Annotated in this window: 212 protein-coding genes, 6 tRNA genes, 1 pseudogene and 2 riboswitches (2 of these 221 only partly in view); of the genes and pseudogenes, 67 read left to right on the forward strand and 152 right to left on the reverse strand. The window is 65.5% G+C overall.

The window, feature by feature from the left end:
• The 4 genes from B5520_RS06180 to leuS all read right to left on the reverse strand — a co-directional run.
• A protein-coding gene (locus tag B5520_RS06180; RefSeq protein ID WP_254865484.1) for a ComEC/Rec2 family competence protein crosses the window boundary here: on the reverse strand, positions 1-1618 show its 5' portion. It extends 425 nt beyond the left edge of the window; only the first 1618 of its 2043 coding nucleotides appear in the window; the start codon lies at positions 1616-1618; its stop codon lies beyond the left edge, outside the window.
• 13 nt (positions 1619-1631) lie between these two features.
• Positions 1632-2570 carry a helix-hairpin-helix domain-containing protein gene (locus B5520_RS06185; protein ID WP_079596186.1) on the reverse strand — a complete coding sequence of 313 codons (939 nt, stop codon included), beginning with the start codon at positions 2568-2570 and terminating at the stop codon, positions 1632-1634.
• A gap of 49 nt (positions 2571-2619) precedes the next feature.
• A complete protein-coding gene (locus B5520_RS06190) occupies positions 2620-3597 on the reverse strand; it encodes a DegV family protein (protein WP_079596187.1) in 978 nt (325 codons plus the stop codon).
• Between the two features lie 67 nt (positions 3598-3664).
• Positions 3665-6193: a leucine--tRNA ligase gene (gene leuS / locus B5520_RS06195; RefSeq protein WP_079596188.1), complete on the reverse strand. Its 2529-nt coding sequence runs from the start codon at positions 6191-6193 to the stop codon at positions 3665-3667.
• Between the two features lie 297 nt (positions 6194-6490).
• Here leuS and B5520_RS06200 point away from each other — a divergent pair, with 297 nt between their 5' ends.
• Positions 6491-8773, forward strand: coding sequence for a PEP/pyruvate-binding domain-containing protein (locus B5520_RS06200; protein WP_176156797.1), 2283 nt, complete (start codon positions 6491-6493; stop codon positions 8771-8773).
• Positions 8774-8790: 17 nt separating this feature from the next.
• On the opposite strand, the gene glpK is transcribed toward B5520_RS06200, so the two are convergent.
• Positions 8791-10305 (reverse strand): glycerol kinase GlpK, encoded by a 1515-nt coding sequence (gene glpK / locus B5520_RS06205; RefSeq protein WP_079596190.1) that lies wholly within the window; start codon positions 10303-10305, stop codon positions 8791-8793.
• A 146-nt stretch (positions 10306-10451) separates the two neighbouring features.
• Between glpK and B5520_RS06210 the strand changes: the two genes are divergently transcribed.
• The 3 genes from B5520_RS06210 to B5520_RS06220 are packed head-to-tail and all read left to right on the forward strand — an operon-like array spanning position 10452 to position 13332.
• Positions 10452-11321: an aldo/keto reductase gene (locus B5520_RS06210; protein WP_079596191.1), complete on the forward strand. Its 870-nt coding sequence runs from the start codon at positions 10452-10454 to the stop codon at positions 11319-11321.
• An 11-nt stretch (positions 11322-11332) separates the two neighbouring features.
• Positions 11333-12262 (forward strand): alpha/beta fold hydrolase, encoded by a 930-nt coding sequence (locus B5520_RS06215; protein ID WP_079596192.1) that lies wholly within the window; start codon positions 11333-11335, stop codon positions 12260-12262.
• Positions 12259-13332, forward strand: coding sequence for a glycosyltransferase family 4 protein (locus B5520_RS06220; RefSeq protein ID WP_079596193.1), 1074 nt, complete (start codon positions 12259-12261; stop codon positions 13330-13332). The genes B5520_RS06215 and B5520_RS06220 overlap by 4 nt, the downstream gene beginning before the upstream one ends.
• Here the strand turns inward: B5520_RS06220 and B5520_RS06225 are convergent.
• From B5520_RS06225 to pyrR, 13 genes are all read right to left on the reverse strand, one after another.
• Positions 13329-15476 (reverse strand): primosomal protein N', encoded by a 2148-nt coding sequence (locus B5520_RS06225; RefSeq protein ID WP_079596194.1) that lies wholly within the window; start codon positions 15474-15476, stop codon positions 13329-13331. The genes B5520_RS06220 and B5520_RS06225 overlap by 4 nt on opposite strands.
• Positions 15477-15565: 89 nt before the next feature.
• Positions 15566-16801 carry a methionine adenosyltransferase gene (metK, locus tag B5520_RS06230; RefSeq protein ID WP_079596195.1) on the reverse strand — a complete coding sequence of 412 codons (1236 nt, stop codon included), beginning with the start codon at positions 16799-16801 and terminating at the stop codon, positions 15566-15568.
• 76 nt (positions 16802-16877) lie between these two features.
• On the reverse strand, positions 16878-18134 hold the full coding sequence (gene coaBC / locus B5520_RS06235; RefSeq protein ID WP_079596196.1) for a bifunctional phosphopantothenoylcysteine decarboxylase/phosphopantothenate--cysteine ligase CoaBC: 1257 nt from the start codon (positions 18132-18134) through the stop codon (positions 16878-16880).
• Between the two features lie 38 nt (positions 18135-18172).
• Entirely contained in the window at positions 18173-18433 is a 261-nt protein-coding gene (rpoZ, locus tag B5520_RS06240; RefSeq protein WP_003800778.1) for a DNA-directed RNA polymerase subunit omega, read from the reverse strand.
• A gap of 15 nt (positions 18434-18448) precedes the next feature.
• Complete coding sequence (gmk, locus tag B5520_RS06245) at positions 18449-19042, reverse strand: guanylate kinase (protein ID WP_079596197.1); 594 nt, start codon at positions 19040-19042, stop codon at positions 18449-18451.
• 44 nt (positions 19043-19086) lie between these two features.
• Positions 19087-19404 (reverse strand): integration host factor, actinobacterial type, encoded by a 318-nt coding sequence (gene mihF / locus B5520_RS06250; protein WP_176156798.1) that lies wholly within the window; start codon positions 19402-19404, stop codon positions 19087-19089.
• Positions 19405-19515: 111 nt separating this feature from the next.
• The gene (pyrF, locus tag B5520_RS06255) at positions 19516-20376 is read right to left on the reverse strand and encodes an orotidine-5'-phosphate decarboxylase (protein ID WP_079596199.1); all 861 of its coding nucleotides are present in this window, start codon (positions 20374-20376) and stop codon (positions 19516-19518) included.
• A complete protein-coding gene (gene carB, locus B5520_RS06260) occupies positions 20369-23683 on the reverse strand; it encodes a carbamoyl-phosphate synthase large subunit (protein WP_079596200.1) in 3315 nt (1104 codons plus the stop codon). The genes pyrF and carB overlap by 8 nt, the downstream gene beginning before the upstream one ends.
• Positions 23683-24933 carry a glutamine-hydrolyzing carbamoyl-phosphate synthase small subunit gene (carA, locus tag B5520_RS06265; RefSeq protein ID WP_254865485.1) on the reverse strand — a complete coding sequence of 417 codons (1251 nt, stop codon included), beginning with the start codon at positions 24931-24933 and terminating at the stop codon, positions 23683-23685. Before carA ends, carB begins: the two co-directional genes overlap by 1 nt.
• Before the next feature lie 79 nt (positions 24934-25012).
• Positions 25013-25534, reverse strand: a complete 522-nt coding sequence (locus tag B5520_RS06270) for a PH-like domain-containing protein (RefSeq protein WP_079596201.1) — start codon at positions 25532-25534, stop codon at positions 25013-25015.
• Positions 25534-26868 (reverse strand): dihydroorotase, encoded by a 1335-nt coding sequence (locus B5520_RS06275; RefSeq protein ID WP_079596202.1) that lies wholly within the window; start codon positions 26866-26868, stop codon positions 25534-25536. The genes B5520_RS06270 and B5520_RS06275 overlap by 1 nt, the downstream gene beginning before the upstream one ends.
• Entirely contained in the window at positions 26868-27893 is a 1026-nt protein-coding gene (locus B5520_RS06280) for an aspartate carbamoyltransferase catalytic subunit (protein WP_079596203.1), read from the reverse strand. Before B5520_RS06280 ends, B5520_RS06275 begins: the two co-directional genes overlap by 1 nt.
• Positions 27890-28477 (reverse strand): bifunctional pyr operon transcriptional regulator/uracil phosphoribosyltransferase PyrR, encoded by a 588-nt coding sequence (pyrR, locus tag B5520_RS06285; RefSeq protein ID WP_079596204.1) that lies wholly within the window; start codon positions 28475-28477, stop codon positions 27890-27892. The genes B5520_RS06280 and pyrR overlap by 4 nt, the downstream gene beginning before the upstream one ends.
• Positions 28478-28656: 179 nt before the next feature.
• On the opposite strand from pyrR, the gene B5520_RS06290 reads away from it, so the two are divergent.
• Complete coding sequence (locus B5520_RS06290; protein ID WP_079596205.1) at positions 28657-29934, forward strand: PrsW family intramembrane metalloprotease; 1278 nt, start codon at positions 28657-28659, stop codon at positions 29932-29934.
• 98 nt (positions 29935-30032) lie between these two features.
• On the opposite strand, the gene nusB is transcribed toward B5520_RS06290, so the two are convergent.
• The 14 genes from nusB to B5520_RS06360 all read right to left on the reverse strand — a co-directional run bounded on the left by nusB (position 30033) and on the right by B5520_RS06360 (position 43439).
• A complete protein-coding gene (nusB, locus tag B5520_RS06295; protein ID WP_079596206.1) occupies positions 30033-30443 on the reverse strand; it encodes a transcription antitermination factor NusB in 411 nt (136 codons plus the stop codon).
• Positions 30443-31006, reverse strand: a complete 564-nt coding sequence (efp, locus tag B5520_RS06300) for an elongation factor P (RefSeq protein WP_050054941.1) — start codon at positions 31004-31006, stop codon at positions 30443-30445. The genes nusB and efp overlap by 1 nt, the downstream gene beginning before the upstream one ends.
• A gap of 172 nt (positions 31007-31178) precedes the next feature.
• Positions 31179-31697: a hypothetical protein gene (locus B5520_RS06305; protein WP_079596207.1), complete on the reverse strand. Its 519-nt coding sequence runs from the start codon at positions 31695-31697 to the stop codon at positions 31179-31181.
• Complete coding sequence (aroB, locus tag B5520_RS06310) at positions 31697-32788, reverse strand: 3-dehydroquinate synthase (RefSeq protein WP_079596208.1); 1092 nt, start codon at positions 32786-32788, stop codon at positions 31697-31699. Before aroB ends, B5520_RS06305 begins: the two co-directional genes overlap by 1 nt.
• Positions 32785-33354, reverse strand: coding sequence for a shikimate kinase (locus B5520_RS06315; protein WP_079596209.1), 570 nt, complete (start codon positions 33352-33354; stop codon positions 32785-32787). Before B5520_RS06315 ends, aroB begins: the two co-directional genes overlap by 4 nt.
• Complete coding sequence (gene aroC, locus B5520_RS06320) at positions 33354-34553, reverse strand: chorismate synthase (RefSeq protein ID WP_079596210.1); 1200 nt, start codon at positions 34551-34553, stop codon at positions 33354-33356. The genes B5520_RS06315 and aroC overlap by 1 nt, the downstream gene beginning before the upstream one ends.
• Positions 34554-34578: 25 nt before the next feature.
• Positions 34579-35439 carry a shikimate dehydrogenase gene (locus tag B5520_RS06325; RefSeq protein ID WP_079596211.1) on the reverse strand — a complete coding sequence of 287 codons (861 nt, stop codon included), beginning with the start codon at positions 35437-35439 and terminating at the stop codon, positions 34579-34581.
• Complete coding sequence (mltG, locus tag B5520_RS06330; protein WP_079596212.1) at positions 35436-37046, reverse strand: endolytic transglycosylase MltG; 1611 nt, start codon at positions 37044-37046, stop codon at positions 35436-35438. Before mltG ends, B5520_RS06325 begins: the two co-directional genes overlap by 4 nt.
• Positions 37043-37642: a Holliday junction resolvase RuvX gene (gene ruvX, locus B5520_RS06335; protein ID WP_079596213.1), complete on the reverse strand. Its 600-nt coding sequence runs from the start codon at positions 37640-37642 to the stop codon at positions 37043-37045. Before ruvX ends, mltG begins: the two co-directional genes overlap by 4 nt.
• Positions 37643-37649: 7 nt before the next feature.
• Positions 37650-40328 (reverse strand): alanine--tRNA ligase, encoded by a 2679-nt coding sequence (alaS, locus tag B5520_RS06340; RefSeq protein ID WP_079596412.1) that lies wholly within the window; start codon positions 40326-40328, stop codon positions 37650-37652.
• A gap of 125 nt (positions 40329-40453) precedes the next feature.
• Positions 40454-40684, reverse strand: coding sequence for a DUF6167 family protein (locus B5520_RS06345; protein ID WP_254865486.1), 231 nt, complete (start codon positions 40682-40684; stop codon positions 40454-40456).
• Between the two features lie 17 nt (positions 40685-40701).
• Positions 40702-41076 (reverse strand): DUF948 domain-containing protein, encoded by a 375-nt coding sequence (locus B5520_RS06350; protein ID WP_079596215.1) that lies wholly within the window; start codon positions 41074-41076, stop codon positions 40702-40704.
• Between the two features lie 145 nt (positions 41077-41221).
• Positions 41222-41848, reverse strand: coding sequence for a 30S ribosomal protein S4 (gene rpsD, locus B5520_RS06355; RefSeq protein WP_043454433.1), 627 nt, complete (start codon positions 41846-41848; stop codon positions 41222-41224).
• A gap of 169 nt (positions 41849-42017) precedes the next feature.
• Positions 42018-43439, reverse strand: coding sequence for a replication-associated recombination protein A (locus B5520_RS06360; protein WP_079596216.1), 1422 nt, complete (start codon positions 43437-43439; stop codon positions 42018-42020).
• A 68-nt stretch (positions 43440-43507) separates the two neighbouring features.
• On the opposite strand from B5520_RS06360, the gene B5520_RS06365 reads away from it, so the two are divergent.
• Complete coding sequence (locus B5520_RS06365) at positions 43508-44182, forward strand: acVLRF1 family peptidyl-tRNA hydrolase (protein WP_079596217.1); 675 nt, start codon at positions 43508-43510, stop codon at positions 44180-44182.
• Here B5520_RS06365 and B5520_RS06370 read toward each other — a convergent pair whose 3' ends face one another.
• The 3 genes from B5520_RS06370 to hisS form a co-directional block, all read right to left on the reverse strand.
• The gene (locus B5520_RS06370) at positions 44183-44935 is read right to left on the reverse strand and encodes a GNAT family N-acetyltransferase (protein ID WP_254865503.1); all 753 of its coding nucleotides are present in this window, start codon (positions 44933-44935) and stop codon (positions 44183-44185) included.
• A 116-nt stretch (positions 44936-45051) separates the two neighbouring features.
• Positions 45052-46854 (reverse strand): aspartate--tRNA ligase, encoded by a 1803-nt coding sequence (gene aspS, locus B5520_RS06375; RefSeq protein ID WP_079596219.1) that lies wholly within the window; start codon positions 46852-46854, stop codon positions 45052-45054.
• Between the two features lie 135 nt (positions 46855-46989).
• A complete protein-coding gene (hisS, locus tag B5520_RS06380) occupies positions 46990-48360 on the reverse strand; it encodes a histidine--tRNA ligase (RefSeq protein WP_079596220.1) in 1371 nt (456 codons plus the stop codon).
• 245 nt (positions 48361-48605) lie between these two features.
• Between hisS and B5520_RS06385 the strand changes: the two genes are divergently transcribed.
• The 3 genes from B5520_RS06385 to B5520_RS06395 all read left to right on the forward strand — a co-directional run bounded on the left by B5520_RS06385 (position 48606) and on the right by B5520_RS06395 (position 51982).
• Entirely contained in the window at positions 48606-49424 is an 819-nt protein-coding gene (locus B5520_RS06385; RefSeq protein ID WP_079596221.1) for a peptidylprolyl isomerase, read from the forward strand.
• A gap of 67 nt (positions 49425-49491) precedes the next feature.
• A complete protein-coding gene (locus tag B5520_RS06390; protein WP_079596222.1) occupies positions 49492-51141 on the forward strand; it encodes a DUF349 domain-containing protein in 1650 nt (549 codons plus the stop codon).
• A gap of 100 nt (positions 51142-51241) precedes the next feature.
• Positions 51242-51982 carry a type IV toxin-antitoxin system AbiEi family antitoxin gene (locus tag B5520_RS06395; protein WP_139386212.1) on the forward strand — a complete coding sequence of 247 codons (741 nt, stop codon included), beginning with the start codon at positions 51242-51244 and terminating at the stop codon, positions 51980-51982.
• Here B5520_RS06395 and B5520_RS06400 read toward each other — a convergent pair.
• The 9 genes from B5520_RS06400 to pdxT form a co-directional block, all read right to left on the reverse strand.
• Positions 51863-54253: a RelA/SpoT family protein gene (locus B5520_RS06400; protein WP_079596223.1), complete on the reverse strand. Its 2391-nt coding sequence runs from the start codon at positions 54251-54253 to the stop codon at positions 51863-51865. The genes B5520_RS06395 and B5520_RS06400 overlap by 120 nt on opposite strands.
• Before the next feature lie 184 nt (positions 54254-54437).
• Positions 54438-55454 (reverse strand): protein translocase subunit SecF, encoded by a 1017-nt coding sequence (gene secF, locus B5520_RS06405; protein WP_079596224.1) that lies wholly within the window; start codon positions 55452-55454, stop codon positions 54438-54440.
• Entirely contained in the window at positions 55454-57211 is a 1758-nt protein-coding gene (gene secD, locus B5520_RS06410; protein WP_079596225.1) for a protein translocase subunit SecD, read from the reverse strand. Before secD ends, secF begins: the two co-directional genes overlap by 1 nt.
• A 97-nt stretch (positions 57212-57308) precedes the next feature.
• Positions 57309-57710: a preprotein translocase subunit YajC gene (gene yajC, locus B5520_RS06415; RefSeq protein WP_079596226.1), complete on the reverse strand. Its 402-nt coding sequence runs from the start codon at positions 57708-57710 to the stop codon at positions 57309-57311.
• 211 nt (positions 57711-57921) lie between these two features.
• On the reverse strand, positions 57922-59010 hold the full coding sequence (gene ruvB, locus B5520_RS06420) for a Holliday junction branch migration DNA helicase RuvB (protein WP_079596227.1): 1089 nt from the start codon (positions 59008-59010) through the stop codon (positions 57922-57924).
• Positions 59003-59647: a Holliday junction branch migration protein RuvA gene (gene ruvA / locus B5520_RS06425; protein ID WP_079596228.1), complete on the reverse strand. Its 645-nt coding sequence runs from the start codon at positions 59645-59647 to the stop codon at positions 59003-59005. Before ruvA ends, ruvB begins: the two co-directional genes overlap by 8 nt.
• An 88-nt stretch (positions 59648-59735) precedes the next feature.
• On the reverse strand, positions 59736-60314 hold the full coding sequence (ruvC, locus tag B5520_RS06430; protein WP_079596229.1) for a crossover junction endodeoxyribonuclease RuvC: 579 nt from the start codon (positions 60312-60314) through the stop codon (positions 59736-59738).
• Between the two features lie 32 nt (positions 60315-60346).
• Positions 60347-61102, reverse strand: coding sequence for a YebC/PmpR family DNA-binding transcriptional regulator (locus B5520_RS06435; RefSeq protein ID WP_079596230.1), 756 nt, complete (start codon positions 61100-61102; stop codon positions 60347-60349).
• A gap of 3 nt (positions 61103-61105) precedes the next feature.
• Positions 61106-61816 carry a pyridoxal 5'-phosphate synthase glutaminase subunit PdxT gene (gene pdxT / locus B5520_RS06440; RefSeq protein WP_079596231.1) on the reverse strand — a complete coding sequence of 237 codons (711 nt, stop codon included), beginning with the start codon at positions 61814-61816 and terminating at the stop codon, positions 61106-61108.
• 88 nt (positions 61817-61904) lie between these two features.
• On the opposite strand from pdxT, the gene B5520_RS06445 reads away from it, so the two are divergent.
• Together B5520_RS06445 and B5520_RS06450 are read left to right on the forward strand one after the other, a co-directional pair.
• Complete coding sequence (locus B5520_RS06445) at positions 61905-63197, forward strand: Mur ligase family protein (RefSeq protein WP_176156799.1); 1293 nt, start codon at positions 61905-61907, stop codon at positions 63195-63197.
• Entirely contained in the window at positions 63194-63943 is a 750-nt protein-coding gene (locus B5520_RS06450; RefSeq protein ID WP_079596233.1) for a type 1 glutamine amidotransferase, read from the forward strand. The genes B5520_RS06445 and B5520_RS06450 overlap by 4 nt, the downstream gene beginning before the upstream one ends.
• Positions 63944-63947: 4 nt before the next feature.
• On the opposite strand, the gene B5520_RS06455 is transcribed toward B5520_RS06450, so the two are convergent.
• Positions 63948-65240, reverse strand: coding sequence for a CapA family protein (locus B5520_RS06455; RefSeq protein WP_104443441.1), 1293 nt, complete (start codon positions 65238-65240; stop codon positions 63948-63950).
• 86 nt (positions 65241-65326) lie between these two features.
• On the opposite strand from B5520_RS06455, the gene B5520_RS06460 reads away from it, so the two are divergent.
• On the forward strand, positions 65327-67342 hold the full coding sequence (locus tag B5520_RS06460) for a M3 family metallopeptidase (RefSeq protein WP_079596235.1): 2016 nt from the start codon (positions 65327-65329) through the stop codon (positions 67340-67342).
• A 270-nt stretch (positions 67343-67612) separates the two neighbouring features.
• On the opposite strand, the gene pdxS is transcribed toward B5520_RS06460, so the two are convergent.
• The 6 genes from pdxS to B5520_RS06490 form a co-directional block, all read right to left on the reverse strand.
• Positions 67613-68539 (reverse strand): pyridoxal 5'-phosphate synthase lyase subunit PdxS, encoded by a 927-nt coding sequence (pdxS, locus tag B5520_RS06465; RefSeq protein WP_079596236.1) that lies wholly within the window; start codon positions 68537-68539, stop codon positions 67613-67615.
• Positions 68540-68680: 141 nt separating this feature from the next.
• Entirely contained in the window at positions 68681-69304 is a 624-nt protein-coding gene (gene pgsA / locus B5520_RS06470; RefSeq protein WP_079596237.1) for a phosphatidylinositol phosphate synthase, read from the reverse strand.
• Positions 69294-69881 carry an HIT family protein gene (locus B5520_RS06475; protein WP_079596238.1) on the reverse strand — a complete coding sequence of 196 codons (588 nt, stop codon included), beginning with the start codon at positions 69879-69881 and terminating at the stop codon, positions 69294-69296. The genes pgsA and B5520_RS06475 overlap by 11 nt, the downstream gene beginning before the upstream one ends.
• A 16-nt stretch (positions 69882-69897) precedes the next feature.
• The gene (gene thrS / locus B5520_RS06480) at positions 69898-71907 is read right to left on the reverse strand and encodes a threonine--tRNA ligase (RefSeq protein ID WP_079596239.1); all 2010 of its coding nucleotides are present in this window, start codon (positions 71905-71907) and stop codon (positions 69898-69900) included.
• Between the two features lie 116 nt (positions 71908-72023).
• Positions 72024-75512, reverse strand: coding sequence for a DNA polymerase III subunit alpha (locus B5520_RS06485; protein WP_079596240.1), 3489 nt, complete (start codon positions 75510-75512; stop codon positions 72024-72026).
• On the reverse strand, positions 75509-75847 hold the full coding sequence (locus B5520_RS06490) for a DUF6504 family protein (RefSeq protein WP_079596241.1): 339 nt from the start codon (positions 75845-75847) through the stop codon (positions 75509-75511). Before B5520_RS06490 ends, B5520_RS06485 begins: the two co-directional genes overlap by 4 nt.
• Before the next feature lie 170 nt (positions 75848-76017).
• Between B5520_RS06490 and B5520_RS06495 the strand changes: the two genes are divergently transcribed.
• On the forward strand, positions 76018-76407 hold the full coding sequence (locus tag B5520_RS06495) for a hypothetical protein (protein WP_079596242.1): 390 nt from the start codon (positions 76018-76020) through the stop codon (positions 76405-76407).
• 26 nt (positions 76408-76433) lie between these two features.
• Here B5520_RS06495 and B5520_RS06500 read toward each other — a convergent pair whose 3' ends face one another.
• On the reverse strand, positions 76434-76754 hold the full coding sequence (locus B5520_RS06500; protein WP_079596243.1) for a chorismate mutase: 321 nt from the start codon (positions 76752-76754) through the stop codon (positions 76434-76436).
• Between the two features lie 19 nt (positions 76755-76773).
• Here B5520_RS06500 and B5520_RS06505 point away from each other — a divergent pair, with 19 nt between their 5' ends.
• On the forward strand, positions 76774-77196 hold the full coding sequence (locus B5520_RS06505; protein WP_079596244.1) for a VOC family protein: 423 nt from the start codon (positions 76774-76776) through the stop codon (positions 77194-77196).
• A 25-nt stretch (positions 77197-77221) separates the two neighbouring features.
• Here the strand turns inward: B5520_RS06505 and B5520_RS06510 are convergent, their stop codons facing one another.
• Positions 77222-77983: an SOS response-associated peptidase gene (locus B5520_RS06510; RefSeq protein WP_079596245.1), complete on the reverse strand. Its 762-nt coding sequence runs from the start codon at positions 77981-77983 to the stop codon at positions 77222-77224.
• A 129-nt stretch (positions 77984-78112) separates the two neighbouring features.
• On the opposite strand from B5520_RS06510, the gene B5520_RS06515 reads away from it, so the two are divergent.
• Positions 78113-78370 (forward strand): mycoredoxin, encoded by a 258-nt coding sequence (locus B5520_RS06515; protein WP_079596246.1) that lies wholly within the window; start codon positions 78113-78115, stop codon positions 78368-78370.
• Between the two features lie 36 nt (positions 78371-78406).
• Here the strand turns inward: B5520_RS06515 and B5520_RS06520 are convergent, their stop codons facing one another.
• The 4 genes from B5520_RS06520 to B5520_RS06535 form a co-directional block, all read right to left on the reverse strand.
• Positions 78407-79156, reverse strand: coding sequence for a lipoate--protein ligase family protein (locus B5520_RS06520; RefSeq protein ID WP_079596247.1), 750 nt, complete (start codon positions 79154-79156; stop codon positions 78407-78409).
• Positions 79157-79362: 206 nt separating this feature from the next.
• Positions 79363-81075, reverse strand: coding sequence for an ABC1 kinase family protein (locus B5520_RS06525; RefSeq protein WP_079596248.1), 1713 nt, complete (start codon positions 81073-81075; stop codon positions 79363-79365).
• A gap of 5 nt (positions 81076-81080) precedes the next feature.
• Positions 81081-81623 (reverse strand): PadR family transcriptional regulator, encoded by a 543-nt coding sequence (locus tag B5520_RS06530; protein WP_079596249.1) that lies wholly within the window; start codon positions 81621-81623, stop codon positions 81081-81083.
• Between the two features lie 87 nt (positions 81624-81710).
• Entirely contained in the window at positions 81711-82514 is an 804-nt protein-coding gene (locus B5520_RS06535; RefSeq protein WP_079596250.1) for a thioesterase family protein, read from the reverse strand.
• A gap of 159 nt (positions 82515-82673) precedes the next feature.
• Between B5520_RS06535 and B5520_RS06540 the strand changes: the two genes are divergently transcribed.
• On the forward strand, positions 82674-83351 hold the full coding sequence (locus tag B5520_RS06540) for an endonuclease/exonuclease/phosphatase family protein (RefSeq protein WP_079596251.1): 678 nt from the start codon (positions 82674-82676) through the stop codon (positions 83349-83351).
• A 10-nt stretch (positions 83352-83361) separates the two neighbouring features.
• On the opposite strand, the gene B5520_RS06545 is transcribed toward B5520_RS06540, so the two are convergent.
• Together B5520_RS06545 and B5520_RS06550 are read right to left on the reverse strand one after the other, a co-directional pair.
• Positions 83362-83868 (reverse strand): NUDIX domain-containing protein, encoded by a 507-nt coding sequence (locus B5520_RS06545; RefSeq protein ID WP_079596413.1) that lies wholly within the window; start codon positions 83866-83868, stop codon positions 83362-83364.
• A 50-nt stretch (positions 83869-83918) separates the two neighbouring features.
• Entirely contained in the window at positions 83919-84110 is a 192-nt protein-coding gene (locus tag B5520_RS06550; protein WP_079596414.1) for a DUF1918 domain-containing protein, read from the reverse strand.
• 73 nt (positions 84111-84183) lie between these two features.
• Between B5520_RS06550 and B5520_RS06555 the strand changes: the two genes are divergently transcribed.
• Positions 84184-84690, forward strand: a complete 507-nt coding sequence (locus tag B5520_RS06555; protein ID WP_079596252.1) for a metallophosphoesterase family protein — start codon at positions 84184-84186, stop codon at positions 84688-84690.
• Positions 84691-84779: 89 nt separating this feature from the next.
• A complete protein-coding gene (locus B5520_RS06560) occupies positions 84780-85673 on the forward strand; it encodes a glucose 1-dehydrogenase (protein WP_079596253.1) in 894 nt (297 codons plus the stop codon).
• A gap of 3 nt (positions 85674-85676) precedes the next feature.
• Here the strand turns inward: B5520_RS06560 and B5520_RS06565 are convergent, their stop codons facing one another.
• From B5520_RS06565 to B5520_RS06580, 4 genes are read right to left on the reverse strand one after another with little or no spacing between them, the layout of a single operon-like run.
• Positions 85677-86120 carry a DUF1810 domain-containing protein gene (locus B5520_RS06565; RefSeq protein WP_079596254.1) on the reverse strand — a complete coding sequence of 148 codons (444 nt, stop codon included), beginning with the start codon at positions 86118-86120 and terminating at the stop codon, positions 85677-85679.
• Complete coding sequence (locus B5520_RS06570; protein ID WP_079596255.1) at positions 86104-86673, reverse strand: DNA alkylation repair protein; 570 nt, start codon at positions 86671-86673, stop codon at positions 86104-86106. The genes B5520_RS06565 and B5520_RS06570 overlap by 17 nt, the downstream gene beginning before the upstream one ends.
• Positions 86670-87026, reverse strand: a complete 357-nt coding sequence (locus tag B5520_RS06575; RefSeq protein ID WP_079596256.1) for a TraR/DksA family transcriptional regulator — start codon at positions 87024-87026, stop codon at positions 86670-86672. Before B5520_RS06575 ends, B5520_RS06570 begins: the two co-directional genes overlap by 4 nt.
• 35 nt (positions 87027-87061) lie before the next feature.
• Positions 87062-88426, reverse strand: a complete 1365-nt coding sequence (locus B5520_RS06580) for an aggregation-promoting factor C-terminal-like domain-containing protein (RefSeq protein WP_079596257.1) — start codon at positions 88424-88426, stop codon at positions 87062-87064.
• A 147-nt stretch (positions 88427-88573) separates the two neighbouring features.
• Here B5520_RS06580 and B5520_RS06585 point away from each other — a divergent pair, with 147 nt between their 5' ends.
• Complete coding sequence (locus tag B5520_RS06585; RefSeq protein ID WP_254865488.1) at positions 88574-89542, forward strand: hypothetical protein; 969 nt, start codon at positions 88574-88576, stop codon at positions 89540-89542.
• A gap of 185 nt (positions 89543-89727) precedes the next feature.
• Positions 89728-89897: riboswitch (cyclic di-AMP (ydaO/yuaA leader) on the forward strand.
• Positions 89898-89900: 3 nt separating this feature from the next.
• Positions 89901-90758 (forward strand): C40 family peptidase, encoded by an 858-nt coding sequence (locus tag B5520_RS06590; protein ID WP_079596258.1) that lies wholly within the window; start codon positions 89901-89903, stop codon positions 90756-90758.
• 88 nt (positions 90759-90846) lie between these two features.
• On the opposite strand, the gene B5520_RS06595 is transcribed toward B5520_RS06590, so the two are convergent.
• The 6 genes from B5520_RS06595 to B5520_RS06620 form a co-directional block, all read right to left on the reverse strand.
• Positions 90847-92322 carry a protein adenylyltransferase SelO gene (locus tag B5520_RS06595; protein ID WP_079596259.1) on the reverse strand — a complete coding sequence of 492 codons (1476 nt, stop codon included), beginning with the start codon at positions 92320-92322 and terminating at the stop codon, positions 90847-90849.
• Positions 92319-93776, reverse strand: a complete 1458-nt coding sequence (locus B5520_RS06600) for an APC family permease (protein WP_079596260.1) — start codon at positions 93774-93776, stop codon at positions 92319-92321. The genes B5520_RS06595 and B5520_RS06600 overlap by 4 nt, the downstream gene beginning before the upstream one ends.
• Positions 93773-94795, reverse strand: coding sequence for a ribonuclease Z (locus B5520_RS06605; RefSeq protein WP_079596261.1), 1023 nt, complete (start codon positions 94793-94795; stop codon positions 93773-93775). Before B5520_RS06605 ends, B5520_RS06600 begins: the two co-directional genes overlap by 4 nt.
• A gap of 65 nt (positions 94796-94860) precedes the next feature.
• On the reverse strand, positions 94861-95043 hold the full coding sequence (locus B5520_RS06610) for a hypothetical protein (RefSeq protein ID WP_079596262.1): 183 nt from the start codon (positions 95041-95043) through the stop codon (positions 94861-94863).
• A gap of 95 nt (positions 95044-95138) precedes the next feature.
• Positions 95139-95570, reverse strand: coding sequence for a hypothetical protein (locus B5520_RS06615; RefSeq protein WP_079596263.1), 432 nt, complete (start codon positions 95568-95570; stop codon positions 95139-95141).
• 85 nt (positions 95571-95655) lie between these two features.
• Complete coding sequence (locus tag B5520_RS06620; protein WP_079596264.1) at positions 95656-96633, reverse strand: dienelactone hydrolase family protein; 978 nt, start codon at positions 96631-96633, stop codon at positions 95656-95658.
• Between the two features lie 166 nt (positions 96634-96799).
• On the opposite strand from B5520_RS06620, the gene B5520_RS06625 reads away from it, so the two are divergent.
• From B5520_RS06625 to B5520_RS06650, 6 genes are all read left to right on the forward strand, one after another.
• Complete coding sequence (locus B5520_RS06625; protein ID WP_079596416.1) at positions 96800-98002, forward strand: globin domain-containing protein; 1203 nt, start codon at positions 96800-96802, stop codon at positions 98000-98002.
• Between the two features lie 20 nt (positions 98003-98022).
• Positions 98023-98781 carry an SDR family NAD(P)-dependent oxidoreductase gene (locus B5520_RS06630; protein ID WP_079596265.1) on the forward strand — a complete coding sequence of 253 codons (759 nt, stop codon included), beginning with the start codon at positions 98023-98025 and terminating at the stop codon, positions 98779-98781.
• A gap of 83 nt (positions 98782-98864) precedes the next feature.
• Positions 98865-99386 carry a DUF2087 domain-containing protein gene (locus tag B5520_RS06635; RefSeq protein ID WP_254865489.1) on the forward strand — a complete coding sequence of 174 codons (522 nt, stop codon included), beginning with the start codon at positions 98865-98867 and terminating at the stop codon, positions 99384-99386.
• 32 nt (positions 99387-99418) lie between these two features.
• Positions 99419-99937, forward strand: a complete 519-nt coding sequence (locus B5520_RS06640) for a hypothetical protein (protein ID WP_079596266.1) — start codon at positions 99419-99421, stop codon at positions 99935-99937.
• Positions 99934-100128: a hypothetical protein gene (locus tag B5520_RS06645; protein ID WP_079596267.1), complete on the forward strand. Its 195-nt coding sequence runs from the start codon at positions 99934-99936 to the stop codon at positions 100126-100128. Before B5520_RS06640 ends, B5520_RS06645 begins: the two co-directional genes overlap by 4 nt.
• Before the next feature lie 21 nt (positions 100129-100149).
• Positions 100150-101019: an HNH endonuclease gene (locus B5520_RS06650; protein WP_079596268.1), complete on the forward strand. Its 870-nt coding sequence runs from the start codon at positions 100150-100152 to the stop codon at positions 101017-101019.
• 20 nt (positions 101020-101039) lie between these two features.
• Here the strand turns inward: B5520_RS06650 and B5520_RS06655 are convergent, their stop codons facing one another.
• Positions 101040-101312, reverse strand: a complete 273-nt coding sequence (locus B5520_RS06655; RefSeq protein WP_079596269.1) for a hypothetical protein — start codon at positions 101310-101312, stop codon at positions 101040-101042.
• A gap of 285 nt (positions 101313-101597) precedes the next feature.
• Here B5520_RS06655 and B5520_RS06660 point away from each other — a divergent pair, with 285 nt between their 5' ends.
• The 6 genes from B5520_RS06660 to B5520_RS06685 all read left to right on the forward strand — a co-directional run bounded on the left by B5520_RS06660 (position 101598) and on the right by B5520_RS06685 (position 109427).
• Positions 101598-103463 (forward strand): vWA domain-containing protein, encoded by a 1866-nt coding sequence (locus tag B5520_RS06660; RefSeq protein ID WP_079596270.1) that lies wholly within the window; start codon positions 101598-101600, stop codon positions 103461-103463.
• Between the two features lie 76 nt (positions 103464-103539).
• Positions 103540-104562 (forward strand): LacI family DNA-binding transcriptional regulator, encoded by a 1023-nt coding sequence (locus B5520_RS06665; protein WP_079596271.1) that lies wholly within the window; start codon positions 103540-103542, stop codon positions 104560-104562.
• 112 nt (positions 104563-104674) lie between these two features.
• Positions 104675-105967 (forward strand): ABC transporter substrate-binding protein, encoded by a 1293-nt coding sequence (locus B5520_RS06670; protein ID WP_079596272.1) that lies wholly within the window; start codon positions 104675-104677, stop codon positions 105965-105967.
• Positions 105968-106027: 60 nt separating this feature from the next.
• Complete coding sequence (locus B5520_RS06675) at positions 106028-107005, forward strand: carbohydrate ABC transporter permease (protein WP_176156800.1); 978 nt, start codon at positions 106028-106030, stop codon at positions 107003-107005.
• A 1-nt stretch (position 107006) separates the two neighbouring features.
• The gene (locus B5520_RS06680; protein ID WP_079596273.1) at positions 107007-107885 is read left to right on the forward strand and encodes a carbohydrate ABC transporter permease; all 879 of its coding nucleotides are present in this window, start codon (positions 107007-107009) and stop codon (positions 107883-107885) included.
• Between the two features lie 6 nt (positions 107886-107891).
• Positions 107892-109427, forward strand: a complete 1536-nt coding sequence (locus B5520_RS06685; RefSeq protein ID WP_079596274.1) for a glycoside hydrolase family 32 protein — start codon at positions 107892-107894, stop codon at positions 109425-109427.
• Positions 109428-109436: 9 nt separating this feature from the next.
• Here B5520_RS06685 and B5520_RS06690 read toward each other — a convergent pair whose 3' ends face one another.
• Entirely contained in the window at positions 109437-110660 is a 1224-nt protein-coding gene (locus B5520_RS06690; RefSeq protein WP_079596275.1) for a hypothetical protein, read from the reverse strand.
• A 99-nt stretch (positions 110661-110759) separates the two neighbouring features.
• On the opposite strand from B5520_RS06690, the gene B5520_RS06695 reads away from it, so the two are divergent.
• Genes B5520_RS06695 through B5520_RS06705 form a run of 3 tightly spaced genes read left to right on the forward strand, consistent with a single transcriptional unit; the run spans position 110760 to position 112782 of the window.
• Entirely contained in the window at positions 110760-111452 is a 693-nt protein-coding gene (locus tag B5520_RS06695; RefSeq protein WP_079596276.1) for an MSMEG_4193 family putative phosphomutase, read from the forward strand.
• Between the two features lie 23 nt (positions 111453-111475).
• The gene (locus tag B5520_RS06700; RefSeq protein ID WP_079596277.1) at positions 111476-112015 is read left to right on the forward strand and encodes a DUF3090 domain-containing protein; all 540 of its coding nucleotides are present in this window, start codon (positions 111476-111478) and stop codon (positions 112013-112015) included.
• Entirely contained in the window at positions 112015-112782 is a 768-nt protein-coding gene (locus tag B5520_RS06705) for an SCO1664 family protein (RefSeq protein WP_079596278.1), read from the forward strand. The genes B5520_RS06700 and B5520_RS06705 overlap by 1 nt, the downstream gene beginning before the upstream one ends.
• A gap of 684 nt (positions 112783-113466) precedes the next feature.
• Here the strand turns inward: B5520_RS06705 and B5520_RS06715 are convergent.
• The 10 genes from B5520_RS06715 to B5520_RS06760 all read right to left on the reverse strand — a co-directional run bounded on the left by B5520_RS06715 (position 113467) and on the right by B5520_RS06760 (position 123502).
• Positions 113467-114342, reverse strand: coding sequence for an ABC transporter permease (locus B5520_RS06715; RefSeq protein ID WP_217700312.1), 876 nt, complete (start codon positions 114340-114342; stop codon positions 113467-113469).
• On the reverse strand, positions 114342-115295 hold the full coding sequence (locus tag B5520_RS06720; protein ID WP_079596420.1) for an ABC transporter ATP-binding protein: 954 nt from the start codon (positions 115293-115295) through the stop codon (positions 114342-114344). The genes B5520_RS06715 and B5520_RS06720 overlap by 1 nt, the downstream gene beginning before the upstream one ends.
• Positions 115296-115449: 154 nt before the next feature.
• A complete protein-coding gene (locus tag B5520_RS06725) occupies positions 115450-116895 on the reverse strand; it encodes an MFS transporter (RefSeq protein WP_079596280.1) in 1446 nt (481 codons plus the stop codon).
• A gap of 435 nt (positions 116896-117330) precedes the next feature.
• The gene (locus B5520_RS06730) at positions 117331-117972 is read right to left on the reverse strand and encodes a hypothetical protein (protein WP_079596281.1); all 642 of its coding nucleotides are present in this window, start codon (positions 117970-117972) and stop codon (positions 117331-117333) included.
• A gap of 279 nt (positions 117973-118251) precedes the next feature.
• Entirely contained in the window at positions 118252-118698 is a 447-nt protein-coding gene (locus B5520_RS06735) for an SRPBCC domain-containing protein (RefSeq protein ID WP_254865506.1), read from the reverse strand.
• A gap of 145 nt (positions 118699-118843) precedes the next feature.
• Positions 118844-119089: a hypothetical protein gene (locus tag B5520_RS06740; protein ID WP_079596283.1), complete on the reverse strand. Its 246-nt coding sequence runs from the start codon at positions 119087-119089 to the stop codon at positions 118844-118846.
• Between the two features lie 164 nt (positions 119090-119253).
• Positions 119254-119673 carry a hypothetical protein gene (locus B5520_RS06745; protein ID WP_139386213.1) on the reverse strand — a complete coding sequence of 140 codons (420 nt, stop codon included), beginning with the start codon at positions 119671-119673 and terminating at the stop codon, positions 119254-119256.
• Positions 119674-119682: 9 nt separating this feature from the next.
• Positions 119683-119940 (reverse strand): hypothetical protein, encoded by a 258-nt coding sequence (locus B5520_RS06750; protein WP_079596285.1) that lies wholly within the window; start codon positions 119938-119940, stop codon positions 119683-119685.
• 128 nt (positions 119941-120068) lie between these two features.
• Positions 120069-122810 carry a LuxR C-terminal-related transcriptional regulator gene (locus B5520_RS06755; protein WP_079596286.1) on the reverse strand — a complete coding sequence of 914 codons (2742 nt, stop codon included), beginning with the start codon at positions 122808-122810 and terminating at the stop codon, positions 120069-120071.
• Positions 122811-122926: 116 nt separating this feature from the next.
• On the reverse strand, positions 122927-123502 hold the full coding sequence (locus B5520_RS06760; protein ID WP_079596287.1) for a TetR/AcrR family transcriptional regulator: 576 nt from the start codon (positions 123500-123502) through the stop codon (positions 122927-122929).
• A 94-nt stretch (positions 123503-123596) separates the two neighbouring features.
• On the opposite strand from B5520_RS06760, the gene B5520_RS06765 reads away from it, so the two are divergent.
• Positions 123597-124118 (forward strand): DoxX family protein, encoded by a 522-nt coding sequence (locus tag B5520_RS06765; RefSeq protein ID WP_079596288.1) that lies wholly within the window; start codon positions 123597-123599, stop codon positions 124116-124118.
• A gap of 421 nt (positions 124119-124539) precedes the next feature.
• On the opposite strand, the gene B5520_RS06770 is transcribed toward B5520_RS06765, so the two are convergent.
• The 3 genes from B5520_RS06770 to B5520_RS06780 form a co-directional block, all read right to left on the reverse strand.
• Entirely contained in the window at positions 124540-125238 is a 699-nt protein-coding gene (locus tag B5520_RS06770; protein WP_079596289.1) for a DUF2306 domain-containing protein, read from the reverse strand.
• A 118-nt stretch (positions 125239-125356) separates the two neighbouring features.
• Positions 125357-126229: a DUF4389 domain-containing protein gene (locus tag B5520_RS06775; RefSeq protein WP_368483718.1), complete on the reverse strand. Its 873-nt coding sequence runs from the start codon at positions 126227-126229 to the stop codon at positions 125357-125359.
• A 278-nt stretch (positions 126230-126507) separates the two neighbouring features.
• Positions 126508-127194 carry a TetR/AcrR family transcriptional regulator gene (locus B5520_RS06780; RefSeq protein WP_079596291.1) on the reverse strand — a complete coding sequence of 229 codons (687 nt, stop codon included), beginning with the start codon at positions 127192-127194 and terminating at the stop codon, positions 126508-126510.
• Positions 127195-127503: 309 nt separating this feature from the next.
• Here B5520_RS06780 and B5520_RS22990 point away from each other — a divergent pair, with 309 nt between their 5' ends.
• The 6 genes from B5520_RS22990 to B5520_RS06795 are packed head-to-tail and all read left to right on the forward strand — an operon-like array spanning position 127504 to position 129571.
• Positions 127504-127701: an alcohol dehydrogenase catalytic domain-containing protein gene (locus B5520_RS22990; RefSeq protein ID WP_254865507.1), complete on the forward strand. Its 198-nt coding sequence runs from the start codon at positions 127504-127506 to the stop codon at positions 127699-127701.
• The gene (locus B5520_RS22995) at positions 127631-128125 is read left to right on the forward strand and encodes an NAD(P)-dependent alcohol dehydrogenase (protein WP_254865491.1); all 495 of its coding nucleotides are present in this window, start codon (positions 127631-127633) and stop codon (positions 128123-128125) included. Before B5520_RS22990 ends, B5520_RS22995 begins: the two co-directional genes overlap by 71 nt.
• Positions 128101-128343 (forward strand): zinc-binding dehydrogenase, encoded by a 243-nt coding sequence (locus tag B5520_RS23000; RefSeq protein ID WP_254865492.1) that lies wholly within the window; start codon positions 128101-128103, stop codon positions 128341-128343. The genes B5520_RS22995 and B5520_RS23000 overlap by 25 nt, the downstream gene beginning before the upstream one ends.
• A 14-nt stretch (positions 128344-128357) precedes the next feature.
• Positions 128358-128771 (forward strand): DUF4386 domain-containing protein, encoded by a 414-nt coding sequence (locus B5520_RS22900; RefSeq protein WP_217700313.1) that lies wholly within the window; start codon positions 128358-128360, stop codon positions 128769-128771.
• On the forward strand, positions 128768-129010 hold the full coding sequence (locus B5520_RS22905) for a DUF4386 family protein (protein WP_217700314.1): 243 nt from the start codon (positions 128768-128770) through the stop codon (positions 129008-129010). Before B5520_RS22900 ends, B5520_RS22905 begins: the two co-directional genes overlap by 4 nt.
• 60 nt (positions 129011-129070) lie before the next feature.
• Positions 129071-129571, forward strand: coding sequence for a hypothetical protein (locus B5520_RS06795; protein ID WP_079596292.1), 501 nt, complete (start codon positions 129071-129073; stop codon positions 129569-129571).
• Between the two features lie 82 nt (positions 129572-129653).
• Here B5520_RS06795 and B5520_RS06800 read toward each other — a convergent pair whose 3' ends face one another.
• Positions 129654-130334, reverse strand: a complete 681-nt coding sequence (locus B5520_RS06800) for a TetR/AcrR family transcriptional regulator (protein ID WP_079596293.1) — start codon at positions 130332-130334, stop codon at positions 129654-129656.
• 88 nt (positions 130335-130422) lie between these two features.
• Here B5520_RS06800 and B5520_RS06805 point away from each other — a divergent pair, with 88 nt between their 5' ends.
• From B5520_RS06805 to B5520_RS23225, 3 genes and pseudogenes are all read left to right on the forward strand, one after another.
• A complete protein-coding gene (locus tag B5520_RS06805; RefSeq protein ID WP_079596294.1) occupies positions 130423-131205 on the forward strand; it encodes a DUF4386 domain-containing protein in 783 nt (260 codons plus the stop codon).
• Positions 131202-131801: a hypothetical protein gene (locus B5520_RS06810; RefSeq protein ID WP_079596295.1), complete on the forward strand. Its 600-nt coding sequence runs from the start codon at positions 131202-131204 to the stop codon at positions 131799-131801. Before B5520_RS06805 ends, B5520_RS06810 begins: the two co-directional genes overlap by 4 nt.
• Positions 131798-132241 (forward strand): annotated as a pseudogene (locus B5520_RS23225) (hypothetical protein); the annotation flags it as partial. The gene B5520_RS06810 and the pseudogene B5520_RS23225, both read left to right, overlap by 4 nt.
• Before the next feature lie 29 nt (positions 132242-132270).
• On the opposite strand, the gene B5520_RS06820 reads toward B5520_RS23225, so the two are convergent.
• Entirely contained in the window at positions 132271-132747 is a 477-nt protein-coding gene (locus B5520_RS06820) for a hypothetical protein (protein WP_079596297.1), read from the reverse strand.
• 17 nt (positions 132748-132764) lie between these two features.
• Here B5520_RS06820 and B5520_RS06825 point away from each other — a divergent pair, with 17 nt between their 5' ends.
• Entirely contained in the window at positions 132765-133745 is a 981-nt protein-coding gene (locus B5520_RS06825) for an SDR family oxidoreductase (protein ID WP_254865493.1), read from the forward strand.
• A 5-nt stretch (positions 133746-133750) separates the two neighbouring features.
• On the opposite strand, the gene B5520_RS23005 is transcribed toward B5520_RS06825, so the two are convergent.
• The 10 genes from B5520_RS23005 to B5520_RS06875 form a co-directional block, all read right to left on the reverse strand.
• Positions 133751-134104, reverse strand: coding sequence for a hypothetical protein (locus B5520_RS23005; protein WP_254865494.1), 354 nt, complete (start codon positions 134102-134104; stop codon positions 133751-133753).
• Between the two features lie 329 nt (positions 134105-134433).
• Complete coding sequence (locus tag B5520_RS06835) at positions 134434-135444, reverse strand: alpha/beta fold hydrolase (RefSeq protein ID WP_079596298.1); 1011 nt, start codon at positions 135442-135444, stop codon at positions 134434-134436.
• Between the two features lie 1450 nt (positions 135445-136894).
• Positions 136895-137125: a DUF2188 domain-containing protein gene (locus B5520_RS23230; protein WP_079596299.1), complete on the reverse strand. Its 231-nt coding sequence runs from the start codon at positions 137123-137125 to the stop codon at positions 136895-136897.
• A 363-nt stretch (positions 137126-137488) separates the two neighbouring features.
• Positions 137489-138463, reverse strand: coding sequence for a class 1b ribonucleoside-diphosphate reductase subunit beta (gene nrdF, locus B5520_RS06845; RefSeq protein ID WP_050054849.1), 975 nt, complete (start codon positions 138461-138463; stop codon positions 137489-137491).
• Between the two features lie 96 nt (positions 138464-138559).
• Complete coding sequence (gene nrdE / locus B5520_RS06850) at positions 138560-140680, reverse strand: class 1b ribonucleoside-diphosphate reductase subunit alpha (RefSeq protein ID WP_079596300.1); 2121 nt, start codon at positions 140678-140680, stop codon at positions 138560-138562.
• A gap of 20 nt (positions 140681-140700) precedes the next feature.
• Entirely contained in the window at positions 140701-141171 is a 471-nt protein-coding gene (gene nrdI / locus B5520_RS06855; protein WP_079596301.1) for a class Ib ribonucleoside-diphosphate reductase assembly flavoprotein NrdI, read from the reverse strand.
• Between the two features lie 116 nt (positions 141172-141287).
• Positions 141288-141533 (reverse strand): glutaredoxin-like protein NrdH, encoded by a 246-nt coding sequence (gene nrdH / locus B5520_RS06860; protein ID WP_066276552.1) that lies wholly within the window; start codon positions 141531-141533, stop codon positions 141288-141290.
• 346 nt (positions 141534-141879) lie between these two features.
• Positions 141880-143241 (reverse strand): class I SAM-dependent methyltransferase, encoded by a 1362-nt coding sequence (locus B5520_RS06865; RefSeq protein ID WP_079596302.1) that lies wholly within the window; start codon positions 143239-143241, stop codon positions 141880-141882.
• Positions 143238-143969, reverse strand: a complete 732-nt coding sequence (locus tag B5520_RS06870; RefSeq protein ID WP_079596303.1) for a DUF1365 domain-containing protein — start codon at positions 143967-143969, stop codon at positions 143238-143240. The genes B5520_RS06865 and B5520_RS06870 overlap by 4 nt, the downstream gene beginning before the upstream one ends.
• Complete coding sequence (locus B5520_RS06875) at positions 143966-145378, reverse strand: NAD(P)/FAD-dependent oxidoreductase (protein ID WP_079596304.1); 1413 nt, start codon at positions 145376-145378, stop codon at positions 143966-143968. The genes B5520_RS06870 and B5520_RS06875 overlap by 4 nt, the downstream gene beginning before the upstream one ends.
• Before the next feature lie 95 nt (positions 145379-145473).
• On the opposite strand from B5520_RS06875, the gene B5520_RS06880 reads away from it, so the two are divergent.
• Both B5520_RS06880 and B5520_RS06885 read left to right on the forward strand, forming a co-directional pair.
• A complete protein-coding gene (locus B5520_RS06880) occupies positions 145474-146391 on the forward strand; it encodes a LysR family transcriptional regulator (protein WP_079596422.1) in 918 nt (305 codons plus the stop codon).
• A gap of 45 nt (positions 146392-146436) precedes the next feature.
• The gene (locus B5520_RS06885; RefSeq protein ID WP_079596305.1) at positions 146437-146943 is read left to right on the forward strand and encodes a DUF2004 domain-containing protein; all 507 of its coding nucleotides are present in this window, start codon (positions 146437-146439) and stop codon (positions 146941-146943) included.
• A 146-nt stretch (positions 146944-147089) separates the two neighbouring features.
• Here the strand turns inward: B5520_RS06885 and metE are convergent, their stop codons facing one another.
• From metE to B5520_RS06925, 9 genes are all read right to left on the reverse strand, one after another.
• Entirely contained in the window at positions 147090-149423 is a 2334-nt protein-coding gene (gene metE, locus B5520_RS06890; protein WP_079596306.1) for a 5-methyltetrahydropteroyltriglutamate--homocysteine S-methyltransferase, read from the reverse strand.
• Between the two features lie 64 nt (positions 149424-149487).
• Positions 149488-150453: a methylenetetrahydrofolate reductase gene (locus B5520_RS06895; RefSeq protein WP_079596307.1), complete on the reverse strand. Its 966-nt coding sequence runs from the start codon at positions 150451-150453 to the stop codon at positions 149488-149490.
• 386 nt (positions 150454-150839) lie between these two features.
• Positions 150840-152369 (reverse strand): HNH endonuclease, encoded by a 1530-nt coding sequence (locus B5520_RS06900; protein WP_079596423.1) that lies wholly within the window; start codon positions 152367-152369, stop codon positions 150840-150842.
• A 376-nt stretch (positions 152370-152745) separates the two neighbouring features.
• Positions 152746-153501 carry a hypothetical protein gene (locus B5520_RS06905; protein WP_079596308.1) on the reverse strand — a complete coding sequence of 252 codons (756 nt, stop codon included), beginning with the start codon at positions 153499-153501 and terminating at the stop codon, positions 152746-152748.
• A complete protein-coding gene (locus B5520_RS22345) occupies positions 153498-154508 on the reverse strand; it encodes a vWA domain-containing protein (protein WP_104443442.1) in 1011 nt (336 codons plus the stop codon). Before B5520_RS22345 ends, B5520_RS06905 begins: the two co-directional genes overlap by 4 nt.
• The gene (locus B5520_RS22350) at positions 154505-155521 is read right to left on the reverse strand and encodes a vWA domain-containing protein (RefSeq protein WP_104443443.1); all 1017 of its coding nucleotides are present in this window, start codon (positions 155519-155521) and stop codon (positions 154505-154507) included. Before B5520_RS22350 ends, B5520_RS22345 begins: the two co-directional genes overlap by 4 nt.
• Positions 155512-155982 carry a hypothetical protein gene (locus B5520_RS06915; RefSeq protein WP_079596309.1) on the reverse strand — a complete coding sequence of 157 codons (471 nt, stop codon included), beginning with the start codon at positions 155980-155982 and terminating at the stop codon, positions 155512-155514. Before B5520_RS06915 ends, B5520_RS22350 begins: the two co-directional genes overlap by 10 nt.
• Positions 155972-156868: a DUF58 domain-containing protein gene (locus tag B5520_RS06920; protein ID WP_079596310.1), complete on the reverse strand. Its 897-nt coding sequence runs from the start codon at positions 156866-156868 to the stop codon at positions 155972-155974. The genes B5520_RS06915 and B5520_RS06920 overlap by 11 nt, the downstream gene beginning before the upstream one ends.
• Before the next feature lie 7 nt (positions 156869-156875).
• Positions 156876-157883 (reverse strand): AAA family ATPase, encoded by a 1008-nt coding sequence (locus B5520_RS06925; RefSeq protein ID WP_079596424.1) that lies wholly within the window; start codon positions 157881-157883, stop codon positions 156876-156878.
• A 141-nt stretch (positions 157884-158024) separates the two neighbouring features.
• On the opposite strand from B5520_RS06925, the gene B5520_RS06930 reads away from it, so the two are divergent.
• A complete protein-coding gene (locus B5520_RS06930; RefSeq protein WP_079596425.1) occupies positions 158025-158228 on the forward strand; it encodes a hypothetical protein in 204 nt (67 codons plus the stop codon).
• Here the strand turns inward: B5520_RS06930 and B5520_RS06935 are convergent.
• The 6 genes from B5520_RS06935 to B5520_RS06960 all read right to left on the reverse strand — a co-directional run bounded on the left by B5520_RS06935 (position 158225) and on the right by B5520_RS06960 (position 165151).
• Positions 158225-159097, reverse strand: coding sequence for a carbohydrate ABC transporter permease (locus tag B5520_RS06935; RefSeq protein ID WP_079596311.1), 873 nt, complete (start codon positions 159095-159097; stop codon positions 158225-158227). The genes B5520_RS06930 and B5520_RS06935 overlap by 4 nt on opposite strands.
• Entirely contained in the window at positions 159094-159975 is an 882-nt protein-coding gene (locus B5520_RS06940; RefSeq protein WP_079596312.1) for a carbohydrate ABC transporter permease, read from the reverse strand. The genes B5520_RS06935 and B5520_RS06940 overlap by 4 nt, the downstream gene beginning before the upstream one ends.
• A 3-nt stretch (positions 159976-159978) precedes the next feature.
• Positions 159979-161334: an extracellular solute-binding protein gene (locus B5520_RS06945; protein ID WP_079596313.1), complete on the reverse strand. Its 1356-nt coding sequence runs from the start codon at positions 161332-161334 to the stop codon at positions 159979-159981.
• A 117-nt stretch (positions 161335-161451) separates the two neighbouring features.
• The gene (locus B5520_RS06950) at positions 161452-162654 is read right to left on the reverse strand and encodes an ROK family transcriptional regulator (RefSeq protein WP_079596314.1); all 1203 of its coding nucleotides are present in this window, start codon (positions 162652-162654) and stop codon (positions 161452-161454) included.
• Between the two features lie 164 nt (positions 162655-162818).
• On the reverse strand, positions 162819-164003 hold the full coding sequence (locus B5520_RS06955) for a class I SAM-dependent methyltransferase (RefSeq protein ID WP_079596315.1): 1185 nt from the start codon (positions 164001-164003) through the stop codon (positions 162819-162821).
• 65 nt (positions 164004-164068) lie between these two features.
• Positions 164069-165151 carry an FAD-dependent oxidoreductase gene (locus B5520_RS06960; RefSeq protein WP_254865495.1) on the reverse strand — a complete coding sequence of 361 codons (1083 nt, stop codon included), beginning with the start codon at positions 165149-165151 and terminating at the stop codon, positions 164069-164071.
• Between the two features lie 202 nt (positions 165152-165353).
• Between B5520_RS06960 and B5520_RS06965 the strand changes: the two genes are divergently transcribed.
• A complete protein-coding gene (locus tag B5520_RS06965) occupies positions 165354-166676 on the forward strand; it encodes a class I SAM-dependent methyltransferase (RefSeq protein ID WP_079596317.1) in 1323 nt (440 codons plus the stop codon).
• An 83-nt stretch (positions 166677-166759) separates the two neighbouring features.
• On the opposite strand, the gene B5520_RS06970 is transcribed toward B5520_RS06965, so the two are convergent.
• From B5520_RS06970 to B5520_RS07030, 13 genes are all read right to left on the reverse strand, one after another.
• Positions 166760-166832, reverse strand: a tRNA-Ala gene (locus B5520_RS06970).
• 219 nt (positions 166833-167051) lie between these two features.
• Positions 167052-167124, reverse strand: a tRNA-Ala gene (locus B5520_RS06975).
• Between the two features lie 115 nt (positions 167125-167239).
• Positions 167240-167641, reverse strand: coding sequence for a ribosome silencing factor (gene rsfS / locus B5520_RS06980; RefSeq protein ID WP_079596318.1), 402 nt, complete (start codon positions 167639-167641; stop codon positions 167240-167242).
• A gap of 40 nt (positions 167642-167681) precedes the next feature.
• Entirely contained in the window at positions 167682-169139 is a 1458-nt protein-coding gene (locus B5520_RS06985; protein ID WP_079596319.1) for a hypothetical protein, read from the reverse strand.
• A 7-nt stretch (positions 169140-169146) separates the two neighbouring features.
• Complete coding sequence (gene nadD / locus B5520_RS06990) at positions 169147-169770, reverse strand: nicotinate-nucleotide adenylyltransferase (RefSeq protein ID WP_303048423.1); 624 nt, start codon at positions 169768-169770, stop codon at positions 169147-169149.
• Positions 169771-169816: 46 nt separating this feature from the next.
• Entirely contained in the window at positions 169817-170047 is a 231-nt protein-coding gene (locus B5520_RS06995; protein WP_079596321.1) for a hypothetical protein, read from the reverse strand.
• A 79-nt stretch (positions 170048-170126) separates the two neighbouring features.
• Positions 170127-171506 carry a glutamate-5-semialdehyde dehydrogenase gene (locus B5520_RS07000; protein ID WP_079596322.1) on the reverse strand — a complete coding sequence of 460 codons (1380 nt, stop codon included), beginning with the start codon at positions 171504-171506 and terminating at the stop codon, positions 170127-170129.
• Between the two features lie 26 nt (positions 171507-171532).
• A complete protein-coding gene (gene proB / locus B5520_RS07005; RefSeq protein WP_079596323.1) occupies positions 171533-172684 on the reverse strand; it encodes a glutamate 5-kinase in 1152 nt (383 codons plus the stop codon).
• Positions 172674-174263, reverse strand: a complete 1590-nt coding sequence (gene obgE, locus B5520_RS07010) for a GTPase ObgE (protein WP_079596324.1) — start codon at positions 174261-174263, stop codon at positions 172674-172676. Before obgE ends, proB begins: the two co-directional genes overlap by 11 nt.
• A gap of 117 nt (positions 174264-174380) precedes the next feature.
• A complete protein-coding gene (rpmA, locus tag B5520_RS07015; RefSeq protein WP_009372867.1) occupies positions 174381-174644 on the reverse strand; it encodes a 50S ribosomal protein L27 in 264 nt (87 codons plus the stop codon).
• A gap of 61 nt (positions 174645-174705) precedes the next feature.
• Complete coding sequence (rplU, locus tag B5520_RS07020; protein WP_079596325.1) at positions 174706-175014, reverse strand: 50S ribosomal protein L21; 309 nt, start codon at positions 175012-175014, stop codon at positions 174706-174708.
• 298 nt (positions 175015-175312) lie between these two features.
• Positions 175313-176833, reverse strand: a complete 1521-nt coding sequence (gene thiD / locus B5520_RS07025) for a bifunctional hydroxymethylpyrimidine kinase/phosphomethylpyrimidine kinase (RefSeq protein ID WP_079596326.1) — start codon at positions 176831-176833, stop codon at positions 175313-175315.
• 7 nt (positions 176834-176840) lie between these two features.
• A riboswitch (TPP riboswitch) is annotated at positions 176841-176938 on the reverse strand.
• A gap of 152 nt (positions 176939-177090) precedes the next feature.
• Complete coding sequence (locus B5520_RS07030; RefSeq protein ID WP_079596327.1) at positions 177091-180555, reverse strand: Rne/Rng family ribonuclease; 3465 nt, start codon at positions 180553-180555, stop codon at positions 177091-177093.
• A 444-nt stretch (positions 180556-180999) separates the two neighbouring features.
• On the opposite strand from B5520_RS07030, the gene B5520_RS07035 reads away from it, so the two are divergent.
• Positions 181000-181668 carry a vitamin K epoxide reductase family protein gene (locus B5520_RS07035; protein ID WP_079596328.1) on the forward strand — a complete coding sequence of 223 codons (669 nt, stop codon included), beginning with the start codon at positions 181000-181002 and terminating at the stop codon, positions 181666-181668.
• Positions 181669-181746: 78 nt separating this feature from the next.
• Here the strand turns inward: B5520_RS07035 and ndk are convergent, their stop codons facing one another.
• From ndk to B5520_RS07060, 5 genes are all read right to left on the reverse strand, one after another.
• Positions 181747-182166 (reverse strand): nucleoside-diphosphate kinase, encoded by a 420-nt coding sequence (gene ndk, locus B5520_RS07040; RefSeq protein ID WP_079596329.1) that lies wholly within the window; start codon positions 182164-182166, stop codon positions 181747-181749.
• 69 nt (positions 182167-182235) lie between these two features.
• Positions 182236-182700, reverse strand: coding sequence for a DUF4233 domain-containing protein (locus B5520_RS07045; protein WP_079596330.1), 465 nt, complete (start codon positions 182698-182700; stop codon positions 182236-182238).
• Between the two features lie 3 nt (positions 182701-182703).
• Entirely contained in the window at positions 182704-184062 is a 1359-nt protein-coding gene (locus B5520_RS07050) for a bifunctional folylpolyglutamate synthase/dihydrofolate synthase (RefSeq protein WP_079596331.1), read from the reverse strand.
• Positions 184063-184065: 3 nt separating this feature from the next.
• On the reverse strand, positions 184066-187374 hold the full coding sequence (gene ileS, locus B5520_RS07055; protein WP_079596332.1) for an isoleucine--tRNA ligase: 3309 nt from the start codon (positions 187372-187374) through the stop codon (positions 184066-184068).
• A gap of 336 nt (positions 187375-187710) precedes the next feature.
• The gene (locus B5520_RS07060; RefSeq protein WP_079596333.1) at positions 187711-188469 is read right to left on the reverse strand and encodes an SDR family oxidoreductase; all 759 of its coding nucleotides are present in this window, start codon (positions 188467-188469) and stop codon (positions 187711-187713) included.
• A gap of 173 nt (positions 188470-188642) precedes the next feature.
• On the opposite strand from B5520_RS07060, the gene valS reads away from it, so the two are divergent.
• A complete protein-coding gene (gene valS, locus B5520_RS07065) occupies positions 188643-191264 on the forward strand; it encodes a valine--tRNA ligase (protein ID WP_079596334.1) in 2622 nt (873 codons plus the stop codon).
• Between the two features lie 339 nt (positions 191265-191603).
• On the opposite strand, the gene B5520_RS07070 is transcribed toward valS, so the two are convergent.
• From B5520_RS07070 to B5520_RS07095, 6 genes are all read right to left on the reverse strand, one after another.
• The gene (locus B5520_RS07070) at positions 191604-192218 is read right to left on the reverse strand and encodes a mycothiol-dependent nitroreductase Rv2466c family protein (protein ID WP_079596335.1); all 615 of its coding nucleotides are present in this window, start codon (positions 192216-192218) and stop codon (positions 191604-191606) included.
• A 71-nt stretch (positions 192219-192289) separates the two neighbouring features.
• Positions 192290-193570 carry an ATP-dependent Clp protease ATP-binding subunit ClpX gene (clpX, locus tag B5520_RS07075; RefSeq protein WP_079596336.1) on the reverse strand — a complete coding sequence of 427 codons (1281 nt, stop codon included), beginning with the start codon at positions 193568-193570 and terminating at the stop codon, positions 192290-192292.
• Positions 193571-193746: 176 nt separating this feature from the next.
• The gene (locus B5520_RS07080; RefSeq protein ID WP_079596337.1) at positions 193747-194406 is read right to left on the reverse strand and encodes an ATP-dependent Clp protease proteolytic subunit; all 660 of its coding nucleotides are present in this window, start codon (positions 194404-194406) and stop codon (positions 193747-193749) included.
• Between the two features lie 36 nt (positions 194407-194442).
• Entirely contained in the window at positions 194443-195066 is a 624-nt protein-coding gene (locus tag B5520_RS07085; protein WP_079596338.1) for an ATP-dependent Clp protease proteolytic subunit, read from the reverse strand.
• 229 nt (positions 195067-195295) lie between these two features.
• Positions 195296-196696 carry a trigger factor gene (gene tig, locus B5520_RS07090; protein ID WP_079596339.1) on the reverse strand — a complete coding sequence of 467 codons (1401 nt, stop codon included), beginning with the start codon at positions 196694-196696 and terminating at the stop codon, positions 195296-195298.
• Between the two features lie 81 nt (positions 196697-196777).
• Positions 196778-196852: transfer RNA gene (locus B5520_RS07095), tRNA-Pro, on the reverse strand.
• Positions 196853-196993: 141 nt separating this feature from the next.
• On the opposite strand from B5520_RS07095, the gene B5520_RS07100 reads away from it, so the two are divergent.
• Positions 196994-197064: transfer RNA gene (locus B5520_RS07100), tRNA-Gly, on the forward strand.
• Positions 197065-197162: 98 nt separating this feature from the next.
• Here B5520_RS07100 and B5520_RS07105 read toward each other — a convergent pair.
• The 3 genes from B5520_RS07105 to B5520_RS07115 all read right to left on the reverse strand — a co-directional run bounded on the left by B5520_RS07105 (position 197163) and on the right by B5520_RS07115 (position 199714).
• Positions 197163-198122, reverse strand: a complete 960-nt coding sequence (locus tag B5520_RS07105) for an Fpg/Nei family DNA glycosylase (protein ID WP_079596340.1) — start codon at positions 198120-198122, stop codon at positions 197163-197165.
• Entirely contained in the window at positions 198122-198616 is a 495-nt protein-coding gene (locus tag B5520_RS07110; RefSeq protein WP_079596341.1) for a ribose-5-phosphate isomerase, read from the reverse strand. The genes B5520_RS07105 and B5520_RS07110 overlap by 1 nt, the downstream gene beginning before the upstream one ends.
• Before the next feature lie 78 nt (positions 198617-198694).
• Positions 198695-199714 (reverse strand): hypothetical protein, encoded by a 1020-nt coding sequence (locus B5520_RS07115; protein ID WP_079596342.1) that lies wholly within the window; start codon positions 199712-199714, stop codon positions 198695-198697.
• Positions 199715-199880: 166 nt separating this feature from the next.
• On the opposite strand from B5520_RS07115, the gene pepN reads away from it, so the two are divergent.
• Positions 199881-202433 (forward strand): aminopeptidase N, encoded by a 2553-nt coding sequence (pepN, locus tag B5520_RS07120; RefSeq protein ID WP_079596343.1) that lies wholly within the window; start codon positions 199881-199883, stop codon positions 202431-202433.
• A 24-nt stretch (positions 202434-202457) separates the two neighbouring features.
• Positions 202458-202931, forward strand: a complete 474-nt coding sequence (locus tag B5520_RS07125) for an OsmC family protein (RefSeq protein ID WP_079596344.1) — start codon at positions 202458-202460, stop codon at positions 202929-202931.
• On the opposite strand, the gene B5520_RS07130 is transcribed toward B5520_RS07125, so the two are convergent.
• Positions 202928-203914: an epimerase gene (locus B5520_RS07130; protein WP_079596345.1), complete on the reverse strand. Its 987-nt coding sequence runs from the start codon at positions 203912-203914 to the stop codon at positions 202928-202930. The two genes, B5520_RS07125 and B5520_RS07130, sit on opposite strands and share 4 nt — an antisense overlap.
• A 120-nt stretch (positions 203915-204034) precedes the next feature.
• On the opposite strand from B5520_RS07130, the gene B5520_RS07135 reads away from it, so the two are divergent.
• Positions 204035-204721, forward strand: a complete 687-nt coding sequence (locus B5520_RS07135) for a mechanosensitive ion channel family protein (protein WP_079596346.1) — start codon at positions 204035-204037, stop codon at positions 204719-204721.
• A 2-nt stretch (positions 204722-204723) separates the two neighbouring features.
• The gene (locus B5520_RS07140) at positions 204724-205176 is read left to right on the forward strand and encodes a globin (RefSeq protein WP_079596347.1); all 453 of its coding nucleotides are present in this window, start codon (positions 204724-204726) and stop codon (positions 205174-205176) included.
• A gap of 16 nt (positions 205177-205192) precedes the next feature.
• Here B5520_RS07140 and B5520_RS07145 read toward each other — a convergent pair whose 3' ends face one another.
• Entirely contained in the window at positions 205193-205852 is a 660-nt protein-coding gene (locus tag B5520_RS07145) for a hypothetical protein (RefSeq protein WP_079596348.1), read from the reverse strand.
• Positions 205853-205935: 83 nt separating this feature from the next.
• Here B5520_RS07145 and B5520_RS07150 point away from each other — a divergent pair, with 83 nt between their 5' ends.
• On the forward strand, positions 205936-206916 hold the full coding sequence (locus B5520_RS07150) for an acyl-CoA thioesterase (RefSeq protein WP_079596349.1): 981 nt from the start codon (positions 205936-205938) through the stop codon (positions 206914-206916).
• A gap of 98 nt (positions 206917-207014) precedes the next feature.
• On the opposite strand, the gene ettA is transcribed toward B5520_RS07150, so the two are convergent.
• The 3 genes from ettA to B5520_RS07165 all read right to left on the reverse strand — a co-directional run bounded on the left by ettA (position 207015) and on the right by B5520_RS07165 (position 210030).
• Positions 207015-208697, reverse strand: coding sequence for an energy-dependent translational throttle protein EttA (gene ettA / locus B5520_RS07155; protein ID WP_079596350.1), 1683 nt, complete (start codon positions 208695-208697; stop codon positions 207015-207017).
• Between the two features lie 49 nt (positions 208698-208746).
• Complete coding sequence (locus B5520_RS07160; RefSeq protein WP_079596351.1) at positions 208747-209352, reverse strand: DUF6993 domain-containing protein; 606 nt, start codon at positions 209350-209352, stop codon at positions 208747-208749.
• A gap of 117 nt (positions 209353-209469) precedes the next feature.
• The gene (locus B5520_RS07165; RefSeq protein WP_079596352.1) at positions 209470-210030 is read right to left on the reverse strand and encodes a single-stranded DNA-binding protein; all 561 of its coding nucleotides are present in this window, start codon (positions 210028-210030) and stop codon (positions 209470-209472) included.
• Positions 210031-210244: 214 nt separating this feature from the next.
• On the opposite strand from B5520_RS07165, the gene B5520_RS07170 reads away from it, so the two are divergent.
• A tRNA-Arg gene (locus tag B5520_RS07170) sits at positions 210245-210317 on the forward strand.
• Between the two features lie 100 nt (positions 210318-210417).
• Here the strand turns inward: B5520_RS07170 and B5520_RS07175 are convergent.
• Complete coding sequence (locus B5520_RS07175; RefSeq protein ID WP_254865497.1) at positions 210418-211647, reverse strand: ROK family protein; 1230 nt, start codon at positions 211645-211647, stop codon at positions 210418-210420.
• A 130-nt stretch (positions 211648-211777) separates the two neighbouring features.
• On the opposite strand from B5520_RS07175, the gene xylA reads away from it, so the two are divergent.
• Together xylA and xylB are read left to right on the forward strand one after the other, a co-directional pair.
• Complete coding sequence (xylA, locus tag B5520_RS07180; protein ID WP_079596353.1) at positions 211778-212965, forward strand: xylose isomerase; 1188 nt, start codon at positions 211778-211780, stop codon at positions 212963-212965.
• Positions 212966-212968: 3 nt separating this feature from the next.
• Entirely contained in the window at positions 212969-214390 is a 1422-nt protein-coding gene (gene xylB, locus B5520_RS07185; RefSeq protein WP_079596354.1) for a xylulokinase, read from the forward strand.
• A gap of 119 nt (positions 214391-214509) precedes the next feature.
• Here the strand turns inward: xylB and B5520_RS07190 are convergent, their stop codons facing one another.
• The 3 genes from B5520_RS07190 to B5520_RS07200 are packed head-to-tail and all read right to left on the reverse strand — an operon-like array spanning position 214510 to position 217729.
• A complete protein-coding gene (locus tag B5520_RS07190; RefSeq protein WP_079596355.1) occupies positions 214510-215349 on the reverse strand; it encodes a sugar phosphate isomerase/epimerase family protein in 840 nt (279 codons plus the stop codon).
• The gene (locus B5520_RS07195; RefSeq protein WP_079596356.1) at positions 215346-216560 is read right to left on the reverse strand and encodes a dihydrodipicolinate synthase family protein; all 1215 of its coding nucleotides are present in this window, start codon (positions 216558-216560) and stop codon (positions 215346-215348) included. Before B5520_RS07195 ends, B5520_RS07190 begins: the two co-directional genes overlap by 4 nt.
• Positions 216560-217729, reverse strand: a complete 1170-nt coding sequence (locus B5520_RS07200) for a Gfo/Idh/MocA family protein (protein WP_079596357.1) — start codon at positions 217727-217729, stop codon at positions 216560-216562. The genes B5520_RS07195 and B5520_RS07200 overlap by 1 nt, the downstream gene beginning before the upstream one ends.
• A 172-nt stretch (positions 217730-217901) precedes the next feature.
• Between B5520_RS07200 and B5520_RS07205 the strand changes: the two genes are divergently transcribed.
• From B5520_RS07205 to B5520_RS07215, 3 genes are read left to right on the forward strand one after another with little or no spacing between them, the layout of a single operon-like run.
• A complete protein-coding gene (locus B5520_RS07205; protein ID WP_079596358.1) occupies positions 217902-218990 on the forward strand; it encodes a LacI family DNA-binding transcriptional regulator in 1089 nt (362 codons plus the stop codon).
• A 2-nt stretch (positions 218991-218992) separates the two neighbouring features.
• Complete coding sequence (locus B5520_RS07210) at positions 218993-219769, forward strand: alpha/beta hydrolase (protein ID WP_254865498.1); 777 nt, start codon at positions 218993-218995, stop codon at positions 219767-219769.
• 38 nt (positions 219770-219807) lie between these two features.
• Entirely contained in the window at positions 219808-220515 is a 708-nt protein-coding gene (locus B5520_RS07215) for a DNA alkylation repair protein (protein WP_079596360.1), read from the forward strand.
• Here B5520_RS07215 and mptB read toward each other — a convergent pair.
• Positions 220512-222068: a polyprenol phosphomannose-dependent alpha 1,6 mannosyltransferase MptB gene (gene mptB, locus B5520_RS07220; RefSeq protein WP_176156803.1), complete on the reverse strand. Its 1557-nt coding sequence runs from the start codon at positions 222066-222068 to the stop codon at positions 220512-220514. The genes B5520_RS07215 and mptB overlap by 4 nt on opposite strands.
• Before the next feature lie 156 nt (positions 222069-222224).
• Here mptB and orn point away from each other — a divergent pair, with 156 nt between their 5' ends.
• From orn to def, 3 genes are all read left to right on the forward strand, one after another.
• Positions 222225-222854 (forward strand): oligoribonuclease, encoded by a 630-nt coding sequence (gene orn / locus B5520_RS07225; protein ID WP_079596361.1) that lies wholly within the window; start codon positions 222225-222227, stop codon positions 222852-222854.
• Between the two features lie 128 nt (positions 222855-222982).
• Positions 222983-223055: transfer RNA gene (locus B5520_RS07230), tRNA-His, on the forward strand.
• A 114-nt stretch (positions 223056-223169) separates the two neighbouring features.
• The gene (gene def / locus B5520_RS07235) at positions 223170-223742 is read left to right on the forward strand and encodes a peptide deformylase (protein WP_079596362.1); all 573 of its coding nucleotides are present in this window, start codon (positions 223170-223172) and stop codon (positions 223740-223742) included.
• Between the two features lie 19 nt (positions 223743-223761).
• Here the strand turns inward: def and B5520_RS07240 are convergent, their stop codons facing one another.
• The 4 genes from B5520_RS07240 to B5520_RS07255 all read right to left on the reverse strand — a co-directional run.
• Positions 223762-224559, reverse strand: coding sequence for an HNH endonuclease family protein (locus tag B5520_RS07240; RefSeq protein ID WP_079596363.1), 798 nt, complete (start codon positions 224557-224559; stop codon positions 223762-223764).
• Between the two features lie 113 nt (positions 224560-224672).
• On the reverse strand, positions 224673-224882 hold the full coding sequence (locus tag B5520_RS07245; protein WP_079596364.1) for a hypothetical protein: 210 nt from the start codon (positions 224880-224882) through the stop codon (positions 224673-224675).
• A 70-nt stretch (positions 224883-224952) separates the two neighbouring features.
• Positions 224953-226431 carry a glyceraldehyde-3-phosphate dehydrogenase gene (locus tag B5520_RS07250; RefSeq protein ID WP_079596365.1) on the reverse strand — a complete coding sequence of 493 codons (1479 nt, stop codon included), beginning with the start codon at positions 226429-226431 and terminating at the stop codon, positions 224953-224955.
• A 241-nt stretch (positions 226432-226672) separates the two neighbouring features.
• Positions 226673-226702: the 3' end of a TspO/MBR family protein gene (locus B5520_RS07255; RefSeq protein ID WP_079596367.1), read on the reverse strand. It continues 513 nt past the right edge of the window; 30 of the gene's 543 nt are visible here — the last part of the coding sequence; its start codon lies beyond the right edge, outside the window; its stop codon occupies positions 226673-226675.

Raw genomic sequence — 226702 nt, forward strand, 5'->3', positions numbered from 1 at the left:
CAACGAGGGGAACGGCCGCTGTCCCCAGCAGCGTCACGGGCGCCACCAGCGGCGAAGCGACCACGTTGGCCAGGAGCGAATACGTGGAGAACTGGGGCTGCAGCAGCACAATCACCGGCCCGCACAGCAGCTGGGCCGACAACGGGACCGCCACGGCTGCAGCTGCCCAGCGGGGAACTGCAGCAGGCGTCCATTCGATGATGCGCCGGCCCAGGACAATAATCCCGAGTGTCGCGAGAACCGACAGCAGGAAGCCGAAACTGCCGCCAAGCCCCGGGTCCAGGAGGAGTAATCCCATAACGGCCAGGCAGAGGAAGCTCAGTCCCCGGCCGGAGCGGCCTCCCGCCAACGCGGCCACCCCCACAGCCCCCATCAAGGCTGCCCGCAGGACACTCGCATCCGGGCCCACCAGCACCACGAACAGCCCCAATACCGTGAGGGCAACCGCCGCCGCAGGAATGCGCGGCAGGCGGAACCGCCGGCAGGCGAGCAGGACGGCACCGAGAACCAGGCTGCAGTTGGCCCCGCTGACCGCTGTCAGGTGCGTCATGCCCACCGCTTTCATGGAGTTCTCCAGCCCCTCATCCAGGGCGCTGGTATCCCCTGTGACCATTCCCGGGAGCAGGCCTGCGGCATCAGGCGACAGGAAGGCCGAGGCCGCAACAAAACGCGTCCGCAAATCCTTGGCCGCGCCCTCCAGCCCCTCCCCGCCGGTGGGCATGCCCGGCGCGGATGACGCGGTAAGGGTGCCTGCCTCCTGCCGCCCGGGGTCTGCGGGCCGGAGCTTTCCGGTGGCGCGCACGGATTGCCCGGGGACCAGCGTTGCCCAAGTGTCGCCGCCCATCACCACCAACTGCGCGCGGGTCCGGAGCAACATTCCGCCCGTGGTCACCTCCCGGGTCCAGACCGGAACCGACCAGCGCGCCGGCGGCCCTGCCTGCCCGGGCGCGTCCAAGGCACGCGGCGCCCCGGCCACCTCGACGACGGCCACAACGGACTTGCCCGAGGCTATGGCCGCGGCCAAGGGACCCTCGAACCGCTGGCTTGATGCTGTGGACGAGTGTGCTGCGGCGGCAGCGGCCAGCACGCAGGCCACAGCAGTGGTGGCGAGGAAGCTTCGCCTGGCAGGTGTGCGGCCGGCGAGCCGTGAAAGCCGAACCAGCAGAAGTGCCGCCAGGGCAAGCAACCCGATACACAGCACAGCCAGGACAGACGGCGTCAGCCACAGCCCCGCGATGGATGCACCCCAGACCATGGCAGTCGGCAACGCAAGGCGCACGTCGGTGCGGCGCCGCGGGGCCTCACTGCCGGCGTCGTTCCCCTGTCCCGCCCCCTTGGCGCCGGCCCGCTCCCGGGCGAATTCAGAAAGCCTTCCGCCGTATTCACGGAAATCCCCGCGATGTGGCCCTGCGGGGCGGGCCGCCCACCGTCCCGAAGGGCGCTGCCCCGAATGGCCGGCCGGGGCATCCCGGGCAGGCAAAGGGGCCCGGTCCCCTCCCGCGCCCACTTCGACGGAGGGAGCATCAGCCGCCCCGCCCCGGACGGCTGACTCCACGTAGCGGCTCCAGGGGCTGGGCCTCCGCTGCCCTCCGCCGCTGCGCATCCGGCTGCCGTTCATGGCCTGTCCCGCTTCATACGGTCACCAGGGGCAGCAACGCCTCAAGCATCTTGGGCCCCACGCCGTCAACGGCATCCAGTTCCTCGATGTTCTTGAACGCTCCGTGTTCCTTGCGCCAGTCAACGATCCGCTGGGCCAGCACCGGACCCACCTTGGGCAGGGCATCTAATTCGGCGGCCTCCGCCGTGTTGATATTGATCTTCGCTCCTGCCGGTGCGCCCGCAGCCCCACCGGTGCCGGCACCGGGATCAGGGGTCCCTGCACTCTCCGGTCCCGCCGGAGCTGCTTCCCCGTGCCGCGGGACGTGGATCTTCTGGGCGTCCTCGACAACAAGGGCAAGGTTGAGGCGGTTCAGGTCGGCATCCGGGGTTCCGCCCCCGGCGGCCGCGATGGCCTCGTGGACACGGCTTCCGGCGGGCAGGTGGACCACGCCCGGGCTGGCCACGGCACCGGCGACATGGACCACCACCGTGCCGGAGACCGGAGCACGGGCCGAGGGATCCCCTCCCCCAGGCTCCACGCCACCGCCAGGCTGCGCGTCGGCCTCCGGCTCCCCGGCACCTTCTTCCGCTGCGTCCCCGCCTGTCGCTTCGGTTCCGCCCGGACTGATTCCGCTCAGGGGCAGGATTTCCGGCCGCCCGGATGCGGTCTGCCACCAGAACAGCGCCCCCGCAGCTACGGCAAGGATTCCCAGGAGGATGGCGACGCGCATGCCCACCCGCCACCGCAGCGCGGGCCCCACCTTCGAGGAGCCAAGAGATTCGGGGCCTTCACCGTTCCCGTGCCCCTCGTGGCCGTCCGAGTCCCCCTGCTCCGGGCCCAGGTATTCAAACGCCTGCTCCCCGCGCCCTTCCAGCAGGAGGCCCCCGGGGCCGGGCCCAAGGGTGGCCTGCAGCCTGTCCCTGGCATGGCGCGCCTGATGACCTGCTGCTCCAGCATCCCGGCGTGACATGCCTTCACGCTAGGTACACCCGGCCACGCGGCAACAGGACCGGCGGCGGCTATGTGGACAGTTGCGCCGCATCAGCCCCGGCAGGTTCCTGGCCCACGATGACGGCCAGGACCCCCAGCCCCGCATGCGCGGCCAGCACGGCCGGCAGGGAACTGATCTGGGCTGGCGGGCAGTGGGGCAGCGCCGCTGACAGCCGGACGGCCAGGCTTTCGGCTTCCTCAGGGTTTCCGAAGTGGTGGACGGCCAGCCGCACGGCCCCAATCCGTGCTTCCGCCTCGGCAGCAACGATTTCCTCCAGGCGCGCCACTGCCTTGGCCGCTGAACGCACTTTTTCCAGCGGAACGATCTTGCCGTCATCGACCGCGAGAATCGGCTTGATGGCGAGCATGGTTCCCACCAGGGAGGCCGCGGCGCCGATCCGTCCGCCGCGGCGGAGCTGCTCAAGGCTGGGCACGTAAAAATACACTTTGGTGCGGGCAGCCTGGCTTGCTGCGGCAGCAGCGGTCCCGGCTGCGTCCGCACCTGTTGCCGCGGCGGCCACTCCGGCCTGTACCGCCATACCCAGGGCCATGCCGACGGTGCGTGAGTCAACCACTTCCACGGGAATGTCCACCCGCGCAGCAGCGAGCCGCGCGGCGTCAGCCGTGCCGGAAAGTTCCCCGGAGATGTGGATGGACACGACGGCCTCGTATCCCAACCGCCGGGCGGCACGGTAGGCATTTTCGAACTGGCCCGGGGAAGGCCTCGACGTCTTCACCGCCTTTCCTGCGGCCAGGGCCAGCGCGATGGTCTCGAGGATGTCGTCTTCGCCCTCGCCGTAAATTTCCGCGCCCACCATCACGGGCATCGGAATGACCGTCAGCAGTCCCTCTGCTCCGAGCCCGTTCACCCACTCCGCCGGCAGTGCAGCAGCGGAGTCGGTCACCACCGCGGTGCGTACGACGGCGGCTCCCGGCCTGGGTGGGGGGCGGAGGCCCGCCAGGCGCGCACGGAACCAGGTCCAGGCGGCGGTGTTTCTCTCGGGCAAGTGGCCTCCTGGTGTCGGTGACCGGCCACCGGAATTGTTCCGGTGGCCGGAGCCGGCTTGCTGGATGCTAGGCCGGGACGATGTTCACCAGTTTAGGTGCGCGGACAATAACGGTGCGGATGCCGCGGCCGTCGAGGGCGCGCTGGACGTTTTCACTGGCCAGGGCCTGTTCACGCAGTGCGTCCTCGCTGATGTCCGGGGAGACTTCGAGCCTGTCGCGGACCTTGCCCTGAACCTGGACGACGGCGGTGACGGTCGCCTGGACCAGCAGCGCCTCATCGTGGGCAGGCCAGCCGGCGTTCGCGACGGAAGCCGGGTGGCCCAGGACGTTCCACATGTCCTCGGCCGTGTACGGCGCGAAGAGGCTGAGGATGACGGCAACGGCCTCGGCAGCCTCGCGGACAGCAGGATCGGCCCCGCCTGCGCCGGCGTCGATGGTCTTGCGGGTCGCGTTGACCAGCTCCATCAGCTTGGCCACCACCACGTTGAACTTGTTGTTGTCCAGCAGCGCCGCGGCATCGGCAATGGTGCGGTGCGTGACGGAGCGCAGCGCCCGGTCACCGGCCGCGGGGTCAACACCGGGCTGGCTGGTGACGTCCTGCGCAAGCCGCCAGGCCCGGGCCAGGAACTTCGCGGAGCCCGACGGCGACACGTCCGCCCAGTCGACGTCGTCCTCCGGCGGGGAGGCGAAGATCATGGTCAGGCGGACGGCGTCCACGCCGTACTTGTCCAGCTGCTCGCCGAGGTCAACACCGTTGCCCAGTGACTTGCTCATGGCCTTGCCGCCGTTGAGCACCTGGCCCTGGTTCAGCAGGGCGCTGAACGGCTCGTCGGCGTCGATCATGCCGAGGTCGTGGATGACCTTGGTGAAGAACCGCGCGTACAGCAGGTGCAGGATGGCGTGCTCCACGCCGCCCACGTACTGTCCCACCGGCATCCAGTCGTTGATCTTCTCCGGATCGAAGGGACCCTCCGTGTACTGCGGCGACACAAAACGCAGGAAGTACCAGGACGAGTCCACGAACGTGTCCATGGTGTCGGTGTCCCGCTTGGCAGGTCCGTGGCAGTTGGGGCATTCAACGTTGACCCAGGCCTCGGCGGCAGCCAGCGGGGATGTCCCCTTCGGCGACAGGTCCTCGCCGCGGAGGTCAGCCGGGAGCGTGACGGGCAGCTGCTCGTCCGGAACTGCTACCTCGCCGCAGGCGGGGCAGTGGATGATCGGGATGGGGGTGCCCCAGAAGCGCTGGCGGCTCAGCAGCCAGTCGCGCAGGCGGAAGTTGACGAACTTCTCGCCCGTGCCCTGCTTTTCCAGGATGGCGATGGCGGCGGGGATGGCTTCGGACTTGGGCAGGCCGTCCAGATCGCCGGAGTTGATCAGTGTCCCCTCCCCTGTAGTGGCGGTGCCGGATACTGCAGGGTCCTCCTCGCCGGTGTCCAGGACGGCGCGCACGGGAAGGTCGAACTTGCGGGCGAAGTCGAGGTCGCGCTGGTCATGGGCGGGGACGGCCATGATGGCGCCCGTGCCGTAGTCAGCCAGGACGTAATCGGCGGCCCAGACGGGAAGCTTCTCCCCGTTCAGCGGGTTCACGGCATACCGGCCGGTGAAGACGCCGGTCTTTTCCCGTTCTGTGGACTGGCGCTCGATTTCGGTGAGGGCCTTGACCTTCTCGCGGTATTCGTCCAGGGCAGCGGCGTGCTCCTCCGTAACGAGCTCGACGGCGAGTGGCGCGTCGGCCGCCACCACGAAGAACGTGGCGCCGTACAGCGTGTCCGGGCGGGTGGTGAAGACCGTGACGTCCTTGGCGGGCTTGCCGCCGTCGGCCTCGATCACAAAGTTGACGTGGGCACCTTCGGAGCGGCCGATCCAGTTCTTCTGCATGGCCAGGACCCGCTCGGGCCAGTGACCCCGCAGCTCTTCCATGTCATCCAGCAGCCGGTCGGCGTAATCGGTGATCTTGAAGTACCACTGGTTCAGCGACTTCTTGGTGACCGTGGTGCCGCAGCGCTCGCAGGCTCCGTTGACAACCTGCTCGTTCGCAAGGACAGTCTGGTCCTTCGGGCACCAGTTGACTGGCGAGTCCTTCCGGTACGCCAAACCGCGCTCGTAGAACCGTTTGAAGAGCCACTGCGTCCAGCGGTAGTACTCGGGGTCCGAGGTGTGCAGCCGGCGCGACCAGTCAGCCGAGATGGCGTAGCGCTTGAAGGACGCCGCCTGGGTGTCGATGTTCGCGTAGGTCCACTCGCTCGGGTGGGCGTTGCGCTTGATGGCGGCGTTCTCAGCAGGCAGCCCGAAGGAGTCCCAGCCGATCGGGTGGAGCACGTCGTAGCCCTGCTGGCGCAGGTAGCGTGCCACCACGTCCCCCATGGCGAACGCTTCGGCGTGGCCCATGTGCAGGTCACCCGACGGGTAGGGGAACATGTCCAGTACGTACCGGCGTTCCCGTGATCCGTCGTCGACAGGGGTAAAGACCTTCAGGTCTTCCCACACCTGGGGCCATTTGGCCTCCATGGCCGTGAAGCTGTAGGTGCCCTCCTCGGGCCCATCCGCCGCCACTGTTGCTGCTGTTCCGGTCTCTGTCTCCGGCTGAACGCCCACTGCTGCCCTCTTCTGTTCTGTTACGGCATCTGTGCTGCCATAACGGCCTGATCCTCCTGCTGCCGGACCGGAAAAACTCCCGGACACACAAAAGCCCCTCACCATGGAGGGGCTGCCGCTCAGCTGTCCGTGTCCCGGACACCTGGCGGCTAACTAAGCAGAAGGATCGCACGCATGGAACTACTTTAGCGCACCGAAGCATCGCGGTGCCGCCGCATGCGCGGCCCTGTCCGGCGCGGCAGCGCAGGAATACACTGGGGTCCGCGAGGCAACAACTGATCCGGACCGGTGACTCCCGTGAGCGAAGACATCCTGTTTCCCCCTCTGGGCCATCCCGCGGCGCTGGCAAGGGAAACCGTAGGCAGCAAGGCCGCGGCGCTGTCAGGGCTGACCGCAGCCGGGTTCCCGGTCCCGGCCGGTTTCGTTGTAACCGGCACTGCCCTCGCAGCAGCCAGGGCGCAGGACGCCGGCGCCGGGCTGGATGGCGCACTCCAGGCCGCCGCCCGCAGGGCCGGGTCCGGCCCCTATGCAGTCAGGTCCTCTGCCGCCGCCGAGGACCTGCCCGGGGCGTCGTTCGCGGGCATGTATGAGAGCTACCTCAACGTGTCCGCCGCTGGCCTGGCCGCCGCCGTCGAACGCTGTTGTGACGCTGCCACGGCGGACCGCATCCGCGCCTACGAGTCCAGCCTCCAGCAGCATCGCGATGACCTTGGTCCGGCTCAGGCAGGCGGGGGCATGGCCGTCCTGGTGCAGCAGATGGTGGATGCCGCGGCCGCAGGCGTCGCCTTCACCGCCAACCCCCTGACCGGGGACCGCAGCGAAACTGTCATCTCCGCTGTCCCGGGGCTGGGTGAAAGCCTCGTCTCGGGCCTGCAGGCAGGAGAGGAATGGATCGTCCGGGCGGGACTGCCTGTGCCGGAGCGCGGTGGGGGCGCAGTCATCTCGGGTGAAGCCGCGACGGCGGTGGCCGCCATCGCGGGCAGGATCGCCCGGCATTTCGGCTGCCCGCAGGACATTGAATGGGCGGTGGACCGCGCCGGCCACGTCCAGATCCTCCAGGCCCGCCCCATGACCGCACTGCCTGATCCCGTGGTGTGGGAACCGCCAGGCACAGGCTTCTGGGTGAGGAATTTCCGGCTGGGCGAGTGGCTGCCCGAACCTGTGACGCCCTTATTCATGGACTGGCTGGTCCCGCGGATTGATGATGCCTTCAACGGGACGTTGGGAGAGACCCTGGGAGTCGCCGCGCCCGTGCGCAGCGGGGTGGTCAACGGCTGGTATTACCTTTCCCCGCCCAGTCCCACGTCCATCCCCCGGATGCTCTTTGGTGGGGCGGCCAGACAGTCCTTGTCGTTCTTCATCAACGCGGTCCTGCGGCCCACGTTCGACCCGGCAGGCGCGGACAGGAAGGTCCTTCGCGGCCTTGAGGAAACATGGCGCCAAGACTGCCTGCCTGCTTACAAGGCCCTTATCGACTCATCGCGGCCGGCAGTGCCTGCTGCAACAATGCCGGAACTGATTGCCGTTGTGGATGCGGTGGCCCGGCAGGCTGGGGAATACCTCTGGTTTATTTCGGCCACAGGCGGCGCCGCATGGAAAATGGAAGTTGCTTTGGGCAGGTACTGGCGCCGGCACCTCGCCGGCGCGCTCGCAGCAGCAGCACCGGGTTCGGAGAACGCCATGGGGTACCAGGTCCTTCTGGGCGGCCTGTCGCCCCTGCCTGCCGTTGTTCCCCATGCCGTATACAGCATCGACTGGTACCACCCGACGGCGGGTGAACGCTTCCCCTCCCACGCGGAGTCGGGTGGCACATCAGGGACGCTTCCCGCCACGGTGGCAGCTGAGCGGCGAACAATAACTGAGGCGGCGTGCCGCGCGGTACTCAGGGGAACCCCTCGGCTGGAAAAGTTCGAAGTCCTCCTGAGCGTGGCACAGCACTACGCAATCCTCCGCGAAGAGCAGGTCCGGGACTTCACCATGGGCTGGCCACTGCTTCGCCGCTGTGCCGCGGAGCTGGGCGCCCGTCTCCATGACCGCGGAATCATCGCGGCCCCTGACGACGTCTACTTCGTGACGCTGGATGCCCTGCGTACGGACGCGCCGCCCCAGCAGGACGCCGTGTCCCGGCGCCGGGCTGGCTGGCTCCGGCAGCGGAAGCTGGCAGCCCCGCTGACCCTGGGTAAGATGCCGCCGCTGCTGGGCAACGCCTTTGACCGCATCGCCAATTCGGCCCGGAGCACCAGGAACCTGCCGGGCGGTGCCATTGTGGGGCATCCGGCCAGTCCCGGCCGGGCCATGGGCCGGGTGCGCGTGGTTGACGGCCCCGGAGACTTCGCCCAATTCATGCCGGGCGAAGTCCTGGTAGCGAGGGTCACGACGCCGGCCTGGACCCCGCTTTTCACCGGTTCCGCGGCAGTAGTCACCGACGGCGGCAATCTGGCAGCGCACGCCTCCCTGATTGCACGCGAATACGGCATCCCCGCAGTTGTGGGCACCGGCAACGCCACCCACGTCCTGAGAACGGGACAGTTAGTAACAGTCGACGGCAACGCCGGCACCATCGAAACCCACGAGGGCTGAAAGAAGCCAGGATTGGGTTACTTCACGTCCTCGTCCACCCAATCCATGGACTTGGTGACGGCCTTCCTCCACAGCCGCAGCTGCCTGTCCTGTTCGGCCTGGTCCAGTTGGGGTTCCCAGCGCTTGTCCTCGGACCAGTTGGCCGAGAGTTCGCCGAGGTCCTTCCAGAAGCCGACGGCGAGGCCGGCGGCGTAGGCTGCGCCGAGGGCAGTGGTTTCCACCACCATGGGACGGATGACCGGTACGCCCAGGATGTCCGCCTGGAACTGCATCAGCGCGTCGTTGGCGACCATACCGCCGTCAACCTTCAGTTCGGTGAGCGGCACGCCGGAGTCCGCGTTGACCGCGTCCAGCACCTCGCGGGTCTGGAATGCGGTGGCTTCCAGTGCGGCACGGGCGATGTGGTTCTTGTTGACGAAGCGGGTAAGGCCCACGATGGCGCCGCGCGCGTCGGACCGCCAATAGGGGGCGAACAGGCCGGAGAACGCCGGGACGATGTACACACCGCCGTTGTCCTTGACCGATGCGGCCAGGGTTTCCACCTCGGGGGCGCTGCTGATCATTCCCAGGTTGTCCCGCAGCCACTGGATGAGGGAGCCGGTGACGGCGATCGAACCTTCCAGGGCGTAGTGGGGTGCGGCGTCGCCCAGTTTGTAGCCCACCGTGGTGAGGAGGCCGTTCCTGGAATGGACGATCTCTTCGCCCGTGTTGAAGATCAGGAAGCAGCCGGTGCCATAGGTGTTCTTGGCCTCGCCGGTCCGGAAGGCTGCCTGGCCGAAGGTCGCCGCCTGCTGGTCGCCCAGGATACCGGCCACCGGAGTTTCCCTGAGCAACTGGGACGTATGCACGCGGCCGTACACCTCCGAGGAGGATTTGATGTCCGGCATCATGCTCCGCGGGACCCCGAAGATGCCGAGGATTTCGTCGTCCCACTGCAGGGTCTCCAGGTCCATGAACAGCGTGCGGGAGGCGTTGGTGACGTCCGTGACGTGGACTCCGCCGTCCACGCCGCCGGTCAGGTTCCAGAGGACCCAGGCGTCGGTGTTGCCGAACACCAGGTCACCGGCCTCGGCTTTTTCCCGGGCCCCTTCCACGTTGTTCAGGATCCACATGATCTTGGTGCCGGAGAAGTAGGTTGCCAGCGGCAGGCCCACCTTCTGTTTGAAGCGGTCTGCTCCCCCGTCCCTGGCCAGCTCATCCACGATGCCCTGGGTGCGCGTGTCCTGCCACACGATGGCGTTGTACACGGCCTCACCGGTGGTTTTGTCCCACACCACAGCTGTTTCGCGCTGGTTGGTGATTCCGACGGCGGCAATATCGTGCCGTGTCAGGTTTGCCTTAGCCAGGGCGGAGGCGATGACCTCCCGGGTGTTGTTCCAGATCTCGGCCGGGCTGTGCTCAACCCACCCCGCCTGGGGGAAGATCTGTTCGTGTTCCATCTGGCCCGATGAGACGATCGCCCCGCCGTGGTCAAAGATGATCGCGCGGGTGCTGGTGGTGCCCTGGTCGAGGGCGAGTATGTACTGGTTCATGTGACGTCCTTGTCTTGGTGGCGGCTGTTGGCAAGCGCCCGTCCCTGCAATGATCGCACCGGACTCGAGACAAGCCCTGGAAGCCACCGCGCGGAGGCTGGCGCATTTCGAAGGCCAGGCCACACTGACTGGGTAGAGTCGATGGTATGAGAACCTCACCCAAGCTCAGCCTGAACAACGGCGTGCTGATCGACCAGCTCGGTTTCGGGCTGTACAAGGTGCCTGCCCGGGACGCGGAAGGGCTGGTCGCCGTCGCACTAGGTGCCGGCTACCGGCGTTTCGACACCGCGGCGATGTACGGCAATGAACTTGGCGTGGCCCGCGGCGTCGGCCCGCAGCTCAGCACGCAACCGGGCAGCGGCGGGTCGGGCGAGTCTTTTCCGGCATTGTCCAGGGAGGACGTGTTCATCACTACCAAGGTGTGGAACGACCACCACGGCTATGACGCCACGCTGCGGGCCTTCGATACGTCCATGGTGAACCTGGGGCTGGACTACGTGGACATGTACCTCATCCATTGGCCCTGCCCGCGGAAGGGGCTCTTTCCGGAGACCTACCGGGCGCTCGAGACGCTCTACCGGGAAGGCAGGGTGCGTGCCATCGGCGTCAGCAATTTCCAGCCTGCCCACCTGGACCGCCTGCTGCAGACGGCCGAAGTGGTTCCGGCCGTCAACCAGGTGGAACTGCACCCGTGGCTGCAGCAGGAGGAACTGCGTGGCAAGCACCGCGAGCTGGGCATCATGACCGAAGCGTGGAGCCCGCTGGGCCGCGGCCAGGTCCTGGCTGACCCTGTTGTCCAGGCGTGCGCGGCGGAACACCGCAGGACCCCCGCCCAGATCATCCTCCGCTGGCATGTGCAGCTGGGGCACGCCGCCGTGCCCAAAGCCAGCTCCGAGGCGCGCATCCGGGAGAACCTGGACGTGTTCCGCTTCGAACTTTCCGAGAGGGACATGGCTGCACTCGCAGGACTTGAGCGGGGACAGCGCACCGGCTCCCATCCGGACAACGTCAACTAAGGCCACGATCCATGAAAACAACAAACCCGGGGCCATCAGCCGCGCCTGCCTACATCAGCCCGGACCTGGCGGCACGCACCACCGCCTCCACCGTGGAGCTTGACGGAACCAAAGTCGCCTTCTGGACTTATGACCCCGTGGAAACCGGCCCGGACACCCGGACCATCCTGGTGATCCACGGGTTCCGCGGCGACCATCATGGCCTCCTGCGCGTTGCGGACCAGCTTCCGGACATGCGCATCATCATGCCCGACCTTCCCGGGTTCGGCAGTTCCGGGCCTTTCGACTCCGGCCCCCACTCCGTGCAGCGCTACGGCCAATTCATCACAGACTTCATGGCGGCCCTGGATCTGGGACCGGACACGGTCCTGCTGGGGCACTCCTTCGGGTCCATCATCGCGGCACACTTTGTGGCAGAGCATCCAACGGCCGTAACCCCGCTGATCCTCATCAATCCCATTGCCGCTCCGGCCCTCGAGGGGCCCAAGGGAATCATGACCCGGCTGGCCGTGCTGTACTACCGGCTGGCCGCGCGGCTCCCCCGTTCCCTGGGACTGGCGCTGCTCCGCAGCCCGCTCATCGTCCGGGTGATGAGCGAAGCGATGGCGAAAACCGGCGACCGCAACCTCCGCCGTTTCATCCACGGCCAGCACCATGCCTACTTCAGCGCCTTCGCCAACCGGGACAGCCTGCTCGAGTCCTTCACCGCATCGGTCAGCAGCCATGTTGCGGAGGTGGCCGCACGCCTGGCCCTTCCCGTCCTGCTGATCGCCGGCGAGAAGGACGAGATCGCCACCCTCCCCGACCAGCACCGGCTGCTGGCCCTGCTCCCGGACGCGGAACTCCGGGTGATTCCCGGGGTGGGACATCTGATCCATTACGAGACTCCCGGGCCGGCCGCCACCTACATCCGCAGCTTCCTGAAGGACCATCCCGCATGAAGATCGTCATCGATGCCCGCTTTACCAGGACGGACCACCATGACGGCATCAGCCGCTACGGGGCAAGCCTGATCGCCGCGACCGCAAAAATCGCTGACGTGTCCATGCTCATCTCCGACGTCCGGCAGCTGGCACTGCTCCCGGACGTTCCCTACACCCTGATCAGCAGCCCGCTCTCACCGCTGGAACTGTTCGTGGCTAGGAAGGTCAACGCCCTGGGGGCCGATGTTGTGGTGTGTCCCATGCAGACAATGGGCACTTGGGGGCGCAGGTACGGGCTCGTCCTGACCCTGCACGACCTGATCTACTACGAGCACCCGGAACCGCCCGGGTTCCTGCCCGCCCCGGTCCGGCTGCTGTGGCGGCTCTACCACAAGGCGTTCTGGCCGCAACGGCTGCTCCTTGACCGGGCCGACACGGTGGCCACCATCAGCCGTACCACTGAGGCACTGATTGCCAAGTACCGCCTCACCCGCCGCCCGGTGCGGATCATCAGCAACGCCCCGCAGCCGGAGCAGGACCCGCGCCCGGCGGAAGCAGGTGCCGGGCAGTCCATTGTCTACATGGGGTCTTTCATGCCCTACAAGAACGTGGAAACCATGGTGGCCGGCATGGCAGAGCTTCCCGGCTACACCCTCCACCTGCTCAGCAGGATCACGCCGCAGCGGCGGGCAGAGCTGGAGGCCCTGGTTCCACCGGGCGCCTCGGTGGTCTTCCACAACGGCGTGACGGACGAGGAGTATGCCGCATTGCTGAGGACTGCAACCGCGCTGGTGAGCCTTTCGCGGGCCGAAGGGTACGGCCTTCCGCTGGTGGAGGCCATGGCGATCGGCACGCCCGTCATCGCCAGTGACATTCCCATCTTCCGTGAAGTGGGCGGTGACGCGGCAACATACGTGGATCCGGCATCCCCGCAGCAGTTCGCCGAAGCGGTGGCAAAGCTTCAGGACGGCGAACGGTGGCAGGAGGCGTCCCGCCGGGCCGTAAGCCGCGCACGTGAGTTCAGCTGGGAGGAGTCCGCCCGCCAACTGGTGGACGTCGCGGCAGAAATTGTGAAGCGGCGCCGCTAAAGGACATCGACCCCGTCCAGCCGGACCTGGACGGGTTCCATGGTGCGCTTGGCCGCCGCCGCTGCCCGTGTCACCCGCAGCACGCGGACGACGGCGGCCGCCTGGCTGTACGGGAAGAACAGCAGGGTGCGGACGTCCTCGGCCGGGCGCCGGGGTGGGGGCTGGCTGTTGAGCAGCACGGGTGCCGGGCCTGCGGTCCGCAGGGTGATGCCCGCCGTCCCGAGTTCTGCTTCCACGGCTCCGGTGTAGTGTTCGACGGCGGAGCGGGGCCCGGTGACGGACGCAATGCGCACCGCCGGCGGAAGCTGCAGTTCGGTCCGCAGGGACAGTTCCCGCTGTGCATAGCCGGCCGGGTCCCAACGCAGCAGGGCTCCCACAGCGGCGGTCTCTGTGGCGGTCACCACCACCAGGCCGCCCTCGGGTGCCGGGCGGACCAGGGCTGCGGCGTTGAACCAGCGGCGGACGGTGTCTTCGCCGGCACGGAGCGTTTCGCGGCGCAGCAGCGAATCACCGTCCAGCAGCAGGGCGGCCGCGTAACCGCCGTCGGCCACCGGTTCGGCGCCCACCGTGGCCACCACCAGGGCCTTGCCCCCGCCCACCGAGGCCTTCACCTGGTCGCCGGAGGAGGTGATGACGGTTTTTCCGGGGAACGCACGGCCGAGTTCTTCTGCCGTTCGCAGGACCCCGGTGGCACCCTTGCGGAGCCGGCGGCCACCGCAATGCGGGCACTGCCAGTCCGGGGCCGGCGTGGAACACCAACGGCACTGGGGCATGGCGGACGTACCGGCAAGCGCGAGCGGCCCCTGGCAGGCTCCGCACCGGGCGGGCTCGCGGCAGGTCTCGCAGGCGAGGGACGGCGCGTAGCCGGCGCGGGCCACCTGGACCAGGACCGGGCCGCGTTCGAGGCCCTCCTTGGCAGCACGCCAGGCGGCACCGGGAAGGCGGGCAATGGTGGCCAGCGGATCCCGTTCCTGCTCGAAGCTGTCCGCCGTGTTGACGACCCGCGGCACAGTCCGGCGGGTGGCTGCACGCTCCGACTCAACGGGCAGTGCCCAGCCTGCATCCACAAGCCGCTGGACCTCGGTGCTCCGGGCATGCCCTGCCAGCAGGCACGCGGCGCCTTCCTGCCCGGCGCGCAGGAGCAGGACCTCCCGGGCATGGGCATAAGGTGCGCGCTGCTCGATATGGAGGTCGTCGCCGTCGTCCCAGCACGCCACCAGGCCAAGCTCTTTGACGGGGGCGAAAGCGGCGGACCTGGTGCCGATGGCCACCCGGGCGGTCCCTGCCAGCAGGCGCAGGAAGTTCCGGTACCGGGGGGTGGGGCCATCATCTGCGGCGAGCCTGGCCACGGCTTCCTCCGGCAGCACTTCCTTGAGCGCGCCTTCGAGCCGGTCCAGGTCGCGGTAGTCCGGCACCACAAGCACGGCACCGCGTCCTGCAGCGTACGCAGCGGCGGCCGCCTCGGCCAACAGGCGGGGCCAGCCGGCCGGGCCGTATCCCTGCAGCGGGTTGAGAACGGCACGGGGGGCACCGCCGTCGGCAAGATGCCTGAGGAAAGCGGGGCCGTTCCGGTAAGCGGCCCAGGCGGAGGCAGGGGCAGGCGGCAGGCCGTCGTCGTCCTGGCCTGTGCCCTCCGGCTGCGCAACCGTTCCGGCCTCCGCGCCTGCGCCGGGAAACTCCTTTTCCAGCCGGGCCACCCTGGGCGGTACGGCAACGCGAAGGACATCACTCACGGTCCCCGCATAACGGGCGGCAACGGCGGTGGCCAGGTCACGTACGGCCGGCGTCAGGACCGGGACCGGGGACACCACCTTCGACAACGGCACCAGGGTGTGCCCGGCATCCGATTCGGCAACCCGCTCCAGGACAAAACCGCTGAGGTCCTGGCCGTTGAAGCTGACCTTGACCCGGACGCCCGGCTGGGCGGCATGATCGAGGGCGGCAGGAACTGCATAGTCGAAGGGGCGGTCCAGGTGCGGCAGGGACGACTCAACCAGTACCCGGGCCACGGGGAGATGGCTGGCCAGGGCGATACCCGCAGGCAGCTTCCGCGACGGAAAGCCCTGCAGCAGGGAGGGCTGAACAGCATGCCCGGACCCGGCGGGAAAGTCCAGCCCGGGCTGGACTGGGTTGTCAGCAACCATTGCGGCTACCTCCATTCAGCTCCCGGGTGGACATGCCAAGCCAAGCACCGGGCACTGACATTTACGCCAGGGGCCCGGATGCAATGTTCCTAGGCGTTGAAGAAAGCCTTCAGCTCGTCTACGCGGTCCAGGCGCTCCCAGGTGAAGTCGGGTTCGTCGCGGCCGAAGTGGCCATGCGCTGCGGTCTTGGCGTAGATGGGGCGCTTCAGGTCCAGTGCATCGATGATGGCACGGGGGCGAAGGTCGAAGATTTCGGCGATGGCAGCGCTGATCCGGGCAGGATCGACGGTTTCGGTGCCGAAGGTTTCCACGTAGGTGCCCACCGGACGGGCCTGGCCGATGGCGTAGGCAATCTGGATTTCCGCCCGCTTGGCCAGCCCGGCCGCCACCACGTTCTTGGCAACCCAGCGCATGGCATAGGCCGCGGACCGGTCCACCTTGGACGGGTCCTTGCCGGAGAAGGCTCCGCCGCCGTGGCGGGCCATGCCGCCGTAGGTGTCAACGATGATCTTGCGGCCGGTCAGGCCGGCATCGCCAACGGGGCCGCCAATGACGAATTCGCCGGCAGGGTTGAGGATGTTCTTGGTCCGCGAAATGTCCAGGTTGGCGCCTGCCAGGACCGGGTCGATCACGATGGCGGCCAGGTCTGCCCGGAGCTGCTCCAGGCTTGCGCCTTCCGCGTGCTGGCTGGAGATGACCACGGTTTCCACGGAGACGGGGACGTCCCGGTCGTAGCCCACGGTCACCTGGGTCTTGCCGTCCGGGCGGAGGTAGGCCAGTTCACCGGATTTCCGGACCTCGGTGAGCCGTTCCGACAAGCGGTGAGCCAGCCAGATGGGCGTGGGCATGTAGGAGGGTGTTTCGTCGCTGGCGTAGCCGAACATCAGGCCCTGGTCGCCGGCGCCCTGCAGGTCGTAGTCGTCCTCCTGGCGTCCCTCGCGGGCTTCCAGCGAATTGAAGACGCCGCCGGCGATGTCGTTGGACTGCTGGCCGATGGAAACCGAGACGCCGCACCGGGCGCCGTCGAACCCGTTGGCCGAGGAGTCGTAGCCGATCCCCAGGATGGTCTCGCGGACGATCTGCGGGATTTCAACGTAGGCGTCGGTGGTGACCTCACCTGCCACGTGCACCAGCCCGGTGGTGGCCATGGTTTCCACGGCTACCCTGGATTCCGGATCTGCCGCCAGCAGGGCGTCCAGGATAGCGTCACTGATCTGGTCGCAGATCTTGTCCGGGTGGCCTTCGGTGACCGACTCGGAGGTGAACAGCCGGAGCGCGGTGGGCGCGGCGCCGGAGGTCTGGGGAAGGTGCAGGGGTAAAGTCACTCAACTACCTTACTGGTTGGAGTCCGTACGCCCCGCTGGAGATGTCCCCGTGCTAAGCGAACGTGGCGGGGAACACTCAGGCCCGGGGTGAAACGTGGTTCAGTTCAAAGCCGATCCGGCTGATGATGGCAGCGGCAACCTCTGTCTTGGTTCCGGCCGCCTCCTGTGGTTCGGAGCCTGACCGCGCCAGGATGACCACGGAATTGGTGTCCTGGCCAAACACTTTGTCGGAGCCGACGTGGTTGACCACCAGCAGGTCGCATCCCTTGCGCTGGAGCTTCGCCTGCGCGTAGGCCAGGACATCGCCGTGGCTGTCTCCGGTTTCGGCGGCGAATCCGACGATCAGCTGGTGATCGCCTGCCGGGCCGGCAGCGTTTGGAAGTGCACTGTTACGCAGTTCCACCAGTTCATGGAGGATGTCCGGGTTGCGGACCAGGGTGATGACGGGGTCGGCGCTGTCATCGCGTTTCTTGATTTTGGTGTCCGACACCTCAGCGGGACGGAAATCTGCCACGGCAGCGGACATGATGATGACGTCGGAGTCAGCGGCGGCTGCCAGTGCCGCCTCGCGAAGCTGCAGGGCTGTTTCCACGGGCACCACGTCCACGCCGGCGGGCACAGGAACTTCCATGTGGGCGGCGAGCAGCCGGACCGTGGCCCCGGCGTTGCGCGCGGCGACGGCCAGCGCTACCCCCTGTTTCCCGGAGGAACGGTTGCCGAGGAACCGCACGGGGTCGAGGGGTTCGCGGGTTCCGCCGGCGCTGATGGTGACGGTGCGGCCGGCCAGCGGCAGCTGGTAGTCGGTCTGTCCCTGCACCAGGGCCATGGCGGCGTCAAAAATGACCTGCGGCTCGGGCAGCCGCCCGGGACCGGAGTCGGCGCCGGTGAGCCTGCCGGTGGCGGGCTCGAGGACTGCGGCACCGCGGGTACGCAGCATCTCCACGTTGGCGCGGGTGGCGGCGTGCTGCCACATCTCCGTATGCATGGCGGGCGCGAACAGCACCGGCCCGCGGGCCATGAGGAGGGTATTGGTGAGGAGGTCTCCGGCTTGTCCGGTGGCAGCCTTGGCGAGCAGGTCCGCCGTGGCCGGTGCGATGACCACGAGGTCGGCCTCGTGGCCGAGCCTGACGTGGTTGACCTGGTGGACGTCGTCGAAAACGCTGTTGCTGACCGGGTTCCCGGACAGCGCCTCCCAGGTGGCGGTGCCGACAAAGCGCGTGGACACCTCCGTGGGAATCACCGTGACGTTATGGCCGGCTTCAGTAAAAAGCCGGAGGAGCGATGCCACCTTGTAGGCGGCAATCCCTCCCCCGACTCCGAGGACTATGCGCACGTGACCTCCGTCAACAGCAAGTCAGATAAGCGGCAGGATTACTCTGCGGCTTCGATCGGCGTGGAAACCAGCTTGCCTTCGTTGATCTCGCGCAGTGCGATCGAGAGCGACTTTTCGTTCAGCTTGGTGTCTACCAGCGGGCCGACGTACTCGAAGAGGCCCTCGTGCAGCTGCGCGTAGTAGGCGTTGATCTGACGAGCACGCTTGGCACCGAAGATCACCAGACCGTACTTGGAGTCGGCTGCTTCAAGCAGCGAGTCGATCGGCGGGTTGATGATGCCTTCAAGGTTCGTGGACACGAATTCTCCAAATTTCTAGCGGGCTGACGGTTCCGGCAGGTGTGGGTGCGGCGTCAGCCCCATGAGTGAAACAAGCTCGTCCGCTGCCCGGCGGACGTCGTCATTGATGACGGTGTGGTCGAACTCCGGTTCAGCAGCAAGTTCCAGTTTAGCGGTTTCCAGCCGCCGCTGCTGTTCCTCGGGTGTTTCGGTGCCGCGGCCCACCAGGCGGCGCACCATTTCGTCCCAGGTGGGCGGGGCCAGGAACACGAACTGTGCGTCAGGGACGGCCGCCTTGACCTGCCGGGCGCCCTGCAGGTCGATCTCCAGGAGCACCGACCGGCCCTCGGAGATGGCCTGGTTCACCGTGCTCTTCAGGGTGCCGTAGGTGTTCTGGCCATGCACCACGGCCCATTCCAGGAGTTCCCCGGCAACAATGAGCTGCTCGAACTCCTCCTTGGTTTTGAAGAAGTAGTGGACGCCGTCCACTTCGCCGGGCCGGGGAGCCCTGGTGGTGGCCGAGACGGACAGCCAGACCTCGGGGTAGTTGTCGCGGATGTAGGTGGACACGGTGCCTTTGCCAACAGCCGTCGGACCTGCGAGGACTGTCAGTCCAGGATTCTTGCTCACGTATTCCTTTGCCGGAGTTCGGGGATGGCCGGCCGCAGGCCGCCCTAATGCTCGTCTATAAAATCTACCAGCGCCCGGCGCTGGTGCACGCCCAGGCCGCGGACCCTGCGGGACGTCGCAATGCCCAACTGGTCCATAATTGCCGCAGCCCGGACCTTGCCGATCCCCGGCAGTGCCTCAAGGAGCTCTGAAACCCGCATCCGCGCCAGGGCGTCATCCTCCATGGCGGAGTTGATGATGTCCGCCGCGGACCTCTCGCCGTTTTTGAGGCTTTCCTTGGCAGCGGCCCGGGTAGCCCTGGCCGCGGCTGCCTTGTTCAGGGCGTCAGCCCGTTCCGTCGCGGATAGCGGTCTCAGCACCATGAAGGACACCCCCGGATTCGGCGGATTATGTCCAAGGGCGGCCGCCCTTGGACCTGTCCTGAAACTACCCTTTGGTGCTGCCTGAATCAATGCAAAACGCGAAACGGAGCGCTATTCGGCGCGCAGCCCGTCCAGCGTCCGCAGGGCAGCTTCACGAAGTCCGTGCAGGTCAGGCCCGGCCGAGAGGATGTCCCGGCTGGAGGTGCCCAGAACGTACCGGTAAGCAGCCCCGAATGTGGCCCGAAGGTCCGCCGGCGTTGCCCCTTGGGCTCCCAGTCCCGGGGCCAGGATGGGGCCGCGCACGGCCGCCAGGTCCAGGTCCAGTTCGGTCAGGGCGGACCCGACGGTTGCGCCGACCACCAGCCCGACGGAGCCGAGGCTCCCCTGATAGCGGGCGTTTTCCGCGGCTGCTGCCTCCGTGATCCGGCGCGCCACGGAGTCAGCTCCCCCAACGTGCTGGACCGAGGCACCCTCGGGGTTGGAGGTCAGGGCGAGGACGAACACTCCCCGTCCGGTCTCCGCTGCCAGGTCCAGGGCGGGACGCAACGACTCGAACCCCAGGTAGGGGCTGAGGGTGACAGAATCCGCGGCCAGCGGGGATCCGTCGCGGAGCCAGGCGTCGGCGTAGGCGGCCATGGTGGACCCGATGTCGCCGCGCTTGGCATCGGCGATGGTGAGCACCGCTTCATCCCTGGCGGCAGCAAGAAGCTCTTCCAGCACAGCCATCCCGGCCGAGCCGTGGCGTTCGTACAGGGCCACCTGCGGCTTGACCGCGGCAGCGAGCGAAGCCACCGCCTCCAGGACTGTCAGCGAAAAGCGCCGCAGCCCGGCGGCGTCGTCGTCCAGCCCCCAGCTCTTCAACAGCGCAGGGTGCGGATCGATGCCCACGCACAGCGGGCCGCGGGCGGCCATGGCCGCGCCCAGCCGGGAGCCGAAAGACTCCCGGCCGGCTGCGGATACCTGCTCAGGCATGCTGGAGGGCCGCCTTCTGCGAGGCCGCCAACGCCGCGGCGTGCTCCTGCAGGCTGGTGACGGACCACTCGTAGGTACGCATGGCTTCAATGGCCTGGACCGCGGCGTTGAACTCGGCCACCGTGGTGATGCAGGGGATGCCGATGGACGTTGCGGCGGCACGGAGCTCATAGCCGTCGCTGCGGGCTTCGCCGCCGGACGGGGTGTTGAAGACCATGTCGATCTCGCCGGCGATGACGAGATCGGCAATGGTGCCTTCGCCTTCGGCGCTGCTGCCCTCTGCCACCTTGCGGACGGGTGTCGCCTGGATGCCGTTGCGGCGCAGGACGTCCGCCGTGCCCCCGGTGGAGACGATCTCGAAGCCGAGGTCCGAGAGGCGCTTGACGCCCATGATCACCGAGCGCTTGTCCCGGTTGGCCACGGAGACAAAGATCTTGCCTTCGGTGGGGAGGGCGTTGTTGGCGCCGGCCTGGCTCTTGGCGAAGGCGGTGTCGAAGTGCTTGTCGATGCCCATGACCTCGCCGGTGGAGCGCATTTCCGGGCCGAGCAGGGAGTCGACGACCTTGCCTTCCAGGGTACGGAAGCGGCTGAACGGCAGGACTGCTTCCTTGACCGAGACGGGGGCGTCCAGGGGCAGGGTGGAGCCGTCGCCGGTTTCCGGCAGCATCTTGTAGGCAGTGCGCAGCTGGTTGATGGTCACGCCGGTGCCGATCAGGGCTGCGGCCTTGGCCATCTGGACGCCGGTGGCCTTGGACACGAAGGGCACGGTGCGGGACGCGCGCGGGTTGGCTTCCAGGACGTACAGGACGTCGGATGCCAGCGCGAACTGGATGTTGATCAGGCCGCGCACGCCCACGCCTTCGGCGATGGCGCGGGTTGCGGTGCGGACCCGCTCCAGGACGTTGCTGCCAAGGGTGATGGGCGGCAGGACGCAGGCGGAGTCGCCGGAGTGGATGCCGGCTTCCTCGATGTGCTCCATGATGCCGCCCAGGTACATGTCCGTGCCGTCAAAGAGCGCGTCGACGTCGATTTCGACGGCGTCCTCAAGGAACCGGTCGATCAGCACCGGGTGGTCCGGGGTGATTTCCGTGGCGTTGGCGATGTAGCGGGAGAGGTTGGGCTCGTCGTAGACGATTTCCATGCCGCGGCCGCCCAGGACGTAGGACGGGCGCACCAGCACGGGATAGCCGATCTCATCCGCGATCTTCTTGGCGTCCTCGAAGGAAACGGCGGTGCCGTTCTTCGGAGAGATGAGTCCGGCCTTGTCCAGCACGCGGGAGAACATTCCGCGGTGCTCGGCGAGGTCGATGGCCTCCGGTGACGTGCCAAGGATGGGAACACCGGCGTCAGCCAGCTGCTGCGCGAGCTTCAGGGGTGTCTGGCCGCCGAGCTGCACGAACACGCCCATGACGCCGCCGGTGCGTTCCTCCGCAGCGATGACCTCCAGCACGTCCTCGAGCGTGAGCGGCTCGAAGTACAGGCGGGTGGAGATGTCGTAGTCGGTGGAGACGGTTTCCGGGTTGCAGTTGACCATCACGGTCTCGTAGCCGGCCTTGCGCAGTGCCATGGAGGCATGGACGCAGGAGTAGTCGAACTCAATACCCTGGCCGATGCGGTTGGGGCCGGAACCCAGGATGAGGATGGACGGCTTGGAGTGCAGCGCCACCTCGTCCTCCTCGTCATAGGCCGAGTAGTGGTACGGGGTGTACGCGGCGAACTCGGCGGCGCAGGTGTCCACGGTCTTGTAGACGGGACGGATGCCCAGTGCCTGGCGGACGCCGCGGACCACGGCCTCCGGGTTGTGGGTGAGCGCACCGATCTGCTCGTCGGAGAAGCCGTGGCGCTTGGCGCGCTGGAGCATCTCCTTGGTGAGGGCGCCGGCCTGGCGGATCTCGTGGGAGATCTCGTTCAGCAGCTGGAGCTGGTCGAGGAACCAGGGGTCGATCTTGGTCGCCTCGAAGAGCTGCTCTACGGTGGCGCCGCCCAGGAGGGCGCGCTGGACCTGGTGCAGGCGCTCGGTGGTGGGGCGCTTGGCCTTTTCGATCAGCTCTGCCACTTCCCATTCCGGGACGCTGCTGAAGTTCAGCTGAGAGCCCTTCTGCTCGAGTGAGCGCAGGGCCTTCTGCAGGGCTTCGGTGAAGTTGCGGCCCATGGCCATGGCTTCGCCCACCGACTTCATGGTGGTGGTGAGGGTGTTGTCCGCGGCCGGGAACTTCTCGAACGCGAAGCGCGGAACCTTGACGACGACGTAGTCGAGGGTGGGTTCGAAGGATGCCGGCGTTTTCTGGGTGATGTCGTTGGGGATTTCATCCAGCGTGTAACCCAGCGACAGCTTGGTGGCGATCTTGGCGATGGCGAAGCCGGTGGCCTTGGACGCCAGTGCCGAGGAGCGGGAAACGCGGGGGTTCATCTCGATGACCACCACGCGGCCGGTGGCGGGGTCGATGGCGAACTGGATGTTGCAGCCGCCGGTGTCCACGCCCACTTCCCGGATCACGGCGATGGAGATGTCGCGCAGCCGCTGGTATTCACGGTCGGTGAGGGTCAGCGCGGGGGCGACGGTGATGGAGTCGCCGGTGTGGACGCCCACGGGGTCGAAGTTCTCGATGGAGCAGACAACAACGACGTTGTCGTTCTTGTCGCGCATCATTTCGAGCTCGTATTCCTTCCAGCCGAGGATGCTCTCTTCGAGCAGCACCTCGCTGGTGGGGCTGTACTGCAGGCCCTGGCCCACGATGCGGCGGAGGTCATCCTCGTTGTAGGCCAGGCCGGAGCCCAGGCCGCCCATGGTGAAGGAGGGGCGGACCACCATGGGGTAGCCCAGGTCCTCGGCGGCTTTGAGGGCCTCGTCCATGGTGTGGATGATGTGGCTGCGGGCCGATTCTGCGCCGCAGCGCTCCACCACGCCCTTGAACTTCTCGCGGTCCTCGCCCAGTTCGATGGCGGCGATGTTGGCGCCGATGAGCTCCACGTTGTACTTCTCGAGGACGCCGTTCTTGTCCAGCGCAATGGCGGTGTTCAACGCGGTCTGTCCGCCCAGGGTGGGCAGCACGGCGTCCGGGCGTTCCTTGGCGATGATCTTCTCCACCACCTCGGGGGTGATGGGCTCGACGTAGGTGGCATCGGCGAACTCGGGGTCGGTCATGATGGTGGCCGGGTTGGAGTTCACCAGGATGACCCGGAGGCCCTCCTCTTTGAGGACGCGCAGCGCCTGGGTGCCGGAGTAGTCGAATTCGGCCGCCTGGCCGATCACGATGGGTCCGGATCCGATGACCAGAACGCTTTTAAGGTCAGTTCTCTTGGGCATTACTTCTTGTCCTCAGTCTTGTTGTCAGCGGCGTTGCGTTCGATCGGATTATGCACGGAGTCCACAGGCTCCTTGGACAGGTTGGCGGTCCTGCCGTCCCGGGTTCCCTCCATCAGCTCGATGAAGCGGTCGAAGAGGTAGGCGGCGTCGTGCGGGCCGGCGGCTGCCTCCGGGTGGTACTGCACGGAGAAGGCCGGGATGTCCAGGCAGGCGAGGCCTTCAACGACGTCGTCGTTCAAGCTGACGTGGCTGACCTCGACGCGCCCGTAACGTTCCTCCGGAGCCTGCGTGGCGCCGTCGAGCGGTGCGTCCACGGCGAAGCCGTGGTTCTGCGAGGTGATCTCCACCTTGCCCGTGCGGCGGTCCATCACGGGCTGGTTGATGCCGCGGTGGCCGTAGCGGAGCTTGTAGGTGCCGAACCCCAGGGCGCGGCCCAGGATCTGGTTTCCGAAGCAGATGCCGAAGTACGGCAGCTTCTCGTCCAGGACGGAGCGGAGCAGCTTCACCTGGACGTCGGCGGTGGCGGGGTCGCCGGGGCCGTTGGACATAAAGACACCGTCCGGGTTGACGGCCTTGACGTCTTCCAGGGTGGCGGTGGCCGGGAGGACGTGGACGCGCACGCCGCGCTCGGCAAACCGGATGGGCGTCATGGCCTTGATGCCGAGGTCGATCGCGGCGATGCTGAACCGCGCGTCGCCGTCCCAGCCGTGGTCCTTGGGATCAACGACGTAGGCCTCGTCCACGCTGACTTCCTCCGCCAGGCGGGCGCCCTCCATGGGGGCGCTGGCCAGGACGGCGTCGAGGAGTTCCTTGTCCGTTGCCTGCGCGGCGTCGCCCGAGAAGATGCCGGCGCGCATGGTCTTGTGCTCGCGCAGGTGGCGGGTGATGGCGCGGGTGTCAACGCCCTGGATGCCCACGATCCCCTGCTCGGTCAGTTCCTCATCGAGGGAACGCTCGGAGCGCCAGTTGGAGGGCCGGCGGGCGGCGTCGCGGACGATGTAGCCGGCAACCCAGATGCGGCGGGATTCGGCGTCCTCGCTGTTGACGCCGGTGTTGCCGATGTGAGGGGCGGTCTGGACCACCAGCTGGCGGGCGTAGGAGGGGTCCGTGATCGTTTCCTGGTACCCGGTCATGCCGGTGGCGAAGACGGCTTCGCCCAACGCGGTTCCGGTGGCTCCGTAGCTGGTCCCGCGGAAGATGCGGCCGTCCTCGAGGACGAGGACTGCCGGAGCGGAGGTGGTTGCTGTCACTGTATTCGCTTTCACTGCTGGGTCTGTGGCTGCTGTCTGGTTCGCTGCTGGTGTGGTCGCTGCGTGGTCCGTCACTGTCTTACTTTCCACTGTTGGCGTCGGCCGCCGGGGCTGAGGAGATCAATTGCTGGAGTGCCGTGAACAGCACGTCCTTGTCCGCGGCACGGCGGGTGCGGAACCCGGTGTCCAGCTCATGGGGGCCGAGCACCCATGTCACCACCAGGAGGCCGTCCTTCTCGACGAACTTGCCGGCCATGCCGCTGTCCTGCCGTACGCCGTGCAGGGAGGTGGCCGGGATGTAGAGCGCCGGGGCCCCGGAGCGGTCGAAGAGGACTCCGTGCGGGTACACCGCGAGGGTGGACGTGGTGCGGATGCCGAGGCCGTGCACGGCGATCCGGTCCAGCCAGTCGCCGCCGGTGGTGGTCGCAATATACTGGCCCTCCGCGACGGCGAGGGGCTCGCCGGGTTCCGTGAGCACGGGGGGCAGCTGTTCGACGTCGGACTGGCGCTTCAGGCGGTTCCGCCACCCCATCCAAATGAGGCCGAACGCGACGGCGATGAGTGCCAGCGTGATGGCCAGCGAGAGCAGCTGGGTATCCATCAGGCGGCGCCTGCGGACGCCGCATGCGGGAACGGGGTGTTGAGTTCGCCGTCCAGGACGGTGGGGTGTCCCTTGAAGAAGGTGGCCACCACCTTGCCCGGCAGCTCCCGGCCCTTGAAGGGCGAGTTGCGGCCCATGGTGGCCATGCGGAACGGGTCCACGGTCCAGCGCGCCGCGGGATCCACCAGGATGACGTTGGCGGGTTCCCCTGCTTCCAGGGGACGGCCCTGGTCCTCGAGCCGGCCGATGCGTGCCGCCGCGGTGGAGGTGACGCGCGCGAAGTCCGCCCAGCCCATCAGGCCGGTTTCAATCATGGTGTGCTGCACCACGGACAGGGCGGTTTCCAGGCCGGTCATGCCCATGGCGGCCTGCGCCCACTCGCACTCCTTGTGCTCGCTGGGGTGCGGCGCATGGTCGGTACCCACAACGTCGATGGTGCCGTCTGCCAGCCCTGCGCGCAATGCCTGGACGTCCGCGTCCGTGCGCAGCGGGGGGTTGACCTTGTAGACGGGATCGTAGCTGCGGACCAGGTCATCGGTCAGCAGCAGGTGGTGCGGCGTCACCTCGGCGGTGACGTTGATGCCGCGTTCCTTGGCCCAGCGGATGATTTCCACCGAGCCGGCTGTGGAGACGTGGCACACGTGCAGGCGGGAGCCCACGTGCTGGGCCAGCAGGACATCGCGGGCGATGATGCTTTCCTCTGCCACCGCGGGCCATCCGGTGAGGCCCAGTACGGCGGACACCTCGCCTTCGTTCATCTGGGCACCGGCCGTCAGCCGCGGCTCCTGCGCGTGCTGGGCCACCACGCCGTCGAACGCTTTGACGTACTCCAGGGCGCGGCGCATGAGGACGGGATCGTGGACGCAGATGCCGTCGTCGGAGAACATGCGGACCCGGGCGCGGGAATCGGCCATGGCGCCAAGTTCGGCCAGCTGCTCCCCCGCGAGGCCCACGGTGACTGCGCCGACAGGCCGCACATCCACCCAGCCGGCCGTCCGGCCCAGCGAGTAGACCTGCTCCACCACGCCTGCGGTGTCCGCCACGGGGGTGCTGTTGGCCATGGCGTGGACGGCCGTGTAGCCGCCCAGCGCTGCTGCGCGGGTTCCTGTTTCCACCGTCTCGGCGTCCTCGCGGCCAGGCTCGCGGAGGTGCGTGTGCACGTCCACCATGCCGGGGAGTGCCACCAGGCCGGCGGCGTCGATCACCGTGGCCCCGTCGGCTGAAAGGCCGTTGCCGGTTTCGGCGATGATGCCGTCACGGATCAGCAGGTCCGCCGGTTCACCGCCCAGGATGGAGGCGCCTTGGATCAGATAGGTTCCGGTGTTGCCTGCCATCAGTTGGTCTCCTTGGTGGAATGGGTGCCGGCGTAGGCCAGGGCGGGAGTGGCGGCTGGTTCGCGGGTGTCCCCGGAGAGCAGCAGGTAGAGGGCGGCCATCCGCACCGACACTCCGTTGCGGACCTGGTCCAGCACGGTGGAGCGGGGTGAGTCAGCGGCGGCTGCCGAGATTTCCAGGCCGCGGTTCATGGGGCCGGGGTGCATGATGATGGTGTCCTTCATGCCGAGCTTGTCGAGGGACCGGAGGCGGGTGTCGTCGAAGCCCCAGCGGCGGGAGTATTCGCGGGTGGTGGGGAAGAATGACGCGTTCATCCGTTCGCCCTGGACGCGGAGCATCATGACGGCGTCGACTCCGCCTTCGAGGGTTTCGTCCAGGTTGTAGCTGACCTTGCAGGGCCATTTTTCGACGCCGATGGGCAGCAGCGTGGGCGGCGCCACCAGGGTGACATCCGCGCCGAGGGTGCGCAGGAGCCAGACGTTGGAGCGGGCAACCCGGGAGTGCAGGACGTCGCCGGCGATAGCGACGCGCATTCCTGAGAGATCGGCGCCTTCGGACCCGGTGCCGGCCAGGCGCGACCAGTGCCGGCGCATGGTGAAGGCGTCCAGCAGTGCCTGGGTGGGGTGTTCATGGGTGCCGTCGCCGGCGTTGATGACGCCGGCGTCGATCCAGTCCGTCGCGGCCAGCCGGTGCGGTGCTCCGGAGGCCCAGTGGCGGATGACGACGGCGTCCGCACCCATCGCGGAGAGCGTCTGGGCCGTGTCCTTGAGGGACTCGCCCTTGGACACCGAGGATCCCTTCGCGGCGAAGTTGATGACGTCCGCGGAGAGGCGCTTGGCGGCCGCTTCGAAGGAGATGCGGGTGCGGGTGGAGTCCTCGAAGAAGAGGTTCACCACCGTGCGGCCGCGCAGGGCGGGGAGCTTTTTGACTTCACGGTCGCCGACGGCCGCCATTTCCTCGGCGGTGTCCAGGATCCGGATGGCGTTCGACCGGCTGAGGTCCTGGGTGGAGAGCAGGTGCTTCACGAGCCGCCTTCGATCACTACTTCGTTGACAGGGGTGCCGCCGGCGGGCGTGTCCGTTTCTTCCAGCCGGACCCGGACTTTTTCGGCGGAGGAGGTGGGGAGGTTCTTGCCCACGTGGTCTGCGCGGATGGGGAGTTCGCGGTGGCCCCGGTCGATCAGCACGGCGAGCCGGACGATGCGGGGGCGTCCGAGGTCGATGAGGGCGTCCAGGGCTGCGCGGATGGTGCGGCCGGAGTAGAGGACGTCATCGATCAGGACCACCACCTTGTTGTCGATGCCCGTACGCGGCAGCTTGGTGGGGTAGGGCGGGCGTGTCCCCTGGTGCGAGAGGTCGTCCCGGAACATGGTGACGTCGAGCTGGCCCACGATGGCCGCGGCGTCAACAGTGTTGTCCGCGGCGGCGATTTTTTCGGCGAGCCGGACTGCCAGCGGATAGCCGCGGCGTGGAATGCCCAGCAGGACGAGGTCCTGGGAACCCTTGTTGGCCTCGAGGATCTCATGGGCGATACGAGTGAGGGCCCGGTCAATGTCCGCCTGGCTAAGGACTACCCTGGCTGGAACCGGTGCGCTGGTGACAGAAGTCAACGCTCGTCTCCCCTTTCCCCGCCTCACAGGACGGAATTAAAAAAGGATCATGTGCGTACCAAAATTACCACATGGGCTCCGGCCGGCCGGTGCCGGCGGGACGCGGTGCTGGTCACATCCGCGGCGCCACCGCAGCCGGGTCCTTGGTGCGGCGACGCCTCCCCCCTAGGCTTTCGGATATGTCGATGTATCCACGCCAGCCATACCAGGGCCCGCCGGAAGATCCACACTTCGGAAGGTCCGGGCCGCTCCCCCGCGAGGCGAATCCCAGCTGGATGGGGCACGTTGAGCCGGAAAACTACCGCCCTGCGCCGGGCCATCAGGGCAGGCCCGTGAATGCGGTGGTTCCGCCGGAGTTCCAGGGCGCGGCAGTACGTGCGGCCCGGACCCGCGGCGGCTTGCTGGGCCTCACCGTGGCCGGCAGCGCGCTGGCGTTCCTCAGCCTGTTCCTGGTGATGCCGTTCCTGCTGTCCAACACCGGCACGGCGGGTTTCCTGATTGGATTCCTGGCCTCGCTGCTCCCGCTGTCGGCGGTGCTCCTTGCGGTCTACGTCATCGACAAGTGGGAACCCGAGCCGAAGCGCCTGCTGTTCTTTGCCTTTACCTGGGGCGCCGCTGTGTCCATCGCCGTCACGCTCCTCATTCAGCCGTTTTTTGTGCTCACCTTCCAGTTTTCGGACGTCCCTGACCTGCAGACGTACATGGCGACCGTGCAGGCGCCCATCGTCGAGGAGTTTGCCAAGTCCCTCGGCCTGCTCCTGCTTCTCCTTTTCGCGAGGAGGCATTTTGACGGGCCCGTGGACGGTGTGGTGTTCGCGTTCACCATCGCGGGCGGCTTTGCCTTCACCGAAAACATCCTGTACTTCGGGCGGGCGATTGCGGAATCGGCGAGCCCGGCAAGCGACTTTGCCCAGGTCTTTTTCCTCCGCGGCGTGATGTCCCCGTTCGCCCATGCGATCTTCACGGGCAGCACGGGGCTCATCATGGGTTTCGCCGCCAGGCGCTGGCATACGGGCGCCTCGGTGGCCGCCTTCGTTGTGGGGCTGCTGCCGGCCATGTTCCTGCACAACCGCTGGAACAGCATGGGCCAGGGCTTCCTGGTGGACTACATCCTGGTCCAGGTGCCAATCCTTTTCCTCGCGGTGGGTAGCATCGTCCTGCTGCGGGTGGCCGAGAAGCGCCTGACGCGCCAGCGGCTGCTGGAATACTCCGCCGCCGGCTGGTTCACCCCGGCCGAGGTGGAGCTCCTCGCTACGCTGGGCGGCCGGCGCTCGGCCCTGAGCTGGGCGGGCGGTTATGGCAGGAAGCGGCAGATGAAGGAATTCCTGAAGGCCGCGACGCACCTGGCGAACACCAGGCAGCGCATCCTGAGCGGACGCGACGTCCAGCTGCACCAGGCTGAGGAACGGCAGCAGCTGCAGCGTATCGTTGCCCTGCGGGCGGCAGTCGCCGCCTGAGGCCCCGACGGCGGAATCCTTAGTTAATAGCGAAAGGGCCGGCCTCCACGGTGGTGGAAGCCGGCCCTTGTGCCGGTGTGCCGGGTGGCCGCGCCTGGCTAGGCGAGCAGCGAAGGCTTCAGCTGCTGCAGCCGGCCCAGGAGTCCGTTGATGAACTGGGGCGACTCGTCGGTGGAAAGCGTCTTGGCGAGTGCCACGGCTTCGCTGACCGCCACGCCGTCCGGGACGTCGTCGTTGTAGAGCAGTTCCCAGGTGCCGATCCGCAAAATGATGCGGTCCACGGACGGCATCCGTTCCAGGCTCCAGCCCTGCGAGTAGGTTTCCAGGAACTCATCGATGGCGGCCTGCTGGGACAGCACGCCCTCGACGATTTCCAGTGTGTAGGGATTGATGATTTGGTCGGTCTTTTCCCTGCGCGCCCGGAGGACGTCGAAAGCTGACACCGAGCGCTGCTCGGCCTCGAAAAGAACGTCCAGCGCCCTGTTGCGGGCTTTACCGCGTGCGCTCACTACTCGGTGACCCGGCCGAGGTAGCTGCCGTCGCGGGTGTCCACCTTGACCTTGGTGTTGTTCTCGATGAACAGCGGGACCTGGATCTCGTAGCCCGTTTCGAGCGTGGCCGGCTTGGTGCCTGCGGAGGAGCGGTCGCCCTGCAGGCCCGGCTCGGTGTAGGTGATCTCCAGCACAACGCTGGGCGGCAGTTCGATGTAGAGCGGGGTGCCCTCGTGGATGGCGATGTTGACCATCTGGTTTTCGAGCATGAAATTGGTGGCGTCGCCAACCGTGGCGCCCGAGACCGTGATCTGGTCGTAGTCGGAGGTGTCCATGAAGACGAAGTCTGCGCCGTCCTGGTACAGGTACTGGTAGTCGCGGCGGTCCACCGTGGCGGTCTCGATCTTGAGGCCGGCGTTGAACGTCTTGTCCACAACCTTCCCGGACATCACGTTGCGCATCTTGGTCCGCACAAAGGCTCCGCCCTTGCCCGGCTTGACGTGCTGGAATTCAATGATGTTCCAGAGCTGGCCCTCAAGCTTCAGGACCGTTCCGTTCTTGATGTCGTTAGTGGTTGCCACTGGTTTCCTCTGGTTTCTGTGTCTGGTTACGTGGTCAGACGTTCTATGCCGGCCAGGCAGGCCATACGGCTTGCCGGCGCGTGTTTGTCAAAAATCGCGTGGTTCGAAAAAATCCAAAAACTATTCTACCGGTAAATACGCGGCAGCTTGCCGGCGGCCCGGGAAACCGGATTCAGCAGGCCAGGTCCAAAGCGTCCCGCGCCCGCTGCAGGGCCACCGTTGACGAGTAAATCAGGGCTGCGTCGGCCGACTGGGCAACCCGGAGGTCCAGTGCGCGGGTGAATGCCTCAACGGCCGCGGACATGTGGCCGGCCGTGTACTGCGTCTTGCCCAGGTAATGCAGGACCAGGGCTTCACGGTCGGTCCCCTGGAACTCACCGAGCAACTGGCGGAAGAGCTCCAGGGCGCGGTCCGTCCGGTGGGTAACCCGCAGCACCTCGGCCTCGAAAGTCCGCAGGCGGAATGACTCGGGATCGTTGAAGCGGGCCTCTGCCAGGAGTTCCGCCGCTTCCGAAGCATGTCCCTCGACGATCAGGACAAAGATCCGGTCGGCCGGATCGGTGGAGTCCGCCAAAGCGGCACGGCATGCGTCCTCGTTGACGATTTCCGGCAGCAGGGTCTCCGGGTTGATCCGGATCCCGGGGAAGCCGGCTTCCGGCCAGTCAGCCGTTCCTGTTATGTCGCCCTGCATCAGGAAGCAATCTCCTGGTAGGCGGCGAAAAGGAGGGACGTGTCCGGGACGTCAAGTATCCCCGGTTTGGCCACGCCGTCCAGCACAACGAAGCGCAGCAGGTCGCCGCGGGATTTCTTGTCGCGGCGCATGCCGTCCAGGAGGCCCTGCCAACGGTCCCGGCGGTAGGTGACGGGAAGCCCCATGCCGTCCAGGATGCTGCGGTGCCGGTCGGCATCCGCGTCACTGAGGCGCCCCACGCTGCGCGCCAGTTCGGCAGCGAACATCATGCCCACGGATACCGCGGCCCCGTGCCGCCAGGAATAGCGTTCCACGAGTTCGATGGCGTGGCCGAGGGTGTGGCCATAGTTGAGGATCTCACGCAGTCCCGACTCTTTCAGGTCCTGGGAGACCACATTCGCCTTAACGGCAATGGCCCGCTCGATGAGTTCCCGGAGCGTGTCCGATTGCGGGTCCACGACGGCGGCGGTGTCTTTTTCCACCAGGTCCAGGATGGCCGGGTCGGCGATGAAACCGCATTTGATGACCTCGGCCATGCCGGAAATCAGCTCATTTTTGGGCAGCGTGTTCAGTGTGTCCAAGTCGGCGAGGACCGCCGCGGGCGGGTGGAAGGCGCCCACAAGGTTCTTGCCCTCGGCGGTGTTGATGCCGGTCTTTCCGCCAACGGAGGCGTCCACCATGCCGAGCAGGCTGGTGGGCATGTGGATGACCTTGACGCCGCGCAGCCACGTGGCGGCCACGAAACCGGCAAGGTCCGTGACCGCGCCGCCGCCGACGGCAACGATGGCGTCGGAGCGGGTGAAATCGTTCTGCCCCAGCACCTGCCAGCAAAAAGCGGCGACCTGGATGTGCTTGCCTTCCTCGGCGTCCGGTATTTCGGCCGTCAGTGAGGTGAAGCCGGCTTCCGCCAGTTCGTCGCGGACGGTGTCGCCGGTAAGCCGCAGCGCCCGGGGGTGGATCACCAGGACCCGCCGGACGCGCTCACCCAGCAGCCCGGGAAGTTCACCCAGCAGCCCGCGTCCAACGACGACGTCGTAGTTATTGGCGGCGGATTCGCCGGTGACCTTGATCACTGTTGATTCGGTGCTCACTTTTCAACTTCCTGTTGGGCAGCTGCGTAGGTCCGCAGTGCTGCTTCGAGCCGGGCGCCAAGCTCGGTAACCGAGCCCTGGCGCACGTCCAGGGTGATGTCTGCCAGCCGTTCATAGACCGGCTTGCGGGTGGCGAACATTGCTGTCCAGCGGCCCATGGCGTCACCGGCCAGCAGCGGCCGCCCGGAATTGCGGGCGATGCGGCTGGCCACCGTGGAGGCGTCGCATTCGAGGTAGACCACCGTACAGCGGCCAATCAGCTGCTGGGTCCCGGAGTCGAGGACGGCGCCGCCCCCGAGCGAGATCACGCTGGTGGTCCCTTCGGCAGCTTCGACGGCGTTGGCCACGGTTCGGGCCTCAATCTCGCGGAAAGCATGTTCCCCCCGCCCGGCAAAGATATCGGCAATGGACCCGTGCCCCGCCACGATGACGGCGTCGGTATCCACGAACGGGGCACCCAACTGCTGGGCCAGCTGCTGCCCGATGGCGGATTTGCCGACTGCCATGGGACCGATCAGGACAATCGGCCGGTCGCCGACAGGACCGGTATTGCTGCGGTGCGGCACTACTGTCCGATCGAGTCCAGGGAGGCCGGAATCCCGTCCAGGTAACCCTTGATGTTCCGGGCGGTTTCCGCCACGGAGTCTCCGCCGAACTTCTCGGTCACGGCCTCGGCCAGGACCAGCGCCACCATGGCTTCGGCCACCACGCCGGCGGCCGGGACGGCACAGACGTCGGAACGCTGGTGGTGGGCCTTGGCGGGCTCGCCGGTGCTGATGTCAATGGTCTTCAGTGCCCGGGGCACGGTGGCGATGGGCTTCATGGCGGCCCGGACGCGGAGGACGTCACCAATGCTCATGCCGCCTTCAATGCCGCCTGCGCGGTTGGTGGTGCGGACGATCCTGCCGTCGGCGTCCCGGACGATTTCGTCGTGCGCGGCGGAACCGCGGCGTGCTGCGGTGCGGAAACCGTCGCCTACTTCCACTCCCTTGATGGCCTGGATGCCCATCAGGGCGGCGGCGAGCCTGGAGTCAAGCCGGCGGTCCCAGTGCACGTAGCTGCCCAGTCCCGGGGGAAGGCCGTAGGCGAGGACCTCCACGACGCCGCCAAGGGTTTCGCCTTCCTTGTGCGCGGCGTCCACCTCAGCCACCATGGCGTCCGAGGTTTCCCGGTCGAAGCAGCGCAGCGGATCGGCGTCAAGCGCGATGACGTTGGCGGGAACGGGCAGCGGACGGCCCTCGGGGACCGTCACGCTGGCGATGGAGACGGTGTGGCTGACCAGCTCGATTCCGAGGTGCTTGAGGAACTGCGCAGCCACCGTGCCCATGGCAACCCTGGTTGCGGTTTCCCGGGCGCTGGCCCGTTCCAGGACGGGGCGGGCTTCGTCGAACCCGTACTTCTGCATGCCGGTGAAGTCGGCGTGGCCCGGCCGGGGCCGGGTCAGGGGCGCGTTACGGGCCTGGTCGGCCAACAGTTCGGGATCCACCGGATCCGCGGACATGATCTGCTCCCACTTGGGCCACTCGGTGTTGCCCACCTGGATCGCGACGGGACCGCCCTGGGTCAGTCCGTGGCGGACACCGCCCAGGATGGTCACAACGTCCTGTTCGAACTTCATGCGTGCGCCGCGGCCGTAGCCCAGGCGGCGGCGTGCCAAGGAGTCGGCGATGTGCCCGCTGGTGATTTCCACACCGGCGGGGACGCCTTCAATAATTCCCATCAGAGCCGGACCATGGGATTCCCCGGCAGTCAACCAACGCAACATAATTTCCATCCTGCCACTAGGGCGGTCACAACGCCCGTCGGGGAAGGCCGACTGCGTCACACATCACATCTATGACAGCTGCATTAACGTCATCTCCACGGCGCGTGAAAAGGCGCACCTGTTCCACGGCCTGGTACAGCAGCATTTCCAGGCCGGGCACCACGGCGCCGCCGCCTGACTGCCACACCGTGGCTATCAGGCTGGGCCAGGGATCATACGCCACGTCCAGCAGCACGCCAGGGGTAGGAGTCTTCAGCGCCGCCACTTCAGCCGCAAGTCCGTCCGCCGCACGCGGCGGCAGGGTGGAGATGACGACGTCGGCACTTGCCGTGGGGCGGGCAGCGTCAGTGAGGCTGCGGATCTCCAGGTCCACGCCGAGGGATTCCGCTGCCGCGCGTACGTCTGCGGTGCGGGACGTGTCCCGGACAAAGACCTGGGCGTGGGCCGTCCCGAGTTCCTTGAGGGCAGCGACGGCTGATGCAGCAGTCCCCCCGCCCCCGAGGACGACGGCTGAAGGTGCTGCTGCGCTGCCGGCGTGGCGGACCGCGTTGACGATGCCGGCCACATCGGTGTTGGAGCCGATGGATTTCCGCGTCCCATTATGGTCTTCGAAGGAAACCGTGTTCACCACGCCCAGCGTCCTGGCGACGCCCCGTACCTCATCCACCTGGCTGAGCATGGCGGTCTTCAACGGCATGGTCACCGAGAGCCCGCGCCAGCCCTGCTGGTCACGGATCTGTCCCATCAGCGAAGGCAGCAGGCCTTCGGTGACGTCGATGGCCGTGTAGCTGATCCCGATCCCCAGCTGCGCGTACGCGGCAAGATGCAGTGCCGGTGATTTCGAGTGGCTGATCGGGTGGCCCAGGACGGCAGCCCGCAGGCTCATGCGCAGCGGCCCACGTTTGCCATGCACCAGGCGTTGTACTGCTCCACGTAGGTGTTGTGTTCCGCCAGCGTGCGGGAGAACTTGGTCTCCTTGGTATCCAGGTTGATGGTCACCCAGTACAGGTAATCATTGGTTTTGGGCCTGGCGGCCGCATCGATGGCGGTCTTGCCCGGCGAACCGATGGGGCCCGGCGGAAGGCCGGGGTTTGCGTACGTGTTGTAGGGGTTGGAGCTGTCCTGGCGCTGCTCGTCCGTGAAGTTGTAGCTCTTGGTTCCCAGGCCGTAGGTGACGGCCGAGTCCACCTGCAGGAAGCCGTTGGTCTGGTCGTTGGGCTTGAGCCTGTTGTAGATGGCCCCTGCCACGTCACCGTATTCGGCCTGGCCACCCTCTGCCTGCACAATGCTGGCGACGATGACGGCCTCGTACTGCTTGGCAGGATCCGAGATCCCCTGCGATACGAGTTCGTCGACGGTTATTTTGACCAGTGCCTGCAGGATGTCCTTCGCCGGTGTGCCAAGCGGGAACCGGTGCTCACCCGGGGCCAGGTACCCTTCGAGGTTCTTCGCGTTCGCGGGCAGGCCGAACTGCTGCGGCTGGTCACTCAATGCCTGCAGGTCCTGCACGGAAACGCCGGATCCCTCGGAGATGGCCTGCAGTGATTCGCCAACACGCAGTCCTGCACTCAGGGCAAAGTAGATGACCTTTGTCTTGTCCTTGCCAAGCAGGACGTTGACGGCGTCCGAATTCTTCATCTCGGCCTTGAAGGTGTAGTCGCCCGGCGACAATATTCCCCCGGAAGCGGCGAACGCCTGCAGGAACGTGTCGGCGTTGGCCACCACTCCCTTGCTTTCGAGGTCGGCGGCAACCGACCGGGTGCCCTCGCCATTGTCGACGGTCACCTGCACTTCGCCTGAACCCGGGCCCGGGAAGTCGCTGGGCTTGTCGGTGCCAAGGAGGGGCTTCAGGAACTGCGCTCCCACCGCTACAGCGGTAACGAAGACGGCGAGCGTCAGGAACAGCGCCAGCAGCCTGCGGCGGCGCCGCACCTTCTTTGACGGCTTGGCCGCTACCTGCGCCGCCGACGACCCGGGAAGGAACTCATGGTGCGTACCGCCGTCGTGATGCGCCTCGTAGTGGGTCGGGTGGTGGACGTCATGATGGGCGGCCTCACCATATTCCTGGCCATGGTCCGGGTAGTCGTACCCGCCCGTGTGGTGGGCATGGTCGGCATACTGCGTGTCTGCGGCATACTGGTGGCCCACCAGGGCAGGTTCGGCGTAGGCGTCATGCGCATCATCCTGGTGGTCCGCCTCGTCCGGAAGCGCCTCCTGGATGGACGGGGGTGCCTGGGGAGCGGCCGGTACCGGCTGGGCCGCTGTCACAGGCTCAGCAACGGGAGCCTCGGGAACAGTCGGTGCGGGCACGGCCGGCGGTTCATCGGGCAGTGGCGGAACATCGTGTCCGGTCTCGTACGCCTGCTCGGGAACAGTTCCCTGGCCGCCGGTGTTGAGGCTCTTTTCGCGTGCCCGTATTTCCTTGCGGGTCAGCGGCCTCGCTGCCCCGGCGTCCAAGGGGCCGGAAGCGTCGTCAATGTTGGCAGGGCTCACTGTTGCCTTCCATTATCTGAAGATGGGGCCGTGTCCCCCGGGGTAGCGCGGACGGACTCGTCCATCTCGCCGACCCCCAGGCCCACGGACGGGGAAGGCGGTGTCACGCGTGAGCCGACATCCGCTCCCCTGGCTTTCTGCATGTCGATGGCGTGCTGAAGGATACCTGCCGCCGCGACCTGATCAACTACTTTACGGTGATTCCTGCTGCTCATGCCAGCTTCGTGCAGGCTGCGGTGGGCGGTGACGCTGCTCAGGCGTTCATCCACGAGGTTCACGGGCACCGTCAGACCGCGGGCCGCCAGTTCGGTGGCCACCAGCAGGGCGTACTCCGTGGCCATCCGTGCGGACGAGTGCTCTTCGCCCTTCATGGTGCGGGGCAAACCGACGATGACCTGCACGGCTTCCAGTTCCTCGGCAAGCTTGGCGATGACGCGGACGTCCGAGTTCTTTTTGGCGTTGCGGTCCAGCGTTTTGTAGGGCGTTGCCAGGATGGAGTCGCGGTCACAGATGGCCACGCCCACCCGGACGGTGCCCACGTCCACCCCCAGTTTCACGCCCTGGGGGTAGCCGCCGGCAGCTGCAGGATTGGTCATGGCAGGGTTAGCGCCGTTCGACGGCGTCGACGACCGCTGCCAGGGCAGCGCCCACTTTGCCGGCGTCCGTGCCGCCGCCCTGGGCGACGTCGTCCTTGCCGCCCCCGCCGCCGCCAAGGATGCCGGCAGCGAGCCGGACCAGGACGCCGGCTTTGACGCCGGCGGCACGTGCTGCCTCGTTGGTTGCCACCAGGATCATGGGCCGGTCGTTCGCCACACCTGCGACGGCTACGGTGGCTGCTGCGGAGCCGAGCCGGTTCCGCAGGTCAAGGGCGAGGCCGCGGAGGTCGTCGGCGCCGCTGACCGTGCCGGCGTCATGGGCGATAACGCTGACGCCTGCGGCGTCCCTGGCGCTGTTCACCAGCTGTGCGGCGGAGGCTGCGAGCTGCTCCTTGCGGAGGCGGTCCAGTTCTTTCTCGGTGGCCTTGAGCTTGGCGAGGGTGGCGGCGATCCTGTCGGCGAGCTGCCCGGAGGGAACCTTCAGCATGTCGGTCAGCTCCGTCACCAGCGCGCGCTCGGCGGCCAGGTGGCGGAAGGCGTCCATGCCCACGAAGGCCTCCACCCGGCGGTTTCCTGAACCGACGGACTGCTCCCCCAGCAGGGAGAGGCTGCCGATCAGCGAGGTGTTGGCGACGTGGGTTCCGCCGCAGAGCTCGCGGGACCAGGCGCCGTCGATCTCCACCACGCGGACTTCGCTGCCGTAGTTTTCGCCGAAGAGTGCCATGGCACCCAGGGCCTTGGCCTCGGCCAGTCCCATCACCTTGGTCTCCACGGAGTAGTTGTTGCGGATGGCGAGGTTGGAGACTTCCTCGATTTCCGAGCGGGTGGCAGTGCTCAGGCCCTCGCCCCAGGCGAAGTCGAAGCGCAGGTAGCCGGCCTTGTTGTAGGAGCCGCGCTGGGTGGCTTCGGGGCCAAGGATCTGGTGCAGCGCAGCGTGCACAATGTGCGTGCCGGTGTGGGCCTGCTCCGCGGCGTGCCGGCGGTCGCGGTCCACCGCGGCGCGGACCAGGGAGTCGGCGCCGATTTCGCCTTCCCGGACGATCGCCTTGTGCACGCTCAGGCCCTTGAGCGGGCGCTGGACGTCGAGGACCTCGACGACGAACCCATCGCCGGTGATGAGGCCGGTATCGGCTGCCTGTCCGCCCGCTTCGGCGTAGAACGGGGTTTCCGCGAGCACCAGTTCGATTTCGTCGCCCGTTGCGGCCTGCTGGACCGGACGTCCAGCGGCGAGCAGTCCGCGGACGCGGGATTCGCCGTCGAGCTCGGTGTAGCCGGTGAAGACCGTCTCGCCCTGGCCAAGGATCTCCTGGAAGGCAGAGAGGTCGGCGTGGCCGCCCTTCTTGCCCTTCGCGTCGGCCTGGGCGCGCTGGCGCTGCTCCTGCATCAGGCTGCGGAACGCGGCTTCGTCAACCTTGAGCCCGGCTTCCTCAGCCATTTCGAGGGTGAGGTCGATGGGGAACCCGTAGGTGTCATGCAGGGTGAATGCGTCTGCGCCGGACAGCGGCCTGTTCGCGGCCTTGGACTCCTTGACGGCGTCTTCCAGGCGTGCGGTGCCGGAGGCGATGGTGCGCAGGAAGGCTTTCTCTTCCGCGTATGCGATGCGGCTGATCCGTGCGAAGTCGGTTTCGACTACCGGGTAAACGCCCTTCATGGCGTCGCGTGAGGCGGGCAGCAGCTCGGGCAGGCAGGCCTGCTCCACACCCAGGAGCCGCATGGAACGGACGGCACGGCGGATGAGGCGACGCAGGACATAGCCGCGGCCTTCGTTGGAGGGGGTGACGCCGTCGGAAATCAGCATCAGGGCGGAGCGGATGTGGTCGGCGACGACGCGCATCCGGACGTCGTCCGTGTGGTGCGGATCCTCGTCGGTTTCGGCGGAGGTGTATTCCTTGCCGGACAGCTCGGCGGCCTTGTCGATGACGGGCCGGACCTGGTCCGTCTCGTACATGTTTTCGACGCCCTGCAGGATCATGGCCAGGCGCTCCATGCCAAGGCCGGTGTCAATGTTGCGCTTGGGCAACTCGCCCACAACATCGAAGTCTTCCTTGGAACGCACATTTTCGATCTGGTACTGCATGAACACGAGGTTCCAGATCTCGATGTAGCGGGTTTCATCCGCCAGCGGACCGCCTTCAACACCGTAGGCAGGGCCGCGGTCGTAGTAGATTTCCGAGCAGGGGCCGGCCGGGCCGGGCTGGCCGGTGTGCCAGTAGTTGTCCGACTTGCCCATCTTCTGGATCCGCTCGGCGGGAACACCGGTGTTCTTCAGCCAGAGTTCCTTGGCTTCGTCGTCCTCTTCGTAGACCGTCACCCACAGCAGTTCGGGCGCAAGTCCGTAGCCGCCGTCGTCAACGCTCTTGGTGAGCAGCTCCCAGGCGAATTTGATGGCGTCTTCCTTGAAGTAGTCGCCAAAGGAGAAGTTTCCGCACATCTGGAAGAACGTGCCGTGCCGGGCAGTCTTGCCCACTTCCTCAATGTCGCCGGTGCGGATGCACTTCTGCACGCTGGTGGCGCGGGAGTAGGGGGCTTCTTCGCGGGCCGTGAGGTAGGGGATGAACGGCACCATGCCGGCCACCGTGAACAGCAGCGAGGGGTCGCTGGAGACCAGCGACGCGGAGGGAACCGCTGTGTGGCCCTTGCTGACAAAAAAGTCAACCCAGCGCTTTGTGATCTCCTGCGACTTCATGAGCTGTTTCATACCCTTCTTGGTCCGCGCATTGGACGGCGCGGAAATATTCGTTCAGGTGGCAGGACCCCAGGTGTGCGGTTCCTGCCGGTGGTTCAGGCGGTTGGCCGGCGGCTGCCTGCGGGTCAGCGGCGGGCCACTTCCCCGGATTCGACGCCGAGCGCGGTCCGCAGGTCCGTTTCCCGTTCCCGCATTCCGCTCCGGACGGCGTCGGCGAAGTCGTAGACACCGTCCGCCAGCCACCCCACTGCCCGGTTGAGGCCTTCGGGCCCCAGGTTGGACTGCGCTTCGCTCACCTTGCGGAAGGCGATGACTCCGATGGCCACGCCGATTCCCATCCAAACAAGTCGTTTCATTTTAGATCTTTCAGGACTTAGCGGCTGCGGCGGCCGGCAGCGGGCTTCTTGCGGTTGGCCAGCGCGGTGCGGACACCGTAGCTGAACGCAGCCACTTTGATGAGCGGCGAGCCGACGGTGGCGGCAACCAGGGAGGACAAAGCCGAGAGGTTGGCGGAGGCGTCCGAGACGTTGGACGAAATGCCGTCCACCTTCTTCAGCTGCTGGTTGGTGGTAGAGACCGTGGCGGTAACCTCATCCATCAGGGGCGTGGCGCCGTCGCTGATGGACCGGATGGCAGTCCGTACCTCGTCGAAGACCTTGCCGAGCTTCAGGATGGGCACGGCGAGCAGCAGCACCAGCAGCGCAAACACCCCGGCAGCGATCAGGCCGGCAATATCGCCACCAGACATAGACGTTCATCTCCTCGAAATTCTGTGGTTCGCAACATCCTGCACGCGGCGCCGAAAAGCGCATTCCGCGGATGTCCCCCAAGTACCTTACATACAAAGAAGCCCGTGGCGCTTGCCACGGGCTTCTTTGGATACGCTGCTGGGATTAGCGTGCGTAGAATTCGACGACGAGCTGCTCTTCGCAGGTCACCGGGATTTCGGAGCGCTTGGGGCGGCGGACCAGGCGGGCCTGCAGTGCCTCGAGCTTGACGTCCAGGTAGGCCGGAACGGCGGGCAGGACGTCGCGGTGGGCGCCGGCTGCTGCAACCTGGAGCGGAACCATGGTTTCGCTGCGGCTGTGAACGTGGACCAGCTGGCCCTCGCCGACGCGGAACGACGGACGGTCAACGCGGATGCCGTCAACCATGATGTGGCGGTGCACAACGAGCTGGCGGGCCTGGGCGATGGTGCGGGCGAAACCGGCACGCAGGACCAGGGCGTCAAGGCGCATTTCGAGCAGTTCGATGAGGTTCTCACCAGTCAGGCCCTTGGTGCGGCGTGCTTCTTCGAAGGCACGGGTCATCTGTGCTTCGCGGATGCCGTACTGGGCGCGCAGGCGCTGCTTTTCGCGCAGACGTACGGCGTAGTCGGAGTCCTGCTTCTTGCGGGCGCGGCCATGCTCACCGGGGCCGTACGGGCGGCGCTCCATGTACTTGGCGGCCTTGGGGGTCAGAGCGATGCCGAGGGACCGCGAGAGGCGGGCCTGACGGCGAGCACGAGTGTTGTTAGCCACTTGTGTCCTTCCAATATCTGCGGTGTGTCAGTGTTACTGGCCTCCACGATGGAGAGCATCGGCCAACCGCTGCCTTTTGCTACTGGGCACAGGGCATAACCAACTCGAAGAAATTCGGGGGATTGTGCGTCCGTGCCTTGCCAGACAAACATCTATCCTACCACGGCGGTTACTTCCCCCGGACAAGCTTCCGCAGGCGCTCCAGCCGGACGGCGATGTCCCGTTCGGCGCCGTTCCCGGTGGGCTTGTAGTAGTCCCTTCCCACCAGGTCGTCCGGCGGGTATTGCTGGGTAGCCACGGAATGCGGGGCGTCGTGGGCGTACTTGTAACCCACGCCATGGCCCAGCTGCTTCGAACCGGGATAGTGCGCGTCGCGCAGGTGCGCGGGAATTCCATTGCCAAGGCCTGCGCGGACGTCGGCGACGGCCTGGTTGATCCCCATGTAGGCGGCATTGGACTTGGGGGCCGTGGCCAGGTGGACCACGGCCTCGGCGAGGATGATCCTGCCCTCGGGCATGCCGATCAGCTGGACGGCCTGCGCCGCCGCCACCGCAGTCTGCAGTGCAGTGGGATCAGCCATACCCACATCCTCGGAGGCCGAAATCACGATCCGGCGCGCAATGAAGCGGGGGTCCTCGCCGGCTTCGAGCATGCGCGCGAGGTAGTGCAGGGCTGCGTCAACGTCGGAGCCGCGGATGGACTTGATGAAAGCACTGATGACGTCATAGTGCTGGTCGCCCGCACGGTCGTACCTTACCGCGGCGACGTCCAGTGCGCGTTCCGTGTGCTTCAGGTCGACGGCGACCGGCCCCTCCCCCGCATCGTCCGCGTCACCGAAGGCCACACCTGCCGCAGCTTCCAGGGCCGTCAGGGCACGACGGGCATCACCACCTGAGAGCCTGACCAAATGGTCCAGTGCTTCCCCGGTGAGGTCCACCTTTCCGTTCAGTCCGCGCGGATCGGCGACGGCGCGCTGGATCAGCCCTTCGATATCCCCGTCGGTCAGCGGGCGGAGCGTCAGCAGCAGGGAACGGGACAGCAGCGGGGAGACCACGGAGAACGACGGGTTTTCCGTGGTGGCGGCCACCAGCACCACCCAGCGGTTTTCCACCCCCGGAAGCAGGGCATCCTGCTGGGCCTTGTTGAAACGGTGGATCTCGTCCAGGAACAGGACCGTAGTGGTTTTGTAGAGGTCCCGGGCGGTGAGTGCGTCGTCCATGACGCGCCGCACGTCCTTGACGCCGGCAGTAATCGCGGAGAGCTCCACGAACTTCCGGCCCGGTCCGCGGGCAATCACGTGCGCCAAGGTTGTTTTGCCGGTTCCCGGCGGGCCCCAGAGAATGAGTGAGGTGGGACCGGCGGGGCCCGAGGTGTCTGCTCCCGCCCCTGCAGCAAGCTGGCGCAGGGGCGAGCCCTGGCCGAGGAGGTGCTGCTGGCCAACTACCTCGTCGAGGGTGCGGGGACGCATCCGGACGGCGAGCGGACCGCGGGGGGAAGTGTTACCCCCTCCCCCGGCAGTCCGGGCGGCGGCAGGCGCATCGTCGTCGCCGTCGTCGTCATTACCGGGCCCGTGCCCGAAGAGATCATCCACATAGATAGGCTACTTCCAGTCGTTCGGCTTTCGTGCCGGCACCCAGCTGCCTACCAAAGGATCCCGCCATGCCCGCCCGAGCTGCCGCCGGAAACCGCCCGCCTTCCGTCCGGACCGCTTTCGTTCCCGGCAGCCGGCTGGCCGGCTGGGTGGAGCGGTTCGGCGCCGCGCATGGCGGCTGCGTGCTGCACGATGACGACGACGGGCTGCGGGTCGTGGCTGCCGACGGCGCCGAAGCGCTCCTGCAGGCGCCGTGGCCCGTGGATGGGAGGCCAGGACGCGGGTCGGATGCCGTGGAACGCCTGGCGTCGCTCTCATCGCAGCCCCGCCGGCTTGGTCTCTTGCTGGTTCGCCGTGGCGGTTATGGCCTGGGTATCGCCGCCGAAGGGCAGCTGCTGGCTTCAAAGGCGGGCACACGGTACGTCCAGTCCCGGACGGCGGCGGGCGGCCAGTCCCAGCAGCGCTTCGCCCGGCGCCGGTCCAACCAGGCCGATGCGCTGGTGGAGGCGGTGGCGGTGCAGGCCGCTGAAGTGTTTGGCCGGGGATCCTTCGAATATCTGCTTCCCGGCGGCGACCGGGCGCTGGCGGACCAGGTCCTGGCGCACCCGGCTCTGCAGGAGTACGCCCGCCTGCCGCGGCTGGCCTACCTTGACGTAGCCGAGCCCAAGGCAGCGGTCGTGAAAAAAGCGGCAGCAGATGCCTGTTCCGTTCGGGTGCAGGTGACCGACGCGCAGCCCGGATAGTCAGCAGCCGGTAAGGTGCCGCCTGGGCCGTTCCTGCCGGTAGAGGTAACGTCCCGTTTCCTGGAACCCCGCCTTTGCATAAAGCTCCTGGGCGGCCCGGTTCGCGGCGGTGACCAGCAGCCAGCAGCCTTCCAGCCCCCGTTCGGCCGCGGCCTGCAGCAACGCGTCGAGGATCCGCGTGCCGTGGCCGCGGCGGCGGGCGTCCGGATGCGTGGCCATGCAGTAGATCCCACCCCACCCCAGCGTCTTGTCCGGAAGGGCAAGGCGTCCGACGGCGGCGGGCCGGCCGCCGTCGTCCCGCACGAGGGCGTACAGGGCTGGGCAGCCTTCCAGGATTCCGCGGGCGGTTGCCAGTGCCTCCGCACCACCGCGGCCGTCCACGTCCCACCACACCCGCAGCCATTCATCCGATGGCTGGGCTGAAAGTTCAACGGTGCGGTCAGGCGCCGCCGCAGCCGCCAAAGGCCAGCTTGCCATGATCAGCGTCTCCGACTGCCGCGTAAAGCCCTCCGCATCCAGGAAAGTGTTGAGGGGCGCCGTGCGGGCATCGTCAAAAACCTGGAAGATCACCGGCAGCCGCCGGCTGCGGTACCAGGACCTGGCGTCCCGGAGCAGAACCGGAAAGTGAGGGGAACCGTCGTCGGGAATCCGGCGCGGCCAGATGGAGTTGGCGCGCTGCGTTACTCCATCCGCGGCCCGGAAAACCCAGCCGCCCGATTCGTGCCGTTCCACAGCCGGCCAGGCAGCATCCATGGCCGTCTCGACCGCAAAACGTGTTGTGTGGACGCCCGGCACATTCATCTCCTTCATAAATGGCAGAAGGCTCCCCGGACGTGCCGGGGAGCCTCCTGCCGTATGGCCGTCAGCCGTTACTTGGCGACCGCTTCTGCCTTCTTCACCTCAACGGGCCTGGTGGCCTCAGGCTTGAAGTCGACGCCGGCTTCCTTGCGCTGCTGCGGCGTGATGGGGGCCGGAGCGTCCGTCAGGGGGTCGTGGCCGCCGCCGGACTTCGGGAAGGCGATGACGTCGCGGATGGAGTCCACTCCCGCCAGCAGGGAAACCACGCGGTCCCAGCCGAAGGCGATGCCGCCGTGCGGGGGCGCGCCGTACTTGAACCCTTCAAGCAGGAAGCCGAACTTGGTCTGGGCATCCTCCTTGTCCAGGCCCATCAGCTCAAAGACGCGCTCCTGCACGTCGCGCTGGTGGATACGGATGGAGCCGCCGCCGATTTCGTTGCCGTTGCAGACGATGTCGTAGGCGTAGGACAGCGCGGACTCGGGGTCCTTGTCGAAGGTGTCCAGGAACTCGGGCTTGGGCGAGGTGAAGGCGTGGTGGACGGCAGTCCACTGGCCGGCACCCACCGCCACGTCGCCGGAGGCCACGGCTGCGGCGGCAGGCTCGAACATGGGCGCGTCCACTACCCAGCAGAACGCCCAGGCGCTGGGGTCGATCAAACCGGTGCGGTGTCCGATTTCCACGCGGGCGGCACCCAGGAGTGCACGCGACGGCGTCTTCTCGCCGGCAGCGAAGAAAATGCAGTCGCCCGGCTTGGCGCCGACGGCGTCTGCCAGGCCGGCCCGCTCGGTGTCGGTGAGGTTCTTGGCCACCGGGCCCGCAAGCTCGCCGTCCTCCTTGTACAGGACGTAGGCCAGGCCCTTGGCTCCGCGCTGCTTGGCCCATTCCTGCCAGGCGTCCAGGGCACGGCGTGCCTGGGACGCCCCGCCGGGCATCACGACGGCACCCACGTACGGGGCCTTGAAGACGCCGAAGTTGGTGTCCTTGAAGAATTCGGTGAGCTCGGTCAGCTCCTGGCCGAAGCGAAGGTCCGGCTTGTCCGAACCGAAGCGGGCCATCGCATCGGCATAGGTGATCCGCTGGATGGGCGTGGGGATCTCCACATCGATGAGCTTCCACACTGCCTGGACGATGTTTTCGCCCAGCGTGATGATGTCGTCCTGGTCCACGAAGCTGGCCTCGATGTCCAGCTGGGTGAACTCCGGCTGGCGGTCCGCGCGGAAGTCCTCGTCACGGTAGCAGCGGGCGATCTGGTAGTACTTCTCGAAGCCGCCAACCTGCAGGAGCTGCTTGAAAAGCTGCGGCGACTGCGGAAGCGCGTACCACGAGCCCGGGGCCAGGCGTGCCGGAACCAGGAAGTCACGGGCGCCTTCCGGCGTCGAACGCGTCAGCGTAGGGGTCTCAATTTCCACGAACCCGTCCCGGTGGAGCAGTTCGCGGGCCACCCGGTTGGCTTCGGAGCGCAGCCGCAGGTTGCGGCTGGGGCCGGGGCGGCGGAGGTCCAGGTAGCGGTGCTTGAGGCGGGCTTCCTCGCCCACTTCCACGTGCTCGTCGATCTGGAACGGCAGTGGGTCCGAGGTGTTCAGGACCGTAACGTCCTCGGCGATGACCTCGATCTCACCGGTGGCAAGCGCCGGGTTCTCATTGCCTTCCGGCCGCTTGGAAACGGTGCCCTTGATCTGCAGGACGTACTCGTTGCGCAGGCCGTGGAAGACCTCTTCCTCGCGGACCACAACCTGGGCCACGCCCGAAGCATCGCGCAGGTCAACGAATGCCACACCACCGTGATCACGGCGGCGGCCCACCCAGCCGGCCAGGGTTACGGTTTGTCCAATGTGCTCGGAACGAAGGGATCCGAGGTCATGTGTGCGCAGCACAGCACACCTTTCTAGAGAGAACAGAAGGAAAGCAGTGGGAATTTAAAAGGAACCACTCCAGGAACAGTCCCGTCCGAGTTTACCCGCTGGACGGCCGCTGTCACCGCACGGCGGACCCGGGGCGGACGAACCGTCTTAGACCGCGGTTGCCACCTGGGCTGCCGTGGCCACCTGGACGGTGAGGTCCTCCGACGGCGGCGCCCAGGTTTCGGGCGCGGCTGCCACCTGCTCCCCCGACCGGATGTCCTTGACCTGGTGAGTGCCGTCGTCGTCCGTGAACCAGACGAACGGGATGCCGCGCCGGTCAGCGAACTTGATCTGCTTGCCGAACTTCTCCGCCTTGGCGGCCACCTCGGTGGGGATGCCGCGGCTGCGCAACTGCGCTGCCACGTCCTGGGCTGCGTCCCAGCTGTCATCGCTCGCCAAAGCCACCAGCACCGCGGTAGGCACCGAACGGGAAGCCTTGGCCAGGTCCTGGCTCAGGATGCGGGAGACCAGCCGGGTAACGCCGATGGACAACCCGACGCCCGGGAACTTCCGGTTGCCTTTGGATGCCAGGGCGTCGTAACGGCCGCCGGAGCAGATGGAGCCCAGCTGCTCGTGGCCCACCAGGACGGTTTCCACCACTGTTCCCGTGTAGTAGTCAAGGCCGCGGGCGATGCTGAGGTCTGCCACCACCTTGCCGGGAGCCCGCTGGACAGCGGCGTCGATCACCTGTTCCAGCTCGTTCAGGCCTTCGTCCAACAGGTCATTGCTGACGCCCAGCGTCCGGACCTGGGCCACGAAAGAGGTGTCCTCAGTGCGGATACCGGCCAGCTGCAGCGCCTTCTGGGCCTGCTCATCGGTGGCACCCAGTTCTTCCTGCAGCAGTTCCGCCACCTTGGCCGGGCCCACCTTTTCGAGCTTGTCGATGCTGCGCAGCACGCCGGCGGTGTCCTCAAGGCCGATGCCCCGGTAGAAACCTTCGGCGAGTTTGCGGTTGTTGATCCGCAGCCTGAAGTCCGGGATGGGCAGCGCGCTGAGCGCCTCCGCGATCACCAGGGCGATCTCAACGTCGTAGCGGAAGGGCAGTTCACCGTCGCCCACCACATCGATGTCCGCCTGCGTGAACTCGCGGGCACGGCCTTCCTGCGGACGCTCACCCCGCCACACCTTCTGGATCTGGTAGCGGCGGAACGGGAACGCCAGGTAGCCGGCATTCTCCACAACGTACCGGGCGAAGGGGACGGTCAGGTCGAAGTGCAGTGCAAGCGCGTGCGGATCGGCTTTGCCTCCCTTGACGGGGTTGGCGCCTTCGTCCTCCTGGAGCCGGCTGAGCCCGTACACTTCCTTGTCGATTTCACCCTTGCGCAGCAGCTGGCCCACCGTCTCCACGGCGCGGGTCTCGATGGAGCCGAACCCGTGCAGTTCGAAGACCCGGCGCAGGGTGTCCAGGACATGGAGTTCCACCAGCCGCTCCTCGGGAAGCCACTCGGGGAATCCGGACAGGGAGGCGGTGCGTGCCATGGAAGTTCTCCTCTTGGTGCGCCGGATGCAGCCGCATTTCGCCCGCTGTGGGCGCGGAACCGCGGCAGTCCAGCCAGTCATGCATAAACTATGTGCGGCAGTCAGTTTATGCGTCATCCGTGTGCATCTCTAATACGCCGGACCGGCAGGGCTCGGCCGTCAGAAAACTGTGCCTGCGGCCAACATGCCCCTGCGCAGCAGCCCGACAACCAGATGGCGCAGCAGCCCGACAATGAGGAGGACCCTTGGCGGCCAGTTCACGCAGTGCCCGCGAAGCCAAACGGCGTATCCAGCAGATGGAAGCCAAGCGCGAGCTGAGGCGGGACCAGGAGAAGCGGCGCAAGCGCGACAACCTCGTGGCCGCCGGTGCCGGAACCGCCGCCGTGGTGCTCGCCGTCGTCCTCCAGCTCACTGCCTTCGCCGGCAACCCGACGGAGGACGAATTCGCTGCAGCCGAGGCCGGCCTGACCGATCCGTCAGCCTCGGCTGACCCCTCTGCCAGCACGTCAGCCCCACCCACCAATGGCCCCAACATCCCGGCCGCCGATACCGCCGCCGGCAAGACCTTCACCGGTGACCTGGTCCTGAACGGAAGCCCGCTGGGTGTGGAGCTGGACGGCACCAGCGCCCCGCAGGCTGCGGCGGTCTTCAAGTCCCTCAGCGATGAGGGCTTCTACAACGGAAAGACCTGTCACCGGCTCACCACCGCGGATGCGTTCGGCGTCCTGCAGTGCGGCTCGCCCACGGGCGACGGGCAGGGCGATCCCAATTACACTTGGGGGCCCCTGGAAAACACGCCGGCCGACAATACCTATCCTGCGGGCACCATCGCCGTGGCCAGGACAGGCAACAACGCCTACGGCAATGGCACGCAGTTCTTCATCGTCTACAAGGACACTGCCATCCCGGCTGACTCGGCAGGGGGCTACACGGTGGTCGGAAGGGTGACGTCGGGACTGGACGTGGTGTCGAATATTGCTGCCGCAGGGATCACGCCGGGCAGCAGCGACACAGACGGCGCGCCTGTTGAACCAGTCACGATAGACTCGTTTTCTCTGAAGTAGGAAGCCGGGCCAACGTGGCCGCGGTGCAGAACGTGAGTATTTCCCTCCAAGCGAAAGACTTTTAGCGGTGACAGACAGTCAGAAATCCGACGAAACAGCAACAGACCTGACCGAAGCGGCGGCCAACGCCACGGACCTCGCAGGAACTGAAGCAGCCAGCACACCGGAAACGGAAGTACCCGCCGAGGTCTCCGCGGAAGACGGTACCCCCGCGGCGGAAGCCGTCGAAGCGCCGGCCGATGAGGCTCCGGCCGACGAGCTTCCGGCCGATGAAGCTCCGGCCCAGGAGGCCCCGGCCGAGGAAAGCCCCTCCGCCGAGGTTCCCGGAACCGCCGCCGCGCCCGCACCTGCACCGGCCCCCGGCCCCCGGCCGTCCGCCCCGTCCCCCGCAGCCTTCGCCTCCCGTCCCAAGCCGGCAGCAGCAGCCCCGGCCGTAGCCGCGGTCCAGGCACCGCCGGCCACATCGCTGGCAGAGGCCTCGAAGTGGGGACGCGTGGAAGGTGACGGGCACGTCTTCCTGACCATCGACGGCGGCGAGCACCCCGTGGGCCAGTACCCCGGCGTGAGCGACGACGAGGCCCTGGCGTACTTTGCGCGGAAATACGACGACGTGGTGGCCCAGATTGTGCTGCTTGAACAGCGCGTCAGCTCCAAGGCCCCCAGCACCGACATGCAGAAAACGGTGACGCACCTGCGGGAGCAGCTCGCCGAACGCAATATGGTGGGTGACCTGCGCGCTGCCGAGGCGCGGCTGGACAGCCTTTCCACGCAGATCTCCGAACTCGAAAAGGCGGAGAAGGCCGAGCACGACGCCGTCCGGGCGTCCGAGCTTGCTGCCCGCGAAGCCATCGTGGCTGAAGCAGAGCAGATCTCCGGCCAGGACCCGGCACAGACACAGTGGAAGACATCCAGCGCGCGCATGAACGAGCTGTTTGAGAGCTGGAAGGCTGCGCAGAAGAGCGGCGTCCGCCTGGGCCGCAGCAACGAAGACGCCCTGTGGAAGCGGTTCCGCGCCGCCCGCACCGTTTTCGACCGCCACCGCAGGGCCTACTTCTCCCAGCTGGACAGCAACAACTCCTCGGCCAAGGCTGCGAAGGAAAAGCTGATTGCCGAAGCTGAGGCGTTGTCCACGTCCACCGACTGGGGATTCGCTGCCGGTGAGTACCGCCGCCTGATGGACCAGTGGAAGGCTTCCCCGCGGGCTAGCCGCAAAGACGACGACGCCCTGTGGGCCCGTTTCCGTGCCGCGCAGGATGTGTTCTTCACGAACCGGCAGGCCGCCAACGACGAGATCGACCAGGAGTACGCCGCCAACCTCACCGTCAAGGAAGCCCTCCTGACGGAAGCCAACGCAATCCTTCCGGTCAAGGACCTTGCAGCGGCCAAGAAGGCACTGCAGTCCGTCCGCGACCGTTGGGAAGAAGCCGGCAAGGTGCCGCGCGCCGATATGGGCCGCATCGAGGCCGGGCTCCGCAAGGTTGAGGACGCCGTGCGCCACGCCGAGGAAGAGCAGTGGCAGCGGTCCAACCCGGAGCGTAAGGCACGCACCAACAGCGCCCTGTCCCAGCTCGAGTCCGCCATCGCCGGCCTGCAGGATGACCTGGCCAAGGCGGAAAAGAGCGGTGACCAGCGCAAGATCAAGGCTGCGCAGGAAGCCCTCGAGGCCCGCCAGGCGTGGCTTGACCAGATCCAGCGTTCGGCCAGCGAGCTCTCCTGACCTTCCGGCTGTTCCTTTAGCGGACAGGCCCGGTCCCGGTTTTCCACATAACCGGAACCGGGCCTGTTCCCGTTAACGGGGTTCGCGGCAGGATGAACAGATGGCGACACCATCGGTTCCTTCCACTGCCGCAGCAGGCATTGACCCGCCGCCGGGCGGTTCCACAGCGGCGCCCCGCTTTCCCGAGCTGTATGCGCCGGGCATGCCCTTTGCCTTACCGGAACTGCAGTCGCTTGCGTCGGACGGACTGCTTGCCCGCTTCCATCAGCATGGCTACACCCTGCCGGAAGTGCCGGCCTCCCCGCAGCTGCGGGCAAGGGCTGCCGCGTCCGCCGTTCCTGCATCAGTGAGGCAACGGGTGGTGGCGGGCCGCATGACCGCGGCCTGGATCTACGGCTGCGCAGCCGAGCCGGACCGTCTTGCACTGCTGGTGGATGCCAAGCGGCGGGTCTCGAGCCTGCGCAATACCAGGGGCTGCACCCTTCACGAGGTCAGGCTGGGGCCGTTCGACGTCGTCAGCCTGGGCGGCCTGATGGTGTCCAGTCCGTTGCGGACGGCGCTGGACGTCGCGCTGCACGTCGATGCCGAGCGCGCCGTGCCCACGCTTGAGCGTTTACTGGCGCGTCCGCAGAAGGACGTGCGGCTGCGGCTGCTGGTCCTCGCAATCGAGGCGTCGCCGCGGGTGCCGCACAAAAGGGCGGCACTGGAGAAGCTGGCCCGGCTAGCTCCGGCGCTTGTTTCCAGTGGTGCGGTAGACGTCAAAGACCCCGTCGATCCGGCGGACGGCGCTGAGGACGTGGCTCAGGTACTTGGGGTCGCCCATCTCGAAGGCGAATTTTGAGATGGCCACACGGTCGGTGGATGTGTGGACGCTGGCGGCAAGGATGTTCACATGGTTTTCCGAAAGCACCCGGGTCACGTCGGACAGCAGGGACTTGCGGTCCAGGGCTTCCACCTGGATCTCAACGAGGAACACGCTTGACTGGGTGGGTGCCCAGTCCACGTCAACAATCCGGTCCGGCTGGTCCTTCAGGTCCGAAATGTTGGTGCAGTCCGTCCGGTGCACGGATACGCCCGAACCGCGGGTCACGAAGCCCAGGATGGGGTCGGGCGGTACCGGGGTGCAGCAGCGCGCCAGTTTGACCCAGACGTCGCCGACGCCGCGGACCACCACACCGGAATCCGAGAACCGCGCCTTGGTGACCTGGGTGGGGATGCTGACTTCGGAGATGTCGTCGTCGGCGCTCTCGTTGCCGCCGAGGCTTTCAACGAGCTTCTCCATCACCGACTGGGCGGAGGTGTGGCCGTCACCCACGCCGGCATAGAGGCCGGAGATGTCCACGTACTTGAATTCTTCGGCAACCGCTGCCAGGGCCTCGTGCGTCATCAGGCGCTGCAGCGGAAGGTTCTGCTTCCGCATGGCCCGGGTCAGGAGTTCCTTGCCGCGGTCGATCGCCTCTTCGCGGCGTTCCTTGCTGAACCACTGCCGGATCTTGTTCCGGGCACGTGCGCTCTTGACGAAGTGCTGCCAGTCCTGGCTGGGCCCGGCGCCTTCGGCCTTGGACGTGAAAATTTCCACCCAGTCGCCGTGGTTCAGTTCGCTGTTGAGCGGAACCAGCTTCCCGTTGACGCGGGCGCCGATGGTGCGGTGTCCAACTTCCGTATGGACCGCATAGGCGAAATCGACAGGGGTGGAGCCGGCCGGAAGTGCCATGACCTCACCCTTGGGAGTGAAGACGAACACCTCGCGGGCGTTGATCTCGAAGCGCAGGGAGTCCAGGAACTCGCCCGGATCCGAGGTCTCCTGCTGCCAGTCCACCAGGGAGCGGAGCCAGCCCATGTCGCCGTCACGGGGGCTGCCGGGGCCCACGGCGGTGCGGTTGGGCTGGTCCTTGTACTTCCAGTGTGCTGCCACACCGTACTCCGCCCGGCGGTGCATTTCGTGGGTCCGGATCTGGATTTCCACGGGCTTGCCGCCGGGGCCGATCACCGTGGTGTGCAGCGACTGGTACATGTTGAACTTGGGCATCGCAATATAGTCCTTGAACCTGCCGGGCAGCGGGTTCCAGCGCGAATGCATCGTGCCCAGGGCTGCATAGCAGTCCCGGACGGAGTCCACCAGGACGCGGACGCCCATGAGGTCGTTGATGTCGTCGAAGTCCTTGTCGCGGACGATCATCTTTTGGTAGATCGAGTAGTAGTGCTTGGGCCGTCCCGTGATGGTGGCCTTGATCCGGGCGGTGCGCAGGTCCTCGGTGATCTGGTCGCGGATGACGCTCAGGCTTTTCTCGCGCTCGGGCGTCCTGTCCCCCACCATCCGCACGATCTCTTCGTATACCTTGGGGTACAGTGCGGCGAAGGAGAGGTCCTCCAGCTCCCACTTGATGGTGTTCATGCCCAGGCGGTGCGCCAGCGGAGCGAAGATCTCCAGGGTTTCCCGGGCCTTGCGTGCCGACGATTCGGCGGAGACGAAGCGCCAGGTGCGGGCGTTGTGCAGCCGGTCGGCCAGTTTGATCATCAGGACGCGGATGTCCTTGGCCATCGCAACAACCATCTTGCGGACCGTTTCGGACTGGGCTGCCTCGCCGAAGCTGACCTTGTCCAGCTTGGTGACGCCGTCAACCAGCATGGCTACTTCGGGGCCGAAGTCCCGCTTCAGGTCAGCGAGGGTGTAGGGGGTGTCCTCTACGGTGTCGTGCAGGAGGGCAGCTGCCAGGGTGGTTCCGCTGAGCCCCAGCTCGGCGAGGATGGTGGCCACTGCCACGGGGTGGGTGATGTACGGATCGCCGCTTTTCCGTTTCTGGCCCCGGTGGCTCTGCTCCGCGACGTCGAACGCGCGCTGGATGAGGTCGAAGTCCTCTTTGGGGTTGTTGGCCCGTACGGTCCTCAGCAGCGGCTCGAGGATGGGCGAATAGGTGGCGGTGCCGCGCCCGGTCAGGCGGGCCAGCCTGGAGCGGGTGCGCTCCCTGCGTCCGGGGAATGTGGGGCGGGACCCCGAGTTGTCAACGGGCACCAATGAGCCTGGGCGCGCTGATGCCGCAACCCCGGTTTGTACACCGGCAGGATTCTTGTCTCCCTGTGCCGTTGGCGCCGACGCCGAACGTTCTTCCAATGAAGCACCCCTCACCACCGTCTTAATTACCTCAGTCTATTCCCCGCGGCGGCGACTTTTATAACCGGCCCCTAAATGTCCGCCGAAGGAACAGGCAAGGGCCGGACACCTGTGGTGTCCGGCCCTTGCCGGCTTTCACGCAATCAGCCTGGGGTGTTGCGCCCGTTCGTGGGATTGCGCCTGCTCAGGCCTGGGCAGGTTCAGCCGAAGCGGGCCGCTCCGTGGTGCTGGCCCGGCGGTGCTCCACGCGCTTGGCCTGCCTGACGAGGTCCGGTTCGTTCTGCCGCAGCCAGGCGTACATCGGGGCAGCGACGAAGATCGTGGCGGCCGTGCCGATGAGGATGCCGACAAACAGCGCCAGCGAAAGGTCGCGGAGAGTACCCGCACCCAGCAGGCCTGCACCGATGAACAAAATGGCACCCACCGGGAGGATGGCCACCATCATGGTGTTGATCGAGCGGACCAGGGTCTGGTTCACGGCGAGGTTGACTTCCTCCGCGAACGTGCGGCGCGTTGAGGCGTCCAGTTCTGCCGTATTTTCGCGGATCTTATCGAACACCACCACGGTGTCGTAGAGCGAGTAGCTCAGGACGGTGAGGAAGCCGATGATGGCCGACGGCGTCACTTCGAAGTCACTGAGGGCATAGACGCCGGCCGTGATGAACATGGTCACCACCATGCCCGCGATCGCCGAAAGCGACATCTTCCAGGTCCGGAAGTAGAGTGCCATCAGTACGGCGGCCAGCAGCACGAAGATCACCAGGCCGATCAGTGCCTGCTTGGTGACGTCGGCGCCCCAGGTGGGTCCCACGAAGGTCGAGGTCACCTCGTTGTCGGTGACGCCGTACGCCGTGGTCAGGCCCTCCTTGATCCGGAGTGTCTCATCATCGGTGAGCTTATCCGTCTGGATCCGCATGGTGGTTCCGGCCACGTTGGCCACGCGGGGAACGCTGCCCTCCACCACGTCCGTGACGGCTTTCTCGCCCAGGGCTGCGTCCGTGGTCTTCACGTTGGAGACCGTGAACTCGGATCCGCCCCGGAATTCAATGCCGAGGTTGAAGCCGCCCTTGGCCACCGGGATGATGATGGACAGGGCCACCGCGACGGTGGCGATGATGAACCAGATTTTCTTGGAACCCACAAAGTTGTAGGAACGCTTTCCGGTGTAGAGCTCGTTACCGAAGTTGGCGAAGCCGGACATTACTTGTTCTCCTTCGCTGCGGTCTTCGAGGAGCCGGCAAGCTGCTCCTGCTTCTCCGCCAGGCGGCGTTCCGCGATGGTCATCCTGCGTTCAGCTTCCGCCGCCGCGCCGGCGTTCTTGGCCCGGACCACGGACGGCTTGTCCTCGGGGGTGCGCAGGCGTCCGGCACCGCGGTACAGCGGCACGGCTCCGAGGCGCTTGGGGTCAAGGCCGGACAGCGGGTGGCCCTCGCCGAAGAACCTGGTGCGGGCCAGCAGCTGCAGCGTGGGGTGCGTAAACATGAACACCACGATGAGGTCGGCGATGGCGGTCAGGCCCAGGGTGAAGGCGAACCCGCGGACGTTGCCCACTGCTACGAAGTACAGGACGAGCGCGGCCAGCAGGTTGACTGCCTTGGAGGCAAGGACGGTGCGTTTGGCCCGCTTCCAGCCGTTCTCGACGGCGGACACCAGGCCGCGGCCTTCGCGCAGCTCATCGCGGATGCGTTCGAAGTAGACGATGAAGGAGTCCGCTGTCTGGCCGATGGCAACGATGATGCCGGCGACGCCGGCCAGGGACAGGCGGTAGTTTTCCGTCCAGCCGAGGATGGCGATGGCCAGGTAGGTGAGGACACCGGCCACCACCAGGGAGGCGATGGTGACGAAGCCCAGCGCCCGGTATTGGAAGAGCGAGTAGACCACCACCAGCAGGAGCCCGATCAGGCCGGCCAGAAGGCCCATGCGCAGCTGTTCGCCACCCAGGGTGGCGGAAATCTGCTGCTCGCTCTGGATTTCGAAGCTGATCGGAAGGGCGCCGAACCGGAGCTGGTCAGAGAGTGCTTTGGCGGTCTGCTCCGTAAAACCGCCCGTGATCTGAGGACGGCCGTCGGTGATGACAGCCAGCGAACGGGGTGCGGAGATGACCTGGTCGTCCAGGACAATGGCGAACTGGGCCTTGGGGTCGGTGCCCGATTCCCCGCCGGCGGCCACGTAGAACTGGTTCAGCCGCTCGGTGACTTCCTTGAACTTGGCCGTTCCCTCGTCGTCGAACTGGATGTTGACTGCCCAGTCGTTGGTGACGGCTCCCTGTGCGCCCTGCTGCAGCTGGAAGGACGAGGTGACGATGTTGCTGCCCTTGACCTCAACCGGACCCAGGATGTACTTGATGGCAGGCGTGGTGTCAGTGGCGGGTTCGCAAGTGACCAGCGGCTTGGCCGGGTCGGAGCGTTCCTGCTCGTCCTGCGACGGATTGTCGCAGTCCAGGGTCTCGAACTGGCGGTAGATCTCGGGCGTGATCCAGTTGATGTCGCTGCTGTTGGCGGGCTCGGCCGTTGGCTTGGGCAGCTGGTCTTCGGGCGCCCGGGACTCCTCGGGGACCGGCGCACCGGCTCCGTTGAGGAGCACGGGGCGGAAGTTCATGTCAGCGGACGCCTGGATCAGGTCGCGGGTCTGGCTGGAGGGGGTTCCGGGAAGGCTGACCACCACGTTGCGCCCGGACTGGGTGCTGATCTCGGCTTCGGCGACGCCTGAGCCGTCAACCCTTTGGCGGATGATGGCCACCGCCTGGTTGAGCTGCTCTTCGTTGATGTCCGAACCGCCCTCGACCTTCGGCGCCAGGATCATCTGGGTTCCACCTTCGAGGTCCAGAGCCAGCTTGGGCGCCCAGCTTGCCTGCCCGGCCAGGGCGCCGCCGGCCAGGACGGCGGTCAGCGCGGCGATGAGTACACCGAGCCAGACCAGGACCCTGAGGCCTGGTTTCTTGGGGCCAGTTCGTGCCATTGTCGATCTTTCTCTTATTCACGGAGGAACCGCCGGTGCCTGCTGTTGCGTGCACCGGCGGTGATCCGCTGCGGTAGAGGTGAAAAGCGGTGCGGGACTAGATGTCCTTTTTGCCCTCGTCGTTGAGGCGCTTCAGGGTTTCGTCCGGCGTCTCCGCCGGCACAGCGGTGCTTCCGCTGTCCTGGACGGTGAGGGAAGAGGCATCGTCGGGCACGGCGGGCGATTCGGCTTCCGGCACCGGTACTGCGGCCGGCTCCACGATCTTGGTGACGGCCTGACGGTGCACGGTGGCCAGGTTGCCGGGGGAAAGCTCAAGGGTGACCTTGTTCTCGGCCTCGTCAATGCTCACGATCCGGCCAAAGAGGCCGAAGCTGGTCATAACGTCGACGCCCGGGGCGAACTTCGACTGGAGCTCCGCCTGCTGCTGCTGCGTCTTCTTGTTGCGGCGGAACATCATGAAGATGAACACGCCGAGCATGACGAACAGGAGAATTGACATTAGATCCAAGGGGAATTCCGTCCTTTTATTTTTAGCTAGCTGAATTTCCAGCAACATCGGCTTCGCTCCGGCCGGGGCAGGACCCTCAGGCAGGCAGAGGCCTGACCGGTTCCTTCCCCAGCGACGCAGGGGGCCGGTGCCACCCACGAAACAGAGACCCGAACGTGCCGGGCGTCATACCAGTCTAAAGGGAAAAGCTGAAGGGAGCCTGCTATTGGCTTTCCGGAGCCCAATCCCCTGCCGCTTCGTCGCTGCCCGTCCCGGGGTCGAACAGGTCCAGCTGCTCCTGTGCAAAGACACCGGACGGGATGGCATAGCCGAGGTGCGTCCAGGCCGGGGCCATGGCGATCCGGCCCCGCGGGGTGCGGCCAAGAAGCCCTTCACGGACCAGGAAGGGCTCGGCCACCGTTTCCACGGTTTCGGTTTCTTCGCCGACGGCGATGGCCAGGGTGGAAAGCCCCACCGGTCCCCCGCCGAATTTCGTGATGAGCGCCTCAAGCACCGAACGGTCCAGGCGGTCCAGCCCCTTCTTGTCCACCTCGTACATGTCCAGGGCAGCGGAGGCTGCCCGCGCGTCGATTTGTTCGATGCCATGGACCAGCGCCCAGTCCCGGACGCGGCGCAGCAGCCTGTTGGCGATACGGGGCGTTCCGCGTGAACGGCCGGCGATTTCGGTGAAGCCGGCGGAGTTCACCTTCAGGTCCAGCAGCCCGGCCGAGCGGCGCAGGACGAGCTCCAGTTCGGACACGGAGTAGAACTCCAGGTGTCCGGTGAAGCCGAACCTGTCGCGCAGCGGCCCGGGAAGCAGCCCGGCACGGGTTGTTGCACCCACCAGCGTGAACGGGGGCAGTTCCAGCGGGATGGCCGTGGCGCCGGCGCCCTTGCCCACCACGATGTCCACCCGGAAGTCCTCCATGGCCATGTAGAGCATCTCTTCGGCCGGGCGGGACATACGGTGGATTTCGTCGAGGAACAGGACCTCGCCTTCGGACAGCGAGGAGAGGATGGCCGCGAGGTCGCCGGCGTGCTGGATGGCGGGACCGCTGCTGATGCGCAGGGGGGCGTTCATCTCGGACGCGACAATCATGGCAAGGGTGGTCTTGCCCAGGCCGGGCGGCCCGGAGAACAGCACATGGTCTGCGCTGCGGCCCCGCATGCGTGATGCCTGCAGAACCAGCGAGAGCTGTTTCCGCACCCGGTGCTGGCCCACGAAGTCGTGCAGATTCTTGGGCCGGAGGGCGGCTTCGATGGCACGTTCCTCCGGCTCCTCCCCCGCCGCCACCAGCGACGGTTCAGCCACGGCTGCCTACACGGTTGCCGGCGCGCGCCCCGTCCTGGCCGAGCCAGCGCAGGGTGGTCCGCAGAATCTCCGGGACGTTGCCGCGGAAGGAGACCTCGGGATCGTCCGCCAATGCTTTGTCGATGCTGGTTGACGCGTCCTTTTCAGACCAGCCGAGGCTGGTCATGGCTGCAACCACCTGCGGCTTCCAGGCGGCTTCGGCGGCGGTGGGCGCCGCTGCTGAACCGGCGGTGCCGTGCGGGACGAGCTTTCCGGCCAGTTCCAGCACGATCCGGCCTGCCACCTTGGGACCGATGCCGGGAACTTTGGTGAAGGTCTTGCTGTCGCCGGTGTGGGCTGCAACCCGGATGGCCTCGGGATCATGGACTGCCAGGACAGCCAATGCCAGCCTGGGACCCACTCCGCTGACGCTGAGCAGCACGTCGAACACTTCGCGTTCATCGTCGGAGGCGAAACCAAAAAGGGTGAGGGAATCCTCCCGGACGATGAGGGAGGTGAACAGCTTTCCTTCCTCACCGGTGCGCAGGCCGCTGAGGGTCTGCGGGGTGGCGTAGACGCTCATCCCGGCACCGTTGAGGTCAATCACGGCCGTGGACAGGCCTACGTGCGCTACGGTTCCGCGGAGGAAACTGATCAAAGCCGGGCTCCTGGTGTCTGCCGGGCTTCTGGTAACGAGCCGGCTATCCGAACATATTTACGAATACCCTAGCAAGGGGCAGGGACATTCAGCGTGCGCGCCGCGCCTTGGCTTCAGCCTCTGCCCATGCCCGCTGCGCCGGAGTGAGCGATGAACTCCCGGGGCCCGTGGTGGCCACGGATGCGCCACTGCCAGCACGCCAGGCGTGGGTGATGGCAAGGGCGAGGGCGTCCGCGGCGTCGGCGGGGCGTGGCGGGGCGTCCAGGCGGAGGATCTTGGTGACCAGCTTGGTGACCGCGTCCTTGTTGGACGAACCGCTGCCCGTCACTGCCGCCTTGACCTCGGACGGTGTGTGCAGGGCCACGGGAATCCCGCGGCGGGCGGCGGCGGCGATCACCACCCCGGACGCCTGGGCCACGCCCATTACGGTGCTGACATTGAGTTGGGAAAAGACGCGTTCGACGGCGAGCACCTGCGGCTCGTAGCGGTCCAGCCACTCATCGATGGCCAGGGCGATCACGAGGAGGCGCTGGTCAAGAGTCTCTTCCGGGGAGGTTCCCACCACACCGACCGCAACCATGGTGGCCCGCCTGTTGCGTTCGACATCCACCACACCGATTCCGCAGCGGGTGAGGCCGGGGTCCACGCCCAGTACGCGCAGCGTCACGGGCGCAGGACTTCAGCAGGCAAGGCCAAACGTCACTCGGATTCCAGGGCGGCCTGGACTTCGTCAGTGAGGTCGGCGTTGCTGTAGACGTTCTGCACGTCGTCGAGGTCCTCAAGGGCATCGGCGAGCTTGAGGAACTTGCGGGCACCGTCGACGTCCAGCTCCACCTGCATGGACGGCACGAACTCCACCTCGTCGGTGTCGTATTCGATGCCGGCTTCCTTCAGCGCCTCTCGGATGGCAGGCAGGTCGCCGGGCTCGGAGTGGATTTCGAAGGTGTCGCCGTTGTCCTTGACTTCCTCGGCGCCGGCATCCAGGACCGCCATCAGGACGTCGTCCTCGCTGAGTCCGTTCTTCGGCAGGTTCACCACGCCCTTGCGGGTGAAGAGGTAGCTGACGGAGCCGGGATCGGCGATGGTGCCGCCGTTGCGCGAGATAGCGAGGCGGACCTCGGAGGCGGCGCGGTTCTTGTTGTCCGTCAGGCACTCGATCAGCAGGGCAGAGCCCTGCGGGCCGCGGGCTTCGTACATGATCTCGGTGTAGTCCACCACTTCGCCGGTGAGGCCGGCCCCGCGCTTGATGGCGCGGTCGATGTTGTCATTGGGGACGGACGTCTTCTTCGCCTTGGTGACCGCCAGTTCCAGGCCCGGGTTGCCCGCGAGGTCCGGGCCGCCCATCCGGGCTGCAACTTCGATGTTCTTGATCAGCTTGGCGAACGACTTTGCGCGGCGGCTGTCAATGATCGCCTTCTTGTGCTTGGTCGTCGCCCATTTGGAGTGGCCTGACATGCTTTACGCTTCTCCTCTGATCATGCGGATAAAAAGTTCGTGTACGCGTTTTTCGCCAGTCACTTCCGGGTGGAAGGAGGTGGCCAGCAGGTGGCCGGAACGCACTGCAACAATTCTAGCCGTCCCGGGCAGCGGGACAGCGTGGGACGCGTGCTCGGGGTCGGCCGGTTCCACCTGTGCCAGGACTTCCACGTCCGGGCCAACCCGTTCCACCCACGGCCCGCGGATGAAGACGGCGTGGACCGGGGCGACGCCCGTATCCGTGGCGCTGAAATCCAGGCCCTTGAACTCAAGGTCCGCCTCGAAGGACTCACGCTGGCGGCCGAAGGCGTTGCGCCGGACAGTGATATCCAGGCCGCCGAATGTCTGCTGCGGATTGCCGGCGAGGTCAGTGGCGGGGTCGGCGATGTCAGAGGCCAGCAGGATCATGCCTGCACAGGATCCGTAGACGGGCAGTCCCTCGGCAATGCGCTCCCGCAGCGGTTCCGCCAGGTCGAAGGCACGGGCCAGTTTGTCGATCGCCGTTGATTCGCCGCCGGGAATGATCAGTCCGTCCAGTCCGTCCAGTTCCTTGGGACGGCGGACGCTGACGCCCTCGGCGCCGGATGCCTCCGCTGCCCGAAGGTGCTCGCGGAAATCACCCTGGAGCGCCAGCACGCCGATCCGCAGGCCTGCGCCAAGGCGCGCCGAAGCAGCTGAAAGGGAATTTGTCATCCATCCAGCATACGGGGACCGCGCACTTCTGCCCGTCGGGGAAGCACCCGGCGGCGGTTGCATGCCGCTGCTGGGATATATTCGAATCATGTTTTCCTTCAGTGTTCCGCTCGGCAAGCTGGTCCGCCGGGCGTCCCGGCTCCGGGGCGGCGGTTCCGCCCTGCCGGGCCTGGTGGTCGAAAAAATTGACCCCGGCTTCATGCGGCGGACGCTCAGCACCCTCCCCCACGGTGTCGCCGTCGTCAGCGGTACCAACGGCAAAACCACCACAACCAAAATGGTGGTGGAACTGCTGGAGAGCCAGGGCCTCAAGGTCTTCACCAACCGCACCGGCAGCAACTTCACGCGCGGCGTCGCCGCTGCCCTGTTGGGCGAGGTGGACTGGCGGGGCAGGCTTAAAGCCGATATCGCGGTCCTGGAACTGGATGAGGCGCACGCCGTCCACTTCGTCAACAGCGTGCCCCCGCGCTACTGCCTCCTGCTTAACGTCCTTCGCGACCAGCTGGACCGGTTTGGTGAAATCGATAAGACGGCGCAGCTGCTCCAGCACATCGCCGCCAAGACCACCGGGACGGTTGTTCTCAACCGTGAAGACCCCCGGGTGGCCAGGATCGCCGAGACCCTCACCGGGCAGGAAGTCAGGTACTTCGGCCTGGACGATTCGCTGCTGGGTACGTTCCCCAACGACGACGACATGCGCGCTGCCCCCGGAAGCCCCGCCACGGCGGGGCTTCCGGAAAAGCCCGCTGCCGACGTCGTACTCCGAAAGGTTGGCGCGGACAGCGCCGACTTTGAGTACGACGGCGTCACGGTCACCACCGGGATGAAGCTCCGGGGGGTGTACAACATCTTTAACGCGGCCGCTGCCCTGGCCCTGGCGCGGAGCATCTGCGGAAGCGGAGCGGCCACTGCGGACCACGAATCCCTGCTGGAGGCATTGTCCCAGGTTGCGCCTGCCTTCGGCCGCGGCGAAAGCCTCACGGTGGACGGCCAGCCCCTGGACCTGGTGCTGGTCAAAAACCCCAGCGGTTTCCGGCTGGGCCTCAAGTCTTTCCCCGCCGGCGGCTACGCCACGATGATCGCCATCAATGACAATTACGCCGACGGCCGCGACATGTCATGGCTGTGGGACGTGGAGTTCGACTCTCTCCGCGAGGAGGGCGTGGACCAGCTGACCGGATCCCGGGCCTATGACATGGCGCTCCGGCTGCAATACGACGACGTCCCTACCGGCGCGGTGCAGCCGGAGATCGCGCCGGCACTGGCTGCGTTCATCCGGGAGGCCCAGGGCAAGCCCAAGCGCATCTTCTGCACCTACACCGCCATGTTGGCCATCCGCCGTGAACTGTCCAAAATCACCACCGTGGAGGTTGTCTCTTGAGCACTGGAACACCCGCCGCGGCTGAGGGCAAGGGCACCCTCCGGGTGGTGCAGCTATACCCGCGCGACATGAACATCTACGGCGACTGGGGCAACGCCCTGGTCCTGCAGCGGCGCATCGGCTGGCACGGTTACACGTCCGAACTGCTTGAATACAACGTCGGTGATCCTTTTCCCGATGACGTGGACATCATCGTGGGCGGCGGCGGCCAGGACAGCGGCCAGTTGGTCATCCAGGACGACCTGCAGTCAAGGGCGGCCGCTCTCAAGGACCTGGCGGAGGACGGCACTCCCATGCTGGTTATCTGCGGGCTGTACCAGCTGTTCGGCCGGTTTTTCAAGACCCGCACCGGGGCCGTGATCCCCGGAATCGGCATCCTTGACGTGGAAACCCACGGCACCGACGAACGCCTGATTGGAAACGTCAAGGTATCGACACCCGAATTCGGTGAAGTCCTCGGCTACGAAAACCACAGCGGCCAGACGACGCTGGGCAGCGGGGTCCGTCCGCTCGGCACCGTGGCCAAGGGGACCGGCAACAACAGCAACGACGGTCACGAAGGAGCCCGCTACCGCAACATCGTGGCCAGTTACCTGCACGGTTCGCTGCTGCCGAAAAACCCTGCCATTGCCGATTTCCTGATCCGCACCGCAGCTGAACGGAAGTTCGGAACGTTTGAGCCCGGCCAGCCGGATGACCGGTTCGCTGAACTGGCGAGGGAGCACGCGGCGCGCAGGCCGCGCTGAGCTGTTACGGCCCGCGGGTGATGAGGAGTTCGTGCGCGCCGGCGGCGGGTGCGCCCATCGACTCCACCACGGCCACCGTCCGCTGCCGGGTTGCGGCGTCGGCTTCCGGTCCCGCGCACGGTCCTTGCGGCGCGTCCGCGGCCACCGAGCACCACCGGTAAGGGTCGCGGACCATCACTGAGGGCGCCCAGGCGAGGTCCATGGCAGTCCACCTGCCGGAAGCATCCTGGCCGAACTGGGCGCGGACCAGCAGGCCTTCGTTGTTGACCACATGCCAGGGTGAGAGCTCAGTGACGCCGTTGCCCAGCCCGTACACGATCCAGGTGCCCTTGTAGTTTTCGATCGGCAGTACCGAGTGGGTGTGGTGCCCGTAGATCAGGTTGAACTGCCCGCTGTCAACAAGGGCGTGCGCCACGTCCTGCTGCTGCATGTTCGGTTGGCTGGCGTACTCGTCGCCCGCGTGCATGGCTCCCAGGACGATATCCGCACCCAGTGCCCGGGCTTTTTCGGCCTTGGCAACCATGGCCGGCGCGTCCAGCATGTCCACCTGCCAGGGGTGCTCCGCAACGAGTCCGTTGAGCCCATAGGTGGCCTGGATGACAGCCACTTTTGCGACTGGTGTCTGCAGGATCAAAATCCGCTGGGATTCCGTTTCCGTACGGTACGAGCCTGTGTGCTTGAGGCCCGCGGCGTCCAGCGCGTCGAGGGTCCGCAGCAGCCCGTCCGTGCCGCGGTCGATGGTGTGGTTGCTCGCCGTGGTGCACGCCTGGTAGCCCACCGCTTTGGAGGCTGTGATGATGTGGGGCGGGACGTTGAAGGATGGGTAGGCGGAGAAGGGCCCCTCCGGGACCGCCACGGGTGTCTCCTGGTGGCAGATGGCAAGGTCGCTGTTGTTGATGTAGCGGCGTTGGCCCTCCAGCAGGGGCACGAAGTCCAGGCCTGGCTTGCCGGCGGCTGCGGCGTCCTGCTGTGCCTGCTGCCAGAGCTCGGCGTGGACCAGCATGTCGCCCGTGACCAGCACGGACGTACAGCGGAGGACCGGGCAGTCCGGGCCCTTTCCGGGCGTGGGAGTGGGTGTGGGTGTGGGCGTGACTGGCGGGGTGGTACCGGACGCTGCCCCTGCCACCGGCGCTGTTACGGCGGAGGCGGAACCCGCCGGTGCGGACGGAGTCCCGTTCTGCTCTGCGAGCAGCCCGCAGCCTGCCAGCGCACCGGTCAGCCACAGTGCTCCGGCCAATGACATCGCCAAGGCGCGGGCGCTGATGCGCCCCGGCGCCTTGACGGCTACGGTCCCCATAGCCGCCATTCTAAAGAGGTCAGCGCCCCGGGGGGGTGATATTTCCCCACATTGAGAAGCGTGCCTTGCTGTGAAAGGTTTACCCCATGACGACGAACCCCCTTCTGGTCCCCAGTCCCCTGCCGTACGGACTTCCGCCTTTTGACACGATTGATGCCTCGCATTACTCGGAAGCCCTCGAGGCCGGGCTTGCCAAACATCTGGCCGAAATCCGGGCGATCGTTGACGATCCGGCACCGGCAGACTTCGACAACACAGTGGTGGCGATGGAACGGTCCGGGCGGCTCCTGGAGCGTGCAGCCGCGGCATTCTTCACGCTGGTGTCCGCCGATGCTTCGGAGCAGATCCGCACCCTCGAGACCGAATATTCACCCCGGATCTCGGCGCACCAGGACGAGATCTTCCTGAACCGGGCCCTGTTCGAGAGGTTTTCGGCGGTTGATGCCTCCGCGTGTGACCCCGAGTCCGCCCGCCTGGTCGAGGAGTATCTGAAGGAGTTCCGGCAGTCCGGCATCCAGCTTGACGGTCCCGGACGGGAACGGCTGATGGCGATCAATGCCGAACTTGCCCGCCTCGGTACCGAATTCGGCCAGCGGGTCAAGGAAGGCATGAAGTCCGCGGCTTTGCTCCTGGACAGCGCCGGGGAACTCGCGGGCCTGCCGGCGGATGATGTTGCCGCCGCAGCCGAAGCGGCCCGGGCTGCGGGCCATGAGGGCAAATTCCTGCTCACACTCATCCAGCCCGGTAACCAGCCGGCCCTGGCAGCGCTCGAGGACCGGGACGTCCGCCGTCGTCTTTTTGAGGCTTCGGTGGCCCGCGGCAGCAGCGGGGGAAGCCTTGACGTGCTTGATCTGGCACGGTCCATGGCCGGCCTGCGGGCGGAGAAGGCTTCCCTCCTGGGCTTTGCCAACTACGCCGAGCTGGTGGTGGACCGCCAGACCGCACCGGACTTCGGGTCCGTCCAGTCGATGCTGAACCGGCTGGCACCGGCAGCTGTCCGTAACGCGGACACCGAGGCCGCTGCGCTGGCAGACGTTGCCGGCCATCCACTGGAGGCCTGGGACTGGGCCTACTATTCGGCCAGGGTCCGCCGGAAAAAGTACGACGTCGATGAGCAGGCGCTCCGCCCGTACTTTGAGCTGGACCGGGTCCTGACCGATGGGGTGTTCTTTGCCGCGACGTCCCTGTACGGCATTACGTTCCATGAGCGGACGGACCTGGCCGGCTACCACCCGGACGTCCGGGTCTGGGAGGTCCGCAACGAGGACGGCAGCGGGCTGGGCCTCTTCCTGGGCGACTACTACAGCCGGGAGTCCAAGCGTGGCGGAGCATGGATGAATTCCCTGGTGGACCAGTCGGCCCTGCTCGGGACCCGGCCCGTGGTCATCAACAACCTGAACATCTCCAAGCCGACGGCCGGCGAACCCACACTGCTGACCCTGGACGAGCTCCGCACGGCGTTCCACGAATTTGGGCATGCCCTGCACGGTCTCTTCTCCAACGTCACGTATCCGCGGTTTTCCGGCACGTCCGTGCCCCGCGACTTCGTGGAGTACCCCTCGCAGGTGAATGAAATGTGGATCATGTGGCCGGAAGTGCTCTCAAACTATGCCCGGCACCACGCCACGGGCGAGCCGCTTCCCCGGGATGTTGTGGAGCGGCTCAATGAATCCCGGCTGTGGGGTGAAGGCTTCGCCACCACCGAATACCTGGGCGCCGCATTGCTGGACCTGGCGTGGCATGTGCTGGAGCCCGGCAATGTGCCGGAGGACGCGCTGGAGTTTGAGGCGAAGGCCCTCGCCGCGGCGGGAATTGCCCATCCCCTGATCCCGCCGCGGTACCGGACGGGCTACTTCCAGCACATCTTTGCCGGCGCCGGTTACGCCGCTGGCTATTACTCCTATATTTGGAGCGAAGTGCTGGACGCCGAAACGGTGGACTGGTTCACCGAGAACGGTGGCCTCACCCGCGCCAACGGCGAACGCTTCCGCCGGGAGCTGCTGGCCCAAGGCAACAGCCGCGACCCGCTGGAGTCCTTCCGAACCCTCCGCGGCCGCGAAGCAAGACTGGAACCGCTGCTAAAGCGCCGCGGCCTCGAGTAGACGAGCGCCCCTTCCCAACTGAGTAGCGCTAAGTGTCGTTCTGAACCCTCAAAACGACACTTAGCGCTACCTACTTGGGTTAAACGAACGACGGCGGCGAGTCACCAGGCAAAGGTGACTCGCCGCCGTCGCGGTTTGTTGCTCGAAGGCAGGTACTGGTCCGGCAGCTTGCGTAAAAGGGGCCCTGCGTCCCCGCTCGCCGCGAAGCGGCCTTAGCGGGACGTGGGGAATAGCAAGCAGAGGATCAGGACCTGCCGTAAGGAAGAGAAATTACCAGCCGCGCTCGGCGAGGCGGTGCGGCTGGGGGATTTCGTCGACGTTGATGCCCACCATGGCTTCGCCGAGGCCGCGGGAGGCCTTGGCGATGACGTCCGGGTCATCGTAGAAGGTGGTGGCCTTCACGACGGCGGCCGCGCGCTGGGCGGGGTTGCCGGACTTGAAGATACCGGAGCCGACGAACACGCCGTCGGCGCCGAGCTGCATCATCATGGCGGCGTCGGCCGGGGTGGCGATGCCGCCGGCGGTGAACAGGACCACGGGAAGCTTGCCGGCAGCGGCGACTTCCTTGACCAGTTCGTACGGTGCCTGCAGTTCCTTGGCCGCAACGTAGAGTTCGTCCTCGGGCAGGGCGGCGAGCTTGGCGATCTCGGAGCGGATCTGGCGCATGTGACCGGTGGCGTTGGAGACGTCGCCGGTGCCGGCCTCGCCCTTGGAGCGGATCATTGCCGCGCCCTCGTTGATGCGGCGCAGTGCCTCACCGAGGTTGGTGGCACCGCAGACGAACGGGACCTTGAAGTTCCACTTGTCGATGTGGTTGACGTAGTCAGCCGGGGTCAGGACCTCGGACTCGTCAATGTAGTCCACGCCCAGGGACTGCAGGATCTGGGCCTCGACGAAGTGGCCGATCCTGGCCTTGGCCATGACCGGAATGGAGACCGCGTCGATGATCTGGTCGATCATGTCCGGATCGGACATGCGGGACACGCCGCCCTGGGCACGGATATCGGCCGGAACGCGTTCCAGCGCCATCACAGCAACAGCACCGGCGTCTTCGGCGATGCGGGCCTGTTCGACGTTGACGACGTCCATGATGACGCCGCCCTTGAGCATCTCAGCCATGCCCCGCTTCACGCGGCTGCTGCCCGTGACGCTGTTCGCGGACGAACCGGCTTCGCTGCTTACATCAGGTGTAGACACAAAAACCCCTATGGGTAGATAGATGACCTTCGCCGGGCGTGCAGGCGGCAAGTGCCGGACTGTGCACACACGGATTTGCCGGATCCATTGACCGGGCAGTCCTAATACTAGTCCCCCCGCGGCCGGCCGGCTTAATCATGCTTAATCAGCCGGTGACGGTTCCGCCTGGGCCTGCCTGCGGACGGAAACCACGCGCTGCACCACGGTGACGAAGCTTGCCAGCGCGAGCAGCACCAGGGTCACCAGCAGCACCACCGATGGAAGGCCCAGTCCGGTGAACCCGGTCACCACCAGGACCGAAACCAGGCGTTCGGCGCGCTCGGCTATCCCCACATTGGCCGTGAACCCGAGCGACTCCGCCTTGGCCCTGGCGTAGGAAACCACCATGCCCAGGACAAGGCAGACCATGGCGGCCACGGCGATGGGGGTATCAGCGCCGCCGGTGAAGAACCACACGGCCAGCCCCGCGAAGAGCGCGCCGTCGGCAATCCGGTCGAGGGTGGAGTCGAGGAAGTTTCCCCAGCGGCTCTTGACGTCCTGCATCCTGGCCATGATGCCGTCCAGGACGTCGGAAAAGATAAAAGCCGTGATGAAGAGTGTTCCCCACCAGAGTTGCCCCAGCGGGTAGAACACCAGGGCCCCGACCACCACACCGGCCGTACCGATGATGGTCACAGCATCGGGCGAAACACCAATCTTCAGGAGCCAGCGGGCAAGCGGAGTGAACAGGGCGGTGAAAAAACCGCGGGCGTGCCTATTCAGCATCCGTCTCCCCGGGCCAGGCGTCGGCCACCTGCTGGCGGACCTCGTCGAGGGTCTGGGTGATGGCCTTGGTCTGGGCAATGATGGGGAAGAAGTTCCCGTCCCCGCCCCAGCGCGGAACGATGTGCTGGTGCAGGTGGGCGGCGATCCCGGCGCCGCCCACCACGCCCTGGTTCATGCCGAGGTTGAAGCCGCCCGGATTCGCCACCTTCCGCAGGACCCGCATGGCCGTTTGCGTCAGCTCGGCGAACTCCGCCGTCTCCTCCAGCGTCAGGTCCGTGTAGTCCGGGATGTGCCGGTAGGGGCACACCAGCAGGTGCCCGGGGTTGTAGGGAAAGAGGTTCAGGACCACGTAGCAGGTCTTCCCGCGGTAAACGATGAGTGCGTCCTCATCGGTCCGGCCGGGCCCCACGCAGAAGGGGCAGTCATCTTCATTCTTGAACTGGTGCTGCCCGCCCTTGATGTAGGCCATGCGGTGCGGAGTCCACAGTCGCTGGAAGGCGTCCGGGACACCGGCGAGGTCAAAGTCGTCGGTAACGCCGGCATCACCTGGATACCCGGCGCCTGTGTTCTCCTGCACGGTGCTGTTCCGTTCCCTAGCTGGTCCGGTTACGGACGGCTTCCGTGATCCGCTTGACTGCCTCTGCAACCGGCACGCCGTTGTCCTGGCTTCCATCACGGAAGCGGAAGGACACGGCACCGGCTTCGGCGTCGTCGCCGCCGGCGATCAGGACAAAGGGGATTTTGTCCTTGCTGGCAGTACGGATCTTCTTCGGGAAGCGGTCCGAGGACGTGTCCACCTCGGCGCGGATGCCAACCGCCTTAAGCTGGTCGACGACGTCGAACATGTACTCGTTGAACGTCTCCGCCACGGGGATGCCCACCACCTGGACGGGCGCCAGCCAGGCGGGGAAGGCACCGGCGTAGTGCTCGGTGAGCACGCCCATGAACCGCTCGATGGAGCCGAACAGGGCGCGGTGGATCATGACGGGCCGCTGCCGCGTGCCGTCGGCCGCCTGGAATTCGAGTTCGAAGCGTTCCGGCAGGTTGAAGTCCAGCTGGATGGTGGACATCTGCCAGGTGCGGCCGAGCGCGTCCTTTGCCTGCACGGAGATCTTGGGACCGTAGAAAGCTGCTCCGCCCGGATCGGGGACAAGTTCCAGCCCTGACTCCTGGGCCACCTCGGCGAGGGTCCTGGTGGCTTCCTCCCAGGTGGCGTCGTCGCCGACGTACTTTTCGGGGTCCTTGGTGGAGAGTTCGAGGTAGAAGTCGTTCAGCCCGTAGTCCTTGAGCAGGCCCAGGACGAAGTTCAGCGTCTTGGTGAGCTCGTCCTTCATCTGTTCGCGGGTGCAGTAGATGTGGGCGTCGTCCTGTGTCATGCCGCGCACCCGGGTGAGGCCGTGCACCACGCCGGACTTTTCGTACCGGTAGACGGACCCGAACTCGAACAGGCGCAGCGGAAGCTCGCGGTAGGAGCGCCCGCGGGACCTGAAGATCAGGTTGTGCATGGGGCAGTTCATCGGCTTCAGGTAGTAGTCCTGCGCCGGTTTTCGGATGGTGCCGTCGGCATTGAGTTCCTCGTCGACGCGCATCGCGGGGAACATGCCCTCCTTGTACCAGTCAAGGTGGCCGGAAACCTCGTACAGGTGGCCCTTGGTGATGTGGGGGGTGTAGACGAACTCGTAGCCGGCTTCGACGTGGCGCTGGCGCGAGTAGTCCTCCATCTCCTTGCGGATGATGCCGCCCTTGGGGTGGAACACGGGCAGGCCGGAACCCAGCTCGTCCGGGAACGAGAACAGGTCCAGTTCAGAGCCGAGCTTGCGGTGGTCGCGGCGTTCGGCCTCGGCGATCCGCTCCTGGTAGGCCTTGAGGGCATCCTTGGTGGGCCACGCCGTGCCGTAGATCCGCTGCAGCTGCTGGTTCTTCTGGTTGCCCAGCCAGTAGGCGGAGGATGAACGGGTCAGGGCGAAGGCGTTCGAGATGAGCTTGGTGTTGGGCAGGTGGGGGCCGCGGCAGAGGTCGCACCAGACGGTGGTGCCTTCCTTGCGTTCCACATTGTCGTAAATGGTGATGTCGCCTGCGCCGACCTCGACGTTGACGCCTTCGCCGGCTTCGGCGGCCTCGTTCTTCTTGCCCAGCAGCTCGAGCTTGTAGGGCTCGTTCTTCATGGCCTCGCGGGCTTCGTCCTCGTTGACCACGCGGCGGACGAACTTCTGGTTCTGGTTGATGATTTTCTGCATCATCTTTTCGAGGGTCTTGAGGTCCTCGGGGGTGAAGGGCTCCGCGACGTCAAAGTCGAAGTAGAAGCCGTCCGTGATGTAAGGGCCGATTCCGAGCTTGGCGTCCGGGCGCAGCTGCTGGACGGCCTGGGCCATGACGTGGGCGGTGGAGTGGCGGAGCACGTTCAGCCCGTCGGGGGAATCGATGGTGACGCCTTCGACGTCGGCGCCCTCCGGAAGTTCCTGGTCCAGGTCCTTCAGCTCGCCATTGACGCGGGCCACAACAACGTCGCGGCGCTCAAAGAAGAGTTCCGCACCGGTTGTCCCGGTAGTCACCTTGGTCTCTTCGCCATCGACGAGAAGGGTGATCTGCTGGGCATCTGACACGGGTGTCTCCTATTCAAAGTTAAGGCTTCATAGCTTGTGGCGTACGGGGACCACAGCCAGCCATCGTCAATGCTATCGGTTCAACTGAGGGCCGACCAACGCGGCGCACGGCATGCTCAGCCGTTAAATCCCGTGATGGCGAGGCTCCTGCTGATCCCGTCCAGGGGGTGGGGCACATCCTGCCCGGGCGTGGAGGGGTCCGGAAACGGCAGGGTTTCGGTCCTGCTCAGGTCCCAGGCCATGCTGGCGCTCAGGCTGATCCCACGCGGGCCCGTCCGGCGTGTGGTGCCCCGGATCAACAGCAGCCGGGTGCCAAACAGGAGCATCCCGGCGTTTTCCTGCGCTTCGTGGAAAAACACCGAATCGATGCATCCGGTGCCGTCGTCGATGCTGATGAAGACAACCCTCCTGCCGCCCCTCATGGGAGGCGTCTGGGTGGCAACCCGGACGCCGGCCACCAGCACTTCCGTGCCGTTGCGCAGGCCAAGGAGTTTGTCTGCAGTGATGACGCCCAGCCTGTCCAGCATGGGCCGGTGGCTGTCCATCAGATGCGAGCTGACATCAACCGCCATCAGGTCAAGCTCCGCCCTGACATTGTCCACCAGCGTGGGTGCCGGCAGCCCCGGGCTGACATTGCGCAGTTCAACATCGCCCAGCGGGAGGGACAGTTGCCCCTCAAGGACTTCAACCCCCTTTTTGCTGCTGCTGGTTGCCTGGAGCTTCTGCAGATGGTGCACCAGGTCGGCCCGGTTGGCCGTGCCTCCCGCCTCCCGGTGCAGGGAATCGAAGGCGCCAAGCTGCGCCAGCCGCTTGATGCTCGGCTTACTGATTCTTGACCGTGCCCGAAGGTCTGCCAGGGAGTCGTAGGGCTGGCCTGCGACGATTCTTTTCAACTCAGTTGCAGAGAGCCCGTAAATCCCATTAAGGCTCAGCCGGATCCCCAGCTTGCCGGCATCCTGCCCTGACCTGACCCGTTCCACCCGGTATTCGGCTTTGCTCAGGTTAATGTCCAGGGGAAGGATCGGGATGCCAAGCCTTCGCGCTTCCGCCACCAGCAGCCGCTTGGGGTACATCCCGGGATCGTGCTCCCACAACCCGGCAAGGAACGCCTCAGGATGGTGCGCTTTCAACCATGCTGACTGGTAGGTGGGGACAGCGAAGGCAGCTCCATGCGCTTTGCAGAACCCAAAGCTGGCAAAGGACTTCAGGGTTTCCCATACTTTGTCGATGACGTCGGGGGAAAAGCCCTTGGCCTTTGCGTGCTTGCGGAAATACTCCTCAACCTGGGATTCGCCATCCTCGCTGCTGAGGGCCCGGCGGAACTCATCGGCCTTAGCAAGCCCGCAGCCGGTCATCACGTCGAATGTCCTGAGGATCTGTTCGTGGAAAACCGTCACCCCGTGGGTTTCCTGAAGAACAGGCTTCAGGAGAGGGTGCGGGTAGACCTCGGGGGCGAATCCGTGCCGGTGTTCAAGGAAGGGCCGAACCATGTCAGATTTCATGGGCCCGGGACGGAACAGCGAAATATCGATGATGAGGTCGTTGAACTCCCGCGGCGCCATCTTGCCGATCAGTTCACGCTGGCCCGGGGATTCGATCTGGAAGCAGCCAAGGGTGTGCGTGCTCCTGATCAGCTCGAACGTGGCTTCATCATCGAGGGGCACTGCATTGAGGTCGATGTGGCCGTTGTCCGCGATGTAGTCAGGTCCCGACCCGTCCTGCCCGGGAGAATGGTTCCCGGCCGCCACCACGTCCTCCTTCGAGGGATGGATGCGGATGATCTCCCGGACTGCAAAAGCCATGGCACTTTGCATCCGGACACCCAGGACATCGAGCTTGAGCATGCCCATGGGATCCATGTCGTGCTTATCGAACTGGCTCATGGGCAGCCCGAGACCGCTGGGCTGGACCGGGGTGCGGTCCAGCAGGGTGGCATCACCCAGGATCACTCCGCAGGGATGCATGGAAATGTGGCGGGGCAGCCGGTCAAGGCGTTCAGTCAGGTCAACCAGCAGGTCCAATTGCTGGTTTCCGGCAGCATCGCGCCGCTCAACCCTTCCGGCAAACTCCCGCAGTTCAGGTTTTTCCTGCAGCGCCTCCCGGAATTTGCCGGCCGAGAACCGCCACAACTGCTTGGCGATCTCCCCTACCTCGCCATCGTCCATGCCCAGCGCCATTCCGGCGTCGCGCACGGCACCCCTGGCGCGGTAGCCGTTCTGCATGCTCATCAGCGTGACCCGTTCGGAACCGAACCTCTCGAAAATCCGCCGGTACACGTTGTGGCGCTCCGCGCTTTCGACGTCGATGTCTATGTCCGGAAGAGTGGCACGGTCCTGGGAAAGGAAGCGTTCAAAGATCAGGTCATGCTGGAGGGGGTTCACCTGGCTGACATCAATCAGGTAATTCACCAGGCTGGAAGCCCCCGATCCCCGGGCAGCAGCACGGACGCCCATCTCCTGGATCATCCGTGACACTTCAGCGACGGTGAGGAAGTAGGAGGAAAAGCCAAGATTCCGGATGATGCCCAGTTCATGCTCCAGCCGGGTAAGCATGGCCCTCTCCCCGGCTCCGCTTAGCCCGGGGAACCTCCTGCCGATTCCGGCGTGGCAACGCTGGACCAGTTCATCATGGGGGTCCTGGTTGATCCCGATCACCGAAGCCTCCGGAACCACCGGTTGTTTCCACCCCATGTCCGTAGTGGGATCGATCCGGCACAGATCGGCGAGCGCCTCGGTTTGGGTCATCAGTTGTTTGAGGTCTGCGGCGCCAAATCCTGCTGCGGAAATGATCTCCTTGCCAAGCTGGAGCATCTGGGCCGATGTTTTCAGCCATCCCTGGCCGGTGGGCTGCAGCAGGGGCTCCCTGGCAAGTTCCGGCAGGGACTTCAGGGTTCGGGCAGAGTCAAGCACATCGGCAGTGGGCGCTCCATCCGCGGCGCAGTATCTTACGGCGTTAGTCAGGATCGCCGGGATGTGGTGTTCCTCGGCGAGCCGGAGCATACGCACAGCGTGGGAGGTACTCAGCGGGGAACCTGGGGGACTTAGCTGCGAGACAATCTCGGCAACCACTGTCCCGCCGGGCATGACGTCCAGCCACTGCTTGAACAGTGTCCGGGGCCTGAGGTATCTCCGCCCTCCCATGGCCAGGCCGACGTCCGAATCCGGTCCGAGCAGGACGGTCAATACCGGCTTGAGTGTGTGGGGGTCAAGGGTCCGGGAGGCAAGCTCGGCGCGTGTGACAGCCACCGGGACGGCTCCCCCGGACTTCCCGGAGGTCCGGGCATGGGCATCAGAGATCAGCCGGCATAAGGCACGGTACCCTGCCCCGTTGTTATGGCCGCGTGCAAGCACCACCACCCTGCCCGCCACCTGGGTGCGGTGATCGCCGTCGTCGTCAAAGACTGCAAGGTCCACCCCCACAATGGGATCGATTCCGGCCGCCATGCATGCCTTGAGGTGCTTGATGGTCCCGTACAGGCCGTCGCGGTCAGTGCAGGCGAGCGCTGTGGCACCGTCAGCTGCCGCGCTTTGGGCAAGTTCTTCCGGCCAAGAGACGCCGTAGTGGGCACTGAATGCCGTGGAGACGTGAAGATGCGTAAAGCTCATGCTGTTGTGGGTCGGAGGCCGTCATGGATCCGCAGCAGCCGCCAGCGGCCGCTGCCAATGTGCCGGGTGAGGTCGAGGGTGAGCGGTTCGTCCTGCTCCCGGCCGTTGCGTTCGCGGCCGTCAACCGGCAGTACCTGGACACGCCAGATCTCGTGGTCAACCACTCCCTGCCCGCTTCCAAGCGGTGCCCGGCTGACTTCATCCCACCACTGCCGGCGTTCATACCAGCGGACGGATTCAGCACAGACAGCGTAGGAACGTCCTGACCAGGTAAGGCTTACCGGTTGGCCGTCAGGAGCGCAGGCAACATCAACGGATTCGCTGAACATGCCCATGGGCGCCTCCCGGTGAAACTGAAACTATTCGAATATGTATTCGAACATATACAGTCTACGCCCGGTTCCCGTCCAACGCATCCACAGGTAGGCAAGGAAGCCTCGCCGGCTTCCTCCGTTTCCTCAGCACAGGGGTGGACGGACCGTACGCCAGGGAGCAGGATTGTGCCATGGACACCAAAGACGCACTCCTCAAGCAGGTCAGCATCAAAGCCCAGGACTCAACCCTGGTGGCCACCTTCGATCTGGACGGCACTATTCCAGGCTCCGGCGCCTACGTGGTGGGGCTTGTCGCGGCCAGCCCGGACTACTCCTCCCAGCGGCGGCTCGGCATTGAATTCATGAACGGCGAACCCATCGCCTTCTACTCGTTCAGCCACGAGCAAAGCACGGAAGAGAACTACGACCTCTCGGGCGTAACCCACTCAGAGAACTCCATCACCGGCCATTTTCCCCTCGCGGCCATTAATGGGCTCGGAAAGTCACACGTCATGACAGGCTTCAGCGAGGCGGACGGCCGGGAATTCCAGTCCGGAGTTCCGGTGGATGAAGCACTGTAAGAAGGCGTGAGCTGACCTGTAAAGGGTCAGCTGTTTTGTTTGTGGACCCGCATCTCGAGCTCGATAAAGCCGGAGATCATGGCGCGGTAGGTCGATTCGACGATGTCCGGATCGATGTCCTTCTTTTCGGCCGCGGACCGGACATGCTCGATGATCCGTTCCACCCGCCCCGGGGCGCGGACTTCAGCGTCGTCGCCCTTCAGGGTTCCGGCGATGCGGATCAGCCGTTCGCGGCGGGCGATGAGGGTGACAATCTGCTCATCCACTTCGTCAACAGCAACCCGGACGGCAGCGAGCTGTTCCTTGTCGGCCAAAGCGTCTCTATCGTTTCCTTGAATTGTTGCCATCGTCTGACAGTATCGAAGCATGCAGCCCCGAGTCGACTTCATCTCATTAGGTGTCCGCAGCGTCCCGGCGTCCCGTGCCTTCTATGTTGAGGGCCTCGGCTGGCCGGTCCACCAGGAGGTCCCCGGCGACGTCGTCTTCATCCAGGTAAACCACGGCCTGGTGCTCTCCCTTTGGGACGCCCGGCAAATGCAGGCCGAGGCGGGCGTCAGCGCCCCGGGTCCGGCGCCGTGCATCACCTTGAGCCACAACCTTGCCAGCACGGAAGAGGTGGACCGGGTCATGGCGGAGGCAGCAGCGGCGGGGGCCGCCATCATCGCCGAGCCGGTGACGCAGCCCTGGGGCGGCTACAGCGGCTACTTCGCCGACCCCGACGGTTTCCGCTGGGAAGTTGCGTACAACCCCACTTGGGCAGTGGACGACGGCGGCGCGGTCACCGTATAGGCCGGCGCCAGCGTTGCTGGGGCTGCTAGAACAGGGCCTCCACCGGCTGGATCAGTTCCGGCCCGTTGTTGCGCACGTTGCCTACCTCCTTGCCCACGGACTCCACCCGCCAGTCCGCTGCCACGTCCTTGACCCCCGACCGCACAAGGTCCACCAGCCCGGCGGCGTCGTCCACGTCGGGATCGAGCCAGGCCTGCATGGTCGCCTTGTCCATGGGCAGGGGGACCCGGTCATGCAGTGCGGTCAACTTTCCGAAGACCGTCGATTCACTGCCCGGAGGCGGCGTATCGGTCGTGAGGATCGACGTGGACAGCAGCCATTGCCCCGGTTCCCCGGCCGGGACGGACGGGTCCTTCCACCACTCGTAGAGCCCGGCAAAGACCAGGCCCCGGCTCTCTCCGGGATGCACGTAGTAGGGCTGCTTCGATTTCCCGGGGCCCTGCTTCCATTCGTAGTACCCGTCTGCCGGTACGGCGCAGCGCCGGGACTGCACCGCCTTGCGGAAGGCCGGCTTCTCCAGCACCGACTCGCTTCTGGCGTTGATCATCCGTGACCCGATGCCGGGATCCTTCGCCCAGGAAGGGACCAGGCCCCACTTTGCAACATGCAGCTGGCGTACCTGCTTAGGGGCCGGGCCGTCGTCGATCAGCCGTTCCAGGACGATCGGGACATCATCGGTGGGCGCCACGTTCCACGAGGGCGGGATGCTCACCTCGTCCTCCAGCTCGGCGTCGAACTCTGCCAGGAGGTCCCCCACGGCACGTGCCATCACATAGCGTCCACACATGGCTCCAGCATGCCATCGGCGCCACATACTGTCATCCAGGCGGCACCGGGACCTGCGGGCAGGGGGAATACCGGGCGGCGCGCTACCGTTGACAGGAACGAAACCTACATCGACGCAGAGGAGAATTCTGTGGACTTCACTCCCGAATCCGGCACCATCACCATGTTTTCCACCACCTGGTGCGGTTACTGCAACCGGCTCAAGAAGCAGCTGGACGCGCAGGGCATCGGCTACACCGAGATCAACATCGAGGAAGTGGAGGGCACGGCCGAACTCGTGGAGCAGCTGAACGGCGGCAACCGCACCGTTCCCACGGTCCTGTTCCCGGACGGCACAGCCGCCACCAACCCCTCCGCCGCCGAGGTCAAGACGCGCCTGGCAGCATAACCACCGCGGCCGCCCGGCCGTTCGAACCGTTGCGGGTCATGCCCCCAGGCTGCTGAAGGAAGCAGTTTCCAGGGTGGCATGGCCCGCATACGTCTGCAGGACTGCATCCACCACGGCCTCCACATTCACGCCGGGAACCAGGTCGTCCACCGCCCCGGCCGTGGCAGGGTCCCACTCCAGCCCCAAGGCTGCGTAGCTGTCGGTCAGGACTCTCCGTATCGGTGCGGAGTTTTCCACCACGATCACCGAACTGAAAAGCCACCCGCCGGCAACCACCCGCTGGGCCGTGCCCACGAGTTTCACGCGGTGCGCCGGGCGGGCGGAATCAGTGCCGTGCACGCTGAACTCTCCGGGGCAGTATTCGCCGGGTATTTCCCCGACAGCCGCCTGCACCCCTGCCCTGCGCAACGCCTGGGCAAACAACTCCCCGAAGTGCCCGAACCGGGTCTTGGAGCCGGCAATGGCATCCGGGTCCGGCTCGATGTGGTCCACCACCAGGGTCCCCTGGTGGTAGGCGGCGGCGCGTCCCCCGGCCCTGCGCACCAGCGGCTCGAAGCCGTTGTCCCTGCATGCCTGCGCGGCTGCTTCGAATCCCGGCAGGCGGGTGTCGCGCTGGCCGAAGGCGACGGTGGGGGCGGGCCGGTAGAGCCGCAGGGTTGGCCCGATCTCCCCGGACTTGGCCCTGGCCAGGAGCTCCAGCCCGAATTCCAGGTCACGGCCTGCTCCCAGCGAGGCTTCCTGCCGCACCACTGTCAGTGTGCGGGGTCCCGGTCCGGCGTCATGCATGTTGCTAGGCTCCCTTGTGGTCTTGCTGTTCCTTGTTGTTGCCGCGGCGTTCGCCGTGGATTGACGCCGTCTGGCTCAAACTCGGCCCCGTTCTACCGCAGCCATTTCGGGGAGCTGCCGGCGGACAAGCCCCACCTAGGTTACGCCGTAGCCTTCCAGGTCATTTACACCGCGGCATCGTGTTCGCCACGGTTCAGCCTCCCGCATCACAGGCCGCGGCGCCCCACCCACAGGCCGTGGAACAGCGGGACCACGGATGCTGCCATCAGCAGGTTGCCCAATGCGGAGTCATCCGCCCGTATCAGGGCCCCCGCAATGAGAAGGGCAGCGAAGACCACGGCCGACGCCGAACGGCGGGCCGTGCGGTCCAGCCGGGCAACCTGCCGCTCAAGGCGCGGGTTGGCAACAGGGAGGTTCCCCTCCTCAGCCCGGGTGATGAGCCCGTCCAGCCGCCCGGGCAGCCGAAGGGCGAGTCCCCCGGCATCAATCGCCTGCCGGGCGGCGTCCTGCACGATGTTGCCGCGCTCGTCGCGCAGCAACCGGGCCGCATACGGTTCCACCGAGTCCCAGAGGTTGTAGCGGGCGTCCAGGGAGCTGCACACCCCCGAGGTCAGCGATACTGCGCGGATGATGAGCAGGAAGTTCTCCGGCAGCTGGAATGGCAGTGAACGGACCACGTCGCCGAATTCCACCGCGAAGTCGCGGAACTCGCGTGGATCCACCTCGCGGAGTTCCGCGAAACCCATCCCACCGAACCGGGCGAAGAGATGCGTCATGGCCCGCTCCAGCTCCACGGTGTCGGCCGCCGGTACCAGGACGCCCACGTCACGGATGGCGGCAACGAGTCCTTTGCCGTCACGGGCTGCGGCAGCGATCAGGAGCCTGCGCAGGCCGGTGCGGGCTGAGGCTGTGACCTCGCCCATCATGCCGAAATCGATGAACGTCAGTTTCCACGGGTGTTCCCCGGCGCCGGCAGGTGCGGGGGTGACGAAGATGTTGCCGGGGTGGGGGTCGGCATGGAAGAAGCCGTTGGTGAACAGCTGGTCGAACATGACCGCGGCGAAGACGCGAGCCACCGCCGCGGGGTCGATGCCGGCCGCACGAAGCGCAGCCACGTCGGTGATCTTGATGGCCGTGACATCCTCGAGGGTGAGGACGCGGCGGGTGCACCGCTCCCAGACGGGCAGGGGCACCTGCACGCGGACGTCGCCGGCAAAATCGGCGGCGAAACGCTCGGAGCCGGCAGCCTCGTGAAGGTAGTCGATCTCCTCAAAGCTGGTCTGCGCGAATTCCTCCAGCAGGGCGGGCATGTCGGCACGCTCGGAGACAAACCGGAAGTGGCTGAGCCATCCGGCCACCCTGCGCAGCGCGGCCAGGTCGACGTCGACGATCGCGCCAATCCCCGGACGCTGCACCTTGACCACGACGTCCTTGATCCCGAACTCGTCGGCGTCGTCAGGAAGGAGCCGTGCACGGTGCGCCTGGCCCAGGGATGCGGCGGCGAGCGGAGTTTCCTCGAACATGGCGAACGCCCGCTCAAGCGGGAATCCCAGCTCGGACTCGGCAAGGGCGCGGATGGCGGGGAAAGGGACCGGCGGAACCTCGTCCTGAAGGCCCTCGAGCTCCTCGGTGATTTCGGGTGGCAAAACGTCAAGCCGGGATGACAGGAACTGGCCCACCTTGATCATCAGGCCGCCCAGGTCCACGGCCAGGACATGGAAACGCCGGGCGAAGCGCTGCATCCTCGGCGAACGCGTCCGTGCGGCAACCCTGGCCAGCCCGATCCTGGGGAGGAACAGTTCGAACCACCAGGTGACTGCCAGGTGCCAGGCAGCGAACCGGAGGATGCGGCGGTAGCGGGCACGGGTGTTTCCCGCGCCCGGTGCCGGAGCGGACCGGCCCCGGCGGATGGACGGCACCCGCGTCAGTCCTGGGCGAGAATCGAGTACATCCGGCGGCGTGCCTCCTCGAGGACCGCCACGGCCTGCCTCACCTGTTCGGGTGATCCCGTGCGGTTCACCTGCGCTGCTGCCTGGGCGAGCTCAACGCCTGCCTTGGGCAAGGACATGAACTCGGCTCCGCCGTGGGGGCCTGCTGTGTCCCATGGAGCCGATGGGTGGTCGCGGGCAACTTCCTCCCGGCCGGCTTCGGTGAGGCTGTAGATCTTGCGGCTGTTGGATTCCTCGGCACTGATGACGCCCTCGTCGGCCAGCAGTTGAAGCGTGGGGTAGACGGAGCCCGCGCTCGGCTTCCAGCTGCCGCCGCTCCGGTCCTCAATTTCGCGGATGATCTGGTAGCCGTGCATGGGGCGCTCTGCCAGCAGGGCCAGCACCGCCGCCCGCACTTCGCCCTTGCCGGCGCGGGTGCCCGCGCGCTTCTCGAACCGGGAACGCAGTTCGTCCACAGCCTGCCACAGGCCGTCGATATTGGTGCCGCCGAATCCATATGCCGGGTACGAGCCACGCATGATGGCCTCCTCTGTGAATCGCGAACGATATACAACGATACTTAACGATACAACCGGGGAGGCCCGGCGGGGCGGCCGTCAGAGGAGTCAGGTCCTGCGGAGCGTCAGGATCTGCTCGGCGCGGCCGAACGGGCCCTGCCGGTCGTGCAGGACCGTTGACGTCAGTCCAATCCCGTCCCGGCCGAAGGACACGGCGTTGTCCAGGCCCAGCCACTCCCCCTCCGGGCGGCGGTACATGTGGATCTGCAGGTCCAGGTTGGGAAAGGCGTAGCTGTCCTTGCCGGGCGGAACCCGGGCGGCGATGCCGTTGGCTGTGTCCACCAGCCCCATCAGCCGGGCCAGGTCGCTGCTGTCGTTCCGGTCCGTCAACGGATGGTCGGTGCGGAGCCAGACTTTGCCGGCCCCCGGCCGGTGCCCTTCGGCCACGCGCATCTCCAGGGACCTGATGTAGCCGCCGGGCCAAACGGCGGAACCGTCATAGGGTTTGCAGTCGTCGGGCCCGGGAATGGCCGTGTCCTCGATGGCTGCCACCGCGGCGGTATCGCTGGTGATCATCCGCCACGCCGTGGCGCGGATGGCGGTCCGGCCGTCGGCAACGAGTTCGGCCTGCAACAGCTCGATGGTCCGCCCGGGCCGGAGGGTGGAGGTTTCGATGTGGAACCCGCCGCCGGGGATCAGCCCCAGGATCTCGTAGCTCAGGCGTGCCATCCGCATGTCCGCCCGCGGCTGGTGCCGTTCCAGGGCATCAGCCATCAGGCCGGACGCGGGTGCCATGTGCTGCTCGTGGACGTTCCAGGCGCCCTGCGCGTGGATGGTGGAGCGGAAGCGGCCGCCGCCCAGGTTTTGGTAGTAGGCATTGCCGTGCGCCAGTTCGGGAAGCTCTTCAGTCAACGGTGACCTTTCGGCGGATCTCAGTGAATTGGCACTAACTCTATCTGCTGGGGCCGGAGGACCGGCCAGCGGGTCGGATTGAAATGTTTGAACGTGGAGGAAGGCAGCGGACTAGACTCAGGAACTGGTCCTGTCAGCATCCCTCGGAAGAGGTGTTCCATGCGCGTCATCAGCTACAACCTCCGCAAGCACAAGGCCAGCGGCGAGCTCCTCGCCCTGGCCCGGAATCATGACATCGATGCGCTGTGCCTCCAGGAGGTGGATTCCAGCGACCTGCCGGAAACCCTGGGTCCCCTGCACCTGGCGGACACCACCAAGGGCAACCGGCTGGGTTTGGCCATCTACTACCGCACCAGCCGCTTCACCGCGCTGGACACCCAGTCCTTCGCGCTGAAGAAGTCGATGCATGACAGGGTGTTGGCACCGGCCCATGAGAGGCTGATCGGAACGCGGGTGATGGACAATGACACCCAGCATGAACTGGTGATCGGATCGTTCCACGCCGCCCCGCTCACCGCGTCCAATTCGCTTCGCCGCAAGCAGATCCATGCCGCCCATGCCGAGCTGCTGAGCATGGGCAAGGGCCTGATGACCCTGATGGTGGGCGACTTCAACTACCCGTTCTTCACCAAGAACCTTGATATCCACATGAAGAATTCGGGTTATGCGCTGTCCCTGAGCAACCGCCGCACCTACACCCGGTACAAGGTTTTCAAGGGCCACTTCGACTTCGCGACGTCCCTGGGCCTGGACATCCAGAGCGTGGAGACACTTCCGCGCGGCAACTCGGACCACCTTCCCATCCTGGTCACCGCCGAATACGGCCCGGACTACTAGGCAGCGCGCCTTACCGGGACGCCAGCCGCTCCCGCAAGGCAGGCCATGCCGCAGCGAATCCGGGGTGCAGTTCCTTCGATTCCACCTCGCCCAGCGGAACCCAGAGCAGTTCAATGCTCTCGGGATCGCTGATCACCGGATCGAAAGGCTCCCGCACCAGCACCACCACGGTGGTGTAGGACCAGTAGCCGAGATCCAGCACCGAGGTGAAGAGCACGTCCACGCCCGCAGGCGGCACCGCCGCTTCCTCAAAGGCTTCGCGGAGGGCCCCGTCAACGGGTTCTTCGTTTTCGTGGAGGGCCCCGCCCGGCAGCCCCCAGGTACCGCCGTTATGGCTCCAGACAGCCCGATGCTGGAGCAGAACGCCTTTGGACGGGTCATAGGCAAGCACTCCCGCAGCCCCGAACCGGCCCCAGTAGCGGCCGCGCTCCCCCTCCACCCAGGCGTCACCGGGATCCCGGGGACCGGTCCGGACGGGCGGAGTGGAGGATGCTGCGGAGGCCGGTGAATGATCCATCACGCCAGTCTGCCAGCTCATTCATCCTGGGCCCAGCACACCGCCCGGCCTCAGGTGCCGTGCCCGCGGTCGACGGCGAAATCGCCGCCGGGATACATGATGGTTTCGTGTCCGTCGTCAAAGCGGACCAGGTAGGGCGGTGTTCCGCCCTGGCCACGCACTTCAACGATCACCCCGTGACGGTCCGTGGATCCCACAGTCCTTCCGTGGACGATGATCCGGTCACCCTGCGCTGCCTCCATGGCAATCACCTCCAGCCCCCAGATTACGTCCACGCGGCGGGCCGGAACAGGCCCCGCATGGCAGGATTTCCCTATGCCGCTCAGCCTCCTCCTGATTGCCGATACCCATGTCCCCAAACGGGCCAGGGACCTTCCCGCCCAGGTGTGGTCCGCCGTCGAGCACGCCGACGTGGTGTTCCATGCGGGGGACTGGGTGGAGGCGGCATTGCTGGACCGGTTGGAACAGCGGAGCCGTTCGCTGGTGGGCGTGTACGGGAACAACGACGGCCCGGACCTGCGCAGCCGCCTCCCCGAAACGGCGCACATCACCCTGGAAGGCGTCCGTTTTGCCATGGTGCATGAAACCGGGCAGGCCAAGGGGCGGGAGTTGCGGTGCGAGGCCCTTTTCCCGGATGCCGATGTCCTGGTTTTCGGGCACAGCCACATCCCCTGGGACACAACCTCCCCAAGAGGCCTGCGGCTGCTGAACCCGGGCTCCCCCACGGACCGCCGCCGGCAGCCCGCCTGCACTTTCATGACGGCGACCGTCGACGGCGGCAAGCTCGCGCAAGTGCGCCTGGTGGAAGTCCAGCGGGTGTAATCACGGGTTGGCAGGTGGCCGCTCGATGCCTAGGCTTGAACGGTAAGCATACTTAGCTTTTGGAATCCACCAACCACAGGAGGACCACCATGACAGACCAGTACACCTTCCGTAACCCGGTCACCGCATACGAGCAGATCTCCCCGCCGGAGCAGCACCAACCCGAGCCCGGCCTGGATGCGGAGCTGACGCCCAAGGCGGACCTCGGGGAGGACACCTACCGCGGCACCGGACGGCTGGAGGGCCGGAAGGCGATCGTCACGGGGGCGGACTCCGGGATCGGCGCGGCGGCGGCCATCGCCTTCGCGCGGGAAGGGGCCGACGTTGTCCTGTCGTACCTGCCCCAGGAGGAGGAGGACGCGGCCCGGATTGCCGGCATCATCGAAGCCGCGGGCCGCAAGGCCGTCAAGGTTCCCGGGGACCTCAAGGACCCGGTGGTCTGCCGCGAGGTCGTGGACACTGCGGTGGCTGTCCTGGGCGGCGTGGACATCCTGGTCAACAACGCGGGCAAGCAGGTGGCGCAGGAGGAGCTGGCCAACATCACCGACGAGCAGTTCGACCACACGCTCAAGACCAATGTGTATGCGATGTTCTGGCTGACCAAGGCCGCGCTGCCGCATATGCCTGCCGGCTCCACCATCATCAACACCACGTCCGTGCAGGCCTACAACCCGTCGCCGACGCTGGTGGACTATGCCACCACCAAAGCCAGCATCAACAATTTCACCAAGGGCCTGGCGCAGCAGCTGGCGCCAAAGGGCATCCGGGTGAACGCCGTTGCGCCGGGGCCCATCTGGACCCCGCTGCAGGTCAGCAGCGGCCAGCCGAAGGAGGACCTGCCGGAGTTCGGGCAGTCCACTCCCCTGGGCCGCGCCGGGCAGCCGGCGGAACTTGCGCCCGCGTACGTGTTCCTCGCCTCTCCGGAGTCCAGCTTCGTCATTGGTGAAACGCTGAACGTCAACGGCGGCAGCCCCACGCCGTAGCGGCTATGCGCCGTCCTGTTCAGCCAGCAGGGCGTCAGTGGCTTCGTCCGGCTGGCCGTCGAAAAACTGGGCCAGGACGGTTTTGAACACCGTTTCGCCGGGCGCGGCGCGGAGGAAAAGCGTCATGGACGACTGCAGTTTGCGGGCGTCGATGCCGCCCAGGATGTCCTCTGCGGCGCGCCCGGCGTGATTGGTGAGTACCTGGGCGCATTCGAGCAGGCGCGGTCCCAGCACGTCGTGCTCAAGGTATCCGCGGGCTTCGGCCAGCGAACTGATGGCGTATGTCCGGGACGTTGCACTGTGCCCCAGGCCCGCAATCTGCGGAAAGATGAACCACATCCAGTGGCCGGATTTTCGGCCCAGCTGCAGCTCTGCCAGCGCCTGATCATAGGTTCCGCCGCTGTCCTGCGCCGAGACGAAGCGTTCCAGGTCAAAGGGCTCGTTCATGGGTGTCTCCTTGTGGTGGGGCTTCCGGTCTGGCTTGCTGGTGAATCAAGGCCGCTGCCTGGCGCAGCCGGGTGTCCGGGTCCTTCCGCCACCGGGCCAGGACGACGTCCGCCCGCTGCCGGTCCCGGTCGGGCAGCCCGGCAAGCAGCGGCACCACCACATCGGCCACCAGCGGATCGGCGAGTTCCCGGGTCTGCGCGGAGCGGAGGAAGCCCTCCATCCGGGTCAGGTCGGAGTGCCGGAGGACACCCACCCTGGACTGGAGCAGCACCACGGCCGCCAGCCGCCGTTCGAACACGGGCCGGGCACCCGGCTTCGGCCGGCCCCACAGGGCGGAGGCGAGCAGCACCACCCCGTCGTGGTCCAGGTCCTTGTACTTCCGGAGTGCATCGCGGACGGTTCCCCGGACTGCGCCCACCGAGGAACCGTAGGAGGCGAGGGCCCCGCCCAGCCTGCTCCCGACGTCGTCCGCCCGGTACCAGGCACCCTCATTCTGCAGCGTGCGGTCAACGAATCCTGCCGCAGCCGTGACAGCGTCCGCGGTGCTGCTCACTGCCGGCCCGCCGCAGCGTGGTTGATGCAATACGGCGTCCAGGGCCGGGCCTCCAGCCGCCCTTCGGCTATGGCTTCACCGCAGACGGCGCAGCTGCCGTAGGTCCCGGCTGCAAGGCGTGCGAGGGCGGCCTCCACCTGGTCCAGGCCTGCGCTGCTCTGCTTCAGCAGCGCCGAAGCCTGCGAGAGTTCGAAGGCGATGGTGGCGCCCTCCGGATCGTGTTCGTCGTCCACGTTCGAGTCCTGGCGGGCCGAGTTGGCCGAGGCGATATCCGCGCGGAGGGAGGGGAGCAGGGCCACCTTCCGTTGCCGCTCCTCCTCGAGCATGATCCGGAACCGTTCGAAATCAGGCATGTGAAAAGCGTAACCGCCCGTGCATCCAGTGCGGGTCAGTACCAGTTTTTAGCCACGGAGTGGTTCCAGGCCACGCACGGCGAGCCATACCGTTCACGGATGTAGCCAAGGCCCCATTCGATCTGCGTGCGGTAGCTGGTGAGCCAGTCGCCGCCGGCGCTGGCGTATTTGCCCGGCGGCAGCGCCTGCGGGATTCCATAGGCGCCCGAATAGGGGTTGGTGGCGGTGGTCAGCCAGTTGGATTCCTTGGTCCAGAGCTGGGCGAGGCACAGGAACTGGTCCTGGCCCCAGCCATAGGCGCCCAGGCGGCCGGAGGCATAGGTCTTTGCCCCCGCCGGATCGTTGACGGCGCCGCCGGGCACGGAAGGTACGACGACGGCGGGCGGGCCGGGCGGGACAGCAGGCACCGGCGGAGGTGCTGGAGCGGCGGGAGCCGCCGGGACAGGATTCGCCTGTGCCGGATTGGGACGGGCCGGATTGGGAGGGGCCGGATTGGGAGGGCCGGGATTCAGGAGCCCGGGATTCGCGGCCGGCGGATTCCGGGCTCCGGCACCGGCAACACTGGCGCCGGCTGCCGCCGGTCGGCGGGCCTGTTCCTCGGCGGCTGCCCGCTTTGCCGCCTGGGTTGCCTCATAGGCCGCGAGCGCCGCCTGGCCCTGCCGGTACTCCCCCTCCACTGCCGCCGTCGTCCCCTTGAGGGAGGCAAGCTGTGCGGTCAGTTCCCCGCTGCGCCGCTGCTCCTCCGCGATCTGTCGCGCCACAGCATCCTGTGCGGAACGCGCTGCGTCCAGTTTGCTCTTTGCCTCCTCGGAAAGGCGCTCGCGCTCTGCCCTGGCAGCCTTCTCCTGGTCGGCCAGCGAGGAGGTGATTTTCCCGGCGGCCGCCGCCTTGTTGACGAGGGCTGCGGTCTTGCCACCCACAATGTGAACAACGTTGAGCCGATGGACGCTGTTGGCCTCCAGGGCGTCCAGGGCCACGAAGAAACCCATGGCTGTCCCGCCGGTGCGGTAGGACTGGGCGGCCAGCGCGCCGATCTCCCTCCTGTGCTGCAGCAGTTCACCGCTTGCCTGGGCAGCCTGCGCGGCCAAGGCGTCCACCCTGGCGGTGGCGGACTGGAGGGCGGCGTCGGCCACGGCATAGTCCGCAGCCGATGTCACTGCGGCGCTCCCCACCGACTCGGACTGGCGCTGCAGGCCGTTGAGCAGGTCATTGATCCTGGAGATTTCGGCGGCCTTGCCGGTCTCCGTCTGCTGCGCCTTCTGCACATCCTCCCAGGACGGATACCCGCCGGGCGGCATCTCAACGGCTGATGCGGGGAGCAGCGCGGCCGAGGTGGCGAGGGCAACGCCCAGCAGGCCTCCCAGCAAGGGGGATTTCGCCTTGGTCACAAACGGGGACATAGTTCCGAAGCCTACCGGCGGCCGACTGACCCCATCAGTCACAGTAGCCACATCGTTACATTTTCTTGCGATGGCGACGCTGATGCCAGCGTTCGTCGCCATGCACAGGATTCCGCCGTCCGTGCGTGCCGATCCTAGACTTGTGGCATGGGCGGGAATGGCGCACCGGCAGGAACTGGAGTGCTCCGTCCACACCCTCGCCGCCTGCGGGTCCTGGCCGCGGCGGCAGCACTGGCGACGGTACAGGCAGCGTCGGCCTGCACATCCTCCCCGGCGCCGGAGACTACCGGGGAGACACCGACTGCCACAGCAGGGCAAGGACCCATAGCTGTCGAGCTAAACCAGTCGCGGGACCAATATGGCAAGCCTGAGGTCCAGCTGCAGCTCACCAATACGTCAGACGCTGCGGTGACGCTGATCCAGGCCGAAGTCATCTCTCCCTTCTTTCAAGAAGCGATCAGCTGGATGCCCGCCGGGGATGACCTCGAACTGCCGCCCGGCCAGCCGAAAAGCCTGCCGGCGGCGCTTCCCGCTGCAACATGCGAAGGGCGCCCCTCCCCGGACGGGGAAACGGCGAAGGCCACCGTCCTCGTGACCTCACCCGGACAGTCCCGGCCGCGGCAACTGACCTTCAGCGCCTCTGATCCATTCGGGGTCCTCCGGCGCAACAATGATGAACTCTGCCTCGCCACCGCAGTAGCCGCCGTGGCGGACATCCGCCTGGGCACGCAGCTGGAGGTGGCGCCGGACGCGCGCACCGCCGTCGTCCACCTTGTGGTGGCCCCGCACCCGGCAGCAGATAGGAAAAACCCGGACCAGGCGGCCCGGTCCCTGACCATACGGAGCATTGGCGGCACTCCCCTGCTGGCCGAAGCGCCCCGGAATCCCTGGCCGGCAAACCTCACCCTCACGGCGGGTGACGTCCCCCGTCAGTTCCCCTTGCATATCCGCCCCGCCCGCTGTGACCCGCATGCCATTGCGGAGGACAAGGTGGGCACTGTGCTGCCTCTGCAGGTCACTGTCGACGCCCGGCAGGGAGCGATCCGCGTTCCCGCAGGAGCGGTGTTACGTGCGCAACTTTATGACTTTGTTACGCGGTCCTGCATGCAGGGTTAGCAGCGGACTATCAGGCGAGGTCAAGACGGGATACTTCGGTGCAATCAAGACGATTGCTTAATCCGAGAGGAGGACCTCGTATGTTATCCAAATGTGACAATCAGCGGCTGGGCGGGTTATGGTCTTTCACGTGTCCCTCCCAAGCGGGACATTCCCCTCAGCATGCCGAGCCCTGCCGCTGATACGGGATTCAATCGCTTTCCTGTTGGCAGGGACGGGGGAACCAAGTTTCCGCGGCTTTTTCAAAGCCTTGGGGTTAAGTCGATAGCGCCTCGTTCCGTTCGGGGTTGCTTTCGGCCGGGTATCTCCAACCCGAACCCGACAGCTCACCCCGCAGGCATGGGAGAGGCGATCAACCGTGTCAAAAAATTCCATCACCGCCCGTCACCGCGCGACTCCGGCCCGCTCGATCGTGCTTCAGGGTTTGGCTGTTTCCGCCAAGTCCCAGGCCCGGACGCTCGGCCGCCCGGCCCTCGCAGTTGCCGCTGCATCCGGCATTGCGTTCGGCGTCGGAGCTCCGGCCCATGCAGGCGTGACCGGCCCGGACAGCACCGAAGCCACTAACGTCCAGGCCTACTCGGCGCCCGCCGCCGCAGTTGCCGCCCCCGCAGCAGCAGCCTCCAACGTCCACACCGTTGTTTCCGGTGACACCCTGGGCGCCATCTCGGCAGCCAACGGCGTCAGCCTCAACGATGTCCTCGCCGCCAACGGGCTGGACATCTCCACCATCATCTACCCGGGCGACCAGATCACCATCCCGGGCGCCGGATACGCAGCACCCGCCGCCGCTCCGGTCCAGGCCGCATCCGCTCCCGCGAACACCGGCATGAACATCTCCTACGCCTCCACCGCCCCCGCTCCGGCACCGGCCCCGGCACCGGCACCGGCTGCTCCCGTTGCCACCGGAACGGGCACCGGCGCAGCCATCCTGGCCAACGCCTACGGCCAGCTCGGCGTCCAGCAGGATTGCACCGCCATGGTGGAGAAGGCTCTCCGCGCCGTTGGCAAGTCCGTGGGCGACCTGGCCCCGGGCCAGTTCTACCAGTACGGCTCCGTGGTGGGCACCCCTGCCCCGGGTGACCTGGTGATCACTGCCGGCCACGTGGGCGTCTTCGCGGGCAACGGCCAGGTTGTCAGCGGTGGCGTTGACGGCTTCAAGACCGAGGTCCACTCCATTAGCTGGCTCAGTGGAGCTTCCTTCGTCCGCGTAGCGTAATTTCGCCAGCGTACCGAAGCAGCGCAGACAAGGGCGGCAGCCGGGATATCCCGGCTGCCGCCCTTGTCTCGTTCCCGGCCCTTCCGGGTTACGTACCGCAGAAGGTCATGTAGGTGCCGAAGTCTTCCGGCGGGCCTTCCGTGTAGCGTTCAAGGCCCCGGCGTTCGTCGTAGGGAGCACTGACGGCCTGCAGCAGCCGGTGCAACGGATCAAGGTCCCCCTCGGTGGCCGCCGCGAGCGCTTCCTCCACGAGGTGGTTGCGCGGTATGTACACCGGGTTCACCGAATCCATCAGGTCAGCGTCGGGATCCAGTGCCAGCCACTGCCCGGCCCAGGCGTCGAACGCGGCGAGGTCCAGGACCATGCCGCGGGCCGGCCGGACGTTCCCGCGCGCTGCCTGGCCGAGGTTCCGGAAGAACTGGGTGTAATCGACGGGGCCGTCCTTGAGCAGCGCAACAACCCCGTCCACCAGCTCCGATGCTGCGGCGTCCCCGGGGCTTCCGGCCGGGGCTTCCGGGAGGCCCAGCTTGGTTTTCATGCCGCTGAACCAGGCATCGCTGTACTGCTTCCGGAATTCGCCCAGGGCTTCCACGGCGGGGGCGACCGCCTGTTCCTGGTCCTCGTTGATAAGCGGCAGCATCGCTTCGGCGAGGCGGGCGAGGTTCCATTCGGCCACGACGGGCTGGTTGGCGTACGCATAGCGTCCGCCGACGTCGATGGAGCTGTAGACCGCGGCGGGATTGAAGGCGTCCATAAAGGCGCAGGGTCCGTAGTCGATGGTTTCACCGGAGATGGTCATGTTGTCCGTGTTCATCACGCCGTGGACAAACCCCACCAGCATCCATTGCGCCACCAGCGAGGCCTGGGCGGACACTACGCCCCTAAAGAGCGCCAGGTACGCGTTTTCTGCTTCGGCAGCGGCCGGGTAGTGCCTGTCGATGGCGTGGTCCGCCAGCCGGCGCAGCAGCTCAATATTGTCCGTAGCCCGCGCGTACTGGAAACTTCCCACGCGCAGGTGGCTGCTGGCCACGCGGGCCAGGACCGCGCCGGGCAGCATATCGTCCCGGCGCACCTGCCGTCCGGTGCCCACCACGGCCAGTGAGCGGGTGGTGGGGATGCGCAGTGCATGCATCGCCTCGCTCACCAGGTACTCCCGCAGCATCGGCCCGACGACGGCACGTCCGTCGCCTGCCCGCGCAAAGGGTGTGCGGCCAGAGCCCTTGAGGTGGATGTCCCGCAGGCGGCCGTTGGCGTCCACGATCTCGCCGAGGAGCAGGGCCCGGCCGTCGCCGAGCAGGGGTGAGTAGCCACCGAACTGGTGTCCGGCGTAGGCCTGGGCCACTGGGGTTGCCCCTTCCGGCAGGTGGTTGCCGAGCAGGAGCCGGACGCCCTCGGGCGTGCGCAGGTAGTCCGGGTCGAGTCCCAGCTCATGTGCGAGCGCCTCATTGAAGACCAGGAGCTGCGGGTCGGGGGCTTCCTCCGCCTGCCAGGGAACCGCCAATTCCGCCAGTTCCCTGGCGAAGCGGCCGTCGAAAGTAACTGTTGATTCTGCAGAGGCAGTCATGGATTAACCCTATCCGTGTCGTTGGCATCCCTGACGTTTGTCCGCCGGTTGACCAGCCAGGTAACCAGCCACAGGACAACCCCGATCACCATCAGTCCGCCGGCAATCTGGTATTGGATCACATTGCGGCCCACCCACGGGCCGGCAAGGAACGCGCAGAGCAGTGCCGCCACGAGGGGCAGTTGGCCGGGCGAGGTGAAGAACACCTTCCGGTCGGGGTCCCGCTTCCGCCGCAGCACCAGGCAGGCCACGTTCACCACGGTAAAGACGCACAGCAGCAGGAACGCCGTGGTGCCGGACAGGTTGGCCACAATGTTGCTCTCGGGATCGCTGGTCACGTAGAGGATCAGGCCCAGTGCGAGGATGGTGGAGAAGGCGATGCCGGCCCAGGGGGTGCGGCGAACTGGCAGCACCTTCCCCAATGCCCGCGGCAGGACGTGTTGCCGGGCCATGCCGTAGATGAGGCGGCTGGCCATCAGCATGTTGATCAGGGCTGTGTTGGCGACGGCGAAGACGGCCAGGAACGGGAAGACCCGGTCAATCGGGAAGTCGGGTGAGCCTTTGTGGACCACTTCCAGGAGTGCGGCTCCCTCAGCTTCCCTGATGCCTTCGAGCTCGGTGGGTGTCAGGACGCTGACCACGGAGACCGCCACCAGCATGTAGAGGAGCACGGCGATGCCGAGGCCGGTAAGCATGGTCCGGGGGAAGATCTTTTCCGGGTTCCTGGTTTCTTCCACCATGTTCACCGAGTCCTCGAAGCCCACCATGGCAAAGAAGGCGATGGAGGTGGCGGCGGTGACGGCCAGGAACAGTCCCTTGTCCTGGTAGTCGTTGAACACGAAGATTTCGCCCGGATTGCCTGTCCCCTGGGCCATCACGTAGAAGCCGACGCCGATCACGATGCACAGCGCGATCATCTCCACCAGGGTCAGCACCACGTTGAATTTGACGCTCTCCCCCACGCCGCGCAGATTGATGACCGCCAGCAGGAGCATAAACGCGAGGGCCACCGCAGTGATCACGCCCTGCCCCGGATCACCCATCACCCCGTTGATCTCCAGCCCGCCGAAAAAGTTTTGGGCCAGGACGTTCGCCGATGTCGACGCGCTGGTAATGCCGGAGCAGACCACGGCGAAGGCCACGAGGAAGGTGACGAAGTGGATCCCGAATGCTTTGTGCGTATAGAGCGCGGCCCCCGCGGCCTGCGGATACTGGGTGACCAGCTCAAGGTAGGAAAAGGCTGTCAGCGTGGCCACCACGAACGCCAGCAGGAAGGGCAACCAGACGATGCCGCCCACTGTCCCTGCCATGGTTCCGGTCACGGCATAGACGCCGGCTCCGAGGATGTCCCCCACGATGAACAGCAGGAGGAGTTTGGGGCCGAGCACCCGTTTGAGGGCGGGTTCCTTGTCTTCGGGAGTAACGTCAAACACTTCTTCGGAAGTTGCGCTCATTGTCGGCCTCCACGCCGGGTCGGGTGGCCAGCTTCCGGACTGCTGCCACGTATTTCACTGTGATCCTCCTTGTGCGCTTTGGCAATGCTCCCGCGCCCCACGGCCGGCCCCGCCGGGAGGCCGCCCTCCTGCCAGCGCTCGCGCCGGGGGAAGGCGATCCGTTGCAGGTCGTGCGCGGCAATGACACGGGTGCTGCCCGCCCGCGCAGCGGCCTGCCCGGCAAGCATGGTGAGGTCGTCGCCGTACCTGGACGAGAAATGCGTGAGGACCAGGGTGCCGGCAGCGCCGCCTGCCGCCAACTCTCCTGCCTGCCCGGCGGTGAGGTGGCGGTACTGGTGCGCCAGCCCGGCGTCGTCGTCGCTGAAGGTGCATTCGGCGACCAGGAGGTCCACGCCGTCGGCCAGCTCTTCGGCGCCCGTGCAGGGCGCGGTGTCCATGACGAACGCGAAGCGCTGCCCGGGCCGGGGCACGCTGACGTCTTCCAGTCCGACGCCGGCGAGGGAGCCTTCGCGCTGCAGGCGCCCCACGTCAGGCCCTTCAATGCCCGCAGCCGCGAGCAGGTGGGGCAACAGGGTGCGGCCGTCAGGTTCCGTGAGCCGGTAGCCGTAGGTTTCGATGCGGTGCTTCAATGGCCGGACGTCCAGTCCTTCAGCAACGGCCCCGGACGCGCCGTGGGGGTGGAGCCTCAGGTCGATCCCGGGCGAACTGATGGAAACGAGGGCCCGGACCACATCCTCCCCGGACGCGGGATAGTGGAGGTGTACGGGATGCGTGACCCCGTCCAAAGCCATGCGGGACAGAACGCCGGGCAGGCCGAAACAGTGGTCGCCGTGGACGTGGGTGAGGCAGATCCTGGTGATTTGGGTTGCCGATACACCGGCATGGATCATCTGGCGCTGGGTGCCCTCGCCGGGGTCGAAGAGCAGGCCTTCGCGGTCCCAGCGCAGCAGGTACCCGTTATGGTTCCTGCTGCGGGTAGGGACCTGCGATGCAGTTCCAAGGACAATGAGTTCACGCATGGTTATAGGTGGAAACCAAAAAGCAGGCTCCGGAGGAACCTGCCTTGTGGTGTGTCGTGTGGGGGTCAGTGCCGCCTGAGCATTCCCATAATCTTGCCGGCGATGCCACTTTGCCTGCCGCCCACCGCACCGGTTGTGTGCGGGGTGCGACCTGGTGCGCCGATGCCGCGCCGGCGCACTGTTCCGCCGGTCTCGGTCCTGCCTGCGAATCGTCCAGCGGCGTTCTTGATCATGCTTCCCAAGTTCATGTGAAACTCCTTCAGTCTTGATCTTGCCAACCGATATTCATCAGTCTGCTTAGTATTTTAGCCCACTTTGGGCTGAAGGCCAGATGCTGTTGGCTTTAGCGTTCCAGATCGTCGGGATCGAATTCGCTCAGCGGGGAACCGCCGAAGTTTTCCGTGTCGTCGCTGCCCTCGGCTTCCGCGCCGCCCGGGTTTTCGCCAAAGTCAACGTCTGCAACGGCTTGGCCGAGGGTCGGCGTGCCAGGGGGCACCTGCTCGTCGCCGGCCTCATACCGGGCTTCGGCCGTCTCGTCCCGCAGTGTCTGATCGCTGAGAAAGTCCTCTTCTTCGCCGGATACGGCCTCGTCCTGGAGCAGGGGATCTTCCTGCCAGCGGTCCGGATTGTTTTCGGCGGCACCGGGGTAGTTGTCCGGTTCGCCGGAGACGGGGTCGAGTTCGAAGGATGCGGCGGCGCCGGGAGTCTCGTCGAGAAGCACGTCGTTTTCCTCGACAACTTCCAGCTCGTCGTCAGGGAGGTTCTGTTCAGTCATGATGATGCCTTCCTCGTGATCGGCTTACCCAACAATAGTAAGCATACTGATGAACGGCAGGGGTGGAAACCAGCCGTCCGCGGGACTAAAGGTGCTGCCCGAACCAGGCCAGCGTGTCGTTCCACGCGGCCGTTGCTTGCGCTTCGTTGTAGCGCTCGCCGGTGTCGTTGTGGAAGGCATGGTCGACGCCGGGATAGACGGTGAGCTGATGGGTTACCGACGTTGCGGCCAAAGCGTCGCCGAGTGCCGGCATGGCCCCGGTGATGCGCTGGTCCAGCTCCGCGTAGACGCCGAAGACGGCCGCCTTGATGGCGGGAACCTTGTTGAGGTCCGGGGCCGGTCCGTAAAACGCGGCAGTGGCTTTGAGGCCGCTCAGTTCTGTGGCCGCCTGCCAGGTAATGCCGCCGCCGAAGCAGTAGCCGTTCATGCCGATGCGGGCATGGTCAATGAAGTCCTGTGCCGCCAGGTAGTCGAAGGCCGCGGCAAAGTCGCCCACATGGCGCGGTGTACCGGCCCTGGTCAGCGCACCCGGCACGGCGTCCGGGTCCATGTCCGCCGTTCCTCCTTCCCTGCTGAGCAGGTCAAGCGCCAGGGCGCTGTAACCTGCCTTGGCAAAACGGCGGGCCACGTCCTGGATGTGGGGCGTCAGCCCGCGGTTTTCGTGGCAGATCATTACGGCAGGACCAGCCGCGGCCCCGTCCTGCCGGGCGAGGTAGCCGCTGATGTCCGTGCCGCCGGAGGGGAAGGTGACGGTCGACGTCGTTATCCCCTGCGTGCCCTCCGGAACGGACAGGGGGCTCTTGGCTCCCGGGACGGCGCCCGACGTCGAAGTGCCGTTGCCCGCCGTCGAGGATGACGGGCTGGGCGTGGGCATGGGGTCCGTACTGCGCGGGACCTCCTCGGGCGTGCAGCCCACGAGAAGCATGGCGGCGGAAGCGGCAGTCATACTCCCGGTGATGAATGCCACCCGGCGGGTGAAGGTCCGGTGGGTCATGTCGCCGGCCCGGTAGTCGTCGAAGAATTCCTCGATCAGGTACTTTTCGAATTTGCCCAGCTGGACCATGGCCGCCTCCTGGAGTAGATCACCATCGTTGCCTAACTCCAGGCCGAGGACAAGGGGTTTTCGGCTGCCTGGACCGGTCGGTTGCCTCTTCTCCCGGGGTGCCAATGCTGTTAGATTTGCACCCCTGAAGGCTGGCCGCTGCCAGGACATTCCGGAAGGACCGATGATGCTCTCTGACACGTCACGTCCCGTCATCGAGGCGACCCTGCCCGTGGTGGGAGAGCATATCGGGGAGATCGCCAAACGCTTCTACAAGCACATGTTCGAAGCGCGGCCGGACCTGCTGGACGGTCTCTTCAACCGGGGCAACCAGGCGGACGGCCGCCAGCAGCAGGCGCTGGCCGGATCAATCGCTGCGTTCGCCAGGTATTTAGTGGAGAAACCGGACCAGCTGCCTGACCACCTGCTGTCACGCGTTGCCCATAAACACGTCTCGCTCGGCCTGAGCCCGGACCAGTACCAGACCGTCCATGACCACCTGATGTGGGCAATCGTCGATGTGCTGGGCGACGCCGTTACCCCGCCGGTTGCCGAAGCCTGGGACGAGGTCTACTGGCTGATGGCGAACATGCTGATCAACAAGGAACGTGGCCTCTACAACGCGGTGCACCTTTCACCGGGCACCATCTGGCGGACGTGGCGGGTGGCCGAGCGCATCCAGGAGACCGAGGATGTGGTCACCTTCGTGGTGGAAAGGACCGACGAACGCGAGGTCAAGCCGTCCCTGCCCGGACAGTACGTGACCATCAAAATGTTGATGAACGACGGCGTGCATCAGCCGCGCCAATACAGCCTCACCCGCGCGGACGACGGGAAACACCGGCATTTCGCGGTCAAAAGGGTGCACGGGCTGGGCACTCCCGACGGCGAGGTGTCCAACCTGCTGCACAACGACGTCAAGGTGGGCGACGAAGTGGTGCTGTCAGCGCCTTTCGGCGACGTGGTGCTGGGGTACACGGACAGGCCGGTGGTTCTGGCGAGCGCAGGGATCGGCATCACTCCGATGGCTGGAATGCTGTCCCACCTGGTGAAGGCCGGCTCGCAGCGCCAGGTGATGTTCCTGCATGCAGATGACAGTCCGGCCTCGTTTCCGCTCCGCCGGCAGGTCATCGAAGACCTCAGCCTGCTGGCTGACGGATCCCTGTACACCTGGTTCCTGAATCCGGATGAAGGTCCAGGCGGCACCTCATTCCAGGGGTTCATGGATATCAACGCCGTGGAGTTTCCGATCGACGCCGAATACTACCTCTGCGGCCCACTGCCGTTCCTCCAAGCTGTCCGGAGCGACCTGATCGCTACGGGAATTCCGGCGAAGGACATCCAGTACGAAGTCTTCGGGCCGGATCTCTGGCTCGCCGACTTCCAGTAGCCCATAGAGAGGGGAAAGCCATGGCACAGTTCACGGGCAAAGTTGCGCTGGTCACCGGAGGCGGCTCCGGCATCGGAGAGGCAATCTGTAAGGAACTCGCCGCCAAGGGTGCCAGCGTGGTGGTAACCGACATCAATGTGGAGGCGGCGGAGCGCGTTGTCCAAGAAATCGTTGGCGACGGCGGGACCGCCTCGGCCGTCCGCCAGGACACGGCGAACAAGGAGGACGCCGAGAAGGTTGTCCGCCACGCCGTTGACACCTACGGGGCCCTCCATTTAGCCGTCAACAATGCGGGCATCGGCGGCAAGCAGGCGCCCGCAGGCGAAACCGACCTGGACGAGTGGGACAAGGTCATCGACATCAACCTCAACGGGGTGCTGTACGGCATGCGTTACCAGATACCGCAGATGCTCGCTGCCGGCGCGGACAAGTGCGCCATCGTGAATATGGCCTCCATTCACGGAAGTGTCGCAGCCCTGGGGAACGGCGCTTACACCGCCGCAAAACACGGGGTGGTAGGGATTACCAAGAACGCCGCCGCCGAATACGGACCCCAGGGCCTGCGCATCAACTCGGTTGGCCCGGGTTACATCCGGACGCCGCTGGTTGAGAGCAGCCTCAGCCCCGAAGTCCTGCAGGTGCTCGAAGGAAAGCACGCCCTCGGCCGGCTTGGCAGGTCCGAGGAAGTCGCCCACCTCGTTGCCTTCCTCCTGTCCGAGGACGCATCGTTCATGACCGGTGGCTACTACCTCGTAGATGGAGGATACACAGCCGTCTGAACGGAGAGGCGCCGTCTCTCCGGGCCGCCTCGTTTCGTTCACTCGCAATACGGCCGGGGCGGATGTGGAGTAAGGACAACGGAGTGGCTGGAAGCAAGAGGATGAGCGGACCGCACTGGCGGCGTGTGATGGCAGCTCTCGCCAACGATGACGCACGAGCCGCGTACGCGCACATAGTGCTCGGCGCCGAGGTCCCTGGTGATGCCAACGATCAACGGCGAAAGCGGGCCGTCGCTGCCCTGCTTGATTCCGGTCTTGTGGAACGGAATGCTTCCGGTCATTTGGAGGCACCCGGATCGATATTCCGTGACCTTCTGGGGCAGCAACCGCGACGGCAGGCGCAGACAGGTTTGGACCGGTTCATGCGCCTGGGCAGGATCGAGAGGTATCCCGCTAATAAGGCAGAGCGGCGGGAGCTCCTGGGCTGGATTGTCAGTCAGGCCATCAAGCCGGGTGAAACCCTGACGGAGAGACAGGTCAATGAACGGCTCCTCAGCTATACCGATGACGTGGTGCTGCTGCGCCGCTACCTGGTGGACTTCGGGCTGCTGTCACGTACGCCGTCAGGCTCCTCGTACTCGTTGCCGGAAGAAGAACACGCTTAGGGTGCTTTCATCGGGCCACTTATGCTGGTCGGGTGACTCCCGCCCCCTCCCCCAGCCCGCTCGACGTCGTAGTCCATTCAGGGCCGGCCGACTGGTGGGTAATACTTGCCGGCCTGGGACCCCTGGCCGTTCTCATTGCGGCCCTTCTGGCTTTTTACATCAACTGGCGCACGCTCAAACAGCGTACGGCTGCAGACAAGACGGCACTGGATCAAAAGCGGGAAGCGGACGTGCAGGCGCTGAGGCAGAAGACCGAAGCTGACAGCCGCGCCGAATGGTGGCGGCGGACCCAGTGGGCGCTGGACCGCGCATTGGACGACGATGAAGGGACCAAGGCCCTGGGGCTCGCAACGCTGGAAGTTCTGGCGCGGAGCGAACTGGCGCGCGAGGAGGAACTTGAGTTGTTCGATATCGCTTGGAAGAACGTCTCGGGCGATGAGAACGGGGAGGACTACGACTCCGCCCAGGATGTCCCGTCCGTGGACTCCGATGGAGACATGGGTGACAATGAAATGACTGGTAAGCACAAGACTGAGGAGGTTGGACAATGAGCGCTGCATCATCTGAACACCGGTATGTCCATACTCCCCGGAGCACCACCGCCAAACCGGCGAAGAAGAAGGCCACGCCTGCCGAGCACCGTGTCCAGGTTGCAGCGGCCAGGCTACGGGTGACGCTCGATGAGCGTCTCGGACGTGAAACGCCCGCCAAAACCAAGGCACTGGCCAAGGAACCCATCTAGTCCGGCTGCCTGGCTAAAGCAGTGGCAGCAGTAATTCTGGGATGGAATACGGACGGGCGGAACCCTTGGAACTACCGGGACGCCGTCGAGCAGGTCAGGGAAGCCGGCCGGTTTTTTGTCCGCTGGGGTATTAATCGACGCTGGAACATTGGGCCCGGAACGGAAGTTTGGCTTTTCCTCCACGGCAGCAGTGACGCGGGCAGCGGCCTGATCGGCCACGGTGCTGTGCTCACCGGGATCTGCGAAGCGGGGCATCTCCACGATCCGCAGGCAGACGGGCAGTATGTCGGCGTCGTCTTCGACGCCTTGCTGCCCCTTGGCGAGCAGATAAGGCCGGACGTGTTGGCCACAGCAGTGCCCGGCGTCCGGTGGGGCAACGCGATCCGCCAACCGACGACGGTCCCGTTGCCAGCGGAGCCTGGGCTTCGCCGGCTGTGGCGGGAGCTGGGACCTGCCGCCGCCACCGTCAGCGAACTGGTTCCAGGAACCTACCCGGTGGAGGCGGTCAGCAGTATTGAAGTGAACCGCTACGAACGCGACCCGGACGCGCGGCGAATATGCCTGGCGTTCCATGGCACGTCATGCGCTGCCTGCGGTTTCTCCTTCGAGGCGCGCTACGGCGAACTCGGAGAAGGATCCATCCACGTCCACCACACTGTGCCGGCATCCCTGCTGGGCAACGGATACCAACTGGACCCCGTCGCGGACCTTGTGCCCCTGTGCGCCAATTGCCACGACATGGCGCACCGGGACGCCAGCACAGCACGCAGTGTCACGGAACTCCGAAACATCATTGCCAGCGCAGGCCACCTTCGCGGCGAGATGGTCGCTGAGCAAACACTCGAGGCGCAGGAGAACGCCCTGCGGATCCTTAATGCGGGCCTGGATTGACTGACGGTGCGGGCAGGCAATTACTGCCCTGCCGGCGTTGTCCCGAACATCAGTGTGCGCCGGCGGACGTCGTAGTACACGGTCGCCGAGCGTTTCAGGAGGCCCTGGAGTACCTCGGCGTCCTCTGCGTCAAGGGTAAGGACCTCCTCCCACGCCCCTTGGTCAAGGACCAGCTGGAGGGTCCAGGTGCCCGGCTTTCCGGCGTCCCCGGCCACCCAGCTGAACTGGTAGTGGTTAACCTGTCGGACCTGGATGCTGTCATCGGTGATTGGTTGTTTTGGTGTGGGGCTCATGGTCCCCTCCTGGATTGGCGGCGGGTAGGCCCTTTGCATAAGCCAATACCAATGTAGACCTGGCACCCGTCGTGATCCAGAGCACGTAAGCCAGGCTCAGGAACCCACAAAATTCCGTCAACAACCTAAATCTTTGCGCCCGCCGGGGTTATCCTCAAAATGCGTATCCAGTTGCGGGGGCATCCGGGCGGGGGGCTAGGCGCACCCGCGGTGTGACTGCCGCGGGTCAGTTTCATAATTTGCATTCACACCGGGGAGACCCGGCGGATTTCAAAGGAAACGAGCATGGGCCGTCGACGCGCAGCAACTGACCCGATCTATCCGCGATGGATCTGGATCGCAGCGGCGGCCACAGTGGCACTTCTCATCGTTGGCGGCGCATTCGTGCTGCGCACCATGCTCTTTCCCGATCCAGGGGACGGGGGCACGTCCGGGGGGAATGGCAACACACCTTCAGCAACCGAGCCCTTGACACAGGACAATCCTGCCGCCGTTGCCGGGGCCTCGCCCTGCATCTCCCTGAACATCCTCACTTCGCTCGAGAACGCCGAGATGGTCCGCGCCCTGGCGGCCGCGTACACCGCGAAACCCCGCAGCGTGGACGGTAAATGCGTGACGCCGGCAGTCACCCAGGAAAAATCGGGAGTCGCTGCCGGCAAGGTGGGGGCGCAGTTCCCAGGCGTTCCGGCCGCCGACAGGCCCTCCATCTGGCTGCCGGATTCCTCCGCGTGGTTACGGATCGCAGGGGAAGATGCCATCGGAAGCCCTGCCAGCCAGGAAGGAACCAGCATCGCCCGGAGTGCGATCGTTGTCGCCATGCCGGAGACGATGGTGCGCGCCCTCGGCTGGGACAGCAAACCGCCGTCGTGGTCTGAGGTCTTCAAAATGTCCGAAGAGCAGGACGTCTGGGAGCGCCTCGGCCATGGCGACTGGGGGAAATTCAAGTTCGGCAAGGCCAGTCCGCTCGTTTCAACGTCGGGCTTGATGGCCCTTGCCGCTTCCTACGGTGCCGCCGGCGGCAGCCTTGGGGGCTTGGACGACATGGACCTGGATGCACCGTCCCTGGTGGAGAAGGTGCGTGCCGTGGAACTGGGCACCAGCCACTACATGGCCACTCCCGAGCATTTCCTGTGGCACGCCAGGGAGGCTGACGACGCCGGGAACGTCGCGGAGTTCCTCTCCGCGGTGATCGTGGATGAAAAGGCGGTCTGGGACTATAACCGGGGAGTGGTCAGCGAGGACGGTACGAAAAAGCAGTCCGGCCCCGTGCCCAGGGAGCCCCTCCGGGCCATCTACCCCAATGACGGCGTGCACGTGGCTGACAACCCGGCAGTAATCCTTGACGGCGAATGGGTACAGAGCCAGCAGCGTCTGGCCGCGCAGGACTTCCTCGCGTTCGCGGTGACGGAGCAGGGCCAGGACGTCGTCAAGGCGTCCGGCTACCGCAGCATCCAGGGAAAGCTGGACGCCACCGTGGCGGCAACCGGCCGGTACGCTGAGACGCTCCAACCGCTGCCACTCCCCAAGGCGGAGGCGCTTGTTGCCATGCAGGACAGCTTCCACGAGGTCCGCAAGCGGGCCAGGGCCTTGTTCCTGCTGGATGTTTCCGAGTCCATGGTGCAGGAGACCGGAGTGACCAAGTTGCAGCGGGCCAAGGATGCCGTTGTCAAGGCACTGGACCACTTCGTGGGTGAGGACGAGATTGGGCTGGCCGCGTTCTCCCATGTGGATGACGGCCCCCTGCAGCCGGGCATCGTTAGCCCGGTAGCCCCGCTGAAGACCAATAAAGAAGACATCATCGCCAAGCTCAACGGGCTCCAGGCCGTGGACGCTACGCCGCTTTTTGAAGCGGTTGGCCGCTTCGCCGGCGATCAGGCCAAGGACTACAAAGACAGCTTCATCAACACCATTGTGCTTTTGAGCGACGGCAAGAATGATTCCACCCACCCCGGAGACCTGCCCGGGCTCACCGAACAGCTCAGCCATCAGAACCACGCGACACCGGTGCTCGTCTTTACACTCGCATACGGGCCCGACGCCGACGTCCCCACTTTGCTTGAAATCGCCAGGGCGAGCGGGGCGCACTACTACGACGCCACCGACCCGAACAGGCTCGAGGAGGTACTCGGCGAACTGGTGACCAGCTTCTAGGCCTTGACGGTTGCAAAACGTTTTGCATATAGTGATGCAAGCAACATACAAAACGTTTTGCAAAGGAACGAAGTCAATGGCGACAAAGGTCAACATCCGGGACGTGGCGAAAGCTGCCGGCGTCTCCGTAACCACCGTGTCGCATGCCCTGAGCGAAGCGCACAGCTCCCGGGTCAACGCCCGGACTGTGGAACACATCAAAGCCGTAGCCGGTGACCTCGGCTACGCACCGAACCGCCTGGCAAGCGGACTGCGCAACCAGCGTTCACAGATCCTCGGCCTTGTCAGTGACGAGATCACCACCACGCCCTTTGCCGGTGCCATGATCCAGGGCGCCCAGGACGCCGCCTCGGAGCACGGGTACTTGCTGATGGTGGTCAACTCCGGCTTGGACAATGAGCTGGAGCGCCAGGAAATCCGGGCCCTGCAGCAGCACCAGGTGGACGGCATCGTCTACGCCCGCATGTTCAACCAGCAGGTGTCCGTCCCGGGCGAACTGGGTGCAGCCCCAACTGTTGTCCTCGACGCCACCCCGGACAACCCCGCACTGTCCTCTGTGGTGCCGGACGAGTTCGGCGCCGGCGAGTCCGCGGCCGAACTTCTGGTTACGGCCGGTCATCGCCGGATTGCCATGGTCAACAACGAGGACGATATTCCGGCCGCCCACGGGCGGCTCGCAGGGTTCCGCGCAGCGCTTGTCCGCCATGGACTGGAACTACCCGCGGACTGCCTGATGGCCGGACATCCAAGCACTGCGGGAGGCCGGGAAGCGGCGCTTCAGCTGTTGTCCCGGGCGGAACCACCCACCGCGCTGTTCTGCTTCAATGACCAGATGGCCATGGGCGCCTACCAGGCGGCAGGGCACCTTGGCCTGAAGGTTCCGGCTGACGTTTCAATTGTGGGCGTTGACAACCTTGAGCTCATCGCCGACGGCCTCTGGCCGGGCCTGTCCACCATGGCCCTCCCCCACTATGAGATGGGCCGGTGGGCTGTCCTGAAACTCCTGGAGGAGCTTGAGGACCCCGGGGCGCCGCGGAGGCAGGAAAAGATTTCCTGCCCCGTCATTGAGCGGGAGTCCGTCGCTCCGCCCCGGAACTGACACCCAGGCGCAAGAAAACCCCCGTTAAAAACGGGAACGCAGCCGTTGCAGCGGCCGCGTTCCCTGCAGGACCTACATCAATCCCCCGCTGTCCAAGCAGAAAGACCGACCCATGAACAAGAAGTTCACCAAGATCCTGGCGACCAGCATAGCCGCAGCCGCCCTCACAGCCACCCTCGCCGGCTGCGGCAAGGGCAGTGCATCGTCTTCCACTGAAGGTTCCGGTGAGATCGCGCTCTGGACCCACAACGCCGGCAACCCGGAGGAACTGGCTGCCGTCCAGAAGATCGTTGACTCCTACAACGGCAGCCAGGACAACGTGAAGATCAGGATCCAGGCCTTCCCCCAGGACTCCTACAACGACTCCGTGGTCTCGGCAGCAGCCGCGGGCAACCTGCCCTGCATCGTGGACATTGACGGCCCCAACGTGCCTAACTGGGCCTGGGCCGGGTACCTGAAGCCCCTCGAACTGGATGCGGACCTTTCCAAGCATCTCCCCAGCACTGTGGCTGAATGGGATGGAAAGCCCTACGCCGTTGGCTACTATGATGTCGCCCTGGCCATGATGGCCCGCGCCTCTGACCTGAAGGCCGCCGGCGTACGCCCCGCCACCATGGAGAAGCCGTGGACCAAGGAAGAGTTCCAGGATGCCCTCAGCAAGCTCAAGGCTCTGGGCACGTGGGAGCACCCGCTGGACCTGGGCACCGCCGGCACTGGCGAATGGCTTCCGTACGGCTACTCCCCCCTCCTGCAGTCGTTCGGCGGCGACCTGGTGAACAGGGACGGCTTCCAAAGTGCAGAGGGCGCACTGAACGGCGACAAGGCGGTGGAGTGGGCCGAGTGGTTCCGCGGCCTCGCGGACCAGGGCTTCATGGCCAAGAAGAGCGGCAAGGACTCCACCCAGGACTTCCTGAACAACAAGTCAGCGATCGTCTACACGGGCTCGTGGGCCGGGGACAAGGCCAGGGCGGCCCTTGGCGACGACCTCGTCGTCATGCCGCCGGTGGACCTCGGCGAGGGCCCGAAGATCGGCGGCGCCTCCTGGCAGTGGGGCGTCACCAGCGGCTGCAGCAACGCCGAGGCAGCCATGGACTACCTCTCCTACTCCCTGAAGCCGGAAAACATTGCCGCAGTGGCCAAGGCCACCGGCGCGATTCCTGCCAGCGAAGAGGCGGCGGCCCAGATTCCGGCCTTCGCCCAGGGCGGCGCCAACCGGATCTTCATGGACTTCTCCCGCGAATACGCGGTCATGCGGCCCGAGACGCCCGCCTACCCCTTCATCGCCACCGAATACGGGAAGGCCGTGCAGGACATCCTGAACGGGGCGGACGCGAAGTCCACCCTTGATAACGCCGTGAAGGCGATCGACGCCAACATCAAGTCCAACGGCGGCTACAAGAACTAGCCGGAGCCCCGGATGGCTGCTCCCCGCAGCCATCCGGCAGCCCGACCTACGGAGACCCTCATGGCAACTGCTTCCCTTCCCACACGCCCAAGTCCAGCCACCCCTGAAACTGCCCTGCCGCCGTCGAACGCGAAAGGTAAGGCCCCCAAGACCCACAGCCGCCCTGGCTTCCGCCGGGAACAGCTCAGCGGCTGGGGCATGATCGCCCCGGCGGCACTGCTGCTGCTCGCCTTCATCTTCATCCCGGCCGTCCTTGGCTTCGGTCTGGCCTTCACCAACGCGCGGCTCATCTCGCCGCGTCCGGTCGAATTTGTGGGCGTGGAGAACTTCGCCCGGCTCTTCTCGGACCCCACGTTCTACCGTGCCCTGCTCAACGTCGCCTACTTCACCGTCGTCATCGTTCCGGTGCAGTCCGGCCTGGCCCTGGTGATGGCGCTGCTGATCAACAAGAAATTCCGCGGCGTGAACTTCTTCCGCACCGTGTACTTCCTGCCCGTGGTCACCTCCATGGTGGTGGTCTCGCTGCTGTGGCTGTTCATGTACCGCAAGGACGGCCTGATCAACGAGATCCTCGCCGCCGTCAGCTTCGGCCTGATCGACGGCCCGGACTGGCTCGGCGACCCCAACACCGCAATGCCGGCCATCATCATCCTGTCCATCTGGCAGGCGGCCGGATTCCACATGATCATCTGGCTCGCCGGGCTCCAGGGCATCTCCGGTGAACTGTACGAGGCCTCGCAGCTGGACGGCACCAGCCGGTGGCAGCAGTTCCGCTACGTGACCTGGCCCGGCCTCTTCCACACGCGCAGCCTGGTCCTTGTCACCATCACCATCCAGGCCCTTGGGCTCTTCGACCAGATCAGCGTTATGACCCAGGGCGGTCCCATGGACTCGACCACCACCATCATTTACGAGGCTGTCCAGTCCGGCTACCGGCAGCAGGAAACTTCCTACGCCTCCGCCATCTCGCTGGTGTTCTTCGTCCTCGTGCTGATCGTCTCCGCGGTGCAGCGCTACCTTACGCGGGAGAAAGACTGACATGAAAAACCAACTGCTCCTGAAAAACGCCGGCACCATGCTGGTGCGGATCCTCTTCGCCGTCGTCGCCGCGTTCCCCATCGTTTTTATGCTCGTGTCCTCCCTGAAGCCGGACCAGCAGATCTTCGGCGACATGTCCTCCCTGGCCGCATTCCTGCCGGTGGGCAACATCTCCTTCGACAACTACACCGCCGTCTTCGACCGCGTCCCGGCCGCCCGCTTCCTGCTGAACTCGGTGGGCGTCTCCGCCGTCACCGTGATCCTCGGGATCTTCGTCAACAGCCTGTGCGCCTTCGCCCTCTCCCGGATGCAGGTCCGCGGCAAGAAAATCGTGTTCACCGCCATCCTCGCCACGCTGATCGTGCCCTTCCAGACCCTTGCCCTGCCGTTGGTGTGGTGGGTCAACCAGCTCCCCTACTTCGAGCTGAACGGCTTCAGCCTCGAATTCTCCAAGGGCTGGCTGGACACGTACCAGGTCCAGATTATCCCCTTCATCGCCAACGCCTTCTCGATCTACCTGTTCCACCAGTACTTCGAGTCCATTCCCAAGGAACTGGACGAGGCCGCGCGGATCGACGGCGCCGGCTGGTTCAAGATCTACCGCCAGGTGGTCATGCCGCTGTCCGGCCCAGCCACCGCCACCGTGGCGATCCTGACCTTCCTGCCGGCCTGGAACTCCTACCTCTGGCCGCTCATGGTGGTCCAGTCCGAGGAACTGCGCCCGGTGATGATCGGCATCCAGTACTTCTTCCAGCTGAACGTCTCCTGGGGCGAGGTCATGGCGTACGCATCCCTCATCACCGTTCCCGTGGTGGTGCTGTTCATCGCCTTCCAGCGTTCCTTCGTCAACAGCATCGCCTCCAGCGGCGTGAAGGGCTAGGCCACAATGAATCCATTGACGACGACGGCGGCTCCCGCGTCCGCCGCCGCCCCGACAGTTCCGTCGAGGGACCGGTTCCGCCCCGCATGGCACTACACCGCCGAACGCAACTGGCTCAACGATCCCAACGGGCTGGTCTACCTCAACGAGACCTACCACCTCTTCTACCAGCACAACCCCTTCGGCACGGACTGGGGCAACATGTCCTGGGGCCACGCCACCTCCCGGGATCTGCTGCACTGGGAGGAGCAGCCGGTGGCCATTCCCTGCGACGCGCAGGAGGCCATCTTCTCCGGCTCAGTGGTATTCGACCGGAACAACAGCAGCGGATTCGGCACTGCCTGGAACCCGCCGCTCGTGGCTGTCTATACCAGCGCCTACGGTGGTGACTCGCGGTTGGCCGGCCGGCAGGCCCAGTCCCTCGCCTACAGCGTGGACGAGGGCAGGACCTGGACCAAGCACCAGGGCAACCCGGTCCTGGACCGCGCCTCGGCCGATTTCCGGGACCCCAAGGTTTTCTGGTACGACGGCGCCGCCGGAGGTTACTGGGTCATGGCCGCCGTCGAGGCGGTGGAGCGGCAGGTGGTGCTCTACAAGTCCGCGGACCTGAAGGCCTGGGAGTACCTGAGCACGTTCGGGCCTGCGAACGCCACCGGCGGTGTGTGGGAATGCCCGGACCTGTTCGAGCTGCCCGTGGACGGGAACCCGGAGGACAGGAAGTGGGTCCTCATCGTGAACATCAACCCGGGAGGAATTGCCGGCGGCTCAGCCGGGCAGTACTTCCAGGGCGGGTTCGACGGCGTGACGTTCAGGTCCGAATCGACCGTCACCGAGGGCCTCCAGAAGGACGGCAGCCGGATGCGCGAGTACGGCTGGCTGGATTGGGGACGTGACTACTACGCCGCCGTCTCCTTCAGCAATGTGCCCGACGGCCGGCGCATCATGATCGGATGGATGAACAACTGGGACTACGCGGGCTCCATCCCCACCGGCGGCTGGCGGAGTGCAATGTCGTTGCCGCGGGAAGTTACGCTGACCCGGGTGGACGGCAAGGTGGTGCTCCGGCAGGAGGCTGTCGATCCCTTCGAGGGATCGGAGTCTGGAACCTTCCACCTGGGACCGCAGCGCTTGGTGCCGGGGACGCTGGAACTTCCGGTCACCGGGACAGTGGCGCGCATCGATGTTGAGTTCGAGCCGGGCACCGCGACGCGGGTGGGACTGATGCTCCGCGCGGGCGGCGCCCAGGCCACGCTGCTCACCTACGACGTGGCGGAAGGAATGCTGCGCCTGGACCGGAGCGCGTCAGGGCACGTGGATTTCCACGCAACCTTCGCCTCCATTGAGACGGTGGCCGTCCCGTTGCAGGACGGCCGCCTCCGCCTTCGCGCCTACCTTGACCGTTGCTCAGTGGAGGTCTTCGCCCAGGACGGGCTGGCCACCATCACGGACCTCGTGTTCCCTGCTGAGGCGGGCACGGCTTTGGCGATCATCGCTGAGGGTGAGGGCGCGCAACTCCTGGCGCTCGACGTCGTCGGCGGCTGAACCCGGCTGTCAGCCCGCTTCCGCTTCATCGTCCGGAGCCGCTCCCAGACCAAGCTCTGCCAGTAGCGATGGATGGTCGAAAGTGTCTGCGACGCAGCCGATAAGCACCGGGGGCACCCGGAAATGGGTGTCAATGGTCAGCAGCCCGAGTTCTGAAAGTTCCTCCAACCGGGCCATGGCCACCCTGGTCAAGTCGGTGACGGCAGCCTTCTCGGCTTCCTGCGCACGATCTGGGGCTGCCTTCATGCGTTCCACTGACGGTGGTTCCGCCGTGGCTGCCGCCAGCAGGATGGACACCTGCACTGCGGAGAGTGGATGCTCCCAGGGCTCCTCGGGATCAAGCCGCAGCACGGCCTGCTCCAGGAAACATGACGTGAACATGGTGAAGTCGTCCAGCTGCTCCGCGGCGCTGCCGTCCAGGAAGTGCGCGGGATCCTCGAAGGGCACCACTTTCGTCGGCTTGACCCTTATTAGCTCGGCGGTCTGAAGCGTGGCCCAGATTTCGGCAAGCAGGGGCACCTCGTACATGCTGCGCACGGTGGGGACATCGCCGGGCTCATCTGCCCGCTTGGTGCCGCCCCTGGCCGACACGCCGACGCAGGCGGCGGCCTCCTCGATGTCCTTCAGGCGAAGGGCGCCCGTTCCGGTCACGGGCTTCCCGTCGCCAATCCATCGAAGCAGGGCTGTTGCTTTCTGGATCAGAGGCAGGGCGGTGAAGGCTGCCAGTGCCTGCTCCTGGGGAATGTCCGGAACCTCGATGGACTCCTGTCCGTCGTCGCCGTCGGCGAGGCTGTCGAAGAAGTCCAGGGCTTCGGCCAACCGCTCCGCCGGCCCGGTCCACCGGCCGGTTTCAGACAGGAACTCGAGGTAACTGCGGACAGAATCAACGATCAGGGCAGCCTGTTCCGGGTCAGCGGTTTCGGGATCCTGCGCACGGCCGGCGGTGGTGACTTCCTCCGCGACGGCGTTGGCCAGGGCAGCCGGGTCGAAGCTTGTCACGTCGGGCGCAGCAGTGGTCTCCAGATAGCGGCTGATGGTGGGTTCCATCAGCTTCAGGTATTGCAGGGCAGCGGCGCCCGCTCCGGGCGTGCCGTCGTCGAACCATTGGACATAGGCCGGCGCCAATGCGTCCAGGGCGCGGGCGGCACGGAAGGAACTGAGGGAGACCGGCCCCGGGCGGCGTTGTCCCGCCGAACCCTTGCCGGAGCGACGGTTTTTACTGTTCTTGCCCAAGGAGTACCTAACTGCCGGAGAATGCTTTGCGGGAACGACGCTACTGAGTTCTGCGGTGCTCTGCCACTTTCAGCGAAGAACGCTGGTTAGGCTGTAGGGATGGCGACAGTTATTCTCGTGCGGCATGGCCGCACCACAGCCAACGCCGCTGGACTGCTGGCGGGCAGGGCGGCCGGCGTCAGTTTGGACCCGTTCGGGCGCGAGCAGGCGGCCTTGACCGGGGACAGACTCGCAGCCGTGCCCTTGGCCGGGGTGGTATCGAGCCCCCTCGAGCGTTGCCGGCAAACCGCCCAGCTCATCCTCGATCGCCAGGCTGGTAGTCCTTCTGCGCCCACCGATCCCGATCTCACCGAGTGCGATTATGGCCAGTGGCAGGGCCGCATGCTCACCGATCTCGCCACCGAAGACCTGTGGGCGGCCGTGCAGTCGCAGCCGTCCGCCGTCGTGTTTCCCGGCGGTGAATCCATGGCGGCGATGCAGGCCCGGTCGGTAGCAGCAATCCGACGGCACGATGCAGCCTTCGAGTCAGAGTACGGGCCAGGAGCCGTGTGGGTGGCAGTGAGTCACGGTGACATCATCAAATCAATCCTTGCCGACGCGTTGGGTATGCACCTCGACCTGTTCCAGCGCATCAACGTGGGCCCGGCCTCCGTATCGATCGTGCACTATGGTGCTGTTCGGCCGAGCGTCTATGCGACAAACACCGACGCGGGGGATCTGTCATGGCTGTCGAAAGGCGTCAACTCCGGCGATGCGCCGGTGGGTGGCGGTGCCGGACAGACGGCCCAGTAACCTTATGTGCCTAAAATACTGACATGCCCACACTTGTTCACGAGTTTGCCTGGCCTGACCGCGTCGTCATCGGTACCGTCGGCGTTCCAGGGTCACGCACGTTCTACCTGCAGGTACGCACGGGCAAGCAAATTGTGAGCATTGCGCTGGAGAAGCAGCAGTCGGCCCAGCTTGCAGAGAAGATTGACGAAATCCTCGATCAGCTCCTCACCCTCGAGGGCAACCCCTTCAGCGTTCCCACCGGTACTCCCATCGAACTCGTCGACAATGACCAGCTCGAGGCGGTCGAGGAGCAGTTCCGAACCGGTGCCATGACCTTGGGTTGGGACCCCACGACGGCCCAGGTGGTCATAGAGGCATACCCGATCATCGATGTAGATGACGACGACGAACCGCTTGATGCTGAGGTGCCCGAAATGTTGCTGGTGCGGATGCCGGTTGGCGCCGCCCGCGCATTCGCTAAGCGGACCCGTGAGGTGGTGGGCGCCGGGCGTCCCGCATGCCCGCTCTGCGGTTATCCCGTGGACGCCGACGGGCACGTCTGCACCCTGCCCGAGGTCTGATGCCCGCGCCCGACCTGCTGACTGCCGAGCTGACGCTCACGGGGCGGATCAGGACGGCGTCGAATGCCACCTTTGTGGGCACCATCGGCGACACCACGGTTGTCTATAAGCCGATAGCCGGGGAGAAACCGCTGTGGGATTTTCCCGACGGCTTCCTTGCCCACCGGGAGGTCGCCGCCTACCTGGTCTCTGAGGTCCTCGGCTGGAACGTCGTGCCACGCACCTGGCTCCGCGATGGTCCTTTGGGCGAGGGAATGGTGCAGCTGTGGCAGGACGCCGACCCCGACCAGAACGCGGTGGATCTCGTTGCTGCCGGCGACGTACCGGAGACCGGGTGGAAGCATGTCCTCAAGGGCCAGGATGAGACGGGACGGATGGTCGCCCTCGTCCACGAGGACACACCGGAGCTCAGACGCATGGCGGTATTCGACGTGGTTGTCAACAACGCCGACCGCAAAGGCGATCACATCCTTGCCATGCCAGACCGACACCGGCACGGCGTGGACCATGGACTCACCTTTCACCGTGACCACAAGCTGCGCACGGTGCTGTGGGGGTGGCTGGGAGAGACTCTGACCGACCAGGAATGCGACGGCGTCGATCGCGTCATCGAAGGACTGCACGGTGAGCTGGGCCGAAACCTCGCGAAGTTGCTCAGCGCCGAAGAAATTGCCTCACTCGGCGCGCGCTGCACCCGGTTACGGTTGACGGGGCGGTTTCCGGCTCCGAGCGGTGACATGCCCGCGGTGCCCTGGCCGCTGTTCTAAGGACGCCGAGGCAGGCTCTTGGCGATCTTCAGGAAACCCGTTGACCTGTAGCGACCCCGGGAATTGGACAGTTTCCTACTTGTTGTAGCCAAATGACGCATCAGGTTGTAGGGATCAGCCAGCGCCGCCCAGCCCACGAGAATCCCCGGCGGCAGTCCCAAGCAGACGGTCACGCAGATGTGGTTAGCGCGAAGGTAGGACCACATGGCGGCCGCGAGCGACAGCAGACAGCCGGCGTCGATGAAGAGGCCTCCGGCCCTCGCCCAAGCATGTCTACGGGTCTGGAGCCGGGCTGAGCAGCCAGCCGGCTGACCATCCAGGCGGCGAACACGTTGTGCGGGACCTTCGAACCCATCGCTTGGTCAAACAGCCGCAGCACCGGTTCATGAAAGTGCCCGTCTTTGAGCTGGAAGCCAGGGCAAAAAGTTCCATTCGCCATCCTTTGCCCGAAGCGATTGCTAGTAAGTCCCGAGTCTTTGGACTATTTCGTGATTCTCGGGTTACCGAACCCGGATTTCCTGCCCTCCGACTGTCAGGATGGAATCAAAGAACATCATGATCCACTGTCAACAAAACGGAACTCGGCGCTATTCTGACCCCACAGAAGATCATCGCGTCGGATTTCGCGTGCCAGATGAGAACAGCAGACGGGCGCAAGGGCGGGACAGAAGGGCAATATCGGGGTTAGGCGTCGCGGTGACTGATGGAGATGATCGCGCCGCCGAGTGCGGCGATGACCCAGGTGATGAGGACAGCTGCGCCGGCGCCGGGACTCAGAACCTCCCTGCCGGCCCCCTGCACGGTCGTGAATGCGGCACCTGCCGAGCTTGGTAGGTATTGCAGGATTTCGTCCCAGCTGGCGGGCAGGAGGGCTCCGGCAAGAGGGGGGAGAATCATGACGCCGGCCACGACGGCCCCGATGCTGCCAGCGATGCTGCGCAGGAGGATGCCCAGCCCCAGACCGAACGTGCCGATGGCCGTGATGTATCCCGCCATCCCAGCCAGCTCACGCAGGGTGTCGTCATCGGTCAACGCGACGGTGGCGGCATCGCCGCCAGCCAGGATTGCCATGCCAAGCCAGAATGCGCCCAGAACGCCAGTAACGGCGGTGACCGCGGTTACTGCGCCAAATACGATGGACTTCGACACGACAACTTGCCAGCGCCGGGGAACCGCGGCGACTGTGGCGGCAATCATGCGGGAAGAGTATTCACGGGCGCCGGCGAGGCAGCCGAGGACGCTGATCACCAGGACGGCGAAATTCGCGCCGGACAACACGACGGACAGCGGGTCAGTGCCGCCGCCGCCGTCGCTGGGCCCGGCGACAGAGCCGGTCGACGTTGCGGCGGCGAGACCTCCGAAACCGACCAGGACCAGTACCACCAATGCCATGCCGATCCACGTACTGCGCAGGGTCCGTATTTTTATCCACTCGGATGCGATCGCCCGGCCGAGGCCTTGACGACGGGCAGTAGTGGCGGAAGCGGTGCGCCGCCGGCTCGCCGCGATGTCAGCGGTACGGCTCGTGGGCGCCGTGACTGTGGTGGTGGGGTTGGTCATCAGGCGGCCCTCCGGGCGTCAGTGGTCGTGGTGGAGTGGGTGTTGTGTGGATTTGCGCCGGTGTACTCGACGCTGTCGCGCGTCAGGTTCAGGTAAGCCGTCTCCAGTGACGCCTCCACCGGGATCAGGGAGTGCAGCCGCAGCTTATGCAGGGCGGCGGCGTCACCGATCGCGTCAGCGGTGAGTCCCCGGACCTCGAGGCGCCCGATTTCCGGGGACGTTACGGTGGCGCCGGTGCCGGTAAGCAGTGGAGCGAGGGTGTTAGTGTCAGGCGAGACGACAATGACGAGCCCGTCGGAAGAGTCGGCGATGAAGTCGTCCATTGAGGTATCGGCGAGGATGCGTCCCTGACCAATGACCAGTAGATGGTCGGCGACAAGCTGCATCTCGCTCATCAGGTGCGAAGACAGCAAGACGGTGCGTCCGCCCTCCGCTAGCTCGGTAAGCAGGGCGCGAATCCACTGAATCCCGTCAAGATCGAGGCCATTCACCGGCTCGTCGAGGATCAGCACACCTGGGTCGGCGAGGAGCGCCGCGGCGATACCGAGGCGCTGGCCCATGCCCAGAGAGAATTTGCCCGCCGGTTTCCCGGCGACCTCGGTCAACCCGACGGTCCCAAGCACCTCCTCCACTCGACGCGCGCCCACGCCGACTGTCGCACCGAGCCAGAGCAGATGATTGCGGGCACTGCGGCCACCGTCTACTCCCTTTGCGTCAAGAAGCGCCCCCACCTCGGCCAGTGGAGCCGACGTCTTAGCGTAGGGGCGCCCGTTGACAAGTGCCGTCCCTGAGGTGGGCCGGTCCAAGCCAAGGATCATGCGCATGGTCGTGGACTTACCGGCACCATTGGGACCTAAGAAACCCGTCACCACCCCCGGCCGGATGACAGCACTGATGCCGTCAACCGCCACCTTGTCACTGTATTGCTTACTGAGCTGCTGTAGCTCGATCATCATCATTCCTATCGTCGGTGGAGTCTGTATCACGAGCGTCCGCTCGAGTCGTGGTCATCCTTGAAGGCCGCCATCCGTGGCAAACCGCATGCGCGATACACCGTAGGAGCGGTGTGTTGAGCGGATACCCCTGGTGGTATCCATCCACTTCACGCTAGGAGCCGGTCCTGCTGGCCTCAGGGACCTCTTGCTGTTTGGTGCCATTGTTTGGGCGTCGCAGCATGAGAGCTGCCAGTACTGCCCCGATGAGTGCGATCAATCCGGCCCCAACGAATGCTGAGGAGAATCCGCTGGTCAGGGCTTCAGTGTCACCAATCTGGTCAGCTCCGAAGGCTGTCGCGACTGCGGTCATGCCAGCCAGACCGATCGCCGAACCGATCTGATAACTGGTGTTAACGATGCCGGCGGCGAGCCCTCCTTCTTCCGGACCCGCACTGGAGATCGCGGTACCGAGCGAGGGAATGAAGGCCAATGACATACCCAACGCCGCAACGAGCGAGGCGGGGAGCACGTCAATCCAGAAGTTTCCGCCGGGACGGATGAGGGAGAGCCATCCCATTCCGACGGCCAGTACGGTGAGGCCTGCAACAGTCATGGCTTTCGGACCAAAGCGGTTGATCATCCGGGGTGCGAGGACGATCATCCCGATCATGATGAGCACGGTCATGGGGAGGAGTGCGGCCCCGCTGGGGAAGGCGCTGTATCCAAGGACCTGTTGCAGGTAGAGGTTTAGGAAGAACCACATGGGAATCCAGGCTCCACCCAGCAGCAGCTGGGCAATGTTGGCTGCGCCCAGGTTTGAAGTGCGGAAGATCCCCAACCGCATCAGAGGGTTACGCAGGCGTGCTTGAAGCCGAAGGAAGATTCCCAAAAGGGCGAAGGCTGCTATCAACACCAGCCAGGTCTCCGGAGATCCCCACCCGACCTCTGGGGCGCGCACGATCGCGAAGACGAGCGCACCGGTTCCGGCGGTGGCGGTAGCGGCGCCGAGCAGATCAATCGAGCCTTTGCGGGCGATCCCAGCCGGCATGAGGACGGGTATTGCGAGTAGGGCGATGATGGCGATGGGGATGTTGATGTAGAAGACCCAGGGCCATGAAACATACTCGGTGATGATTCCACCAAGGAAGACACCAGCGGTTCCACCGGCAGGTGCGGCAGCACCGTAGATTGCCAGAGCCTTGGTCAGCTGCTTCGGCTCCGCCCCGAAGAGCATCATCAACAGGGTCAAGGCCGAAGGTGCGATAAGGGCTGATCCCAGGCCCTGCACAGCACGTCCCGTGAGCTCGATGGCTACATCTCCGGCAGCGCCGGCGATAAGGGACCCAATGAGCAGGATCACCCAGCCGGCTCCGAAAATGCGGCGTGCACCGAACAGGTCCGACAAACGCCCACCGAGGAGCAGCAGGCCGCCAAAGGCGACCACGTAGGCGTTGAAGACCCAGGAAAGATCTTCCTGTGAGAATCCCAGATCTTCCTGGATGCGAGGCAGAGCGACGCCGATGATCGACGTATCCATGATGACCATGAATTGCGCTGTCGCTATGAGAGCAAGAGCGAGTCGTCTCCGTGAAGACGATAGCTGGGGAATAGCAGACATTTCATACTCCTAGGGTTGGGGAGCCCGCCCCCGCGGACGGGAAGGTCACAAATTGGGCCGGGAGTTTTAACTGGTTTGCATGAGTGAAAGCTGCGGGAAATTCATACCGCTTGTACGGTTTCCACCGGCACGCTTTACGCTTTCGCTTTGGCTCGTACGCTCTAGGCTCTGAACAAACCGCGCGGAAGGGAGGAACCGTTGCGGCCACAGGACCCTGGCGGCCCCTTAATGGATGGCGCCAGCCGGGCCGGCGACGCCCAAGCGCTCACCTGTCTCGATTTCTTCAGCACCCCTGCAGATTCCTGCCACGAGATGACGGCGGGACAACGCCCACGTGCTAGCTATGGGAAACACGTTGCTTTCAGCCCACAGCTATCTGACGTGCCGGCCGTATAGGAGTAGGGCAGGCGACAGACTTGGGTGGGGTACTGGACGTTAGGGCGCAGTCACTGATGCTGGCGGCACCATAGCCGCGACCTCGTCGGCTGCTGTTGTACGAGGAATGTTGCGAAGCATCCAGGTTGCAAGGAAAGCGGCGGCTACGGCCAAACCAACCAGCCCCAACTGCAGCACGGTTTCCGGAAACACCGTTCGCAGGGCGATGGGAAGTGAACTGGCCGTATAGAGGAATATGGCGCCTTTGGGAACGCTAGAAGTGCGCCACAGCGTGAGCATGAAAACCACGGTACCGAGGAGGAAGAGCATCGACACCACTGTCAGGGCGATACCCAAGGGACCTGATCGAAGGACGGCAACTACATCTTGGCCAATGTAGGGAAAGACGAGGTTGAGCACGAACTCAACCCCAACGAGGCCGGCCAGCGACGTTCCGGAGATAACGGCACCTGCGGCTGCGAGGGCCCCGGCCTTGCGGGAAACCAACAGATACATCCCGATCACCAGTCCGATGGCGGCGATTTGGGCAACCGGTGCAACGAGCTGGGTGAAAGCTGATGGGGGAATGATCCCTGCTCTCTTTGCCGCGTTGAGCAGCAAAATTGCTGCTGAGACAAATCCGGCGAAGGCAAAGATCCTGATGAGTGCTGCAGGTAGGACTACTTCGATTTTTGATGACATCTGAAGCTCTTATCTAGAGGGTTCTGCACGAATTACGAGTGGTGAAGGAGGCGTCTTGCCCTGGGATGGCGGATAACTTGAAGCTACGCGGGCGCTTAGTGACCTGGCGTCACCACGTGTGGTGATTGATGGGGTGGTTGACCCTATATCTCTCGATTAACCGGCGTCGGTGCCTTTTTCTTTATGGGGCTTGCCGCCCAACCGACTCGGCAGTGGATGAGGGAGGCCTCTGCGCCCCACGTTCTGGTGGGACTTCCAACCCTCGCTCGCGACAGGTGATTATTCCGACGTCTCAGGTTGTGTTGATGCCGGGGGCCATGAGCCAGCCCGGCTGAGCAGGGCATTGTTCATGTTCTCGAATCCCTTTTTTGTCCGTTGAAGTACCCCGGTCATGAGTGGCACCAATAGGCCAGAAAAGGTTTCCGTTTGAGTAAGAGTGGTGCCGCCGGCCGTGGGTTTGAGGACGAAGGCGTGGCGGCCATCGAAGAGCCCCTGTATTCCGAGTGTTCCGAACCACTCGAACAAGTGCTCGGGTTCCACTGCGGTCACGCGTGGACGGAAGGTCATTCCCCGCCCACCAGGTGGGACTATCCTGATGCTCAGTTTGTGGCCAACCTTAGGGTCCCCGCTGGCCCGGGTGATGAACGGGTTCCAGTCGGTGTAGGCAGGGAAGTCGGTGAGGATCTTCCACGCGACGTCCGGCGGTGACGGTATGTGGGTGGTCACTGAGATGGTTCTCAATTTTTCCTCCTGATTACACGCGGGGATGTGGGGTTCGGGTGAGGGGCGAATTCCGCCCTGCCTTCTGCTGCGGGTCGTGGGTCGTTGGGTGAAATCGGAGGTTTGGCTGCTGCTGTGCCAGCGCCGGATCTTAGTGGTTTTGTCCTGGGTCTTGATCCTCCAGGAGATTCACGGCTATCAACGTTGCGCCGATGTTCCTAACTTTTGCGAGCAGGCCGTGCAGCGCTGCCTGATCGACGACGGGCCCGCACAGGCTGGTTGTTCCATCGTTTTCTTGTGTGAGGACCATGCCTTCGAACCAATCGGTCCAGGAGCTGTCGAGGTGTCCCCGGATGCGGAGTTGGTACTGTCCGGGCCCGTGGTGTTCTGCTGGCATGTCGTTCTCCCTTTTCGAAGGCGGCTACCGTCCCAGCCATGCAGGCGGGACCGTTGATATGTTGAGGTCCTGCGGGAGCCAGGTGGTCTGGGCGAAGTGGCTTGTTGCGCATCAAATGCCCGATGGCGTTGTCCTGGTAATCCACCACGGGGTCTGTGTTGATTTCAGTTGGCCGGGGCGTGGGAGGGCTTAAGGTTTCCCCGGCCCAGTTGGTGGCCTGCGCTTTTACCTTCTTCAGACCAGAGGGAATAGCCGAGCCACATCATCGCCAGGCCCACCGGTACGGCGAAGGAACTGCCGGCGGTGTGCGGGAAGATCGAGGCAAGAGGTGTCAGGGCCGTTCCAAGGATCAGGACGCCGGCGCCCCAGCGGGAGAGGATCCTGGCACGGTAGATGGCGACGCCGAATATGAGGCCGCCTGGAATGTAGAGCACCGCTGAGACCAGGGGCAGTGATTCCAAAGCGCCCAGGCTCACCTCGCCACCGGAGCCGCTGAAGATTCCCAGGAAGCTGTCCACGAACCTGGGTGCTTCAGGAACCAGTGGCGGCAGGATGAGGGTCTGGGCGAAGGTGAAAGCGGTCAACAGCACGAACTATGCACCGAACATGAGGTACCCGATCAGTCCGAGCAGCCCAGTTTCCTTGACCTGCCGGAGGTAGATGCCTGTCACGCCGGCCAGTCCCAGAACTGACATGCACAGGGTCATGTATCCCACGATCAGCCAGGCGAGGCCATAAACTTCGGACACCTCATCTGTTGGATGCAGTGGTTGCCTGAGAATGTACAGGAGCCCGGCCAGCAGCGCGGATATACCGGCGGCCTGAGTGAGTTTGCTCGGTGTGATGCTCATGGTCCACGCTCTCCGGTTTGAGTTGGCCCGGAACGGATGCCCCGACAACCTGAAGCTACCGGGGCGTGTGGTGATCCCGCGTCACCAACCGTGGTGATAGATGTGGTGACTCTCCGAGGGCTGGTCCCTCAAATCAGGCCCTGCTCCTTGCCATGGCGCACCGCTTCCCGGCGGTTGTTGACCTCGAGCTTGATGAAGATACGTTTGGTGTGGGTGCGCAGGGTGTTGAGGGAGACAAAGAGCTGGCGGGCGATCTCCGGTCCGCTCAATGAGGTGCCAAGTAACCTCAGTACTTCCAGTTCGCGCTTGCTGAGGTCCTCCCGCTGAGGTGTGGGAGTCCTGCTGATGGCCGTTTGAGATACTACGGTTTTCTTGGATTGCTGAAGCAGAGCGGTGTGGGGCGGGGCGGTGCCCCTGGCTGCTGCCTCAGCAAGCAGCGGCGCCAGGGGCGGGCCTTCATCAAGAAAGAGGCGGACGTAACCCTCCGGCCCGGCTTCCGCCAGGGCACGTTCCAGGGGGACCAGCGCCAGTGCGCGTTGGCCCTGGGCCTCCAGCGCGAGGGCCTGCAGCACGAGGACCTCGTATGTGCTTCCTTTGCGTCCGGCTGCCTCCGCAGCTTCGAGCAGCCGCATGAGCAGGTCCTGCGCCTCCTGAATCGTCTTCTCTGCCGGCAGGACCCTAAATTGGGAAATGAGGAGACGTGCCAGCGTGAGATGCTCAAATTCCCGCAGGTAGCTCAGCTCCCCCACCGGCAGCAGGCCGCGGCTGCGTGCCCACTCCCAGCCCTCTGACAGCCGCCCCTGCCGGATCGTAATGCGCGCCTTCAATGCCGGGATTGGGCGGATCTCCGGAAAAAAGCCCCGCAGATACAGGAGCTGAGCCTGGTCAAGGGACTCAGTGGCCCCGGCCATGTCCCCCTCGGCTTCTCTTACGCCTGCCATCGCAACGAACCACCGGTAAGAGTGCTCCGTCAGGGGAGCGACTTGCCGGCCCAGCTCTTTACTGGTTTGAAGATGCCGGGCTGCGCTCTCCAGGTCACCAAATTCACGGCTGAGTTCGCTGTAGCCCACATGGAGCTCAGCAGTGGCACGGGGCGCCGATTCCCCTTGGGCGGCCGCATAGTCAAGGGCCCTTTCGTAAAGCTTTCGCGCTTCCTGAAGCTGTCCCCTCGCGATCTGCATGTCTGCCAGCAGGATGGTGCTGCTGAGCTCATCAGTGAGGTTGCCCGCTTCATGGAGGCTCGCGACTGCATCTGAGAAGGTGTCAACAGCCGTTTCAACGTCGCCTTGTGCCCAGGAAGCCAACCCCAGAAACCCTGCGGCAGCACCACGGGCGAAATGGTCTTCCGGCCCGGCAAGTTCGAAAGCCTCCCGTGCATGTTGTGCAGTGGTGTAAACGTCGCCCCGGGCCTGCGCCAATGAGGCCCGGTACATTGCGATGGTTGATGGCAGCATTCGGAGCTCTTGCCCGCGGATTGATTTCAGGTCCGAATTTCCCGGACCCTTCCCTTCTGCTGCTGCGGCCTTCACTCCCTGTTCAGCGGCCCCAAGCCAAGGCTCGACAGCGTCGAGGTCGCCGGAGACGAGCGTGCGCCAGGCATAGAAGACACTGAGCAGGGGGCGGACACGGACCACCTCCTCAGGTAGTGCCGTCAGCCAGGCCAGCATCATTCCATCCTGTCGGGTCCGGCGCATCGTTGGCAGAACCGCTTCGATCAGGTCGGCGGCCCGTCCAAAGTCCTCGGCCGCCAATGCGTGGTGAACCGCGTCCTCTATCAGGTCATTCTGTTCGTACCATTCGCTTGCCAGCCGATGCAGTTCAGGCATGCGGCCAGGCAGTTCCTGCAACACACGTGCACGCAGGACTTCGGCGAACAAAGGATGATAGCGATACCACTGCCGCCGATCATCCAGTGGAATAACGAACAGGTTGTCCCGCTCCAGCCCCTCAAGCATGCCCTGGCCTCCACCCACGCCTGTAAGTGCCTCACAAAGACCACCTGTCATGTGCTCCAGGGGAGCTGTGGCCAGCAGGAAGTTTCGGACTTCTGCCGGCTGATGCTGCAACACCTCCTCCAGCAGGTAGTCGATGACGAAGCGATTGCTTCCTGTGAAAGCCTTGATGAACCCGGAGACGTCCCCGTGCTCCCGTAGCGACACCCCGGCCAGCTGAAGCCCCGCGATCCACCCCTCGGTCCGGGTCGCAAGGGCAGCGATGTCGTCCGTTGAAAGACCCAGATTCATGACCTGGTTGAGGAAATCAGCCGCTTCGTCCGGTGTGAAGCGCAGGTCGGCAGCCCGGAGCTCGGTTAGCTCGCCGCGGCTCCGTAAGCGGGCCAGTGACAGCGGAGGATCCGATCTGGTGGCGATGACCAGGTGCAGCTGTGGCGGCAGATGGTCAAGAAGGAACGCGAGGGCGTCATGAACGGGTCGTTTTTCAATGAGGTGGTAGTCATCGAGCACGAGGATGAACTCTTTCCCGGACCGCGCTATGTCATTGATCAGGGACGTCAGCGCAGGTTCCACCGCCAGGACCTGGCCGCTGTGCCTCCGGCCCGTGATCTCATTGCCGATTTCCGCGTCAACGCCTTGCAGTGCAGCAACAATGTAGGCCAGAAAGCGTGAGGGGTCGTTATCGTGCGCGTCAAGGGACAGCCAGGCGATGCATACGCCCGGGTGCTGCTGTCTGCGCTGGGTGATCCATTCGCTGACCAGGGTGGTTTTGCCGAAGCCTGCCGGAGCACACACGAGAGACAGCTTCCGGCTCGGGCCCAGTTCGTCATTAAGACGCTTGAAAAGCCGGGGCCGGGAAGTGATCTGCGGGCGCGGTGCGGGGAAAAAGAGCTTCGTAGCCAGCACTGGCGTTGGCATGCCCCCAGTATAGGCGTGTGGTTACCCGCAAGCCGTTGTGACTCTCCTGCACTTGTCTGCAGATTGCCCGGCATGAAAGAAGCCGCCGTTGAGCACACGTCGGCTTGCGGCGTTCGCTACTGCGTCCCAGGAAACAGAACGGAGGCAACCCCACGAGCAGCTTGCCGCGGATCTGCCGGCAGTCCCGGAGGCAGACTACCGCTGAGCCAAAGGGCGGAAAACCCGTGGACCAGGGACCAAGCCGCCAACGCCGCGTCCTGTGGCACCGGGCCTGATTCTGAGGATGTGAACGGCGCAACCCCCCGGTAGAGAGACTCGCCCGCCCGGGCCTTCGCCGCGACCAGTTCCGGATCATTTGTCCGGTACAGCTCCGGCCGGAACATCACGGCAAAATGGGCTGGGTGCTCGACGGCGAAGCCGACATAAGCCACTCCCACCTCCAAGAAGTCACCGGTCCGCCGCTGCGCCTCCACCAGCGCGTCCGCGAGGAGACAGAAGCCCTGCACGGCGACGGCAGTCAGGAGGCCCGCTTTGTCCCCGAAGTGATGGGCGGGCGCAGCATGGGAAACGCCGGCCCGCCTGGCGAGATCCCGCAAACTCAGCGCTGACGGACCCGACTCTGCAATGGCATCGAGAGCGGCATTGATGATCGTGTGCGGAAGGTTCTTGTGATGGTACGACGACGTGCTCATGCCCCAAGACTAATCCCAATCTAGTCATTGACAAGTTGAGGTCGAAGAGTAATCTAGTCAGTGTCAAGATAGATGCCTCTGGAAGGAACGCACCATGGCACCACTAATCACACTCCTGGCCGTAACCCTCCTGCTTCGTATCGCTGGGGCTATAGGCATCAAACCCCTCCGGTCGTGGCATACCAGCCTGCGTGGTGGCTTGGCGGCCATGTTCACCTTCACCGGGGTGGCTCACTTCAACGGTATGCGGGGAGAACTCGTGGCCATGGTGCCGCCGGCCCTGCCCAATCCCGAACTGCTGGTCACAGCTACGGGCGTGCTGGAACTGCTTGGTGCCGCGGGCCTCCTCTACCGTCGAACGGCGCCGTGGGCGGCCGTCGGGCTGGCCCTGCTGCTGGTGGCCATATTCCCGGCTAACGTCTACGCGGCACAGGCCGGACTCATTGTCAACGGTGCTCTCGCCACGGCGCTCCTGCCTCGGACTCTGATACAGCTGGTATTCATCGCCGCTACGATCGCCGTAGCGATCCCCTACGCCCGGACTTTAATTCACCGCCGGCCGGCCGCCACCCGCCCAGTACTGCCTGCCAAGAATCCATCAAGCGCCACGAGGTAAGGCATCAAAGATGACTCGGCAGTCCCCTGGAAAACTTTCCAGCGGGATTGCCGCCACATGCTAACCCCGGTATAGCATTACGACACTCAAGGCCAGGGTGGCAGGTAGATGTCAGTGACGGATCCGGTTTTGATTCCGAGGTTGCTTGCGACCGCGGTCAGGGCAGGCGGATCCGTTGGCAGCGAAGATTAGGCTCGAGGTTCACTACGGTGGCTGCGAGCCCGTCGCGTCGGTGGAATGCCTCCGGATGCCGGCGTATAGAACGTAGAGCATGCACGGACTCGATGGTGGACTACGCCAGCGTGTGAAGCACTTTCACTGCTGCGAGTAGCATGCGGCGTTTTCCAGAGCTATGTGGTCCCGCAGATCGCCAGCCGGCCAGGCCGGGTTCAGCACAAGTATCTTGAAATGAAGAGTGTGCTTAAGCGGGCTGGACTGCAGGGTGTGGGGTTCGCGCGGGTCCTTGGGCGCGGCGATATATGAAGTATTCGGCCACGGCCAGGCTCAGTACCCAGGATGCCCCGATCAGCAGTGCCCTGGTCAGCTCGTCAACCGGTCCTACGAGCAGGATCCAGGGGATGGTGACGACGACGATGGTTCCCTGGGAGATGCCGATGGCGTAGGCCCGGGACATCCATTCACTGTGCCGGACGTAGTTGTGGCGCCGTACGGCGATGAAGCCCAGGACGATGAAGGCCACCATGGCGGAGCCGAAGACCAGGCGAAGGGCGAGAAGGAGCGGCCCGTCCAGGGGTGGGAGGTCGTAGAAGACCGCCATCCACAGACCGGACAGGGCGGCGAGCAGGCCTGTGGGCGCGAGGGTGCGTCCGGCGATTTTGTGCCAGCTGGGCCTGCCGCGTTTGCCGCGGCGGAGCGAGGGAACGAACTGGAAAGCCCCGAGGACCAGGTACACGGTGACGGTGGGGATGTGGATCAGCACGGGGATGGGCGAGTCGAAGAACCGTGCGTTATCCGGGGTGATCTGGCCTCCCGAGAGTTCGGTAAGGCGCGTTGCGCCGGCCATGATCGGGACGAGGCTGAGGAGTATCAGGGCCGCGGGTACGAGCCATCGGGTCCGGGATGGCTTGGGCCGGGAGCGGGGAAGGGTCTGGGCTGTCATGGTGTCACTCTCTGGCGGGTACGCTCACGCACCCGTCGGGCTGAGGTCTGTCCAGGAACCCCCAGAGTTCCTTGCGAAGATGCTGGAAACAGGCGTGACCGTCACGTCCGCGGTTGCGTTATGCAGGCGTGGGTGACGCCGCACGGTTCGTTGGAGGATCGAGCGGGCCTTGGTCGAGCCGGAAGGGCGGGTACTTGTCACTCATCAAGGCCGCATACGAGATGGTCCGCACGGTCCACCGGTTGATGCCCATCAGCAGGTCGAAGATCCCAAGACGGTAGACACCGGTGAAGAGCAGGATGACTGCGGCGATGCATACCAGCAGGCTGAGCAGAGAGAGGCTCGCCGTTGAGGAGGAGGCTGCGCTGCCGGTGAGGGCGGCGACGATGAGCAGTTGCGGCAAGGCGAACAGCCAGGACTTGAACAGTACCTTCCAGTGGGAGAGCTTGGCGGGATAAGCAACGTCCAGTTCCGCCGGGTAATCGCTGCGGGCGAGGGTGAAGGGCGGATAGCGGTCGGTGCCAAGGACACCGTAGGCGTAAAACGTCACGCGCCAGTTCCAGCGGAGGACTCCGACGGTGAATTGGAAGAGCGAGGCCGGATAGCGGCCGGTGAACAGGATGGCAAAGCCTGCTGCCACTGTGACAACCAGGAATGCGACCCACAGCAGGGCCAGGATGATGTAGTGGGGAATAACGAGGACCCATTTGACCAGCCAGAGCCATCGTGACAGTCCGGGATCAAGATGCCCGGTAAGTTGTGCCGGCTCGTTTCCGATCCGGTCGGCTTCCTGCGAGGCACCGGGGGCGATCCCCCGTCCCAGGCCTGCAGCCCCGAGGATGATCAAGACCAGCGCGACGCCGATGGCAAGCAGCGCCGTCGTGAGACCGTTCACTTCCGGCGGAAGCGACCGGTAGGCCGACAGCATAGCGACCGCGGCGAGCCCGAGCAGGACTCCCACCACGAGCACGGCCATGGGCAGCGCGGGCATTTTTGCTACTGGTGAGTCTGGCGCGCGGGGAGAATTGCCGGGCATTGACGTTGACATGGCGATCTTCTTTCCTGGGGCCGACGGCTGGCGTGCCAGGAGCCGACGCCCGGACTCCCAGTTGTCGGCAGCACGTTTCGTACGGCGTACGCCCACCATACCGTACATAGTACGAATTGGCGATAGCTCCCGTCCCCATTAGTCCGGAAAACGATAGACATTTCCGGCGCTGGCCATTCTTGTGATCGGCCAGGAGCTACCCCCTGACAGCCGGACGGCTGCTAGGCCCCGTCTTCCGGCGCGGTAATCGACCGCGCGAGCCCTTCGAGGATGAGGTTAAGACCGAAGTCGAACTCGTCCCCGAAGTCGTACCCGGGTTTGAGGACGTGTTCGGTGGCCATCTCAACCAGGCGGGGGTACTGCCCGTCGGAAAAGAGCTTCACGATCGAGGAAGTGACCTCGGATGCTGCGTCCGGACCGTGGAAGGGCAGTGCCGCTTCCTGCAGGGCGGCCCCATAGATATAGCTGTCCAGCAGCGCATACGCGTGCGCCGTCATCTGCACGGAGAATCCAGCGGACCGCAGGGTGGCAAGGGTCGCCTCGTGATGGCGCAAAGTCGCAGCCCCCGGGGAGGCCCGGGTCTCCAGGAGCCCGACCGCCCAGGGGTGGCGCTTAAGCGCATTCCGTACCGCGTGCGCCCGGCGGTGCATCTGGTCACGCCACTCCCCCGCTGGCGATGGCGGCTCGATTTCGTCGAAGACCATATCCACGATGCCGTCCAGGATCTCATCCTTGTTCGCCACGTAGTGATAGAGAGACATCGGCCTGGTTCCCATGCTGGTCGCCAGGGAACGGATGGTCAAAGACGCGATTCCCGACTCATCGGCGAGGTCAAGCGCGCATCTGAGTACCCTTTCCCGGCTCAGTGGAATGCGTTTCGGGGGCAGGTTTTGCGTGCTGACTGACATGATGGCTCCCAGCCGTATCGGTTTAGTACTACGTACGCTACCATGACCGTACAGCGTACGAAATGGCGCTCTAAATCCACCAGTCCCAGGAGAGCGGCCATGACCGCACACGGTCAGAACGTCACAGAAAGTCCGTCCGGACGCGCAACGTCGCCAGTAGAAACTCCTATGCGGGCCATCGTTCAGGAGGCCTACGGGTCAGCAGATGTCCTGCACCTCGCATACGTCCCCAGCCCCTCGATTGGGGGGAAGGAGGTTCTGGTCCGGGTTCACGCGGCGGGACTGGACCGGGGCACCTGGCACGTGACGATGGGCCTGCCTTACGCGTTGCGGCTGGTCTACGGCATGCGCGCGCCGAAAAACCCCGTCCCAGGACTGGACCTGGCGGGCACCGTTACCGCAGTCGGGGCGGCAGTAACCAGGTTCTCCGTCGGGGATGAGGTTTGGTTTCGGGAAAGGTCCCTTTGCCGAGTTCGCCGCCGCGCCCGAAAACAAGCTCGCCCGTAAACCTGCCAATCTGACCTTCGAACAGGCGTCGGTCGTCCCGGTCTCGGCCAGCACGGCCCTGCAGGCGCTTCGCGCCGCCGGCCCCATCACGCCGGGGCAGAAGGTCCTGGTCCTTGGCGCCTCAGGTGGGGTCGGCAGCTACGCCGTGCAGCTGGCCAAGGCTGCCGGGGCCGTCGTCACCGGCGTGAGCAGCACCGCCAAAATGGACGTCGTCCGCTCTCTCGGCGCCGACCACGTCATCGACTACACGCGCCAGGATTTCGCCGACGGCCGCGAACACTACGACCTGATCCTGGACATTGCCGGAAACCCAACCCTCACCCGGCTCCGCAACGCCCTCACTCCCACGGGAACGGCGGTCCTCACCGGCGGGGAGGAAGGAGGATCTTGGACCGGCACATGGACCGGCAACTCCGGGCCCTGATCCTGTCCCCCTTCATCAGCCAGCGGCTGACCATGGTGATGGGCAAGGAAAACGCACCGGACCTTGAGCACCTTTGCGGACTCATCGAAGCCGACACCCTTGTACCGGTCATCGACCGCACCTACACCCTGGAGCAGGTCCCGGACGCCATGCGCTACTTCGACGCCGGCAAAGCCCGCGGAAAAATCGCCATCACCATCCACGCCCCACAAAGCTAAGAGAGAAACACACCATGACCGTTTCAGTGCCGCACAGCCCCTTGCATACCACCGGAAACCACCCCACCCGATCCCTGCGCGCACCGAGCCTGATCGCCGGAGCCGGCCTGCTGCTCATGGCAGTCCTGTCCGCCCTGGCCAACTTCGGCGCCCTGGAAAGCCTCATCACGGACGGCGACCCGGCAAAGACAGTTGCGGACATTTCCGCTGCCGAGCCGTTGTTTAGGGCGGGTATCGCCGGCCTGGCCGCCGTCGTCGTTCTGGATGTTATCGTCGCCGCGGCGCTGTTTGACGTGTTCGCGTCGGTGAACCGGAGCATCTCGATGACCGCTGCCTGGTTCAGGCTTGCCTACTCGGCTGTCTTCCTCGTCGGGATCTGCCGGCTCCTTAAGTCGGACTCAGCCTCTTCGCCTTACACCTGCTGTTGATCGGTTACCTGGCCTACACCTCCGGGTTCATGGCGAAAATCTTCGGCGTTCTGCTCATGGTCGCCGGACTTGGTTACCTCGCCGACGCCTTCGCCGCCATCCTCGTGCCTGATTTCCCATTCAGCTTCGCCCTGTTCGTCTCCGGCGGCGAGGTCGCACTCAGCTTCTGGCTGATCATCAGGGGCCGGCAGGTCCGGGTCCCCACCATCCCTTCCCCAATGCTCAGCACTCCCAGGTGAACAATCGCCCTGCTGGAGCAACCTGCAGGACGACCAACCCATCCTCCAAGGAAGCCCATCATGCAACAGGACCACAGCCCCTCCACGAGCGTCCCGTCAGTGCTGACCGCCGATACCACCGGAGACAGGAAGGCGCAAAGGGACCCGCCCCATGATGCTGGGTTGCCTGCCGTCCGCTTGAACCTGATGCGGGGCGGCTACCTGCTGATGGCGGCAGGACTCATCATCGTCAAATGGCCGCTTTTGCTGCAGGCCGCTTCCATGCCCGTGATGGACGGGGCCATCGTCTGCATCCTGACGGCGATGTCTCTGCTGGCACTTCTGGGCCTCAGGTACCCCATCGGGATGCTGCCGATCCTCTTGTTCGAGGTGATCTGGAAAGTGTTTTGGCTGGGGGTCGTGGCCCTGCCCCACCTCATAGCCAATGACATGGACACCGCCACCGCCGACATGCTCTTCACGATCCTCTTCGTTGTCGCCATCCTGGCTGTGACCCCGTGGGACTACGTGTGGAAGCGCTACGTAAAGATTCCCGGGGAAAGCTGGGGACGAACCGCCTAGGTAAGTTCCTTTGTATCCGATGGTGGCATCGCTGCCGGCGGACCTGCATGGACAGCCCTCCCTCTTTACGCAGCCCTGGCGCTTAGGTTCTGGTGATTCCGTCGAGCACTTTGTGCAGTCCCCACGCGTATTGCTGGGTCGAGACGTACCCGGCCATGATCCTTGCTGCTGCGGCGGACAGCGGGAAAGTGCCGGCCGGTATCGCCGAAAACCCCTCCAGGCGGGAGGCAATCCTTTCGCCTTCCGAACTTCCCCCGGGCCTGCCACCAAGCTCTGCCGTCTCCAGTGCTATCGAGCCAAAGACGTAGACGATCAGCAGATACGAGGCTTTCGCGGCCTCCTCAGCGTCCAGCCCGGAATCCCGAAGCGTTTCCATCAGGTGCTCGTTCAGGGCAAGGGCCCGCGGCCCGTCCATGGGTCCGCCGATCATCAGATTCACCGCTCCCGGATGGGCGGTGAGCCGCTCCCTGAGTTCCAACGCCAGGGATTCAATCCGCTGGCGCCACGGCACGTTGCGGTCCGAAAATACCGCCAGGTCCACCTGGCCCAGGAGGTGCTCAACAATGGCCTTCACCACGGCCGCCTTGTCGGGGAAATACGTATAGACGGCGTTCGGCGCGACCCCGACCCGGGCCGCGATCCCCCGCACGGATGCCGCGCTTACACCCCCTTCATCCAGGAGCTCGAGAGCGGCGCCCATGATCTCGTCCTCCGTCAAGGTGCGGCGGGGACCTGGCCGGGAACTGCGTACCTGCGTGGTCATTAATTCCTCTCTTGACTTTCTTCTGTACAGCGTACACTATTTGTACACCGTACAATTTTGTACGCTGTACAGAAATGGCAGGCACGGCATGAGCGCCACCCCAGGTTTAAAGATCCGGATTGTCACGGGAGGGCTCTTTGCCCTCAGTGCCCTGGCGTTCGCGGCAGCGGCCACGGCCCTGTCGGCGATGTTCGATTGGCCGGACGTGCTCCGGGAGCCGGCCGAGGTGGTGCTGCCTGCCTTTACCGCCAGCGGACCCGCCCTCATTTGGGCCTGGTTCGCCGCGGCGTGGACCTACGGGCTCCTGACCATCCCGGTCCTGCTTTTGCCGGCTGCACTCGGCCTGCAGGGGAATCCCGTTGTAAAGGTTGCCACTTATGCCGGTGCTGCCTCTGTGCTCCTGTCCCTCATCGGGTTCCTGCGCTGGGTGTTCGTTGTCCCGGCACTGGCAAGCAGCTACGCGACAGGTGACGGGCAAACGCGGGCTGCGGTGTCCGCCGCCTGGACAGCACAGCACCAGTTCGGCGGCGCGCTGCTGGGCGAGCACCTGGGCCAACTGCTGGTGATCGGCTGGTCCGCCGCTGTCAGCATCGTGATCCTGCGCAGTGGCATTCTTCCCCGCTGGGTCGGCGCCGCCGGCCTCGCCACCAGCAGCATCTACCTGCTCAATCAGGGCGACATCCTTGCCACCGCTGTGCCCGGATTCCCTGTCTGGGACCTCGCCGGTCTGATCGGGAGCACCGGCTGGGGCCTCTGGATCGCCGTGCTCGGCATCAGCATCCTGCTCAAGCGATCACGGGCTTCAAGTCCCGCTCCTACCTCGCACATCCACACTGCCCTCACAGCATTGCCTAAGGAACTGACACCATGACCCACACGAAGACTCCGCGGGCAATCACTATCCGGGCCTGGCTGTTATGGACGACGAGTTTCCTGGCCCTGCCGGTGGGAGGATATGCCGGCACCATCATCACCGGCCGCATCGACGACCCGCTCTCCGCGGCCATCGGCGGGGCCATCGCCGGACTCGTCATCGGCACCGGGCAGGCACTGACCAGCAGCCACAGGGTCCGGCCAGTCACCTGGATCCTGGCGACCATCCTGGGCATGAGCACCGGGGTGGCCTTGGGCTCCGCGGCCGTAGGCTACCGCACCGCACTTCCTGACCTCGTCCTGATGGGAGCGCTCAACGGGCTGGTCCTAGGCGTCGCCCAGGCACTTGCCCTGCCCCGGCGATTGGGCCGGCGCCGCTGGGTCTGGGCAGCTGCCATGCCTGCACTGTGGAGCCTCGGCTGGACCTTAACAACCCTGGCCGGAATCGCCGTTGATCAGCAGTTCATCGTGTTCGGCGCCAGTGGCGCCGTCCTCGTCACCGCCATCACCGGCCTCCTCCTGAACCGGCTGCTGCCGGTCGCAGCGTCCAAGCAGCCCACGATTATCCCGAGCACGGCAAAGGTTCACTCATGAATACCGGCCTGCACGTCATCTTCGGCACCGGCGCCATCGGACTGGCCACCCTCGATGCCCTCCGCCGCCGCGGCCGCACCGTCCGCATGATCAACCGCTCCGGCATAGCCCAGGTACCCAACGACGTCGAAGTTGTGGCCGGTGACGCCGCCGACCCGGTCTTCGCTGCCCGCGCAGCCCGGGGTGCCGCGATCGTCTATCAGACGATGAACCCGCCCTACCACCAGTGGAACGCGCGTTTCCCCGCTCTGCAGGCCGGGGTGCTGGCGGCCGCTGAAGCCACAGGCGCCCGGCTGGTCAGCATGGAAAACGTCTACATGTACGGGCGTCCCGCGGGACGCCCCCTGACCGAGGACAGACCCAACAATGCCCACACCAAGAAGGGACGCCTACGCGCCGACATGGCTGACGAACTCCTGGGCGCCCACCAGGCAGGGCGTGTAGAAGTTACGATCGGCCGCGCTTCGGATTACTTCGGTCCGCGCAGCGGGCACAATCGAACCTCGGTGACCGGGTCTTCCCCGCAGCCCTGGCCGGGAAAACCAGCACCGTCCTGGGTGACCGGCACCAACCCCACACGTATACCTACACTCCGGACATCGGTGAAGGCCTCGCCGTCCTGGGCGAACACCCGGACGCACCCGGCGAAATCTGGCACCTGCCCAACGACCCCCAAACCCGCAGCACCCAGGAACTGGTCGATACCATCTACCGTCAGGCCGGACAGCCACGCACCAGGATCCGCACCGTCCCGCCGCTCCTCCTGCACGCCCTGGCCATTACCAACCAGGTCGTTCGGGAACTGCTCGAAATGCAGTACCAGTTCGAAGAACCCTTCATCGTCGACAGCAGCAAAATCACCACAAGGCTCGGTGCCGCAGCCACTCCCCTGGACCAGGCCATCGCAGAAACACTCCTCAGCTACACCGACCCCAGCCATCCCCATCCGGAAAGAGCACGATCATGAAACGCAACAGCATCAGGTCAATGGAGGGCACAACAGTGGTCGTCACAGGCGCCACCGGAGGCATCGGTAAGGCCACCGCCCATGGACTGGCCCTGATGGGAGCCCACGTCGTAATCGTCGGCCGAGACCCACAACGTACTAAAGAGGCCGCCGAAGCGATCCGTGAAGCAGCCGGCGGAAAAGTGGACGCCTTCACCGCCGACCTGTCCTCCCAAGCCCAGGTACGCCGACTTGCAGATGAGCTACTTACCGTCCTCCCCCGCATCGATGTCCTGATCAACAACGCCGGAGGGTACTGGAACACCCGCCACACGACAGCAGACGGAATCGAGCACACCCTGGCCCTGAACCATCTCGCACCGTTCCTCCTCACCAACCTGCTCCTGGAGCGGCTGCACCTCAGTGGGAAAGCACGGGTGATCACCGTGTCCTCCAATGCGGAGGCCATGGGGCGCATCAACTTTGATGACCTTCAGGGCGCGCACTCCTATTCCGGGGCCACGGCTTACAACCAGTCCAAACTCGCGAACCTGCTGTTCACCTACGAACTGGCCAGAAGGCTGCAAGGCACCCCAGTGACAGTCAATGCCCTCCACCCGGGATTGGTGAGCACGGGGTTTGGTGCTGAGGACCCCGGACGTGCCCAGCGGCTGCTCGTCCCGCTACTGCGGCCCTTCATGCTCACAGCAGACCAAGGCGCTAGAACCACAATCCATCTGGCCTCCGCTCCTGGCCTCACGGACGTCAGCGGGCGGTTCTTCGCCCGGCGCGGGCCCCGCCGATCCTCCAACGCCAGCTACGACCAGGCAACTGCGGCACAGCTATGGAATATCAGCGCCGAAATGACCGGCATGCTAAGACCAATTGGCCTCCGTAAGGCGACAACCTCCCCCTCGAAGCTTCAGCCGACCAAATCTCCCGGCCCGGTGAAACCACATGCCCGCTGGGGGCGGCATAGCGTCTTCCCATCGTTTTGACGGCTCTATCGGGACTGGAGAGCATCCAGCGCGACTGCCATCGCCGCCGCAACCCGACCGTCGAGTCGTGCGCCTGGAAGCCCGATGAGGTAGCGGTCGCGCAGGGACCGTCCCCGTTCTGATGTCATGACCACTTCTCCGTTCGAGTCGACAAAGTCGAAGTGGAAGCGGAAGGGCGAAGGGATCGCATCTCCAAGGGGTGTCGCTTCCCATATGCGCCGGCCGATGGCGACCCCGAGGCTACGTTCACGCCCGGTGACTTTGAGTCCGGATGCCTCGAGGTGCCAGGTCGACCGCAGCAGGGACTTGCCAAAGTCTTTCCGGAAGCTGCCGAGCAATTGTCCGTTGGCGTCCAGCACGTCGTATGTGGCGCCGAGGTCGAGGCGTTGCCGGGCCTTGAAGGAAAAAGCGGTAGGCTCCTTGACTCGTCCTGATAGAAGGTCACCTGTTCCTTGAAAGCCGCCCGCTTCTGCTGGGCGACGGCGAGCAAGTGCCCAGGTTGCCCGTCTCCGGACACGGAGCGGATTTCGTAACGGTTCACCATCAGGGTGAGTTTCTGTGTCACGGTGAAACGGTCGATGCCCTGGGCAAGCTCTGCACTCATATTCGTCCTCATGGTTAGGGCGGTCCGAGCAGTGCGAGGTCCGCCTGTTGTAATGTTCTCTGCCTTGACTATCACTAACTCCGGCTAAAAGGACTGTTCCTTGTCCTCCGGCTGGCCGTTTCCATCAATGTCCCGAAGGAAGTGTGTGATCTTCTTGGCCATGGCCGTTGACTGTGTCCATTGCAGGTTATGCGGGCCCTGGAGTTCGACGATTTCGTGGCGGTTGACGTTCGTAAGCTGGTTCTTGTGCGACTCGAGCCAGTCGGGAAACTTGGCAATGCTGTCACTGGCAAGGAAGTGAAGTACGGGTATGTTCTCCGGGTAGGTCACTCCTTGGAGTGCTGCTGCATTGCTGGCGACTCGGTTGCTTTCGTCGGCGACTGCCGCGTTGCCGTAGTCCCACATTGTCATTTGGCGCATGCGTTCCAATTCGGTTGTGGTGAAGTCGTCGCTTTTCGGGACCACCTCGTCGGGAGCGAGCGAGACCACGGTTCTGACAAGGCCAACTGTGGACAGTATCCCGATGATGTTGATTCCGCCGCCAGCCGCGGATTGGGTGGCGGGCACGCTAGGGTCGATACCGATAACGGCGGATACTTCGCCCGGGTACCGGTTGGCATAGTCGAGTGTGTAGAAGCCGGCGATCGAATGTCCAGCCAGAACGTATGGCTTTCCGATGTCGAGTGAGGAAAGGGCCTCGTGGAGCTCAGCGCTGATATTCTCCACGGTCCGATCTGGTGCACTCATGTCGCTGTAGCCGTACCCGAAGCGCTCGACGACGATGACGTCGTAAGCCGCGAGTTCCCTAATCAGAGGGGCGAAGTCCAGCCCGGGAGCTATCGTCCCCAGGCCGCTGAGCAGGACCAGAGGTTGTCCACCTTCAGTGCCAGCGCGAACGACGTTCAGTGAGCCTCCCGCGACCTCCACTAGTTCACCGTACTGGGCAGTGCTCGACCTCTCCTGCTGTTCCAGGAACGCGTTAGCCCCTGTGGATGCGAAAGTTAGGCCAAGCGCAGTGATAGCGACAACACCAAGAATTTTGCGCGTGCGACGGAATGGCCAACGACGTCTTGTATGGTCTGTTAGAGAACTCATTTTGCTGCTCCTTGTACAAGAGCCGGGCCAATACCCGACATTGGTTGATTTCAGCGGCTATTTCGATCCCAAGCGCCCGTTAAGACTCGGGGCACCCCCGGTAAGCAAATGAAGAAGTATGGTTGCTGGACGGGTGCGAATGGCACGATAAGCCATTGGCCGCTGTAGAACTCAACGTATGAGTCTGAGGAGCACCTTGCGTAAGCCTCTTCACGAGTCATGATCTTTCACCTCGGGATCGAATAATTGGAACCACTAAGTGTGATTCCAATCCCAAGCTTCCAGAGAAGCCAGCGAAGCTTTCTGGGTGCCGGGGACACTTCCCAAGCTACGGATGCGTGTGGTGACACGACATCACTACATGTAGTGAATGAGGTGGTGATTCGGATGGGATTCGCATTTCCGGTGACGATTTCGCCTGAAAGTCGTGCACATCGGCTGGGTTGAACTACACCCCAACCTGGCGTCAATCAGCACTGGCGAGAGCGTCAGAATAAGGTATGGAAGGCAGTTTCAGTACATGCGGGTTGAGCAATCTTGAATGCCAATCTGACAGCTGACCCCGCCGCAGGAGCTTGCGCAGCACGTGCTCCGCGATTGTGCCACGAAGCCAATTGTCCAGAGCCCTCTGGGCAATTGGCTCCGCCCGCGGCTGTATTCTCTTCGTCCAGCAGCGACGCAGTCTTCCGGTGGACATCGCGGGCTTGCGCTCACCGCCTTCGCGCAGGAACACAGAGCCGCTGCGAGGATGAGGGCGGTCCCCCAGGTTTCCTGTCGCTTCACAGGCTGTTGGACGGCTCGGAACGCTGGTTCTCAGCCCCGGTCTAGTACCGGGAGTTCACCCGGAAGTCCTGAATGCGTCCAAGCGGCTCCGCCGCGTCCCCCAATGACATGGTGTCTGCCTATCTCCGGCATCTGGCCCGGCGAGTATCCAAGGTGGTCAAAGAAGTGAGGGTTCCGGCCTTCAACGCTGAACCTAGCGGCTTTGTAGCAACGAGTTAGGCGTCGTCCTGCCCGCGGGTGAGGACCTCGCGGACGTCGCGAAAAGCTTCGAAACGACGATTGGCCCGAACTTCCCCGGACTGCCGGGCTGGGGGCCCTGAGGGCTGTCCTTCCCGGGTGGTGGATCAGAAGGCGTCAGTCCCACCGAGGCGAGCGGTTCGCACTGCAAAGCGGCCGAATCGTCGTCGTATTCCACCCACAGCATCCCCGAGCCCTTGGTCTCGTGGGTTCATCAACCAGGGAGCAGGCAAAATGCTCAGGATCGGGGCCTCCGAGCCGCATGAAGAGGCGCGGCGTATGGCCCCCCGACGGGCTGGAGGCTGCGGCTCCCGGAGTGTCTCGACCAGCTGGTTCACGGCGGTGATGTGGGGGAAGATGCACCCCAGCGAACTACCCGACACTAATTTAGAAAATGCCCAAACTCCGCGGTATCTCACGCCAACCGGGGTCAGCCTTTGATATTTCGGGGATCTTTTCCGGGCTTCACAGTGTCCTTGGCTTGCATCTTTCCGTCGGTTCCACTGGTCCTTACCTCGCCACCCCCGCTGTTACCCGAGTAGCTCTCGGCCACCTGCGCGGCCCCAGCCTGTGTTGAGTGATCAGACGAGGCCCTTGAAGCCCCATCGCGCTTTGCCTGCCACTTTCCGCTATCACCCTTAGTCACGCTGTAGTCGGCCATGTCATTCAGCTCCTGGTTCTTGAGGTGGAACTAAGGGAGGAAAAAGTTCTCGCATCGAGCCTGACGGGATGGAACGGTGTCTGATTACCGGGTCATCCACCGTAAAGCGTGGTCAACGAAGTTTAAAAATGTATATCTGGGTTGGAATGGCGCTCCCGATCGCCAGCTAGGTCAGTCTTCGCCATCAATCAGCACGTAACCGCGAACTAGGTTGCGATCTCACAATCAAGCTGGCTCAACTAACTTGAACACTCGGTCAACTGAACGGGACCCGGCCCAAGCAGCGTGGAATCTCACACGGACGTTAAAAGGAAGTGTCCCGACGAGACCCCGTCGGGACACTTCTTCTCGACGAGTAGTGACTTAGAAGTCCCAGTCCTCATCTTCCGTGTTGACTGCCTTGCCGATGACGTAAGAGGAACCGGACCCGGAGAAGAAGTCGTGGTTCTCGTCAGCGTTCGGGGACAGCGCCGAGAGGATGGCAGGGTTCACGTCAGTAACGGAGGACGGGAACATTGCCTCGTAGCCGAGGTTCATCAGCGCCTTGTTGGCGTTGTAATGCAGGAACTTCTTGACGTCCTCGGCCAGGCCGACGCCGTCGTAAAGATCGTGCGTGTACTGGACTTCGTTTTCGTACAGCTCGAAGAGCAGTTCGAACGTGTAGTCCTTGATTTCCTGCTTGCGTTCCTCGGAGAGCCCTTCCAGGCCCTTCTGGAACTTGTAGCCGATGTAGTAGCCGTGTACAGCCTCATCGCGGATGATCAGGCGGATCAGGTCAGCAGTGTTCGTAAGCTTGGCGCGTGAGGACCAGTACATGGGCAGGTAGAAGCCGGAGTAGAACAGGAAGCTTTCCAGCAGGGTGGAAGCGACCTTGCGCTTCAGGGGGTCGTCGCCCTGGTAGTAGTCCATGACAATCTGCGCCTTCTTCTGAAGGTTCGAGTTCTCAGTGGACCAGCGGAACGCCTCGTCGATCTCCTTGGTAGAGGCCAGCGTGGAGAAGATGGAGGAGTAGCTCTTTGCGTGCACCGACTCCATAAACGCGATGTTCGTGTACACGGCCTCTTCGTGAGGGGTCAGCGCATCCGGGATGAGCGAAACTGCGCCGACGGTGCCCTGGATGGTGTCCAGCAGGGTCAGGCCGGTGAATACGCGCATGGTGAGCTGCTGCTCAGCGGGCGTCAGGGTGTTCCATGACTGGACGTCGTTGGACAGCGGCACCTTCTCCGGCAGCCAGAAGTTGTTGACGAGCCGGTTCCAGACCTCCACGTCCTTGTCGTCCTGGATGCGGTTCCAGTTAATGGCCTCGACGTGGCTCAGCAGCTTGACCTTCTCGGTCATGTCATCCCCTAAACGTTGGGTGGGTTTCTCTAAGTTAAAGCGTACGACGGCGGGCGGGCGCCCGCCGTCGTACTTCACAAGTTATTGAAGGTGCAACTAAAGCATGCAGCTGACGCAGCCCTCCACCTCAGTCCCTTCCAGCGCGAGCTGGCGGAGACGGATGTAGTAGATGGTCTTGATGCCCTTCTTCCAGGCGTAGATCTGGGCCTTGTTGATGTCGCGCGTGGTGGCGGTGTCCTTGAAGAACAGCGTCAGGGACAGGCCCTGGTCCACGTGCTGGGTGGCAGCGGCGTAGGTGTCGATGACCTTCTCGTAGCCGATCTCGTACGCGTCCTGGTAGTACTCCAGGTTGTCGTTGGTGAGGTACGGCGCCGGGTAGTAGACGCGGCCGATCTTGCCTTCCTTGCGGATTTCAATCTTGGACGCCACCGGGTGGATCGAGGAGGTGGAGTTGTTGATGTAGGAGATCGAGCCCGTCGGCGGTACCGCCTGCAGGTTCTGGTTGTAGATGCCGTGCTCCATGACGGAAGCCTTCAGCGCGCGCCAGTCCTCCTGCGTGGGGATGTGCACGTTCTTGAACAGCTCGCGGACCTTCTCGGTCTGCGGCACCCACTCCTGCTCCGTGTACTTGTCGAAGAACTCACCCGAGGCGTACTTGGACTTCTCGAAGCCGCCGAAGGTCTGGCCCGTCTCGATGGACAGCAGGTTGGAGGCCCGGATGGCGTGGTACACCACCGAGTAGAAGTACATGTTGGTGAAGTCCAGGCCCTCTTCGGAGCCGTAGTGGACCCGCTCGCGGGCAAGGTAGCCGTGCAGGTTCATCTGACCCAGGCCGATGGCGTGGCTCTGGTCGTTGCCCTTGGCGATGGACGGCACCGAGGTGATGTTGGACATGTCGGACACTGCCGAGAGGGAACGGATAGCCGTCTCGATGGTCAGGCCGAAGTCCGGCGAATCCATGGTCTTCGCAATGTTCAGCGAGCCCAGGTTGCAGGAGATGTCCTTGCCGGTCTCGTCGTAGGACAGATCATCGTTGTACGTGGTGGGCTGGGAGACCTGGAGGATCTCGGAGCACAGGTTGGACATGATGATCTTGCCGTCGATCGGGTTGGCCCGGTTCACCGTGTCCTCGAACATGATGTACGGGTAGCCGGATTCGAACTGGATCTCGGCGAGGGTCTGGAAGAACTCGCGCGCCTTGATCTTGGTCTTCTTGATCCGGGAATCGTCCACCATCTCGTAGTACTTCTCGGTGACCGAGACGTCCGAGAAGGGCATGCCGTAGACGCGTTCGACGTCGTACGGCGAGAACAGGTACATGTCCTCGTCCTTCTTGGCCAGCTCGAACGTGATGTCCGGGATGACAACACCCAGCGAGAGGGTCTTGATGCGGATCTTCTCGTCAGCGTTCTCGCGCTTGGTGTCCAGGAAGCGGTAGATGTCCGGGTGGTGCGCGTGCAGGTACACCGCGCCGGCACCCTGGCGGGCGCCGAGCTGGTTGGCGTAGGAGAAGCTGTCTTCGAGCAGCTTCATCACGGGGATGACGCCGGAGGACTGGTTCTCGATCTGCTTGATGGGCGCGCCCACCTCACGGATGTTCGTCAGGGCGAAAGCCACGCCGCCGCCGCGCTTGGACAGCTGCAGCGCGGAGTTGATGGAACGGCCGATCGACTCCATGTTGTCTTCGATGCGCAGCAGGAAGCAGGAGACCAGCTCACCGCGCTGCTTCTTGCCCGCGTTGAGGAACGTGGGTGTGGCCGGCTGGAAACGGCCCTCGATGATCTCGTCCACCATCTGCAGGGCGAGCTGCTCGTTGCCGCGCGCCAGGTGCAGGGCAACCATGCAGACGCGGTCCTCGTAGCGCTCCAGGAAACGCTTGCCGTCGAAGGTCTTCAGCGTGTAGGAGGTGTAGAACTTGAACGCGCCCAGGAAGGTCTCGAAGCGGAACTTCTTTTTGTACGCACGGTTGAACAGGTCACGGATGAAGTTCATCGTGTACTGGTCCAGCGTTTCGCGCTCGTAGTAGTCGTTCTTGACCAGGTACTCGAGCTTCTCTTCCAGGTCATGGAAGAACACGGTGTTGTTGTTAACGTGCTGCAGGAAGTACTGGTGCGCAGCCTCGCGGTCAGCCTCAAACTGGATCTCGCCGTTGGGGCCGTACAGGTTCAGCATTGCGTTCAGCTCGTGATAGCCCAGGCCCTTGTAGGCGGCCGGCATCTCAGGCTTTTGGGCCCTGGTTACTTCCGTGTCTGCGACAGTCGTGTCCAAAACGTGTCCAATCCATTGTTTACACGGGACACGTCGTCTGGCGTGCCCATTAATTCGAAGCGGTAGAGGTGCGGCACTCCGCACTTGGCGGCGATGATGTCCCCCGCCAGGCAGTAGTTGTCCCCGAAGTTTGTGTTGCCGCCGCCGATGACCCCGCGGAGCAGCTGCCTGTTCTGCGGGTTGTTCAGGAACCGGATGACCTGCTTGGGAACGGAGCCCTCTCCCCCGGTGCCGCCGTAGGTGGGCAACACCAGCACAAAAGGCCGGGTGGCGAGGAGGGGTGCATCCCTGGAGTACAACGGAATCCGGGCAGAATCGCGGCCAAGCTTCGACACGAAGCGGCTGGTATTCTCGGATGCCGAGGAAAAGTAGATGAGCTGGCTGCCGGTGGTGACTTGTCCTGCGGCATCTTGCTGCGGTGCCGGCGGGGACACCTCCACGCGCTGAGCCGCGTGAATTTGTCGAGCCGTGTGGTTCTGCTGTGCTGTTGGTGCTGCCATGGGAGTCACCTCAGCTGGTTGCTGGTTGCTGGTTGCCGGCAGGAAAAACGTGCCCCTTAGGCCACGGAGGAAACGGCGGAAAGCGCCAGTTCTTCGATCTTGTCCGGACGGAAACCTGACCAGTGGTCCTGGTCGGTGACCACAACGGGCGCCTGCATGTAGCCCAGCGACTTCAGGCGCTCGAGGGCCTCGGCGTCCTGGGAGATGTCAACGCTCTGGTAGGTGATGCCCTTCTTGTCGAGCGCGCGGTAGGTGGCGTTGCACTGAACACAAGCAGGCTTCGTGTAAACCGTTACGGTCATGGTTCCTGTCCCCTTTTCTGGAAAACTTGCTCGTCCGGTGTTCCCGCCCAAGCTGTATCTAGATACTACATCTAGTGCAGACGCCTCTTAGGAACCCCAAGATGATGTATTACAAGTATGTCATTTAATGCACCTTTAATCCACAGGCAGGGGCCGTCAAAATGTCCGGAATCCCGGCGATTTCGCGGACGGAATCCACATGCTGTGGAGTACTTAGCCACATTTAACGCCCAGCGTGTCGTGGAAAAGACGGCGTGTCGGTCCTGGTGGTGACCTGCGTAAACACACCACAAAGGGGCCCCGAAGTAACCTTCGGAACCCCTCCTGGTGACCAAACGCACGGAAGTTAGAGCTGCGCCTCCCGGCGGTCCAGCACGATCTGCTGCACGTCCAGGTAACCGGACTGGAATCCTGCCCTGGAGTAGCAGAGATAGAACAGCCACATCCGCTGGAAGACGGCGTCGAAGCCCAGTTCGCCCACGTCGCGGGAAGCCTCCAGGAACCGTTCCTCCCACAGCCGGAGGGTGGCGGCATAGTGGTCCCCCATGCCCATCCGCTCCCGCACCCTCAGCGTGGTGTGCTGCTGCGTCACGCCTTCGATGGCGCGGACGGACGGCAGGAATCCGCCCGGGAAGATGTATTTGTGCACCCAGGTGTAGGCGTTGCGCGTGGCGAGCATCCGGCCGTGCGGCATGGTGATCGCCTGGATGGCCACCCTGCCGCCCGGCGCGAGGACGCGGTCGATGGTCTGGAAGTAAATGGGCCAGTATTCGTAGCCCACCGCCTCAATCATTTCCACCGAGACGACAGCGTCGAACTCCCCTTCCACAGCCCGGTAGTCCTGCAGGGCAACCGTGACCCGGTCCGAGTAACCGGCGGCCGCAATCCGGTCCTGGGCCAGCGCCTGTTGCTCGCTGGACAGGGTGACGCTGTAAACGGTGGCCCCGCGGGCCGCTGCCCGCAGGGCCAGCTCACCCCATCCGGTGCCGATTTCCAGCAGCCGCGTTCCGGCGCCCACCCCCGCTTTGTCCAGCAGCCTGTCAATCTTGGCCGCCTGTGCTCCCGCCAGCGCGTCCCATCCCACCGAGGACAGCGGACCCGCCTGGAGCGGGAACAGCGCTGATGAATAGCTCATGGTTTCATCCAGGAAGCTGGAGAACAGATCGTTGGAGAGGTCGTAGTGCCGCGAGATGTTGCTCCGGGTGTTCTGCTCCGCGTTGCGCTCCTGCCGGGGCGTGCGCGGCAGGTAGAGGGACCGCAGCGTCTGCAGCGGCGCCGGAATCAGGGTGCCAACGGAAGCGGCGAACACCTCCAGGACACCCGCCAGGTCATCGGCTTCCCAGTCCCCTGCCATAAAGGACTCACCCAGGCCGATCAGGCCGTAGGCGCCGATCCGGGCTTCGAACGCCTCCGGACGATGCATGGTCATCACCGGCGCGTCCTCCCCGCCGATGCCCAGGACGGATCCATCCGGATATGCGACGCGCAGGGGCAGGCGCTTAACGGCGCCTTTGAAGAGGAGTCCGGCGGCCTTTCCGGCCACGGCCGCTTTGGCGCCCGACGGCGGCTGGGCCACACCGGGCCACACCTCGCCGTCGATGGTGGCGGGCGACGCCGGCACACCTGCAGCGGTCCACGCTGCGGGAGTGTGCCGCACGGGTTTGTCCCCGAGCGCAGCTGCAGCCCCGTTATCGTCTATCAGTGTCATTGAACTGCCTCCTGTGAGGGGTGAAGTGGTCGGGCGACGACGGGCAGCCGGCGTGCCCAGAGTCTGATGCCTTGCACCCGGATGAGTGCGGATACGAGAAGCGGCGCGGCCGGTACGGCGACCGCCGCGGCGAGAATGTTGCGAACGCTGGCCGGGTGCCGGCGGCCGTCCATGGTGGCGACGAATGGCCGGTGGCCTTCCCGCTCAAGCACAATCGACACAGCCAGGCGGTCATCCGGAGCGGGCAGCTTCATGCGGTACTGGCCGTCCACGTCATTGAAGGGTGAGACGTAGAAGGCCTTGGGGACGGAGGCCCGGCCCGCAGGATCAGTCCGCAGCAGGTAGCAGTGGCGTTCGCCGTAGGTGTTGTGGACTTCCGCCACCACGCATTCCAGCTCGCCGCTGGACCGGTAGCACCAGAACAGGGTCAGCGGGTTGAAGACGTGGCCGAACACCCTGGCGCTGGCCAGCATGTGGATGGCGCCGCCGTCGGGCTCTATCCCCTGCGTCCGCAGGTACCGCTCCACGTTCGAGCGGATGGTGGCGTCCGGATTCCCCAGGTGGTCTCCCGCGCGGAACACGGCCAGCGGCCGGAGCAGGAACGGCAACCGGGGAAGCCGGTCAACGTCAACCAGCCAACTGTAGCTGCGGTAGGTGAAAGCATTCTTCAGCGGGCTGTGCCGCACGTGGGAAATGGAGGTGCGGTAGATGGCTGAGCCGGTGGTCATGCAGGTTCGCCCGCTGCAGCAAGTTTCCGGCCGCCGTCATCCGACGCTGCAGGCCCGGCGGCCGTAACGGAAGCGGGCAGCACGGGAACCCAGTGCCGGCCCAGCTTTTCGGCGGCCCGGACGCCGGAGAGCGCACCGTCCTCGTGGAAGCCCCAGCCCAGGTATGCGCCGGCATAGGCAATGCGGCTGTCACTGAGCGCCGTAATTGCCTGCTGCGCCTGCAGTGATTCCGGGGTGTACTGCGGGTGCTCGTAGACCATGCGTTCCAGCACGGCGTCCCCGGCAATCAGTTCCGACTCCCCCAGGCTCACCAGGTAGGGGCGGCCGTCCCCGGGTTCAAGCCGCTGCAGGCGGGTGAGGTCGTAAGTGACCAGGACCTTGTCCGGCCTGGCCCCGCAGGACGGGAGCCGGTAGTTCCAGGACGCCCTCGCGTTGTCGGCGGAGGGCAACACAGCAGGATCCTGGTGGAACACGGTGTGGTTGACGGAGTAGGGCATCCCGCCCAATGCCACTTTTTCGCCAGGCGTGGCGTCGGCCAGGAAGCCGAGTGCCTGGGCCGGGTGCGTGGCAACCACGACGGCGTCGAAGTCTTCCAGCCCACGGTCCGTTGCGAGTTCCACGCCGTCGGGCAGGCGCCGGATGGCGGTGACAGGGGTGTTGAGCCGGACGTCAGTCAGGGTGGCGGCCAGCTTTTCCACGTACCGGCCGGAACCGCCGGTGACGGTACGCCATTGCGGAGAGCCCTTGACGCCAAGCATTCCGTGGTGGCGGAGGAACGTGAAGAGATACCGTGCCGGGTAGGCCAGCGCCGTAGTGGGGTCGCAGGACCAGACGGCGCTGACCACCGGGGTCATGAAGTGGGAGACGAAGTACGGGCTGAAGTTTTCGCGGGCCAGGAACTCGCCGAGGGTCAGTTCCGGAATGTCGGCTTCGCCGCTGACGGCGGCGGCAGGAGCGGTGTTCAGCAGCATGCGTGCCTTGCGGTAAAAGCGCGTGATCTCCAGCAGCATCAGCAGGTACCGGCCCCGCAGCAGGCTGGACGGGCGGGCGAAGATTCCGCGGGCACCGTCACGCGCGCCGGCATACTCCAGCCCGCAGCCGTCGCAGCGGATGGACATGCTCATCTCCGAGTCCTGGGTTTCGACGCCGAGCTCGGCGAACAGCCGCAGCAGTGTGGGGTAGGTCCGCTCGTTGTGCACAATGAACCCGGTGTCCACGCCAAGGATCGTGCCGTCAGGTTGTGGCATGTCGTGGGTGTGGGCATGGCCGCCCAGCCGGGAATCCGCTTCGAAGAGCGTGACGTCGTCCTGCCTGTTAAGGACGTAGGCGGCGGTCAGTCCGGCCACGCCGCTGCCGATGACGGCCACGCGCCGCCTTCCGCCTCCACCTGCTGCTGGGTCTGGTGACAATTCATGCTCCTCTGCTGAACATTTGCCAATGGTTGGATATACAGAGGGCAATTCGAAGCCGGGGATGGCGCGGATGGGTGCAGTACTGTGGGCTGGTGGTAAATCCGGTACACCTGAAGACCCTGATGGAGGTCACGCGGCTGGGCTCCTTCGCGGCCGCCGCGTCAACGTTGGGCTATACGGCCTCTGCCGTCTCCCAACAGATGTCCGCCCTGGAACGCGACACCGGCGTCGTCCTGTTCCAGCGCTCGGCGCGGAGCGTGGTCCCCACGGAGGCCGCCGTCGTGATGACCCGGCACGCAGCCAAGGTGCTGACGGACATCGAGGCGCTGATGGCTGCCGCCGCCAAAACCCAGGACAGCGCCAGCCAGGAACTCCGGCTCGGCATCTTCCCCAGCCTGGCCACGTACGTCCTGCCGCGGATCCTGAAGAAACCCGCATGGAAGAACCTGGGCATCGACCTCAAGGTGTCCGTGGCCGAGCCGGGCCAGACCATCCAGGGGCTGCGCGCCGGCGGTGAACTGGACCTCGCCGTGGTCTTCCAGGTGGGGCAGACCGGTGTGGCCTGGCCCGCCACCATCAACAGGCAATGGATCGGCGACGACGATTTCCGGGTGGTGCTGCCCGCCGGCTGGGGCTTCCGTCCGGACGCGAAGGTGGCGGCAGACCATCTCTCCGAGATGCCCTGGATCATGCACCACCCAGGCACAAGCGACGCCATGGTCATTGAACGGCTCTTCGCTGGCTGCAACCTTCATCCACGCGTGGTGGCGCACAGCGACGACTTCCACGCCAGCCTGGAGATGGCAGCCGCAGGACTGGGGGCGGCGCTGGTTCCCGAGCTGGCACTGCGGAACAAGCCGGCGGGTGTGGTGGTGCTGGACGTTCCCGAAATCCGGCTGGCCCGGAACGTTTTCGCGCTGCTGATCAATGACCGGAAAACCGCGCGGGTGCAGCTGTTTGTCGACCTGCTGGCAGAGACGCTCGCCGGAATGCGCACCTCAGTGAATTAGGCCTGAACGCTGGAATGCACCGCTGTTCGGGTCTATGTTGAGAATATGAACAAGGTAGCGAGCCAGCACTTTGGCGAGATTGAGCTCAATCACGGCAGGGATCACCTGATCGCCGCCAAACATGAGCTGCGCGGCCATCCACTGGAACTCGACCTGAACATCACCGCCCACGACCACTTTGACGAAGCCGCACTGCGCAAGGTGGACTACCGCCTGCGGTTCCTGCCCGAACTGGTGGACGAGGTCCGGGACATGATCGCCGAGGAGCTGGACCAGGAAGGCACCAGCCCGCAGGAATACCTGCAGTTCCATTGCAACGCCCTCAAGGATGAGCACCTGCACAAGGTCTTCGGCGTGGAGAACCGCAGCCAGCTGACCAAGGATGTGTTCCTCAAGGCACTGAAGCTGGGACACGTGGGGATCTACCCGGGCCAGCCGGAACGTTACTTCGTGATGGATTTTACGCTCGGCCAGCACTTCACCGATGAAGTCCTGGTGGCCTCCGCGGACGAGGACGGCGTGGTGGACGACGAGATTGTCTGGGAATCCTGAATTTGCAAACGGTGGTTGAGCCTGTCGAAACCTGACGGGGTTTCGACAGGCTCAACCACCGAGCACAAAGCGACGGCGGCCGGTCACCTCTCAGTGACCGGCCGCCGTCGTCGGTGGTTGAGCTTGTCGAAACCCTTACTGTTGTCTTACTGCGCTGCTGCTTCCAGCAGCTCCGCGCGGACCGCCTGGGTTGCCTTGACCAGGTTGCGCAGGGACTCTTCGGTCTCGACGTAGCCGCGGGTCTTCAGGCCACAGTCCGGGTTGACCCAGAGCTGGCGGGACGGGACGTGCTTGACGGCGGTGGCCAGGAGTTCAGTGACCTCGGCTTCGCCGGGAACACGCGGCGAGTGGATGTCGTAAACACCGGGACCAACACCGCGGCCGAAGCCGTGGGACTCGAGGTCGTGGACAACCTCCATGCGCGAGCGTGCAGCTTCGATGGAGGTCACGTCGGCGTCCAGGCCGTCGATCGCGTCGATGATCACGCCGAACTCGGAGTAGCAGAGGTGGGTGTGGATCTGGGTGGCGTCGGCGGCACCGGCGGTTGCCAGGCGGAAGGAGTCCACGGACCACTTCAGGTAGTCCGCGTGGTCTGCCTCGCGCAGCGGGAGGAGTTCGCGCAGGGCGGGCTCGTCCACCTGGATGACCTTGATGCCGGCGGCCTCGAGGTCGGCAATCTCGTCGCGCAGCGCAAGGCCAACCTGGTTGGCGGTCTCGCCCAGCGGCTGGTCGTCGCGGACAAAGGACCAGGCCAGGATGGTGACCGGACCGGTGAGCATGCCCTTCATCGGCTTGCTGGTCAGCGACTGTGCGTACTCGGCCCACGCAACAGTGATGGGGGCGCTGCGGGTGACGTCGCCCCACAGGATGGAGGGGCGGGTGCAGCGGGAGCCGTAGGACTGGACCCAGCCGTGGACCGTGACGTCGAAGCCTTCCAGGTTCTCGGCGAAGTACTGGACCATGTCGTTGCGCTCGGGCTCGCCGTGGACCAGGACGTCGTAGCCGAGCTCCTCCTGCAGGTCGACGACGCGCTTGATCTCGTCCTTCATGAGCTTTTCGTACTGCTCGTCGGTCAGGTCACCCTTGTTGTTGCGGGCACGGGCCGAGCGGATTTCGGAGGTCTGCGGGAAGGAGCCGATGGTGGTTGTGGGCAGCGGCGGCAGGTGCAGCGCTTCTTCCTGGGCGGCTTCACGGACCGAGTACTCAGAGCGGCTGAAGTCGGCGGCGGTGAGGGCTTCGGTGCGGGCGCGGACGTCCTCGCGGCGGACGCCGTCGGCGGTGGCGCGGGATGCGATCACAGCGGAGGCTTCGTCGATGGCTGCCTTGGCGGATGCCGGGTCAGCCAGGTAGGACGCGAGGGTCTTGACCTCGACGGCCTTCTGATCCGAGAAGGCCAGCCAGCTGCGGAGCTGCTCTGAGAGCTGGGTTTCCTCGGCAACATCGTGCGGGACGTGCTGGGTGGAGGTGGAGGTGCTGACGGTGAGCTTCCCCGCGGCGGCCTTCAGGGCGTCCAGCTTCGCAGCTGATACGGCGAGGTCGTTGCGCCAGATGTTGTGGCCGTCAACCACACCGGCAACCAGGGTCTTGTTGCCCAGGCCAGCAAGGGCGGCCGCGGACGGAACCGCGCCCTTGAAGACATCGATGTGCAGGGCGTCGATGTTGGTGGCGGCGAGGGTGCCGAGCTGGCCGTCGAGGGCGCCGTACGGGGTGGAGACGAGGATCTGCGGGCGGTTGGCAGCGGCGGTGAGGACCTCGTAGGCACGGGCGACGGCTGCTTCGATTTCGGCGGCGGGGGTGTCCTGGTCCACCACGAGGGCGGGCTCGTCGAGCTGGACCCAGCTGGCACCGGCAGCGGCCAGCTTTTCGAGCAGCTGGACGTAGACGGGCAGGATGTCCTCGAGGCGGGACAGCGGAGCGAAACCGGCCGGGGCGTCGTCGGAGGCCTTGGAGAGCAGCAGGTAGGTGACCGGGCCCACGATGTACGGGCGGGTTTCGATGCCGTTGGCCAGGGCGAAGGCGAACTCGTCAACCTTGGCAGTGGAGGCGAGGGTGAAGCTGGTTTCCGGGCCGATCTCGGGCACCAGGTAGTGGTAGTTGGTGTCAAACCACTTGGTCATCTCCAGCGGCTGCTGTTCCTTGTTGCCGCGGGCCAGGTTGAAGTAGCCGTCGATGTCCAGCTGTCCCTCTTCATTGAGGAGCTTGCCGAAGCGGGCCGGCACGGCGCCGAGGTGGGCGGTGGTGTCCAGAACCTGGTCATAGTAGGAGAAGGTGCCCGGGACGGCTGCGGCTTCGGTCAGGCCGAGTTCCTGCAGGCGCTTGGCGATGGTCAGCTGGATGTCCTTCGCGGCTGCATCCAGTGCGGCGGCGTCGATCTTGCCGGCCCAGTAGGCCTCGACGGCCTTCTTGAGTTCGCGGCGGCGGCCGATCCGGGGGTAGCCCAGGAGTGAGGCGGAGGGGAAGGGAGTGTTCTGTGAAGTCATGGCAGATTCCTAAAGGTGGGAGCTGTGATGTCTGAAGGCTGTGCTGTGCTGTGCTGAGGGATAATCAGCTGGCGAGCTGCGGGCGCGCCGCAACGCTGTGGCGGCTGGCTGCCCGCTGGTGCCGCGGAAGGGCTAGCTTGTCCAGCACCTCGAGCGCGCTCTGGTGCTCATTGAAGGTGTAGAGGTGGATGCCGGGGGCTCCCGCATCCAGTGCCGCATTAGCAAGGTCGACAGTGGCGCGGACGCCGATCCGGAGGCGTTCGATGTCGTTATCGGCAGCAGCAAGCCGCTCCAGCAGATCCGGAGACGGCTCCACGCCCGCCAGTTCGCCCAGCCGGGTGACCCGGCGGAGGCTGGTCAACGGCATAACGCCCGGGATGATGGGGATGGTGACCCCGGCCCGGCGGGCCCGGGTCAGAAGGCTTACGTACTGCTCAGCGTCGAAGAAGACCTGGGTGATGGCGAAGTCAGCACCGGAACGCTGCTTGGCAAGCAGCACTTCGATGTCGTGTTCCTCGCTCGGCGACTCCGGGTGCCGTGAGGGGTAGGCTGCTACGCCCACGGCGATTTTTCCGGCGCACAGCAGGGCCGACCTCCGCTGTTCAACCCGGCGAATAAGCTCGATCAGGTCCTGGGCGTAACGGAGTGACCCTTCTGCCGGCTGGCCGCCGTCCTTGGGCTGGTCACCGCGAAGGGCAAGGATGCCGCGCGCACCGATGTCCAGCAGTTCGCCGATGATCCCCGCCAGTTCCTGCGGCGTGTTGCCCACGCAGGTCAGGTGGGCGATCGGGCGGAGGGTTGTTTCCAGCAGGAGCCGGTGGATCAGTTCCACGGCGGTGTCCCGATTGGAGCCGCTGGCCCCGTACGTGACGGAGACGTAGTCCGGTGCGGTGGTCTCCAGTTCCCGGATAGTGGTCCAGAGCGTTTCAGCGGCAGCCGCTGAACGCGGCGGGAACAGCTCGTAGGAAAGCGCCACGGGAGCGGCGTCGGTAAGATTCGGGTGTGCGTCAATAAGGCTTGGTGGTGACATTTGCGTCCTTGGCTTTGGGCCATTGAGGGCCAGCTGTCAGCAGATGTGACGGCGGGTCGGCAATGAATTGAGTTTGGGGAACACGAAAAAACTCCACAGGAACGCAGCCGCGACTGTTACGCCTGTAATGGAGTTATCCGTGAGCAAATGTCAGGCCCACATGGGGGCACCCACACCCTCCATAAGGAGGATCGCTGACACGTTACCGCGGTAACTTGTATACGACTCTAGGAGCGGCCGGGAGAGCATTCAAGTCGGCCTTCGAATTAAGACGCAGCTTTACGCCTTATTTCGGAACGGGACAGAATTATCTTCGCCGGCTCAACCTCTTTTCTACCTGCCCTGCGCCGGCGCGAAGTCCAGCAGGCGCGCTGATGCCGAGACCGTTAGCCGGCGGGTCCCGCCCTGCCCAGTATCTGGACGGCGGGCTTCATCGCTTCCTGGCACCGAACCGGTTCCGGAAGCGGATTGTGCACGGTACGACAACGGATGGCTGGCTCAGTTCCAGCTGTCACCTGCGTGCCGGGCACCGCTTTTCGGTCGAGCGGCGATGGGGGCAGCGTCGCCTGATGGTGAGGAGCCTCGGGCAGAGGGGCCATATCCCGTGAAGTCCCGGGCAGTGGGGGTGCTGTGGAGTGGTAGGTGTGGCCTGTTGGTGTCCGGGTTTCGACGGTGTGGCGGGTTCCGGGGACGGGTTTGGCGGACCAGCCGGGGTTTTCCTTGGTGTGATTGCAGGCTTCGCAGAGCCCCTGGCCGTTGGTGCTGCTGGTTGGGCCGTCGTTGTGCCAGGGGATGACGTGGTCATCATGCCGGATCGGCGCGTCACAGTACGGGGTCCGGCACATGTCGTCCCGGACTTGCAGCAAGCGGCGGAGCCCGGGCGGGAAGAACCTGGCTTTTGAGTCCATCGCGACCAGCTCGCCGCTGCCGGGGGCTGTGTAGAGCCTGCGGAGCCAAACGGACAGTTCATGCTGGTCGGGAGAACTCGAACCAGAACCAACAACAGCCTCAGCACCAACAGCAGTGTCAGCGCCAGAGTCCCCGCCGGCGACAGAACCAGCAACGGCATCGGAGCCAGAAGCAAGGCCAGCAACGGCACCAGCATAAAAGCCGGGGCGGGTTGTCCTGTTCAGGATGGTTTCGCGTGCCCAGTGTGCGGGGACGGTGCCGTAGCCGGTGAGTCGGGCGGGTTCGCTGTCGCCCTGGAAGAGGGTGCGGTCTGTCACGACCAGCTGGATGTCGATCCCGGCGATCCCGCCCGGGGTGCCGGTGACGCGTTCGACCAGGGAATCGGCCATGATCTGGCCCTTGGAGCGTTCATCCCCTGCGGACCGCAAAGAATCGGCGTGCCGGGTGAGGGACGCGTACGCGGCCACACCCTCGGCGACGGGCAGGAGGGCTGTCAGGTAGGTCATGGTGTCCGGCGCCGGACGAAGACTCACATTGCGTTCGGTCACGGCACGGCTGGCCCGCCGCGCCACAGACTTCGGGTCCCGCCGGTACGCCGCGGCACGGACCGTGGAAACGATGGCGCGGTCCCCGAACCCGTCAAGGGTGCCGGTGTCCGCGGCGAGCTCCTCGTCCACCGCGCACCGGTCGTCCACGGACAAGCACACGGTTTCCTTCACCAGCAGCGTGGTCCGCCACTCATTCAGCCGACCGGACCGAAACGCCTCAAACGTGCGGGGCATGTCCCGCATGGCCTTAGCCAGGCCCAGCAGCCTCCCTCCGCGGGACGGCGACTCGCGCCGCGCCAACGCGATCTGGGCACCAACCCCGGCACCCAGCTCATCTACAGGAACCCCGGCCGCAGCCTGGACCCGGCGCTGGAACAAGTCAAAAGCAACAGCAATGTCAGCCTGCTTCGCAGCCGCAGCCGACTTCAAATCCTCAAGCTCCCGCAGCTGATCAATCATGCCTGCACCATCAGCACACAAAGGAACGGCATCCAGGGCAACCCGGACATCAGCGATCGACGGGATACCCGAATGGTCCTCCAAGGCTCCGGCGACAGACGGGACACCCGCAAGGGCACCCCGGACAGCGGCAACGCGGGGCACAGCAGCAGGGGCCGCCGGGGCGTGGGCATCCATCGGGATATCCGCCATAGCTTTCCGGGCGGTGGCCACCGAGGGCGCCGCAGGAACAGGCCGCACACCGAGAATGCCCGCCCCGCTTACCCCTGCCAAGGCCCCAGCCGCTTCCATAGACTAAGTCTTCCAGCAGGGTGTGACAATCGCCGGGAGCCCAAGTTCCTATGTGGAAAACCGGGTAGTCACCTCACATCGTGCACTACCAGGGGCGGTCCGGCCCTGGGGCGTAGTCATTGTCGCGCAGGTACTCATCCCGTTCGCGTGCACTGTTGCGTTCGCGCTCGGCCTGCCGTGCGCTGTCCCCGAGTTGCTCCAGCTGGCTTTCCTCCGGGGATTCCTGTTCCTCCGGGCCGTCCTGCTGTGCTCCTTCGGGTGACTCCGCTGCCTGCCCGGCCGCGAGCTTTTCCTTCAGGCGCCCTTCCGCCTCGGCCAGCTGCTCCCCGGGCTCCCCCGCCGCGCCTGCGGCGAAGCATCCCGCAGGTGCGGCCTCCGCCACCGCCAGGGCTTCCCCGTACAAAACAGCGGCCGACGCCGGGCCCTCCTCCCGGAGTTGGGCGTCACCGATCTGTTCAATCGCCAGGCTGAGGTTGACGCGGACAATGCACTCGTCAGAAGATCCCCGGGGCACCCTGGCCAAAGCGTCCTCAAACATGCGCCGGGCCGCAGCGAAGTCCCCGGCCAAAGCACGGGCATCGCCTGCCGCAAACGGCGCCTTGTGGGGTTCGATGACGTTCGCCAGGCCCAGTGCTTGGGCTGCCGTTCCAACCGCCGCTGCGTCCCGGGCAGCAAAGGCGCCGGCAGCCTGCCACGCAAGGAGGTTGAGGCTGAGCAGCTTCCCCGCCACGCAGAGCAGGAGCAGTACCGGTAATGCCGACCACAGCAGGAGATGCCGCCGCCGCTGCACCATTAAATCGCGGTTCGCGTTGTCTTCGGTTGACCCGGGTCTGGCCATCATTGAACTTTCTCCCCCGCCATACGGGAGCGGTGCGCAGAACGAGTGGCCATCCGAGGTTCGGTGGCTACCGCGTCAGGAAGGGGCCGCAGTTCACGGACACGCCGAAAGAGGGTACCCGCCTCCACCAGGCCCAGGACAAAGGCGCCGGCCGCGAAGACCCAGTAAAGCTCTGTTCGGCCCTGAAGGGATTCGGCGTCCTGAGTGTGCTCCAGTGCGCCGGGCCGGGCCTGCTGCAGCATGGCGGCAGGCGGGTCACCGGCCGCCCGGTGGACGTACGGCACATCCAGCTGCCCTGCGATCTCACGCAGCCTTCCCTCGTCGATGCTGGACACGGCGTCCCTGGGAGTCCCGCCGCTGCGGTCCTGGACGTACGGGACGCCCTGCGCGGCGCCGTCGTAATCCCTCCCGGTGTTCTCCTTCATCCGCCCGCCGGCCTCAGTGCCGTAGCCCAGCACGGCTCCCCCGGCCACCGGCCCGTTGTCCGGCACCAGCGGTTCCGGTTCATCGCCGCTGGTCTGCTCGCCGTCGCCAAGGTAGAAAACAAGGTGCGGACGTTCGGGATGGCTGTCCCGCGCTGCTGCCAATCGCTCGCCCAGCACCTGGCGGGCGGCTGTGATGCTGCTTCCTTTGGCGTAGGAGGTCACCTGCGGCTCAAGGACGGACGTGATGGTTTCCAGGGCCAGGGTGTCGGTGGTCAGCGGCATCCGGACATGCCCTTTGGTGTCGAAGGTGATCACGGAAAACCGTGCTCCCGGCAACCCTTCGGCGATGGCCATGATGTCCTGCCGCACGCCGTCCATCCGGGGCGCCCCGTTTCCATGGTCCTCCGCCACCATGCTGGTGGTGGTATCCACGACGAAGAAGACGTTGAGGTCCGCGGTGGCCGCCTCCGCCGAGCCTCCCGGGAGTCCCGGGCGCAGGATGGCACCGCACAGCAGCGTCACCAGCAGGCCACGGCGTAGCCAGGGGCTTTTGGCGATTGGGAGAATGGATCGGCGCCGGGTCATAGCCGCAACCGCCACAAGGCCGTGCAGAGGGCAAGGCCGGACAGGAGGGCAGCGGTCAAGGGAAGCCCGGGCTCGTCAGAGACGACGGCGCGCGGCGCACCCTTCAGCGCTGCTGTTTCCGTTTCCTCCACCGCCGCAACAATGCCCGGGATGGCGTCCGGGTTGTCCAGCGCGTAGTAAGCGCCGCCGGTCGATTCTGCAGCAGCCTTCAGCTGCGCCCCTGGCTGGTCGGCACCGGAGCCGTAGTCAAAGTCGCCCGGGTTGAGGGCATAAACGCGGACTGCCCTGTCCTTCGCCAAGGCCGCCGCCTCCGCGAGCGTCATGATGGGTTCACCCGAGAGGAAATTGTCGGTGGCCAGCACCAGGGACCGCGAGCGCTGTGCCGCATCCCCGTCCGGGGCGCTGCCTGCTTCAGTGCGCACAGGCGCGAAGCTGTTCAGGCAGGAGGCCAGGCCGTCACCGATCAGGGATGAGCCGCGGCCGCTCCAGGTCCCGTCCAGGAATCCGGAACTGCCGGGTTTCCCGTCGAAGGCGTCCCGTGCCAAGTTCAGCTGCTCCTGGGCATAGCCGTAGTCGTCGGTGAGTGGAAAGACCTGGATGGCCGTGCTGTCAAAAATGGTCAGGCCGATCCGTTCGCCATCAAACTCCTTGGCGAGGCCTGCAAAAACGTCAACGACCGCCGCGTCGGCGCTGCTCATGGACCCCGAGGCGTCCAGGCACAGCATGATGTCCCGGTTATGCTGCTCGGGGCGCGTGGTGGTGAGCTCCACCGGCCGCGCCGCCGCCACCGCGGTAGACACCAGCAGCGACGCGCAGGCGAGCGCGGCAACTGCCAGCCACCGGCGGTGCCGCCGCAGTGCCGCCTGGTACTCCGGCAGGGTGGTGAGCCGGTCAACGTGCGCCGCCGGCCGTCGTCGTGCTTTGTCCTTTCGACCGGACCGGACAACGGCCCACCCGAAGGCCGCCGCGGCCAGGAGAGCCAGCGGAACAACCCACCAGAACATCAGCTCCATGTGCTCACCGCGTTCCGGGCGCTGGCGGCGGACACGGCGACAGACGGCAGCGGCTCCACGCCGAACTGTGCCGGGTACAGAATCCTCACGACGGCGGCGGGTGCAGGAAGCGGGTGGCGTTCCAGGTCCTGGCGGGTCATCCGGAGCGCGTCCACACCCGTGGCGTCACGGACAAAGCTGCGGAGCAGGTGGCTGATCTCGTGGTGTGCGGCACGGAGACTGAGGTTCCCGGCAGCTGCCTCCCGTTCGACGTCGTCAATGCGCTGCAGGTAGGCCGCCTTGAGCACTGACAGATCAGTCAGGGCAGCGGAACGCCGGACCCCTTCCGCCATCCGCGGGCGGCGGGTGGAAGCAAAGACGACGACGTACCAGCCGGCCACCAGGGCGACGAGTGCAACGCCTGCCCACATCCATACCGGGCTGTACTGGAGCGGACCGTAAAAACCTGGATCAGCCGGCACGGCGGTGCCTTTCCAGGAGGGCGAACAGGGCGGTGACCACGTCCTGGCTGCCGTCCACCTCGCCGTGGGTGATGCCTGCCTGGCGGAGCATTGAGGTGCGCGCGTTATCCCGTTCAGCAGCGGCCTTCGCGTAGGCGGCCGCTATCGGGACGGACTGTGCCAGGTGTCCTGGAAGGACCGCGGAATCGGTCACGCTGTAGAAGTCAGCGGAGTGGCCGCCCGCACTGCCAGGACCTGGTACCAGCTCGGCGTCGCGGACGGTGAGCCACAGGATTTCGTGCTGCGCCCGGAGCCGGCGAAGCAGCTGGCCCAGTGCCGGGCTCGCCTGCACCTCGTCAGCGACGACAAAGAGGAGATTGCGTCCCTTGACCGTCCGTGCCACATGGTCCAGCTGGTCCTCGATCCTGCTGGCGGCTGCGTTCAGCGTGGCATGCTCACTGACATGCCGCAGGAGCCGTTCCAGATGCGCTTCCCCCGCCTTGGCGGGGATTGTCCTGGTGCCGGCGGAGTCGCCGCTGACCAGTCCCACAACGTCGCCGTGCCGGTGGGCCAGGTACCCCATCACCCCCAGTGCCATGACGGCGATGTCCTTCTTGGTCTCCCCCGCCCTGGACAGGGCCGACATGTTCCGCCCGGTGTCCGTGAGGAGGAACAGCGTCTGCCGGCGGACCGCCACATACCGCCTGATCAGCGGGGATCCGTGACGTGCCGAGGCCTTCCAGTCAATGTCCCGCACTTCATCTCCGGGGACGTACGCGCGGAGGTCGTCGAAGTCCAGGCTGCGGCCGCGGAAGACGGAACCGTACTCACCGTCGAGCATGCCGCGGGCTTTGCGGTGCGCGAAGATGGTCATCTTCGACTTCACACGCAGGAGGAGGCTGGGCACGCCGGCCTCAGGGGGTCTGGACGGCGGCGACGACGGCGTCAATCACCGATTCCACCGGCACCTGTTCGGCCACCGCATCAAAGTTGAGGATCAGCCGGTGGCGCAGGACCCGGTGGGCCAGTGCCTTGACGTCCTCGGGGAGGACATGGTCCCGGCCGTTCAGCAGAGCCACCGCGCGGGCGGCCTGGCTGAAGGCGATGCTGGCGCGCGGGCTGGCACCGAATTCGATGAAGCCGGCCAGCCGTTGATCGATGTATTGGTGGGCGTTGCGGGTGACGAAGACCAGTCCCACGATGTAGTTGATGATGGACGGGTCAATGTAGATGCGGCGGACCAGTTCCTGGACCCCGGTGACGGCATCCAGCGAGGCCGCTGCCGGGGGCGTCTGTTCAGCGGTGAAGACCCCCGCGTCGATGCGGCGGATGATTTCTGCTTCCTCGGCCGGCGACGGGTAGTCCAGCACGTCCTTGAGCATAAAGCGGTCCATCTGGGCTTCCGGGAGCTGGTAGGTGCCCTCCTGCTCGATGGGGTTCTGGGTGGCCAGCACCAGGAACGGTGAGGGGAGATGGTAGTCCTGGCCGCCGATGGACGTCTGCCGCTCCTGCATCGCCTCCAGCATGGCGCTCTGGGTCTTGGCGCTGGAGCGGTTGATCTCGTCCAGGAGCACGATGTTGGCGTGGACCGGGCCCAGCTGCGTGACGAAGGTTCCCTTGGCAGCGTCATAGATTTGGGTGCCCACGATGTCGCTGGGCAACAGGTCCGGGGTGCACTGGATCCGGCGGAACTCCGCGCTGACCGCTTCAGCCACGGTTTGCGCCGCCGTGGTTTTGGCCAGGCCCGGAACGCTTTCCAGCAGGATGTGACCCCCGGTCAGCAGTCCCACCAGCAGCGATTCCCGAAGCCGGGCCTGGCCCACCACTTTAGCCTCGAAACTCCTGGAGATGCTGGCCACCACCTGTTGTGCCCGGGCCAGCTCCGCCGGTTCGATTCTCGCGGACGCGCTGGTCTGGAGCACTGTCATTCCCCCTGGTGAACTGTTGATGGCTGTGCCGGCCGGACGGCTGCACTCCGCCCGCCATCCTATCCAAGTCCCCGCCCCCGGGTGCGGCAATGGGGACCCCTCCCCATCCGGGGAATGCAGGTCTATCCTTTTGCCATGAGTGAGCTTCCAGCCAGCTACAAGGAGTTTCTCGCCGACAAAAGCGAGATGTTCATCAGCACCGTCAAGCCTGTCCTGCAGCAGTCCGCGGCAGACCGGCTTCACGGAGTCCGGGTTGTTTACAACCCCGGCGCCACGGGCCACCAGGCACACCTCGACGACAGCATTCCCTTCGGCGTGGTGGTTGAGGACATCGACTAGCCCCTGACCGCTCCGGACAGTGCAAAGGAGCCGCCGGCGCCCCTGGCCACGATGACGTACAGGGCCAGCACCGGCAGTGAATAAAGGATGGAGAACGCGGCCAGCTGGCCGTAGGCCACTGCACCATGCTGTCCGAAGAAGCTGTAGATGGATACGGCTGCCGGCTGCCGTGCCTCTGACAGGAGCAGCACGAACGGCACGAAGAAGTTCCCCCAGGCCTGGATGAAGACGAAGATGAACACCACGCCCAGGCCTTGGCGCATGAGCGGCAGAACAATGGTCCGCAAGGCTGTCATCCGCGACGCTCCGTCCACCCAGGCAGCTTCTTCCAGGGACAACGGAACGCCGTCCATGAAGTTCTTCGTCATCCAGATCGCCATGGGGAGGGTGGTGGTGGCCATGAAGAATATGGTTGCCGGCATCGAATCCAGCAGTTCCAACTGCACGAACAGGCCGTAGACGGGCACCATGATGGCGGTGATGGGAAGGCACGTCCCGAAGAGGACGGCGTACAGGAACGGTGCGTTGAACCGCGACCGGTAGCGGGACAGCGGATAGGCAGCCAGCACGGCGGCCACCAGCGTTACCGCTCCGGTTCCGGCAGACAGCACCATGCTGTTCCACAACGGCTGAAGCAGCAGCTGCGGGGTCAGGACCGCGGCGAAGTTGTCCAGCCCGGGCTGCCGCGGCACTTTGGTTTCGTGGCCGGCCTCCGGGTCCAGGGAACCCAGGACAAGCCACAGCAGCGGCAGCAGGAAGCAGGCGCCCACCAGCAGCAGGGCCAGGTCGGCCGGGGCGGAGCCGCGGCGGAGGCGTGCCCTGAGTACCGGGACAGGGTCAGGCTGTTGTGTTCTGGCAGGGGCGGTCATGGCCGGGGCTCCCGGAGCAGACGGATATAGGCTGCCCCAAACACGCCGCCGATGATGATGAGGACGGAGGCCACCGCGGTGCCGTAGCCGATGTCGCCGAATTTGAACGCTTCCTGGTAGGCGAGAACGGGCAAGGTGGTGCTGGCATTGGCGGGTCCGCCGGCCGTCATCACCCAGATCAGCGTGAACACGGCCAGCGTCTGCAGCGTGATGAGCATCAGGTTGGTGGCGATGCTGCCCCGGATCATGGGAAGCGTGATGAAAACCAGCCGCTGCCAGCCCCTGGCACCGTCCATCTGGGCGGCTTCGGTCACCTCAGCGGGAACGTCGTTCAGGGCCGCCCGGTACACCAGCATGGAAAAGGCGGTGCCGCGCCACACGTTGGCCAACATGATGGCCACCATTGGATACGCGTACAGCCAGTCCGCCTGGGCAAGGCCCAGTCCGCCCATCAGCTGGTTCAGTGTTCCGTCCCTGCTGAAGTAGGCGTAGGCGGCGAAGGCGGCCACGATTTCCGGAAGGACCCAGGCGGCCACCACGGCGGTCCCAACCAGGGAGGATACTGCAGGGCGGGCCCGCCGCATCAGCACGGCGATGGCGAGGCCCAGCAGGTTCTGGCCCAGCACCGCGGAACCTCCCACGAACAGGACCGTGAGCGCCAGCGAGAGCGGGAAGGCGGGGTCCGCCAGCAGCCGCTGATAATTCTCCAGCCCCACCCACTCGGGATTCCGGGCGCTGCGGCCGGTCAGCCCGGCGTTGGTGAGCGAAGCCTGGAAAGCCCAGAGCACGGGGCCGGCGAGGAACACCAGCAGGAGCAGGATGGCAGGGAGGACCGGCAGGTAGCGGAGCGACTGCCGTGTCCGGTGGCTAACGGGCACAGGCTACTTCCGGACGGTCTTGTCGCCGCCCACAATGTCCGTTACCGCTGCGTCGTAGTCCGCGGCCGCCTGCTCCGGGGTCCTGCTGCCGGTGATCACGGCTTCGGTTGCCTCCTGGACAGCCGCCGAGATCCGGGGATAGTCGGACGTTGCCGGACGGTAGCGGGTTACGGAAACAAGGTCAGAGACGTCCTTCACGAACGGGTTGGCATCCTGGTAGCTCGAATCCGCCGCCACATCCGACCGGACAGCGATCTGCGAACTTTCCACGGTGAACGCGAGGGAGTTCTTCTCGTTGAGCGCAGTGGTGAGGAATTTAAACGCCAGGTCAGGTTCTTTGGTTCCGGCACCCACTGCCAGGGTCCAGCCGCCGGACATGCTGACGGCGCCGGGCGCCTGGCCGTCCCGGGTGGGGAACGGGGCCACGCCCATGTCCTGTTCGTACCCGGGCCATTCGTAGCTTCCGCCCTCTTGCCAGAACGACGGCGCGTAGGAGCCTTCCACGGTGGCGCCCAGCTTCCCGTTGGGGAACCACTCGCCGAACACCTTTTTCCAGACGTTGGCGTCCAGGGCCTCAGCCGGCGACACTGCGAGTTTCTCGTCGTACAGGGTTTTGAGGAAGGCCAGGGAGTCAGTGAAGCCAGCCGAGCCCACAACCCACTTCTTCGATTCCTCGTCGTAGAGGCTGGAGCCGGTACCGTAGAGCAGTTCGTAGAAACCCTGCATAACGGTCCCCTCGCCGGTGCCCTTGCCGGCGTACATGTTGAACGGGATCACGGAGGGGTCGTTGGCTTTGATCTTCCGCGCGGCGTCCAGGATGTCCTGCCAGCTGCGCGGCTGCCAGGGGTCGCTGATGCCGGCGGCTGCCAGGACTTTTTTGTTGTACCAGATGGCCCGCGTGTCGGTACCCAGCGGCACCGCGTAGGTGCCGCCGTCGTCCGCCTTTCCTGCGGCCTTGGCGGCGTCGTTGAACGTGTCCCAATCCGCCCAGCCGTCAAGGTGGGTGTCCAGCTTCAACACGTAGCCGGCGTCGACGTCGGAGCGGACCTTGAAGGTGTCCTCGTAGAACACGTCCGGCGCGGTGGACGGCGAGCGCAGGGCGAGGGCCAGTTTGGTGCCGTAGTCGTCGTCGTTGCCCTGGATGGGCTGCAGCTCGACGGTGACCCCTTGGTTCGCCGCTTCGAACTCCTGCTTCGCGGCCTGGAACATGGTGTCCAGGGCCGTGAAGGAATCCGTCTTCTGGTAGACCACCTTCAACGTCCTGGACTCTTCGGCGGCCGGACTGCCCGGAGTGCAGGCCGTCAGGGCAACCAGCGCGGAGGCGATCAGGGACATTGTCTTCAGGGCCCGGCGACGCATGGTGCTCCATTCGGTCTAAAGCTGCGGACCCCTTTGTCAGCGGGCCCCAGCCGCGGCAATATGCACATGCTAGATGGGCGGGGTGCCGCAAGCAAGGCGCCCGCGAAATGCGTCCTGTCAGCTCTCCAGCAGGAGCCGCTGGGCGCGGGGCGCAAGCGTGTGCTCCAGGACCAGCGACGCCGCACCAATGGCGCCCACGTCCTCCCCTACACCCGTGCCAACAACCTGGATGGGGTGGATCAACCGCGCCGCACTGTTGGCATCCAGCAGCGGAGGCACCTTCTCGAGGAAACGCTCTGCCATGCCGCTCCAGAACGGCCCGCCGAAAACCACCCGCTCGACGTCGAGCGTATTAGTGACCACCGATACCGCCCGGGCAACCAGCACGGCGGACTTGTCAATGATGGCGGCAGCACGTTCGTCTCCGCCGTCCGCCAGTTCGCACAGCCTGGCGAAGCTTTGCTGGATCTCGGCGCCGCTGTTGCCCGAACGCGAGCCGTCCAGGATGCCTGCCGCCTCCGCTTCGGCCACCAGCACCTTGGGAATGCAGGAGGATTTCACGCAGCCCCGCTGCCCGCAGTCGCACAGGGGTCCGTCCGGGTCCACCACAATATGCCCGATTTCGCCCGCGTTGCCGGACGTTCCGCGCACCACCTCGTCATTGAGGACAATGCCGCAGCCGATGCCGGTCCCCATGTACATAAACACGAAGCTGCCGGCGCCGCTGGGGCCGCCGGCCCAGGTTTCAGCGACGGCGGCGCTGGTGACGTCCTTGTCCATCAGCACCGAATAGCCCGTTGCCTCGGACAGCGCGTTGCGCAGTTCCACGCGGTCCCAGCCGGGAAGCAGCGGCGGATCCACCACCGTGCCGTTGTCCAGGTCGATGGGGCCCGGGGCTGCAACACCCACGCCCGCAATCCTGTCCCGGTCCACGTCCGAGTCGGCGACGATCTGTGAGATCCCGGCGGCGATGGTGCTGATGATGACGGAAGGATCGTTGCCGCCTGGAGTCTTGATCCGGGAATGCCGGACCACCGCTCCCACGAGGTCCAGGACCACGAAGGTGCTCACGGCTGGGTCGAGGTGGACGCCCACGGCGTACATGCCGCCGGGGTTCAGGCGCAGGATGGTGCGGGGTTTTCCGGGGCCGCTGCCCTCCTTGCCTGCCTCGACGATGAGGTTCTGGTCGAGGAGCCGGCGGGATATGTTCGAGATAGTCTGGGGCGACAGGCCCACGATCTGTGCGAGCTCCACCCGGCTCAGGCCGCCCGAGGACCGGCGGATGGCGTCGAGGATGACTGTGAGGTTGAAGTCCCCCATCCTGGGCAGGTTGGTTCCGCGCCTCGGTGAGGATTGGCGGATCTCAGTCACAGTGTCCCCTAAAGATCTTCGGCCACGTGGTTGTGGTGCTGCTTGAATCGTACGTTAAGCGTGGGCACAGACCCATAGGCGGGACCGTGGCGTGGCATACCTTGTGGATACCTTTACCGAACACTGCGCCGGACGCTCCGGGTCACCGTGAACTTGGGGTTTTGGCCCTTGATGGCGGTGGGGCCCACGTACCGCTCCAGTGCCGGCAGGTAAGGCAAGTGGCGGTTATAGACCGTCCACAATTCCCCGCCCGGCGTCAACACCCGGCCTGCGGCTTCGATCATTTTCAGCCCCGCGCCCGCATGCACGCCGGCACCCACGTGGAAGGGCGGATTGAGCAGCACGAGATCCGCACTGCCTGCCTCCATGGTGCTCAGCGCGTCATCCTGGAGGCCGCCGATCCGGCTTTCCAGTCCGTTGGCGCGGGCCGTTGCCAGCGCGGAGGCCACTGCCGCAGCCGACTGGTCCGTGGCCGTCACCCGCGATTCCGGATAGTGCCTGGCATACATCGCTGCGAGGATTCCGGTGCCGCAGCCCAGGTCGATGGCGTGGCGGGCGGGCTTCATCGACGGCAGGAACGTCAGCAGGAACCTGGTGCCGATGTCCAGCTTTGGGCCGGCGAAGACCGCTCCGTGGGCCGCCACGTCAAGGTCCAGCTCAGCGAGGTGTTCGACGACGGGAAACCGGTCCGGAGCGGGTGTCGCCTTGGGGCCCGTGGCCAGGATAACGCGGGACTTCTGCCGGGCGAGCTGGGGCTGGACGGTATGGAAGTACCGTTCAAGGACGGCATTCATGCCCAGGGACATGTGTTTCACCCGGCCGCCCGCCAGCAGCACCACGCCGGCGGGCGCATACCGGGCGACGGCCCCCGCAATCTGCTCCAGCTCGGCCAGGGTCTTGGGCAGCTGCAGGAGCACAGTCTGGGCACCTGCCAAAAGGTCTGGACCGAGCGGCACGTGCCGGAAGCCGGCCGGCTCAGTCGTGCCGTTCCCAGCCCCTGGCACGGGCCCCGTGCCGGCAGCCCGCAGTTCTTCCGCGTTGAGGCGCAGGGCCCGTTCGCCGGTGATCAGGTCCTGGTGCACGAGGACGCCGGCGGTGTTGAGCACAGCCAGCGCGCCCAGGGTCAGGGCACCGTAGCGGTCACCTACGACAGCCACCGTGCTGCCCTCCTTCACATGGTCCGCCGCCGTTTCCAGCAGCAGTCGGTCGGTAGCATCCCACGCCTGGAGGTTGGGCGCTTCCACGTCGGGCCGCCGCCGAAGGATCCCAAAGACGTCCTCAAGCCTGTCTGGTGCCACGTAATGCCTGCCGCTTTCTTCTGTCCCTGATGCTCCCGCGCTGCCTGGCGCGTTCCCGCGACGGGTCAGCCCCACGTTACCGTTTCCACGGCGGGAGCCAGTCCGGGCAGCTTCAGGATTGCGGCAACGGCCGCCCGGCCGGCCCGGTTGGCCCCGATGGTGGACGACGACGGGCCGTAACCTACCAGGTGCACGCGCGGTTCGGCTGCCACCTGCGTCCCGTCCATCACGATGCCTCCTCCGGGCCCCCGCAGGTGGAGCGGGGCAAGATGTTCCAGCTCGGCCCGGAAACCTGTGGCCCACAGGATGACATCCGCCTTCAGGAGGTTCCCGTCCGCGAGCCGGACGCCGTCCGGCTCAATGGCGGCGAACATGGGCTGCCGGTCCAGGGCACCTCGGGCCGCCGCCGCGCGGAGTGCCGGCGTCCAGATCAGCCCTGTTACCGACACCACGCTCTGCGGCGGCAGTCCCTTGCGTACCCGCTCTTCCACGAGTGCAACGGCATCGTGGCCTGCGCGGGAGTCGAACTCCGCGTCGCGCCACACCGGTGCCCGGCGGGTGAACCAGCTGGTGGAGGTGACCTGGGAGATTTCGTCCAGCAGCCCGACAGCGGAGATCCCACCGCCCACCACGATGACGTGCTTGCCGGTGAACTCTTCGGCTGCAACATAGTCGGCCACGTGCAGTTGCCTGCCCCGGAAGGTGGACTGGCCCGGGTAAATGGGCCAGAACGGCCGCGTCCAGGTCCCGGTGGCGTTGATGACTGCCCTGGCTGTCCAATCCCCGCGTGATGTGTCGAGCTGCAGCCTGCCGGCCGGATCATCGTCTTCCCGGCTCACCGCCCGCACTTTGACCGGGCGCTGGACGGACAGGCCCAGTTCCTCCTCGTACTCCCGGAAATAGCGGGTGAGGAACTCCGAACTGGGCTCCCTGGGATCGACGGCGGGCTTCGCAATGCCGGGAAGATCGCTGATGCCGTTCACAGTGGCCATGCGCAGGCTCTTCCAGCGGTGCCGCCACGCACCCCCCGGTCCTTCTTCGGCGTCGAACATTACATGGCTGACGCCGCGGCGCTGAAGGTGGTAGGCGGCCGACAGGCCTGCCTGGCCCGCACCAATGACGGCAACATCGGTTTGGGCGGCGGTCACTCCCCCATGATAGCCGCGCCCCATACGGGCGTACCTGCCGGACAAGGCACGGGGACCTGGACGGAACCTTTGGCAAAAATTTACAGGCCGCTCCCTGACAGCGCGGCGCGCCGGCTTTAGGGTAGGCCCATGGAACCGGCCCGGGAGGGCATCGGAAGCAGGCCCTCCCCGCGGGCGGCCTCAGCGGAAGAAAGGCACCACCATGACCACAGACCGCGGCGCAGCCGCCCGGCTAGCCACAGCCCTGGGGATAGTCCTGGGAACCGAACAGATACCGCTGCGCCTGCGTGCCTGGGACGGCTCGGAAGCCGGCCCGCAGGAAGCGCCGGTCCTGGAATTCCGCTCCCGCCGCGCGCTGCGGCGGATTCTGTGGTCTCCGGGCCAACTGGGACTGAGCAGGGCGTATGTTGCCGGCGAGATTGATGCGCCCGGCGATATCTTCGAGGCGTTTTCTGCTCTGAGCTCGGCCGGCAAATTCGCGGAGCCGGGTCCCTTCCGTCCCCCCACTGCGGCTGAGCTGTGGACCTTGGTTCGCACCGCCATTCGCCTGGGAGCCGTGGGACCCAATCCCGCGCCTCCGCCGGAGGAGTCGCGGATCGCCAGGAAGGGGAGGCTGCACTCGCGCCGCCGGGACTCGGCTGCGATCTCACACCATTACGACGTCGGCAATGACTTTTATGGCCTCGTCCTGGGGCCGTCGATGGTTTACTCCTGCGCGGTGTGGCCCGAAGACGCCGACGAAGGGCAGGGCGCGGGTTCGGGCGCCAGGTTGGTGGAGGGGCTCGATGCCGCGCAGGAAGCCAAGCTGGACCTGGTTTGCCGCAAGCTCGGGCTCAAGCCGGGGATGCGTGTGCTGGACGTGGGCTGCGGCTGGGGCAGCTTCGCCCTCCACGCGGCAGGAAAGTACGGGGCCACGGTGGTGGGTGTGACGCTCTCCTCCGAGCAGGCCAACCTTGCACGCAAGCGGGCAGCCGAAGCGGGGCTCACCGAAAAGGTGGACATCCGGGTGCAGGATTACCGGGACGTCACGGATGGGCCCTTCGATGCCATCAGTTCCATCGGGATGTCCGAGCATGTGGGGCGGGAGCAGACCCCAGGATACGCTTCGGCCTTGTTCGCGCTGCTCCGCCCGGGCGGCCGCCTGCTCAACCATGCCATCTCCTGGAATGCCGGGCCCACCAGCCCTGACCCGGATTCGTTCCTCCCACGGTATGTCTTTCCGGACGGCGAGATGATCAGCCTGGGTGAGATGGTCACGGCGCTCGAGGGGGCCGGCTTCGAGATCCTTGACGTCGAGGCGCTGAGGCGGCACTATGCGCTGACCCTGCGTGCTTGGGTCAAACGGCTGGAGGACAGCTGGGAGCAGGCCGCCAGGCTGTCCGGGCTGGGCCGTGCACGTGTGTGGCGGCTGTACATGGCATCCAGTGCCATCGGTTTTGAAAACGGCCTGACGGGTGTCAACCAGGTTCTGGTCCAGCGCCCGGGCGGGGAAGAACCTCCTCTGCGACGTACCGCCTGGCTCTGACGGGAGCCCCGCTGGCTTAAACAGAAGAGGAACCATCCTGTGGTGGATGATTCCTCTTCTGTTCTCCTGACGGAGATGTCCGGTGGAGCTGAGGGGACTCGAACCCCTGACCCCCTGCATGCCATGCAGGTGCGCTACCAGCTGCGCCACAGCCCCGAACTTTCGCTGTTCCAGGCGATTCCCCCGGAGCAACCTGATCAGCTTAATGCACTTTAGCCCGATGCGCCAATCGGGGGAATGTGAAGGCTTTTGGCGGATCTTTGAAGCGTACGCCTCCGGCGGGCTGGGTCCCAGCGGCGTCAGCGGGGTCCCACCGGCGCCAGCGGGGCAAACAAAAAATCCGCCGGAATCAAATGATTCCGGCGGATTATCCGGTGGAGCTGAGGGGACTCGAACCCCTGACCCCCTGCATGCCATGCAGGTGCGCTACCAGCTGCGCCACAGCCCCGAATTATTGCTGCTCCCAAGAGCTTTCTTCCGGGCTTCCCCGAAGCAACTCAAATATCTTAGAACAGCAATTCCGAAAATTCCAAATCGGGAATATTCGGCGTGTTTCCGCGGATCTACTCGGTCTCGGAGGCGGCCGTGGCCTTGGCCGAGGCGTCGTCACCCAGCTGGAGGTCCACCACGGGGCAGTCCTTCCAGAGGCGTTCCAGGGCGTAAAACACGCGGTCTTCTTCATGCTGGACGTGGATGACCAGGTCCGAGTAGTCCAGCAGGACCCAGCGGCCACCGGAGCGGCCTTCGCGGCGCACCGGACGCAGGTCCTGCTTGGCCAGCTCCTCCTCAATGCCGTCCACAATTGCATTGACCTGGCGTTCGCTCGGCGCGGATGCGATGAGGAAGACGTCGGCCAGCGCCAGGCGCTCACTGACGTCCAAGGCAACGATGTCCTGGGCGATCTTGTCCGCGGCGGCCTTGGCGGCAGTGCGGGCTATGGTGATGGATGAATCTGATGCAGTCACGGGACTCCTTGTTGGTTTAAAAAGTATTGGTGCTGACCGGTCAGCTGGACATGCCGCTGACGATCAGGAAAATGCCTGAGATGAGCGCCACGAGGCCGAACAGCAGGATGCAGAGCTGCAGGATCCGGTTCCGCTTGGCCCGGGCAAGCCCGGCGGTGGCCGCATCCAAAGGATCGAGTCCGTAGGCCGAGCTGGCCGGAACCCTGGGCAGATCCTCCACCAGGCCCTCTGCCGGGTTCTCGGGAAAGACCACCGGTTTGGGGCGGGTGGCTGCCCTGGCAGCAGCTTCCGCCCGGGCGATAACCTGCGAACGGCCCGATGCGGCGTCTGCCGCGGCAGCGTTCGGGCGGCTGGCGGGGCGCCGCTTGCCGGCACCTCCCGGCTGGGCCTTAATTCCCGGCTGGGCTTTTGTATCGGGCTGGACCTTTGAACCCGGCCGTGTGGTGACGGGGACATGGGAAGTTGCCGGCGGTTTCATGACCGGACGATCGACGCCCGGCACCTGCACAAACTCCAACGGGGTCACCATTGCCAGGTTGTTGGCCGTTGAAGGCGCGGGCCGGTCCTTGGCTCCGGGTTCCCTGCCGGGTGCCGCGGGTGATCCTGCCTGTTCGGCCAGCTTCTGCTTGGCCAGGGCCCGGCGGTTCATGACGGCGGCACGTTCGGCCAAGGCAATCTGTTCCGCGAGGATGTCCGGATCGACCGCTTCCGGATCCAGGGAAGCGATGTGCTCCATCTTGGCGATCTGGTTCTTTGCCTGCTCGGCGATGAGTGCCCGCGCCTGCAATGCCTGTTCAACAGTCATCCCGTCGGGGACCCCGGAACGGGACCCGGATGTGGCATTGGCTGTAGCGGCGGTGCTCTTGGGGGTGGGACCGGCAGTTTTCGCGGCCGGCTTCTTTTCCGCTGCCGCGGGAGTGGACTGCGGGGATCCGGTGGCCAAGGGTCCGGCAGCCGGACCGTTTTGTGCCGTTCCGGCCTGCGCCGACGCACCGGCCTGCGCCGACCTACCATCCTGGACTGAGGGACCGCCTGCGGGCGGCACGATGGGGTTGGCCGCGGTCAGCGCCTGTTGCTTGAGCTGCTGCAGCCTGAGCTGGCGCCGGGTAGGCGCGCCGCCGGTGGCGAGCTGGCCTTCTTTTTCTTCCAGCTCCTTGATGGTGCGCAGGGCTGCACGGTCCCGCGCGCGGATCTGTGACGACCGTTGAGTGTGGGTCTGGTCGGGGGCGGAACTGGAGCCGCGGCCCGGCTGCCCGGCGGCCGGTTGGCCTGCCGCGCCCGGGGTGGCAGGCTGCTTCGCGGCCGGCTGCGGTGCGGCCGCCTGCGGTTGTGGGGCCTGCGGTTGTGGGGCCTGCGGTTGTGGGGCCTGCGGTTGTGGGGCCTGCGGTTTATGGGCAGGGGGAAGCTGGTCCGTGCCTGTGGACACGGACGCCTGCTGGGCATCCCTGGCCTTCCGGAGTTCCCGGCGGCTGCGGATGGGGGGCTGTTCCTGACTCATTGAGAACTCATTCAGTACTGGCTGGTTCACGTGCTTCGGAAGTAAACTCATTCCCGCTCGCCGGCGCATGGGCATAGAGACCGTACTTGGCGATGTACTGGACCACGCCGTCCGGCACCAGGTACCAGACGGGGTTGTTCGCTGCAACGCGGGACCGGCAATCCGTTGACGAGATCGCCATGGCCGGAACCTCGAGGAGGCTGACATCGTCCCGTCCCATGCCGTCCAGGACATGGCCGGGCCGCGTCACACCCACGAAATGGGCCAGCGACCACAGTTCATCGATGTCCTTCCACGACAGGATCTGCGCCAGCGCGTCGGCCCCCGTGATAAAGAACAGGTCGGCGTCCGGGCGCTGCGCCCGCAGGTCACGCAATGTGTCAATGGTGTACGTGGGGCCGGGCCGTTCGATGTCCACCCGGCTCACGGTGAACCGCGGATTGGAGGCGGTGGCGATGACGGTCATGAGGTACCGGTGCTCGGGCTCGCTGACCTGTTTGTGGGACTTCTGCCACGGCTGGCCGGTTGGGACGAAAACCACTTCGTCCAAATCAAACTCGGCAGCCACTTCACTGGCTGCGACCAGGTGGCCGTGATGGATGGGATCAAACGTCCCACCCATCACGCCCAGCCGAAGCCTGCCGTTGGCACCACTGTGGTGCAGAACGCGGGAAATGTTAGTGGCCCTGCCCGTGATCGTGCTTGTTGGGGTGCTGGCGGTGCGGGTCCGCGTGCTCCTCAGTGGCAGCGTGGCGGTTGCCCAGGTTGGAGTAGGACAGGGTGACGAACATCAGCACCAGCAGGATGGCGAAAATGACGATGCCGAAGACCCACGGCTCAGCCCACAGCGGCGCGAGTTCGTGTTCTTCGCCTTCGGCGATGGTCGTGGCGATCTGCTGGAACAGCATTTTCTCCCCTAGGGTTCAAAGGTTTATGGCAGCGGAAGTTCCCGCTGCTTTCTGGCGTTCGGTCTATGTTACCGCGTTGCTACCCGCGGACCTGGCCCTCGCCCTGCACGATCCACTTGGTGGTGGTGAGTTCGGTCAGCCCCATGGGGCCGCGGGCGTGGAGCTTCTGAGTGGAAATGCCCACCTCGGCACCCAGGCCCAGTTCGCCGCCGTCGGTAAAACGGGTCGATGCATTGACGATGACAGCCGCGGAATCCACTTCCGCGATGAACCGTTCGGCGTTGGAGAGGTCGTTGGTGAGGATGGCCTCGGTGTGGCCGGTGGACCAGGTGCGGATGTGCTGAACCGCTTCATCCAGGCTGTCCACCATGGCCACGGCCAGGTCGAGGTTCATGTACTCGGTGCCCCAGTCCTCGTCGGTGGCCGGTTCTGCCTCGATGGATGCCGGCAGGGCGGCGCGGATGCGGTCATCGGCGTGCAGCCGGACGCCGGCCTTGCTCAGGGCTGCGGCAACGGCCGGCAGGACAGTGGATCCGGAGTGGACCAGAAGGGTCTCCACGGTGTTGCAGACACTGGGCCGCTGGGTCTTGGCGTTGAGCAGGATCTCGACGGCCATCTCCTCATTCGCCGATTCGTCGATGAAGATATGGACGTTGCCCTCCCCCGTCTCGATGACGGGCACGGCGGAATTGGTGACCACTGTCTGGATGAGGTCGCGGCCGCCGCGGGGAATCAGCACATCAACCCTGCCGCGGGCGCGCATGAGCACGTTCGCGCCGGCCCTGCCGTACTGGTCCACGGTCTGCACGGCGTCGGCAGGCAGTCCCACGGACTCCAGCGCTTCGCGCAACACCCGGACAAGTACTTCGTTCGTGGCCTCAGCCGCGCTGCCGCCGCGCAGGATCACGGCATTGCCGCTCTTGAGTGCCAGCCCGGCGATGTCCACCGTGACGTTGGGGCGCGCTTCGTAGATGGCGGCCACCACGCCCATGGGAACGTTGACCTGGCGCAGGCGCAGGCCATTGGGGAGGGTCTGGCCGCGGACCACGTTGCCCACGGGGTCGGGCAGGTTGGCAAGGTTTTCCAGCGCAGCCACCAGCCCGGCGATGCGGGCTTCCGTGAGCGTGAGCCTGTCCAGCATGGCGGCGGACGTTCCGTTGGCTTTTCCGGCAGCTACGTCCGTGGCGTTGGCAGCAAGGATGGCCTGCGTGTTCTCCTGCAGGGCATCTCCCACGGCGCGCAGGGCGCGGTCCTTCCAGGACCGGTTGGCCATGGCGATCCGGCGGGCAGCCTGGCGGGAACGGTCGGCGATGGCGTGGACTGCCGCCTCGACGTCGGCATCGGACAGCGGGACGTCAGCTGATACCGGCACTGCTGCGGGGCCTGGCTGCTGCGCCTCGGGCGCGGCAGCAGTGTCTCCGGAGGTGTGAGCAGTTGTGTGGATCAGGGCCTCAGTCATGTTTCAAGTTTAGGCGAGGGTGGAGCTCAGACCAGCACCAGGTCATCAACATGAACAACTTCACGGTCATAGCCGCTGCCGAGTTCCTCGCCAAGGTCCCGGGTGGACCGGCCCAGCATGCGGGGCAGCTCCTCCGAGGAGTAGTTCACGAGGCCGCGGGCAACCACGGTTCCGTCGGAACTGACGATCTCGACGGCGTCGCCCGCCTCGAAGTCGCCATGCACGGCGGAGATGCCTGCCGGCAGCAAGGACGTTCGGTGGTGCCGCACGGCCTTAACCGCACCATCGTCGAGGACCAGGCGGCCCTGGACCGAGGCGACGTGTGCCAGCCAGAGGAGGCGGACGGGCTTCCGGGCCCCGTTGATGGCGAACCAGGTGCCCACGTCCTCGCCGTTGAGTGCAGCTGCCGCATTGGGCGTGGAGGTGACGACGGCATGGATCCCCGAGCCTGCGGCCATGGTGGCGGCTTCGACCTTGGTGAGCATTCCGCCGGTGCCGACGCCCGCCTTGCCGGTTTTTCCGATGGACACGCCCTCGAGGTCGTGGGCGCCCTCAACCAGGGGGATCCGTTTCGCGCCCTGTGAAGGCGGACCGTCGTAGAGGGAGTCGACGTCGGACAGCAGCACCAGCGCATCGGCCCGCACCAGGTGGGCCACCAGTGCCGCGAGCCGGTCATTGTCGCCAAAACGGATCTCGTGCGTGGCCACCGTATCGTTTTCGTTCACGACGGGGACAACGCCGAGGTTCAGCAGCCGGTCCAGGGCACGGAAGGCGTTGGTGTGCTGGCTGCGCCGCATCAGGTCCTCGGCCGTGAGCAGCACCTGACTGACCGTCACGCCGTGGGCGCCGAACGCGTGGGTGTAGCGCGCCATCAACAGGCCCTGCCCCACACTGGCCGCCGCCTGCTGGGTGGCCAGGTCGCGGGGCCGCTTGGCCAGGCCCAAAGGTGCCAGGCCCGCGGCGATGGCGCCGGAGGAGACCAGGATGATCTCCGTACCGGTGTTGCGCTTGGCCGCCAGGGCGTCCGCCAGGGCGGTCAGGGATTCCTCCGAGATGCCGCCCTTGATGCTGGTCAGTGAGGAAGAGCCCACCTTCACCACGATCCGGCGCGCGTTGGCCAGCAGGCTCCGGTCTACAGACCGCACCGTGGGATCCGTGACGACGGCCCTAGTGGTCATCGTCCGCTTCCAGTCCGCTCTCCTTCAGGGGCTTGGCCACACGCCGTCCGCTGACGGACTCGGTCCAGATGCCGGCCTTCCGCTCGGCCTCGAGCTCGGCGCGGGCTGCCGCCTTGGCGTCCCGGCGCTCCTGCTGCTCTTCGCGCTTCTGGCTGCGGGTGGGCCGGTCGCCGATATCGGCGAAACGGACATCGGTGCCGCGGGGTGACGCCAGCAGTTCGGCGCCGGCCATCATGGTGGGCTCCCAGTCGAAGACGACGCCGTCGTCCTCGCCGATCACCACGGTGTCGCCGGGCTTTGCGCCCTGCTTGAACAGCTCGGTCTCCACACCGAGCTTGGCCAGCCGGTCGGCCAGGTAGCCGATGGCTTCCTCATTGGTGAAGTCAGTCTGCTTGACCCAGCGCACGGGCTTTTCGCCGAGGACGCGGAACAGCGGCTCCAGGCCCTTTTCCTCACGGCGGATACGGAACCCGGACTCGTTGACGGCGCGGGGCCGCAGAACGGCCGGCTGCACCTTGGGCGGGGCGGCCGCCACGGCGTCGCGGGCTGCCTGGACGATCTCGGCCATGGCGAAGCCCAGCTGGCGCAGGCCTTCGTGGCTGGTGGCGGACACTTCGAAGACGCGGTAGCCGCGGGATTCCAGTTCCGGACGGACGAAGTCGGCCATGTCCTTGCCGTCAGGCAGGTCCACTTTGTTCAGCGCCACCAGGCGGGGGCGGTGGTTCAGGGGGACCACTTCGCCGTCCTGGCCTGCGTAGCTCATATCCACGGCGTACTTTTCCAGCTCGGCCTCAATGATGGCCAGGTCCGAAAGCGGGTCGCGGTCCGATTCCAAGGTTCCGCAGTCCAGGACGTGGACCAGCGCGGCGCAGCGCTCCACGTGGCGCAGGAAGTGGTGGCCCAGGCCCTTGCCCTCGCTGGCACCCTCGATCAGTCCGGGGACGTCGGCGATGGTGAAGCGGACATCGCCCGCCTGGACAACGCCCAGGTTGGGAATGAGCGTGGTGAACGGGTAGTCCGCGATCTTGGGCCGGGCAGCCGACATCGCGGCGATGAGGCTTGACTTGCCGGCGGACGGGAAGCCCACCAGGGCGATGTCGGCAATGGACTTCAGTTCCAGGACAATGTCGCTGGATTCGCCTTCGATGCCCAGCAGGGCGAAGCCGGGGGCGCGGCGCTTCTGGGAGGACAGGGCAGCGTTGCCGAGTCCGCCGATCCCGCCGGCAGCGGCGACGTATTCGGCGCCTTCGCCGACGAGGTCCGCCAGGACCGTTCCGTCCTTGGACTTGACCACGGTGCCGTCGGGCACGGGCAGGATGAGGGTCTCACCGTTCTTCCCGCCGCGCCAGTCACCCATACCGGGGCCGCCGTTGGTGGCGTGCCGGTGGGGGGCATGGTGGTAATCAAGAAGGGTGGTGGTCTGGTGGTCCACGCGCAGGATGACGTCGCCGCCATTGCCGCCGTTGCCGCCGTCGGGACCGCCCAGGGGCTTGAACTTCTCGCGGTGGACGGAGACGCACCCGTGGCCACCGCTACCGCCGGATACGTGCAGTACTACCCGGTCTACAAAGCTGGCCACGTGGATCTCCTCAGTGCTGTTTTTCGAGACGCCCCAAGGCGCCAAATCGATTGTAATGCGGTTAAAAGAACAGTGGAGCGGGCCATCAGGCCCGCTCCACCGCTTTGGAATCTGTTGTTACTCTGCAGCTGCAGCAGCAACGATGTTGACGACGCGACGACCGCGGCGGGTACCGAATTCAACGGCTCCCGGGGTCAGTGCGAACAGGGTGTCGTCGCCGCCACGGCCGACGCCGGCGCCCGGGTGGAAGTGGGTGCCACGCTGGCGGACGATGATCTCGCCTGCGGAAACTACCTGGCCGCCGAAGCGCTTGACGCCGAGGTACTGAGCGTTGGAGTCACGACCGTTGCGAGTGGAGCTCGCGCCCTTTTTATGTGCCATCTGAAATGCCTGCCTCTAAATTCTGGGGAATCTGCTGAAAAACCTGAACAGTAACCGGTGGTTACTGAATGCCAGTGATCTTGACCTTGGTCAGTTCCTGACGGTGACCCTGGCGCTTCTTGTAACCGGTCTTGTTCTTGAACTTCTGGATGACAATCTTAGGACCGCGGAGGTCCTGGAGGATTTCAGCCGTGACGGTCACCTTGGCCAGGTCAGCAGCGGCGGAGGTGACCTTGTCACCGTCTACCAGGAGCAGCGCGGGCAGCTCAATGGTGCTGCCAGCTCCACCGGCGACGCGGTTCAGGGTAACGAAGTCTCCAACGGAAACCTTCTCTTGGCGGCCGCCTGCGCGGACAATCGCGTACACCACTTGGGAACTCACTTCTCTCGACGTTTATTACTAAATTTGCGTGCGGTGCCCGGCTCTGAATTGGCTGGGTTTCCGCTGTGCCTCAACGCCGTGGATTCCCCGGGGGAATCCGTGAGCTATCCCCGAAGGGGTCATAACCCAAGTGTTGGCGTAAGCACCGAAGAACTAGACTACGCTAATTTCGTCTTCGGCCGCAAATGAGGCTGGTTCCGGCGCGTTGGCTGTGATAGGAACCACAGGCCAACCCGGCGGCGGGACCGCGCCCAACCATACTACCGGCAGGGCGCCCGCCCGCCAGTCAGGAGTGGAGGCGCGGCGCGTCGAAGAAGTCCACTTCCAGGCGGCAGGACTGCCGGAAGGCGGTGACCATCGCCGCCCGCTCGGCATCCGAGGCGTTCCGCCCGGCCCCGTCCACGATGGCGATGGCCGCGCGGGTTGCTTCGGCGAATTCATCGTCGGCGTAGGTGCGGAGCCAGTCAGCATAGGGGTGCGCTGCCGGTTCGCCCGCGGCGACAAACCGGGCATGGAGTGTTTTGCCTACCTCCGCGTACAGCCAGAAGCAGGGAAGGACGGCGGCCGCGAGCACTGCATAGCTGCCCGACGCCGATGCAGCGGTCAGGTGGTCCACGTAGGACTTGGTGACCGGACCCAGTTCCGCCTGGACGGGGCGGGTGCTCAGCCAGGACCTGTGCAGTTCCGACTCCACTTCCAGGCACTGCCGCGCGGAGGCAGCCCAGAACACCTGCTCCGTTTCGGTGGGTGCCAGGGCGCTTGCCCGTGCCAGAACGCGGGAGTAGCCGTTGAGGTAGATGGCGTCCTGGGCGAGGTAGTAGGCAAACTCCTTTTCGGGGAGGCTTCCGGAGGCCAGTCCGCGGATGAAGTCCAGCCCGTAGATCGCCTTGAGGTCCTCGTCGGCTTCGGCCCGCAGCCGCGCCGCGAATCCTCCGGCGGGCGGGACGGGGCGCAGGTGGTGGAAATGGTGGACCGGCCCGTTCCCTGTTCCCACGTCCAGGCGGCCGGAGGCTTCCAGGGCGCCTGACAGCCAGGGCTTCACTTCCCGCAGCGATGCCTCCCAGTCCCCCAGCCGCGCCTGGACAGTCGCCATCGCGGATGAGAGCGAACAGCCGGTGCCGTGACTGTTGGGGGTGGCCACCCGCTCCCCCGGCACCTGGATGACTTCTGCTCCCAGCAATCCGTTCATGTTGACCAGCGCGTCCGGGCATTCGGCCCCGGCCAGGTGTCCTCCCTTAACCAGCACGGTGGTCCCGGTGGCTGCCGCCAGGCGCTTCCCCTGATCGAGCGCGCCTTCCCAGGAATCCTGCGGGCTTTCGCCAACCAGCATGGCGAGTTCGGCCAGGTTGGGCGTGAGGAGATGGGCGAGCGGCAGCAGGTCGCGGAGCGCGGCCTCGGCTGATTCCTGCAGCAGCCGGTCGCCACTGGTGGCGACCATCACCGGGTCGAGGACCACGACGGCGGGGCGCACCTTTTCGAGCCATTCACGGACCGCCCCGATGACGGCGGCGTCCCCCAGCATGCCGATTTTCACGGCGTCGATGGTGATGTCGTCACTGATGGCGTCCAGCTGGCTGGCCAGGAAGGAAGCCGGCGGGACGTGGACGGCTTCCACGCCGCGGGTGTTCTGTGCGGTGAGGGCTGTGATGGCAGCCATGCCGTACCCGCCGTGCGCGGCAATACTTTTGAGGTCCGCCTGGATACCCGCTCCACCGGAGGGGTCCGAACCCGCAATGGACAGGACACGGGGCAGGTCCCGGCCGGAATCCGGCAGGACAGGAGTGGACTGCAGAGCTTCCGCGGGCATTGCAAGAGTCGAAGACAAGAGACATCCCTTCGCCGGTACTAGCCGGACAGGTTCAACGGGTGTGGATCTCAGCCGGCCCTTCGCGCGGCACCCCGTGTCGGTTCCCCAGCCTAGCCGTTTTGCCGCCGCCGCACCGAAGGTGACGTGCCGCTGCTGCCGGAACCTGGTCCGGGCCGAAACACTGTTAACGCCGGATGCCCGGAACCGGCCTTGAGGGCGGTTCCGGGCATCCGGGTTTTTGTTTGTGCTGCCTGCGGTTAGAGCTCGGAAGCAGGAACTCCCACACCGAGGATGATCGGAGCCTCGGCCTGCTTGGCGCCTGCAGTGTCCGCACCGGAGGCGGTAGCCGGTTCCGGCGCCTTCGCGGCATGCGAGTGGCCTGCACTGGCTGCGGGGACGCTCTCGTGGTGCTGGACGGACGTCTCGTTGGCAGCCCCCTGGGCACGGCTGGCGCTGCGGTTGCGCCGTGGCCTCCGCTGCCGTGACTGCTCCACGGTGTGGTCCGACCAGTCCTTCTCAACGGTTGCGGCGGCGGACGGCCGCCCGGCCTTGGCCGGTTCCGAAACTGCCGGTGCCGAAACTACCGGTGCCGAAGCTGCCGGTGCCGAAACCGCAGCTTCCGGCTGTTCTGCCGGTGCCTCGGCAGCCGGAGCGGGCTCACCGAGGTGCGCAAAGGCTTCAGCGAGCCGGTCCAGGGTGAGGGCAGGTTGCGCCTGCTGTTCTTCCGCGTGCTCGACGAACGGCAGGGCGACCTTCTCGCCGCCAAACGTCAGGACAGCGGCGGGACGGGAGGAGGCATCGGCGTCGTGCCTGTCCGCTTCAGCCGGCGCTGCGGGCTGGGCCGGCTGCGCCTGCCTGGCAGCCGCCACTTCGTCGTCATGCAGGTGCGCCGCGTGGGCCGCGGCGGCGATGTTGGCCAGGGCGAGCCTGGTTGCTTCCGCCTTTGCATGGCGTTCAGCATCGGCCGGGTCCGGGTGGACGGTGTGCACGTGCAGCGGGGCGGCCGCAGGGGCAGCATCAGGCTGCTGGCCGCCGCGTCCGCGCCGGCGCTTCCGGTCGGAGCGGACACCCGGCTGGCTGCTGTCGGTCCGCTGGCCCTCGTTGCGGTGCCCTTCAGGACGGGCATCCGGGCGGCTGTCGGCACGCTGAACGTGGTGCTCGGCGGCAACGATGTTGGCGCGGCGGTGCTCCACGGGATCGTCGTGGGTGACCACCCCGCGTCCGGCGCACGCCTCGCACTGCTCCCCGAAGACCTCCAGGAGGCCGGTGCCCATGCGCTTGCGCGTCATTTGGACCAGGCCAAGGGAGGTGACTTCGGCAACCTGGTGCTTGGTGCGGTCGCGGCCCAGGCATTCCACCAGGCGGCGCAGGACCAGGTCCCGGTTGGATTCAAGGACCATGTCGATGAAGTCGATGACGATGATGCCGCCGATATCGCGCAGGCGGAGCTGGCGCACCACTTCCTCGGCCGCTTCAAGGTTGTTCTTCGTGACGGTTTCTTCGAGGTTGCCGCCGCTGCCGGTGAACTTGCCGGTGTTGACGTCCACCACGGTCATGGCTTCGGTACGGTCGATGACCAGCGAACCGCCGGAGGGCAGGAAGACCTTGCGTTCCAGGGCCTTGTGGATCTGCTCGTCGATCCGCCAGGCCGCGAAGATGTCCTGGTCCTTGGTCCACTTCTCGAGGCGGCCCACCAGGTCCGGCGCCACGTAGGTGACGTAGGCCTCGATGGTGTCCCAGGCTTCTTCACCGGAAACGATCAGCTTGGAGAAGTCCTCGTTGAAGACGTCGCGGACCACCTTGATGGTGAGGTCCGGTTCGCCATAGAGCAGTTCCGGGGCGAGGATCTTCGTGGAGGTGGACTGGCTTTCGATGCCCTCCCACTGGGCGCGCAGACGGTTGATGTCGTGCGTCAGCTCTTCCTCGGACGCTCCCTCGGCGGCTGTGCGGACAATGACGCCGGCGTGCTCCGGAAGGCGGTCCTTGAGGATGCGCTTGAGGCGGTTGCGTTCGACGTCGGGCAGCTTGCGGGAGATGCCTGTCATGGAGCCGCCGGGCACGTACACGAGGTAGCGGCCGGGCAGCGAGATCTGGCTGGTCAGGCGTGCACCCTTGTGGCCCACCGGGTCCTTGGTGACCTGGACCAGGACGGTGTCGCCGGACTTGAGGGCGTTTTCGATGCGGCGCTGCTTGCCTTCGAGGTTGACGGCCTCCCAGTTCACCTCGCCGGCGTACAGGACGGCGTTGCGGCCGCGTCCGATGTCAACGAAGGCAGCCTCCATGGAGGGCAGGACATTCTGGACCTTGCCCAGGTAGACGTTGCCGATCAGCGAATCCTGCTGGGTCTTGGACACGAAGTGTTCCGCCAGGACGCCGTCCTCAAGGACCGCAATCTGGATTCTGTCGTCGCGCTGCCGGACGATCATTTGCCGGTCAACGGATTCGCGGCGGGCCAGGAACTCGGCCTCGGTGATCACGGTGCGGCGGCGGCCGGTATCGCGGGACTCGCGGCGGCGCTGCTTCTTCGCCTCCAGCCGGGTGGAACCCTTGACGCTGGTGACCCGGTTGCTGACGGCCGGTTCGGTGGCAACGCGGGGCGCGCGGACGCGGGTGACGGTGTTGGGCGGGTCGTCATCCCCGCCGCCGGTCAGTTCGAGGTCCTGGTCGCCACGGCGGCGGCGACGGCGGCGGCGCGACGTGACGCCCTCTTCCAGCTGCCCGGCCTGCTCTTCGTCGGCATCCTCGGCCGTTTCGTCGTCGCCCTCGGCGCCTGCCTCTGCATCGCGGTCATCAAGGCGGCCGCGGTTCCGGCGGCCACGGCTGCGGCGCCTGCGGCGGCCCGCGGAATCCTCTGCGTCGCCTTCTTCGGCGTCGTCCTCCTCCGGCTCTTCGGCGGCTGCCGGGGCGGGGGCGGGGGCGGCGGGGCGCACCACCGTGCTGAGGTCCGGGGCCTGGAACAGCACGGACGTGGGGGAAGCAGGTTCCAGGAAGAGCGAGCCGAAGGGGCTGGGAGCAGCGCCGGTGGCGGCTACGTTGCTTTCTTCCTCGGTTTGGGCTTGGGGCGCGGCGGCTTCAGGCATTTCGGCCGACGGCGTCTGAGCCGCTTCCGGCGTTACGGCTGCTTCCGCCGGGGTCTCCGCTGCCGGGGTTGCCCCGGCAGGCGCGTCCACTGCTGCGGCGGTGTCAGGGGTTTCCGCCACGTCGCCGGCTGCGGCCGGGGCTTCCGGACCGGCGGGAACCGCTTCGGCGGCTGCAGCTTCAGCGGTTGCAGCTTCGGGGGCTGCAGCTTCAGCCGGGACTTGAGTTTCCACCGCGGGTGCGGAGGTTTTGCGGGTGGCGACACGGCGGCGGCGGACCGGTTTGGTTTCGGCTTCCGCTTCGGGGGCAGTTGCGGACGGGGCACCCTCTTCGGCTGAGGCCGTAACTCCGGCGGGAGCCCCGGTGCCCGTTGCTTCGTCGGCGAAGGCGGGAAGCGGTTCGTCAGCTTCCACTTTCTTGCGGGCCCGGGTACGCCGGGCCGGCGCCTTGGTTTCTGCGGCGGCAGCTTCAACGTTCTCCGCCGTGGCGTTTTCTGCGGGGCCGCCGGCCACCGGCCCGCCTACGGCGTCCTCGACCTTCGGCGCGGCCTTCCGGCGCGTCCTGACAGCCTTCTTGGGTGCAACAGCGGACTCCTCGGCCGCCGCGGCATCATCGTTAACGGCCAATTCTTGTTCATTTTCCATATGCAGCAGCGCTCCTGCCCCTGACGTACCGCCACATCCGGCACCCATTGGGGCACATATTGTCAAAACCCGCAGGCGTTGACAGAAGTCAAGTGGATACTCCCAGGTTCGCACCGGCGGTGGGGTGCGGCAGCCCGTGGGAGCCGGTGGGATGTCCTGAAACCCGTTGTTCTGCGTTGCTACAACCAGGTGCCGCCCAATGGAGTCGCGGGAGTGTGCATCGGAAGCACTCCGAAGCCTGCCCTGCTCGTCATTGGCGGTCTTGAGAACAAGCCACCGGACCGGAGTCCGAATGTGGATCGGCTTCCAGCCACGTTTATTCTCTCATACCCGGACTAAATCACGGCGGAGGCGGGGCCCGTTCTCCTTTTTGCCTGGGGATGGCTTCCAGCCTCCGGCGTTACAATCGGGCTAGGAGCACCGGACGAAAAGGACGCCACACCAATGCCCAGCATCTCCCCCGCCAGCGACACCCACGCCGCCGACCGGACCCTCGCCACGGACAGCACTCCCGCGTCCGTCCCCACCATGGCCCGCAACCGCCCCTTCGGCTGGCTGCTGGTGATCACCGGCGTCGTCGGCTGGCTCGCCTCCGGGACCCTGGTCCTGGAAAAACTCGCCGTGCTGCAGGACCCCAACCACACCACCGTGTGCGACGTTAATCCCTGGATCTCCTGCGGGGATGTCATGAAAACCTGGCAGAGTTCGCTGTTCGGTTTCCCCAACATGTTCATTGGCATCGTGGCGTTCGCCGTCATTATCACCGTGGGCATGGCCCTGCTGTCCGGGGCCACTTTTGCCCGCTGGTTCTGGGTGGGACTGCAGACAGGCGTCACGCTGGGCTTTGCCTTCGTGGTGTGGCTGTGGTCCCAGGCCCTCTACGACATCCACATCCTGTGCCCGTTCTGCATGATCGTCTGGGCGGCCATGATTCCGCTCTTCGTCTGGGTGACCATCCGGAACGTCACCGCGGGCGTCATTCCCGTCCCGTCCGGTGCTGCCCGCGTCCTGGCTGACTCCGGCTGGATCATTACCGCGCTTCTTTACGTGGCCGTCATCGCCACCATCTTCTTCGCGTTCATCCAGGTGTTCGCCGGCACCTCAGGGTTCTAGGTCCGCACCAGCCCGCGAAATGACAGATAAGGCCGATGTTCACGAAGAACATCGGCCTTATCTGTCATCTCGGTGGGGTTAGCCCTGGAACCAGATCTTGATCTCACGCTCGGCGGAATCCGTGGAGTCGGAGCCGTGCACCAGGTTCTGCTGGACCTTCAGGCCCCAGTCGCGGCCAAAGTCGCCGCGGATGGTGCCCGGTGCGGCGGTTGTCGGATCGGTGGTGCCGGCCAGCGAACGGAAGCCCTCGATGACGCGGTGGCCTTCGAAGATGGCGGCAACAACGGGTCCGCTCAGCATGAACTCCACCAGGGGCTCATAGAAGGGCTTGCCCACGTGCTCCTCGTAGTGCTGTTCGAGCAGGTCGCGGGTGGCGTCCACCTTCTTCAGCTCAGCAAGGGTGTACCCCTTGGCTTCGATCCGGGCCAGGATGGATCCGGTGAGGTTACGGGCGACGCCGTCGGGCTTGATCAGGACGAGGGTGCGCTCAGTGGTCACAACTGCTCCAATGCGTTGGTGGGGTTTCGGGATAAGTCTACGGGGACTGCGGTGCGCGGAGTCCCCGCGTCAGGGAGTCTGCGGTTGCCCGGGCCCGGCAGCCTGGTCCGGGTGTGCGGCTTCCCATTCGGCCTGCTCACGGGCGCGCTGGGCCGCTTCACGGTCCAGCCTGATGCCGGTCCGGATCCCATACCACCAGGCAAGGGCGAACAGGCCCCCCACCAGGAACATGGCGGGCTCGAAAATGCCCGTCAGGATCAGGACGATCTGCAGGATCCATCCCAGTCCCACGCCCCAGGCTTTGGTGAGGAACGCGCAGGCCACGATCATCACCACACTCAGGGCGATGCCCACGCCCAGGATGAGCGCCGGCGGAAACTCGCCGCGGCGCAGGCCAAACACCGCCAGGGTGGCGAAGAACATCACGAAGGCTTCCAGCAGCAGGACCGTGGAGGCGAACATCACCTTGGTGGAGCGGCGCTTCCTGGGCATGCCCGGCCGCCATTCGCGCTGGGCTTTGGTCAGTTTGGCCATCCCCTACGCCTCCGTCTTTCCGAGCAGGATGCGGGCTTCGGCCACAAGGGTGATGGAGCCGGTCACCAGCACGCCGCCGGAAAGGTCGTCGTTGGCTTCGGCACGTTCCACGGCCCACTCCAGGGCGTCGTCGAGCTTTTCGGCGATGTGGACGTTGTCCTCGCCGAATCCCAGATCCACCGCAAGCTCAGCCAGTTCCGCGGCGGGGACAGCCCGCGGGGAGTTCGACTGCGTGAAGCAGTACTCCTCGGCCATGCCGCCCAGCGATTCCTTGAGCTGGCGGAGGATTTCCTCGGCGTCCTTTTCCTTCAGCACACCCACCACCGGGACGAGCCGCGTGAACGTAAACGCCTCCTGCAGCGCGGCGGCCGAGGCCTTGATCCCGTCCGGGTTGTGGGCGGCATCAACGATGATGGTGGGCGCGGTCCGTACCACCTCAAGCCTGCCGGGCGAGGTGACGGCGGCGAAGCCTTCCTGCAGCACCTCAAAGTCCAGTTCCTTTTCGCCGCCGAAGAAGGCTTCCAGGGCGGCCACCGCAACGGCGGCGTTCTGCGCCTGGTGCTCGCCGTGCAGCGGCACCAGCAGTTCCGGATAGCGCCCGGCGATGCCCTGGATGGTTACCACCTGGCCGCCCACCGCCACGGTGCGGGACTCCACGCCAAACTCCACGCCCTCGAAGCGGAACGGCACCCCCACGTCCTTTGCCTTCTCCAGGAGGACCTGGGCGGCGTCCAGGGGCTGGGCCGCGCTGATGAGGTACCCGCCGGGCTTGATGATGCCGGCCTTTTCCAGGGCAATGTCCCCGGTGGTGTCACCCAGCAGGTCGGTGTGGTCCAGCGAGATCGGCGTGATGACTGAAACCTGGCCGTCACCCACGTTGGTGGCATCCGTGATGCCGCCCAGCCCCACCTCGATGATGGCCACGTTGACGGGCTGGTCCGCGAAGATGGCGAAGCCCAGGATGGTGAGGCACTCGAAGTACGTCAGCCGGGGCTGCCCGTCCGCTTCCAGCTCGGAATCGACAATCTGCAGGTAGGGGCGGATCTCGTCCCAGATCCGGACAAACGTTTCATCTGAGACGGGATGCCCGTCGATGCTGATCCGCTCCGTGACCTTGGACAGGTGCGGGCTGGTGTAGCGGCCCGTGCTGAGCCCGTGGGCCCGCAGGACGGACTCGATCATGCGGGAGGTGGAGGTCTTGCCGTTCGTGCCGGTCACGTGGATGATCGGGAACGCCTTGTTGGGTTCGCCCAGCACATCCATGGCCCGGAACAGCGGCGCGAGCCGGGGCTCCATCTTGTTTTCGGGCGCCCGCCCCAGAAGCTCCGCATAGACGCTTTCCACGGAAAATTCGTCGGTCATGTCCTAGGCCTCCACTTTTTCGACGGCGACGGCCGGTTCTTCGACGTCCGCCGGTACGGCTGCCAGGTCCACGGTCAGGGTCTCGCCCTTGACCAGTTCGGCGTTCGCCAGCAGTGCGTCCACAACATTTTGCCGGGCGGTGACGGACGTCCTGATCCGGTCGCTGACGTTAAGCCCGGCATCCTTGCGTGCCTGCTGGATGGCGCGGACCATGTCGCGTGCCAGTCCTTCAGCCTCAAGCTCCGGGGTCACCTCCGTATTGAGGACCACGAAGCCACCGCCGGGGAGTACGGCGACAGACGCCGACCCGCCCTCGGATTCGGCCACAACGGTTTCCAGCGTGTACTCCTGGGGTTCCAGCTGGAGCCCGCCCGCGGTGACCACGCCGTCGTCGTCCACTGACCAGTCGCCGGACTTGGAGCCCTTGATGGCGGCCTGGACGTTCTTGCCCAGGCGCGGGCCCGCTGCCCGGGCGTTGACCACCAGCTTCTGCTGGATGCCGAACTCCTCCGGAGCGGCGGTGGCTGCGTCAAGCAGCCGCACGGAACGGAGGTTGAGTTCGTCCGCGACGACGGCGGCGAAGCCCTCCAGCGCGTCGGCACCGGGTGCCACCACCGTGAGTTCCTGCAGCGGCAGGCGGACCCGCAGGTTGGCAGCCTTGCGGAGTGACGAACCGGTGGAGCAGATCTGCTGGACCCGGTCCATGGCCTGGACCAGGTCTGGGTTCGCAGGGAACATTCCGGCGTCGGGCCAGTTGGCCAGGTGTACAGACCGGCCGCCCGTAAGCCCGCGCCAGATTTCCTCGGACACCAGGGGCAGCAGCGAAGCCGCGGCCCGGGAGACCGTCTCGAGGGCCGTGAACAGCGCGTCGAAGGCGTCCCGGTCTTCGTCGAAGAAGCGCTGGCGGCTGCGGCGGACGTACCAGTTGGTGAGCATGTCCAGGTAGCTGCGCAGTTCATCGCAGGCCCCGGAGATGTCATAGGTGTCCAGTTGCGCGGTCATGTTCCGGACCAGGTCGCCCGTGTTGGCCAGCAGGTACTGGTCCAGGGTGTCGTTGTACCCGTCGTAGCGCAGGGTGGCGTCGTAGCCGGCGCCGCCGTTGGCCGCGTTGGTGTACAGCGTGAAGAAGCTGTACACGTTCCAGAGCGGCAGGATGACCTGGCGGACGCCGTCGCGGATCCCCTGCTCGGTGACCACCAGGTTGCCGCCGCGCAGGATGGGGCTGGACATCAGGAACCAGCGCATGGCGTCGGAACCGTCGCGGTCCAGCACCTCGGACACGTCGGGGTAGTTGCGCAGGCTCTTGGACATTTTTTGCCCGTCGGAGCCCAGCACGATGCCGTGGCTGATGACGTTGCGGAACGCAGGCCGGTCGAACAGTGCCGTCGACAGGATGTGCAGCATGTAGAACCAGCCGCGGGTCTGGCCGATGTATTCGACAATGAAGTCGGCCGGATTGTGGGTGTCGAACCAGGCTTCGTTCTGGAACGGGTAATGAACCTGGCCGTACGGCATGGAGCCGGAGTCGAACCAGACGTCCAGCACGTCCTCCACGCGGCGCATCACGGACTGGCCCTCTTCCGGGGTGCGGGGGTCGTCCGGGTTGGGGCGGGTGAGTTCGTCAATGAACGGGCGGTGCAGGTCCACCTGGCCGTCGTTGTTCAGCGGCAGCCGGCCAAAGTCCGCCTCGATCTCGGCCAGGGAGCCGTACACGTCCGTGCGGGGGTATTCGGGGTCGCTGGACTGCCACACCGGGATGGGGCTGCCCCAGTAGCGGTTGCGGCTGATGGACCAGTCGCGGGCGTTTTCCAGCCATTTGCCGAACTGGCCGTCCTTGACGTTGCCGGGGATCCAGTTGATCTCCTGGTTCAGCTCGGACATCCGGTCCTTGAACTTGGTGACTTCCACATACCAGGAGGACACCGCGCGGTAGATCAGGGGGTTGCGGCACCGCCAGCAGTGCGGGTAGCTGTGCTCGTAGCTTGCCTGCCGGACCAGGCGGCCCTGGGCGCGGAGCACCTGGGTGATGGGCTTGTTGGCTTCAAAAACCTGCAGCCCCACGATGTCGTGCAGGTCCCCATGCTTGAACAGCGGCAGGAACTTGGCGCCCTCGTCGACGGACAGGATCACCGGGATGCCGGCCTCTTCGCAGACCTTCTGGTCATCCTCACCGTAGGCGGGAGCCTGGTGGACGATGCCGGTGCCGTCCGTGGTGGTGACGTAGTCGGCCACCAGGATCCGCCAGGCGTTCTCCATGCCGTACTTTTCGTTGTCTGCGAAGTCCTGCCACAGCGGCTGGTAGGCCAGGCCCTCCAGCTCCGCGCCCGTGTGCGTGGAGACCACGGCGGCCTGGGCATCCTCGAAGTTGTCGTAGCCCAGGTCCTTGGCGTAGGCGCCCACCAGGTCAGCCGCCAGCAGGAAGCTGCCGGCGACGGGGGCATCGGCCGAGGCCGCCTTCATGCCGTTGGGGCCTGCCGGGAGGACGGCATAGGTGATGGACGGCCCGACGGCGAGCGCGGCGTTGGTGGGCAGCGTCCAGGGGGTGGTGGTCCAGGCGAGGGCCTGGACGCCGGCCAGCTGCCGCGAGAGCTCGGACTCCCCCGCCGTGATGGGGAACGTGACGGTGACGGTCTGGTCCTGGCGGTTCTTGTAGACGTCGTCGTCCATGCGCAGTTCGTGGTTGGACAGCGGCGTCTCGTCCTTCCAGCAGTAGGGCAGCACGCGGTAGCCGTTGTAGGTGAGGCCTTTTTCGTGCAGCTGCTTGAAGGCCCAGAGGACCGACTCCATGTACTCCACGTTGAGGGTCTTGTAGTCGTTGTCGAAGTCCACCCAGCGGGCCTGGCGGGTGACGTAGTTGCGCCATTCGTCGGCGTACTTCATCACCGACGCACGGCAGGCGTCGTTGAACTTATCGATGCCCATGGCTTCGATCTGGGTTTTGTCCGTCATGCCCAGCTGCTTCATGGCTTCCAGTTCCGCGGGAAGCCCATGGGTGTCCCAGCCAAAGCGGCGCTCTACACGCTTGCCGCGCTGGGTCTGGTAGCGGCCCACCAGGTCCTTGGCGTATCCGGTGAGCAGGTGGCCGTAGTGGGGCAGGCCGTTGGCGAACGGGGGGCCGTCGTAGAACACGAACTCGTTGCTGCCGGGTTCACCGCCGGGGGCGTCGGCGCTGCGCTGGTCGATGCTGGCCTGGAATGTGCCGTCCTGGTCCCAGTACTTCAGGATGCGCTCTTCGATCTCCGGGAACTTCACGGAGGCGGAAACGCCTGCACTGCCGCTGGTGGAGGCTGAGGCCTTGGGGTAATACGTCATTCTCGACATCCTGGGTTGAGCGTGGCGAACTGCCGGCAGGTGCCGGGCAGTTCCGTTCAGGATGCGAGGACGGCTGCCGTGCTGTCCGGGGACTGCACGCTCACCGCGGTACCACCTCACTTACCGGCGCTGCACGCTCCCTGGGGAACGGGCTCTGCTCCGGCCTCTCATTGACTGCTGTGACGGGCTTACCCGTCCGGTTCTACTGGCGCTGGCCGCCGTGCTGGCAGTTTCGCGTGTTCTTCCGGAAGCTCACCGGTGATTGCCGGGTCATAGCTGTCTTTCGAGTCTACTATTGCCGCGGCCTCCAGTGCCATTCCCCGTATCTCCAGGGCGTCAGCTTTTCCTGATCAGCTTGTGGTTGGCTGCCTGCGCCACAGGCCGGATGACGATCTGGTCCAGGTTGACGTGGTGCGGGGCGGTGACGGCGTAGCGCACCACGTCGGCGACGTCTTCGGCCGTGAGCGGCTTCTCCACTCCCTGGTAGACCTTGTCCGCGGCCTGCCGGTCTCCGAGCCGGTTGAGAGCGAATTCCTCCGTGTAGACGAGGCCGGGGGCAACCTCGATCACGCGGACGTTGTGTTCGGCTTCCTCCAGCCGCAGCGCTCCCGTCATGGCGTGCTGGGCGAACTTCGCCGCGTTGTAGCCGCCGCCGCCTTCGTAGGCCGCCAGCGCCGCCGTCGACGTCAGGTTGAGCACCGTGCCTTCACCGGTGGCCCGCAGCATGGGAAGGAAAGCCCGGGTCAGTTTCATGGTCCCCAGGACGTTGACGCGGTACATCCATTCCCAGTCCTCGGTGCTGGCCCCGCCGATGGTGTCGGCGCCCCTGGCGCCGCCTGCGATATTGATCAGGGTGTCGACGCCGCCGGCTTCGGTGACCTGGGAGAGGAGCCGGGACACGTCGTCGTCCTCGGAAATATCGGCAGGGATCGCCACCGCGCCCGTCTCAGCCGCCAGTGCCGCCAGGCGGTCCTCCCGGCGGGCAACGGCAAACACGGTCCATCCGGCGGCCCGCAGGGCGCGGACGGTGGCTTCCCCAATGCCGCTGCTTGCACCCGTCACCAAAGCTGCCTTGTTCTGCACGTCATCAGTCATGGCACCACCCTAACCGCGCCTGGCGGGACAGGCCGCGAAGTTGTTAAACAGCGTTATCTGGAGGGATGGGCCGGAAGGCAGTCCAGCAGGACCTGCGCATGGTCGGCCCCGCTATGGCTCGCTACTGCCTGCTGCGTTCTGTGGGATTGAACAGAACATGAAAGAATTGCCGAATGGCTGAAGACAAACAGGGTACAGACACGCCCACCACCGCCCCCATCAACGTTCCGGACAAGCCGGCCCTCGAAGGCCTTGAGGCTGCCCTGACGCAGCGCTGGCTGACCGAAGGGACCTACAAGTTCAACCCGGACACCACCCGGGAGCAGGTCTATTCGATCGACACTCCCCCGCCCACCGCCTCGGGCTCCCTGCACGTGGGGCACATGTTTTCCTTCACCCAGACGGACGTCCTGGCGCGCTACCAGCGCATGACGGGCAAGAACGTCTTCTACCCCATGGGCTGGGACGACAACGGCCTGCCCACCGAACGCCGGGTGCAGAACTACTACGGCGTGCGCTGCGACCCCGCCATTCCGTACAACGCCGACTACCGGCCGCCGGCGCAGCCCGCCAAGAACCAGCGCGACTTCGACGTCGTCTCGCGCCGGAACTTCATTGAACTCTGCGAGGAACTCGCCGTTGAGGACGAGAAGGTCTTCGAGAGCCTCTTCCAGCAGCTGGGCCTCTCGGTCGACTGGGAACTGACCTACCGCACCATCGACGACGCCTCCCGCGAAGTCTCCCAGCGCGCCTTCCTGGCCAACCTGGCCAGCGGTGACGCCTACATGGCCGAAGCACCCACGCTGTGGGATGTAACGTTCCGTACCGCGGTTGCGCAGGCCGAGCTTGAGGACCGTGAGGTTGCCGGAGCGTACTACCGCTACCCGTTCTTTACCGAAGACGGCGAAAAGATCTTCATCGAAACAACCCGGCCCGAGCTCCTGGCGGCGTGCGCCGCCCTGGTGGCAAACCCCGACGACGAGCGGTACCAGCCGCTGTTCGGCAAAAAGGTCACCTCCCCGGTCTTCGGCGTCGAGGTGGAGGTTAAGGCCCACCCTCTGGCGAAGGCGGACAAGGGCTCCGGCATCGCCATGGTGTGTACCTTCGGTGACCTCACGGACGTTACCTGGTGGCGCGAACTTCAGCTGCCCACCCGGGCGATCGTGGGCCGTGACGGCCGCATCGTCACCGAGACCCCGGACTGGATCACCACTGACATCGGCCGCGAGGGCTTCGCCGCGATTGCGGGCAAGACCGTCTTCAGCGCCAAGGAAGCCGTGGTGAAGCTCCTGGAAGCTGCCGATCTGCTCGACGGCGAACCCAAAAAGATCATGCACCCGGTGAACTTCTACGAAAAGGGTGACAAGCCCCTGGAAGTTGTCACCTCACGCCAGTGGTACATCCGCAACGGGGGCCGGGACGAGGACCGCCGGGAACGCCTGATTTCCCGCGGCCACGACATCAATTTCCACCCCGCCTTCATGCGCTCACGGTACGAGAACTGGATTGCCGGCCTTAACGGTGACTGGCTGGTCTCGCGCCAGCGCTTCTTCGGTGTGCCCATCCCCGTCTGGTATCCGCTCGATGCCGACGGCAACCCCGACTACGACGCCCCCATCGTGCCCTCCGACGAGCAGCTGCCGGTGGACCCGCTGGCTGAGGCAGCGCCGGGATACGACGAGTCCCAGCGCGACGTGCCCGGCGGCTTCACCGGTGACGCGGACATCTTTGACACCTGGGCAACCTCCTCCCTGACCCCGCAGATTGTGGGCGGCTGGAGCCGGGACGAGGACCTGTTCGCCAAGGTGTTCCCGTTCGATTTGCGCCCCCAGGGCCACGACATCATCCGTACCTGGCTGTTCTCTTCCGTGGTCCGGGCCGATGCGCTGCAGAACACCGCCCCATGGAAGCATGCGGCCATCTCCGGATGGATCCTGGACCCGGACCGCAAAAAGATGTCCAAGTCCAAGGGCAATGTGGTGGTCCCCACCGACGTGCTGGACGAGTTCGGTTCCGACGCCGTCCGGTACTGGGCCACATCAGCGAAGCTCGGTGCTGATACGGCCTACGAAATTGCCCAGATGAAGATCGGCCGGCGCCTGGCCATCAAGCTCCTGAACGCGTCCAAGTTCGTGCTGAACCTGGGTGCCACGGAGGCATCTGTACTGTCCGGTGACCTGTCGGTGCTCAGCAACCCGCTGGACCGGGCGGTCCTGGCCCAGTTGGCCGAGGTTGTGGCGCAGTCCACCAAGGCGTTCGAGAACTACGATTACGCCCGTGCACTGCAGATTACGGAGAGCTTCTTCTGGCAGTTCACAGACGACTATGTGGAGCTCATCAAGGACCGCGCTTACGGTGCCGCCGGCGAAGCCGAGCAGGCCTCCGTGCTGGCAGCACTTGCCACCACCCTTGACACGCTGCTGCGGCTGTTCGCGCCGTTCCTGCCGTTCGCCACCGAAGAGGTCTGGAGCTGGTGGCGGAACGGCTCTGTCCACCGTGCCGAATGGCCTGCAGCGCTGGAGATTCCGGGCGGCGACACCACGATGCTGGCCACGGTGGGCGTTGCACTCAGCGGTGTCCGGAAGGCGAAGTCCGAGGCAAAGGTCAAGCAGCGCACGGAGGTGCTGTCGGCCACCATTACGGCTCCGGAGGCGCTGACCGCGCAGCTCCAGGCCGGCCTTTCAGACCTGAAGGCTGCGTCCAACGCCCGCGAGATCACCCTGGTGGCGGCCGAGGGCGAACTGTCCGTCAGCGATGTGGCCCTCGCGGCTTCTGATGAGCCCGCCAAGGCATAACGTCCGGCCAAGCCCGCCTGTTTGAGGGCAAAGGGGAAGCCCCATCAGCGTTTTGCCGTTGGTGGGGCTTCGACTTTTCGGCCATTTGGTGACGTCTTTAATGGTCTGGCAGGATCCTCGGATCTTCAGGTCTTCCTACCTCGTCACTGGTAGCTTATATCCGGCTTTGCCGATGGCTGCGTCAAATATATATCACTGAATCTTTGGTTCCTGCGTCCCGCTTCTTTCGAAGTGGGTAAGAACCATTGTTGTCCCGGGCAGGGCCAAGCGCAAGGGCCCCGGGAGAACTACAAGCAGGTAGTTCTCCCGGGGCCCTTCGATGTTCACAGAGGGGCCGGTTCAGCTGAACTCCGGACGCTCCGTGCGGCTGCGCTTCAGCTCGAAGAAGTGCGGGTACGCAGCAAGGGCAGTGGTGGCGTCCCACAGCTTGCCGGCCTCTTCGCCCCGTGGAATGCGGGTGAGGACGGGGCCGAAGAACGCCGTTCCGTTGAAGGCCACCACCGGGGTGCCGACGTCCTGGCCCACCAGGGAAATGCCTTCCTCGTGGCTTGCCCGAAGCTGGGCATCATAGGCGTCGCTGGTTGCAGCCTCGGCCAGGGAGGACGGGAGGCCGCATTCCGCAAGGGCCTTGGTGATCACGAGGCCCCGGTCCTTCTCGCCGGCGTCGTGGATCAGGGTTCCCATGGCGTCGTACAGGGCTTTCACCGTCTCCTGGCCGTGCTCCTGCTGGGCGGCGATGATCACGCGGACCATGCCCCAGGCGTTATCCATGGATTCCCGGTAGGAAGGCTCCAGGTCGCGTCCTTCATTGAGGACTGCGAGGCTCATGACGTGCCATTGCGTTTCGATGTCGCGGACGCCTTCAACCTCGCCAATCCAGCGCGAAGTGATCCAGGCGAAGGGGCACAGCGGATCAAACCAGAAGTCGGCCTTGTTCTTTACGGATTCAGGCATAGCGGATCCTTCAGGGGGAGGCGGCTGCGCAGGTGGCAGCCACAGCTGGCAGGGGGTAATTCGTGCAGTGGCTAGGCGGACTTCCGCCGCTTGGCGGCGTGCGGGATCATGGTGGGCTCGGCGCCCTTCAGGACGACATCCTCGGTGATGACCACACTCGCCACGTCCTCGCGGCTGGGGAGATCGAACATCACGGGAAGGAGCACTTCCTCCATGATGGCCCGCAGCCCGCGAGCACCGGTGCCCCGCTCCAGGGCCTGCTCGGCGATGGCATCCAGTGCCGTGTCATCGAAGACCAGTTCCACACCGTCGATCTGGAACATCTTCTGGTACTGCTTGACCAAGGCATTCTTGGGTGTGGACAGGATCTGGATCAGGGCGTCCCGGTCCAGGTTGGAGACCGTGGTAATGACGGGGAGCCGGCCGATGAATTCGGGGATCAGGCCAAACTTGAGCAGGTCCTCCGGCATCACTTCGCCGTAGGAATCGACCTTTTTGCTGGCCTCGTTGAGCGGTGCACCAAAACCTATCCCCTTGCGGCCGGAACGCGATCCGATGATCTCCTCCAGGCCGGCGAAGGCGCCTGCGACGATGAAGAGGACGTTGGTGGTGTCGATCTGGATGAATTCCTGGTGCGGGTGCTTCCGGCCGCCCTGCGGCGGTACCGAGGCAACGGTGCCCTCCAGTATTTTCAGCAGCGCCTGCTGGACACCCTCGCCGGAGACGTCACGGGTGATGGAGGGGTTTTCGCTCTTGCGGGAGATCTTGTCGATCTCGTCGATGTAGATGATGCCCTGTTCGGCCTTTTTGACGTCGTAGTCGGCCGCCTGGATGAGCTTGAGGAGGATGTTCTCCACGTCCTCTCCGACGTAGCCCGCCTCGGTGAGTGCCGTTGCATCCGCGACGGCGAAGGGTACATTCAGGCGGCGGGCGAGGGTTTGGGCCAGGTAGGTCTTGCCGCAACCGGTGGGACCGATCAGCAGGATGTTCGACTTGGCGATTTCGACGTCGTCATGGTGCCCGCCGTCGGCGAGGCTGCCGGACTTGGGGGCGTGGCCGGCCTGGATGCGCTTGTAGTGGTTGTAGACGGCGACGGCGAGGGAACGCTTAGCAGGTTCCTGGCCGATGACGTATTCCTGCAGGAAATCGAAAATCTCGCGGGGCTTGGGCAGTTCAAAGCTCCCCAGGTCGGCGACTTCCGCGAGCTCCTCTTCGATGATTTCGTTGCAGAGCTCAATGCACTCATCGCAGATATAGACCCCGGGCCCGGCAATGAGCTTGCGCACCTGCTTCTGGCTCTTTCCACAGAAAGAGCACTTCAGCAGATCCGTGCTCTCGCCAATCCGAGCCATATGTGAACCCCTTAGTATCCTGCTGCCTGGCAGCCTTGCACCGTTGCTGGAATCTATCCCGGACCGCGAGGGCCGGTTGTGACAACATCCACTCTAGGTCACATTGGCTCCCAAGGGTGGAAGGAAAAGGCCGGTGGGGCCAAATGAACTGGCCCGCACCGGCGCTTTACGTACTGCTACCTCGTAATTGCCTGAGGTTTGATCTTGCGTGAATCGAGGACCTGGTCGATCAGCCCGTATGCCTGGGCTTCATCGGCGGTGAGGATCTTGTCACGCTCGATATCGTTGTTGACCTGCTCCGACGTACGGCCCGAGTGGTGGGCCAGGGTGTCTTCAAGCCAGGACCGCATGCGCATGACCTCTGCCGCCTGGATCTCCAGGTCGGAGGCCTGTCCGCCCTGGCCGCCGGAGAGGGCCGGCTGGTGGATCAGGACACGGGCGTTGGGCAACGCCAGACGCTTGCCGGGGGTTCCGGCGGCGAGGAGGACGGCTGCCGCGCTTGCGGCCTGTCCCAAACAGACGGTCTGGATTTCCGGCCGGATGTACTGCATGGTGTCGTAAATGGCCGTCATGGCGGTGAAGGACCCGCCCGGGGAGTTGATGTAGAGGGTGATGTCGCGGTCCGGGTCGGTGGACTCGAGGACCAGCAACTGGGCCATGATGTCGTCAGCGGAAGCGTCATCCACCTGCACACCGAGGAAGATGATGCGGTCCTCGAAGAGCTTGGTGTAGGGGTCCTGGCGCTTGAAGCCGTACGGGGTGCGCTCCTCGAACTGCGGCAGGACATAGCGGCTGGACGGAAGATTACCGGCGGACCACCCGAAGTTGTAGTTCATTTCATTGCTCCTGATCTGAGTGTTCTTGATGCCGGGTTAGTTCTGTGAGGCAGTCTCGCCGGAGGTGCCGTTGGCGGTGCCACCGCCGCCGGACACGGAACCTGCGTGCGCGGCAATCTTGTCAAAGAAGCCGTACTCCAGGGCCTCGGTGGCCGTGAACCACTTGTCGCGGTCGTTGTCCTTGAGGATGGTATCGACAGTCTGGCCGGTCTGCTCGGCGGTCAGCTCCGCCATGACCTTCTTCATGTGCAGGATGAGCTCTGCCTGGATCTTGATGTCCGAGGCGGTGCCGCCGATGCCGCCGGAAGGCTGGTGCATCAGGACGCGGGCGTTGGGGGTGGCGTACCGCTTGCCCTTGGTGCCGGAGGACAGCAGGAACTGTCCCATGGACGCGGCCAGGCCGGTTGCCACGGTGACGACGTCGTTGGGGATGAACTGCATGGTGTCGTAGATGGCCATGCCGGCCGTGACAGAGCCGCCCGGAGAGTTGATGTAGAGGTAGATGTCCTTGTCCGGGTTCTCGGCGGACAGGAGGAGCAGCTGAGAGCAGATGGCGTTCGCATTGTCGTCCCGCACCTCCGAACCCAGCCAGATGATCCGCTCCTTCAGCAGGCGGTTGTAAATGTAGTTGTCCTGGGCTGCAGGATCGACGGTCGCCATCCGGGGGGCCTCTGGGTGCTGTGACATGTTTACTTACCTCTCGCTGGTGACGGTGACATCACTGAAAATCACTACTTGGACACTAACCGGTTTCACCGACATTTTGTTCGTGCCCCGAGGGCTGTTCGCTGACGGCGCACGATCGGCGGACCAGACGCGCCGGAGCCCTGCCGGAACGCGAACGGCCCCCGGATCTCGCGATCCGGGGGCCGTTCCATGCGTCGTGGGACTAGGCCTTTGCCTCGGCCTTGTCGTCCTCGGCAGCGGTGCCGGTGGCTTCGGCGTCGACGGCTTCGGTGTCGGCTGCCTCGGCTTCTGCAGCCGGAGCTTCTTCTTCGCCGCCGGGGCGCACGAAGTCGCTCAGGTCAACAGCGTTGCCCTCGGTGTCGGTCACGGTGGCCTGGCCCAGGACGACGGCCAGCGCCTTGCGGCGGCGGACCTCGGAAACCATCATGGGGACCTGGCCGCTCTGATCGATGATCTGGGCGAACTGGTTCGGGTCCATGCCGTACTGGCTGGCGGTGGTGACGATGTAGTCGATCAGCTCGTTCTGGCTGACGTTGACTTCTTCCTTCTCAGCGATGGCGTCGAGGATGATCTCGTTCTGGAAGGCGCGGGCGGTGTTGGCGCGGACCTCTTCACGGTGCTCCTCGGTGTCGTGCTCGCCCTCACCGTGGCCGTTGCCCTCCTTGAAGTGGGCTTCGAGCTGCTCTTCGACCACCGAGTCCGGAACAGGAACCTCGACGAGCTCAACGAGCTTGTCCAGGACCTTGTCGCGGGCCTCGACGCCCTGCTCGACAACCTTTGAATCGGCAGCCTGCTTGGCAAGGTCTTCGCGGAGTTCGGCGAGGGTGTCGAACTCGGAAGCCAGCTGGGCGAAGTCGTCGTTCGCTTCGGGCAGCTCGCGCTCCTTGACGGCCTTGACAACGACCTTGACCTGGGCCTCTTCGCCGGCGTGGTCGCCGCCCACCAGGGTGGTGTTGAAGATGGCGTCCTCGTCGGTGCTGAGGCCGGTCACGGCTTCGTCGAGGCCTTCGAGCATGGTGCCGGAGCCAACCTGGTAGGACAGGCCGGCAGCGGAGTCCACGTCCTCGCCGTCGATGGTGGCGGTGATGTCGATGGTGAGGAAGTCACCGTCGGCTGCGGGACGGTCGACGGACTTCAGCGTGCCGAAGCGGCCCCGCAGTTCGTCCAGGGCCTTGTCCACGTCTTCGTCGGACGACTGTGCGGCTGCAACCTCAACCTTGATGCCGGCGTAGTCCGGCAGTTCGATTTCGGGGCGGACGTCAACCTCGGCGGCGAACTTCAGGCCGCCGTCCGTGGCGGAGGGGTCCGGAACCTCGGTGATTTCAACCTCGGGACGGCTCAGGGGGCGGATGCCGGATTCCTGCACGGCAGCCTGGTACCAGCCGTTGAGGCCGTCGTTGATGGCCGTCTCCAGGACGTAGCCGCGGCCGACGCGCTGGTCGATGAGCTTTGCGGGCACCTTGCCCTTACGGAACCCAGGAACCTGGATCTGCGAAGCAACAGTCTTGTAAGCCGAGTCGATGCTGGGCTTCAGTTCCTCAAAGGGAACCTCAACGTTGAGCTTGACCCGCGTGGGGGTGAGGTTCTCGACAGCGCTCTTCACGGTCTAAGTACTCCTGGGTTTGTGGGATGGGTTTCTGCAAACGCAATGTTTTGTCCAGGCCGAGTGGTCCGGGCCGCAGAGTCGGGGTGACAGGATTTGAACCTGCGACTTCCTGCTCCCAAAGCAGGCGCTCTAGCCAAGCTGAGCTACACCCCGTTAGTGCACAGGCAAGTCTACGGTGATACGCGCCGTCTTTGCACATTTGACACGTAGCCCCTGGATTAGGTTTAGTTGTATCCGGCTTGAACAGCCAGCCCGAAGTTTCCAGCTGCTAATGTTGCAGATGGATCTTCCTTCGGGGACGTAGCTTAATGGTAAAGCCTCAGTCTTCCAAACTGATTACGCGGGTTCGATTCCCGTCGTCCCCTCTGCGGAACAAACGAAAAAGGCCCCTCACCGAGGGGCCTTTTTTGTGTTTGGGGCCGTTTTCGTGTTTCAGGCCTTCTTCGTGTTTCAGGAAAGATATTCAGGCTGACTGCTGGCAGTTCGGGCACCAGTACAGCTTTCGGGCAACCAACTCGGCGATCAGCACGGTGGTGCGGCAGACCCTGCACGGCAGTCCGTTGCGCTTGTAGACGAAGTGCGCGTCCTCCCGGGCAGGGAACGTATGGGTCTTCACGACGGCGGCCGGCTTCCCTGTGCCCGCTTTCTGATTGCCTGCTTTCCCGTTGCCTGTCCAGTACTTGGGCGGGGTGGTGATGATCCGGCCGTCGGCCACGCCGTCGTTCATGAGGGATACAACGTCGCGCCACAGTTTCCGGGCAGTGGCATCCGGCACGGCAGCCCCCGGCAGCCAGGGGTCCAGGCGCAGGCGGAAGAGGACCTCGGCGCGGTACACGTTGCCCACGCCGGCGATGATCTTCTGGTCCATCAGCAGCGCGGCCACGGGCGTTTTCCGGGCCTGCAGGTTGGCGGCAAACCTGCCGGCATCGCCCCGAAGGTTACGCAATGGGTCAGGGCCCAGCCGGGCGAGCACTGCGTCAGCTTCGGCGGCGGTGATGGTTTCGCAGGTTGTTGCACCGCGCAGGTCGGCCCAGCCGTGGGCTGACGCAAGCCTTACCCGGACCGCCCCCACCGGGGCCGGCGGCCCTTCATAGGGGGCACCGGCGTCGTCCTCCCCGTCGGCGAAGGCTTCCTGCTCGCCTACCCGGCGGGGCGCACCAATGCTGGAAGACCCCGTGAAGGTGCTGTCGCCGCCGAAGCTCCAGGCACCGTAAAGGCCCAAGTGGACGTGCAGCACCAACGCGTTGTCGAAGTGCAGGAAAAGGTGCTTCCCGTGGGCTTCGGCGGCGAGCAGCGTATGGCCGTCGAGCAGCGCCGCTCCCCCGCTGAACCTGCCCTGGGGGCTGGTCACGGCGAGGCTTTCCCCGGTGAAAACGTCCCCGAACTGGCGCGCCAGGCGCCGGACCGAATGCCCTTCCGGCACTACTCGACAACCTCGCCGGTGGCCTCGTAGGCGGCGATCTTGCCAATCCTGCGGACGTGCCGCTCGTCGTTGCTGAATGGCTCGGCCAGGAAGGCTTCGATAAGTTCCGTTGCTTCCTCCACCGTGTGCTGCCGGCCGCCCACGGCCACCACGTTCGCGTCGTTGTGCTCACGGGCGAGGGTAGCCGTGGAGTGGTTCCAGGCGAGGGCTGCCCTGACGCCCTTGACCTTGTTCGCCGCGATCTGCTCACCGTTGCCTGATCCGCCCAACACGATGCCCAGCGCGTGGACACCCGCCTGCTGGTCAGCCACTACAGCCAGGGCGGCGTTGATGCAGAAGGACGGGTAGTCGTCCTGGGCGTCGTAGACCTTGGGTCCGTGGTCCACCACTTCGTATCCCTTGGCCGTCAGGTGGGACACGAGGTGGGCGCTGAGCTCCATGCCTGCGTGGTCGGTGGCGATGTGGACCCGCGGGAAGGCAGGGGAAGAGGTCACGAGCAGAATCCGTTCAGTTGGCGGCGCTGGCAGCCGGCACGGAAGGCGCCGGCCCGTAGAACAACACGGACAAGAATACTAGGACTCCGGCAGGCCTGCCGCAGGGGAGGGGCCGCCGCCCCGCCGTGCCCGGGCAGCCACCCGGGTGAGGACTTCGGCCAGGCGGGCGGCCGAGGCCTGGCTTCCGCCGCTCACCGCGAGCCGCTGTCCGTCCGTTTTGCTGACGACGACGGCGGGGCCGCTGCTGACGAGCATGGCGGCGGTTCCCCCGTGGTTCCGGTAGCCCCACCCGCCGTAGTCGGCAGCCCGGACATCCGCCGCGCTGGCGGCCGAGATGGAACCGGCGGGAATGTCCATGACCGGCACGACGCCGGCCAGCAGGACTTTCAGCCCGCCGCGGTCCGCCTTAACGCGGGCACACAGGAAGGCCGCCCCAAAGAAGGCCAGGACTATGAGCAGGACACCCAGCCACGGCACCACAATGGCGATCAGGGCGGCGGGGAACACGGAGGCGATGGCGATCATCACGAAGACCGAGCTCCTGGCATGCACCCACAACCGGATGCTGTCCCGGGTCAGGTCCGGGTCAAGTTCTTTCGCGATGGCAAACTGCAGGGCCCGGTCGTCATTCGGCGACCACTGCTGGTCGGCCTTGAAGGCGAAGGCCACGATCACGCCAAGGGACACTGCGGCGCCGCTGCCGAGCGCAAGGACGGTGAGGTCAACCCGTGACTCGCGGGCATCGGCCACGCCGGCCTGGCCCACCAGCCCGGCAGCCAGGGCGGTGGTGATAAAGAGGGCCAGGAAAAGCCCGGCGCCCATCATGATGCGGCGCATCATGACCGGCCTGCCCACCGGAACCGCCTGGTACAGGCCCAGCCAGCCGAAAACCAGGATCATCAACGCGCCGCCGCCCACGAAGGCGCCGAACGGCGCGAAGGCGGCGCCGCCGTCATCCGTCCAGCGGATGGCGAGCGGCTCGGGGAGGTCCGGCCGCAGCAAAAACGCGCACACAACGAAACCGGCGGCCAGCATGACCGGAAACCCGACGGCAAAGCGCAAGGCCTTCGCATCCACCGAATCCAGATACTTTCCCATGACTTAACGCTACCCCTGGCGCCGGGACCGGGGCCCCTCCGCTCCGCCCGGCACAGCTGTGACCAGGGCAACTTGCCAAGGGGTCAGCCAATGCAAGAATGATCAGTGCCGGAGCTGGGTACCCCCAGCCGGCAACCGCAACTTTCTGGAGGTCCATTTGCCAGGCATGAACCTGACGCGCGCTGAGGCCCGCGAACGCGCCGAACTGATCACCGTCGAGTCCTATGACGTCCAGCTGGACCTGACAAGGGGCGGGGAGGTTTTCGGGAGCACCACCACCGTAAAGTTCAGCGCGAAGCCTGGCTCCTCCACGTTCATCGACGCCGTGACCCGCACCGTGCACAGCGTGACACTCAACGGCCGCAGCCTCGACCCGGCCACGGTGGCGGACGGCGTGCGCATCCAGCTGCCCGGCCTGCAGGAAACCAACGAACTCACCGTTGTTGCCGATGCGCCGTACATGAATACCGGCGAGGGGCTGCACCGCTTCGTGGACCCGGTGGACAACGAGGTCTACCTGTACACGCAGTTCGAGGTTCCCGATGCACGCCGGATGTTCGCCGTCTTTGAGCAGCCGGACCTGAAGGCGACGTTCGCGTTCACCGTGACGGCGCCGTCCCACTGGGACGTCATCTCCAACTCCTCCACCCCCGAACCCGCCCAGGCCGCGCCGGGCGATGACGGCAGCGCCCGCTCCACATGGACCTTCCCTGCCACGCCGCGGCTGTCCTCCTACGTCACGGCGCTGATTGCGGGCCCGTACCAGTCAGTGCGCAGCGAGGTGGCCAGTTCAGACGGGCGGGTTATCCCGCTGGGGGTCTTCGCACGGAAATCGCTGATGCAGTACCTGGATGCGGAGAACATTTTCGAACTGACCCGGCAGGGCTTCCGGTTCTTCGAGGCGCAGTTCGGCTGCCCCTACCCCTTTGAAAAGTACGATCAGCTGTTCGTTCCGGAGTTCAATGCCGGGGCGATGGAAAACGCCGGTGCGGTAACCATCCTGGAAGGCTATATTTTCCGCGGAAAGGTTACCGGCGCGCAGATTGAGCGCCGTGCCATCACCGTCCTGCACGAACTGGCGCACATGTGGTTCGGGGACCTGGTCACCATGCGCTGGTGGAACGACCTGTGGCTCAATGAATCGTTCGCGGAGTACATGTCCCACCTTGCGGCGGTGGAAGCCACCTCCTTCACCAGCGCGTGGACCACCTTCGCCTCCCTGGAAAAATCCTGGGCATACCGCCAGGACCAGCTGCCCACCACCCACCCGATCTTCGCCGAGATCAACGACCTGCAGGACGTTGAGGTGAACTTCGACGGCATCACCTACGCCAAGGGGGCATCCGTCCTCCGCCAGCTGGTGGCGTGGGTAGGGCCGGAACAGTTCATGGCGGGCGTCCGTGAGTACTTCGCCAAGCACTCCTGGCAGAACACCGAACTGGGCGACCTCGTGGTGGAACTGGAGAAGGCCAGCGGGCGGGACCTGGATGACTGGGGACGGCAATGGCTTGAAACTGCGGGGGTGAACACCCTCGCACCCGAGCTGGAGGCTGATGCCGACGGTTTGCTGCGCTCCTTCACCATCGTCCAGTCCGCGGTGGAGGAATGGCCCACCATCCGCCCGCACAGGCTCGCCGTGGGGTTCTACAACCTCAACGCTGCCGGAAAACTGGAGCGGGTGCACCGCGAGGAACTGGACGTCGACGGCGAACGCACCGACGTTCCCGCGCTGGTGGGCCTGCCCCAGCCTGACCTCATCCTGATCAATGACGACGACCTCGCTTTCGCCAAGGTCCGGCTGGACCCGAAGTCACTGGCAACGGCCACGGCACACCTCAAGGACTTCCAGGACAGCCTGCCGCGGACCCTCGTCTGGAATTCCGCCTGGGATGCAGCCCGTGACGGCGAGACCCCGGCCCGGAAATACGTGGAGCTCATCCTGTCCAACGTGGCGGCAGAGACGGACTCCTCCGTGATCCTGGTACAGCTCCGCCAGCTCGCCACCACACTGTCCTTCTACGTGGCCGAAGAGCACCGCGAGGCTGCCACAGCCGCCGCAGCGGACAGGCTCTGGGACCTCGCCTCCCAGGTTCCCGGCGGTTCCGACGCGCAGCTGCAGTTCGTGAAGTCCTTCGCCCTGCTTGCCGGCAGCGCGGCCCAGCTGGACAAGGTGGCAGGGCTGCTGGACGGATCGGCGGTCCTGGACGGACTGGCCGTTGACCAGGACCTGCGCTGGGAGCTCGTGGCTTCCCTCGTTGCCGGGGGCCGGATGGCACAGGACGGGATCGACGCCGAACTGGCGCGCGACAACACCTCCAGCGGCCAGAACGCGGCAGCTCTGGCCAAGGCCGCCATCCCCACCCCCGAGGCGAAGGCCGCGGCCTGGGACTCGATCGTGGTCAAGGGCGAACTGTCCAACGCGCTGCAGGGGTCGGCGGTGACCGGCTTCATGCGGGTCCTCGACCGGTCGCTGCTGGAACCCTACGCGGAGAAGTACTTCGAGGCGGTGCCGGGCATCGTCGAAAACCGCACGCACGCACTCGCCCAGCAGATCGTCGTCGGACTCTACCCCGCGCTGCTGACCACCCAGGCCACCGTTGACCGTACGGACGGCTTCCTGGCGGCCCTGCCGCCGGAGAGTGCCGCGCTGCGGCGCATGATGCTGGAAAACCGCGACGGCGTTGCCCGGGCACTGCGCGCACGGGCCGCAGATGTGTAGCAACGGGGATGGGAGGAGGAACGCATGAGCCTGTCTGAGCACCGCTACGGCCTGGCCGTGGAGTGGACCGGCAACCAGGGTGACGGGACGTCGTCCTACCGCGGCTACTCCCGGGACCATGACGTGGTCATTCCCGGGTTGCCGGTCCTGAAGGGATCGGCTGACCCCACCTTCCATGGCGACCGGGAGCGGTACAACCCCGAACAGCTGCTCCTGGCGGCCCTGGCGCAGTGCCACCTGCTCTCCTATCTGCACGTGGCCGTCAAGCATGGCGTGGTGGTGACCGCTTACCGGGACGAGGCCTCCGGCCTGATGCGGCTGAACCGGGACGGCAGCGGACAGTTCGAGCGGGTGACGCTGCGTCCCCGTGTCACAGTCGCCGACGCCGGCCAGGTGGAGCTCGCCGGCCGGCTCCACCACGAGGCCAACCAGGTGTGTTTCATTGCCCGCAGCGTGAACTTTCCCGTGGACCATGAACCGGAAACGGTGGTGGCTTAGGCTCCCAGTCTGCTGACCAGCCGGGCCTCTGTGTCCGGCGCCAGTCCCGCCTTGCGGGGCCGGGCCAGCCCGCGGGCACGTTCATCCCGGAGCGTGTCCTCCAGGGTTTCCTGCCACGGCCGCAGCACCAGGCCGGCCGCCCGCGCGGCCTGGTTGCTGCGCGCCATAAAGCCCCCATGGTCCGGCGGGAGCCAGAGCGGCAGGGAATCGGGTCCCGCCCAGTACCCGACTCCTTCAGCCACCAGCCAGTCTTCCGGTGCAGCCACTACAGAGCCGGTATAGCCGGCTATGTCGCCGGACGTGCCCACGTACTGGCCGAACGGAACCTGGTCCCCCACCGCGTTGAGCACGCCACTGATTCCCTGTTCCGCGGCGAGCAGGATCCAGGCTGCAAGGTCGCGGACGTCGATGACCTGCGTGGGATCCGCGTCAATGTCCGGAACGATGACGGGCCCGCTGTCCCGGGCGAAGCGGCCCGGCCAGTAGCCGTAACGGTCGGAACCGTCCCCGGGACCGCCGATAAGGCCTGCGCGGCAGACGTGGACCCTGCCGCCCGCTGCCGCCAGGGCGGCTCCCTCAATGGCCACCTTCGATTCCCCGTAGTTCTCCGCCGTGGACTGCCTTCCGGACGGCAGAGCAGGCAAAAGCGCCGCGTCCTCCGCCGCGCCCGGCATGGAATGGTCGGCATACACGGAACAGCTGGACACGAAGGTCCAGTGGCCCGCCCGCTGTGCAAGGGCATCCAGGGCACCCTGTGCGGGGTCGGGATCGCGGGCAACCTCGATGACGGCGTCCCAGTCCCCCGACACACCGGCGTAGGCGTTCGCGCCCAGTGAACGGTCGGCCCTGGTCCAGGCCGCACCGCTGGGCGGCTGTCCCGCTGATCCGCGGGCCAGGCACGTCACCTGGTGCCCGGCCGTCACTGCCTGGCCGGCGATTTCTGCTGACAGGAAGGCGGTTCCGCCGAGGACAAGGATGCGCATGGCCCCACGCTACGGCGCTAGGGTTAAGACAGAACAGAGGCTTCCGCGCCGGGCATAACCGGCGCTGAAGCAACTCGTCCCGGTTCTGCCGGCACAAACCCCAAGGAGCACTTCTTACCTATGGTCAGCATGTTGTCAGTCCTCCCTTCCGCCGCCACCGACCCGGACGGCATCAGCATTACGGGGATCGTGATCAGCCTGGGCGTCGGCGTCGCCGTCTGGCTGGCGGCGACGTTCGTCATCTCCCGCATCACCTCGCGGGTGGCGTCCGGGAGCAACTTCTTCAAGAAACCCACGTTCAAGTGGGCGGCTCCCGCTTTCCGGGCCTTGGATCACGAACGCCGGGTGCAGCGGGCGGAAACCATCGGTTCACTGCTGAACAGCATCGTGGGGGTGCTGGTGGTGGTCATCACCGGCATGTACGTACTGCAGAACCTTGACATCAACATCGCGCCGCTCCTGACCAGCGTCGGTATCCTCGGTGTGGCCATCGGCTTCGGCGCCCAGCAGCTGATCCGCGACTTCCTGGCCGGCATTTTCATTACCATTGAAGACCAGTTCGGCATCGGCGACGTGATCGAAACCAGCGAGGTGGTGGGCGTGGTTGAATCCATGGGCCTGCGCATCACGCGGGTCCGGTCCGACGACGGTGCCATCTGGTACCTGCGCAACGGTGAGATCCTGAGGGTAGGCAACCGTTCGCAGGGCAATTATGTGCCATTGCATGAATCGGAAGACGGCACCACGGACCAGAGCTCGGATCACGGCGCCGAGAACACGAAGACCGAGCAGAAAGCCGGAGAATAGCGATGACCATTCCCGTAGGGCCGCAGCAGCCACGCCAGCTGATGCAGAACGATCCCTTCAGCCAGCCCGGCTACACGGACAACTTCTACGACGCCGTGGGCGGCCACGAAACGTTCGTCAAGCTCATCGACATTTTCTACGACGGCGTGGCCACCGATCCGCTGCTGCGCCCGATGTACCCCGAAGAGGACCTGGGACCAGCCAAACGGCGTTTCCTGATGTTCCTGGAGCAGTACTGGGGCGGACCCACCACCTACGGTGAAGAGCGCGGCCATCCGCGCCTCCGGATGCGGCACATGCCGTTCAAGGTGTCGCCGGAGGCCAAGGACCGCTGGCTGTTCCACATGCGCAAGGCCGTGGACGCCCTTGAACTGCCGCCCCTGTACGAGGGGACCCTGTGGGATTACATGGAGCGCGCGGCGTTGTCCATGGTGAACAGCCCGTCCGGCTCCTGACCCGGCAGCTCCGCCCTTAGAGCAGGCCGCTTCCGGTGCGCGCCAGCACGTGCCCGCGGCTGCCCGAGAGCCGGAACCAGCGGCCCGCGCGGTAGAGCTTCTGGTCGCCGTCTGCGAGGAAGCCTAAGGCAAGGGCCGCGAAGGCCGCTCCCGTCGGCAGTCCCGAGGAGTCCAGGTCCCTGCCCCAGACCGCGGCGCGGGCGTTGTTCACGATCAGTGCCCCGGGCTTGTCCGGAACAATTCCCGCCACTTCGGCGATGCCGGCCTCTGCTGCCTGCCGCAGGGCGGAGTCGCTGAGCGACCCCACAAGTTCCCAGCCGCCCCTTGGGGCGCTGACGCCCGTCCAGGACTCGGTGACCGTAGCCGGCGGAACCGGCAATTCGACGTCGTCCTCCCCTGCGCGGGCGAGGCGGTCCAGGACGGCCGACAGCGGGACTGTCACGTCCGTTTCCGAAGGTGCCGCCAGCGCCATGGTGCGCAGGCCCAGGATGGTGGGCGTGGATTCGCCCAGCAGCCGGGGACGCAGCACGCACACGTACGCGGCGAGGACGGAACCTGCCGCCTGCAGCCGGATGGCGCCGTCGTCGATCGCTTTTGCCCGTGTGACGTACGTCTTCAGGTCGGCGAGATCCCTGGGGTCGGCGAAACGGAAGGACGAGGTAAGAAGATCAGACACACCAAGAACACTACCGGGTGCACGCTGATTGGACACTGCCCCGGCTGGTTGAGCGGCACCGGGCCGCCGTCTAGAGTCAAACCATGACTGAAGCCGAAGCCGGACTCCTGGCACCTCCCAGCGGTGACCCCACCGCATCGCTGATCAAACTTCTCGACCTTGGCCAGTTGGAAGGAGCCCGGACGGACGAGGACATTTTCCTTGGACCGTCCCAGCAGCAGCCGCACCACCGGGTATTCGGCGGCCAGGTCCTGGCACAGTCACTCATCGCCTCCATCCGGACCGTGGACGACGAGCGTTTTGTCCACTCCATGCACGGCTACTTCCTGCGGCCCGGCGATGCCAACAAGCCCATCACGTTTGGTGTCCAGCGCCTCCGTGACGGCCGGTCCTTTTCCGCGCGGAGGGTCCACGCCTATCAGGACGGCGTGCCGATCCTGTCCATGATCGCGTCCTTCCAGGGGGAGGACGAAGGCATCGAGCACGAATCCACGATGCCCGCCGGTATCCCGGACCCGGAGTCCCTGCCCAGCACCGCTGACCTGCTGGGGAAGTTCGACCACCCGGTGGCCAGGCACTGGGCGTATGAGCGGCCCTTCGATATCCGGCACATCGATCCGCCGCTGTACGTTTCGGCCAAGGGCACCAAGGAAGCCCGGAACGCTGTGTGGATGAAGACGTTCGGGCCGATGCCGGACAACGCCAACCTGCACCGGGCCGCCCTGGCGTATGCGAGCGACTACACCCTTCTTGAGTCCATTTTGCGGCGGCACGGGCTGAGCTGGATCACACCGGGCATGAATGTGGCGAGCCTCGACCACGCCATGTGGTGGCACCGCCCCGCCCGGGTGGACGAATGGCTCCTCTATGTGCAGGAGTCCCCGAGCGCGCAGGGCGCACGGGGAATCGCCACCGGCAAGATCTTCAACCGGGCCGGGCAGCACGTTGCCTCCGTTGCCCAGGAGGGCATGGTCCGCGTGCCCACGGACCTGAAGAACAAGGTGGTGGGCGCCTTCCAGTCCAAGGTGTTGGAGCATCAGATCCGCAAGGCTGTGCGGGACTAGCAGGCCTAACCGGGCACAAAGGAGGCCGGCACCCTAACGGGTGCCGGCCTCCTTTGTGCCATCGCCGGTGACCGGCGGGGGCGCCGGTGCTGAAATCCCTAGTCGCGGGTCAGGCGGCGGTGGGTGACGCGGTGCGGCTTGGCCGCATCCGGACCCAGGCGCTCCACCTTGTTCTCCTCATAGGATTCGAAGTTGCCCTCGAACCAGTACCACTTGGACGGGTTCTCCTCGTCCCCTTCATAGGCCAGGATGTGCGTGGCAACCCGGTCCAGGAACCAACGGTCGTGCGAGACCACCACGGCGCAGCCGGGGAACTCAAGCAGCGCGTTCTCCAGGCTGCTGAGGGTCTCGACGTCGAGGTCGTTGGTGGGCTCGTCAAGGAGCAGGAGGTTGCCGCCCTGCTTGAGCGTCAGGGCGAGGTTCAGGCGGTTGCGCTCACCGCCGGAGAGCACGCCGGCCTTCTTCTGCTGGTCCGGGCCCTTGAAGCCGAAGGCCGCAACGTAGGCGCGGGACGGCATTTCGACGTTGCCCACCTGGATGAAGTCGAGCCCGTCGGAGACGACCTCCCACAGCGTCTTGTTGGGGTCGATGCCGCCGCGGCTCTGGTCCGCGTAGGAGATCTTGACCGAGTCGCCGATCTTCAGGTCGCCGCCGTCCAGCGGTTCCAGGCCAACGATGGTCTTGAACAGCGTGGTCTTGCCGACACCGTTGGGGCCGATGACACCGACGATGCCGTTCCTGGGCAGGGTGAAGGAGAGCCCGTCGATCAGGGTCCGGTCTTCAAAGCCCTTCTGGAGGTTCTTCGCTTCCAGCACCAGGCCGCCCAGGCGGGGTCCCGGCGGGATCTGGATTTCTTCGAAGTCCAGCTTGCGGGTCCGGTCTGCTTCGGCAGCCATCTCCTCGTAGCGTGCCAGGCGGGCCTTCGACTTGGTCTGGCGGCCCTTGGCGTTGGAACGTACCCACTCGAGTTCCTCGGCAAGCCGCTTGGCCTGCTTGGCGTCCTTCTTGCCCTGGATTTCCAGGCGGGCACGCTTCTTCTCCAAGTACGTGGAGTAGTTGCCTTCGTAGGGGTACAGGTGGCCGCGGTCCACCTCGGCAATCCACTCGGCAACGTGGTCGAGGAAGTACCGGTCGTGGGTTACGGCCAGGACGGCGCCCGGGTAACTGGAGAGGTGCTGTTCGAGCCAGAGCACGCTTTCAGCGTCCAGGTGGTTGGTGGGCTCGTCAAGGAGGAGCAGGTCGGGCTTCTGCAGGAGAAGCTTGCAGAGGGCCACGCGGCGGCGTTCACCACCGGAGAGGTTGGTGACGTCCGCGTCAGCGGGCGGGCAGCGGAGCGCGTCCATGGCCTGTTCCAGCTGGGAGTCGAGGTCCCAGGCGTCGGCAGCGTCGATGGCTTCCTGAAGCTTGCCCATTTCCTCGAGGAGGGTGTCGTAGTCAGCATCGGGGCTGGCCATTTCCTCGGAAATTTCGTTGAACCGCTGGATCTTGCCGTAGATCTCGCCTACGCCTTCCTGGACGTTGCCCAGGACGGTCTTTTCTTCGTTCAGCGGCGGTTCCTGCAGCAGGATTCCTACGCTGTAGCCGGGGCTGAGCCGGGCCTCTCCGTTTGAGGGGGTGTCCAGTCCGGCCATGATCTTGAGGATGGTGGACTTACCGGCACCGTTCGGGCCCACAACACCGATCTTGGCACCGGGGAAGAATGACATGCTTACGTCATCAAGAATGAGTTTTTCGCCAACGGCCTTACGGGCCTTGGTCATTGTGTAGATAAATTCCGCCATGGTTCCAAATCTAGTGGGTAGGCGGGCATAACTCACATTTACGGTGGACTCAGGACCCTACGAAGCACTTGCCGCTGGCCAGCACCGGAAGGACCGTGACGGTGACTGTTCCTTCCCGGACCTGGCCGATGACGCAGTCGGTCCCCTGCAGCACCGCCGCCTCGATGGCGTCGGCTTCAAGGCCGGTGGGGGTACGGCTTTGCGACACCTGAAGGACAGCGGGGGCAATGCCCGCGCCGGTGAGTGCATCGGTGACCTGGGCGGTGGCGGGTTTTGGCGCCGCCGCTGCCAGCTGGGTCAGGGTGTTTGTCACGGTCTGCCTTACCGTTTCGGTGGCCGCCGCTTCCGCGTTGGCTGACGGTGCGGCTGAGGTGTCCGCGAGCGCGTCCCCGCCTCCATTGGCATTGCCCTCGGTACCGCTGTCCTGGGTACCGCTGTCCTGCGCCGCAGGGGCCGCGGTTTCCGTTGCCCGGGTTTCACTGTCTGCGGGTCCGGGCGAAGCGGTGGAACCCGGGGTGCAGCCGGCCATGACGGCGACGAGGGCTGCGCCCGCGGCGAAGCGAAGCATCATGGTGCGGACCCTGATCGTTTCTCGAGGAGCAGCCGGTGAGGCACCGGCTCCATGATCGTGCCGGTGGTCCAGGTTGTGCCGCATGCTGTCATTCTGCCACGGGTCCCGGAGCCGGTGATGCAGCCTGGGCGGACAGGGCACGGCCGGGGGGTGCCGAAGCCCTGCCCGCCCAGGAACTTGAGAGGCCGTTGATGACAGTTCCTACACTCCTGATTCCGCGAGCTCCCCCGTTTCCAGATCCAGTGGCACAAGGTCGCCGTTGCTGTCCTCGATGTAGGCAGCGGCAGGATCGCCGCCCAGGTCCTCGTCGCCGTCCCCGGGTTCGTCGAACGGTCCGTCGGTACCGGCGCGGTGTTCGCCGGCGAGGGGGGCGTCCTGGTCAACGAGCGAGAGAAGCGGCTTGGTGGAGGATCGGATGAAGTTGGCAGTGCCCCAGGTGAGATCGTGGCCCACGGCGTCAGCATCGATGGTGTGTGAGTAATAGACCCTGCCGTCCCGTTCCCAGCTGCGGATCTTCAGCGTGCCAACCACGATGACCGGCTGTCCCTTTCTGATGCTGCAGCCCATGCTTCCCGCGAGGTGGCGGTAGCCCTGGACCAGGAACCAGTTGGTGTGGCCGTCCATCCAGGCGCCTGTTTCCTTGTCACGCCGCCGCGAGGTGGAACCAATCCGGAAAGAGGCGGTGGCCACTCCCCCTGGCGTTGTGCCGCTTTTGATCTCGGTGGCAACGAATCCCCGGATCGTGATGGTGGTGTCGCTCATCTTTACGTCCTGTCTTCAATGGTGGTGCCTTAGCAGGCAAAACCAGCATCATCCCGCTGATCACCAGGGACGAGGGCCCGGACGTCCTATGTGCACAATCGCGGTCCCGGCGTGCTTGTGGAGGAGAAGTCGGGCCTTTGGAAACCTGTGACGCGACCTGCAGCCGGGCAATGTAAACTTTTTGAGGCGCCGGGCTTCAGGCCCGGATGCACCCGCCTCAGTAGCTCAGGGGATAGAGCAGCGGCCTTCTAATCCGCCGGTCGGGGGTTCGATTCCCTCCTGGGGCACCGATGTGATGAGTCGGGACATCCTTCACGGATGAGTCGGGTCATCGGTAGCACCCCGGTCTTCGGACCGGGGTGTTTTCTTTCTTAAATTCCCCCAGCGCTAGGGCTGAACCAGGTATGGCGCCTCGACGAGCGAGCGGACCACGCTGCCCGCCGCGCCAAGCAGCGCTCCGGCTTGCCCCACAGCCGTGAGGGACACCTGCTCCGCGGCGATCCTGCCCGGCGCGTACTTTTCAAGGCTCGCAACGAGCGGCGCCCGCAGCCAGGGGTCGAGGACCGCGAAGTGGCCGCCCAGCACCACCGAGCCGATGTCCGTCACCCTGGCGGTTGAGGCAAGAGCCATGCCCAGGTATTTGCCGGCACGATCGACGGCGAGCAGGGCACCGGGCTCCCCCGCCGTCAGGGAATCTACCAGGGCGGACATGTTTTCGGAGCGTGTCCGGCTGCCTGAGATGCCGGCTGCCGTGAAGATGGCGTCCTGGCCGGCCACTGTTTCCAGGCATCCGGTTCCGCCGCAGGAACACAGGCTTCCCTCAGGGGCCACCACCACATGCCCCACTTCGCCGGCATGCCCTTCAGGCCCGGTGAACAGTTCGGCCCCGATGACCAGTCCGCCACCAACACCAACCTCGCCGGACACGAAGAGGAAACCGGAGCCACCATTGGCCTGCCGGTGCTGGAGTTCGGCCAACGCGGCAGCGTTGGCTTCGTTGAACAGGGCAACACCCAAAGCAGTACCGGGCAGCAGCCGGGTGAGATCGAGGTCAACGCCCGTCCAGCCGAGGTTCGGGGCGAGGAGGACCCTTGACGTCGCAGCATCCACGAGCCCGGGTACAGCCAGCCCGCCCCCGAGGATCCGGACGCCGCGCTTGCCCGCCGCACTGGCCACCGTCGCTGCCAGCAAGGCAAGGGCGTCCATGACAGGGCCGCTGTCGCTGTCCCGGTTGTCGCGCTCCTGGATTTCCTGCACCAGCAGGGTACCCGAGAGGTCGATGACTCCGGCCGCGATGTAGTCGACATTGATTTCCATGCCCATCACGGCGCGGTCCGGGTTGAGCTGCAGACCCACACCCGGCCGCCCGCGCTCCCCCTGCGGGTTCAGCCCTATTTCGCAGACAAGCCCAGCTCCCAGGAGCTCCAGGACCAGGCTCGAAACCGACGCCTTGGTCAGGCCCGTGGCCGAGGCAACCTGGGCGCGGGTGAGATGGGTATCAGCGGAGGCCTGGGCGATCCTTCCCAGAACGAGTGCAAGGTTGCTCCGGCGAACATCATTCATGCTGCCGGGCACGGCGGACTCGGTAAGGACTGCGGCCGGCACCGGCATCACCATCAGGACGCTCCTTGAGAAAAATTTTGCCGGCGGGAGGCCGGGGCTGTTGACCCCAGCCTACGTCCCCGCATATAGTTCAGGCAATAAACTAAAAGCCGCACCAAGGCGGCACTGACTGCAAGGACGCATCATGACTCTCTCCCCCACTCCCGCGGACAAGTTCACCTTCGGCCTGTGGACCGTAGGCTGGACCGGCGCCGACCCCTTCGGTGTTGCCACCCGCGCCGCCCTCGACCCGGTCGAAGCGGTCCACCGCCTGGCCGAACTCGGTGCGTACGGCATCACCTTCCACGACAACGACCTGGTTCCCTTCGACGCCACCGTCTCAGAGCGTGAGCTGATCCTGAAGAACTTCCGGACCGCGCTGGCCGAGACCGGGCTGAAGGTTCCGATGGTGACCACCAACCTGTTCAGCCACCCGGTGTTCAAGGACGGCGGGTTCACCTCCAACGACCGCTCCATCCGCCGCTTTGCCCTGTCCAAGGTCCTGCGCAACATCGACCTCGCCGCCGAATTCGGGGCTGAAACCTTCGTTATGTGGGGCGGACGCGAGGGCAGCGAATACGACGGTTCGAAAGACCTCTCGGCCGCCCTGGACCGGATGCGCGAGGGCGTGGATACCGCCGCGGCCTACATCAAGGACAAGGGCTACAACCTGCGGATCGCGCTTGAGCCCAAGCCCAACGAGCCCCGCGGTGACATCTTCCTGCCCACCGTCGGGCACGGCCTGGCGTTCATTGCCCAGCTCGAACACGGAGACATCGTGGGCCTGAACCCGGAAACCGGGCACGAGCAGATGGCAGGCCTGAACTTCACGCACGGCATCGCCCAGGCGCTGTGGGCCGGCAAGCTCTTCCACATCGACCTCAACGGCCAGCGCGGCATCAAATACGACCAGGACCTGGTCTTCGGCCACGGCGACCTCACCAGTGCCTTCTTCACGGTGGACCTGCTCGAAAACGGCTTCCCCAACGGCGGCCCCCGCTATGAAGGCCCCCGCCACTTCGACTACAAGCCCTCCCGCACGGACGGCTACGACGGTGTCTGGGAATCAGCAAAAGCCAACATGGCCATGTACCTGCTGCTGAAGGAACGCGCCACCGCATTCCGCGCCGACCCCCAGGTCCAGGAAGCCCTCGCGGCCTCCGGCGTCTTCGAACTCGGCCAGCCCACCCTGGCAGCCGGTGAGACCGCGGCCGATCTGGTCGCCGACGCCGCCTCCTTCGAGGACTTCGACGCCGACAAAGCCGCCGAGCGTTCCTTCGCGTTCGTCCGGCTCAACCAGCTCGCCATCGAACACCTCCTCAACGCCCGCTAAGCCATGGCCCTTGTAGCAGGCATCGACAGCTCCACCCAGTCCTGCAAGGTGGTGGTCCGCGACGCGGACACCGGAGTGCTCGTCCGGCACGGCCGCGCCGCCCACCCCGAAGGCAGCGAGGTCCACCCCGACCACTGGTGGACCGCACTGCAGGAAGCCATCAGGCAGGCCGGCGGGCTGGAGGACGTGGCCGCGGTTTCCGTCGGGGGCCAGCAGCACGGCATGGTGTGCCTGGATGAAACCGGCAACGTCGTCCGGCCCGCCCTGCTTTGGAACGACACCCGGAGTGCCGGCGCCGCCGCGGACCTGATCAAGACGGCCGGTGACGGTGACGCCGCTGCCGGTGCACGCTACTGGGCCGGTGCAACCGGCACCGTCCCGGTAGCGTCACTGACCATCACCAAGCTGCACTGGCTCGCACAGAATGAGCCGGAGAATGCGGCGAAGGTGGCTGCCGTCTGCCTCCCGCATGACTGGCTCACCTGGCGGCTGATGGGCTTCGGCCCTGGAAGCGGCGCGGCCGGCCTGAAGGCGCTGGTCACGGACCGCTCGGACGCTTCGGGCACGGGCTACTACTCAAGCGCGGATGAACAGTACCTCCCCGAGGTCCTGTCCGCCTCGCTGGGCCACGTGCCGTTGCTGCCGAAGGTGCTTGGCCCGCTGGAACCGGCGGGCAGGACCCCCCAGGGCTGTCTGATTGCCGCAGGCGCCGGCGACAACGCGGCCGCTGCATTAGGAGCGGGCGCCGGGCTGGGCGACGTTGTGATGTCGCTGGGCACGTCCGGCACGGTTTTTGCCGTGTCGGACATCCCGGCAGCCGATCCCTCAGGGCTGGTAGCGGGCTTCGCCGATGCCGCCGGCCACTACCTGCCCCTCGTATGCACCCTCAATGCAACCCGGGTTTTTGATGCCACCGCAGCGCTGCTGGGCGTGGACCTGCGGGAGTTCAATGATCTTGCGCTCTCCACGGGACCCGGCGCGGGGGGCCTGACCCTGGTGCCCTACTTTGACGGCGAGCGGACCCCCAATCTGCCCGACGCCACCGGTTCCCTGCACGGCATCACCCGCACCAACTACACGCCCGCCAACCTGGCCCGGGCCGCCGTCGAGGGCGTTGTCTGCTCGCTGGCGGACGGCCTGGCGGCACTCCAGGACCAGGAGGTAGTGGCCCGGCGGGTCATCCTGGTGGGCGGTGGCGCACAGTCTCCCGCGGTTCAGGATGCGGCCGCCCGGCTCCTCGGCGTCGCCGTCACCGTCCCGAAGCCGGGCGAATACGTTGCCGACGGCGCTGCCCGCCAGGCCGCCGCAGCGCTCACCGGGCAGTTCCCCTCCTGGGGGCTGGACGCCGTCGACCTTCCTGCAGGGAAGGACGACGGCGGCGTCCTGGCCCGGTACCGGCGCTGGGCTGCCCTGCACGGGCAGTAAGGCCGTAAAGAAGAACAGACCCGGACCGCTGAGCGGTCCGGGTCTGTTCTTATGTGGGGCGCAGGCTCCTGCCGTGACGTAGCAGGAGCCCGCGGTCTGGACAGGACATCCAGAGCGTGTCAGGCGTACGGGAGGACCAACTCCGCGTAACGCTCCTTCACTGTGGCCAGGACGGTGTTGCCGTCCGTGTCCCAGATGTCCTGATTGAAAATTTCCACTTCGATGTCACCGGTGTAACCGGCATCCCGGACCCAGGTACCGATCGTGGCGAAGTCCACCACGCCGTCGCCCATGTACCCACGGGAGAGCAGCGGATCCGCGGCGATGGGCATGTTGAAGTCGCAGACCTGGTAGGAGGCGATCCGGTTTTCCCGTCCGGCCCGTTCAATCTGTGCCTTCAGTTCCGGGTCCCACCAGACGTGGAAGGTATCGACGGCCACGCCCACTGTCGACGCATCGAACGGTGCTGCGAGGTCCAATGCCTGGCCCAGGGTGGAGATCAGGGCGCGGTCCGCGGCATACATCGGGTGCAGCGGTTCCAGCACCAGCCGGACGCCGTTTTCCCGGGCGAACGGTACGAGGTCCGCAAGGCGGTCAGCCACGCGCCGGCGCGCCGCCACCACGTCCTTCTCACCGGGAGCGAGGCCGCCCACCACCAGGAAAAGTTCCCTGGTGTCGAGTGCTACGGCCTCAAGGATCGCCGCGCGGTTGTCAGCGAGCGCCGCGGCCTGTCCCTCGGCGTCGGCTGCCGTGAGGAAGCCGCCCCGGCAGAGGGAGGAGACGCGCAGGCCTGCGTCCTTGATCAGGCGTGCAGCCTTGTCCAGTCCGGCTTCCTCCACGCGGTCCCGCCAGGGGCCGATGGCGGGGATGCCCGCCTTGACGCAGCCCTCGACAACCTGGGCAAGTGTCCACTTCTTGGTGGTGGCGCTGTTGATGGACAGCCGGGAGAAGTCGCTCATACTCCCACTCCGTTGATGCGCAGGTAGTCGGACATCCGGAAGGCAGCCAGGGCGGGGTCCTTGAGCAGGCCGGCCTGGTCCGCCAGTTCGAACGTCTTGGCGAGGTGGCAGACGGAGCGGCCGGAGTGCAGGCCGCCCACCATCTGGAAGCCGGGCTGCTTGCCGTTCAGCCAGGACATGAAGGCGATGCCGGTCTTGTAGTAGAACGTGGGGGCGCTGAAGATGTGCTTGCCCAGTTCGCGGGTGGAATCGAGGATTTCACGGGCCTTGGCGGCGTTGCCTGCATCGTAGTTCTGCAGGGCCACCGAGGCGGCCGGGTAGATCGCCGCGAAGATGCCCAGCAGGGCGTCGGAGTGGTGGCTGCCGTCGCCGTCGATAAGCTCCGGGTAGTTGAAGTCGTCGCCTGTGTAGAGGCGCACGCCTTCAGGCAGCGCCGCGCGCAGGGCCACCTCGTGGCTGGCATCGAGCAGCGAGACCTTGACGCCGTCAACCTTGTCCGCGTTGTCCCTGATGAGGCCAAGGAACGTTTCGGTGGCGGCGGCGACATCGTCTGAGCCCCAGTAGCCCGCCAGGGCGGGGTCGAACATGGTGCCCAGCCAGTGCAGGATGACCGGCTGGTCCACTTCCTGCAGCAGGGTGGAGTACACCTTCAGGTAGTCCTCGGGGCCGCTGGCGACCTTTGCCAGGGCACGCGATGCCATCAGGATGACCTTGGGTCCGGCTTCGCTGATCACGGCGATCTGCTCCCGGTAGGCCTCAAGGACCGCCTTCAGGCCGGCTTCGCCAGTGGGAAGGGAGAGGATGTCCAGCTGGTCCGTGCCGGCACCGCAGGAGACAAGGTCACGGACGGTCTTGCCCGCCGTGGCCGCGTTCCCGGCGGAAACCACCGATTCAGCTTCCACGCCGGTCCGCTTGATGAGCTGCTGGGTGGCTGCCCAGTCCAGGCCCATGCCGCGCTGGGCCGTGTCCATGGCGTCAGCAACGCCGAGCCCGTAGGACCACAGCTCATGGCGGTAGGCCATGGTGGCCTCCCAGTCGAGCCGGGCCGGGGCCCCGGGGGTGTTGTCGGCCAGGACTTCGGGGATGACGTGCGCGGCGGCGTATGCGCGCCGGGCAGTCAGCGGAGCGGTGGGGCGGGCCCACGTGGTGGCGCCCTGGAGGCGGTACTCGCGGGTGCCGCCGTCGTGGGAAGGAAGGATGAGCGAGGTCATTAGAGGGTGATCTCCGGGATGTCGATGGTGCGGCGTTCGTCGTTGGATTGCAGGCCCAGTTCGGCAAGCTGGACGCCGCGGGCGGCGGACAGCAGTCCGAAGCGGTGTTCCCGGCCGGCGACGACGTCGCGGAGGAATTCTTCCCACTGCAGCTTGAAGCCGTTGTCCAGTTCTGCGTTGGCGGGCACTTCCTGCCACTGGTCGCGGAAGGATTCGGTGACCGGAAGGTCCGGGTTCCAGACCGGCTTGGGGGTGTGGGCGCGCTGCTGGGCGACGCACTTGTTCAGGCCGGCGACGGCGGAGCCGTGCGTGCCGTCCACCTGGAATTCCACGAGTTCGTCGCGGTAGACGCGGACGGCCCAGGAGGAGTTGATCTGGCCGATGACGTCGTCGCCGGCGGGGGTTTCGAGTTCGAAGATGCCGTAGGAGGCGTCATCTGCCGTGGCCTTGTACTCCTTGCCGGCCTCGTCCCAGCGGGCGGGGATGTGGGTGGCGGTTTTGGCGTTGACGCTCTTGACCTTGCCGATAATGCCTTCGAGGACGTAGTTCCAGTGGCAGAACATGTCCGTGGTCATTCCGCCGCCGTCTTCCTTGCGGTAGTTCCAGGACGGGCGCTGGGCGGCCTGGATGTCGCCTTCAAAGACCCAGTAGCCGAATTCGCCGCGGATGGAGAGGATGCGGCCGAAGAAGCCTTCGTCCACCAGGCGGCGGAGCTTGACCAGGCCGGGGAGATAGAGCTTGTCGTGGACGACGCCCGCGGTAACGCCGGCTTCCTTGCCGATGCGTGCCAGCTCGATGGCTTCCTCGAGGGTTTCAGCCGTGGGCTTCTCGGTGAAGATGTGCTTGCCGGCCAGCATGGCCTTCTTCAGGGTGGCAGCGCGGAGGCTGGTCATGGAGGCGTCGAAGATGACATCCACGGTGGGGTCGTTGATCACGGATTCAAGGTCCGTGGTCCATTCGGCAACCTTGTGCTTTTCGGCGAGTTCGCGGATCTTGGCCTCGTTGCGGCCCACCAGGATCGGTTCGACCTGGACCTTGGTGCCGTCTTCCAGGGTGAAGCCGCCGGCGTCGCGGATGGGAAGGATGGAGCGCAGCAGGTGCTGGCGGTAACCCATCCGGCCGGTGATGCCGTTCATGGCGATGCGGATCGTCTTTGTTTCGAAGCCCATGTGTCCTCCACGGTGAGTGAGCAGTTTTACTCAAGCTGAATTGGGAAAGCGCATTCCCACTGCATCCATCATGCATCGCAGGAACTTAGTTGGCAAGCGCTTTCCGAAAGGAACTTCCAACTGCCATAATGTGGTAACCGCTTTATTGGCTTATCGACGCCCAGGAGTTGCTGTGGCTGCAAGTACCCTCACCGAGGTGGCCCGGCTGGCCGGGGTATCCCCCGCCACGGCGTCCCGTGTCCTGAACGGCTCTGCACGCAAGCCTGGAAAGGACATCGCGGACCGTGTCCGGCAGGCCGCCGATTCGCTTGGTTACATTCCCAACGCGCAGGCCCAGGGGCTGGCCAAATCGAGTTCCGGCCTCATTGGGTTGATCGTCCATGACATCGCGGACCCCTACTTCGCCGCCATCGCCCGCGGAGTGCAGGACGCGGCCAGGGAGCAGCGCAAGATGGTCCTGCTCGCCACTACCGGCGGCGCGCCGGCAGAAGAGAAGGAAGCCGTGGCAGCCTTTGCCGCCCGCCGCGCCGACTCCATCGTGATCGCCGGGTCCCGGTCGTCGCGGACCGAGGACCGGGACGACAATGCCGAACTGGCTGCCGAGCTCGACAGGTACTGCCGCAACGGAGGGCGGGTGGCCGTCGTCGGTCATCCCGTGGTGGGCGCTTCGGCACTCGAGGGCTACCATGTCATCGCCGTTCCCAACGAGGAACTGGCACGCGCCCTGGCAACCGAACTGGCCGCCGGCTGGAACGGCGACTTCGTGGTCATCGGCGGTCCGGAAGGCCTCTTTACTTCCGACGACCGGATCCGGGGCTTCCAGGAGGGGCTCGCCAAGGCGGGACGGGCACCGGCGGAAATCCTGCGCAATTCCTTTAACCGTGCCGGTGGCTACGAGGCGGGCCTCACGCTGGCGGCCCGGATCAAGGGCGGCCAGGCCGACACGGGCGAAGCCACCGGCCCCAGGCTCTGCATCTTCGCTGTCAACGACGTGATGGCCATCGGTGCCGCCGCCGCGCTGCGCGCAGAGGGGCTGCGGATTCCCCGGGATGCCACCATCGCCGGTTTTGACGACATCGAGACCCTGCGCGACTTCCGCCCCGCACTCTCCACCGTCCGCCTGCCGCTGGAGGAGATCGGACGGCTCGCCACCCGGGCCACCGCACCGGGGGCGGACGGCGGGGATGACCACGACGCCGGCCTGCCGCAGCAGATCACCGGCGAGGTCACGCTCCGCCGCAGCACAGAAGTGGCAGCCTGACCGTGGCTGCCACCCTGACGGCGGTCCCGGCACATTCCGACGCCGGCGGCGCCCGGCCCGCGGTCCTGGTGCTTCCCGGCGGCGGCTACGCCAGGCAGGCCGGCCACGAGGCGGAGCCGGTAGCCGAGTGGCTTGCGGGGCTGGGCATCCACGCCTTCGTGCTCAGGTACCGTGTGGCGCCGGACCGGCACCCGGCACCCCTGGAGGATGCCAAGGAAGCCATGCTGCACATCCGCAGCGGCGCACACGGCCTCGCGATAGACCCCGAACGCGTGGGCGTGCTGGGATTTTCAGCCGGCGGGCACCTCGCGGCTACCCTTTCCACAGCCGCCGTTACCGGCAGCCCGCGCCTGGACGTCCCTGAAGCCGTCCCGAACATTTCGGTGCTGTGCTACCCCGTGGTGTCCTGCACGGAGGACGTCCACCAGGGATCAGTGGACAACCTCCTGGGCCAGGCGCCGTCGTCGGACATCCTGGCGGCCCTGTCCGCAGACCTGCAGGTCACCGCGGAGACGCCGCCGGCGTTCCTCTGGCACACCGCGGACGACGCCGCCGTCCCCGTCAGCCACAGCCTGCGCTATGCCGGTGCCCTGCTGGGCGCCGGGGTGCCGGCCGAACTGCACGTTTTCCCGGAGGGCCGCCACGGCCTGGGCCTGGCGGCCGGAGAGCCAGGGGCGGAGCAGTGGCCTGCCCTTTGCGCCGACTGGCTTGCGCGTGCCGGCTGGACGTTCCCCGCCGCTTCCGTTCAGCAGGCGCGTGTGACAGCAGGCGCGAAGTAGTACGGAGCCCGGGAGCGTTGCCCCTTTAGAGTTGCCCCATGAGCAATCCGGGCCCGGTGAACCGGGAAGTCCTCGACGCCGTCCGGGCAGCGCTGCGGGAACGGGCGGACCCCGCCCGTGCTGCCGGCGCGCAGGCTTACATGAAGTCCACCCTGCCCTCGCTGGGTGTGCGGGTACCGGAAGTACGCCGGATCGCCGCGTCGGCCGCTTCGGCGGCGCCGTTTGAGTCGGGAGACCAGCTCCGTGCCACGGTACTGGAGCTGTGGCGGACCTCCACTGTCCGGGAGGAACGGTACGCGGCGATTGACCTGACGGGCAGCCGGCTGGTGGCCAGGGACCTGTACATGCTGCCCGTGTATGAGGAAATCATCCGCAGCGGGGCCTGGTGGGACTTCGCCGATGGGGTGTCGGGCCGCCTGTGCAACCTGCTGCAGGCCCACCGCCCCGAGATGACCGACGTACTTCTTGGCTGGAGCACCGATGCCGACTTCTGGGTCAGGCGCGCGTCCATTACCGCGCAACTGAAGGCGAAGGGCAGCACCGACACCGCACTCCTGGCACGCGTGGTTGAGGCCAACCTGGCGGACCCGGAGTTTTTCGTCCGGAAGGCGATCGGCTGGGCCCTGCGGGAATACGCCAAGACCAACCCTGAGTGGGTGGCCGCCTTCGTTGCCGGCCATGCGTCCGCCATCAGCCCGCTCTCCCGCCGGGAGGCGCTGCGGCGGATCAACGGGAAGGAAGGTTAGATGACGGGACGTTCGACGACATTTTCGTTCACCTTCCGGAACAGGCTCCTGGTCCCCGGGTCCCAGAACACCAGGTACAGGCCGAACAGCAGGCCGGTGAGGGCCGCCGCAACCCGGGCCATCGCCAGCGCAAAACCGAGATCCTCGGTCTGGAGGTAGGGAAAGACTTCCAGCTGGTCGGAAATGGCGTAGATCATGAAGAACGAAACCACGAAGTAGAGTGCCTTGACCTGCCAGTCGTTCCGGATGCCGGTGACGGCAAACAGCGGGATCAGCCACACCACGTACCAGGACTGGATCATCGGAGCCAGCAGGACCACCGCGGCAAACCCCAGCGTCAGGCGCCGCATCAGCCGGTCATAGTCCCCCCGGAATATCTGCGACGCGACCACGCCCACGGCCAGCAGCTTGCCGGCGTCGAACACCACGTCAGCCAGGACCGCTCCGTCCAGGCCAAACGAATTGGCCAGCGAGGCAACCACCATGCCGATCAGGCCCACGGGCGCATACCAGATGGAGATGCTTCCCGGGGCGGACAGGCCGTTGATCCAGCCAAAGCCGAAGCCGTTGACCAGGCTCATCAGGGCAAGGATGCCCAGGCTCAGCCCGCCTGTCATCGCCCAGAAGACGAACTTCCGTGCCCAGCCAGCGTCACGTCCCGCCCACAGCAGCCCGATGAAGGGCAGGAAGACGATGGTGATGGGTTTGACGGCAATGGAAAGGGTCACCAGGACCACGCCCCGGATCACCCGCCGGGTGGCTGAGTAGTACAGTCCGGCCAGCGCCAGGCCGATCATCAGCGCGTCGTTGTGGACACTGGCGATGAAGTTCGTCAGGAAGAGCGGGTTCGCCACGGTGAGCCAGAGGGCGCGGTGCGGGTTGACGCCATGCAGTTCAGCCAGCTTGGGGACGTAGATGACGCAAAGGACAATACCTGCCAGCGCCACCAGCCGGAACAGCATCACGCTCGCTTCCGGCTGGACATTGGTAACCCATACGACGAACTGTTCGATCCACAGGAACAGCTGGCCGTACGGAACGGGCGCCTCCGTCCACATCTTGTCCGCACCAAGCTGGAAGTAGTTGGACAGGGCCGAGATGCCGTTTTCGTAGGGGTTGAAGCCTTCCACCATGAGGCGGCCCTGGCCTATGTACGCGTAGACGTCGCGGCTGAAGAGCGGGACGCTGAACATCATGGGCAGGCCCCAGGCCACCACGGCCATCAGGGTGGCATTCCGCGCCTGGTCCCCCCAGACCCGCACTTTTTGACCCAGCCGCAGCCAGGCCCGGACCAGGAGCATGCCGCCCACGGCCAGGAGGACGATTGAGAGGGCAACACCCGCCGCTTCGGCGCGCATCCAAATGAACAGGGGCATCCGGCGAAGTTCCGAGACGGGGGCAAGCCAGCCCACCCCCAGCGAGCCGATGAGCATGAACACGGAGCCCACAAAACCGGCGATCAGCGGCGAGCGGGGATTGTCCACCTCTGCACCGCCTGCTGCGGCAGTGGCGGCGGCCGCCAACTCCCCCGTCGCGGGCACAGGCGCCGTCATCTCAGGATCGTCCAATCTTCTTGCGTTTGCGCGGCTTCTGCCCGGCGGGCCGCACAGCCGGCCGGGGCGCGTTTCCTCAGCGGCAGGGCGACCCGCCGCGTACCCGAAATCCTAGCACCGGCCGGTTGCCCGGAGGTGTAACGGTAGGCTGGTCCGGTGCCTATATCTAACGAACGAATCGTCTGGATCGACTGCGAAATGACCGGCCTGGACATCAAGAACGACGCCCTGATCGAGGTGGCAGCCCTGGTCACGGACTCCGAACTGAACATCCTCGGCGACGGCGTGGACGTGGTCATCAAACCCGACGATGCCGCCGTGGCCCAGATGAACGATTTCGTCCGCGACATGCACACCAAGTCGGGCCTCCTGAAGGAACTTCCCGCCGGCAAAACCATGGCCGAGGCAGAGGCAGCAGTCATGGAGTACATCGCCGAATGGGTGCCCGACCCGCGGAAGGCCCCGCTGGGCGGCAATTCGGTGGGCACGGACCGGGTCTTCCTGTCCAGGGACATGCCTGCCGTGGTGGAGCACCTGCACTACCGGGTCATTGACGTCAGCACCATCAAGGAGCTCTCCCGCCGCTGGTACGCCCGGGCCTACTTCCAGTCCCCGGCGAAGAAGGGCGGCCACCGTGCGCTCGGGGACATCAAGGACTCCATCGACGAACTCCGCTACTACCGGGAAGCGGTTTTTGTGCCGTCCCCCGGACCGGACAGCGCCACCGCCCAGAAAATTGCCCGCCGCATCACTTCGGGCGGAAATGCAGAGCTGGCGGAAACGTAATCTGCGCCACGTTTCCAGGATTTTTTGCTGAAAAGGCTAAAAGTGGACAAAGCACTCCCGAAGAGCAGGTAAGCTATTTGAGTTGCCTTTCCAGAGGGCCGGTTAGCCGGTAATCTGCAGGGCGCATGGTGGGCTTAGCTCAGTTGGCAGAGCGCCTGGTTGTGGTCCAGGAGGTCGCGGGTTCAACCCCCGTAGCTCACCCTCACAGGATGGTATTGCAGCCGTCCAGCAAGGAGGCCGCACCGGATATCCGGTGCGGCCTCCTTTGTTTTGTCCTATTGCTTCCGCACGAGATACCGCCGAAGGACCGCTGACATGACCGTTCTGCCGATCACCATCTGGGGGGAACCCGTACTGCACCGCCGGGCTTCCGAAGTGGAAGTGTTCGACGACGAACTGCGCACCCTGATTGCCGACATGTTCGAAACCAACGACGCCGCCAACGGCGTAGGCCTTGCCGCCCCACAGGTCGGGGTGGGCAAGAGGATCTTCGTGTACAAGTACGCCAACGACGACGACGCACCCCCCACAGGCGTGCTGGTCAACCCTGTCCTGACACTCTCTAAGATCTCCGGTGCGGTTCCCGATCCGGACGAAGAAGAAGAGGGATGCCTGTCTTTTCCCGGGGAAGTGTATCCCCTGAAACGCGCCGAATGGGCGCGGGTGGAAGGCTTTGACGGGTTCGGGCAGCCGGTGAAGTTCGAGGCCACGGGTTGGTTCGCCCGGGTCATCCAGCACGAGTTCGACCACCTTGACGGCAAGCTGTACGTCAACCGGCTGATGGACCGCTACGCCCGCAAGGCGATGAAGCAGGCCAAGAAGAACGGCTGGGGCGTGCCGGGGCTGACCTGGATGCCCGGGGTGGATCCGGACCCCTTCGGGCACTGACCGCTGCTGCCGGCGCCGGTCAGTCCGCCGTGATGGTCTGCTGGCCGGGGCAGGATCCCAGCACCCGCTTCATGGCGTCCTTTTCCGCCTCTGTTACCCACAGGCTGTAGGCGGCTTTGACGGAAATCTGGCGCGCGACGTAGTGGCACCTGAGCGACTTGTTCTTTGGAAGCCAGGTGGCGGCGTCGCCGGCGCCTTTTTGCTGGTTGGCGGGCCCATCGGCCGCGACCAGGTTCAGGGGATCGTTGGCGAGGCTTTGGCGCTGGCCGGGAGTAAGACGCTGGGCGCCCTTCTGCCAGGCGTCGGCAAGGGCCACGACGTGGTCGATCTGCACTGCCCGGCTGCTTTCGGAGCCGCGGCGGAAGTCGACATACCGGGCCGTGTAGGGCTCATGGAAACGTCCGGCCGCCACACTGCAGGAGGAATCCTTCGCGAATATAACGTCGGCCAGGTCGCGGCGCAGGATGTCGTTGCGGGTATCACAGCCGTTCCGGTCAACGTCCAGCCAGGCTTGGCCAAAGGCCTCCCGGTCATAGTTGTCCTTGCCTGCCCGGCCCTTAACGGCCAGGCCCTCCAGGGCGTCCAGGGCGCGGCCTTCCGGGATGCGGTTGACAGGCACCACGGGCTTCATCCAAGCGGGATCGAAAACGGGCGCCTCGGCGGGACCGGCCACGGCCGGTTCTGCAACCGCAAACTGGCCGGCCGTGAAGAACCAGAACAGGCCCGCCACCGTGGAAACGGCGGCAAGTGCCAGCAGCATCCACGCCTGACGCGAACGGCGGCGGGCCCGCCGGTAGGCGGACCAGCTCACGGTCACGGGGCTCCTGCCCCTGGGTCAACATCACGCACCACAAGAGCCTAGGACAGCTGCACGGCCGCCCCCCTGTTTTCCACAGTGTGGAGGGGAGGTGGGGGTTCAGCCGGGGGCAGTCACTGCTCCCGCATCACTCTTCGGAGGTCTTCCTCCGCTATCTCCAGGAGTCCTTCAAGCTGGCGGACGCGGTCCTCGCCCACGTCTCCCGCCGCGTGTCCGGCCCGGGCGCCCTCGAGCAACCGGATGGCTTCCTTGTGGTTGGCTTTGGCGACGTCGAGGGCGTGCTCAAGGGTGGTCTCGTGCTGGAGCGTCGATTCTTTATCCATGGCACAAGTGTGGTCCCGTTTCCCGGCTGATTCCAGAGAACCAGCCGGGAAATGTGGGACCGGGGCGGGACTAGACGGCGATTGCCGCCAGGGCCGCCGCGGTTTCCTTCGCGGGGAACGACGGCGGGTTGACGCCTGCCATCTCTTCCATCACGCGGACAACCTGGCAGCTGTAGCCGAATTCGTTGTCGTACCAGACGTAGAGGACCAGGTTCTTGTCCGTGGACACCGTCGCGAGGCCGTCCACGATGCCGGCACGGCGGGAACCGACGAAGTCGGTGGAAACCACTTCGGGCGAGTCGATGTAGTCGATCTGCTTGCGCAGGTCCGAGTGCAGCGACATCTCGCGCAGGTAGTTGTTGACCTCGTCCTTGGTGGTTCCGTTTTCCAGGGTCAGGTTCAGGATGGCCAGCGAAACATCCGGGGTGGGGACGCGGATGGAGCTGCCGGTCAGCTTGCCGAGCAGCTCGGGCAGCGCCTTGGCCACGGCCTTGGCGGCACCGGTTTCGGTGATCACCATGTTCAGCGCGGCGGACCGGCCGCGGCGGTCGCCCTTGTGGAAGTTGTCGATCAGGTTCTGGTCATTGGTGAACGAGTGGACGGTCTCCACGTGGCCGTGGATCACGCCGAACTTGTCATTGATGGCCTTCAGCACCGGGGTGATGGCGTTGGTGGTGCAGGACGCCGCGGACACGATCTGGTCGGTGTCCTCAATGGTGCGGTGGTTGATGCCGTGGACGATGTTCTTCAGCTCGCCCTTGCCCGGAGCGGTCAGCAGGACCCGTGCAACACCTTTGCTCTGCAGGTGCTGGGACAGGCCTTCGGCGTCGCGCCAGCGGCCGGTGTTGTCCACCACCAGGGCGTTGTTGATGCCATAGACGGTGTAGTCGATGGTGGCGGGGTCGTTCGAGTAGATGACCTGCACCTGGACGCCGTTGGCGGTGATGGTGTTGGCTTCCTCGTCGATGCGGATGGTGCCTTCGAACGAGCCGTGGACTGAGTCGCGGCGCAGGAGGCTGGCGCGCTTTGAAAGGTCGTTGTCGGACCCGCGGCGGACCACGATGGCGCGCAGGCGCAGGCCGTGGCCGCCACCGGCCTTTTCGATGAGGAGGCGGGCCAGGAGCCGGCCGATCCGGCCGAAGCCGTACAGCACCACATCGGTGCTGGTGCGGTCGTCGCCGCCGCGCTTGCCCACGATGTCAGCGAGCTCGGCACGCAGGAATTCCTCCAGTGTGAGGCCGTCGCCCTCTTCCTTGAACTTCTGGTTCAGCCGGGCGATGTCGATCGCGGCGGCCCCCAGCTCCAGCTGCGCCAGGGTGTTCAGCAGCGGGGCGGTCTCCTCCAGGAGCAGTTCGTCCTTGCTCATCCGGCGCGCAAAGCGGTGCGCCTTGAGGATGTTCATGGTGGACTTGTTGATCAGGCTCCGGCCATGGATGCTGGTCACCACGTTGTTCTCGCGGTACAGCCGGCCGATCACCGGAATCATGGCCTCGGCGAGGGCCTCCCGGCCCATCCACGTATCAAGACAAGAATCTGACGTCTGGCTCACAGAAATACCTTCCTCGGTTCAGCCGCATACGTCTTCGTACGCGAATGTCGGCCACCTGATGATGTCCAGGGGCACCCACGCCTGCAGGGTTCGGCCCCCAGGCGCGTGGATCGTGTGCAAAGAAAAACCGCCGGCTGCGAACGCAACTTTCGGCGGTAGAACCCCTACGTCCGGTATCCATTCTAAGTTGGCTGGCTGCCACGAACAGGCACGGGCCGCGTGAAATCACTCACACGTGACGTCAGTTGTGGAGGGCTGAGTAGAAATTGAG

Origin of the sequence: Arthrobacter sp. P2b (genome assembly GCF_900168295.1) — a bacterium.
Lineage (GTDB): Bacteria > Actinomycetota > Actinomycetes > Actinomycetales > Micrococcaceae > Arthrobacter.

Bases quoted from the DNA above. Each gene is read 5' to 3' on its own strand.
- B5520_RS06185 (WP_079596186.1), bottom strand. From the start codon at position 2,570: ATGTCACGCCGGGATGCTGGAGCAGCAGGTCATCAGGCGCGCCATGCC.
- glpK (WP_079596190.1), bottom strand. From the start codon at position 10,305: ATGAACCAGTACATACTCGCCCTCGACCAGGGCACCACCAGCACCCGC.
- B5520_RS06210 (WP_079596191.1), top strand. From the start codon at position 10,452: ATGAGAACCTCACCCAAGCTCAGCCTGAACAACGGCGTGCTGATCGAC.
- B5520_RS06215 (WP_079596192.1), top strand. From the start codon at position 11,333: ATGAAAACAACAAACCCGGGGCCATCAGCCGCGCCTGCCTACATCAGC.
- B5520_RS06220 (WP_079596193.1), top strand. From the start codon at position 12,259: ATGAAGATCGTCATCGATGCCCGCTTTACCAGGACGGACCACCATGAC.
- B5520_RS06225 (WP_079596194.1), bottom strand. From the start codon at position 15,476: ATGGTTGCTGACAACCCAGTCCAGCCCGGGCTGGACTTTCCCGCCGGG.
- mihF (WP_176156798.1), bottom strand. From the start codon at position 19,404: ATGGTGCTGAGACCGCTATCCGCGACGGAACGGGCTGACGCCCTGAAC.
- pyrF (WP_079596199.1), bottom strand. From the start codon at position 20,376: ATGCCTGAGCAGGTATCCGCAGCCGGCCGGGAGTCTTTCGGCTCCCGG.
- carB (WP_079596200.1), bottom strand. From the start codon at position 23,683: ATGCCCAAGAGAACTGACCTTAAAAGCGTTCTGGTCATCGGATCCGGA.
- B5520_RS06270 (WP_079596201.1), bottom strand. From the start codon at position 25,534: ATGGATACCCAGCTGCTCTCGCTGGCCATCACGCTGGCACTCATCGCC.
- B5520_RS06275 (WP_079596202.1), bottom strand. From the start codon at position 26,868: ATGGCAGGCAACACCGGAACCTATCTGATCCAAGGCGCCTCCATCCTG.
- B5520_RS06290 (WP_079596205.1), top strand. From the start codon at position 28,657: ATGTCGATGTATCCACGCCAGCCATACCAGGGCCCGCCGGAAGATCCA.
- B5520_RS06305 (WP_079596207.1), bottom strand. From the start codon at position 31,697: ATGCAGGGCGACATAACAGGAACGGCTGACTGGCCGGAAGCCGGCTTC.
- aroC (WP_079596210.1), bottom strand. From the start codon at position 34,553: ATGTTGCGTTGGTTGACTGCCGGGGAATCCCATGGTCCGGCTCTGATG.
- B5520_RS06325 (WP_079596211.1), bottom strand. From the start codon at position 35,439: ATGAGCCTGCGGGCTGCCGTCCTGGGCCACCCGATCAGCCACTCGAAA.
- ruvX (WP_079596213.1), bottom strand. From the start codon at position 37,642: ATGACCAATCCTGCAGCTGCCGGCGGCTACCCCCAGGGCGTGAAACTG.
- alaS (WP_079596412.1), bottom strand. From the start codon at position 40,328: ATGAAGTCGCAGGAGATCACAAAGCGCTGGGTTGACTTTTTTGTCAGC.
- B5520_RS06345 (WP_254865486.1), bottom strand. From the start codon at position 40,684: ATGAAACGACTTGTTTGGATGGGAATCGGCGTGGCCATCGGAGTCATC.
- B5520_RS06350 (WP_079596215.1), bottom strand. From the start codon at position 41,076: ATGTCTGGTGGCGATATTGCCGGCCTGATCGCTGCCGGGGTGTTTGCG.
- B5520_RS06365 (WP_079596217.1), top strand. From the start codon at position 43,508: ATGCCCGCCCGAGCTGCCGCCGGAAACCGCCCGCCTTCCGTCCGGACC.
- B5520_RS06370 (WP_254865503.1), bottom strand. From the start codon at position 44,935: ATGGATGCTGCCTGGCCGGCTGTGGAACGGCACGAATCGGGCGGCTGG.
- hisS (WP_079596220.1), bottom strand. From the start codon at position 48,360: ATGGCACGCACCGCCTCCCTGTCCGGATTCCCCGAGTGGCTTCCCGAG.
- B5520_RS06395 (WP_139386212.1), top strand. From the start codon at position 51,242: ATGGCGACACCATCGGTTCCTTCCACTGCCGCAGCAGGCATTGACCCG.
- secF (WP_079596224.1), bottom strand. From the start codon at position 55,454: ATGTCCGGCTTCGCCAACTTCGGTAACGAGCTCTACACCGGAAAGCGT.
- secD (WP_079596225.1), bottom strand. From the start codon at position 57,211: ATGGCACGAACTGGCCCCAAGAAACCAGGCCTCAGGGTCCTGGTCTGG.
- yajC (WP_079596226.1), bottom strand. From the start codon at position 57,710: ATGTCAATTCTCCTGTTCGTCATGCTCGGCGTGTTCATCTTCATGATG.
- B5520_RS06435 (WP_079596230.1), bottom strand. From the start codon at position 61,102: ATGTCAGGCCACTCCAAATGGGCGACGACCAAGCACAAGAAGGCGATC.
- pdxT (WP_079596231.1), bottom strand. From the start codon at position 61,816: ATGACAAATTCCCTTTCAGCTGCTTCGGCGCGCCTTGGCGCAGGCCTG.
- B5520_RS06445 (WP_176156799.1), top strand. From the start codon at position 61,905: ATGTTTTCCTTCAGTGTTCCGCTCGGCAAGCTGGTCCGCCGGGCGTCC.
- B5520_RS06455 (WP_104443441.1), bottom strand. From the start codon at position 65,240: ATGGGGACCGTAGCCGTCAAGGCGCCGGGGCGCATCAGCGCCCGCGCC.
- B5520_RS06460 (WP_079596235.1), top strand. From the start codon at position 65,327: ATGACGACGAACCCCCTTCTGGTCCCCAGTCCCCTGCCGTACGGACTT.
- pgsA (WP_079596237.1), bottom strand. From the start codon at position 69,304: ATGCTGAATAGGCACGCCCGCGGTTTTTTCACCGCCCTGTTCACTCCG.
- B5520_RS06485 (WP_079596240.1), bottom strand. From the start codon at position 75,512: ATGAGCTTTACGCATCTTCACGTCTCCACGGCATTCAGTGCCCACTAC.
- B5520_RS06490 (WP_079596241.1), bottom strand. From the start codon at position 75,847: ATGGGCATGTTCAGCGAATCCGTTGATGTTGCCTGCGCTCCTGACGGC.
- B5520_RS06495 (WP_079596242.1), top strand. From the start codon at position 76,018: ATGGACACCAAAGACGCACTCCTCAAGCAGGTCAGCATCAAAGCCCAG.
- B5520_RS06500 (WP_079596243.1), bottom strand. From the start codon at position 76,754: ATGGCAACAATTCAAGGAAACGATAGAGACGCTTTGGCCGACAAGGAA.
- B5520_RS06505 (WP_079596244.1), top strand. From the start codon at position 76,774: ATGCAGCCCCGAGTCGACTTCATCTCATTAGGTGTCCGCAGCGTCCCG.
- B5520_RS06510 (WP_079596245.1), bottom strand. From the start codon at position 77,983: ATGTGTGGACGCTATGTGATGGCACGTGCCGTGGGGGACCTCCTGGCA.
- B5520_RS06520 (WP_079596247.1), bottom strand. From the start codon at position 79,156: ATGCATGACGCCGGACCGGGACCCCGCACACTGACAGTGGTGCGGCAG.
- B5520_RS06530 (WP_079596249.1), bottom strand. From the start codon at position 81,623: ATGCGTGGCTCGTACCCGGCATATGGATTCGGCGGCACCAATATCGAC.
- B5520_RS06540 (WP_079596251.1), top strand. From the start codon at position 82,674: ATGCGCGTCATCAGCTACAACCTCCGCAAGCACAAGGCCAGCGGCGAG.
- B5520_RS06545 (WP_079596413.1), bottom strand. From the start codon at position 83,868: ATGGATCATTCACCGGCCTCCGCAGCATCCTCCACTCCGCCCGTCCGG.
- B5520_RS06550 (WP_079596414.1), bottom strand. From the start codon at position 84,110: ATGGAGGCAGCGCAGGGTGACCGGATCATCGTCCACGGAAGGACTGTG.
- B5520_RS06555 (WP_079596252.1), top strand. From the start codon at position 84,184: ATGCCGCTCAGCCTCCTCCTGATTGCCGATACCCATGTCCCCAAACGG.
- B5520_RS06560 (WP_079596253.1), top strand. From the start codon at position 84,780: ATGACAGACCAGTACACCTTCCGTAACCCGGTCACCGCATACGAGCAG.
- B5520_RS06565 (WP_079596254.1), bottom strand. From the start codon at position 86,120: ATGAACGAGCCCTTTGACCTGGAACGCTTCGTCTCGGCGCAGGACAGC.
- B5520_RS06575 (WP_079596256.1), bottom strand. From the start codon at position 87,026: ATGCCTGATTTCGAACGGTTCCGGATCATGCTCGAGGAGGAGCGGCAA.
- B5520_RS06580 (WP_079596257.1), bottom strand. From the start codon at position 88,426: ATGTCCCCGTTTGTGACCAAGGCGAAATCCCCCTTGCTGGGAGGCCTG.
- B5520_RS06585 (WP_254865488.1), top strand. From the start codon at position 88,574: ATGGGCGGGAATGGCGCACCGGCAGGAACTGGAGTGCTCCGTCCACAC.
- B5520_RS06595 (WP_079596259.1), bottom strand. From the start codon at position 92,322: ATGACTGCCTCTGCAGAATCAACAGTTACTTTCGACGGCCGCTTCGCC.
- B5520_RS06600 (WP_079596260.1), bottom strand. From the start codon at position 93,776: ATGAGCGCAACTTCCGAAGAAGTGTTTGACGTTACTCCCGAAGACAAG.
- B5520_RS06605 (WP_079596261.1), bottom strand. From the start codon at position 94,795: ATGCGTGAACTCATTGTCCTTGGAACTGCATCGCAGGTCCCTACCCGC.
- B5520_RS06610 (WP_079596262.1), bottom strand. From the start codon at position 95,043: ATGAACTTGGGAAGCATGATCAAGAACGCCGCTGGACGATTCGCAGGC.
- B5520_RS06615 (WP_079596263.1), bottom strand. From the start codon at position 95,570: ATGACTGAACAGAACCTCCCTGACGACGAGCTGGAAGTTGTCGAGGAA.
- B5520_RS06620 (WP_079596264.1), bottom strand. From the start codon at position 96,633: ATGGTCCAGCTGGGCAAATTCGAAAAGTACCTGATCGAGGAATTCTTC.
- B5520_RS06625 (WP_079596416.1), top strand. From the start codon at position 96,800: ATGCTCTCTGACACGTCACGTCCCGTCATCGAGGCGACCCTGCCCGTG.
- B5520_RS06630 (WP_079596265.1), top strand. From the start codon at position 98,023: ATGGCACAGTTCACGGGCAAAGTTGCGCTGGTCACCGGAGGCGGCTCC.
- B5520_RS06645 (WP_079596267.1), top strand. From the start codon at position 99,934: ATGAGCGCTGCATCATCTGAACACCGGTATGTCCATACTCCCCGGAGC.
- B5520_RS06655 (WP_079596269.1), bottom strand. From the start codon at position 101,312: ATGAGCCCCACACCAAAACAACCAATCACCGATGACAGCATCCAGGTC.
- B5520_RS06660 (WP_079596270.1), top strand. From the start codon at position 101,598: ATGGGCCGTCGACGCGCAGCAACTGACCCGATCTATCCGCGATGGATC.
- B5520_RS06665 (WP_079596271.1), top strand. From the start codon at position 103,540: ATGGCGACAAAGGTCAACATCCGGGACGTGGCGAAAGCTGCCGGCGTC.
- B5520_RS06670 (WP_079596272.1), top strand. From the start codon at position 104,675: ATGAACAAGAAGTTCACCAAGATCCTGGCGACCAGCATAGCCGCAGCC.
- B5520_RS06675 (WP_176156800.1), top strand. From the start codon at position 106,028: ATGGCAACTGCTTCCCTTCCCACACGCCCAAGTCCAGCCACCCCTGAA.
- B5520_RS06680 (WP_079596273.1), top strand. From the start codon at position 107,007: ATGAAAAACCAACTGCTCCTGAAAAACGCCGGCACCATGCTGGTGCGG.
- B5520_RS06685 (WP_079596274.1), top strand. From the start codon at position 107,892: ATGAATCCATTGACGACGACGGCGGCTCCCGCGTCCGCCGCCGCCCCG.
- B5520_RS06695 (WP_079596276.1), top strand. From the start codon at position 110,760: ATGGCGACAGTTATTCTCGTGCGGCATGGCCGCACCACAGCCAACGCC.
- B5520_RS06700 (WP_079596277.1), top strand. From the start codon at position 111,476: ATGCCCACACTTGTTCACGAGTTTGCCTGGCCTGACCGCGTCGTCATC.
- B5520_RS06705 (WP_079596278.1), top strand. From the start codon at position 112,015: ATGCCCGCGCCCGACCTGCTGACTGCCGAGCTGACGCTCACGGGGCGG.
- B5520_RS06715 (WP_217700312.1), bottom strand. From the start codon at position 114,342: ATGACCAACCCCACCACCACAGTCACGGCGCCCACGAGCCGTACCGCT.
- B5520_RS06720 (WP_079596420.1), bottom strand. From the start codon at position 115,295: ATGATCGAGCTACAGCAGCTCAGTAAGCAATACAGTGACAAGGTGGCG.
- B5520_RS06725 (WP_079596280.1), bottom strand. From the start codon at position 116,895: ATGTCTGCTATTCCCCAGCTATCGTCTTCACGGAGACGACTCGCTCTT.
- B5520_RS06730 (WP_079596281.1), bottom strand. From the start codon at position 117,972: ATGTCATCAAAAATCGAAGTAGTCCTACCTGCAGCACTCATCAGGATC.
- B5520_RS06740 (WP_079596283.1), bottom strand. From the start codon at position 119,089: ATGCCAGCAGAACACCACGGGCCCGGACAGTACCAACTCCGCATCCGG.
- B5520_RS06750 (WP_079596285.1), bottom strand. From the start codon at position 119,940: ATGAGCATCACACCGAGCAAACTCACTCAGGCCGCCGGTATATCCGCG.
- B5520_RS06755 (WP_079596286.1), bottom strand. From the start codon at position 122,810: ATGCCAACGCCAGTGCTGGCTACGAAGCTCTTTTTCCCCGCACCGCGC.
- B5520_RS06760 (WP_079596287.1), bottom strand. From the start codon at position 123,502: ATGAGCACGTCGTCGTACCATCACAAGAACCTTCCGCACACGATCATC.
- B5520_RS06765 (WP_079596288.1), top strand. From the start codon at position 123,597: ATGGCACCACTAATCACACTCCTGGCCGTAACCCTCCTGCTTCGTATC.
- B5520_RS06770 (WP_079596289.1), bottom strand. From the start codon at position 125,238: ATGACAGCCCAGACCCTTCCCCGCTCCCGGCCCAAGCCATCCCGGACC.
- B5520_RS06775 (WP_368483718.1), bottom strand. From the start codon at position 126,229: ATGCCCGCGCTGCCCATGGCCGTGCTCGTGGTGGGAGTCCTGCTCGGG.
- B5520_RS06780 (WP_079596291.1), bottom strand. From the start codon at position 127,194: ATGTCAGTCAGCACGCAAAACCTGCCCCCGAAACGCATTCCACTGAGC.
- B5520_RS22990 (WP_254865507.1), top strand. From the start codon at position 127,504: ATGGGCCTGCCTTACGCGTTGCGGCTGGTCTACGGCATGCGCGCGCCG.
- B5520_RS22995 (WP_254865491.1), top strand. From the start codon at position 127,631: ATGAGGTTTGGTTTCGGGAAAGGTCCCTTTGCCGAGTTCGCCGCCGCG.
- B5520_RS23000 (WP_254865492.1), top strand. From the start codon at position 128,101: ATGGACCGGCAACTCCGGGCCCTGATCCTGTCCCCCTTCATCAGCCAG.
- B5520_RS22900 (WP_217700313.1), top strand. From the start codon at position 128,358: ATGACCGTTTCAGTGCCGCACAGCCCCTTGCATACCACCGGAAACCAC.
- B5520_RS06795 (WP_079596292.1), top strand. From the start codon at position 129,071: ATGCAACAGGACCACAGCCCCTCCACGAGCGTCCCGTCAGTGCTGACC.
- B5520_RS06800 (WP_079596293.1), bottom strand. From the start codon at position 130,334: ATGACCACGCAGGTACGCAGTTCCCGGCCAGGTCCCCGCCGCACCTTG.
- B5520_RS06805 (WP_079596294.1), top strand. From the start codon at position 130,423: ATGAGCGCCACCCCAGGTTTAAAGATCCGGATTGTCACGGGAGGGCTC.
- B5520_RS06810 (WP_079596295.1), top strand. From the start codon at position 131,202: ATGACCCACACGAAGACTCCGCGGGCAATCACTATCCGGGCCTGGCTG.
- B5520_RS06820 (WP_079596297.1), bottom strand. From the start codon at position 132,747: ATGGGGATGGCTGGGGTCGGTGTAGCTGAGGAGTGTTTCTGCGATGGC.
- B5520_RS06825 (WP_254865493.1), top strand. From the start codon at position 132,765: ATGAAACGCAACAGCATCAGGTCAATGGAGGGCACAACAGTGGTCGTC.
- B5520_RS06835 (WP_079596298.1), bottom strand. From the start codon at position 135,444: ATGAGTTCTCTAACAGACCATACAAGACGTCGTTGGCCATTCCGTCGC.
- B5520_RS23230 (WP_079596299.1), bottom strand. From the start codon at position 137,125: ATGGCCGACTACAGCGTGACTAAGGGTGATAGCGGAAAGTGGCAGGCA.
- nrdF (WP_050054849.1), bottom strand. From the start codon at position 138,463: ATGACCGAGAAGGTCAAGCTGCTGAGCCACGTCGAGGCCATTAACTGG.
- nrdE (WP_079596300.1), bottom strand. From the start codon at position 140,680: ATGCCGGCCGCCTACAAGGGCCTGGGCTATCACGAGCTGAACGCAATG.
- nrdH (WP_066276552.1), bottom strand. From the start codon at position 141,533: ATGACCGTAACGGTTTACACGAAGCCTGCTTGTGTTCAGTGCAACGCC.
- B5520_RS06865 (WP_079596302.1), bottom strand. From the start codon at position 143,241: ATGACACTGATAGACGATAACGGGGCTGCAGCTGCGCTCGGGGACAAA.
- B5520_RS06870 (WP_079596303.1), bottom strand. From the start codon at position 143,969: ATGACCACCGGCTCAGCCATCTACCGCACCTCCATTTCCCACGTGCGG.
- B5520_RS06885 (WP_079596305.1), top strand. From the start codon at position 146,437: ATGAACAAGGTAGCGAGCCAGCACTTTGGCGAGATTGAGCTCAATCAC.
- metE (WP_079596306.1), bottom strand. From the start codon at position 149,423: ATGACTTCACAGAACACTCCCTTCCCCTCCGCCTCACTCCTGGGCTAC.
- B5520_RS06895 (WP_079596307.1), bottom strand. From the start codon at position 150,453: ATGTCACCACCAAGCCTTATTGACGCACACCCGAATCTTACCGACGCC.
- B5520_RS06900 (WP_079596423.1), bottom strand. From the start codon at position 152,369: ATGATTGATCAGCTGCGGGAGCTTGAGGATTTGAAGTCGGCTGCGGCT.
- B5520_RS06905 (WP_079596308.1), bottom strand. From the start codon at position 153,501: ATGATGGCCAGACCCGGGTCAACCGAAGACAACGCGAACCGCGATTTA.
- B5520_RS22345 (WP_104443442.1), bottom strand. From the start codon at position 154,508: ATGACCCGGCGCCGATCCATTCTCCCAATCGCCAAAAGCCCCTGGCTA.
- B5520_RS22350 (WP_104443443.1), bottom strand. From the start codon at position 155,521: ATGGAGCTGATGTTCTGGTGGGTTGTTCCGCTGGCTCTCCTGGCCGCG.
- B5520_RS06930 (WP_079596425.1), top strand. From the start codon at position 158,025: ATGAGTGAGCTTCCAGCCAGCTACAAGGAGTTTCTCGCCGACAAAAGC.
- B5520_RS06935 (WP_079596311.1), bottom strand. From the start codon at position 159,097: ATGACCGCCCCTGCCAGAACACAACAGCCTGACCCTGTCCCGGTACTC.
- B5520_RS06945 (WP_079596313.1), bottom strand. From the start codon at position 161,334: ATGCGTCGCCGGGCCCTGAAGACAATGTCCCTGATCGCCTCCGCGCTG.
- B5520_RS06950 (WP_079596314.1), bottom strand. From the start codon at position 162,654: ATGGGGGACTTCAACCTCACAGTCATCCTCGACGCCATCCGCCGGTCC.
- B5520_RS06965 (WP_079596317.1), top strand. From the start codon at position 165,354: ATGACCACAGACCGCGGCGCAGCCGCCCGGCTAGCCACAGCCCTGGGG.
- B5520_RS06985 (WP_079596319.1), bottom strand. From the start codon at position 169,139: ATGAGTCAGGAACAGCCCCCCATCCGCAGCCGCCGGGAACTCCGGAAG.
- B5520_RS06995 (WP_079596321.1), bottom strand. From the start codon at position 170,047: ATGCTGTTCCAGCAGATCGCCACGACCATCGCCGAAGGCGAAGAACAC.
- B5520_RS07000 (WP_079596322.1), bottom strand. From the start codon at position 171,506: ATGACTGAGGCCCTGATCCACACAACTGCTCACACCTCCGGAGACACT.
- proB (WP_079596323.1), bottom strand. From the start codon at position 172,684: ATGACCACTAGGGCCGTCGTCACGGATCCCACGGTGCGGTCTGTAGAC.
- rpmA (WP_009372867.1), bottom strand. From the start codon at position 174,644: ATGGCACATAAAAAGGGCGCGAGCTCCACTCGCAACGGTCGTGACTCC.
- thiD (WP_079596326.1), bottom strand. From the start codon at position 176,833: ATGCCCGCGGAAGCTCTGCAGTCCACTCCTGTCCTGCCGGATTCCGGC.
- B5520_RS07030 (WP_079596327.1), bottom strand. From the start codon at position 180,555: ATGGAAAATGAACAAGAATTGGCCGTTAACGATGATGCCGCGGCGGCC.
- B5520_RS07035 (WP_079596328.1), top strand. From the start codon at position 181,000: ATGCCCAGCATCTCCCCCGCCAGCGACACCCACGCCGCCGACCGGACC.
- B5520_RS07045 (WP_079596330.1), bottom strand. From the start codon at position 182,700: ATGGCCAAACTGACCAAAGCCCAGCGCGAATGGCGGCCGGGCATGCCC.
- B5520_RS07050 (WP_079596331.1), bottom strand. From the start codon at position 184,062: ATGACCGACGAATTTTCCGTGGAAAGCGTCTATGCGGAGCTTCTGGGG.
- ileS (WP_079596332.1), bottom strand. From the start codon at position 187,374: ATGACGTATTACCCCAAGGCCTCAGCCTCCACCAGCGGCAGTGCAGGC.
- B5520_RS07060 (WP_079596333.1), bottom strand. From the start codon at position 188,469: ATGACTGATGACGTGCAGAACAAGGCAGCTTTGGTGACGGGTGCAAGC.
- valS (WP_079596334.1), top strand. From the start codon at position 188,643: ATGGCTGAAGACAAACAGGGTACAGACACGCCCACCACCGCCCCCATC.
- B5520_RS07070 (WP_079596335.1), bottom strand. From the start codon at position 192,218: ATGCCTGAATCCGTAAAGAACAAGGCCGACTTCTGGTTTGATCCGCTG.
- clpX (WP_079596336.1), bottom strand. From the start codon at position 193,570: ATGGCTCGGATTGGCGAGAGCACGGATCTGCTGAAGTGCTCTTTCTGT.
- B5520_RS07080 (WP_079596337.1), bottom strand. From the start codon at position 194,406: ATGAACTACAACTTCGGGTGGTCCGCCGGTAATCTTCCGTCCAGCCGC.
- B5520_RS07085 (WP_079596338.1), bottom strand. From the start codon at position 195,066: ATGGCGACCGTCGATCCTGCAGCCCAGGACAACTACATTTACAACCGC.
- B5520_RS07115 (WP_079596342.1), bottom strand. From the start codon at position 199,714: ATGGGAAAGTATCTGGATTCGGTGGATGCGAAGGCCTTGCGCTTTGCC.
- pepN (WP_079596343.1), top strand. From the start codon at position 199,881: ATGAACCTGACGCGCGCTGAGGCCCGCGAACGCGCCGAACTGATCACC.
- B5520_RS07125 (WP_079596344.1), top strand. From the start codon at position 202,458: ATGAGCCTGTCTGAGCACCGCTACGGCCTGGCCGTGGAGTGGACCGGC.
- B5520_RS07130 (WP_079596345.1), bottom strand. From the start codon at position 203,914: ATGCGCATCCTTGTCCTCGGCGGAACCGCCTTCCTGTCAGCAGAAATC.
- B5520_RS07135 (WP_079596346.1), top strand. From the start codon at position 204,035: ATGGTCAGCATGTTGTCAGTCCTCCCTTCCGCCGCCACCGACCCGGAC.
- B5520_RS07140 (WP_079596347.1), top strand. From the start codon at position 204,724: ATGACCATTCCCGTAGGGCCGCAGCAGCCACGCCAGCTGATGCAGAAC.
- B5520_RS07150 (WP_079596349.1), top strand. From the start codon at position 205,936: ATGACTGAAGCCGAAGCCGGACTCCTGGCACCTCCCAGCGGTGACCCC.
- ettA (WP_079596350.1), bottom strand. From the start codon at position 208,697: ATGGCGGAATTTATCTACACAATGACCAAGGCCCGTAAGGCCGTTGGC.
- B5520_RS07160 (WP_079596351.1), bottom strand. From the start codon at position 209,352: ATGCGGCACAACCTGGACCACCGGCACGATCATGGAGCCGGTGCCTCA.
- B5520_RS07165 (WP_079596352.1), bottom strand. From the start codon at position 210,030: ATGAGCGACACCACCATCACGATCCGGGGATTCGTTGCCACCGAGATC.
- B5520_RS07175 (WP_254865497.1), bottom strand. From the start codon at position 211,647: ATGGTGATGCCGGTGCCGGCCGCAGTCCTTACCGAGTCCGCCGTGCCC.
- xylA (WP_079596353.1), top strand. From the start codon at position 211,778: ATGACTCTCTCCCCCACTCCCGCGGACAAGTTCACCTTCGGCCTGTGG.
- xylB (WP_079596354.1), top strand. From the start codon at position 212,969: ATGGCCCTTGTAGCAGGCATCGACAGCTCCACCCAGTCCTGCAAGGTG.
- B5520_RS07190 (WP_079596355.1), bottom strand. From the start codon at position 215,349: ATGAGCGACTTCTCCCGGCTGTCCATCAACAGCGCCACCACCAAGAAG.
- B5520_RS07195 (WP_079596356.1), bottom strand. From the start codon at position 216,560: ATGACCTCGCTCATCCTTCCTTCCCACGACGGCGGCACCCGCGAGTAC.
- B5520_RS07200 (WP_079596357.1), bottom strand. From the start codon at position 217,729: ATGGGCTTCGAAACAAAGACGATCCGCATCGCCATGAACGGCATCACC.
- B5520_RS07215 (WP_079596360.1), top strand. From the start codon at position 219,808: ATGAGCAATCCGGGCCCGGTGAACCGGGAAGTCCTCGACGCCGTCCGG.
- mptB (WP_176156803.1), bottom strand. From the start codon at position 222,068: ATGACGGCGCCTGTGCCCGCGACGGGGGAGTTGGCGGCCGCCGCCACT.
- def (WP_079596362.1), top strand. From the start codon at position 223,170: ATGACCGTTCTGCCGATCACCATCTGGGGGGAACCCGTACTGCACCGC.
- B5520_RS07245 (WP_079596364.1), bottom strand. From the start codon at position 224,882: ATGGATAAAGAATCGACGCTCCAGCACGAGACCACCCTTGAGCACGCC.